This window comes from Mesorhizobium sp. M0496 (assembly GCF_040321205.1).
In the GTDB taxonomy this organism is placed as follows: domain Bacteria; phylum Pseudomonadota; class Alphaproteobacteria; order Rhizobiales; family Rhizobiaceae; genus Mesorhizobium.
In genome coordinates this window covers 1-208,584 of sequence record NZ_JAMYRC010000005.1, presented here as the reverse complement: position 1 = coordinate 208,584, position 208,584 = coordinate 1, and the positions used below count along the sequence as shown (strand labels likewise).

Genomic DNA, 208,584 nt, shown 5'->3' with positions numbered 1-208,584 from the left:
GGTTCACAGAGCTGGTCGCCCAATACTTGTTCGGGCGGCGAAAAATACACGCCATCGACAAGCCGCCGCCGGTCAATCCGAGCCGACCAAGAGACCGATCCTCCCTCAATCAGATGGCCTTCATATATGAATAACTTTCCCCGGACAGTCCTGCGCAAGGGGGGAGATCGGATGTCACGCCGGCTTCGCCAATCACCAACATCGAAGGAGAGGTGCCGGCAGTGGAGCTGCCAATCTCCCTCCTTGCGGGGGAGATGGCCGGCAGGCCAGAGGGGGGTGCCTCGCGCCAGGGTCTCACAATCTTCTACACCCGCGCCACGCAAAAGGGACGCCGAAGCGCCCCCTCCAACGGTGACCTGACTCACCCATTCACCAGCGCCAGCAACTCCTCCGTATAGCGCTTGCCAACAACCTTGTCGGGCGACAGCGCGTCACCGATGGCCTGCACCTCGGCAGCGCTCAGCTCAATCCTGGCCGCAGCCGTGTTCTGCTCCAGATGATGGATTTTTCGCGCGCCGGGGATCGGCACGATGAAATCGCCCTGGTGCAGCACCCAGGCCAGCGCCAGCTGTGCCGTGGTCACGCCCTTTTCAGCCGCCATCTTTTCCAGCGTGGCGATGACGGCGGCGTTGGCCGCCATCGCGTCAGCCTGGAAACGCGGCAGGCCACGGCGCCAGTCGTCGTCGCTCAGTGCCTCAGGCTTGGCGATCGTGCCGGTCAGCAAGCCACGGCCGAGCGGGCTGTACGGGACGAAGCCGATGCCGAGTTCGCGGCAGACGGCGAACACCTCGTCTTCCGGGTCGCGGCTCCACAGTGAGTATTCGCTCTGCACAGCAGCGATCGGATGCACGGCATGCGCCCGGCGGATGGTCGCGGCACTCGCCTCCGACAGGCCGAGCGCGCGTACCTTGCCTTCGCGCACCAGTTCGGCCATAGCGCCGACCGTATCCTCGATCGGCACGTTGGGGTCGACGCGATGCTGGTAGTAAAGGTCGATGACATCGGTGCCCAGTCGCTTCAGCGAGGCCTCGGCAACGGCCTTGACGTGCTCGGGACGGCTGTCGACACCGGCCATGCGGTCCATGCCTGTGCCTTCTTCCAAAATCTTGAAGCCGAATTTTGTCGCGATGGTCACCTTGTCGCGCACCGGTTTCAGCGCCTTGCCGAGCAGGATCTCGTTCTCGTAGGGACCATAGACTTCCGCCGTGTCGAAGAAGTTGACGCCGATCTCGACGGCGCGGTGCAGGGTGGCGATCGCGTCGGCTTCCGCTGGCCGCCGTAGGCGAAGCTCATGCCCATGCAGCCGAGGCCGACGGGGTAGACATTCAATTCAGTTCCAAGCTTGCGGGTTTGCATCACGCGTCTCCTTGTTGTGATGCGACAAAAATAGCGCCTTGCCCTATGTTCGATAGTCGTCGTTCATCCGCACGGCCTGTTCTAAAAGATAGATCAATGAATCGAGCCCATCTTTCACAACTCGCGGTTCTGGCGACCGTCGCCCAATGCGGCAGCTTTCGCGGCGCGGCCAGGGAACTCGCCATCGCGCCATCGGCGGTCAGCCATGCGGTGTCCAGCCTCGAAGCACGGCTTGGCGTTCGCCTTCTGTCGCGCAGCACGCGCAGCGTTGCGCCGACCGAAGAGGGCGCGCAATTGCTGGAGCGACTGCGGCCGGCGCTGTCAGAGATCGACCTGGCGCTGGAGACGGCGATCGAGGCGCGCGACCGGCCGGCCGGGAATCTCAGACTCACCGTGCCGCGCACCGCCGCACAGCTCACATTGGCGCCGCGGCTAGGCGCCTTTGCCCAGGCCTTTCCCGATATCGTGCTGGAGATCGTCGTCGAGGATCGCTTCACCGATGTGGTCGAAGGCGGCTTCGATGCCGGGGTCAGGCTCGGCGAAAGCCTGCAACGCGACATGATCGCGGTGCGGATCGGGCCATCGATCCGTGGCGCCGTGGTTGCCGCGCCTTCTTATTTCGAGACAATGCCGCGCCCGCTGCATCCGCGCGACCTGGCGGCACATCGCTGCGTCCGCTTCCGCTTCTCGAGCGGCGTGCTCTACCGCTGGGAGTTCGAAAAGGACGGCGAGGAGCTTGAGATATCAGTTGAGGGTCCGCTGATCGTCGGCGAGGATCGCCTGAATGTCGAAGCCGCGATCAACGGCGCCGGCCTGACCTTCGTGTTCGAAGGCTATGTCAGCGAGGCGCTTGCCGACGGCAGGCTGGTACGCGTGCTGGAGGACTGGTGCCCGCCCTTCGACGGGTTCTTCGTCTACTACCCCAGCCGCCGCCAGATGCGGCCGGCGCTGCGCGCCTTCGTCGATTTCTTCAAGGTGAGCGGGTAAAGCGCGCTCACCCTCCCTCTTGTGGGGAGGGTCGCGCAGCAAATGCCGCAAGGCGGCTTTTGCGGAGCGGGGTGGGGGTCTCGTAGTGCGCACCCCCACCCCGTCTCGCAGTCAAGCCCGAGGATGACGAAGGCGCGCTTTGATGGACAGTCTCCAATTGGCTTTTCCGGCGATTTCGGGCAAACCTCGTCACCTGTAATCGTGATGGAGAAGCCTGATGTTCCGATGGGGTGTGTTGTCCACGGCCAAGATCGGCCGCGAGCATTTGTTGCCGGCAATGGTCGAGGCGGAGAACGGCGTGCTGTCGGCGATCGCCAGCCGTGACCTGTCGAAGGCCAAGGCGCTGGCCGAGCGCTTTGGCGCCCGCCATGCCTTCGGCTCCTATGAGGACCTGCTCGCCTCCAACGAAATCGACGGCGTCTACATCCCGCTGCCGACCTCGCAGCATGTCGAGTGGACGGCCAAGGCCATCGAAGCCGGCAAGCATGTGCTGGTCGAAAAGCCGCTGGCGCTCGACGCCAAGGACATTCTCCCGCTGATCAAGCTGCGCGACCAGAAGAAGGTGCTGGTCTGCGAAGCCTTCATGGTCATCTACCACCCGCAATGGATCAAGGTGCGCGACCTGATCGCCAGCGGCGCCATCGGCCGGCTGCGCCATGTGCAGGGTGCCTTCTCCTACTACAATGTCGACCCCAACAACATGCGCAACAAGCTCGATCTCGGCGGCGGCGCGCTGCCCGACATCGGCGTCTATCCGACTGTGTCGACGCGCTTTTCGACTGGCAAGGAGCCGCTGCGCGTGCAGGCGACAATCGAACGCGACGAGAAATTCGGCACCGACATCTATTCCTCGATCCGCGCCGATTTCGGTGATTTCGAACTGTCCTTTTACCTCTCGACGCAGATGGCGGCGCGCCAGGTCATGGTGTTCCATGGCGAGAAGGGTTTCATCGAAGTGTTCTCGCCCTTCAACGCCGGGCTCTACGACCATCACCGCGTCGAACTGCACAACCAGAACCACACCGAAGCGCAGGTATTCCGCTTTCCCGGCACCCAGCAGTACCGGCTGGAGGTCGAGACCTTCGCGCGTGCGGCACAGGGCGGCAAGGAGCGGGTCTTCACGCTGGAGGAATCCGTGCTCAACCAGAAAGTCATCGACGCCATCTTCCGCGCCGGCGGCAAGGATAGCTGGGAAACCATCTAACGCTTGTTTCGACGCGATTCCCTAGGGAAAGCGCCTCGCGCTTTTCCCGGGAAAACCGCTTCACACTTTTCCTGGAATTGCGTTAGCCGGCTAATGGGGAGGGGAAAATGTCTGATGATGCGGATGTGATCATTGTCGGCGCCGGCCTTGCCGGGCTGGTTGCTGCCGCCGAGCTTGCCCAGGCCGGAAAGAAAATCATCATCGTCGACCAGGAGCCGGAGCAGTCACTCGGTGGCCAGGCATTCTGGTCGTTCGGCGGCCTTTTCCTCGTCGATTCGCCGGAGCAGCGGCGCATGCGCATCCGCGATTCGCATGATCTGGCGCTCGAGGACTGGCTGGGCACCGCCGCTTTCGATCGGCCGGAGGATTTCTGGCCGCGCAAATGGGCGCAAGCCTATGTCGGCTTCGCCGCCGGCGAGAAACGCTCCTGGCTGATGCAGCGCGGCCTGAAATTCTTCCCCGTCGTCGGCTGGGCCGAGCGCGGCGGCGGCAATGCCATCGGCCACGGCAATTCGGTGCCACGCTTCCACATCACCTGGGGCACCGGCCCCGGCGTGCTCGAACCATTTGTCCTGCGCGTTCTCGAAGCCCAGAAGCAAGGGCTGATCAGCTTCAAATTCCGCCACCGCGTCAACGAGTTGACCCGAACGGGTGCCACCGTCGACGGCGTGCGCGGCGATATCCTGCAGCCGAGCACTGTCGAGCGCGGCCACAAGAGCTCGCGCGACATTGCCGGCGATTTCGAGCTTCATGCGCAGGCGGTGATCGTAGCCTCCGGCGGCATTGGCGCCAACCATCAGCTTGTCCGCGAAAACTGGCCGCAGCGGCTCGGCGCGGCACCCAGGCGCATGATCACCGGCGTGCCCGATCACGTCGACGGCCGCATGCTGGCAATCACTGAACAGGCCGGCGGCTCGATCATCAACCGCGACCGCATGTGGCACTATGTCGAGGGCATCAAGAACTGGGCGCCGATCTGGACCGATCATGCCATCCGCATCCTGCCCGGCCCATCATCATTGTGGCTCGACGCGCGCGGCAAGCGCCTGCCGGTGCCGCTCTATCCCGGCTTCGACACGCTGGGCACGCTCTCCCACATCATGAGTACCGGCTTCGATTATTCCTGGTTCATCCTGACCAGGAAAATCATCCAGAAGGAGTTCGCGCTGTCGGGCTCCGAACAGAACCCCGATTTGACCGGCAAGAGCTGGCGCCAGGTACTCGGCCGCGCCACATCAGGCATTCCCGGCCCGGTGAAAGCGTTTATGGAGAAGGGCGAGGATTTCATCGTCGAGGCGGACCTGCCGACGCTGGTCGCGCGCATGAACGCGCTGGCCGGCGGTGATCCACTGCTTGAGTTGGCCCAGGTGGAGCGCGAAATTCGCGCTCGCGACCGGCAGCTCGACAACCCGTTCTCCAAGGACATGCAACTCACCGCTTTGCGCGGTGCTCGCGCCTATCTCGGCGACAGGCTGATCCGCACGGCCAAGCCGCACAAGATGCTCGATCCGGCGAACGGCCCGCTGATCGCGGTGCGCCTCAACATCCTGACCCGCAAGACGCTGGGCGGCCTGCAGACCGATCTCGACAGCCGCGTGCTGGGTGCCGATGGCCAGCCGGTCGCCGGGCTCTACGCCGTCGGCGAAGCCGCCGGTTTCGGCGGCGGCGGCGTGCATGGCTATGCGGCGCTTGAGGGCACCTTCCTGGGCGGCTGCATCTTTTCGGGCCGCAGCGCCGGCCGGTCGGCGGCTGCCTCGGTGCAATAAGGTTCAGGCCGCGAGGCGAAAAGACCGCTCACCAGTGCCAGGCACCCTGTCCAAGGGCGGCAACTGCGTCAACGATGCGAGTGAAGCTGGCGCGGGCGCGGCCGACCGTGTGCCGGGCCCTGAGATAGCCGTGCACCAGCCCTTTTTCCTCGAACCAATATGCCCGTCCGCCAGCCGCGACGATGCGGTCGCGATAGGCTTCGCCGTCGGACGACAAGGGGTCGCATTGCGCGGTGATAAGCACGGTCGGCGGCAGGTTGGCGAAATCGGCGTCGGCAAGCGGCGACTGTGTGATGTCGCCGGTGCCGTCTCGCCCGCCGGTGCGAATGTTCTTGTAGAATTCGAGATCGCGCGTGGTCAGCATCGGCGCTTCGGCATGCCTGAGATATGATCCCTTCGATCGGTCGCCGCCAAGACCGGGATAGATCAGCACCTGGCCGATCGGCCTTTTCGCGTGGCCGCGTGCCGCATGGCTGACGGCAGCGGCAAGATTGCCGCCGGCGCTGTCGCCGCAAAGCAGAATTGGGTGGTTGCGTGTAGCAGCAGCCCATTCGAAGGCGCTCATCACGTCGTCGAAGGCGGCTGGGTGCAGGTGCTCCGGCGCCAGCCGATAGTCGACCGAGACCACCTCATAGGTGGTGCGGGCGCAGAGTTCGGCGCAGACATCGTCATGGCTGTCCAGCCCGCCGAGGATGAAGCCGCCGCCATGGAAATACAGCACCGTCGCGGCTGGTTGGCTTGCGCCTCGGTAGATGCGGATCGGGATGTGCGTGGGCGCTGCAATGGCGGAGGTTTCGACCGCGACGCCGTCGGGATAGCCGGCAAAGAATTCGCGGCACATGCGGTCATAGATCTCGCGCTGCCGCGCGATCGTGTAGTCGATCGTATCGGGCGGATAGTAGGAATTGGTCCGCTCGATGAAGGCCCAGGTCTCGGCGTCGATGAGGGTTTTGTAGTCGGTCATGGAGCCCGGGCACCCCCCTCTGTCCTGCCGGACATCTCCCCCTCAAGGGGGGAGATTGGATGTCGCATCGGCTTTCGCCAATCTCTGGCGTTGCAGGTTGAGCTGTTGCGCTGAAACTGCCAATCTCCCCACTTGAGGGGGAGATGTCCGGCAGGACAGAGGGGGGTAAGCGCCGTCATTTCCGCAACAATCCTCACTTCCCCTTCCACACAGGCTCTCGCTTTTCCGCAAACGCTCGAAAGCCTTCCATATTGTCCTCGGAGCCGTAGAGTGCATCGACGGTCGGCAGCTGGCGGCGCGTCACCTTGTTCATCGCGTCCTGGAAGGTGAGCGCCTCGGCCACGCGCGCCGTTTCCTTGATCGCGGCGAAGACCAGCGGCGGACCGCCGGCGAGCAGCCGGGCGATCTCCCAGACGCGGTCCTCGAGCTTTTCCTTGGGCAGCACCTCGTTGACCAGGCCCCAGCGATGCGCTTCGGCGACGTCCATCCAGCGGCCGGTGAGCAAAAGGTCCATGGCGACATGGTAGGGAATGCGCTTCGGCAGCTTGATCGTTGCCGCGTCGGCCAGCGTGCCGGCTCGGATTTCGGGCAGCGCGAAGGAGGAATGGTCGGAGGCGTAGATGAGGTCGCAGGACAGCGCCAGCTCGAAGCCGCCGCCGACCGCCATGCCGTTGACGCAGGCAATGACCGGCTTGTTGAGGTCGCGCAACTCCTGCAACCCGGCAAAGCCGCCGACGCCATAGTCGCCGTCGACCGCGTCGCCGCCAGCAGCGGCCTTCAGATCCCAGCCGGCGCAGAAGAACTTGTCGCCGGCGGTCTTGACGATGGCGACACGCAAGCTGGGATCGTCGCGGAACGCCTTGAAGGTCTCGCCCATCAGCCGCGAGGTCTTGAGGTCGATGGCGTTGGCCTTGGGCCGGTCGAGCGTGACTTCGAGGATGGTGCCTTCGCGGCGGGTCGAAATGACGTCAGACATTCTTCTTGTCTCCCAGCACCAGCAGTGCGTCGGCGATCCAGGCGCCCTTGCCTTCGGTGCAGACGATCAGCGGGTTGATGTCGAGTTCCTCGATCTCGCCGGCATTCTGCTGCACGAAGGCGGCAATGCCGGAGATGGCGTCGATGGCGGCCGCGACATCGGCCTTCGGCCGGCCGCGATAGCCTTCGAGCAACGGGAACAATTTGAGGCCGCGCAACGCTGCCTCGATGTCGTCGCGCGTCGCCGGCAGCATCAATGTGACGCTGTCGCGCAGCAGCTCGACCAGCACGCCGCCGGTGCCCAAGGTCATCACCGCGCCGAACATCGGATCGCGGGTGAAGCCGACGATGAGTTCGGCGACACCGTCGCGCACCATGCGCTCGACATAGAGCCCGGTGCCGAGCGGCAAGAGGTCATGCGCCGCGGTGCTGACGGACTCGGCGTCTTTGAGATTGAGCCTGACAGCACCGACCTCGGATTTGTGGGTGACACCCAGCGCCTTCAGCGCCACCGGAAAGCCGAGTGCCATCGACGAGATCACCGCCTCGACCGCGTTGGCGGCGCGCTCGCCTTTCGGCACCGGCAGGCCGGCCTCGATGAGGCGCGATTTTGCCTCGGCCTCGTCAGGAGTGATGTGATCACCGCCAGGCGCGCCGGAGGCGGACGTGTCGATCGGCTGCGCCTGCGGCTCGTGCCACGCCCAGCCGATGAAGGCTGCCGCCCCGGCGGCGTCCATGGCTTCGGAAATGCCGAACAACGGCACCATGCCGCGCGCCATCAGCTCGGCGGTGTATTCCTCCGGCAGGTTCTCCGGCAACGAGGAGACGATCGCGCCGTGCGCCTTGTTGGTCTTCAGCGCCGACTCGAAGGCGCGCAGCGTCGCCCACCAGTCGGTGACCGAGCAGCGGTCGGGGCGCGGGAAGTCGAGCACCAGCATGTTGAGGTCGAAGCCACCCGACACCATGGCGGTGAAGGTGGCGGTCATCGCCGGCTCGTTGTTCCAGATGAAGGTGTGATAGTCCAACGGATTGGCGACCGCGACCAGCGGCCCAAGCGTCGATTTGACATGGGCGCGGTGGGTGTTGCTGAGCACAGGAAAATTGACCCAGCGGCCTTCGGCGCTGTCGGCCATGACGGAGGCCTCGCCGCCCGAGCAGCTCATCGAGGACAGCCTATAGCCGGGCAAAGGTCCGGTGATGTGCAGTAGCTTCAGCGCCTCGATGAAGGCGGGGATGGAATCGACACGCGCTATGCCGAGCCGCCTCAGAAAGGCGCCCGAAGCCGCGTCCGAGCCAGCCAGCGAGGCAGTGTGCGAGACAGTGGCTTGCCGCGCCTGTTCGGAACGGCCGACCTTCATGGCAATGATTGGTTTTTTCAGTTCGCGTGCTCGCGCCGCCAGCCGCTCGAAGCCGGCTACGGAATCGAAGGCCTCGATGTGCAGGCCGAGCGACGTGACCCGCTCGTCCTCGATCAGGCCGAGCGCCATTTCGGAGAGGCCGGTCTGCGCCTGGTTGCCGGCGGTCATCAGAAAGGCGATAGGCAGGCCGCGCTTCTGCATCGTCATGTTGATGGCGATGTTGGATGACTGGGTGATGATGGCGACTCCCTTGCCGCCCTCGGCCAATCGGATGCCGCCATGCTGATCGGGCCATAGCAACGCGCCGTCGGCATAGTTGATCAGGCCGTAGCAGTTCGGCCCGATGATCGGCATCGAGCCCGCCGCCGCGACCAGCTCGGCCTGCAGTCGCTCGCCGTCGTCGTCATAGGCCTCGGTCTCGAGGAAGCCAGCGGCAAAGCAGACGGCGCCGCCGGCGCCGCGCTCGGCCAGCGCCTTGACCACCTCGATCGTCAAGTGTCGGTTGACGCCGACAAAGGCGGCGTCCGGTGCGCCGGGAAGATCGGCGACGGAGCGATAGGCCTTTCGGCCGGCGACCTCTTCCTTGCTCGGATGGACCGGCCAGATCTCGCCGGCAAAACCCATCTTGATCGATTGCGCCACGACGGCTGCGGCCTGCGCGCCGCCGAAGACGGCAATCGATTTCGGCCGCAGGAGACGTTCAAGCTTGTGCATATGCTATGCTCCGAACGGACGCAGCAGCGCCCGCGAAATAATATGTCGCTGAATCTCCGAAGTGCCTTCCCATATTCGCTCCACGCGGGCGTCGCGCCAGATGCGCTCCAGCGGCAGGTCGTCCATCAGCCCCATGCCGCCATGTATCTGAATCGCCTCGTCGGCGACGTATGCGAGCATCTCGGTGGCCTTCAGCTTGGCCATGGCCATGTCCTGGTCGGTGACGGTGCCCTGATCGTACTTCCAGCCGGCTTCGAACACCATCAGGTCGGCGGCCTTCAGTTCGGTCGCCATGTCGGCAAGTTTGAACGACACGCCTTGGAACTTGCCGATCTGCTGGCCGAACTGCTGGCGCTGCGCGGCATATTCTACCGCATGGCCGAGCGCCCGCTCGGCACGGCCGAGACAGGTGGCGCCGACCTGCAGCCGGGTGGCGCCGAGCCAGGAATTGGCGACGTCGAAGCCTTTGTGCACCTCGCCCAGAACCTGGGAAGCCGGCAAGCGGCAATCATCGAATTCGAGGATGGCGTTGGTGTAGCCGCGATGCGAGACGTTGCGGTAGCCATCACGAACGGTGAAGCCTTTGGTGCCCTTATCGACAAAAAAAGCGGTAATCTTCTTGCGCTTGCCGCGCGGCGAATCCTCTTCGCCGGAAGCCATGAACACGATGGCAAAGTCGGCGAGGTCGGCGTGGGAGATAAAATGCTTGGTGCCGTTGAGCACCCAGTCGTCGCCATCCTGCACGGCCGTCGCCTTCATGCCGCGCAGGTCGGAGCCGGCGCCCGGCTCGGTCATCGCCAGGCAGTCCCATTTCTCGCCGCGGATGCAGGGGAACAAATATTTCTCGCGCTGCTCGGGCGTGCCGGCCAAGAGGATGTTGGAGGGCCGCGCCACGCAGGTCCAGTGCAGCGCATAATTCGCGCGGCCGAGTTCCTTCTCGTACAGCAGCCAGGTCACGGTATCCAGGCCCGCGCCGCCGACATCGGCCGGCATGTTGGCGGCATAGAGCCCGGCTTCGATCGCCTTGGCCTTGATTTCCTCGATCAGCTCGCGGCGCAGCACGCCGGTGCGCTCGACCTCGCGCTCATGCGGGTAAAGCTCGTTCTCGACGAACGCCTTCGTCGTCTCGACGATGAGCCTCTGTTCCTCCGACAGCCCGAAATCCATGCTCTCAGCCTTTCTTCTTGCCGGTCTTTTTCTTCGGCTTCTCGGCTTTTTTCACCGGCTTCAACGCCTTGGCCTTTTCGGCCGCCTTGGAAGCTGTCGGCTTCTTCGCTGCCAGCTTGGCCAGCTGCCTGGTATAGTCCTTGTGCAAGGCACCGGCACCCCAGCCCTTGCCTTTGTTCTGCTTCGACAGCGCATCCATGATCGCGACCAGATTGTCGTCGCGGATCTTTTCAAGCTCGCGGATCGACAGCCCATGCGCCTGGCCGTCCGACTGCGTGGCGATCAGGTCGACCAGTTCGTCGTTGAACTCCGGCACGTCCATCAGCTTGGTCCATGGCCATTTCAGGCACGGCCCGAACTGCGCCATGAAGTGGCGCATGCCGGCCTCGCCGCCGGCGACGCGATAGACCTGGAACATGCCCATCTGCGCCCAGCGCAGGCCGAAGCCATAGCGCATAATGTCGTCGAGTTCCTCGACGGTGCAGATGCCGTCCTTGATCAGCCATAGCGCCTCGCGCCATGCCGCTTCGAGCAGGCGGTCGCCGACGAAGGCCTCGATCTCCTTGCGGATGACGACAGGCTTCATGCCGATCGAGGCATACATTTCCTTGGCGACCTCGATCGCCTCTGGGAAGGTCTGTTCGCCGCCGACGATCTCGACAAGCGGCAAGAGGTAAACGGGGTTGAACGGATGCCCGACGACCAGCCGCTCCGGGTGCTTCTTCATCGCCACCTGCATGTCGGTCGGCTTGATGCCCGAGGTCGAGGAGCCGACAATGGCGTTGGCCGGCGCATGGGTATCGATCTCGGCCAGCACGCGGTGTTTCAGGTCGAGCCGCTCGGGCACGCTTTCCTGGATGAAATCGGCATCGGCAACCGCCTCGGCGATGGTCTTGGCAAAGGTCAACTTGCCCTCTTTCGGCAGTCCGCCGGGCACCATCTGCTTGTAGGCGCGGCGCGCGCCCTTCATCACTTCGCCGACCTTGCGCGATGCCTCGGGATCGGGATCGAAGATCGACACGTCGATGCCGTTCAACAGCAGCCGCGCCACCCAGCCGGCGCCGATGACACCGCCACCGATGGCGGCCGCCTTGTTGATGATGCTCATGCGGAAGCTCCGGTTCTTGTCTTGGCTGTTGCGGGATCGACCAGAGGCACGCGCTCGCCGGCGCGGATCACGGACGCGTCGTAAGCCTTGCGGGCAAAGACCTCGAGCACGAAGGGCCGGAAGAACTCGATCGGCAGCGTATCGTAGTCGGGGTCGAAACTCGACTGGTCCCAGCGTTCGCAAAACTGATCGCAATCGTCGAAATAGGCGTGGCCGGCGAAGCGGTCGCGCGCATGGCGGTTGCCGCCCAGATGATGGGCATAATAGAGCCGCTGGAAATCGCCGTGCTTTTCCACCACCCAGGTGCATTGTTCGCGCACGAAGGGTTTCAGGATCGAAGCGGCATATTCATCGTGATTGTAGGGCGCATAGATGTCGCCGATGTCGTGCAGCAACGCACAGGCGATCCAGTCGGTATCGGCGCCGTCACGCCAGGCGCGCGTCGCCGCCTGCAGCGAATGGCCGAGCCTTGTGATCTTGTAGCCCGACAGGCCCTCGTCGAGCTGAACCAGCGCGTCGAGCAGCCGCTCGCCGGTCCTGGCCGCATAGTCGATCTCATGCGCGGTCAGGAACTCGTAGTCGTCCCTGTCGCCATCCTTCATCGCGGTGAATTTTACGGTAGTCATGTTGGCCCTCCCAGCGAATAATTTATGCCGCTATCGGCGCCCGCTTGGTCAGGTTCAGTTTCTTGCGCACTTCCTCCGGGCCGATGATCCTGGCGCCCAGATTGGTGACGATGCTGGCGGCACGCTCGACCAGCTGCGCGTTGGTCGCCAGCACGCCCTTGTCGAGCCACAGATTGTCTTCCAGCCCGACGCGGACATTGCCGCCGGCCAGCACCGCCGCAGCGGCATAGGCCATCTGGTTGCGACCGATGGCGAAGGCCGACCAGTTCCAGGTCGACGGCACATTGTTGACCATGGCCATGAAGGTGTTGAGGTCGTCCGGCGCCCCCCACGGCACACCCATGCAGAGCTGCACGAGCGCGTCGGGATTGAGCACCTTTTCCTCGACCAGCTGCTTGGCGAACCACAGATGGCCGGTGTCGAACGCCTCGATCTCCGGCTTGACGCCGAGCGCCGTCATCATGCCGCCCATGGCGCGCAGCATGCCGGGCGTGTTGGTCATGACATAGTCGGCCTCGGCGAAATTCATCGTGCCACAGTCGAGCGTGCAGATCTCCGGCAGGCACTGGCGCACATGTTCCATGCGGTTGGTGGCGCCGCCCATGTCGGTGCCTTTTTCGTTGAGCGGCAGCGGTGCTTCCGGCGAGCCGAACACCATGTCGCCGCCCATGCCGGCGGTCAGGTTCAGCACCACATCGACATTGGCCTCGCGAATGCGCTCGGTCACTTCGCGGTAGAGGTGCACGTCGCGCCTGGGCTTGCCGGTTTCAGGGTCACGCACATGGCAGTGGACGATGGCAGCGCCGGCCTTGGCCGCATCAATGGCCGAATCGGCGATCTGCTTGGGCGAGCGCGGCACATGCGGGCTGCGATCCTGCGAGCCGCCGGATCCGGTCACGGCACAGGTAATGAAGACCTCACGGTTCATCGCAAGCGGCATGGAACTCTCCTCCGATAGAAACAGCCATGCATGTCGCCCAAAAGTGGGAACCGGTTTTGGGATGACGACATGCACAAGAACCGACCCACAATGCCCGACTTGCCGGAAACTGTTTTGCGTTTTACGAAGCTTCCATGACGAAAAGCGAAAAGCCAACGATCTTTCGTGCCGAGCGCCTGCCGCTCAAGGTGACGCTGCTGGTGTTTTCCGGCTCGTCCATCATGTGCGTGGCCTCAGCCGTCGATCCTTTGCGCGCCGCCAACCGTATCTCCGGTGAGACCCTGTTCGATTTCAGGCTGGTCTCGGTGACCGGCGAGGCTCCGGTCACCACATGCGGCTTGCCGGTGGCGGTTAGCGGCCGTTTCGATGCGGGCGAGCCAACCGACGTTCTTGTCGTCGTCGCCGGCTTCGGCACCCAGAACTATGCGACGTCGACCTTGCTTTCCGGCCTGCGGCGGGCGGCGCGTACGGCCCGCGCGTGCGGCGGTGTCGAGGCCGGCACCTGGCTGGTGGCGCGCGCCGGCCTGCTGGAAGGGCGTAGCGCCACCACCCACTGGGAGGACATGGAGGATTTCTCGTCGGCTTTCCCCGGCGTCGACGTGCGCCCGGACCGCTACGTCATAGACGGCCCGGTGTTCACCTCGGGCGGCGCGTCGCCGACCTTCGACCTGATGCTGCATCTCATTCGCACGCGGCTGGGCATGGCCGTCGCGCTCGATGTCGCCAGCGTCTTCATCTACGACCAGGCGCGTGCCGCGACCGACGCCCAGCCACTGGTCTCGCTTGGCCGGCTCGACGGCTACGATCCGCGGCTGGCGCAAGCCATCCGGCTTATGGAATCGCATGTCGACCAGCCGCTGACCATAGAAGCGGTGGCAAAACGTGCCGGGGTGACGGCACGGACGCTGGAAAGCATCTTTCGCAAGTCGATCGGCGAGACGCCGGGCGCCTACTATCTCAGGCTGCGCCTGGGTGCTGCCCGCAGGCTGGTGGTCGACACCAGGGTGGCGATGGCCGATATTGCCGGGCGGACCGGATTTTCGTCCGCCGCGGCATTTTCTAGGGCGTTTTCAAGGGCTTTCGGTGAAGCGCCGGTCAGGCTGCGCCGGGGCTGAGTGCAGGTCGCTCAAAAGGACGACGACATGCACAATCGGAAAGATCAGGCGGCGTCTTGGAGATCGCTGCTGCTATCGATCTGCGAGCGCATCTGTCTGGCAAGGTGGGTCTCAAACCGGCTGGCGACGGCGCGGTCCCACTCGTTCGAGCGGCGCGTGCCATCCTTCGGATGCGGCATTGCCATCAGCCTATCGATGATCGATCCGGCCTCGCCAGGTGAGAGCAGGGCGTCGATTTCACGTTCGTTCTGCATATCGGTTCGCCTCCTTCTTCCTCTCCCGCCACGAGCCAGTCTTATACGAGATACGTGACGGCAGTTTGAAGGCAAGAGCGAGGTCATTGAAGGGCGTCAAAGGGCAAAACCGTGTCGTCGCACCCGGCCTTGCGCAAAGTTTCTTCCCGTGTCTGGGCAGGTCAGGCCAAGGAGAGTTCTACAGCTGCTTTTCGAACAGCAGGCAGCCGAGAATCTATGCGATCCTCGGCTGCCTGTCGCGAATGGGCTGACTGGAGCATTTCACCGTCTCACGGAAACGGCGAACCCTCTAACTCTTTGTTTCGACGCAATTCCGGACGGAAAACCGCTTCACTTTTCCTGGAATTGCTCTGGCAGAAGGCGATGGCGGCGGCTTTCAGCCAGAAGTGGCGGATGTCAGTCCAGAGATCGGATTTCACACGTACCGGTTGACGATGTTTTCCAGCAGTTCCTGGCGGCCCGACCTTGGCTGCGGCTCGATCTTCTTCTTGACGACACGCTCGGCGATGTCCTCCAGCGTGCGCTTGCCGGACAGCATCGCCTTGCCTTCGGCCGTGTTCCAGCCGGCATAGCGTTCGGCCAGCGGTGCCGACAGCGCCTTGTCCTCGACCATGCGGGCGGCGGCCTTCAGGCCGCGTGCGCAGGAATCCATGCCGCCGATATGGCCGATCAGCAGATCCTGCGGATCGAGCGACTGGCGGCGCAGCTTGGCGTCGAAATTGGTGCCGCCGGTCTTGAAGCCGCCAGCCTGCAGGACTTGGTAGTAGGCCAGTGCCATTTCCGGCACGTTGTTGGGGAACTGATCGGTGTCCCAACCCGACTGGTAGTCGTTGCGGTTCATGTCGATCGAACCAAAGACGCCGAGCGCATTGGCCAACGCCAGCTCGTGCTCGAAGGAATGGCCGGCCAGGATGGCGTGGCCCTGCTCGATGTTGACCTTGACCTCCTTCTCCAGTCCGAAGCGCTTGAGGAAGCCGTAGACGGTCGCGACATCGTAATCATACTGGTGCTTGGTCGGCTCCTGCGGCTTCGGCTCGATCAGGATCGTGCCCTTGAAACCGATCTTGTGCTTATAGTCGACGACGAGGCTGAGGAAGCGGCCGGCCTGCTCCTGCTCGCGGGCAAGGTCGGTGTTGAGCAGCGTCTCATAGCCCTCGCGCCCGCCCCACAGCACGTAGTTCTCGCCCTTCAGCCGCTTGGTCACGTCGATACAGCTTTTTACCGTCGCCGCAGCATAGGCAAAGACATCCGGATCGGGATTGGTGGCCGCACCCGACATGAAGCGGCGGTTGGAGAACAGGTTCGCCGTGCCCCACAAAAGCTTGACGCCGGTCTGTTTCATCTTTCCCGCGAAGTAGTCGGCAATCTCGTCGAGGCGCGCCGCGCTCTCGGAAAAGTCCTTGCCCTCCGGCCGCACATCGGCGTCGTGGAAGCAGAAATAGGGCGCACCGAGCAGCGAGAACATCTCGAAGGCGACATCGGCCTTGAGCTTTGCCAGCTCCATCGTGTCGGTGCCGCCGGCCTTGGGGAACCACGGCCGGTCGAAGGTCTGGCCGCCGAACGGATCGCCGCCCGGCCAGGCGAAGGAGTGCCAGTAGGCGACGGCAAAGCGCAGATGGTCTTCCAGCCGCTTGCCGGCGACCACCTCGTCGGGATTGTAGAACCGGTAGGCCAGCGGATTGGTCGAATCCGGCCCCTCATATTTGATCTCTTTGATGTCGCCGAAAAATCCGCTGCTCATGTTTTTTCCTCTCGAATAGTTCGCCGTGATTACCTCAGGCGTAATTGGTTTCGCTCTTCCGCTGGTCGAAAAGGTTCGTGTCAAAGCCGCTCAATAAAGGAGACAGACCATGACCGACCTCAACAAGATCGCCCAAAACTACATCACCGCCTGGAACGAAAGCGATGCCGGCCGCCGAGCCGAATTGCTCAAGGCGACCTTCACGGAAGACGTCAGCTATCGCGATCCGCTCATGCAGGGCGATGGCCATGCGGGTGTCGCGGCGCTGATCGACGGCGTGCAGCAGCGATTTGCCGGGTTTCGCTTTTCGCTGAAGGGCACGCCGGACGGTTTTGCCGACAAGATCCGCTTCTCGTGGAATCTTGGACCTCAGGGGACGCCTTCGGTGATCGAAGGCACCGATATCGGCGTCATCGAGAACGGCCGCCTGAAGAGCGTCACCGGTTTTCTCGACAAGGTGCCGGCGCAATGAGGACTTCTGGGTAAAGCAGGTGCGAGGCACCCCCCTCTGGCCTGCCGGCCATCTCCCCCGCAAGGGGGGAGATTGGTTGGCATCCGCGCCTTCGCCAATCACCCACCTTGCAGGACTGGCATATCCGCCAACGCTGCTAATCTCCCCCCTTGCGGGGGAGATGCCCGGCAGGGCAGAGGGGGGTGCCTCGCGCCGACTCACGCAGTGGCGACCTTGATTGCCGGGTACAGCGCTCGGTAGCGCTGATAGGCATCCGCATAGGCGCCGCCGAGCGTCACGTCCGGTTCGATCGTGGCATCCGTTCTGGGTGCCGTACAGATTTCGAGCGGATCGGCACCCGTCGCCGCGATCAGGCCGAGCCGCGCAGCGCCAAAGGCGGCGCCGAAGTCGCCGTCGGCGGGAATGTCGACAGGCAGTTGAAGCGCGGTGGCAATCGCCTTCAGCCAATAGCGCGAGCGCGAACCGCCGCCGATCGCCGTCACCCGCGTCAAGGTCGTGCCGGCCTTGGCCAACGCTTCGAGACTGTCGCCGAAGGCAAAGGCGACGCCCTCCAGCACGGCCTGGGTCAGCACGGCACGGCTCGATTCATGCGCCAGCCCGGTGAACGCGCCGCGAATGGCGGAATCATTGTAGGGTGTGCGCTCACCCGAGAGATAAGGCAGGAAGGACACGCCGCTGGGCGCCTTCAATGTGTCGCCGAGATCGGCGGTCAACTCGCCGGCACTCTTCCCGGTGATTTCGGACAGCCAATTGAGCGAATCGGTTGCCGACAGGATGACGCCCATCTGGTGCCAGGTGTTCGGAAGCGCGTGGCAGAAGGTATGCACGGCACTTGCCGGGTTGGGCAGATAGGAAGCATTGGCGGCAAACAGCACCCCCGACGTGCCGAGCGAAACGAAAGCGTTGCCGGCGCCGACCGTGCCCATGCCGCAGGCCGAGGCCGCATTGTCACCGGCGCCACCGGCGATCGGAATGCCGGCCGGGACACCCCATTTCGAGGCCAGTTCGGCACGCAGCGCGCCTGCCTTCTCGGTGCCCTCGACCAGCGACGGCATCTGCTTTTCATCGAGCGATGTCGCCGCGAGCAGGTCGGCACTCCAGCGGCGCTTGCCGACATCGAGCCAGGACGTGCCGGCGGAATCCGACATTTCCGAAATGTGTTCGCCCGTAAGCCAGAGCCGCAGGAAATCCTTGGGCAGCAGCACTTTTGCGACCTTGGCGAACACGGCTGGCTCGTTGTTCTTCACCCAGGCAAGCTTCGGCGCGGTGAAACCGGGAAACACGATGTTGCCGGTCAGCGCGCGGAAGCGCGGGTCGGCGTCAAGCGCCGCCGCTTCGGCATGGCTGCGTGTATCGTTCCACAGGATGCAGGGGCGCAGCACCTTGTCGGCGGCATCGAGCAGCGTTGCACCGTGCATGTGGCCGGACAGGCCGATACCCTTGACCGCGGCGAACTCCCCGGGATGCCTGGCTTTGAGGTCGGCAATCGCCTCCTCGCAGGCGCGGATCCAGTCGTCGGGGTTCTGTTCCGACCAGCCTGGATGCGGTCGCGACACGTCGATCGACGCATGGCCGGAACCGATGACGGTTTGCCCGGCATCGATCAGCAGCGCCTTGACGCCCGATGTCCCGAGATCGAGGCCGAGATACATGGTTTCCTCCCTTGCCATTAATTTTTTCGAGCCTCGAAAAAATCTGGCTTGGTCAGTTTTTAAGACAAGATCGGTCGCGGGTCAATTCTCTGACAAATTGGCCGCACGCCGCGAAAGCAGCGCCGACAGCGGACTGTCGGGCCGTGCCATCGATCGTTCTGCCGTCAGCGCCCTGGCAAGCGCATCGTCCCCGGCACGCAGGGCCGCCTCGATCAGTGTCAGGTCGATGACGTCGCGTTGGGCGTGGCTGCCGCCGAAACGGTGGGCGATCGCCCGGATCGGCGGGATCAGCCGCACGGTCTCGGCGTAGTTGCCCTCGCCGAACGCCTTGATGGCGAGCGTCAGGGGATAGCCGACATCCCTGGTGAAAGCCGCGTTGTCATCGCCGCCACACATGGCCTCGCGCTGTGCGTCGAGCAAGGTCTGAACCGGCGCGTCGAGCCCGGCGCCGACAAAGGCCATCATCGCGTGGGCATCGTTGAAGGCATAGTTGCCGGCGCCGGCCTTGGGCACCCAGTTGGCGGCGAGCGCCGTCCAGCGGTCGCCGACATCGACACCGACGAGATAAAGCCGCCACAGGATTGCCGAGGCGTCGACCATGTTGAGCGCCAGCGTCGAGCGCGCGCCGTAGATGGGGCCGTCATAGAGCGCGAGCACTTCGTCCGTTTCGCCGAGATCATAATGGAACAGCGCCAGGTGCCACCAATTGTGCACCTTGAGGAAGCTTTCCTTCGTCCACGCTTCGGGATTGGCGCGCATCCAGGCGATGCCATCCCTTTGCCGGCTTTGCATCTCCATGACATGGGCGACGGCGTGCTGCGCCCACCCGTCGCGTGGCTCCAGATCGATCGCGGCGCGGCCAAGCCTCTCGGCCCTGATATAGTCACCCATTTCCTCCAGCCCGAAAGCCTGCATGCCGAGGATGGCGTGGTAGCCCGGCATGTCGCTTTGCCAGGACGGCAGCGCGCGGCCGATACGGTCACGCAGCATGCGGGCATTGCCTGTGAAGAAATCGATCTGATGTCCGGTCTGCAGCGCCACCGCGTCGAGCGGGAAGTCGATGGCGATATCCCTAAGCATGGCTCCGGCATCATGCCAGCGCCCGCTGGCGAGATGGCCAAGGGCCGCGACATGCGCCTGCTCGCGCGTGGTCGCGGCAAGCGGCAGTGCGGCCTGATGGCAAGCCTTGGCCACGGCCGTCGCCTCCCGCTCGGTGGCGAGGCCGAAGAGATAGCCCTTGAAGACATGCGCCATGACGAAGCCGGGAGCTTCCGCAATGGCGCGGTCGATCGAGGCTACGGGATCGCCGATGAAGCACTGCAGTTCACGCACTGCCTGGCTGTAGGGCGTGAACCCCGGCTCCGTCGCGCCCGAAAATGTCAGGCCGAATGCGTCCCTGATTGCCATGCAACATCCTTTGATCGGCCCGTTGCGGGCGCCACGCCCTTCGGGCCAGGACAATCTTAAGGCATGGACCACAAACGTGCCAACCACGCGCTACTCTGGGCCATTTCAGTAGTCTTTGCAGTTTAGCAACCATGCGGGGCAGATTAGGCTTTGTAAAGGCGAACGAATTGTGTCTTCATTGCGGCATCGGGCGGGGGCTTGAAATCGCGAATCGAGAGGGGCGCGATGCGGCATCTGAAAAACAGGCTTCCGAACAGTCGTTCGGAGGATGCGGAAGACACAGTTGCTTTGCTGCGGCGAAGGCCGCCCGGGCTACATCCATGGTTCATTAGCCTTCTCGCAACTACAGCCTTTGCGTTGCTGCCCAGTTCCGCTGCATTTGCCGCATGCGTGCTGGGCCCATCCGCCGGGAACACCGTTTACACCTGCGACAGCGGCTCATCAGGCGGCAGCCTCACCGATGCCGATGGCGACAACACGCTGAATTTCCCCGCCGGCGGGACCGGGCAGATATCAGGCAACGTCACCTTTGGCGTCGGTACGGATCGCATCAACATGCAGTCCGGCACCATTACCGGCACTGTCGATCAGGGCGGCGGCACCGATTTCTTCACCATTGGCGCGGGTACCGTAGCCGGCAATGTCCAGCAGGGCGCCGGCATCGACGATTTCAACATGAGCGGCGGCCAGATCGGCTCGCTCAACCAGGGCGATGGCCTTGACACGTTCACCATGACGGGCGGCCGCATCGTCGATTTCTTCGACGATGGCGACAATGCCGTGATGACGGGCGGCCGCATCGGCCGCGTCAACATGAAGCTCGACCAGAACTATTTCAACATGTCAGGCGGCACCATCGACCGCAACCTCGTCACCGGCTTCGACAAGGACACGATCATCCTGTCGGGCGGCACCATCGGCGGCAACATCAGCGTCAGCGGTGGCAATGACAGCGTGACGGTCACCGGCGGCACGGTGGGCGGCGACATCCTGATGAGCTTTGGCGCCGACAACTTCGTCTGGAATGGCGGCGGCATCATTTATGGCGCCGTCGATCTCGGCGGCGACAACGACACCGCCAAGCTCAGCAACCTCACCAACGCCAATCTCGGCGCCACGGATGCAATCACTGGTGGCCTCGGCACCGACGCACTGACCCTGGACAACGTCAAGCTGCATGGGATCAGCCGGCTCCAGAACTGGGAAAGCATCGGCGCCACCGACGACACCGAGCTGACGCTCGACGGCAATCTTGTGCTGGGCGACAGCGGCACCGGGACTGGTTCGCTCAGCGTCGATGCCGCGAGCACGCTCTATGGCGGCGGCTTCAACGCGGCGATCCAGGCCTTTACGGCGGGCCAGCTGGCGCAGGTCACCAATGCCGGACGCATTGATCTGACCAACGGCAGCACCGGCGCGACAGATCGGCTGACGATATCAGGCAATTATACCGGCCTGGGCGGCCTGCTGTTGATCCAGACCGAACTCGGCGATGACAGTTCCGCGTCCGACCGGCTTGTCCTGTCGGGCGGCACGGCTTCCGGTTCGACCGGCATCTCCGTGGTCAATCTCGGCGGCGCCGGTGCTGCGACGACGCAGGACGGCATCATGGTCGTCCAGGCGGTCAACGGCGCCAACTCGGGCGCCTCCACCTTCGCGCTCGACGCACCGGTCGCCGCCGGTGCCTTCGAATATTATCTGTTCAAGGGTGGCGTCAGCGCCGGCAGCGAGGAGAATTGGTACCTGCGCTCGACGTTGAACACGCCGGCCCCGCCGGCCCCAGCCCCGCCAGTGGTCGAACCTACGCCGCCGGAACCGGTGCCGCCGGCGGCCGAGCCGCCGCCCCCGCCGCCTTCCGAGTTGCCGCCAACGCCGCCGCCGACCGAGGGCGACATCAACAACCCGCCGGTCGACCCGACACCACCAGTGCAGGCCGCCGATCCGGAGCCCGAGCCGCCGCCGCCACCACCACCGGCGCCACCAGCGGATCCGCCACCGCCACCGCCACCGGTGCCGACGGAAGCGCCCGACCTGCCAACACCGGCCGGGGGAGAGGAAATCCTGCTCTATCGCATCGAGGTTCCGGTCTATTCGGCCTTACCGCCGGTCGCCGAACATCTGGCAATGACGACGCTCGGCACCTTCCACCAACGGCGTGGCGAGCAGAGCCTGTTGTCGAACACCGAGCTGTCGCCGGTCTGGGGCCGTATCTTCGGCCAGGACAGCAAGATGGCTTATTCGGGAACGGTCTCGCCGTCCTTCGACGGTACTCTGTTCGGCTTCCAGGGCGGCTTCGACGTGTTCGGTCGAGAAACCAGCTCCGGTTCGGTCGATCGCGCCGGCCTGTTCATTGCCTATGCCAGTATGAATGGAGATGTGCGCGGCCAGGCGCTGGGACAGGACAATCTGTCCGTCGGCGGTATCGATCTCGATGGCACCAGTGTCGGCGGCTACTGGACCCGCATCGGCCAGGGCGGCTGGTATCTGGACGGCGTCTTGATGGCCACGTTCTTCGGTGGAAACGCGACATCGTCGCGCGATGTCGGCATCGACATCGGCGGAACCGGCATCACCGCTTCGCTGGAAGGCGGTTATCCCATAGCGTTGGGACAAGGCTGGACGCTCGAACCGCAGGCGCAACTGGTCTGGCAGCATCTGTCGCTTGACGACACCAAGGACCTGTTCTCGTCGGTTTCCTTCGATCCCGACGACAGCGTCACCGGCCGGCTGGGCGTGCGGCTGCAGGGCGAGACTGCTATCAACGGCGTGCCACTGCAGCCCTACCTCAAAGCCAACATCTGGCATGATTTCGGCGGGACCAGCCATGTCAATTTCGACACCACCGACATCTCGACCGAGGGCAGATCGACCTCGTTCGAATTCGGCGGCGGCGTGATCGCCAAGGTGACGGACAAGGTCAGCATCTTCGCCACCGGCGACTACACCACCAATCTCGGCGGCGACAAACGCCGTATCCTCGAAGGCAATCTGGGATTCAGCGTCAAGTGGTGAGGCTGATCATGATCCCGAAACCGGGTTTCGGGGTCATGATCAGAATTCAGAATAGAGCCTAATTGCCCGAACGCATCGCCACCGTGGCGATGCCGGCGCCAACCAGCAGCGTGCCGCCGGTGCGGTTGAAGATGCGGATTGCCTTGGGATTGCGCACGACGTTGCGTGCGCGTGCCGCGATCAGCGCATAGCCGAAGGCATTGGCGAAGGCGAGCGCCAGGAAAGTCGTCTCGAAGATCAGCATCTGCGTCCAGAAATCGGCGTGCCGGTCGAGGAACTGCGGCAGGAAGGCGACGAAGAAGGTGATGCTTTTCGGGTTGAGCGCGGTGACCAGCCAGGCATGCGCCATCATCTTGGCCGACGACACCGCATCGGTCCGCGGTTCGGCCTTCAGCGCGCCGCCGGCGCGGAACAGTTTCACGCCGAGATAGATCAGATAGCCGGCGCCGATCAGCTTCAGGATGGTGAAGACGGTCGCCGAGGCCGCAAGCAGCGCGCCGATGCCCAGCATCGACAAGGTCATCGCGGTGAAGTCGCCAAGCGCCACGCCGACGGCCATCGGCAGCGCGGTGCGCCAGCCCTGGCCCAGCGCATAGGACACGACCAGAAGGATGGTCGGACCCGGGATGATGAGGAGGATCGTCGATGCGGCAGCGAAGGCGGCCCAGTTTTCGAAGGACATGCTCGTCTCCTTTGAGCGTAAAGAAGAGGATAAATCCTTGGGTCCGGGAGAATGTAAAGAGGCGATTTCTCTAATTTCGCCAACGGCAGGCCGGTGTCAGTTCGCGCCGCTCAGCGCGCTCACGATATCGGCCAGGCTGACATTGGCACCGAGAACGGTTGCCGCCGCCACAATGGCCGCGGCAAAAAGCGTGATGTCGGTTTTTAACGTCTTGCACATGGAGGCCCCTCGCTGATCGCTTGAGGAGTACGAAGCGCCAGCGCCGGGATTATGACCCGACCGAGGTCTTTTCGCGCAGCAGCTCCCCAGTCGACGGGTCGAGAGGGAGGTCGAAAGCCAACACGGTCATGCGCAAACGCAGGCTGTGCAAGGCCTTCACGCTTTATCAGCCATGAATGATGAAAATGCCTGCTATCCGGCCGGACCGTGCTTCCCGCCGACAGCGTAGGGTTTGGGTATATGGGTGAGTTGCCGCAAGGTCCAACGCCGCCGCGAAACGGCGACGCAAGCGTAGCCGATCATCATCTTTCCCGCCGCGCCATCCTGTCCGGGGCAGGCGCGCTGGCGCTGCTCAGCGCCGCCGGTTGCTCGACCTCGGGCGGTGGCCTGCCGGCGCTCGAACTCGACGATACCGTCACCAGCTCCGTGCCGATCCGGCCGAGCATCAGTGTCGACAAGAACATCACCAGCCCCGGCGTCATGTATGCCGCGCTGACGGATGGCGGCTTCAACGTGCCGGAAGTGCCGTATCTGAAGGTCAAGCCGGAATTCCGTCGCCAGATCGTCGTCGACACGACAGGCGAGGCACCCGGCACCATCGTCGTCCATCTGCAGGAGCGCATGCTCTATCTCGTCCAGCCGGGTGGGGACGCCATCCGCTACGGCGTCGGCATCGGCAAGGACGGCTTCCGCTGGTCCGGCCGCGCCAACATCCAGTACGGCAGGGAATGGCCGACCTGGACGCCGCCGCCGGAGATGATCGCCCGGAAGCCCGAACTGGTGAAATGGCAGGCCGGCCAGCCCGGCGGCCTCACCAACCCGCTCGGCGCGCGCGCCCTCTATATCTACCAGGACGGCAAGGACACCGGCTATCGTATCCACGGCTCGCCCGAATGGGCGAGCATCGGCCAGGCGATGTCGTCGGGTTGCGTGCGCCTGATCAACCAGGACATCATCGACCTCTACAGCCGCGTCTCCAAGAAAAACCCGGTGGTGGTCGTCTGACACGTCACCCGCTCCACTCTTCCGTTGCGCGATAGCGAAAGACAGGCGAATGTGCCTGCGAATTCATCGCTCGGGAGACGTCAGGAATGGCCGGAACTTTTGTCATCGCGCAGGGCGGCGGCCCAACCGCCGTCATCAACCAGACGGTGGTCGGGGCGACACTGGAGATCCGCAAGCGGCATCCCGGTGCCAAGGTTCTCGGTTCCATCCACGGCGTGCGCGGTATCCGTGACGGCAACTATGTCGATCTTTCGGCAATCCCGGAGGATCGGCTGCGGCTGATTGCCGGAACGCCAAGTGCCGCCCTTGGCTCGACGCGTGACAAGCCGGATGCCGCCTATTGTGACGTCATCCTCAACGGACTGAAGAAGGCGGGCGCCGATGCCTTCATCTATATCGGCGGCAACGACACGTCGGGCACGCAGCAGATCCTGACCGATGCCGCAGGCGGCACGATCGCTTTCGTCCATGCGCCAAAAACCATCGATAACGACCTCGAGGAAAACGACCACACGCCGGGCTTCATTTCGGCGGCCGAGTTCGTCGCCGGCGCCTTTCTCTCCGTCGACCTCGATTTTCGCGCGCTGCCCGGCATCTATGTCGGCATCGTCATGGGCCGGCATGCCGGCTTCCTGACCGCCGCCGCAGCAGCATGGCAGCTCGACCCCGACAGCGGCCCGCACCTGCTCTATGTGCCCGAACGCCCATTCTCGGCCGCCGGCTTCATCGACGACGTGCGCGCCACGCTCGACCGCCACAAACGCTGCATCGTCGCTGTCTCGGAAGGCGTCAGCACCGCCGACGGCAAGGCGCTGGTCGAAAGCCTGGTGCCGCCGGACAAGCTCGAGCGCGATGCGCATGGCAACGTCAAGCTGTCGGGCAGCGATCTGCCGGCCGCACTTGAGCGTGCACTGGCCGAAGGCCTGCCCGGCAAGCGCGCCCGCGTCGATGCGCTCGGCTACATGCCGCGCGGCTATGTCGGCGCCATCAGCACGGTCGACGCGCAGGAGGCGTTCGATGCCGGCGCTTTCGCCGTCACTGTCGCTGAACAGGGCGGCGGCTCGGTGGCGCTGCAATATGACGGCGCCAAAACGGTGCTGAAGAAGGTGCCGCTGAAGAACGTCGCCGGCAAGACCCGCCATATGCCGGATAATTTCATGAAGCCCGATGTCAATCAGCTGTCCGATGCCGGCATGGCCTATCTCAAGCGGCTGGTGCCGGAAAAGTACAAGGTCGGGAAGCCTTTCGTCTGATGCCGGATCACAGCTGATGCCTGGCTCACACCTGATGCCGGCGTGGTTCAGCAGAAGCATTGTTGACGACAAGACGACGATGCTGACCGAACCGTTCGTGCATGAGTACCTGCGCGCCAACATCTGGCACCTGCGCGGCCGCGACGCCGACCTTTTGGTCGACACCGGCATGGGCATCCGTCCGCTGGCGCCGCAGATCCAGACGCCGCAGGGCAAGCCGCTGCTGGTCGTCGCCACCCACATCCATCTCGATCATGTCGGCTCGCTGCACGAATTCCGATGGCGGGCAGGGCCAAGGTACAGCGCGGAGCAGTTCGAGAGCATGGATGAGGCGGCGACCTACGCTTACATGTTCCACGATCTCGAAGGCGCCGTCTCGAAACCGCCGGCGCCGGGCTGGAAGGCGGCCGACTACAAAATCCCGTCCGCACCGTTGACGCGAACCCTGGACGAGGGCGACATCGTCGATCTCGGGGACCGGCAATTCCGTGTGCTGCATCTGCCTGGCCATTCGCCTGATTCGATCGCGCTGTTCGACGAGGCCGACGGCCTGTTCTTCAGCGGCGACGCTATCTACGACGACACACTGATCGACGATCTGCCGGATTCGGACCGAACGGCTTATATCAGTACCATGCAGCGCCTGCTCGACCTGCCGATCCGCATCGGCCATGGCGGCCACGGACCGAGCTTCGACAGCAAGCGCATGCATGACATCGCCACTGCGTATCTCGGACGAATCGGTGGGATCTGATGCGCCCGGCGGGGCAGGGAAGACCGGACTGGCGCGTCGCCTGACAACATCGTGACCGGCCGTCATCCGGAAATTAAATCTTCGTAAGGTCGCCCGAAAACCCTAAATCGGGCCAACCCGCACCCTAGATGGAACGCTGTCGATCCGGTCGGCTGCCATGCCAGGCGAGACGGGCAATCGCGACCTTCGACACGCCAGATGGCCGGTTTTTCCTCACAGGGGCCGCCACGGCGCCGGATCAACTCTCGCCCGGACAAACGACCATGTCAGATATCCTTCGCAGACATCGCGTCGCGGCCTTGCTGGGCGCTGCGCTGATCATATCCCCCTTCGTCATGACTTTTGCTCAAAGCGCCAGCGACGCGATTCCGACAACCCAGACACCTGTCGCCGGCATAACGGCTCCCAACGGCTCGTTCGCCCCCATCGTGGCGGCCGACAAGCCGGCGGTGGTGACGATCACCACGGTCATGAAGGCACAGCCGGAAAGCCCGGACGACGGCATGCCTCTCGGCAACTCGCCATTCGACGACTATTTCCGCCAGTTCTTCGGCGACCAGGGCATGCCCGCCCCGCGGACACCGCCGCAGCAGCAGGCACCGCGCGCCGAGGCACTCGGCTCCGGCTTCATCGTCGCCGCCGACGGCACCATCGTCACCAACAATCATGTCGTCGATGGCGCCTCTTCGATCAAGGTGACGCTGGACGATGGCACCGAACTTCCCGCCAAGCTCGTCGGCCGCGATGCCAAGAACGATCTCGCCGTGCTCACGGTCAAGTCGGACAAACCCCTGCCAACCGTCAAATGGGGTGATTCCGACAAGCTCATGCCAGGCGACCAGGTATTGGCCTTCGGCAATCCGTTCGGCATCGGCACCACGGTCACGGCTGGTATCGTTTCGGCGCGCGGCCGCGACCTGCACAGTGGCCCGTTCGACGACTTCATCCAGATCGACGCCCCGATCAATCATGGCAACTCCGGCGGTCCGCTGGTCGATGTGAACGGCAATGTCGTCGGCATCAACACGGCGATCTATTCGCCCAATGGCGGCAGCGTCGGTGTCGGCTTCGCCATCCCGTCGGACCAGGCCCAGAAGGTGGTCGCCAAGTTGATGAAAGGCGGTTCCATCCAGTACGGCTATCTCGGCGTCGAGATCCAGCCGGTGACCCCGGATGTGGCTGGTGCCATCGGGCTCGACCATCCTGGCGGCGCGCTGGTTTCGCATGTCAATGAGGGCTCGCCGGCCGCCAGGGCCGGTGTCGAGACCGGCGACGTCATCACCGGCTTCGCTGGACAGGATGTCAAGGATCCCAAGGATCTGTCGCGGGCGGTCGCCGATGTCGCGCCCGGCGCCCGGGAGACACTGAACGTCTGGCGCAAAGGCAAGGCCGTGGATATTTCCGTCAATGTCGGGCGCAACACCGATGACGTGAAGACGGCGTCGGTGGACGACGGATCCGGCGCGCCTAGCGCCGGCCAAGGCTCGCGCGTGCCGGCGATGGGGCTTGGCCTGATGGACATCACTCCCGACATCCGCGAGCAGCTGAATCTCGCCGACAATCAGCGCGGCGCGGTCGTTGCCAGCGTCAATCCCGACAAGGCAGCCGCGGCTTCCGGAATCCAAGCCGGCGACATCATCGTCGCCGTCAATCAGATGCCGGTGAAGAGCGCCAGGCAAGTGACGCAGGCGATCGCCCAGGCCGGCAAGTCCGGCAAGAAGTCGGTGCTTCTGCTGGTCGAGCGCGACGGCAGCCAGATCTATGTCGCGGTGCCGTTTGCCAATGGCTGACGCATCGCGCTGAATTAGGACAGAGGCGTCAGGTTCGACAAGCCTGCCGCCCCTGTCCGTCAAGATTTCGGTTGCCCGCAGCGGCATCATCGAGAAAACTGCGACGGGCTGATGGATGCCTGCTGCAGAGGAATTACCGCGATGGTCACCCGAGGTTTCTCTTCAGGACGGCGCCCGCCAACCGATGATGATGCGCGCATACCGCCCGGCCAATATCTCGAGCAGGGTTTTCCGGTCCTGTCGGCCGGTCCGACGCCGCGCGTGCGCATAGAGGATTGGTCTTTCACGCTAAAACATGGCCCGCGGCCCATCAAGAAATGGACCTGGGCCGAATTCAACACACTGCCGTTGACCGAGATGACACGCGACATCCATTGCGTGACCGCATGGACCAAGTTCGACACGCCGTGGCAGGGCGTGCTGGTCGACGATATCCTTGCCGACGCAGGTTTGGAGCCGCCGACCGGCTTCACGCTGGCGCACGCGTTCGACGGTTACACCACCAATGTGCCGGTCAAGGATCTCACCGCCGGCAAGGCCATGGTGGCGCTGCTTTACGAGGGCAAGCCGATCACGCCGGACCACGGTGGCCCGGCAAGGCTGCTGGTGCCGCATCTCTATTTCTGGAAGTCGGCCAAATGGCTTAACGGCCTGCAATTCACGACGCGCGACGAACCCGGTTTCTGGGAATTGCGCGGTTACCACATCTATGGCGACCCGTGGCGCGAGCAGCGTTATACGGACGATCCATGAGCGATGCGGCAGCAGTGCAGTCGCCTTGGCAGACGGCCGGGATCGTCCGCATCGAAAAGCGCACGCCGCGCGTCACCAGCTTCTTTTTCCAGCCATCGCGGCCGTTTGCCTATCGCGCCGGGCAGCATGTCGATGTCAGGCTGACGGCGCCGGACGGTTACCAAGCCCGCCGCTCGTATTCCATCGCCTCCGCGCCCGAGATTGACGGCGTGATCGAGCTGGCGATCGAGAAGCTCGACGATGGAGAGGTTTCGCCATTCTTCCACGAGGTCGCGGCGGTTGGCGACGAGGTTGAACTGCGCGGGCCGCTCGGTGGGCATTTCGTCTGGCCCGATGAGGAGAGTGGGCCGCTTGTGCTGATCGGCGGCGGTTCGGGTGTCGTACCCTTGATGTCGATGATCCGTCATCGCGCCGCACGCAATTCGCCGGTCCCCGTCGTCCTGGTCTTTTCAGCCCGGGTCTGGGACGAAGTGATCTTTCGCGGCGAGCTGATCGGCCTCGACGACCGCAGGGACGGCTTCGACCTGGTGCTGACGCTGACGCGCGAAGCCGCACGCCGTCCCGCCGATTATTCGCGACGGGTGGACGTCGCGATGATGGTGCAAGCGATGGCGCGGCTGCCCGAGCCGCCAGGCATCGCCTTCGTCTGCGGCTCCAACGCTTTCGTGTCAGCCGCCGCCCAGGCGCTGATCGATGCCGGCGTCGCAGCGGAAGTCATTCGCACCGAACGCTACGGGGTCTGAGGAGTCCTATAGAGATCGCGCTCTCAGCCAATAGGCGAGAAGTGCGCCGACAGCAGCTGGAAAGGCAAGGCTCCATAAGCAGCCACCGTGGCCTCGTCGTTCCATTCGCGAAACTGACGCGACGGTCGCGCTTCGAGCGTCAGGTCATTCCGTGCGCCGTCGAGCGTCACCCTTCCACGAAAATACAGCACGCGTTCCTTTCCGGATCGGCTGATGGCCATAGCGCGCAGCCGAGCGATATGGCCATCACCGGCATTGATTTCCATTTCGATGCGGCGCCGGACAGGCGGAACACTGATTCTCACGACGATAGCAAGCATCATGTCGCCCATCATCGGCGGGCAGGCGATGGCTTGCGAAAACGTCAAAGGCATCGGTGCGGCTTGCGGGTTGCGCGCGGCTGGCCTGCCACGCCAAGGTTTGGCGTGGGGCTTCTGCTGCAACCGGCCCTTCTTGCGCTTCAGGCGCAATTGCTTGGCAAGTCCGCGCGACAGCCAGACAAGGGTGCCGAAATCCGTGCGCGGCTTGGCTTGCAAAATCGACGACCAACGCGACAGGCCAGCCCTATCAGCCATCCCGAAGATTTTGGCCAATGTCGGCCCCGGCACGGAAACGCCGATCTCAAACACCAGGTAGGACAATGCCACTGCCGCCGGAACGGCCAGACCGCGTCTGCCGACGATGTCGAGGAAAACATCCCAGTCGACGTCTCCGCCACGGATGGCGACGGCACAATCGACAAGCCAGTCGCTGTGGGTGTGGGCGTCGAGGCCGCCATGGGCGATGGCCAAGGCCATGCGATCGGCCGGCGACGGCACGAAGACCGCGACGCCGCTGAATTCGGCCGGGATCGCTCGCTGCCAGATCGCCAGATCGTCTTCCGAGCTCATCTGCGAGCCGTCATAGCCGAGCTGATGCAGGTCGATGTCGCCGAAACGACCCTTGAAAAAGTTCATCGACCGCAGCGACGCCAATCGGGTTCGCAGATATTGCGCACTGACGCCCGAGGCGATCTGCCAGTCGCGATCGCGCAGGATGTCGAACACGGCAGCCATGTCGCGCGGGCGCACCAGTATATCGATGTCGTGGGCCACCCGACCACGCTGTGCCGAGGCGTCCACCGCAACGCGGCTGGCGCCCTTGATCAACATGATATCGGCGCCGCCGTCGATCATCGCCTTCAGCACCGGCTCTGCTTCGCGCATCGCCATCCGTGACTTCGTCCACAGCATCTTCTGCAGGCCGACGAGGCGCGGATGGGCGGAATGGCCAGCCAACTTTCTTCCGAACCTGTCGGAGATGGCAGCGAGCAACCGGTGTTCTCTAAACGAGACAAGATCGATGTCGTTCTCATCCAGCCAGCGCGCGGCGCAGCCGGCGGCTGCGTCTTCATCGGCGAACAGGGCTGCCTTGAGCAACTGGTCGAGCTGGCCGGTCGGCCAGGACCAACCATAGTCCGGAAAGCGACGGCCGATACGGCGAACCGGCCCGGCTTTCAACTGGAGCCCGCCTTGTTCTGGGCTCGCCGCTGCATGGCGAGCCTTGCCACCTGGAGATAGCCGCGGTCGCGTTCCGGATCCCGGCCATGGGAAAGGCTGCCCGGCCTGATGCGGCGCAATGCAAGCACGTCGTCGAGCATGGCAAGGACAAAGCCTGCCTCACGAACCCGGGCGATCCAGTCGATCATCTCACCGCGCCCGCCTGCTTGGTCGATGACTGGCCCGACGGCCTCGGCAACCGTGCGGCGGATCATCATGGTCGTCCGCAACCAGCCGGGCACGGTCGCTGCCTCGGGTGCGTCGGGCCGGTCGTTGCGGAAATTCCGCAGGTGACAGAAAACCCCGGATGTCGCGGGCGATCCGTCAAAGAATGCGATCTGCCTTTCGATTTTATTAGGCAGCCACAGATCGTCTGCGTCCAGCGTCGCGATAAGCGGCGTCGAGAGTGCCGCAATACCACGGGTCGTAGCACTGCCGGGTCCCGCATTGTCCTGGCGTAGGAGTTGCATCTGGAGATCAATGCCGTCGATCGCCGAAGCAAGATCGTCGGTCGAGCCGTCGTCGACGATCACGACCATTTCGGGTCGCACCGTCTGGGCCGCGACCGACCGCAACGTCTCGGAGATCGTACCGCTCGCGTTGAAGGCCGGAATGACGACGCCGTATCCGCTCATCACATGAAATGCCAGTCAGCGAGATCCCTGAGATCGAAGATACCTTCGATTCGACGCAGGGACGGATCTGCCTTGCGGCGATTCATCGACTTGTGAATAGCGCGCATGAATTCACGCGACTGGACATCGGTTTGGCGGGTCATGTTGCCAGGATGACGTCTGTAGTAGAGGGCCACTGTCTCCGGCATCGCATGTCTTGGCCTGCTTTCGAAGGTGCGCAGCAGGTAGTCGGTATCCTCGGCTTGGTTGAAGGCCTCGTCGAAGCAACCGATACGCTCGACAAGCCTGCGCGAAAAGATCGCCGCCGACAGATGGATGCCGCGAACCGTAATGCTGTGGCTGTCGGCGGCCGGCTCAAGGCGGTCGTCGTCGATCTTGTCGACAAGCATCATTCTTGAATAGGTGAGGTCCAGGTCCGGATCGTTCCGGAACAGTCCGAGATCGGTCGCGAACCGTTCGCATGGGGAAATATCGTCCGAATCGAGAAAGGATACCAATTCCGTTTCCGGCTTGATCAGACTAAGCCCGACGTTGCGCGTGCGGGTCACACCAAGATTGGGCTGTTGGAAGAGGCGGATGCACGGGTTCTCGTCCATCGCCGAGCGCACTGCTTCGGCCGATCCGTCGGTCGACCCGTCATCGACGACGATGATGTCAAGATCGGCAGCGTCGCGTTGCCTCAGCAGCGAGCGCAGGGCCGGGCCTACAAAGGCTTCGCGGTTGTAGACCGGCATGATCACGCTCAGCCTCATAGGCGGCTCCACGACCGTTCGCGGCTTGGCTGATGCGGCCCGATTGTGTGCAGCATCATAGCATCTGCCAATCAGCGGGACTCTTCAGTTCGAAGATTCCCTGGACGTCTCGCAGCGAGGGGTCGGCCTTGCGCCGTCGCATCGACTTATGAATTGCACGCAAATTGTTGCGAACCCTGCCGCCATGCTCCTTGGTAACATTCCCGGCGTGCCGTCGATAGTAGATCGCGACGGCGTCCATCAGTTCGCAGTTCGGTCCCGTTTCGAAAACGCGCAGCAGATAATCAGTATCCTCGGCCTGCTCGAAATCCTCATCGAACTGGCCCGTCCGGTCGATAAGCTGCCTTTTGAACAGGGCCGCACTCAGCGAAATTCCGCGCAGTGTCATCGTGCGGCTGTCGGGTGTCGGTTCCAGCCGCTCGTCGTCAATCCGGTCTGCCAGGGTTATCAGCGAATAGGTCAGCTCCAGGTCGAAATCGGCTTTGAAGCGCGCAAGATCTGCCTTGAACCGCCCGGCCAGCGAGATGTCGTCAGAATCCAGAAAGGACACAAACGCGGCGTCCGGCGGCAGTTGCCGCAGCCCGGCATTGCGCGCCTTGGCGATGCCCATGTTCGATTGCTGGAACAGGCGGATGCAGGGTGTCTCGCGCATCATCGAGCGCACGGCTTCAACCGAGGCGTCGGTCGAGCCGTCATCGATGACGATGATGTCGAGATCAGCGGCGTCGCGCTGCCGCACCAGCGAGCGCAATGCCGAAACGACATAGCGCTCGCGATTGTAGACAGGCATTATCACGCTCAGTTTCACGAAGCGCCCCGCGCGAGAAAGTCCGCGACCGTGCCGGCTATCTCCCGGGGCTGCGTTCCCAGCGACAGACGGTAGCATGGCAGCAGGCGCGTCAGGTCGCCGAAGAAGCGAAAACCGCTTTCCCGCTCGCCCGGCATCTGCGCTATGCCAGACGGAGCCAAGGCAATCATGGCATCTTTGCGCGACACCGGCACGATCGAACTTACCTCGCCACCACCGATATGTGGCACCACCAGCGCAACGATGTCCAGAGTTTCAGGCACCGGCTGAGGCGCAATCTCACCAATGTGAAAGGTGTGCTTGCCTTGCCAGTTGAGCGGACCATGCGCCGGCAGCCGTTGCTTCAGCCCAAGCCGTGCAAATCCCTGGGGATCCTGTTTGAGTGTTGAAAACAGCGGGCGGGCAGTCACGCCGCCGGCGAGGTCGATCAGCACATAATCATCGCCGACGCTGTCCAGCCCGTTGAGGAGGCCGGCAGCGACCGTCCCGGATTTCCCTGCACCGCCCGCGCCTGCCAGCAGCACGCCCTTGCCGTTGGCGCCGAGCGTGCCTGCATGGGCAAGTCGCATGCCGCGTGCCGCATATTCCCAATGCAGGAAAGCCCGCAACGGTGCTCCCGGCTCCCATGGTGGAAAAGCTTCAGCCGAGGCCATCAACTGAACGCCAACGCGACGTTGCGGATCATAGAACTGCCAGAAGTCGAGATCGTGAAAGTGATGGCCACGCAACCCGGCCTCGGCGAGCCGCTTGGCAAAGCCGTGCTCGGTGAAATGCGCGTCGGCCCACTTGGCTGGCTCGGGGATACCAGCGACGCCCGGATGCACAATGAAAATGCGGCAACGGGACGTTTCCGGCTGATCATCCCGGGTCTCGAGAAAAGCATGGCTGAGTGCATCCGCCAGCGCGCCGGGGCTGAGATGCGCGCTAACCTCAAGCCGGGGAAGGTTGATCCTACGCACGACTGAATTGTATGCGGCCGTGCGTTCAGCGGCGGCAATGAGATACCGGGCGTAGTCCGGCAAGATTTCGAGAGTGACGCGCGATATGGTCAGGTCCAGTGTCCCTCTCTGGCGATGCAACCAGTCGCCCGTCAGGATGTCTGCTTTACCGCCGGCCAGCCAACGGGTTCCTCGACTTCATGGATAGGATCCACGATGATGAGGTCGGCAAGGTCGTCGTGAACGCTCACAGCGAGCGACTCGGTTGTGGCGGCAAGGTCGGCAAGCAGTTCGCCAGGCAGCGGCAGCGGTGGCGCATCCAGGCGAACCAGGAGCCCCAGTTCAAGCAATTGCGATACGAAACCTTCGAGTTCATCGGGGCCAATCGTCCTGGCGCCAACGGTCAGCCCGACCAGAGCCTGGGCATCGACGCCGGACGATAGCGCCTGCCAAATCCTGCTGCCCGAATCGGAAAATCCGAAATACTTCCCGTTCGAAAGATCGAGCACGACGGCTTCGCCGTCGAAAGATTCAAAGACAATATCCTTGCTCGAAATTGCGTAGACATCGCTATGACGCATTTGTCTTGGCCCCCGCAGCCGCGCGAGCAGTCGCCGGTCGGCGCGGTCGCTCAGCCTATAACGCCTGTAAACACTCGATTCTTGCTTGGCAAGCCAACGTGCGCCAGCGGCTCCAAGCCGATCACGCCTCGATTTCGAGCGCCGAAAGCGGTTTTGAGCAACAGGCGAGGATAAAGCCGTCGTCGATCTCGTGGTCCAGGATGCCGCCATTGTGGCTCATCTCGACGTCGCCCGCGACCTTCTTCACCTTGCAGGTGCCGCACAGACCGAACTCGCATGCGGCGGGTATCCGCACGCCGGAGGCCCGCGCGGTCTGCAGCACGGTCTGCCCGGCGACGCATTCGGCGTCGACATCCGAAAGCGCGAAACGGATCGGCGTCGCGGCTTCGACCGGGGCGACGGCGTCGTCTCTCGCCGGCAAAGCGAACGGCGCCGGGATCTTCTCCACGGCAGGCGCCGCAAAGCTCTCCTGATGGTATTTCGTCATGTCGAAGCCGGCGGAGTCCAGCATGCCGCGCACGGCGCGCATGAAAGGATCAGGGCCGCAGCAGAAGATTTCGCGCTCGCGGAAATCGGGCGCCAGCAGCGGCAGCCGGATGGCGTCGATGCGGCCCATATGGCCAAACCAGCCCTCGCGGCTCGACCGCTCCTCGATCATGAAGCCGAGCGACAGGCCGGGCATCCGGCTGCCGAGCAGCTCAAGTTCCTTGCGGAAGATGATCTCTTCCGGACGGCGCGCGCAATTGACGAAGCCGACATCGGTCCATGGCGCACAGTCGTTCAGCCAGCGCAGCATCGACATCATCGGCGTCACGCCGGAACCGGCGGAGATGAACAGATATTTGGCCGCCGGGTGGCTGTGCAGCGAAAAGTCACCGGTCGGCCCATAGGCCTTGACGTGCGATCCGGGCGTAAGATGGTCGAACATCCAGCGCGTGCCGATGCTGCCGGCCTGCGCCTTCACCGTCACCGCGATCGAGAACGGCCGCGATGGCGAGGACGACAGCGTGTAGGTGCGCATCAGCGGCCCGTCCGCGGCCGGCAGCTCCAGCGTCAAGAACTGGCCCGGCTTGTAGCGAAACCAGGTCTGGTTGTCGGAGCGGAAGGTGAAGGTCTTGACGTCAGGCGCTTCGTCGCTGACGCCGATCACTTCTAGCACCTGCAGCCGGTCGTTCCAGGGCGTCATCTGGTCGAGATGGCGATAGAGGCCAAGATCCGTCATCGCATTCATCCTCTTATCTCTTTTGTTTTGTGCATGATCCCAAGGCCGCTGCGCATTTTGGGCGACATGCGCTAGGCGACGCTGCGCAGGGTCGGCCGGCCGCCTTCGGCGAGGCGCGGGCCGATGAACGACGCGTACCATTCGACGAACTGGATCACGCCACCCTCATGCAGCTCCGAATAGGGGCCTGGTTCATAGGCGGGCGACAGGATGCCGAAGGCGTTTTCCTCGACGATGCGACGGTCCTGGTCGTTGGTCTCGGTCCAGACATGGGTGAGATCGTCGATGGTGTAGTCGACCCCCTCGACCGCATCCTTGTGCACCAGCCACTTCGTCGTCACCGCCGTTTCCGTGGCGCTGATCGGCAGCACCCGGAACGTCACCGCGTGATCGATGAGGATGTGGTTCCAGGTCGTCGGGTAGTGATAGTGCATCAAGGTGCCGATCCGGTCGGCGGAGACAGTGTCGGAGAGGTTCTTCTTCACCGCCCGCTTGCCGGTCATGGTGTAGCTGACGGCATCGCGCAGCAACGGCGCGCGGGTGGCGCGGTACTGTCCGGCCGGATCGATGCGAAATTTGCTCGGCAGGCCTGATGCCTCGCATTTGGCCCAATGCGCGACCATTTCGGGGTCACTGTCGGCGCCGTTGACGCCGGTTACGGTCGGCGCCTCGGGGAAGGTCTTGCACAGCTCGGGATGATTGGCGACGCAGTGATAGCACTCGCGATTGTTTTCCCAGACCAGCTTCCAGTTGCCCTTCTCGATGATCGTACTCTCGAAGGCGATCTTTGCTTCGCGCAACCGGTGCGGCAAAAGATAAGGTTCGATCATCGCCCGCATCGGCGCGAAATCGGCGGGCTCCCTGGCCAGGCAGATGAAGATGTAGCCGCCGACGCTCTCGCAGGCGACCGGCTTCAGGCTGAACTCGCTCTTGTCGAAACCGTCGGCCATCTGGCGGGCAAACAGCAGGCGGCCATCGAGTTCATAGGTCCACTGGTGATAGGGGCAGACGAGCTTTGCCGCCGTACCCCTCTCGGTATTGCAGACGCGGCTGCCGCGATGGCGGCAGGAATTGTGGAAGGCGTTGATCTTGCCTTGCTGGTCGCGGACAAGGACGACCGGATAGTCACCGATCTGCACCGTGATGTAGCTGCCCGGCTTCGGCAGCTCGCAATCGTGGCCAATGAACAGCCAGTCGCGATACCAGATCAGCTCCATGTCGAGCTTGAAGTAGTCCGGATCGGTGTAGAAGGGCTGTTCTAGCGAAAAGCCTTGCCGGCGGCTGTTCAAGAGCCTCAGCATGTCGTTGCGAGTTTCCATGTCCTGTCCTCGTTTCTAAGGACTGAACTGGTGGTGACGGAGGAAGGATTGGACGCAGGCCGGCGATGCGCCGGACATGCACTATCCACCTCTTGACCGCCCACCGCGATCAGTCGAGTTCAATGATCTCGGGCTGGTTTCCGGGCTCTGGAGTTGTCCTTGCGGACCATCGCGACACCTTCCCAGGCAGTTGCCCAGTGGTCTCCCGTTGCGACTTGAACTCCACCACCGTTGCGGGGGCAGCGCCGGATTCTGACCGGCTTCCCAATTCTCCGCCTCGTCGTCACGAAGCGGCACCTGAGATGATATGATCTAACCACGATCGCGGGCGCGCCATCGGCATGAAAACGACATCGTATCCATGCGGCGCGACACGGATGCGAAACGTTCCGGTTGGCGATTGCAGAGCTGAAATCCTATCTCCGCGGCGGCCATTTCCATCTGCAATCTCCTCGAAACCGACCCCTCACCCGGGGCCAAAAAAGTTAACAGTTTCGAAAAGTGACTATTAGCTCTTTCTAAAATCGAACCGAACGGTTCGTTTCTGTTGACGGTGCGTGCAGGACGGTGTGAACGCCGGACCTTCGAAACAGTTGGTGATCAAGCGGGCGGTTTTTCTTAAATCATTGAAAAATATAAGTAAAAAGTGGTGTGTAGAAGCCCTTGGCACAATTTCAAGTGGCGGACTCATGGTCCACACGAAACAACTTCGTGATTGGAAAAGGCGAGGATGCCCTCCCACATCGGGGCTGTCCGAACGACGCGATTTCTTCCCAAGACACGCCGCTAGACGGACGGGAAAAATACTGGAGTACATAAAATGAAAAAGATCATTCTCACTGCCGCCGTCCTTCTGGCGATTTCGGGCAGCGCCTTCGCTAATGGTAGCGACCACTACGGTTCGAACGCCGCGGCAGCCACTGCTGTCGACAGCTCGTCCACGGCTTCGGTCAAGAAGTCGGAACCGGCTGCTCAGACGCCTGCCCAGGGCAGCGACCGTAATCTCTTCGGCAACAACTAAAAGCCGATTACCGGCAGACGGCGGGCTTGCCCGCCGCTCTGGCGAAATTCAGAAATCAGGAGACTTGAAATGAAGAAGATCATTCTTGCTGCCGCTGCGGTTCTCGCCATCTCGGGTAGCGCCTTCGCAGGCAGCGACAACTTTGGCTCCAACGGCGCCAACCAGCCTGCCACCACCGCCACCGACAGCTCGTACACGGCTTCCACCCAGAAGTCGGAGCCGGCCACGCAGGCGCCTGTCAACCATGGCAGCGACCGCAATCTGTTCGGCAACAACTAACATCCGACCAAACCAACATCAGACAGCGATGCGGCGGGTTAACCCGCCGCATCGAATTCGAAAATACGGAGTATCAAAAATGAAGAAGATTGTTCTTACTGCCGCCGCTGTTCTGATTGCCGCCGGCAGCGCCTATGCCCGCAACGACAACGTTGGCGGAACCGACATCAACAAGCAGGCGACCGTCAACGTCGACACTTCGCATACGGGCTCGATCCGCAAGAGCGAATCGCCCATCTACAAGCTGCTCAATTCGTCGGGCGATGTATCGAAGTCCGCCCCTCAGGGCAGCGACCGGAACCTCTTCGGTCGCTAACAGCCGAAGCCGATGTCCAGAAAAGAGCGGTGGGCCTTGCCCGCCGCTCTTTTTTTGACCGTCGAGATGGTTCCGTATCAGGCTGCCTTTGCTTCCGCTTCGTGAAGCGCGAAGGACCGCCCATCCGTATCGAAGATATGCAGGTCTTCGCCATTGGCGCTCAAGCGCAATGTCGAGCCACGCTTGACTTCGACATTACCAGGCAGCTTGGTCACCAACGGCAGGTCGGCGCGGCCGATGTCGACATAGACAAGCTGAACCTCGCCGAGCTGCTCGACATAGTCGACCGTCCCTTCGAACAGATAGTCCGCACCGCTGGCGATGATCAAATCCTCCGGCCGCACGCCGAAGCTCACTGCGGCGCCCTTTGCCGAAGCAGGCGTCGTGATCGGCACGGTTGCCTTGCGCCCGCCGACATGGCTGACGACAGTCGGATTTCCGGTCTTGTCGATGGTCGCGGGCAGGATGTTCATGGCCGGCGAGCCGATGAACTGGGCGACGAACAGATTGCCGGGCTTCTTGTAGAGATCCATCGGCGTGCCGACCTGTTCGATATGGCCGTCCTTGAGCACAACGATGCGGTCGGCCAGCGTCATCGCCTCGACCTGGTCGTGGGTGACGTAGATCATGGTCGTGGCGGGCATCGATTCCTTGAGCTTGGCGATCTCGATGCGGGTGGCAACGCGAAGTGCGGCGTCAAGGTTCGACAGCGGCTCGTCGAACAGGAACACTTTCGGATTGCGCACGATGGCGCGGCCGATAGCGACGCGCTGGCGCTGTCCGCCCGACATCGCCTTGGGCAAGCGGTCGAGATATTTGGTCAGCTGCAGGATTTCCGCCGCCTGGCGCACGCGCCGGTCGATCTCGGCCTTGTTCTCCTTCCCGATCTTCATCGAGAACGCCATGTTGTCGTAAACGGTCATGTGCGGGTACAGCGCGTAGGACTGGAACACCATGGCGATGCCCCGCTTGGATGGCGGCACGTCGTTCACGACCTCGCCGGCTATTCTGAGCTCGCCGGAGGTGATTTCCTCGAGCCCGGCGATCGACCTCAGCAATGTCGACTTGCCGCAGCCCGACGGACCGACAAAGACGATGAATTCGCCCGACTTGATATCGAGGTCGATGCCGTGGAGAATGTTCAGATTGCCGTAGGACTTCTTCACTTGCCTTAGCGTGACATCGGCCATTGGTTTCCTCCAGTGATTTGAAATTCAGTCGACGCGCCCGAACCAGGCGCCGTAGCCGCCAAGCTCGATGGAACCGCTGCTTGCCTGCCCCGAAAATCCATGCCCGGGCAAAGGTTGCAGCGATCGGCTGCCAAGGTCAACCTTGGTTGGCCCGGCTCCCAGATTGAAGACGCAGACGAGCTGCTCGTTGCCTGCGCGGCGGGTGAAGGCAACGGTGTCGCCCTCGCTTTCGATAAAGGTGATGTCACCCTTGACGAGCGACGGATGGGCACGCCGGAACGTGAGAAAGCGACGATAGTGCTCAAGCAGCGAATTCTCGTCGCCCTGCTGGACATTGACCGCTTGCGAAAGATGTTTGGTCGGCACCGGTAGCCAGGGCTTTGCCGAGGAGAATCCGCCATTCTTGGTGCTGCCGTCCCACACCATCGGCGTGCGGCAGCCGTCGCGGCCTTTGAATTCCGGCCAGAAGCGGATGCCATAGGGGTCCTGTAAATCCTCGAACTGGAGGTCGGCTTCACCGAGCCCAAGCTCTTCGCCTTGATAGATGCAGACCGAACCGCGCAAGGACATCAGCAGCGCCGAGATGACCTTGAGATAGGCGGTCGGGTCGGATTCGCCGGCCGCCCAGCGCGAGGCCGGGCGCATCACGTCGTGGTTGGAAAAGGCCCAGCACGACCAGCCGTCGCTGGCGACCTTGCCGAAGGATTCCAGCACCGAGCGGACCTTGGCCGCACTGATCTTTTCCGGCGCCAGGAAGTCGAAGGAGTAGCACATGTGCACGCGCTTGCCGCCGGCCGTGTAGGCAGCCACCACGTCCAGTCCGCGCTGCGAATCGCCGACCTCGCCGACCGCGGCGGTTGCCGGATATTCATCGAGCAGGGCGCGGAACCGCTCGAGGAAGCCGAGGTTTTCGGGCCGGCTCTTGTCGTAGAGATGGTCCTGATAGTTGTAGGGATTGACCGCTGGTGCGGTCTGGTCGTTGCGCTCTTCCGGCGGCAGCGGCGGATTGTTTTCCAGGCCCTGGCTGTGGAAATAGAAATTGATGGTGTCGAGCCGAAAACCGTCGACGCCACGCTCCAGCCAGAAGCGGGTGACGTCGAGCAACGCGTTCTGGACCTCATGGTTATGGAAGTTCAGGTCGGGCTGCTCGGACAGGAAATTATGCAGGTAATATTGCTGGCGGCTGGTGTCCCATTGCCAGGCCGAGCCGCCGAAGATCGACAGCCAGTTGTTGGGCGGCGTGCCGTCCGGCCTGGCGTCAGCCCAGACATACCAGTCGGCCTTGGGGTTGGTGCGGCTCGACCGACTTTCCTTGAACCATGGGTGGTTGTCCGCGGTGTGCGACAGCACCTCGTCGATCATCACCTTCAAGCCCAGCCTGTGCGCCTCGGCGGTCAGCGCGTCGAAGTCGGCCAGCGTGCCGAACATCGGATCGACGTCACAGTAATCGGTGACGTCATAGCCGAAATCCTTCATCGGCGATTTGAAGAACGGCGAAATCCAGATGGCGTCCGCACCGAGTGCCGCGATGTAGGGGAGGCGACCGATGATGCCCTTGAGGTCGCCAATGCCGTCGCCGTTGGAGTCCTGGTAGCTGCGCGGATAGATCTGGTAGATCACCGCACCTCGCCACCAGTCGCTATCGATGGCGAGATCAGGCTTCGAGCTGGCCTTCAAAGCGGATTGCATCGTCTCAGCCTCCTTTCACCGAGCCGGCAAGCAGCCCGCGGACAAAATAGCGCTGCAGCGAGAAGAAGACGATCAGCGGCACGATGATGGTCACGAAAGCCGATGTCGTCAGAATCTCCCAGTCGCCACCGCGTGAGCCCAACAGCGCATTGAGCTTGGCGGTCAGCACGATCTGGTCTGCCTCTGTACCCAGGAAAACCATCGCCACCAGCAGATCGTTCCATACCCACAGGAATTGGAAGATGGCGAACGAGGCCAGCACCGGGAACGACAGCGGCAAGACGATCTTGACGAAGATCTCGAAATCGCTGGCGCCGTCGATGCGCGCCGATTCCATGATTTCGCGCGGCAGGCCGGCAATGTAGCTTCTGAGCAGGTAGATGGCGAAGGGCAGGCCGAAGCCGGTATGCGCCAGCCAGATGCCGAGATAGGTCTTCGACGGCATGCCGAAGAAAGCGCCGACACCGTTGTAGAGTTTCAAGAGCGGGATCAGCGACATCTGCAGCGGCACAACCAGCAGGCCGATGATGACCGCGATCAGCAGCGCCCGGCCGGGAAACCGCATCCAGGCCAGCGCATAGGCGGCAAAGGCGGCGATCAGGATCGGTATGACGGTCGCCGGGATGGTGACGGTCAGCGAATTCATGAACGACCGCCCGATGCCCTCGGAAAACAAGACTGTCTTGTAGTTCTCGGTGGTGAATTTCGGTGGCGCCGACGAGGCATAGTAGATGCGCTGGCCGCGATCGCCTTCGAAGGCCTTGGGCGACTGCATGACAAAGCTGCCGTCTTCATTCAGCTGCAAGGTCACGCCATCGCCGAGATCCGCCGAAGTGCCAGCGGGATATTGCGTTGGCGCCGCCGATTTGACACCGAAGGCGCTGATGTTGCGCTTGGCGCCGTCGCCGAAGATGTTGCCCTCGAGAACGAACTTGCCGTCCTTTTCGACCTGCGTCGAGGCGGCCGGCAGCCGGCCGGCTTCGGTCTGGGTGGAACTGGCGAACGAGTTCCACCAGCCCGAGGCGATGATCTGGTTCTTGTCGCGCAGCGAGGAGACCAGGATGCCGAGCGTCGGTATGGTCCAGATCGCGACGAAGACAAGCACTGCAATGTGGACGCCAAAGCGGCTGGCGAAGGAATTTCCGGTCGCAACGGCCATCTCAATGTCCTCCCGTCTCTTTGTTCGCCTGGCGGATGTTCCAGACCATGATCGGAATGACCGCGATCATGATGATGATGGCGATGGTGGCGCCGCGGCCGAAATCGCCGCCGCCACGGAACATCCAGTCGAACATCAGATTGGCCAGGACCTGGCTGTTCCATTGGCCGTTGGTCATGGTCAGCACGATGTCGAACACTTTGAGCACCAGAATGGTGATGGTGGTCCAGACGACGGCGATGGTGCCCCATATCTGCGGCACCATGATCTTCCAGAAGATCTGGAATGGATTGGCGCCGTCGATGACGGCGGCTTCCAGCGTTTCTTCGGGAATGCCGCGCAAGGCTGAGGACAGGATGACCATGGCAAAGCCGGTCTGGATCCAGATCAGGATCACCATCAGGAAGAAATTGTTCCAGAACGGCAGCGATATCCAGACCTGCGGCTGGCCGCCGAAATGCTGGATGATGGCGTTGAGGATGCCGATCTGCGTCTGGCCCTCGCCGCGATATTCGTAGATGAATTTCCAGATCACGCTGGCGCCGACGAAGGAGATCGCCAGCGGCAGGAAGATCAGGCTCTTGGCGATCGTGCCCCACCAGATCTTGTCGGTCAGCACGGCGATGATCAGCCCGAGGAAGGTGCAGGCGGCCGGCACCACCGCCAGCCAGACGATGTTGTTGAGAATCGAGTTGCGGAATTCACGGTCGCCGAAGGCCCATTGATAGTTGGCCAAGCCGACGAAATTGACGCCGCCGCGATCGAGGAACGACAGCCGCAGCGTCTCGACCACCGGATAGATCAGGTAGATGGTCAAGATGATCATCGCCGGACCGACGAACAGCCACGGCCGGACCAGCCCTTGCCGGCGCAGATTGTCGATAGCCGCGGCGCCAGCGACACCACGCGATGGAAATATCAGGTCGACCAGTTTGTTGGCGCCCCAGAAATAGGCGACGCAACCGCCGACCCCGACGATGATGACGAATATGGCCGAGAAAATCTGAGCCGCCATGGGTCCCTCCCCCTGCGCATCACTAGCCAAGGCCGAACGGTCAGGGCGGTGAGATGCGCCGATTCAGTTGTTCAGAGCGCCATCGCCAGGCAAGACAGGTCTTCCTCTTTGCTGGTCGCGCTTCATGCCGGATGTCTGTGTGCTCATGATAGTCGCCGCGGCACGGGCCGCCGGTTGGATCCGGGCCCCTGGGGCCCGGATCCAGTCAGGATCGATAGTTCAAACGTCCAGCCGAACAATCGGCGGCTTGCCTACTTAATGGCGTCCCAGCTTTTCTGAATGTCGGTGGCGACATCCTGCGCGGACTTGCCGCCGACCAGGTCGATCATTCCGGTCCAGAAGGCGCCGGCGCCGATCTTGCCGGGCATCAGGTCGGAACCGTCGAAGCGGAAGGTCGAGGCGTTGGCGAGGATGTCGCCTTGCTTCCTCAGCGCGTCGCTGGCATAGGCCTCCTTGTTGACCGACTTGAGCGGCGTCACGAAACCGCCTTCGGCCATCCAGATCTCATGGGCGAGCGGCATCTTCAGGAATTCGATGAAAGCGCGGGCGCTCTTGCTGTCTTTCGTGATCATCGCCAGCGTCCCGGCACCGAGCACGGGCGTGCCCAGTTCAGGCTTGGAGGCATAGGGCGGGAAGTAGAAGAAGTCCGCGTCCTGGCCAATCTTGGTGCCTTCCGGGAAAAAGGTCGGGATGAACGACGCCTGGTGGTGCAGGTAGCATTTCGGCGGCACAGCGAAGAGGCCCTTCGGGCTGTCGCGGAAATCGGTCGCCGCAACCGCCTTGGCGCCGCCGTCGACCATCTTGTCGTCGGTCGCGATCTTGCCGAAGATGTCGATGGCGTTGACCACCGCCGGATCGTTGAACGGGATCTCGTTCTTAACCCACTTGTCGTAGGTTTCCGGAGACTGGGTGCGCAGCATCAAATCTTCGACCCAGTCGGTCGCCGGCCAGCCGGTGGCGCCGCCGGAGCCGAGGCCGATGCACCACGGTTTGCCGCCGTCGGCGATGATCTTCTTTTCGAGATCAGCGAGTTCTTCCTGCGTCTTCGGCACCTTGTAGCCGGCTTCCTCGAAATTATCCGGCGAGTACCAGACCAGCGACTTCACGTCGGCCTTGTAGGGGAAGGCGAAGAAGCCCGGCTTGCCGTCCTTATCCTTGAAGGTGCCGAGATCGACCCATGACTGGCCGGCGCCGTAATTGTCCTTGACCCATTTGGCGGTGTCGTCACCGAGTGGCGTCAGCAGGCCCTTTGATGCCAGGTCCTGGATCAGTCCCGGCTGCGGCAGCACGGCGATGTTGGGCGGGCTGCCGGCCTGCGTGTCGATGACGATCTGCTGTTCGTAATTCTCCGAGGAGGAGTATTTGATCTCGACGCCGGTGGCTTCCGAGAAATAGTCGAGAACGCCGCGCACCAGGCCTTCGTCCTCACCGCGCCACGGTCCGAAGATCGACAGCGTCTCACCCTTGAGGTCGACTTTCTTGAGCTCTTCGTAGTTGGCCCAGTTGAAGCGCTTGTCCTCACCCGGCTTGAATTTCAGTTCGGCATGCGCGGGCGCGTTCAGGGCGAGCGTGGCAAACGCGGCACCCAGCAAAAGCATTTTCTTCATCGGTATTCCTCCCAGTGGATCATACACACCGGACGGAACCTCCATTCCGCCCGCCGACGCCGCAGGACTGTGACTCAGTCAGAAAGGAACCGCAACCTTTCGAAGAGTCTTCCAAAGCGCTTTGGCCCTTTTGATCTCGCCATTGAATCGGCCGGAAGTCAAGAGGCAGCTGGGCTAATCGATTTAATCTGACGCGTTTGCGGCCTGAAAAGTGCGCTGCAACATGCTTTTATGGCAATGCAGCAGCAATTTTTGTTTTAAACACGTCTGAAGCACGCTTATGGTCCGTTGTCGAATGGCCCAAGCCCGAGGCACTTGGGTCGATTCAATTTAAAAGCGCTTTGAGGGAGATGGAGAGTTTTTGTGAACCTCAAGCAGCTTGCCCATATGCTGGCACTGTCGCAGACTACGGTAAGCCGCGCGCTGAATGGCTATCCTGAGGTCAACGAGGAAACGCGAAGGCGTGTCATGGACGCCGCCAAGCGCCACGGCTACCGCCCCAATCCCAGCGCGCGCCGGCTGGCGACCGGCAAGACCGGGATGATCGGCTATGTCCTGCCGACCGGTGCATCCGTCGACATCGATCCGCACTTCGTCGAGTTCCTGTCCGGCCTTGGCGATTATGCACGCTCGCACGAGCTCGATCTGGTGCTGTCGCCGGCCGACGCCGACGATCAGGAGACGACCTACCGGCGCATCGTCGCCAACCGCCAGGTCGACGCCGTCTACATCTCCTCGCCGAGGCCCGCCGACCGGCGCGTGGCGCTGGTCAACACGCTCGGCATACCATTCATCGTTCATGGCCGCAGTGAGGGCTTCGATTTCGACTATGCCTTTACCGACATCGACAATGAGGGCGCCTTCCGCGAGGCGGCGAGGCTGCTGATCCAGCTCGGCCACCGGCGGCTGGCGCTGATCAATGGCGACAACCGCGAGACCTTTGCCATCCATCGCGAACGCGGCGTGCGCCGGGCGCTGGCCGCGAGCGGACTGGAACTGGACGAACGCCATGTCTGCTCGGTGGTCATGACCGAAGAGAACGGCTATCGCGCCACCAGGCGTTTGCTGGAAGAGGGCGATGCGCCGACGGCGATCGCCTGCTCCAGCCTGATCATGGCGCTGGGCGTCGTGCGTGCGGTGCGCGACCTCGGCTTGAGCATTCCGGGCGACGTGTCGCTGATCGCCCATGACGACGTCTTCCCCTGGTTGCGGCCGGAGAATTTTTCGGTGCCGCTGTCGACGACGCGTTCATCGATCCGTCTTGCCGGCGCGCGCGTCGCCGAGCGGCTGGCGGCACGGATTTCGGGGCTGGAAGAGGGCGCCCGCGGCGAGGTCTGGCCTGTCGACTTGGTGGTCCGAGGATCCGTCGCCGGCGCGCCTGGCTAGGGATCAAACCCGATCGCTCCGAAAGGCCGAGTTCGCCCCCTGCGGACGTCGCCGGAAGATCGATTGCATCTCGTGGGACAACGGTCTGCCTGCGCCTGCTCTTGATTTGGCTTTTAGAGGGTGACAACCAGTAAACCAGAGTCATCGACCAGCACTCCTGGATGCGCCACTTGCCCAAATTCCCGTTCTCCGAGATGGATCCAATCCAACATCCTGGCCCACCGCCGAAGACTTCGGAGGTGGTCATTGTCGGTGGCGGTATCATCGGCGTGACGACAGGTCTTTTCCTTGCGAAACGGAACATTCCGGTGACGCTGCTGGAAAAGGGACGCGTTGCGGCCGAACAGTCCTCCCGAAATTGGGGATGGATTCGAAAGCAGGGACGAGACGCGGATGAGCTGCCGATCGTTGTCGAGGCTTGTCGCCTATGGCGGCAGCTGGCCGAGGAATGCGGCGAAGACATCGGGCTGAACCAGACAGGTGTGACGTACCTGGCGAACTCGGACAAAGACATGGCCGGCTTCGAAGAGTTCATGAAGATCGCCGCGATCCATGCGCTCGACACGCGCCTCCTGGACACGGACGAAACCGCGAAACTCATCAAAGGCATGTCGCGCAAGTTCAAGGGCGCGATGACGACGCCCTCCGACATGCGCGCGGAGCCCTGGCTGGCGGTGCCTGCACTTGCTCGGCTTGCCGTCCGAAATGGCGTCAAAATCGTAGAGAATTGCGCAGCGCGAACCCTCGAAATCTCAGCTGGCAAGATCAGAGGAGTGTGGACCGAGGCGGGATACATCGAGACCTCCAGCGTACTCGTCGCGGGCGGCGCCTGGTCATCCCTGTTCCTGAGAAGACACGGCGTGTCCATCCCCCAACTCAGCGTCAGGGTAACCGTAGCCGCAACGGAGCCCATGCCTGAAATCTATGCAGGTGCGGCAGCTGACGAAGACATCGCTTTCAGGCGCCGACAGGATGGCGGATACACGCTCGCTCCGGGAGGCAGTAATTTGCTCTACATGGGGCCTGACGCATTCCGGCACGCCACCAAGTATCTTCCCGCCCTCATGGCCAATCCGCTCGGAACCCGCTATTTTCCGTTCGCTCCATCGGGTTATCCTGATAGCTGGTCGACGCCGCGCGATTGGGCACCGGATACACAGAGTCCTTTCGAGAGAATGCGGGTGCTCAACCCAGCCGCTGAACGCTCCGGCCTCCGTTCGATAGAGCGCAATTTCAGGCGCCTTTTTCCACAGTTCGAAACAGTTCGCCTAAAGGCAGGCTGGGGCGGCATGATTGACGCCATGCCCGACGTCGTCCCCGTCGTGGATCACGCGCGGGCAGTCGGCGGTCTTTTCGTCGCGACGGGAATGAGCGGTCACGGTTTTGGCATCGGGCCTGGAATCGGCCGCGTCATTTCCGACATGATTCAGGGAAACGAGACTGGGCATGACCTCAGCCGCTTTCGGCTGTCGCGCTTCTATGATGGAAGCGCCCTTCGGTTGGGTCCGGCCCTGTAGCAAAAGGGTTGCGCCAAGCCATCGTTCATCGCCATGCCCAGGATCACTCCTTGGCCGCCCCTGCCGCCTTGATATCCAGCAGCCCATAGCCGAAATCATTGTCGCGTCCCTTGGGGCCGAGATCCCTGGCCGTCGCCGCGAGCGCCTTCTCGATGTCGTCGGCTGAGCGATCGGGCGCGGCATGGATGAGATTGGCGATGGCGCCGCTCACGATTGCCGCCGCGAACGAGGTGCCGGTGACCACATCCGAGCCGGCGCCACTCGGCGCCACCATCTCGACCCCGGGTGCCGAGATGAAGACATAGGCGCCGCGATTGGCCTGCGGCATCAGCCCATCCTTGGCATCGGTTGCGGTCACCGCGATGACGCCGTCGAAGGCGGCCGGATAACCATAGGGTGCTTTCGGCCCGTTGTTGCCAGCGGCGGCGACCAGCACCATGCCCAGCGCGCGGGCATTGCGGCAGGCGACACCGAGCAGGTCGTTCTTCGGCCCGACGAAGCTCATGTTGATGATGCGAACGTCCTGGTCCGCCGCCCAGTCGAGCGCCGCCAGGATGACATCCATGGTCGACTTGCCGCCCTCGAAGGCACGGGCGTGGTAGATCCTGGCGCCCGGCGCCATGCCCTCCAGCGCGCCGACACCGGCGATCAGGCCGTCGATCGACGTGCCGTGATCGCGCTTTTCGATCGGCACGTCGGGCATGGCGTCGAACTGCCCCGCAATGACGCCTGCCAGCGCCGGGTTGGTGTCGTCGATGCCGGTGTCGATCACCGCGATGCGGACGTTTTCGCCGCTGGCCTGCTTGGCATCGAGCGCAATGCGGTCGAAGGCATAGTTTACGATGCTGGCGGCCTGCTGCAGCGAATACACATGGTTGGGCTCGCGCCGCTGGGTGCGGCCGTCGGCGGCGAGTTGCGCCAGCACGACGCCGACGGGCCGGCCGTCGGGAATCCCAAAACGCACCAGCGTGCTGCCAAGCAGCCGCGACTGGCGCTGCGAGCGCACCTGGAGGCCGAAGGAAGCGGCGATCTGCTGCACGGCCCCGGCATCGCCGTCGACCGTCACCAGCACCTCGTCCGGCACGAAATCGCCGACCACCGCGCGCGGCGGCTGAACGGCGACGAGATCGGTCGGAGAGACGATCGGGCCGCCAGGCGGAGGGCGGGCTTGAGTATCGGCAGGCGGCGCCGCTGGCGCCGGCCGTGGCCTCGGCACTGGCGTCGCCGCCGGGTTGGGAAACAGGTCGACGATTAGCGTCGGCAGGAAGACAGCGCCGGATTGGCCTGTGTCCGATCCGCTCTTTGTGTCACTGCCACCCTTGGCGCAGTCGGCTCCCGCCGCGTTGGTCCCGTTGCGGCAGTCGGTTTTCGTCTGGTCTGGATTGGGGTCGTTGGTCTGCGCTGACGCGGGCACAGCGGCGATTGTCATCGCGGCCGCGAGGATTGTCACAAATCGAATGACCGCCTCAGCCGCCATCAACCGGTTTCCTTCCCTCGATCACAGTCTCCGTAAAAGGCTGGGCGGCAATAAGGCCGATTTGCCTGGTGTAGTCGGCAGCGGTCGTAGCGGGAATGCCAAGCCGGAAGACGCCGTCGGCGGTCGGCCCACCGATTATCTTCAGCCCGTTGTTGCCGAGGAAGGCGGAAATGTCCGACATCCTTACATCCGGCTTGAACTTGACCAGGGCGAACGGCATTTTCGCTAGATCGTCTTGCGCGCCGGCAATCTCGAAATCATTGCCCTTGCCGCCGGGCTCGACAAACGACTGCACCATGACCAGGGCCAGCAGAACCGCGGCCGCGGCCCAGGCGACGCCGACCGGTACCGCCATGAAGCGGCCCCAGGCCTGCGCCAGCCAGGACGATCCTGCCGGCGCTCGCGCCGGTCCGGCCTCGGCATCGAGCGCCCTGGCGAAGCGGCTCAGCGCGTCGGCCGGCGGACGGATCGCTTCGTTGGCAGCCGCCGTGCCGGAGAATTCGGCTTCGGCCTCACCAAGGGCGGCAAGTGCCGCCGGATCGCTGGCCAGCCATTCCTCGACGGCTTCCAGGTCCGAACCTTCCAGCGAGCCGTTCAGATAGAACGGCAGCAGCATTTCCATTTCGTCGCGGCGCGACATTTTTTCAGCGGCGCTCATGGCCACCCCCTGTCGTAACCGGCGGCCTTGAGGGCCTCACCGAGTTTCTTGCGGGCGTAAAACATCCGGGTCTTGACGGTCGCGACCGGAATGTCGAGCACCTCGCCGATCTCGTTCACCGACTGTCCATGATAATAGGCAAGATCGATCACCACGCGGTGCTCTTCCGGCAAGGCGTCGACGAAGCGGCGCAGGGCGGCAGCCTTGTCCTCCTTCATGGTGACGACTTCCGGCGTGTCGGCACTGTCAGGCACCGCGGCGGCGGCCTCGTCGTCGATCCAGGCTTCCTTCTTCTTGCGCAGCAAGGACAGCGCCTTGAAACGGGCGATGCCGAGCAGCCATGTCGAGACTTCGGAGCGCCCTTCGAAGCCTGGCGCCTGGCGCCATAGCTCGAGGAACACTTCGTTGGCGATATCGTCAGCCATCATCTCCGATCCCGTCTGGCGCGCCACGAAGCGGTAGACCCGCGCGTGGTGACGCATGAACAGGAGCCGCACGGCGGCACGGTCGCCCTTCGCGACCCGGTCGACAAGCGCGCGATCGGTCTCCGTCGCTGCCGTCATGGCCGGTCGAGCCGCCTGGCTCCTGTCTGCTCTGTCGCTGATCGGCCCAAAAAGGTTCATCCTCCGCCAAGGAATTTTTGGGAGGCTAACCGAAGTCATTAGGTGTTGCCAGAGGCAGGATCTTCCCTTCTCCCCTTGTGGGGTGAGCAGCCGGTTCGCGAAGCGAATTCATCGTGCCAATGGCACGATGAAAGGCCGGCGAACGCCGGGACGCGGCGAAGCAGCGGGGACCCGGCGGGGCGGATCGTCCACCGCCCGAGCCCTTCGCAGGCTCAGGGGGCGTTCGAAGCTCGAAAAGCCAAGAAAATTGGCTTTTCGTCTGCTGCGCGAACCGCTTCTCACCCCAAAAACGGCTTCGCCTTCATCGTCTCCGGCACGGGAACACCCAGCCGGCTCAGCACTGTCGGCGCAAGCTGCAGCTGGTCGAGCAGCGTATCGGCCTGCGGCCCCTCGCCGGGGCCGAAATAATACAGCGCGAAATCCTGCATCTCATCGTCATGGCCGCCATGATGACCACGGTCGGTCTGGCCATGGTCGGCGGTGACCATCACCTCATAGCCGGCTTCGATCCAGCGTGGCAGGAAGGCAGCCAGCATGCCGTCCATCGCATAGACGGCATGGTCCATCTCGTGGCAATCATGGCCGAAGCGGTGGCCCATCGAATCCAGCGTGCAGGTGTGCAGGATGCCGTAGTCGATGCCGTGGCGTTTGGTCAGCATGGTCAGCGTCGCGAACAGGTCGACATCGCTTGGCGTCATCTGGTTGCGGGCATTGTAACCGGTCATGGTGTGGAAGCGGCCATGCGTGATCGGCCCGCTCGGCTCGTCGAATTCCATGTCCTCGACCAGGTCGAACGGATAGGCCCGGAAGAACTCGGACCAATACGAATGGGTCACAGCACCCGTCTTGCCGCCGGCCTTGCTGACTTCGGAGAAGATGTCGGGCTGCGCCACGCGGAACCGGTTCTCGTTGGAGAGGATGCCGTGCACCTGGGGCGAAACGCCGGTATGGATCGAGGCATAGCAGCAAGCCGAGGTCGACGGCAGCACGGAGCGCATCTTCCAGACCCGCGCCTCGCCCGATTGCACCCAGCCTTCGAGATTGCCCATCAGCCGGCGCCAGTTCCTGTAGGGCACGCCGTCGAGGATGATCAGCAACAGTTTTGTCGCGAGCGCCATGGGCGACTCCGGAAGGCTTTGTTGTTGAAGGATGGTTTCGCGGCTTATGCCACGAATTCCCTAGTTCCCCGCGCTGGCCATGCGCCGTCCCTTGATCGCCTTTTCCAGCCAGCCGATCTCCATTTCCGGAACCGAAGAGAGGAGAAGATCGGTATAGGCGTCGAAGGGTGGACTCAGCACCTTGCTCTTCGGACCGTAGCGCACCACCTCGCCGCGATACATCACCGCGATCGAGTCGGCGATCGACTTCACCGTCGCCAGGTCATGCGTGATGAAGAGGTAGGCGACGTTCTCCTCCTTCTGCAGCTCAAGCAGCAGCTCGAGGATGCCGTGTGCCACCAGCGGATCGAGTGCTGAAGTCACCTCGTCGCAGATGATCAGCTTGGGTTTGGCGGCAAGTGAGCGAGCGATGCAGACGCGCTGTTTCTGGCCGCCGGAAAGCTCGGCCGGGTAGCGGTCGGAAAAGCCCTTGCCCATCTCGATCTTGTCGAGCAGTTCGGCGACGCGTTTGTCGCGCTCGCGGCCGCGTATGCCGAAATAGAACTCCAGCGGCCGGCCGATGATGGTGCCGACGGTCTGACGCGGGTTCATCGCCACGTCGGCCATCTGGTAGATCATCTGCAACTGCCGCAGATCCTCCTTCGGCCGGTCGGCCAGCCGGTTTGCCAGCGGACGCCCATCGAAGGTGACAGTGCCTTCTTCTGGCGGCAGCAAACCGGTGATGGCGCGCGCCAGTGTCGACTTCCCGGAGCCGGACTCGCCGACGACCGCCAGCGTCTGGCCCGGATAGATGTCGACCGAGACGTTCTTCAGCACCTTGATGTGGCTGCGGCCATAGGCGGCGGTGACGTTCTTCACCGACAGGAATGGCGACGTGCCGGGCTTCTGTTCGGCATGCTCGATCTCATGCACCGACACCAGCGCGTTGGTGTACTCCTGGCGTGGCTCCTTGATGATCTGCCTTGTGCCGCCCCATTCGACCAGCCTTCCATGACGCAGCACCATGATTTCGTCGGAAACCTGGGCGACGACAGCGAGGTCATGCGTGATGTAGAGCGCCGCCACATGGGTATCGCGGATGGCGTCCTTGATAGCCGCCAGCACGTCGATCTGGGTCGTCACATCGAGCGCCGTGGTCGGCTCGTCGAAGACGATCAGGTCCGGCTCGGAGCACAGCGCCATCGCCGTCATCACGCGCTGCAGCTGGCCGCCCGAGACTTGGTGCGGAAAGCGTTCGCCGATGGTTTCGGGGTTCGGCAGGCTGAGCTTCTTGAACAGTGCGACGGCACGCTTTTCAGCCTCGGCGCGCGTCGCAGTGCCGTGCAGCAGCGTGGCTTCGACCACCTGGTCCATCAGTCGGTGCGCCGGGTTGAAGGCCGCTGCGGCCGACTGCGCGACATAGCAGACCTCGCGGCCGCGCAGCTTGCGGAAGCCGTCCTTGCCGCCTTTGAGGATGTCGCGGCCGTTCAGGATGACCTCACCGCCGGTGATGCGCACACCACCGCGTCCATAGCCCATCGACGACAGGCCGATGGTCGACTTGCCGGCGCCGGATTCGCCGATCAGCCCAAGCACCTTGCCCTTCTCGAGTGTCAGCGAGACATCGTGCACCAGCACGATGTTCTTGGGCGGTTCGCCCGGCGGGAAGACAGTCGCCTCGATGCGCAGATTGCGGATGTCGAGCAGCAGGCCTGACTTTGGTTGCCCGGGCTTCGCTTTGCTGTCGGCCATCACCCGCGTCCTCCCTTGAGGCTTGTCGTCCGGTTGAGCACCCAGTCTGCGACCAGGTTGACGGAAATCGCCAGCAGGGCGATCGCCGCCGCCGGGATGAGTGCGGCCGCGATGCCGAAGACGATGCCGTCCTTGTTTTCCTTGACCATGCCGCCCCAGTCGGCGTCCGGCGGCTGTACGCCAAGGCCGAGGAATGACAGCGTCGACAGGAACAGCACGGCGTAGATGAAGCGCAGGCCGAGTTCCGAAACCAACGGCGACAATGCGTTGGGCAGAATCTCGCGGAAGATGATCCAGGCGCTGCCCTCACCGCGCAGTTTCGCCGCCTCGACATAGTCCATGACGTTGATGTCGACGGCGACCGCGCGCGACAGGCGGTAGACGCGGGTCGAGTCGAGAATGCCCATCACCAGGATCAGCGTCACCAGGTTGGTCGGCAGCACGGAGAGCACGACCAAGCCCATGATCAGCGTCGGAATCGACATCAGCAGATCGACGAGGCGCGACAGCAGCGTATCGAACCAGCCGCCGAAGACCGCCGCCGAGAAGCCGAGGATGGCGCCGAGCGAGAACGACAGCGCGGTGGCGAGCACCGCGATGAACAGGGTGATGCGGGCGCCGTAGATCATGCGCGACAGGAGATCGCGGCCGAGATTGTCGGTCCCAAGCAAATGGCTAGCCGACATCGGTTCCCATACGTCGCCGACGATTTCGCCATTGCCGTGCGGTGCGATCCACGGTGCGACGACCGCCGCCAGCACGAACAGTGCCGTCAGGATTATGCCGATCAGGGCAGGGATGGGGATGCGTTTAATATCGAGCATATCCGCCCCTTATTTTGGATGTCTGAGACGCGGATTGGCGACGATCGCCGCTATGTCCGCAATGATGTTCAGGCTGATGTAGACAGCGGCGAAGATCAGTCCGACCGCCTGCACCACCGGCACGTCGCGTTTGGTGACGTGGTCGACCAGATATTGTCCCATACCCGGATAGACGAAGATCACTTCGACCACGACGACGCCGACGATCAGGTAGGCTAGGTTGAGCATGACGACGTTGATGATCGGCGCGATGGCATTGGGGAAGGCATGCTTGCGGATGACGTTGAAGGCCGACAGGCCTTTCAGTTCCGCCGTCTCGACATAGGCCGACTGCATGACGTTGAGGATCGCCGCACGCGTCATGCGCATCATGTGGGCGAGCACGACCAGCGTCAGCGCCGTCGCCGGCAAGGCGATCGCCTGCATGCGTTCGCCGAACGGCATGCCGTCATAGACGGTCGAGATGCCGGGGAATATCTGCCATTTCACGGCGAAGAAATAGACGAGCACATAGCCGATGAAGAACTCGGGAAAGGAGGTCGAGGCGAGCGCCAGTCCGGAGATCAGCTTGTCGACCCAGCCATTGCGGTAGCGCACCGCGATCAGGCCGAGGATGATCGCCAGCGGCACGGCGACGATCGCCGCCCAGAAGGCGAGGAACAGCGTGTTCCACAGCCGGCCCTTGATCGACGTTGCGATATCCTGCCCGCTCGACATGGCCGTGCCAAGATCGCCGGTCAGCACGCCGCCCAGCCAATGGAAATATCTGATATAGGCTGGCTGGTTGAGCCCGAGCTGTTCGCGCAGATTGGCGAGCGATTCCGGTGTCGCCGATTGCCCGAGAATGGCTTGCGCGACATCGCCGGGCAGGATCTGGGTGCCGGCGAAGATCAGGACCGAAACGGCCAACAAGAGGAGAATGCCCAGCGCAACGCGCTGGGCCACCAGTTTCAAGATGGGTGAGGACATCTCCGCAAGGCCAGGCTCAGGCTTCGAGCCAGCACTTCGCCAGCGCGTAGCCGTTCATCAGCTCCTGATGCGGATCGTCGATCCAGCCGCCGACCTTGGCGCCGGTCGCGTCGATGAACTGGTTGAACATCGGCAGGATCAGGCCGCCCTCGTCGCGTACCATGACAGCCATGTCGTGGTACATCTGCTTGCGCTTGGTCTCGTCGAGTTCGGCGCGCGCCGCCAGCACCATCTTGTCGAAGTCCGGACGCTTGAAACGCGTGTCGTTCCAGTCGGCGGTCGACAGATAAGCGGTGGAATACATCTGGTCCTGGGTCGAGCGGCCGCCCCAGTAGGAAGCGCAGAAGGGCTGCTTGTTCCAGACCTCGTTCCAGTAGCCGTCGCCGGGCTCACGCTTGAGCTCGATCTTGATGCCGGCCTTGGCCGCGCTCTGCTGGAAGAGCTGGGAAGCGTCGACGGCGCCGGGGAAGGCAACGTCCGAGGTGCGCAGCAGAACGGCGCCGTCATGGCCCGACTTCTTGTAGTGGAACTTCGCCTTGTCGGGATCGTACTTGCGCTGCTCGATCTCGGTAAACAGCGGATAGGACGCGTTGATCGGGAAGTCGTTGCCGAGGGAGCCGTAGCCGCGCAGGATCTTGTCCAGCATCTCCTCGCGGTCGATGGCCAGCTTGAGCGCCATGCGCAGATCGTTGTTGTCGAACGGCGCCGTGTTGCAATGCATGATGAACACGTAGTGGCCGGGACCGGCGTGATTGCGGATGGTGACGCCCGGCAGGCGCTTGATCAGGTCGACGATCTTCGGCTCGACGCGGTTGATCATGTTGACCTGGCCACCCTGCAGGGCCGCGGTACGCGCCGTCGCGTCGTTGATGACAATGACCTCGATCTGGTCGGCATGGCCCATCTTGTCGCCTTGCCAGTAATTGGCGAAGCGCTCGGCGCCATGGCGCACGCCAGGCTCGTTGGTCTTGACCACGTAAGGGCCGGCTGAGATGCCGGCGTCTGGCTTGTCCTTGCCGCCGTTCGGCTGGACGATCAGGTGATAGTCGCTAAGCAGATAGGGAAGGTCGGCGTTCGCCTCCTTCAGCGTCAGCACCACTTCCTTGCCGCTGGCCTTGATGGTTTCGATGCCCTTCATGTAGCCGAGCGCGCCGGACTTCGACTTTTCGTCCGAATGGCGCTCCAGCGTGGCGGCAACGTCTTCGGCGGTCACGGTCTTGCCGTTGTGGAATTCGACGCCGTCACGGATCTTCAGCGTCCACACCTTGGCGTCGTCCGACGAGCCGATCTCCTCGGCGATGCGGTTCTCGAGCTTGCCCTCCGGCGAAAGCTCGACGATCATTTCGCCCCAGCACTTGCCGAAGGCGAACGGCACCTGCGTCATCATCAGTGCCGGATCGAGGCTGTTGGTGGATTCACCGCCGACCAGGCCGGCCTTAAGCGTGCCGCCCTTGACAGGGCCGGCCGCGCGAGCCGCACTTGAAAGCAGCGAGTTGGCGAAGGGGGCGGTGACGCCGAGCGCTGCCGCCCGACCGAGAAAATCACGACGGCTCAGTTTGCCCGACGCGACACGCCGGCTAAGAAATTCCAGTTCGTTCGACATTTTGAGTTCCTCACTCTGTTGGTTCGACTCTGCGGTCGTTTTTCTTGTTTCTTGTGAGGAGAATAATGACCGCAAGGGAAAGCGGTAAGCAAGACCGAATGCGACATGCCGTGGCGTAAATCGTACGTCGCAATTGGATCAATGAAATCGGCGCTCAAAGAAGCGCGCGTGGCACCTTCTCCTCGAAATTGCGCTCGAAAACGAGCTCTTCGCCCTCATAGGCTTCGATTTTGGCGCTGACGATGAAGTTTTGCGCGTCCGATCGCATTTCTGCCGATGTCTCGGTGCGTACCGACCATCCATTTCGCGACAGGGTCTGCGTCCAGCGCGTCTTCCCCGAGGCCGACAGCGGATCGTCGGGGTGGATCGTCCAGGTCTCGCGGGCGATGCTGCCATTGGCCAGGCCATGGGCGAGATCGCGAACCTCGCCGAAATCATCTGTTATGGAAAGCGTGACAATTCCGGTCTTCTCGTCGCGATCGACATGGCGCTCGGAACTGGTGGCGCGGATCGTTTCGGTTGCCCAGGGGGTGGCACCTTCCGGCGAGGCGAACGTTACTTCGTCGCCTGTCGCCAGCGGCCGTAGCGGCAAGCTGAGCGTCGCCGCCGACAAGGTGAGCTGTACCGGCTCCGGCGACGGCCAGATCATCGGCCAATAGGTGTTCGAAACGGCAACACGCAAGCGGTGGCCGGCCGGCACGCGGTAGGCGCATTGATCGAGCACGACGCGTGCCGACACGGTTTCGCCCGGCACCAGCGCTTCCGGAAATTCGTGCGAGTTGCGATGCGTCAGGTTGAGCACGCCATAGGAGATCAACTCCGAGGCGCCGTCGGGATGCACGTCGCAAAGTCGGACAGCGATGTTGGCTTGGCGCCGGTCGGAGGACAGCCGCACCTCGACTTCCGGCGCGCCGACAATGTCGATCGTCTCGCCGAGTTCCGGCTGGTCGAAACACACCGACACCGCATCGTCCGGGCGCTGGTCGCCGGGCAGTTCCGGGCCGAAAGTGAAGGGAAAATACTCGCCGCCGGCCAGGCCGCAGCTTTGCGGCGAGGCAACGATGGCAGGCCTGCTACCATCAGCGATAAGCTCAATCGATTGCGTCTTGATGTTGGACGACGGCCATTGCTGCTCCGCAACCCAGCGGCCCGGCCGCTCGGGATGCCAGCGCGCCGGACGCACGCTGTCCATGACATAGGCGCGGTAGGCGGGGTCGGCCTCGACGCCTGTGTCGATATCCTTCAGCCATCGGTCCCACCAGCGCAACGCCTCCTGCAGGAAGCCGATGGCGGGCTTAGGCCCGGCGTAATGCGGGTATTTGTGGATCCACGGCCCGATGATGCCCTTGACCGGAGCTTTGATGTTGCTGGCCAGATGCGAGACGGTGTTGCGGTAGCCGTCATGCCAGCCACCGATCGACAGCACCGCGGCCTTGACGGCGGAAAAATCCTCGCAGATCGAGCCGCGCTTCCAGTAGGCGTCGCGGTGCTGGTGCTTCAGCCACAGCGGCGCCAGGAAGGACTGGTTCTCCAGTCGGGTCAGCCACAGGTCGCGCCATCTGTTGTCGCCGGCCAAAAGAGGATCCGGCGGCCGCGACGAGTAGGACAGCATGGTCGAGGCCCAGCCGAAATTCTCGATCAGCAGGCAGCCGCCCTTGTAGTGGATGTCGTCGGCATAGCGGTCGACGGTCGAACACAGGCTGATCACCGCCTTCAGCGCCGGCGGCTGCTTGGCCGCGACCTGCAGGCAGTTGAAGCCGCCCCAGGAAATGCCCATCATGCCGACATTGCCGTTGCACCAGGGCTGGCTTGCCGCCCAGGCGATGACGTCGCAGGCATCCTGCAATTCCTGCTCGGAATACTCGTCGTCCATCAACCCTTCGGAATCGCCATTGCCGCGCATGTCGACGCGGATCGAGGCGTAGCCGTGGCCGGCGAAATACGGATGCGTCAGCTGATCGCGGAAGATGGTGCCGTCGCGCTTGCGGTAGGGCAGATGCTCGAGGATCGCCGGCACCGGATCGTCGCCGGCATCTTCCGGCATCCAGACCCGCGCCGACAGCCGGCAGCCATCCGGCATGACGATCCCCATATCCGGAAATTCGACGACCTTGCGGGGAAATTCGGTGACTGTTTTCATGGCTGCATAACGCCCCGCGACGCGGCGACTTTCAATCGCCATTCGCGACTGGAGCAGCGAAAAATGCGACCTGTGCCGCTACCGCAATTCATCCAGCAGTTCGGGATGTTTTTCCAGCAGCGTCATCAATTGAATGGTCGGGCCACTCGGCTCGATCAGGCCCCTTTCATACTTGTCGAAAGCATTCTCGCCGACTTTGAACAGAGATCCTGCCTCGCGCTGCGACAGATTGAGCTTTGTGCGCATGCGGCGGATGGTTGCCGGGGCCGGCACACCATCGATCTTCTCCTTGAGGGCGCGGAGCGCGGCGTCGACGGCAGCCATGTCATCTCCGACATGCACACCCTCGTCACCGGATGCTGGATAGTAACCCGGAAGGTCGACAATTATGCTCTCGCCCTTGTACGCTACGGTGAATGGACGCACTTCACGCGTGAGCGTTTCCCCGGTTTCGGGGGAAATCATGGTCCGATTTTCTTCTCTTGTCGCCATGATCATTTCTCCTTGAACGACATGACCGTGAACTCAGTCACGACATCCGCTTGGAATTTCACGTAGAGGATCAGGTCGCGCACCGGCACGTGATAGACATCCTGCCAGACCCGATGATCCGCAAAGGTCGTCATGGACTTCACGAACATTTTTCGCGTCATGCCGCCGATCACCTCGACCACACCGGCACGGTCGAAGCCAAGACCGGTGGCATCCCGCAGAGCGGATGTCGTGATCGCCAGCGTATCGACAGACCCGAACGTCGTCTTGATGGCATCAAGATCGTAGGTGGGCCTGCGTTTCTCCATGACACAATATGCCACCATAAAGGGGGCAATTCAAGAGTGTGCCATCGGCAGGCCTGAGAGCCTAATTCAGCGGAATGTCGTTCTCATCCTTGTTCGCCTGATAGGCGCCGGACAATTCGTCGTAGCGTGCCGAAATCTCGCTGATCCGCGTTTCCAACCGCTGGCGCTCGGCCTTGGGCAGCGACCGCACCAAGCGGCGAATGGAAAAACTCTTCCAGTAAGCGTTCTCGGCATTATAGCCGCCGGGATCGAGGGTGAAGACCTCTTTCAGGATCTTCAAATCATGCGGGATGGCGAAACTGTCGCGTGAGTCCTCATGGCTGAACAGATAGTAGAAATTGTCGAAGCCGGTCCAGGTGATAGCCGACAGGCACAGCGAGCACGGCTCGTGCGTGGCGATGAAGATGGCGTCTTTCGTATCGACGCGCTCCGCCTTCGGCATTTCGTAGAAGCGCTTCAGGCAGTGCACCTCGCCATGCCAGAGCGGGTTCTCGATCTCGTTGTTGGTCTCGGCCAGCACCAGCGAATGGTCGTCCTTGCGCAGGATCGCCGCGCCGAACAGCTTGTTGCCGTGGGCGACGCCTTCGGCCGTCTTCGGCACGATATCGTGCTCGATGACGTCGAGCAGGCGGTCGATCAGCGAAATGTCGGTCATTACGGGTCTCCTGCTGCATGTCGCCCAAAAGTGCCCCCGGTTTTGGGGCGACGACATGCACAAAAAATCAAGGGAGATGGATCTCGTAGGCGTGCGAGAAATGGAATTCCTCGAGGTTGGAGCCGTCGCCGCCACGGTCGACGATCAGGAAGTCCTGAGCCTCGCCGAGCGGCGTCAGCACGCCATGCCAGAGATTGCGGGAATAGTTGATGCCCTGTCCGGATGCGGTGATGAAGGCATGCGGCTCGCCCGGCCCCTCATCGCCATCGTGGCAGACGACGACCAGGAACGGGCGTGGCGACAGCGGGATGAAGGCCTGGCTGCCGAAGGGGTGGCGCTCGACCATCGTCAGCTTCAGCGGCAATTCGTAGGGCGTGCCGCGCACCATCGAGATGAGCACGCGGGCATTCGGCCCGGTCGCCTCGGCGGTGGCGAGATCGTGGTAGCGCTCGGCCCTGCCGCCATTGATCGGGTAGTGGTTGTCGCCGCCCATGTCGATGACGTCGCCAAATGGAGCAAAGCTTTCGCGGGTCAGCGGCCGCGCGACGATACGGGTCATGGCGCGCGCTTTGCGATGCCGGCGCCGCCGAGCTTGGCGTGCCGGTTGACGTCCTTGTAGAGCAGATAGCGGAATTTGCCCGGACCGCCGGCATAGCAGGCCTGCGGACAGAAGGCGCGCAGCCACATATAGTCACCGGCCTCGACCTCGACCCAGTCCTGGTTGAGACGATAGACCGCCTTGCCCTCCAGCACATAGAGCCCGTGCTCCATGACATGGGTCTCGGCGAAGGGAATGACCGCGCCGGGTTCCAGCGTCACAATGGTCATGTGCATGTCATGGCGCAAATCGGCTGGGTCGACGAAACGCGTCGTCGCCCAGCGGCCCTCGGTGCCGGGCATCGGCGTTGGCACGATCTCCTGTTCGTTGGTGAAGAAGGCTTCGGGCGCATCGAGACCGTCGACCGCCTCGTAGGCCTTGCGAATCCAATGGAAGCGGACTTCGGCCTTGCCTTCGTTGCGAACCGTCCAGACGCTGGCCGGCGGCAGGAAGGCAAATCCACCAGGCCGCAACACGTGCTTCTTTCCTGCAAGCAGAACCGTCAATTCGCCCTCGACCACGAACAGGGCGCCTTCGGCGCCGGCATCGGGTTCCGGCCGATCGCTGCCGCCGCCGGGCGCGACCTCGACAATGTACTGCGAGAACGTTTCGGCAAAACCGGATAGCGGTCGCGATAAGATCCAGACGCGGGCCTTGTCCCAGAACGGCAGAGCGCTGGTGACGATGTCCTGCATCACGCCCCGGGGGATGACGGCATAGGCCTCGGTGAAGACGGCGCGGCCGGTCAGCAGCTCGCTTTGGCCGGGGTTGCCGCCATGCGGTGCATAATAGGTTCGCTCGGGCATCCTGATCGTATCCATGGGTTTCAAACCTATTGCGGAAGCATGTCCTTGAGGCGGAGCAGCGCGATGCGCTCGACCTGTTTGCAGGCGGTTTCGAACTCGACGCCCCGGCTGTTGCCGATGCGCGTCTCGAATTCGGCGAGGATCTCCTCCTTCGTCTTGCCCTTCACCGCGATGATGAAGGGGAAGCCGAAGGTAGTGACGTAGGCGGCGTTCAATTTGGAGAACAGCTCGCGTTCCTTGTCGGTCAGCGCGTCTAGCCCAGCCGAGGCCTGTTCCCTGGTCGATTCCGCCGTCAGCCGTTTGGCCTTGGCCAGCTTGCCGGCAAGGTCGGGGTGGGCGTTGAGCACCGAAAGCCGCTCGGTCTCGCTGGCGGCACGGAAGATGCGGCAGAGCGCATTGTGCAGGCCACCGGCGGAGTCATGCGCCGGCCCCAGTTCCAGTTCATGGGCGCGTTCTGCGATCCAGGGCGAATGCTCGAACACGCCACCGAAGGTATGGACGAAGGTCCCGAATTCCATCTTGGATGGCCTGAGTGCCGCCGGCTTGTAGGGATGGTTCTCCTGCCAGTGCCTGGCGATATCGATGCGTCGCGCCAGCCAGACCTTGTCATGCGATTTGACATAGTCGACGAAGCGCTTCAGCGCCGCGGCCCGCCCCGGACGCCCGACGAGGCGGCAATGCAGGCCGATGTTCATCATGCGCGGTCGGCCGGCCTTGCCTTCCGCGTAGAGCGTGTCGAAACTGTCTTTGAGATAGGCAAAGAACTGGTCGCCCGAATTGAACCCTTGCGGCGTGGCGAAGCGCATGTCGTTGGCATCGAGCGTATAAGGGATGATGAGCTGCGTGCCGCCCGCGTGCTCGAACCAATAAGGCAGTTCGTCGTCATAGGTGTCCGACACGTAGTCGAAGCCACCCTCTTCCGCCACAATTCGCACCGTGTTGACCGATGTGCGGCCCGTATACCAGCCGGTCGGGCGCTGGCCCGTCACCTCGTAATGCAGTTTGATCGCCGCTTCGAGGTCGCTACGCTCATCCTCGGCGCTATGGTCGCGGTAGTCGATCCATCTCAGACCGTGCGAAGCGATCTCCCAGCCGGCTTCCTGCATGGCCGTGACCTGATCGGGCGAGCGGGCGAGCGCGGTGGCGACGCCGTAGCAGGTGATCGGCACCTCGGCTTCGGTAAGCAGCCGCAGCAGCCGCCAGAAGCCGGCGCGGGCGCCATATTCGTAGATTGATTCCATATTCCAGTGACGCTGGCCCACCCAGGGTGCCGCACCAACGATTTCCGACAGGAAGGCCTCGGACGCCTTGTCGCCATGCAGCACGCAGTTTTCGCCGCCTTCCTCGTAATTGACGACGAACTGCACGGCGACATACGCACCGCCAGGCCATTTAGGGTCCGGCGGATTGGCTCCGTAGCCGCGCATATCTCTGATGTAACGCATCGTCCCTCCCGCCGGGCGCCGCCCGAAGTATGATCAGAATATCGAAAGGACTGCTCGCGCATTCCCCCGAAAATTTTTGAAAGTGTTTTTGTCGCACTCCGCTCGACCGGGACTTATGCATCGCCTTTAATTGGCGCACAATTCACTGTTGATACTTGATCGTACCGGGCCAATTCGCTCGTACCGGAAATGGGAGGCGGCCAATGGCAGAAACGTCGAAAGCCGATGGCGGGCGTCTGACGACCCATGTCCTCGACACGGCGACCGGCAAGCCGGCGGCGGGACTGTCGATCGCGCTTTATCACCTCGAGGGCAAGGCGCGGACACATCTGAAGACTGTAGTCACCAATGCCGACGGCCGTTGCGATAAGCCGCTGCTCGTCGGCGCGGAGTTCCGTACCGGCGAATACGAACTGGTCTTCGCGGCCGGTGATTATCTGCGCCAGCAGGGAACGAAATTGCCGAGCCCGGCCTTTCTTGACTTGATACCAATTCGTTTCGGCGTGGCCGAGCCGGTGCACTATCATGTGCCGCTGCTCGTCTCGCCCTATGGCTACTCGACCTACAGGGGGAGCTGAGGCATGGCCAATGTCAATATCCGCAACGAGATCCGCTTCATTCTTAATGGCAGGGATGTCGTGCTTTCATCGGTGGCCCCTGATGCAACCTTGCTCGACTGGCTGCGGCTCGACCGTTCGCTGCGCGGCACCAAGGAAGGCTGCGCCGAAGGCGATTGTGGGGCCTGCACGGTGCTGGTCGGCAAACTATCCGCTGGCGGATTGGTCTACGAAAGCGTCAATGCCTGCATACGCTTCCTCGGCTCGCTGGACGGCACCCATGTCGTAACCGTCGAGCATTTGCGTGGGTCACCGGGGCAGTTGCACCCGGTGCAGCGGGCGATGGTCGATTTCCACGGTTCGCAATGCGGCTTCTGCACGCCGGGTTTCGTCATGTCACTCTATGGCCTGTGGATGAGATCATCAGATCCGTCGAACGCGGCAATCGAAAAGGCGTTGCAGGGTAACCTATGCCGTTGCACCGGCTACGAGGCGATCATGCGCGCGGCGCATGCCATCTCCAGCTACGGCAAGGTGGCGAAGGACCCGCTGGCGGCGGAGCGCAAGGCGATCACCGCGAGGCTTGAGGCCATGCATGACGGGGCGCGGATCGAGATCGGTTCGGCCAAGACGCGGCTGGTCATTCCGGCCAACGTCGACGATTTCGCCGCCGTTCTGGAAAAGGAACCGGGCGCCACCATCGTTGCCGGCGCGACCGATGTCGGTCTGTGGGTGACCAAACACATGCGCGATATTTCGCCTGTCATTTTCATAGGCAATCTCGACGGGCTTTGCATCATCTCGGAAGACGACGGCGTCATTTCGATCGGCGCCGGCGTGACCTATACCGAGGCGTTCTCGACGCTGGCCAGACGCATCCCTGCGCTGGGGCCGCTATTCGATCGCATCGGTGGCGAGCAGGTGCGCAACATGGGCACCATCGGCGGCAACATAGCCAACGGCTCACCGATTGGCGATATGCCGCCGCCCCTGATCGCGCTCGGCGCGCGGCTGACGCTGCGCAAGGGCAACAAGCGGCGCACGATCCCGCTGGAAGCCTTCTTCATTGCCTATGGCAAGCAGGACCGGCAGCCGGGCGAGTTCGTCGAGGCCGTGCAGGTGCCAGTGCCGGCCAAGGGCACAAAATTCGCCGTCCACAAGATCACCAAGCGCCGCGACGAGGACATCACGGCAGCCCTCGGCGCCTTCTTCCTGACGCTGGCCAGGGATGGCACGGTCGCGGATGTGCGCATCGCCTATGGCGGCATGGCGGCGACGCCGAAGCGCGCATCTTCCGTCGAAAAAGCGCTGCTCGGCAAGCCGTGGACCGAACAGACAGTAGAAGCGGCGATGGCCGGATATGCCGAGGATTTCACCCCGTTGACCGACATGCGAGCCTCGGCCGAATATCGCGCCCTGGCGGCGCGCAACCTCTTGCTGCGCTTCTTCGCCGAGACCAGCGGCACCAGGGAGCCGATCCAGGTTTCAAGGCACGAGGCGGCATGATGAACAAGCACGCCGCGCCCAACCCTAGGGCTGAAAAGATTTCCGGCGGCGTCGCCACCGATCAGCGCCACGATTCCGCGCACAAGCATGTCAGCGGCACCGCCGTCTACATTGACGACATGCCGGAACCGGCCGGTACGCTGCATGGCTGCCTCGGACTTTCGGCTGCCACGCATGCCACCATCACCAGCATGGATCTCTCGGCGGTGCGTACAGCGCCCGGCGTTGTCGACGTGCTGACGGCCAAGGACGTGCCGGGCGAGAACGACATTTCGCCGACCGGCCGCCATGACGAGCCGGTGCTGGCCGATGGCAAGGTGCAATTCTACGGCCAGCCGATCTTTTGCGTCATTGCGCAAACCCGCGAGCAGGCGCGTCGTGCAACAAGGCTGGCCAAGGTCGAATACGAGGAATTGCCTTTCGTCACCGACATCGGCGAGCTCGATCCGAACAGGGACAAACTCGTCACGCCGCCTCTTACGCTGAAGCGCGGTGATGCCGCTACAGCGATCCGTCAGGCGCCGCGCCGACTGAAAGGAAAAATGCGCGTCGGCGGTCAGGAGCATTTTTATCTCGAAGGCCATATCGCCATGGCCGTGCCCGGCGAGGACCAAGACGTCACCATTTATTCCTCGACCCAGCATCCGAGCGAAATCCAGCACATGGTCAGCCACGCGCTCGGCGTGCCGAGCAATGCCATTACGGTGGAAATCCGCCGCATGGGTGGTGGTTTCGGCGGCAAGGAGACGCAAGGCAGCCAGTTTGCCGCATTGGCCGCGATCGCCGCGAAGAAACACCATCGCGCCGTGAAAATCCGGCCCGACCGTGATGACGACATGATCGCCACCGGCAAGCGTCATGATTTCCTCGTCGACTACGAAGTCGGCTTCGACGACGAGGGCAATATCCTCGGTGTCGACTTCATGTTCGCGGCACGCTGCGGTTTTTCATCGGACCTGTCCGGCCCGGTCACCGATCGCGCGCTGTTCCACTGCGACAACACCTATTTCTGGCCGGCGGTACATGCCCAATCGGCGCCGCTCTACACCAACACCGTGTCGAACACCGCCTTCCGTGGTTTCGGTGGCCCGCAAGGCATGGTCGGCGCCGAGCGCGTCATCGACGAGGTCGCCTTTGCCGTCGGCAAGGACCCGCTCGAAATCCGCAAGAAGAATTTCTACGGCACATCAGACCGCAACGTCACGCCCTACCACCAGACGGTCGAGGACAACATCATCCAGCGCATCGTCGCCGAACTGGAGGAGAGCGCCAGCTATGCGCGGCGGCGGCGCGAAATATCGGCCTTCAACGCCAACAGCCGTTTCATCAAGCGTGGCCTGGCGTTGACGCCGGTCAAGTTCGGCATTTCCTTCACTGCCACGCACTACAATCAGGCTGGCGCGTTGGTGCATGTCTACACCGATGGTTCGGTGCATCTGAACCATGGCGGCACCGAGATGGGGCAGGGCCTCTACGTCAAAGTGGCGCAAGTGGTGGCGGAAGAGTTCCAGATCGACCTCGACCAGGTGAAGATCACCGCGACGACGACCGGCAAGGTACCGAACACCTCGGCCACGGCGGCGTCGTCCGGTTCCGACCTCAACGGCATGGCGGCGCGGAATGGTGCTCGCCAGATCAAGGATAGGCTGACCGATTTCGCCGCCGAAAAATATCAGGTACCGCGCGACCAGGTGCTGTTCCTGCCCAACCGGGTGCGCGTCGGCAACCAGGAGATCGCCTTCGCCGACCTCGTCAAGCAGGCCTATATGGCGCGCATCCAGCTTTCGGCGGCGGGGTTCTACAAGACGCCGAAAATCCACTGGAACCGCGACAAGGGCGAGGGCCGCCCGTTTTACTATTTCGCCTATGGCGCCTCGTGCTCGGAGGTCTCGGTCGACACGCTGACCGGTGAATACATGGTCGAGCGCACCGACATTCTGCATGATTGTGGCCGGTCGCTGAACCGGGCCATCGACATCGGCCAGATCGAGGGCGGCTTCATCCAGGGCATGGGCTGGCTGACGACGGAAGAACTGTGGTGGGACGACAAAGGCCGGCTGCGCACCCATGCGCCGTCGACCTACAAGATTCCGCTCGCCTCCGATCGGCCGAAGATTTTCAACGTCACCCTGGCCGACTGGCCGGAAGCGGGTGAGCCGACCATCCACCGCTCCAAGGCGGTCGGCGAGCCGCCGTTCCCGCTCGGCATGTCGGTGCTGCACGCCCTGTCGGATGCGGTGGCGAGCGTCGCCGACAACAGGATCTGTCCCCGTCTCGACGCGCCGGCAACGCCGGAGCGGGTTCTGATGGCGATCGAGCGGCTGAAGACCGAGGCGAAGGCCTGATTCTGGCGCCAGGGTCGGCAATGCGTGCAATTCAGGCCGAAAAACCCTATGTTTCCCGCACGGGAACACGAATGATGAATTCGAAAGTGCAAAGCCTCAAAGACTTCCTTGCTGGTCAAGGCCGCATCGCTTTGGTCGAGGTCGCCGGCACGAAAGGGTCGACGCCACGTGAGAAGGGCGCCCTCATGCTCGTCTCGCAATCGGCAATCCTGGGCACGATCGGCGGCGGTCAGCTCGAATACATGGCGATCGACAAGGCCCAGCAGATGCTTTTCTCCCCCTCAAGGGGGGAGATGGCCGCGAAGCGGCCAGAGGGGGTCGGCAGAGGCAGCGCGCGACCTAAAACGTCGAGCACTGCCGCGGCGACCCCACCCGACGGCTTCGCCGCCACCCTCCCCTCAAGGGGGAGGGATATTCGCGCCACTCTCGACGTCCCGCTCGGCCCTGAAATCGGCCAATGCTGCGGCGGGCGTGTCGAAGTGCTGATCCGGCTTGTCGATGCCGCGCTCGCTGCCGAGCTGGTTGCGGCTGCGGAAGCCGAGGAGGCACAGCTGCCGCATGTCTATATCTTCGGCGGCGGCCATGTCGGCCAGGCACTGGCCTCGACGATAGCGCTTCTCCCCGTGCACGGCGTCGTCATCGAGACGCGGGCCGAGGCGCTGGAAGGCATGCCGGAAACCGTCGAGACCCGGCTGACAGCTATGCCGGAAGCGATGGTGCGCGATGCTCCGGCCGGCACTGCCTTCGCCATCCTCACTCACGACCACGCGCTGGATTTCCTGATCGTGGCCGAAGCGCTGAAACGCGGCGACGCCGCCTATGTCGGCATGATCGGGTCGAAGACCAAGAAAGCGACATTCAAGAACTGGTTCCTGAAATCGGCGGACGGCAGCGAAGCCGAGTTTGCCCACCTCGTCTCGCCGATCGGCGGCGACGCCGTCAAGGACAAGCGCCCCCAAGTCATTGCGGCGCTTGCGGCGGCCGAGATCATGACAGCGCTGGTCATGCACACCGCAGCGCCGAATGCTGGTCAACAAGTCCCGCACGAGAAGGCGATAGCCGGCTAAGTTTTCCGGACAGATACTCAGTTTCAATTGCCCGAAAACCTATTTGCTCGACGCATCTCATGCAGGTCGTTTCAAGCCCAGATGGTCGCGTAGCGTTCGGCCTTCATAGTCCTTGCGGAACAGGCCGCGCCGCTGCAGTTCCGGCACGACCAGCGTGGCAAAAGCATCAAGTTCGCCGGGGAAGTATGAGGGCATGACGTTGAAGCCGTCGGCCGCACCGCCCTCGAACCGCGCCTGCAGCTCGTCGGCGACCTGTGCCGCTGTGCCGACTATGCGCCAATGGCCGCGCGCGCCGGCAAAATGCCGGGCAAGCTGGCGGATGGAGAGGCCGTCGCGGCGCGACTGCTCGACGACCAGCGCCTGCCGGCTTTTCATCCCCTCGCTCTCCGGCAATTCCGGCAGCGGCCCGTCGATCGGATAGCGCCATAGGTCGGAGATGCTGAGATAACTGGACAGCAGCGCAACGCCGACATCGTCAGGGATCAGCTCTTGCAATTCCTCGTATTTTTCACGGGCCTCCGCCTCGGTTTCCGCCACCACCGGCGCGACGCCCGGCACGATCTTGATATCGTCCGGCTCACGCCCATAGGCCGCCAGACGCCCCTTGAGATCATCGTAGAAGGCCTTGGCCTCCTCGAAAGTCTGCGCCGCCGTGAACACCACATCGGCGGTGCGGGCGGCGAGGTCGCGGCCGACATCCGAAGCGCCAGCCTGAACCAGCACCGGCGCGCCCTGCGGCGAACGCGGCAGGTCGAGCGGATCCCGTACCGAAAAGCTCTGGCCGTCATGACCGGAAGCCCCATCGAGCTTGCCGTGCCAAAGCCCAGCAACGACCTCGGCGAATTCACGCGCCCTCTCATAGCGGTCCGCATGGGGCTTGAGGCCCGTCGAGCCGAAATTGGCGGCCTCGATGGGACTGGCCGAGGTGACCAGGTTCCAGCCGGCCCGACCGCCGCTCAGATGGTCGAGCGACAGGAAGGTCCGCGCCAGCCCGTAAGGCTCGTTGTAGCTTGTCGACGCCGTCGAAACGAGGCCGATGCGGCTGGTCTGGACGGCGAGCGCCGACAGCAGGCTGATAGGCTCGAAACCGATCGAGCGCGACGTCTGGCTGGCGATGCCGACATTGGCTTCGCGCAGACCGGCAGCATCCTCGCAGAAGATCATGTCGAATTTCGCCGCTTCCGCAGTGCGCGCCAGCTGGATGTAATGGTCGATGTCGACGCCCGCCGTGACATGCGCTTTTGGATGGCGCCAGGCGGCGATGTGATGACCTGTCGCCCACAGAAAGGCGCCGAGCTTCATCTGGCGGGCGGTCATTGGTCGCCTCCGCCGGCAAGTCCGAGATGCGAGCGCAAGGTGGCGCCGCGATAGCTCTCTCGAAACAGGCCGCGCCGTCGCAGCTCCGGCAAAACCAGATCGACGAAATCGTCGAGTGCTGACAGTTGTGCCGGCATCCGGATGTTGAACCCGTCGCAGCTTTTCGCCTGGAATCCTTTTTCCATGCTGTCGATGAGGGTCCGCCTGGCGGTACCATCGGTAACGAGTGAGATATTCGTCAGAAGCCTCACAGCATCAGGGTCGCGTCCGCAGGCGACAACGCGGCGCTTCAGATCCACATAACGTGCTTTCGTGCCATTGATCGGTCCGTCGTCCAGCAGGATGACATCGGCGGTGCGGGCGGCGGCATCCAAGTCGGGTTCCGACAGATCCGACAAGACAAGCACCGGCGTGTCCTGCGGCGAGCGCGCGACATTCAACGGTCCGCGCACGGAGAAGAACTCGCCCTTGTGGTCGAGCAGGTGCATCTTTTCGGGGTCGTGGAAGCGGCCTCCGGTTTGGTCGAATAGCAGCGCATCTGCATCCCAGCCCTGCCACAGGCCCTGAACGATGCCGATATATTCCTGCGTGCGACGGCGAAAATCGTCGCCGGAAAATCCTTCGGGCCGGCTGAAATTGGCCGCCTCGCGTGGCGCCTGCGTCATGGTCGCGTTCCAGCCGGCTCGGCCATGGCTGATGATGTCGAGCGAGGCAAAACGGCGCGCCAGATTGTAGGGTTGGTGGGCAATTGTCGAGGCAGCGGCAACGAGGCCGATCCTGCTGGTGACCGTCGCCAGTGCAGCCAGCAACGTCGTTGCTTCGAAGGGCATCTGCCCGTTTGCCGCATCGTCGCCCGAAGCAGGCGCGGTATCGGCGAGCACCACCATGTCCAGCTCGGCTGCTTCTGCCTTTTGCGCGAACTGCGCCAGACGGGTGAATCCCGGATCGGCACCGGACGATGCATCGGCGATCCCCGGAAATAGCGAAACGGCAAGGTGCATTGTGGCGCCATTGTCCATCGATGGTTCCTGAAAGACCAAACAGAGCCGGAACTATGTTCGGCGCTGGCAGGGATGGCAACCGCCGGCGCTGGGCCAACTACCGGTCACTTGCCGGCCAGCGAGCTCCCGAGTGCGGTAGTTTAGACGGGTCGTATCTGCTTGCGGTGGCGGATCGCATACCTTGATGATTAGCCGAAACGCTCTCCGCTTCGTCATCCTATGGCGGAGCAAGGAGCGAAGCGACGCGGCGTAGACCATAGGATCCATGCCGCGACCTCCGAGCGGTACCAGCGGTGCAGAATTCTGTTCCGCTGCGCCATTCGGCGAAGATCGCGGCATGGATCCCAGGGTCTCCGCGACGGAGCTTCGCTCCTGCTCCGCCCAGGGATGACGAGGTTGGGAGGCTTTCGGCCAATCTCGAACGTCGGCGTCAAGGATCGACCGGTGCCACAGGCAACCCTCACTTCCCCGCAAGCAGATCGTTGATCAGCCGCTGGCAGCGCTCGGCCATGAAGTCGAGCAGCAGTCGCACTTTTGGATCCTGCAGCTTCTTGTGCGGATAGACGGCGGCGAACTGCACCGGCGTCGGCGGCGTGTTGGCCAGGATCACCTTCAGTCGCCGGTCGCGGATGAACGGCTCGACCTCGAAGCGCGGCTTGTTGATGATGCCGCGTCCAGATAGCGCCCAGCCGGTCAGCACGTCGCCGTCATCGGTGTCGTAGGGCCCGTGCACTTCGAATTTCTGCGGGCCTGTGGGGGTCTGCAGCGTCCATACATATTCGCGCGCGCCGGAATAGCGCAGCATCAGGCAATCGTGCTTCTTGCCGATCAACTCCTGCGGCTCCACCGGTTCGCCGCGCGCCTCCAGATATTTCGGCGCCGCCACCAGCACACGCTCGCATTCCATGATGCCACGCATGCGCAGGCTAGAATCCTCAATGATGCCGAGCCGGAAGGCGACGTCTATGCCTTCCTTCATGATATCGACATTGTGGTCCGAGAGCCTGAGCCGCACCTCGATATCAGGATACTTGTCGTGAAAATCCGGAATGCCCGAAGCCACCAGCCGGCGCCCGAGGCCCAAGGGTGCAGTGACGCGGATGGTGCCGCGTGGCTGGCCGGAAAGCGCCGATACGGCGGCTTCCGCCTCGGTGATTGCCTCCAGCACCTGCTTGGCGCCCCCGTAAAAAACCGTACCATGCTCGGTCGGCATCAACTGCCGCGTGGTGCGGTTGAACAGCCGCACGCCCAGGTGCTTCTCCAGCTCCTTGATGCGGTTGGAGGCGACCGCCGGCGAAATGCGCATGTCGCGCCCGGCCGCCGACAGGTTGCCGAGCTCGACGACGCGGACGAAGACGGAGATGTTGTCGAGATAGGCCATGCGGAGCACCTTCGCCGGTTTGCAGCGATAAGCCTAGTATTTTCCATTTTTTTTTGAAAGTCATCGTGCACCTCGCCCCTTTCCGTTTGCGCTCCAGCCCGTAAAGTCACCCAATCGGCAGGGACGACTTCAATGATGGATTTCGCGATTTTCTGGGACTGGCTGAGCTTCGCCGTGCGCTGGCTGCATGTCATCACCGGCATCGCCTGGATCGGCTCGTCCTTCTACTTCGTCGCGCTCGATCTCGGCCTGCGCCAGCGCCCGGGCATGCCTGTCGGCGCCTTCGGCGAGGAATGGCAGGTGCATGGCGGCGGTTTCTACCACATCCAGAAATATCTGGTGGCGCCGGCCGAAATGCCGGAACACCTGACCTGGTTCAAATGGGAATCCTACGCCACCTGGCTGTCCGGCTTCGCCATGCTGTGCGTCGTCTATTACGCCGGAGCCGATCTGTTCCTGATCGATCCCAACGTGCTGCCCATGTCGGTGCCGGTCGGCATCTTGCTATCGCTGGCAACGATCGGCGTCGGCTGGGTGGTCTATGATCTGCTGTGCCGCTCACCGCTTGGCAAGAGCGACACCGGGCTGATGTTGGTGCTTTACTGCGTGCTGGTGTTCATCGCCTGGGGGCTGACCCATTTGTTCACCGGGCGTGCCGCCTTCCTGCATCTGGGTGCCATCACCGCGACGATCATGTCGGCCAATGTCTTCATGGTAATCATCCCCAACCAGAAGATCGTCGTCGCCGACCTCATCGCCGGGCGCAAGCCCGACCCGAAATACGGCAAGATCGCCAAGCAGCGCTCCCTGCACAACAACTATTTGACGCTGCCGGTGCTGTTTCTGATGCTGTCGAACCATTATCCCCTGGCGTTCGGCACTGAGTTCAACTGGGTCATCGCCTCGCTGGTGTTCATCATCGGCGTCTTGATCCGGCACTATTTCAACAGCGTCCACGCGCGCAAGGGCAACCCGCATTGGACCTGGCTGGGTGCCCTCGTCTTGTTCATCATCATCATCTGGCTGTCGACCGCACCGAAGGTGCTGACCGGCGGACCCCGGGAATCGGCGGCGGCGCAAATCTATGTCGCTTCAGCGCATTTCCCGGCCGTGCGCGACACCGTGCTCGGCCGCTGCTCGATGTGCCATGCGGCGGAGCCGGTCTATGAGGGCATCTACCATGCGCCTAAGGGCGTGATGCTCGACACGGATGCGGATATCGCCAACCACGCCCGCGAGATCTATCTGCAGGCCGGCCGCAGCCACGCCATGCCGCCCGCCAACGTCTCGCAGATCACCGACAAGGAACGGGCGCTGCTGGTGGCCTGGTTCGAAGGCGCAGGGAAATAGCATGATTTCGACACTTCTGCGCGGCCGCACTCTGTCCTTCGTGCGCTGGCCGCAAACCATCGACGACCACTCGGCCTGGCGCTACGAGGACGATGGCGGCTTGCTGATCCGCGACGGCAGGATCGTTGCCTCTGGTGCCTATGCCGAGGTTGAAAAGCAGGCAGGCGAAGCGGCGAAAAGAATCGACCACCGGCCGCATCTGCTGCTGCCGGGCTTCATCGATGCGCATGCGCATTTCCCACAGATGCAGATCATTGCCTCCTATGGCGCCGAACTGCTCGACTGGCTGAACACCTACACTTTTCCGGAAGAGACGAAGTTCGCCAATGCCCAGCATGGCCGCCGCATCGCGCGGCTGTTCCTGGACGAGGTGGTGCGCCATGGCACCACGACGGTCGCCGTCTACTGCTCGGTGCACAAGGCTTCGGTCGAAGCCTTCTTTGCGGAGTCGCATGACCGCAACATGCTCAACATCGCCGGCAAGGTGATGATGGACCGCAACGCCCCCGACGGCGTCCTCGACACGCCGCAATCCGGCTACGACGACACAAAGGCGCTGATCGCCGAGTGGCACGGAAAGGGGCGGCAGCTTTATGCCATCACCCCACGCTTCGCCATCACCTCGTCGCCAGAGCAGATGGAAATGGCCGGCACGTTGTGCCGCGAATACCCCGACCTGCACATGCAGACGCATCTGTCGGAAAATCATGCCGAGATCGCTTTCACGAAAGAACTCTATCCCTGGTCGCGCGACTACACCGACGTCTACGAGCATTATGGGCTGTTGGGGAAAAAGAGCCTGTTCGGCCATTGCATCCATTTGTCGGAACGCGAAGCGGATGCGCTTTCGGACTCGGGCTCGGTGGCGGTGTTCTGTCCGACCTCGAACCTGTTCCTTGGCTCCGGCCTGTTCGATTATCAGCGCTTTCGCCGCCGCGACAAGCCGATCCGCATCGCCGCCGCCACCGACGTCGGCGGCGGCACCAACTATTCGATGCTGCGCACCATGGACGAGGGCTATAAGGTGATCGCGCTGAACGGCGAGAAGTTGAACCCGTTCCAGTCCTTCTGGCAGCTGACGCGCGGCAATGCCGAGGCGCTGTCTGTGGCGGATAAGATAGGCACGCTGGATGAAGGCACCGACGCCGACATCGTCGTGCTGGATGCCAGGGCGACGCCGGCGATGCGGCTCAGGATGGAAACGGTCGAGACGCTGGCGCAGGAATTGTTTCTCTTGCAGACGCTGGGCGATGACCGCACTGTCCGCGAGGTTTATGTCGCTGGGCGGCCCGCCAAGAGCGACATGATCGCGGGGTAAGACCCCCTCATCCGACCGGATGAGGGGCTGCCGCGACGCGCGCTTGACCGGGCGGAGCTTGTCGTACAAACGACGTGTGACGATTTTCGGAGAGAGAAAATGGCCGTTGCTGACGACATCGCTCTGATCAAGAGACAGGAAGAGACTCTTGTCTTCGCCGCTTTTGATGAGGCCGTTGCGTTCAAGATCGGCTCGGCCATCCGCAACCGGGCTTTGGCCGAGAACCTGCCTGTTATCGTCGAGATCAGGACCTTCGACCGGCCGCTGTTCTATGCCGCAATGCCCGGCTCGAACGCGTCCAATCCCGATTGGGCGCGTCGCAAGATCAATGTCGTCAGGCGATTCCTGAAAAGCACCTACCGCATGGTGCTGGAACAGCAGCGCCCTGACCGCACCTTCAAGATCGGTGAGGGCCTCGACATTTCGGACTATGTGCTGGCCGGCGGTGGTTTTCCGGTGACCGTCAAGGGCGCCGGCGTCATCGGCGTAATAGCCGTCTCCGGACTGCCGGAGCGCCAGGATCACGGCGTGGTGGTCGATGCGCTGTGCGATCATTTGGGCGTCGACAAGCGCGGGCTGGCATTGCCTCGGGAAGCCGAATGACCGTGCTCGACCCCAAATCGTTCCTCACTTCGATTTTCAACGCCGCCGTCGCCGCCGCCGATCCGGAACGAACCATCCGGGATCATTTGCCGGCCAAGCCCAAGGGCCGCACCATCGTCATTGGCGCCGGAAAAGGCTCAGCGCAGATGGCGGCGGCGTTCGAGAAGGTCTGGGAAGGCCCGATCGAAGGGCTGGTCGTCACCCGCTATGGTTACGGCGCGACCTGCGAGCGCATCGAGATCATCGAGGCGGCGCATCCGGTGCCGGACGCCGCCGGGCTTGAAGCCTCGCGCCGCCTGCTCGCCAAGGTCCAGGGACTGACAGCGGACGATCTGGTCGTCGCGCTGATTTCGGGTGGTGGCTCGGCGCTGCTGCCGTCTCCGGCCGGCAGCCTGACGCTGGCCGACGAGATCGCCGTCAACGAGGCGTTGCTCGCCTCGGGCGCGCCCATCGCGGCGATGAACACCATCCGCAAGCACCTTTCCACCATCAAGGGCGGCAGGCTGGCAGCGGCCGCTTGGCCGGCCAGGGTGGTGTCGCTGGTCGTTTCCGACATTCCCGGCGACAATCCGGCGCTGGTCGCCTCCGGCCCGACAGTGCCGGATACCGGCAGCCGCGGCGACGCACTGGCCTCGATATCAGCCTATGGCATGAAACTACCGGTCGCGGTGATGGCGCACATCAATTCGCCGTCCGCCGATGCGCCAAGCCCTGGGGATGAACGCTTTTCGCGCAATAAGGTGCATCTGATCGCCTCGGCCGGCGTGTCGCTCGAAGCAGCGGCTGCGGAGGCGAAACGACAGGGCATCGAGGCCGTCATTCTCTCCGACGCGATCGAGGGCGAAGCGCGCGAGGTCGGCGGCGTGCATGCGGCCATCGCCCGCGAAGTGGCGACGCGCAACCGCCCATTTTCGAAGCCGGTGCTGATCCTGTCCGGCGGTGAAACCACTGTGACACTTCGTGCCAGGGGCAAGGGCGGCCGCAACTCGGAATTCCTGCTCGCCTTTGCCATCGGCATCAACGGCGTCGAAGGCATCCACGCGCTGGCCGCCGACACCGACGGTATCGACGGTTCGGAAGACAATGCCGGCGCCTTTGCCGACGGTTCGACCGTGTCGCGCATGCGGGCAGCCGGGGTCGATGCCAAGGCTATGCTGGCCGGCAACAATGCCTGGACGGCCTTCAACGCGGTTGGCGATCTTTTCGTGCCGGGTCCGACCGGCACGAATGTCAACGATCTCAGGGCAATCCTCGTCGGATAATCCCAGCACCAGGTGATCTCAGGCAGCCATCAGCCGCTTCACCTTTCTCATATCGTCCAGGAACCGGTCTCGTTCGGCTTGCTTGTCCGCAGGCTCGCGAATGCGCAGGATCAAGGAGGGATGGATGGTGACAAAGACGCGCAAACCGTCCTCGCGCTCGATCACCTGGCCGCGCATCTTCATTACGGGAACAGCCTTTCCCAGCAGCGACGTCGCCGCTGTCGCGCCGAGTGCCACGGCGATGTTCGGCTTGATCAGGTCGAACTCCTGGTCGATCCACCAGCGGCAGGCCTGAATCTCGCCGGCGTTCGGCTTGGAATGGATGCGCCGCTTGCCGCGCGGTTCGAATTTGAAGTGCTTGACGGCATTGGTGACGTAAACTTTCTGACGATCGACCCCAGCATCATCAAGGATGGCGTCGAACACCCTGCCTGCGGGCCCGACAAAAGGCTTGCCGGCGAGATCCTCCTGATCACCCGGCTGTTCGCCGACGAAGACCACCTGGGCATCATCCGGCCCTTCGCCGAACACGGTCTGCGTCGCGTCACGCCAGAGCGGGCACCGGCGGCAGCTCTTCGCTGCTTCGCGCAATTCCGTAATCGAGCCGGCTTTGGCCTCGTCCGCTGTCGGCTCCGCACGCGCTATAGAAACGCGCCGGGCTGGCATCTTCGCTTCACGCTGAAGACCTGTGGGCGCCATCATCTTGCCTCGTCCATTTCGATATTGAAATGAACGAGATCGATGATGGTTCCTTTCCTACACCTCGTGCAGATAGAGGTGGTAATCCAGTTCGCTGACCGTGCGTGCCACGCGCAGATATTCGGACTGCTTGATCGCCACGAAGGTCCGGTGCAGGTCTTCGCCGAGCGCTCCCTTCAGGAAGCTGGATGCTCGCGCGGCTTCGATCGCGGCGCGCCAGTCGACCGGCATCGTCGTGCGCGTGACCGCTGCCTCATAGCCGTTGCCGGTCGTTTCGGGGCCGGGATCGAGGCCTTCGTCCATGCCTTTGATGATGCCGGCGAGCACCGTGGCGGCGATCAGATAGGGGTTTGCGTCGACGCCGGACGGCCGATGCTCGATGCGCCGGTTCTTCGCGTCGCCCGCCGGCACGCGCAGCGCCACCGAGCGGTTGTTCACGCCCCAGGTCGGCGCCACCGGTGCATAGGATTGCGAAACGAAGCGGCGCCAGGAATTGGCGTGCGGCGCAAACACCAGCATCGATTCCGCCATCGTCTGGATCAAGCCGCCGAGCCCCTGCAGCAGCGGCAGCGACCAGCTCTCGCCGCCGGCTTCGGCAAAGACGTTTCGGCCGGCCTTGTCCTGCAGCGAGACATGGAAATGCATGCCCGAGCCGGCATATTTCTCGATCGGCTTGGCCATGAAACAGGCGGTGACGCCATGCCGGCGCGCCTGCGCCCGCACCAGCCGCTTCAGCATGACCAGGTCGTCGGCCGCCCGCATCACGTCCTTGCGGTAGTTCAGCGTCAATTCGTACTGGCCGGGCGCGTATTCAGAAATCACCGTCTCGGCTGGAATGCCTTGCGCCTTGGCGGCCGCATAGATGTCGGAAAACAGCGGCTCCATGCCGTGCAGATGATCGACGGAATAGACCTCGGTCTTGCCCGAGACACGGCCGTCGAGCACGGCGCGCGCCGGCTGCACCTTGCCGTCGGCATCGCGCTCATTGGCAAGGAGAAAAAATTCAAGCTCGAAGGCGCCGGCCGGATAGAGACCCTTGGCCGCCAGTATCTCGACCTGCCGCGCCAGCGCCAGCCGTGGGTCGGAGGACATCGGCCGGCCGTCGAGCATATACATCGCCATCAGCAACTGGCCGCGCGGCGGATTTGTGCCATAGAGCGGCACCAGCGTGCCGGGGATCGGCCATGCCCTGAGGTCGCCGTCGCCGGTGGTCCAGATCAGCCCGGTCTCATGTACATCCTCGCCGGTGATGTCGAGGCCGAGGATCGAGATCGGCATATGGCGGCCGCCCTCAAAAATGCTTTTCAGCTCATGCCGGCGCACGATCTTGCCGCGGCCGACGCCATTGGCATCGGTCAGCACGATATCGAAGGCTTCGACCTCGGGATGGGCATCGAGAAAGGCTTGCGCCTCGGTGGGCGTCGAGCCCGAAGGTGAGGTCACCATGGCATTGGGGTGGTCCATCGCCGCTTGTCTCATGCCGCAAGCTTCGCCGCAACCGCGCTGAAGGCGGTGATCAGCCGGTTGACCTGGGCACCCGACGTCGCGGGCGAGATCAGCATCATGTTGTGGAAGGGTGCGATCAGCACGCCACGATTGACCAGCGCGACATGGATGGCGGCCTCCAGTTCCGGTGCATGCGCGATCTCCGCCTCGGCGCCATTGCGCAGCGGACCGGGCGCGCAAATGAACTCGACACGCGCGCCGATGCGGGAAACATGCCAGGGCAGGCGGTAGCGGTCGATCACGCCGGTCAGCCCGGCATCGAGCCGCCGCGCCAGATGATCCATGCGGTCATAATTTTCCTGCGTCATCACCTCTTCGAGCGTGGCGCGCATCGCCGCGAACTGCAGCGGGTTGGCCGAGAGCGTCGTGCCCATGCCGGAATAGCCCGGCTCCTTGGTCCTGTTGTAATCCGCGTAGCGTGAGGCGACGTCGTCGCTCATGCCCCACACACTGGCCGGCACGCCGCCGGCGATCGGCTTGCCCAGGACGAAGAAGTCCGGGTTGAGACCATACTTCCTCGTGTAGCCGCCTGGGCCGGTCGAGATCGTATGCGTCTCGTCGATCAGAAGCAGCGTGCCGGCCTGGCGCGTCAGTCTGCGCAGCGCATCGTGGAAACCGGGATCGGCCAGCACCATGCAGGAATTTGTGAGCACCGGTTCGGCAATGACGCAAGCGACGTCCTTATCCCTAAGCGCGGCTTCCAGCGCGGCAACGTCGTTGAACTCGACAACCTTGGCTGTGCGGGTCAGGTCGCGGAACTCGCCCGCCAGCCCCGGGCGGTTGACGGGCTTGCCGTCGATCAGACGCACCATCGTCTCGTCGACAGAGCCGTGATAGCAGCCGTTGAAAACCAATATCTTCTCACGGCCAGTGACGGCACGGGCAACCCGCAGCGCAAAGCGGTTGGCGTCGGTCGCCGTCGTCGCAATCTGCCAGAACGGCAGGCCGAAGCACTGCTGCAGCAGCGGCCCGATGGCGAGTGCATCTTCCGAAGGCAGCATATAGGTGAGGCCGCGTCCGGCCTGGCGGCGGATGGCGCGCGCCACCGGCGGCGGCGAATGGCCGAACATCGAGCCGGTATCACCAAGGCAGAAATCGTCGAGCCTGTTTCCGTCGATGTCGGTGATCGTCGCACCCCTGGCGCTGTCGACCAGGATCGGAAACGGCGTCGGCCAGTCGTTCATCCAGTGCATCGGCACACCGCCGAAGAAGCCGGGCAGGCCGTTGCTGGCCTTGGCTTGCGACTTGGGCCGCGCCTTGCGGAAGGCAGCGCCTTCGGTCTCGCGCAGTTCGGTAATGCGGTCGCGGCCGATGCCGCCGATGGCCGTCTTGGAAGTGTCGCTGCGCATGAAAACCCCTCTGGTCGATCCCTCTTAGCCAATGAGTGTCCGCAACCGCAATTGGCCGCGCATCTGTCCTGCATTGGCTCAGCCCTTGGCAGCGGCGCTTGACCGTGCCGCCGAAGTCAGCGCCAATATGAGCGGGAACTAAGGTGGGGGAGCAAAAATGCGGACGATCATCTGTGTGGCAACGCTTCTGTCGTCGGCCAACGCGGCCTTCGCTTCAGGCGGCATCTGGTGCAACGTCGACGATAAGGCGGTGACGTTCGACGTCGGTGCCGGCGTCACCAGAGGCATGGGCGGCCCGACCTTCAACTTTCGCGGCGATCTCGAGATCAAGGCGAGGCCGGTCGGAGACGATCTGCGCAAGACGGTGTTCGAGGATTCCAACCTGACCCAGTATTGGCTGGACGGCAAGGAATTGCGGCTGAACATCTACCGCGAGCATCAGCTCGCAGATACCTACAACTATGTCGAACTGACGATCCTGACCAAGACCAGCGACGAAGGCGTTTATGACGGGCAGTACACGCTTGCCGTCTACGACAATGCCGCTGACGTGGACAACGACGGCAAGACGGTCGAACTGACCGGCAAGGTCTCCTGCGGGGCCGAATAAATCCTGAACTAAGGTGTGTTGAGATTCAGGTCAGGCCGAGCCGAAAATGATGGCTTTCGAGAACCGGAGCGGAGCGGACATTTGGGTCCGTGAGCACCGGAAGCGCAGAAAGCCGTTGTTTGCAGGCCGGCATCACCTGAATCTCAACACACCTTACGCCGTGATGTCGATGACGCCGCAATCTCCGGCGGCACTGCCGAAGGCGACACGGCGCTCTTCCTTGTCCCACATCATCGAGGTGATGGCGCCCTTGCCCGGTCGCCGCAACAGCACTTCCTTGGCGTCGGCGAAACGCACCGCCATCACCATGCCGTCATCATAGCCGACGGCGACGACGTCCTGGCTCGGATGGCAGGCGACAGCAGTCACCATGGCATTGCCGCGCGTGCCGAGCTCCAGCGGGGCCTTGCCCATGGGGCCATCCTTGCCTGAAAATGGCCAGACGATCGCCGCCGGCGCGCCGGAACTCGCCAGCCACTTGCCCTTCACGCTCCACGACAGGCTTTTGACCTTGCCGGGATAACCGGTCATGCGCATGTGCTTGCCGTCGGCGAGCTTCCAGCCGTGCAATGCGTTTTCCTGCATGGTTGTGACCAGGAAGGCGCCATCGGGCGAGAAGGTGATGCCGGTGTGAGCGCCGGCCCATTCGAGTTCCACCGGCTTGCCTTCGGCGGCCGGGAAATGCAGCGTCGCGCCATTATAGCGGGCAACGCCGAAGCGCATGCCCTTGGGCGAGAAGGCCAGCCCCTCGACCGAACGCGGATGGACGAATTCCCGGGTCTTGCCGTCGGCGAAACGCACGAAGGCGGTCTTGCCTGAGGCATAGGCGATGGCGCCTTGTGGCCCGGCGGCAACGCTGGTGACCCATTTCTTTCCGGCACTGGTCAGTTCGGTGGCCTCGCCGCCCGTTTTCACGGCAAACACCTTGCCATCCTCGCCGCCGGTGATCAGCCGATCGTTGGCCGCATCATGGAAGGCGGCGAGCAGTCCGTCATTGGCCTGGATTGTCTTGTGGCCATGGTCGAGCCGATGGACGGCGCCGTCGGCCATCGCGAAATGCGGCACGTCGCCAAGGAAGACGGCGGCGATGCAATGGCCTTCGAGATCAAGCGGGGCGACTGTGGGCATGGGTTATCTTTGTTCGCTGGACGAGATTGCAGAGGCGGCTTACTCGACGTTTCCCGCTCCGGCAAGCATGGTGGCAACCGTAAGGGTGGAATCGAAGGTTACCCGACCGCGCTGTTCTGCGATCGGCTTCCGCACCAAGAGGGAAACATCACAGCGTGTTCGGCAACATCGCTATCGCTTTGCGTAGCTTGGCGTTGGGCTTGGGCGGGCGCTCGAGCAGATCGAGGATACGCGCGAAATCGGCAGCAGATACCGTCACTGCCTCGGCCGCGTCGATCGCGGCCTGGGTTTCATGCTCAGTTTTGCAATCGGCGGATCTAGGCATCACTTCCTCCCTGCCAAACAACCATTACGCCTGGCAGGCGTCAAAACTCTTCTTCAGCCGCTCGGCATCCAGTTCGCGGCCGATGAACACCAGGCGGCTCTCGTGCTTTTCGCCGTCCTTCCAGGCGCGCTGATGGTCGCCCTCGATGATCATGTGCACGCCTTGGATGACATAGCGCTCATCATCGCCCTTGAGCGCGATGATGCCCTTCAGCCGCAGGATGTTGGGACCTTCCATCTGGGTGATCTTCTCGATCCACGGGAAGAATTTCTTCGGGTCCATCTCGCCGCCGCGCAACGACACCGACTGCACAGTCACGTCATGGATGTCGGAAGCATGCGCGTGATGGTGGTGGTCGTGCCCGTCATGATCGTGGTGATGATGATCGTGATCGTCATGATCGTGGTCATGGTCGTCATGCGCCTCGAGGAAATGCGGATCGTTTTCCAGCGCCCTGGACAGGTCGAAGGCGCCGCGGTCGAGCACTTCCGATAGTGCGACGCCGGCACGGGTGGTGCGATGGATCCTTGCCGCCGAGTTGATGGCGCGGATCGTCGCTTCCACCTTGGCGAGTTCTTCGGGGGTGACAAGATCGGTCTTGTTGAGCACGACGACGTCGGCGAAAGCGATCTGGTCCTCGGCCTCCCTGGAATCCTTGAGCCGCAGCGGCAGGTGCTTGGCGTCGACCAGCGCCACCACCGCGTCCAGCCTGGTCTTGGAGCGCACGTCGTCGTCCATGAAGAAGGTCTGCGCCACCGGCACCGGATCGGCGAGCCCGGTGGTCTCGACCACGATGGCATCGAAGCGGCCGGGCCGGCGCATCAGGCCCTCGACGACACGGATTAGGTCACCGCGCACCGTGCAGCAGACGCAGCCATTGTTCATCTCGTAGATTTCCTCGTCGGATTCCACGATCAAATCATTGTCGATGCCGATTTCGCCGAACTCATTGACGATGACGGCATAGCGCTTGCCGTGGTTTTCCGACAGGATGCGGTTGAGCAGCGTCGTCTTGCCGGCGCCGAGATAGCCGGTGAGAACGGTTACGGGGATCTGCGTCTGTGCGTCGCTCATGGCTTGCCTCGAAGGTGCTGGGCCTTGGAAATACGGCCTCGAAACGGATTGTCGGTTCCATATAGGATGTGTGCCGGGCTTTTGCACGGGGCAAACCGATGGGCCAAACCGGCTTGCCGACATTACCGGATTTTCATTGGCGAGAGCTGCTATGACGGATTAGATCACGACGCGGGAGGCCAATTCGAGAGGCATGATATGTCCGGCAAGCCATCCTCCTCATCGTACAGCCGGCGCCAGGCGCTCGGTTTGATCGCGGTCACCGCCGGCGGTGGTGCCTTCCTGCCTGCCGCCGCAATGGCCCAGTCGTCGGCGACCCAGGCCTCGCCCTATGCCGGACTGGCCCTGTTCGAAATCGGCGCCGGCGTCTGCGCCATTACGCCTGAAGTGACCGAGGGGCCGTTCTATTTCGACCCGAAACTCGAACGTGCCGATGTCACCGAAGGCAAGAAGGGCATTGCCCTTGCTGTCCGGCTGCAGGTCGTCGACGCGGCCTGCCGCCCGCTTGCCGGCGCTCGCGTCGATATCTGGCATTGCGACGCGCAAGGTGCCTATTCCGGCTATCCGGGGCAAGGTGACGGCAGGGACGTCGACACGTCGGGCCAGACCTTCCTGCGCGGCTGGCAGAAGACCGATGCAAGCGGCATCGTTTCCTTCGCCACCATCTATCCCGGCTGGTATCGCGGCCGCACCACCCATATCCATTTCAAGGTCTTCCCCGACGACAGTTCGGTGATGACCGGCCAGTTGTTTTTCCCCGACAGTCTGAGCGAGCAGATCTTCACCACGGTCGCGCCCTACAATGACCGGCCCGGCAAGCGCGACACCTCGAACGCTAGTGACGGCATCGCCAGGCAGGCCGGACCGCTGTCGCAGGCCGCACTGCGCGAGGTGGAGGATGCCTATCAGGCGCTGATGATCGTCGCGATGAAGCCCGGCTGAGCGGCATTCCCTCACGCACCCTATTCGCAACCAAAACTCCGGCCGTGAAAACTCGTTTGTCATCTAACTGAAATAAACATCTGGCATTAGCCACGGCGGACACCACAATGCTTGCCGGCAAAGCTGTTTGAAGCGCCGGAATCTTTTTGATCGTCGATTGCCAACCGGCCGGCTGCCTCTATGCTGCCCGCACCGGTACGGCCGAAGAGGGATGACCATGGCCAAGGCGGACAAGACTGCGACAATGAGCCGGCTGCATTCGGCGGCAAGGCTGGCAAGAACCGCGCTGGCGGCAAGGCTTCTGGCGCACGGCTTCTATGCCGGCCAGGATCAGATCATGCTGTCGCTCGACCGTGAAGACGGCCAGACGCCTGGCAATCTGGCCGGACGCCTCGGCGTGCGCCCGCCAACCATCACCAAGACCATTAACCGGCTGCAGGCCCAGGGTTTCCTGGAGAAGCGCGCCTCGGAGGCCGATGCCCGCCAAGCGCATATCTTCCTCACCGACGCCGGTCGCGACATCATTCACGCCATCGAGAAATCGGTGAAGAAGACTGAAAAACAGGCGCTGAAAGGCCTCGACAAGAAGGACCAGAAGGCACTGTTCAAGCTGCTCGCCCGCATCGAGGCCAACCTCTCGAACGAAGAGCTGGCGTTGATCGATGACGACGCCGAGACGGACGACTAATCGACGCATCGGGCGGCAGGCGATCAGGCCGCCGTTGCGGCGGATCCATGGATCAGCGACGACCAACGCCCCGGCGTCATGCCGAACGCCTTCTTGAACTGCCTGATAAAATGGCTCTGGTCGCTGAAGCCGGCTTCGACCGCGATCTGCGCCAGTGGCTCGCCGGCGGCGATCATCCGCCGCGCGCTCTGAAGCCGGCGCATCACCAGGAAGCGATGCGGGCTGGTCGAGAAGGCGGCGCGGAAATGCCGTGACAGGGCATAGCGGTCGAGGCCGGTTATCGCTTCCAGTTCGCCCGAACGCACCGGCCGGGTCATGTTTTCCGTCAGATAGTCGCGCGCCAGCGCAGCCGCTCGCCACGCCGTCCTGGCCATCGGTTTCGCCGGCTGGCCGGCATGCCTGGTCAAGCTTTGCATCAACTGCACGAGGAAGTCGTCGACGAACAACTCGTCGAGTTCCTGCTCCAACGGCCCCAGCGCCGAAAGCAGCGTTGCGCAGAACGTGGCGTCCGTCACCACGCCATCCCTGACAAATGGCAGCGACACGCCGCCAAGGCAGTCGAGCATCAGTGACGGCTCCAGATAGAGCATCCGGTAGCGCAGGCCGTCCTCGGTGCCGGCGCCGCCGTCATGCAACTCGTCGGGATGCAGCACGATGATCTGGTCGCGCAGGCTGTGGCGCGCCGCACCGAGATAGCGAAATGTCTGCACTCCGTGCAGCGTCACCCCGATCGCATAGGTGTCGTGGCGATGCAGGTCGAAGGCGCTGCCATGGAAGCGCGCCTCGATGCGCTCCATGCCGGCGGGGTCGGGAGCGGAGATGATGCAGTTTTCCGCCGCATCGACGCACAAACGTCCAAGACCCCTAAAGGCCTGGCTGTCTAGATCGTGCGACATCGTCTCCTTCAGCCTCGCATTGAGGTGCAACTTCGAATGGTCAATGTCTCATGTTCGACACGAAATTTGCAATCGTACTGCGGGAAGATCTGCCGGTCTGGCAAAAACTCAACGTCACGGCCTTTCTAACCAGCGGCATCGTCGCGCAGTTTCCGGACATCATCGGCGAGCCCTATCGCGACCGCGTCGGCAATCTCTACAATCCGCTGTCGATCCAGCCGGTCATCGTGCTGTCCGCGGACCAGGCGACGCTGGCTACGATCCACCGGCGTACCCTGGAGCGCGGCGTGACGAGTTCGCTCTATGTCGAGGAGATGTTTTCGACCGGCTTTGACGCGGCCAACCGAGCCGTCTTCGCCGAATTCGCGCCTGAAGACGCCAAGGTGGTCGGCATCGCGTTTCGCGCCGACAAGAAGCTGGTCGACAAGATCACCAAGGGCGCCCGCATGCATGCCTAGCCCTTCAGACACTACGCCTGCCGGCGGCTCTTGTTGTGCCAGCCGGCTTTCGGGTCGCGACAGCCGACAATTGGCTTGCCGGCAGGCGACATTTCCCGCAAAGGTGGATTTCAGCCCAGCTCCCACCCGGCCTGCAAGTGAGTGCTCCCCAAAGACATCTAGAAAGCGCGACGCCGCCGGTGGCGATCCTGTGCATGCTTTCCACCTATGTCTTCTTCACGTTCCTTGACACCAGCAGCAAATATCTCGTCCTCGCCGGTGTCTCGGTGCTGATCGTCGCCTGGGTGCGCTTTGCCGTGCATGTGGTGCTGGTCGGCGCGCTGCTGCGCGGCTGGCGCGAGCCGGCGCGGTTTCGCCCGGGCAACCTGCCGGCGCATGTCCTGCGCGGCCTGTTCCTGTTCGGCTCGACCATATTCAACGTCCTGGCGCTCAGATCCCTGCAGCTGGCCGAGACCACCTCGATCTATTTCTTCGGGCCGATGGTGATCACGGCAATGGCCGGTCCGCTGCTTGGCGAGTGGGCGGGCTGGCGCCGCTGGCTGGCGATCCTGGCGGCCTTCGCCGGGGTTCTCATCATCACGCGGCCAGGCGTCGGGGTTTTCGGCATCGGACATCTCTTCGCGCTCGGCTCGATGCTGTCGAACTGCTTCTACGTCATCATGACCCGCCGCATGTCGGCGACCGAGACGTCGGAGAGCCTGATCCTGTTCTCGGCGCTGGCACCGGCGCTGCTGCTGTTGCCCTTGTTGCCGTTTTCGTTTTCGCTGCCGCATGACGGCTGGCACTGGTTCGTGCTGCTCTTGCTCGGCGTGTTCGGCGGCGTTGGCCACTGGCTGCTGGTCCAGGCCTACCGGCTGGCGACGACCACGGCGTTGGCGCCCTATCCCTATTCGCAGATGGTGTGGATGATCATTTCCGGCTGGATCGTCTTCAAACAGTTTCCCGACCGCTGGACACTGGTTGGCGCCGCCATCATCGTCGCCAGCGGCCTCTACATCGTCCACCGCGAGCACCGGCTTCGGCTGCAGAGCCGTGCGGCCTCGGATGTCGAGGCGGAAGCGCTGGCAAAAAAACTTTGATTTGCCCCCGATCGGTGGCATAACGCCGCCTTTAAACAGTTTAGGTTTGCATTCAGGTCGTTCGGGGAGCGCAAGTCGCTGGCACAGAAAATCAAGCTTTCGACGATCGCGGATGCGCTCGGCGTGTCCACGGCCACGGTCTCGCTGGCGCTGCGCGACAGCCCTCTGGTTGCCGGGACCACCCGCGACCGCATCAAGGAACACGCCCGCGCCATCGGCTATATCTACAACCGCCGCGCCGCCAGCTTGCGCACCTCGCGTTCGGGTATCGTCGGTGTCGTCGTGCACGACATCATGAACCCGTTCTTCGCCGAGATACTGCGCTCGATCGAAAGCGAGCTTGACCGCAGCCGGCAGACCTTCATCTTGTCCAACCACTACGATCAGCTCGAAAAGCAGCGCACGTTCATCGACACGCTTTTGCAGCTCGGCGCCGACGGCGTCATCATGTCGCCGGCCATCGGCACACCGGCTTCCGACATTGTTATGGCCGAGGAGAACGGCCTGCCGGCGGTGCTGATCGCGCGCACCGTCGAGGGCGCCGACGTGCCGGTCTTTCGCGGCGACGACTCTTATGGGACAGGCCTCGCCACCAATCATCTGATCTCGCTCGGCCACAAGCGTATCGCCATGATCGGCGGCACCGACCAGACCTCGACCGGCCGCGACCGCTACCAAGGCTATGTCAACGCCATGGACGCGGCCGGGCTGGAAGTCAGGCCATCCTGGCGCATCGCCGGCCCGCGCACCAAGCAGGCCGGTTTCGAGGCCGCCGGGCAGTTCCTGGCGCTGAAGGACAGACCGACGGCTGCCTGCTGCTGGAACGACCTTGTCGCCATCGGCCTCATGAACGGCATTGCCCGAGCCGGCCTGGTGCCTGGCGTCGACATCTCCGTCACCGGCTATGACGATCTCGAAGAGGCGGCGATCGCGACGCCGGCGTTGACCACCGTCTGGAACGGACAGCGCGAGGTTGGCCGCCGCGCCGCCAGCGCGCTGCTCGACAAGCTCAACGGGCAGACGGTGCGGCCCTCGCAGGAATTGATCAAGCCGGAACTGCATGTGCGTCAGTCGACCGGCAAGCCGGTGGAGCGTGCATGACCAAGGCCGAACAGTTACAGACCGTCGCCATTCTGGTGCCGGGCGATTTCAACGATCATGCGATCGACCGCATCGATCACACATTCAGGCGTGTCCCGATCGAACGCGCCGATCCGTCCCTGGTCACCGACGAGATGCGCAGCAACGTGCGTGGCATCGCTTCATTTGCCGGCATCAACGCGGCAATGATGGATGCGCTGCCCAATCTCGAACTCATCGCTTCCTTCGGCGTCGGCTATGATTCGGTCGATGTAGGCCATGCGGCGGCGAAGAACATCATGGTCACCAACACGCCTGACGTGTTGACCGAGGAGGTCGCCGACACCGCCATCGGGCTGCTGATCAACACCATCCGCGACCTGCCGCGTGCCGAAACCTGGCTGCGTGACGGCAACTGGCTGCGCAAGGGCAACTATCCTTTGAGCCGGCTGACCTTGCGCGGGCGAAAGGTCGGTATCTTTGGCATGGGCCGCATCGGGCAGGCCATCGCCCGACGTCTGGAAGCCTTTGGCTTGCCGGTCGCCTACCACAATCGGCGCCATGTCGAAGGCCTTTCCTATCAGTATCACCCGACGCTGAAAGGGCTTGCCGAAGCCGTCGATACCCTGATTTCGGTTGCGCCAGGCGGCGCCTCGACGGAGAAGGCGGTCAATGCCGAAGTCCTGTCGGCGCTCGGCGCCAACGGGGTCTTCGTCAACATCGGCCGCGGCAGCACTGTCGATGAGACGGCGCTTGCGGCAGCACTTGCCACCGGCACCATCGCCGCTGCCGGCCTCGATGTCTTTGCCGACGAACCGAACGTGCCCAAGGCGTTGCTCGACGCGCCCAACACCTCGTTGTTGCCTCATGTCGGTTCGGCTTCGGACCACACGCGCCGCGCCATGGCGGATCTGTGCGTCGACAATCTGGTGTCCTGGTTCACCGAGCGCCGGCCGCTGACACCGGTGCCGGAGACGGCGAATGTGAGGGCTAGAAACTGATCGGTGGCCGCCACATTTATTAACGTCAGCTTAACCCTTTGGAATCATTGTTCAACCTGTCCGTGTACGTGGATGAAGAATGATGAAAGCACTTTCCGCATTGATCGCTGCCGCAGCGCTGTTTGGCGGCGTTCAGTTGTTTCATGGCGGCAGCAGTGAAAGTGCCGCCGACGAGGTCGCGCCTTCCAACAGCTACAGGCTGGTCGCCAATGGCGATGAGGCGGCCTGTGCAGTCAGCCGCGGGGCCGAAATTTCGGACGGCCTGTCCCTGCTCACCGTTGCTCCGAAATGCCGTCGTCTCCTGCCGGGTATAGAACAGGCGAAGTTCTGGCGTGAGCAAAACGACGGCTCGGTTGCCTTCAGCGCCAATGGCATCGATCCGATCGTCACCTTCGCTGTTGCGGACGGCGACGGCTATGAATCCTATGCCCAGGCGGCGCCACTTCTGTCACTGGCGGCCGCCGGTGGTTCGGAATCCGGCGACTGATTATTCCGCTGCGGCTCGCGCTCCGGCTTTCGCCGCCGCATGCAACCGCACGGCATCGCCGAAGGCGCGGAAAATCTTCACTGAGTTGCTGTCCGACTTGACCCAATATTCCGGATGCCATTGCACGCCGACGGCGAAGGCGCGCGAGTCGCGCACCGAAACCGCCTCGACCGTGCCGTCGTTGGCGACCGCCTCGATCTGCAGCTTCGGGCCGAGCCGGTCAATCGCCTGGCGGTGCAACGAATTGACCTTGATGTCGCCGGCACCGAACACGCCGGCCAGGCAGCTGCCTGGCTTGATCGAAATCGTCTGGTGGATGGCGAAGCGTTCGTCCTGCTTGTCGCTCACCGGCGCGCGGTGGTCGAGCGAACCCTCGCGCTCCTGAATCTCGGTGCCCAGCGTGCCGCCCAGCGCCACGTTCATCTCCTGGATGCCGCGGCAGATGGCGAGCAGTGGCACGCCGCGCTCGATCGCCCGGCGGATCAGCGGCAGCGTCGTGGCGTCGCGCGCCGGATCATAGGGGCCGTTGGCTTCGCTGGCATCGCCGCCATAAAGCGAGGGATGCACATTGGATTTCGAGCCGGTGACCATGACGCCGTCGACCGACGACAGAAGTTCGTCGAAGTCGAGCCGGTCGCCGAACGACGGCACCAGCAGCGGGAACACGCCGGCGCCGGTGATCGCCGCTTCCAGATATTGCTGTGGGGCGGCATGCCAGGTGTAGTTGTCGAACTGACGGACGTCGGTCGATATGGCGACGAGCGGCTGATGCATTTTTGGCTCTGTTTTCCAGCTGGGCAAGGGATGTACTGCCTCTAAAATAGGCGATCCCTGGATATTTTTCCATGACAAGTTTCAGCATGTCGCATGGGCCACGGAACGGCCCGTTAGACTATAGTTGCAGGGCAGCTGGGCTTCGCCGTCAAATCGGGCTGGCATGCTGGACTCGACTTCTTGCCTGTGTATTGTTTCGAGCGAACCGATATGGGAATCGAGGATATCCCCGAACGTCGGTCTGTTGATCCAAAAGGGAGGAACTTCATGGATCGTCGTTCATTCATTCGCAAGGCCGGTGTCACCGGCGTCGGTGCCGCAGCGGCAGCGGCCACGCTGGCGGCGCCTGCAATAGCCCAGTCCAATCCCAAGGTGACGTGGCGGCTGGCATCGTCCTTCCCGAAGTCGCTCGACACCATTTATGGCGGCGCCGAGGTGTTCTCGAAGATGCTGTCGGAGGCCACCGACGGCAACTTCCAGATCCAGGTCTTCGCCGCAGGTGAACTCGTGCCAGGCCTGCAGGCCGCCGACGCCACCACGGCCGGCACGGTCGAAGCCTGCCACACGGTGGCATATTATTACTGGGGCAAGGACCCGACATGGGCGCTCGGTGCGGCGGTTCCCTTCTCGCTCAACGCACGCGGTATGAATGCCTGGCACTATCATGGCGGCGGCATCGACCTGTTCAACGAGTTTCTCGCCACGCAGGGCCTTTTCGGCCTGCCGGGCGGCAACACCGGCGTGCAGATGGGCGGCTGGTTCCGCAAAGAAATCAACACGGTGGCCGACCTTTCCGGCCTCAAGATGCGCATCGGCGGTTTTGCCGGCAAGGTGGTGCAGAAGCTCGGCGTCGTGCCGCAGCAGATCGCCGGCGGCGATATCTATCCGGCGCTGGAAAAAGGCACCATCGACGCCGCCGAATGGGTCGGCCCCTATGACGACGAGAAGCTCGGCTTCTACAAGGTCGCGCCCTACTACTACTATCCCGGCTGGTGGGAAGGTGGCCCGACCGTCCACCTGATGTTCAACAAGGCGAAATACGACGAGCTTTCGCCGACTTACAAATCGCTGTTGCGCACCGCGGCACAAGCCGCCGACGCCAACATGCTGCAGAAGTACGATTATCTGAACCCTGCGGCGGTGAAGCGGCTGGTGGCCGGCGGCGCGAAACTGCGCCCGTTCAGCCAGGAGATCATGGTCGCCTGTTTCGAAAAGGCCAACGAGGTCTATGCCGAAATGGAAGCCTCCAACGCCCCGTTCAAGAAGATCTGGGAATCGATCAAGGGCTTCCGCAAGGAGCATTATCTCTGGGCGCAGGTGGCCGAATACAATTACGACACCTTCATGATGGTCCAGCAGCGCAACGGCAAGCTGTAGCGCCATCTGAGAGACCTCGGGCTTGCGCCGGCTAAAGTCTGCGCCGCCCCTCATCCGCCTGCCGGCACCTTCTCCCCGTATGGTGACGGGGAGAACTGGCAGCGGCCGCCGCGCCACTGCAACGCGGGTCATTGGCGAAATCGGCGATGAAAGCATCCTTCTCCCCGTACGGGGAGAAGTGCCCGGCAGGGCGATGGGCGGCGCAGACGCTTGTAACTAACAATCTGGGGCGGGTAGCCACTCAGCTTCGGCGGGGCACCACCAGCACCTTGACCTCGCCGGGCGCTTGCGGATTGGCAATCACCGCAGCCGCGTCCTCGAGCGCCACCTGCCTGGAGATCAGCCTGTCGATCTCGATCGTACCGGAAGCGATGAGTTCGGCGGCGCGGCGATGAGTGTAGGGATTGAGGAAGGAACCGAGCACCTTCAGTTCCCGGAACAACAGGTCGAAGGGCTCGAACTCCGCTTTCATGCCTTGCGGTGTCACGCCGACGATGACGACGGTACCACCGGCGCGGGCCATGCGCATTGACTGCTCGACGGTCTCTCGCACGCCCGCGCATTCGAAGACGACGTCGACGCCACCTGGCACGAGGCCCGCTGGCCCGGCGATGGCATCGATGACATCCGTAGCGCTCGGATCGACCGTCGCTGTGGCGCCGAGATCTTCGGCGAGCGCGCGCCGCGAGGCTTGCCTGGTCGACAGGATGACGGTCGTGGCTCCCGCCAGTCTTGCTAGCTGCACCGTGAGCAGGCCGATCACGCCGCCGCCAAGCACGACCGCCGAGCTGCCTGGTCTGATCGCGGCAAGGTCCACGCCATGCAGGCAACAGCCGAGCGGCTCGCAGAACGCACCGTGCATGGGATCCAGGCCCGCGGGCAGGACAAAAGCCTGCTTCTGCGGCAAGGCAAGATATTCGGCAAAGCCGCCGTCGCGATGGATGCCGATGGCCCGCAGATTGCTGCACAGGTTGACCCGCCCGGCATGACAATGCGCACAACGCCCACAGGCGATGTTGGGGTCGCCGGTGACGCGATCGCCGACGGCAAAGCCGGATACGGATTTGCCGATCGCCTCGACGATGCCGGAGAATTCATGGCCGGGCGTCACCGGCGGCGTGCACGGAAATTCGCCGTGAAACAGATGCCGGTCGGTACCGCAGACGCCGCAGGCTTCGATGCGCACCAGAAGGTCGTCCGGCCCGATGTCAGGCTTGTCGACTTCGCGCAGCGCGATGCTACCCACCGCCTCCAGCCGAACCGCCTTCATCACAGTCGCCATGGCGGTCTCAGTTGAAGCTTGGCGGTTGCGACAGATCCGGCTGCGGTGCTGCCGGTTGGGCCGGCGGCGCCTCGCCGAAGCTCGGCGGTTGCGACAGATCGGGGGCAGCGGGAGCGGCCGGTGCCGTACCACCCGGCTGTGTACCGAGCGGCGACAGGCTGGGGGCCTCCGGTACCTTGTAGTCGATCGTGCCGGGATCCACAACGGTGCCTTTGTAATGCATCACCATTTGCGGGAAAGTGATGGTCAGCCCGATCATGATCACCTGTATGCAGACGAAGGGCACCGCGCCCCAATATATCTGCCCGGTGGTCACCGGCGCGATCTGCTTGCCGGTGAGGCGGTCGAGATAGGGCACTCGGGCGGCGACCGAGCGCAAATAGAACAGCGCGAAGCCGAAAGGCGGATGCATGAAACTGGTCTGCATGTTGACGCCCAGAAGCACGCCGAACCAGATCAGGTCGATCCCGAGCTTGTCGGCGGCCGGCGCCAGCAGCGGCACGATGATGAAGGCGAGCTCGAAGAAATCGAGGAAGAAGGCGAGGAAGAAGACGAGCATATTGACGCCGATCAGGAAGCCGACCTCGCCGCCCGGCAGCGATGTCAGCAGGTGTTCGACCCAGATGTGGCCGTTGACGCCGTAGAAGGTCAGCGAGAACACTCGCGCGCCGATCAGGATGAACAGCACGAAGGACGACAGCCGCGTCGTCGAGGTCAGCGCCTGCTTGACCACGTCCAGCGACAGCCGGCCCTTTGCCGCCGCCATGATCAAGGCGCCGACGGAGCCCATGGCGCCGCCCTCCGTCGGGGTGGCGATGCCGAGGAAGATGGTACCCAGCACCAGGAAGATCAGCGCCAGCGGCGGGATCAGCACGATGATCACCTGCTGCGCGAGCCTCGACATCATGTTGAAGTTCAGGCCTTTGTCGGCAATGGCCACAATGTAGATGAAGAGCACCCCGGCAGTGGCGCCGAGAATGTCGGCATTGTCGCCATGCGCCGGCGCGAGATAACGATACGCCGCATAGGAAACCGCTGATGTGACCGCCAACGCCACCAGCAAGGACATCACGCCATGGCCGAGCTTGCGGGCCTCGAGCGGCAGCGCCGGCATCGAATTCGGCCGGATGAAGGACATGATCAGGATGTAGGACATATACAGCCCGGTGAGCACGAGGCCCGGGATCAGCGCGCCGGCATACATGTCGCCGACCGAGCGGCCGAGCTGGTCGGCAAGCACGATCAGCACCAGCGAGGGCGGGATGATCTGGGCGAGCGTGCCAGACGCCGCGATGACGCCGGCCGCCACGCGCCGGTCATAGCCGTAACGCAGCATGATCGGCAGCGAGATCAGGCCCATGGCGATGACGGAAGCGGCTACCACGCCAGTGGTCGCCGCCAAAAGTGCGCCGACAAAGATCACCGCATAGGCGAGGCCGCCGCGGATCGGCCCGAAGAGCTGGCCGATCGTGTCGAGCAGATCCTCTGCCATGCCCGATCGTTCAAGCACAATGCCCATGAAGGTGAAGAACGGAATGGCCAGCAACGTGTCGTTCGACATTACCCGGCTGCCGTAGAAATTGTCCGGCAGTGCGTGCAAAAGCGGCCAGGCGAGGTTGATCGAGCCACCGGAATAGGGCGAGAGGAGCACGCCTATGAAGAAGAACATCAAGCCGTTCGCGGCCAGCGAAAAGGCGACGGGGTAGCCGATCAGCAGGAAGATGATCAGCGAAGCGAACATGATGGGCGCCATGTTCTGGGCGATGAACTCCATCACGAGCGCACCTCGTCAGCCAGTGCCTTGGCTTCGAGCTCGGCCTGCTCATGCACCGATATGAATGGATTGGGATCGTCCATGTCGCCGCGCATGATGGCCATCTTCTTGATGATCTCGGATATGCCCTGGAGCGCGAGCAGGAAGAAGCCGACCAGCAGGATGGCTTTGGCCGGCCAGATGATCAGCCCGCCGGAATTGTTGGACATCTCGCCGCTGCGAAACGAGAGTGACACATAGGGAACGAAATAGATCACCATCAGCGTCACGAACGGCATCAGGAAGAGGATATGACCAAGCAGGTCGATCCAGTGCTGCACACGGCGCGTGAACAGGCCGTAGACGATGTCGATGCGGATATGTTCGTTCTGCCTCAGCGTATACGCGGCGGCCAGCATGAAGGCGGCGCCGAACAGATACCACTGCAGTTCGAGCCAGGCGTTCGAGGATATGTCGAACACCTTGCGGATGATGGCATTGGCGGCGCTCACCAGGATCGCCAGCAGGATCAGCCACGACACCCATTTGCCGATGAATTCGTTCGCGCGATCAATGGTTCTGGATAGAGCGAGCAGCTCTGCCATGCATTCCTCCCTTGTACCGGAGGCGTGCCGGCTTCCCCTTCTTGTCCGTCACGCCGCGTGGTCCAACGGTATGCCGCGCGTGGACTGACGGGTCAACAAGGATAGCGGCGGCAAAATATCATTGCACCGAAGAGCTGGGCGGATACTGGCTCTCTGCCCCCGCGTCATGCAACCAAAGTCTGATGCGGTTCAGGCGATCTTGCCGGTGTCGCGGCCGGCGCCGATCAGCACTAGGATCGCGACCAGGAAGAGATACATCCACGCATCGCGCCATTCGACCGGGAAGTAGCCGGCCCACAGCGATTCGGCCATGCCGAAAGCCGCCGCGCCCAGAGCCGCCCGCGGCGGCGAGAGATAGCCGCCGACCGCCGTCACGAACAGGATTTTCAGTCCGTAGACGAGGCCGGAGCCGAAGCTGACATTGCCGTAATAGAGGCCGGCCATGACGCCGGCCAGAGCGGCGCAGAAACCGCCGAACAGTACCGCACGCCGGAACACCGCGCGCACGTCGACGCCGCACATCGCCGCTGCCCTGGGATCGTCGGAGACGGCGCGCCAGCGCCGGCCGAAGCTCGAACGGGCAAATGCCCAACTGGCAAGCGCGATTGCCGCCAGCACCACCGCGCAATCGATGAGCTGGATGAGTGTCAGCGTCGCCTTGAAGGTCGCGCCCTGCGCGAAAACGATGGGCTGCGCCAGCATAGGCGGCAGCCATAGGTCGTGTGTATCAGCGGCGATGCGGCTTGCTTCCGACAGGACCAGTAATATGCCCAGCGTCGTCACCACGATCGCGTTGGGTGTACGGTCGGCCAACGGTTCGAAGACGCTGCGCGACAAGACGTGGCTGAGCAGCGCGGCATAGAGGAATGCCGTGACGACGCCGAGCGCCACCGCCGCAAGCAGTGTCAGCCACAGCACCTGATAGCCGAAGGCCGCGGTGAGGATCATCATCTGGCCGCAAAAGGCGAACAGCGCACCATAGGCGAGGTTGGTGCGGTGCAGGATGCCGTTGGTCAGCACATAGCCGAAGGCGAGCAGCGCATAGAGCGCGCCCGAATGCAGTCCGTTCAGCACCTGTTGGAAAAAGTAGAGCATGCAAAAACCTCGAGGCATGTCGCCCAAAAGTGCGAAGCGGTTTTGGGACAACGACATGCTCAAAACAAGGCTGCGGAGACCGCGCCTAATAGAGAAGTTGCATCGCTGAATCTAACTTGTCAAATGCGATTTATCGGTTAGATTTCCGGCATGACGGTATCCTGGACTCCGCACCGCTTCACCGGCGGCCTGCTTGCGCTCGACACGGCGAACACCGTCGTGCTGCGCGGCGATCCGCAGAGGTCCTTCGACCGCTTCGATGATCCGGCCGAGATTGCCCGCTTCGCCGATGCGGCGAGCCGCTTTCGCGCAGCCGAGCTTGGTGGCAGGCCGCTGGCAGCACCGTTACCGGAGACGATTGCACCTGTCGTGCTGTCGATCCGCGAGGCGACGGACCGGCTGTTTCGCGGTGCGGTGTCGAAGGGCTCGGTTGCTGCCTCCGATCTACCGGGATTCCTCAGAGCCTGCGCCGATGGCCTGGCCGACAGCACGACCGAGATCGGTGCGCCGGGAAGGCCGTTCGGCGATCCGGTGACGCCGCTCGCCTTCGAGACGGCGCTGGCGGTTTCGGCGCTCTCGCTGCTGCGCGACGATACCGCCGCAAGGCTCAGGATCTGTCCCAATTGCACCTGGCTGTTCGTCGACAGGAGCCGCAATTCCAGCCGGCTCTGGTGCGACATGGCGGTGTGCGGCAACAGGCAGAAGGCAAGTCGTCACTATCGTCGCCGCCGCATGGCAGCCAATGAGGTCAAGGATGCTTAGAGCGTTTTCCCGTTCGATCATTGTCGGCGCGGTACTCGTTGCCTCCGTCGCGCTCGGCGCCTGCCGCGATACCGGCGATGACCAAGGCAAGCTGTTCGAGATTTCCGGCAAGATATTCGTCTTCAACTACCGCTTCGCCAGGGCGACCTATGTGGTGACGCTGCGGCCGCTGAAGCCGATGGCAGAGGGTCAGATGGCGGTCGCCAGTTTCCAGGATCCCGCCGGCGGCGCGCCATTGGTGGTTGAGCAGAAAGTGTGGCCGAAGCTTAACAAGGTGACCCTGGAGAGCCCGGCGCTGACCTGCGTCGTCAAGAACAAGCCCTATGCGATTGCCATCAGCATCAAGGGGACCGACGGCGCGGTCCTGCAGAAGATCGACACCACGTTGATGTCGACCGAAGACCAGTCAGTGCTGCCCGACCGGCCTTTGGTCATCGACCAGCTCTATACCGCCAATCCCGATCTCGCCGGCCATCCCGACGGCAAGCTGCCGGGCGAGCCGAAGCCGGATTGCTCGAAGGGCAGCTGACGCGTCGCTTCCAGCCCTGATCGCTGCTGAAATTTTCGTGCGCCGGAAACGCCCGCGGATCGGTTTCGTGCCGGATTCAAGATGGCCAGGGACTGTTCGTCGCGCGTTGCCTGGCACCTGCGATTTTGTTTGACCTGCCTTGCAAGGGAAGAAAGGATGCGTCATCCGACCCCGACGTTGGCTGCCTGCCCCCGTGCGGCCTCCGCAGAGGAAATTCCTGATGACGCTGCATGACGTCGCGCTCGACGACAAGTTCGATCTCGCAAAGGAGCGCATCTTCCTGTCCGGCGCGCAGGCGGTCATCCGCATGCTTCTGATGCAGCGCGAGCGTGACCGCCGCGCCAGCCTAAATACGGCCGGCTTTGTCTCCGGCTATCGCGGTTCGCCGCTCGGCGGCCTCGACATGCAGCTGTGGAAGGCCAAGAAGCAGCTCGCCCAGGCCGACATCGTCTTCCAGCCAGGCCTCAACGAGGAGCTGGCCGCCACCGCTTGCTGGGGCGCGCAGCAGACGGAACTGCTGGGCGAGGGCACCCATGACGGCGTCTTTTCGGTCTGGTACGGCAAGGGGCCGGGCGTCGATCGCTCCGGCGATGTGTTCCGCCATGCCAATCTCGCCGGATCGTCGAAACATGGCGGGGTGCTCGCCTTGATGGGCGACGACCATATGGCCGAATCGTCGACCAACGCGCATGCCACCGAATTCCTGTTCGTCGACACGATGGTTCCGATCCTCAACCCGGCCGGCGTCCAGGAGATCATCGATTACGGGCTCTACGGCTTTGCCATGTCGCGCTTTGCCGGCACCTGGGCGGCGATCAAATGCGTCAAGGACAACATCGAATCGACAGCCTCGGTCGATGCCTCGCTCGAGCGGCTGAACATCGTCGTGCCGGATTTCGACATGCCGCCCGGTGGTCTCAACATCCGCCACGAGATCGACATGCTCGGCCAGGAGGAGCGGCTGCATGAGCATAAGCGTGCCGCGGCTTCCGCCTTCATCCATGCCAACGGGCTGAACCGCATCGTCTATTCGGGCGGCCGCAACCCGAAGATTGGCATCATCACGCTGGGCAAGAGCTATCTCGACGTTCGCCAGGCGCTTGAGGACATCGGCATCGACGAGGCGGCCGCCAACCGCATCGGCGTGCGGCTGTTCAAGGTCGGCTGCCCTTGGCCGCTCGACCTGCATCATATCGCCGACTTCGCCCGCGGTCTCGACACCATCATCGTCGTCGAGGAGAAGCGCTCGCTGATTGAGGTGCAGCTGCGCGAGAGCCTTTACGGTACCGCCACGCAGCCGGTCATTATCGGCAAGAAGGACGAGCGCGGCGACTGGCTGTTCCCGGCCAAGGGCGCGCTCGACCCCAACGAGATCGCCATCGCGCTTGGCGAGAGGATCGTCAGGACCATCGGTCCGTCCGAGGAAATCTCGGCCCGAGTGGCCAAGCTGCGCCAGTTCCAGGCAATGCTCGCCGACGCCACCGACATCGGCTCGCGCACGCCATTCTTCTGTTCCGGTTGCCCGCACAATTCGTCCACCAAGGTGCCGGACGGCTCGATCGCTGCAGCCGGCATCGGTTGCCACTTCATGGCGCTGTGGATGGACCGCAACACGCTCGGGTTCACGGCGATGGGCGGCGAGGGCGCGCAATGGGTCGGCCAGGCGCCGTTCTCCAAGCGCGAGCACATCTTCCAGAATCTCGGCGACGGCACCTACAATCATTCCGGCACGCTGGCGATCCGCTTCGCGCTGTCGACCGACGCCAACATCACCTACAAGATCCTCTACAACGATGCCGTCGCCATGACCGGCGGCCAGCCGCACGAAGGTGGCCTGACCGTCGACATGATCGCCAGGCAGGTGCGGGCCGAGGGCGTCGCCCGCATCGCCGTCGTCACCGATGAGCCCGACAAATATGCCGGGAAGGTCGAATTCCCGGCCGGCGCCACCATCCATCACCGCGATGACCTCGATCTGGTCCAGCGCGAACTGCGGGACGTCAAGGGCGTCTCGGTGCTGCTCTACGACCAGACCTGCGCCGCCGAAAAACGCCGCCGCCGCAAGCGCGGCACCTTTCCCGATCCCGACAAGCGCGTCTTCATCAACGAACTGGTCTGTGAAGGTTGCGGCGATTGCGGCGTGCAGTCGAACTGCGTCTCAATCCAGCCGGTCGAGACGGAATTCGGCCGCAAGCGCAGGATCGACCAGTCGAGCTGCAACAAGGATTTCTCCTGCGTCAACGGCTTCTGCCCGTCCTTCGTCACCGTGCACGGCGCCAAGATCCGCAAGGCCGAAGGCCTTGCCGGCAAGGCCAACCCGCTCGACGGCGTACCGACGCCCGCCGAATTCCCGCTTGGCGAACAGGGCTGGGCGGCGATCATCGACGGTGTCGGCGGCACCGGCGTCGTCACGGTCGGTGCGGTGCTCGGCATGGCCGCCCATCTCGAGGACAAGGGCTGCGGGATGATCGACATGGCCGGCCTCGCCCAGAAGGGCGGTTCGGTGTTCACGCATGTCCGCATTGCCCGCACTCCGGACGACATCCATGCCATCCGCGTCTCGGCCGGTAAGGCCGATCTCGTGCTTGGCTGCGATCTCGTCGTGTCGGGCGCCAAGAAGGTGCTGACCGCGGTGCGCGAGGACCACACTATCTTCCTCGCAAACACCGCCGAGATCATGCCCGGTGAATTTGCCCGTTCGGCTGATTTCTCGTTGCCGATAGAGCGGCTGAAGAAAGCGATCCGCACCGCTGCCGGGGACGACAAGGCGCATTTCTTCGACGCCACCCGCACAGCCACGGCACTGTTCGGCAACTCGCTCGGCGCCAACATGTTCATGCTGGGCTTTGCCTTCCAGCACGGCGGCTTGCCGCTGTCCGCCGAAGCGGTCGAGAAGGCGATCGAGCTCAATGGCGAAGCCGTGGCGATGAACATTGCCGCCTTCCGCTGGGGCCGTCGTGCCGCCCATCAACCGGACTTCGTGCGCGGCCTTGTCGCCCAGCCGGGCCCAACCGTCGCTGGAAAGCCCGGTCAGCCTGGGACGGTTGCCGAGACGCTGGACGACATCATTGGCCGCCGCGCCGCCTTCCTGACCGCCTATCAGAACGCCGCCTATGGCAAGCGCTACTCCGAAAGACTGGCCGTTTTGCGCGCCGCCGAAGCGAAGGCCGTGCCTGGTTCGACCGCGGTGTCGGAAGCCGCCGCGAAGAACCTGTTCAAGCTGATGGCGATCAAGGACGAGTACGAGGTGGCGCGGCTCTACACCGATGGCTCGTTTGCCGCCGAATTGGGCAAGCAATTCCAGAGCTACGACAAACTCGAATTCCATCTCGCACCGCCGATCATGGGCCGCCGCGGCAACGACGGCAAACCGAGGAAATCGAGCTTTGGCCCCTGGATGATGAAGGGTTTTCGCGTGCTGGCGGCGATGAAGGGCCTGCGCGGCACGGCCTTCGACCTGTTCGGCTACACCGCCGAGCGGCGCATGGAGCGACAGCTTCTGGCACAGTACGAGGCGGATCTGGAGCTAATCGTCAAATCGCTGGCGCCGGGTAAGGCCGATGCGGCGGTTGCCCTTGCCTCGGTGCCGGCCCTCATTCGCGGCTATGGCCATGTCAGGCAGGCCAGCGCCGAAAAGGCAGCCGGCGAGCGCTCCCGGTTGCTCCAGCGCCTTGCAAACGCACCGGCGGGGCCGGCACTTCAGGCCGCCGAATGAAGGCCTTGTTTACCTGAAGCTTGATTTCCTGGTCTGTCCTGCTTTTGCGCTCCTTCGCAGCCGAGCCAAAACCACTGTTCTAAGCCTTTCTTAAGGCGGATGTGGGATGACGAGGCCTAGCGTTGGGCCGACGATATGGGCAGAACAAAAACCGAAAACATCCCAGCGGATGTTTATATCCAGTTTGTGCGGTCGTTGTTCGACAACGCTCACATGCTGGTGATTGGCGGCGTGTGCTACTGGATCCTCGGATTCATGATCTATTTGCGCACGCACAATCCGTTGTTCTTGGCTTTCTCTTTTGCCCTGCTGTCTATCTGCCTTTTCCGCTATTTCGGCATTCGCCGCTTCCGGAAGGCGGGCGGTGTGATAGCCGACGTCCAGGAGGCGCAGCGGTGGGAGCGCAACTACATCCTCAAGGGCAGCCTGCAGGGCCTCGGGCTGGGCGCGCTGTGCTTCATATCTATCTATGTTTATCCCGACCCCTTTGCCGAACTTGCCGCGACGTCGCTGGCCATCGCAACGTTGGTGACGGTTGTTGGCCGGAACTACGGATCTCCGCTCATGGTGCGGATTTTTTCCGTGACCTTCATTGGTCCTGCAGCACTTGCACTGTTGCTGCGCATGGATGTCCCCTCGGTTGTCCTCGGGTTGATGATCATTCCGTTGACTTTCGTCACGATCAACAGCGCCGACCACGTTCGCGACGTGCTTTTCTCGGCGGTCATCGGCCACAAGGAAGCGAGGAAGCTCGCGCTCAGATTCGATCGCGCACTCAACACGATGTCGCACGGCCTCGTCATGCTCGGCCCCAACGGCCGCGTGGCGGTGGCCAATGCCGAAGCTGCCCATCTGATGTCGCTCAAGTCCGGGGATGCGCTGCTTGGTCGGTCGATCCATGGTCTGTTGATGCGAGGTGTCGCCGGCGGCATGCTGGCGCCAAAGGATTGCCGCTATATCGAGGCTCAGCTGACTCGCGCCCTGCGCGAGGGCCGCGACCGCAAGGTGCTCGTTTCCCTCGCCAACGGCCAGCACTATGAATTTTCGGCACGCGAAGGCAGCCAGGAACTGGGCGTCATCACCTTCGAGGACGTCACCGCCCGCGTCGAGGCGGAAGACAAGATCCGTTTCATGGCGCGCTTTGACAATCTTACCGGCCTGCCCAACCGTGCCTATTTCCACGAACTGGTCGGCGAGGCCATGGCGTCCGGCGATCGCGACCGGCTCTGCGGCCTGGCGGTGCTCGACCTCGACGATTTCAAGAGCGTCAACGACACGCTTGGCCATCCGATCGGTGACGGGTTGATCTATGCCGTTGCCGAGCGGCTTGCCGCCATTGCCGGGCAAGGCATCACGGTCAGCCGTTTTGGCGGCGACGAGTTCATGATCTTCTTCGACCGCGTCGAGGATGAGAGCCATCTGACCAGCCAGCTCGACGAGATTTTCGCCGGCCTGCAAGGAGAAGTCGACGTCGCCGGTCACGGGCTGCGCATCCAGACCAGTGGCGGCGCGGTGCTGTCGCATGTCAAGGATACCGATGCCGATGCCATGATCGTTAAAGCGGACCTGGCGCTCTACAAGGCCAAGGAGTTCGGCAAGAACGGCTGGCGGCTGTTCGAGGCGGCAATGGACGCCGCGTTCCGCAACCGTCAGTTGATGAAGGCGGATCTGCGCAGCGCGGTGGAAAGCAAGGAATTGCGAGTGGTCTACCAGCCGATCGTGGCAATGAACACGATGCGCATCGCGAGTTGCGAGGCGCTGTGCCGCTGGGACCATCCCGATCTCGGGCCGATTTCGCCCAGCATCTTCATTCCGCTGGCCGAGGAAATGGGCATCATTTCCGAGATCAGCACCTTCGTGCTGCAGGCAGCCTGTACCGAATGCGCCAAATGGCCCGACCAGACCAGCGTCTCGGTCAATCTCTCCGCCAAGGATTTCCGCAGCCGCGATGTCATCCAGAAGGTTCGCGATGCGCTGGCGAATTCCGGCCTCGCCGCTGGCCGGCTGGAAATCGAGGTCACCGAAACGGCGCTGCTCGACGACAAGTCGCTGACACGCCAGTACATCGAGGAATTGAAGCAGATTGGCGTGCGCATCGCGCTCGATGATTTCGGCACCGGCTATTCGAGCCTGAGCTATCTGCATAAGTTGCCGCTCGACAAGATCAAAATCGACCGCTCGTTCCTGATCGACGTCACCCAGAACCCGCGTTCGCTTGAGTTGCTCAAGGGCATCGTCAACCTGTCGCGGCCGCTGGGACTTTCCGTCACCGTCGAAGGCGTAGAGACCTTCGAGCAGCTCAAGATCCTGGCCATGCAGGTCAAACCCGATCTCGTGCAAGGCTTCCTGTTCGGTGCCGCGCTCAGTGCGTCGGGTATCGAGACGATGTCGAATGTCACTTGGCCTTTCGCCGCTGACCTGCGTCTCGCTGGCAAACGGACAGCCAGTTAGCGCCGTGATCGACAGCCCAAGCGTTGGCCTGGCTCACGCACCTGTGTTGATGGAGGTGCGATGTCTTGGAGGCAATGATCCACATCCTTCTCGCAGCGCATTCCTCACCAAAAGACATTCTCAAGTGGGCGCTCACCTGTTAAGGTTAACACAAGGTAAATCAACAACATCTAAATTTCAGCTTGTGTCTCATTTTCACTCGAATAGCTTATCCGTAGGTGGAATTTCGAGGACAGATGATGGATGCTGCAAGGGCTGCAAGGAAAGCCTCCGGCGCGGTCAGCGCAGCCGGCGATTCGGTGCTGAATCGATCGATTATGCAACTGCTGGAGCATGTCGATTATCGCCTCGTTACCGGGGGCGAGGATTTGGAGGCGATTTACCGGCTTCGCTATAAATCCTATCTGCGCTCAGGCATGTGCGGCCCAATCGCCAGTGGGATGTTCGAGGATCGCTGGGACAATCTGCCCAATTCCTACCGGTTCGGTGTCTATTGCTATGGCGAATTGGTCAGCACGATCCGCTTCCATTATATTTCCAGCGAGCACCCGGATTCGCCCTCCGTCGATGCCTATCCGGAAATACTGATCGAGCGACTTGCCCGCGGAGAAACCTTCATCGACGGAACCCGCTTCGCAGCCGATCCTGACGGTGCGCCGGCGCCCGGAGTGCTGCCTTTCCTGACACTCAGGCTTGCCATGGTGGCCTCGCGCTACTTTGGCCAGAACTCGGTGCTTACGCCGGTCAAGATCGAGCATTCCAATTTTTATGCCCGCTACTTCAATGCCGTGCAAAGGACTGAGGGGAAAGTATTTCCGGGCGTTCTTGCCCCGATCGCGCTGTTCGAAATTCCCGCCGGCGAGAATATGCGACTGACCCTCGAACGGTTCCCATTCTTCAGGTCGACGCCGATGGAACAGCGGCTGATGTTTGCCAATCCGGCCATCAACCGACTGACACCCCTGTCGATTGTTCCAACAGCGAAATATTATCGCGACGCCGCCTGAGCTTCCGTATTTTGCGGAGCCTCCGGAGCTTTCCGGCCGGATAGGCGTTCTGATTATGGCGGCGCGTTGACGTTCCGCGCCTCCATGTCGACAGATATGCCAGAAGGAACCCGACATGACCATTTCCACGCTTGCGCTCACCCCGCTCATCTCGCTGATCGCCGGCGTGCTGATCCTCGTCATGCCAAGGCTGTTGAACTACATCGTCGCGCTCTATCTGATCGTCGTCGGACTGCTTGGGCTTTTCCCGCATCTTGCCGGTTGAGGCAGCGCAAGCGCCCGCCTCGACGCTTTCGAAGTATCTTTCCACATCAGGCGGCCGGACCCAGTGTCGAGCGCGGCGTCACGTCGGCAGCCGGCTTCAAGTTTCCTTTGAGGCAGTTGTCGGCTGCGATGCGGCAATAGCGCCATTGCTCTCGGCCCGGCTTTTCGCTATGTGCCTGAAAGATGTCTTCGAAGGGGTATTCCTATGGCTGATCACTCGCCGACCGGTCCTGTCGAACTGGGCGCGAAGATGGACTATGCCGAGCATGACCGCACCTATGCGGGCTTCCTCATGCTGGCCAAATACGGATCGCTTTTCTGCGGCGCCCTGCTTCTGGCGATGGCCTTCGGCTTCTTCGCGGGCGGCTTCTTCTCGGCGACCATCCTGTTCGTTCTGATTCTGGCCGCCGGCGCCTTTATCCTCCGATAGATTTTCCGACACCTTGTCCACGGCGCCGCCGCGAGGCCGGCCGGCGTCTTGCGGGAACGAGCTTCCGGCCGAAAGGATCATGCGGTGGGACAGACGGTTTTCATCCCTCGTGAACTCGATGCCAATGAGCCGCGCGTCGCGGCCTCGCCCGATACCGTGAAACGGCTGGCGGCGCTGGGCTTCGAAATCGTCGTCGAGACCGGTGCCGGCACGCGGTCGCGCATCCCCGACGAGGAATTCGCTAAAGCCGGTGCCGCCATCGGCAAGGCTTCCGATATCGCCAAGGCCGATGTGGTGCTGAAAGTGCGCCGGCCTGGGGATGCCGAGCTGAAAAGCTACAAGCCGGGCACTGCGGTCATCGCCATCATGGATCCCTATGGCAATGATGCCGCTGTAGCAGCCCTGGCCAAGGCCGGCGTCACTGCCTTTTCGATGGAATTCATGCCGCGCATCACCCGCGCCCAGTCGATGGACGTGCTCTCCAGCCAAGCCAATCTCGCCGGCTATCAGGCGGTGATCGACGGCGCTTCGGAATATGACCGGGCGCTGCCGATGATGATGACCGCGGCCGGCACGGTGCCGGCGGCGAAAGTCTTCATCATGGGTGTCGGCGTTGCCGGCCTGCAGGCGATCGCCACCGCGCGCCGGCTTGGCGCGGTCGTCACCGCCACCGACGTTCGCCCCGCCGCCAAGGAACAGGTCGCCTCGCTCGGCGCAAAGTTCCTCGCGGTCGAGGACGAGGAATTCAAGGCCGCCGAAACGGCCGGCGGCTACGCCAAGGAAATGTCTAGGGAATACCAGGCCAAGCAGGCGGCACTCACGGCCGAGCATATCGCCAAGCAGGACATCGTCATCACCACGGCGCTGATCCCCGGCCGGCCGGCGCCGAAGCTGGTGTCGGCGGCGATGGTCGCCTCGATGAAGCCGGGTTCGGTGCTCGTCGATCTGGCGGTCGAGCGCGGCGGCAACGTCGAGGGCGCTGTGTCAGGTCAGGTCGTCACCACGGCCAACAACGTCAAGATCGTCGGTCACCTCAATGTACCCGGCCGCATCGCGGCGTCGGCCTCGCTGCTTTACGCCAGGAACCTGTTCGCCTTCCTCGAGACGCTGGTCGACAAGACGACGAAGACGCTTGCCATCAATCGCGATGACGATCTGGTCAAGGCGACGATGCTGACCGATGGCGGCAAGATCGTGCACCCTGCTTTCGTCAAGGCCGACCAGCCGCCTCATGTCGAGCCGGCTGCGATCCCGGCCAAAACCATGGTCGCCGACGCTTCGGCCAAGCCGAAGAAGGCCGCTCCCAAGAAACCGGCCACACCCAAGTCGCCCTCGTCGAAGTCGAAAGGCATTGCGTGATGGATCAGACCCTGCAGAAAGCCCTCGACCAGCTCGACCAGGCCTCCGCCGCCGTTCGGCTGGCGGTGCAGAATATGGCGCCCGCGCCCGGCGGCGCCGAGGCGGCGGGTGATGCCGCGCACGCTTTGTCCGGCGGCGCCATCGATCCCTTCGTTTTCCGTTTCGCCATCTTCGTGCTGGCGATCTTCGTCGGCTATTATGTCGTCTGGTCGGTGACCCCCGCTTTGCACACGCCGCTGATGGCCGTCACCAACGCCATCTCCTCGGTCATCGTCGTCGGCGCATTGCTTGCCGTCGGCATCGCGGCCTCCGGCATCGCCGCGGGCTTCGGCTTCGTCGCCTTGATGCTGGTCTCGGTCAACATCTTCGGCGGCTTCCTCGTCACCCAGCGCATGCTGGCCATGTACAAGAAGAAGGACAAGTAGAGCGCCATGAACGCCAACTTCGCGTCCTTCCTCTATCTGGTTTCCGGCGTCCTGTTCATCATGGCGCTGCGCGGGCTGTCGCACCCGACCACCAGCCGCCAGGGCAATCTCTACGGCATGATCGGCATGGGCATCGCCATCGCCACCACATTGGCGCTGGCAACCCCGTCGGCGGGCCGCTTCGGCCTGATCGTGCTCGGTCTTGCCATTGGCGGCAGCGTCGGCGCCGTCACCGCGCGCCGCATCGCCATGACCTCGATGCCGCAGCTGGTCGCCGCCTTCCACTCGCTGGTCGGCCTCGCCGCCGTCATGGTGGCTGCCGCCGCCATCTATGCCCCGGAAAGCTTCGGCATCGGCACGGATGGCGACATTCATGCCCAGGCCCTGATCGAGATGAGCCTTGGCGTCGCCATCGGCGCCATCACCTTCACTGGCTCGGTCATCGCCTTCCTCAAGCTCGACGGCCGCATGTCCGGCAAGCCGATCATGATCGGCGGCCGCCACTTCATCAACGCCGCCCTCGGCATCGCGCTGATCGTGCTGATCGTGCTTCTGGTCACTACGGAATCGAAGCTGGTGTTCTGGCTGATCGTCGCGGCGTCGCTGGTGCTCGGTATCCTGCTCATCATTCCGATCGGCGGCGCCGACATGCCGGTGGTCGTGTCGATGCTCAATTCGTATTCGGGTTGGGCGGCGGCCGCACTCGGCTTCACGCTCGGCAATCTGGCGCTGATCATCACCGGCGCGCTGGTCGGCTCGTCCGGCGCGATCCTGTCCTACATCATGTGCAAGGGCATGAACCGAAGCTTCATCTCGGTCATCCTCGGCGGCTTCGGCGGTGAAACCGCGGCAGCGGCGGACGATGGCATCGAGCGCACGGTCAAGCAGGGCTCGGCCGACGATGCCGCCTACCTGATGATGAACGCGCAGAAGGTGATCATCGTGCCCGGCTACGGCATGGCGGTCGCCCAGGCCCAGCACGCGCTGCGCGAAATGGCCGACAAGCTGAAAGCTAACGGCGTCGACGTGAAATACGCCATTCATCCCGTGGCGGGCCGCATGCCCGGCCACATGAACGTGCTGCTCGCCGAAGCCAACGTGCCTTACGACGAAGTGTTCGAGCTCGAGGACATCAACTCAGAGTTCGCGCAGGCCGACGTCGCCTATGTCATCGGCGCCAACGACGTCACCAACCCGTCCGCGCGCGACGACAAGAGCAGCCCTATCTACGGCATGCCGATCCTCGATGTTGACAAGGCGCGCACCTGCCTGTTCGTCAAGCGCTCGCTCGGTTCCGGCTATGCCGGCATCGACAACACGCTGTTCTACAAGGACGGCACCATGATGCTGCTCGGCGACGCCAAGAAGATGACCGAGGAAATCGTCAAGGCCATGGATCACTGATCGGCGATCGGCACTGAGATAAGCCAAGGAGCGCCCGGCCTCGTGCCGGGCTTTTTCTTGGCGCGTCGGCTGTTCGGGGCTACGATGATGAATTCCTGTCCCGTCGACGGGATTGTCGTCAACGGAGACGTTGGTGCCCGACCCCTTCGCATCGCCGCCCACCGGAAAAGCGCCGCGCAAGCCTGGCCAGGCGGTGGTGATCGTGCACGGCATGGGCGAACAGCGGCCGATGGATACGCTGCGCGGCTTTGTCCAGGCTGTCTGGAGCCATGACCCCGCCCGCGCGCCGTTTTATGCCCATGTCGCCGATCCGGCTGACCCCGCCGGCGCGAAGATCAACCAGAGCTGGATCACACCCGACAGCCGGACCAATTCATACGAACTTCGCCGCATCACCACGCCCTACGATATCGATGGCCGTCGCACCGATTTCTACGAGCTTTACTGGGCCGACATCACGCAGGGCACGACGCGGGGCCGGCTTGCCGCCTGGGTGACAAACCTGCTGTGGCGCAAGCCCGCCGACATTCCGCCCGACGCCCGCAAGCTCTACCTCGTCACGCTTCTTGCCGTCATCGTCGTCCTGTGCGCGGCGCTCGCGCTCGCGACGTCGGTTTGGCAGCAGTATATCTCCTTGGCCGCCGGCCTGCTCGTCACCATCCTGGCCTCGTTGATCATCTGGGCGGTGGATCGGTTCGGCCTTCCCTATTTCGGCGATGTCGCGGCCTATGTGCGCGCCGAAGCAGCGACGGTGGAGAAGCGCGCGCTGATCCGCGACCGGGGCCTGAGGCTGCTGAAACGTCTGATGATGGATGATAGTTACGACCGGATCGTGCTGGTGTCGCACAGCCTTGGATCGATGATCGCCTATGATCTCCTGCAGATATTGTGGGCCGATTTCAGGCCCCGAAAACTGGAGGCCATCCGCGACAAGACGAAACTGAAGGCGATCCGCGCCATCGACAAGGCGACGCTTGTTGCCGACGGTTCGGCGTGGCCCGACAGGCTGGATGATCTCGCCGGCTTCCGACGCGATCAATGGGAACTCTACCGGCAACTCCGAACCGCGGATGCCGACCATCCGCTGCCATGGAAGATCAGCGATTTCATCACGCTCGGCAGCCCGCTGACCCACAGTGAATTTCTGGTGACGCATGATCTTGCCGAATTCCGGCGCGGCGTTGCCGAACGGCTGTTCTCCACATGCCCGCCAATCGCCGAAGGGGCGTCGGCCGGAGGCACTGTGCTTTATCAGGAGGGACGCAGCCCTTCAGGCAAACCGCAGCGCGCCGTGCATCATGGCGCGGTGTTTGCCGCGACGCGGTGGACCAACATCTTCGACCGCGGCGATGGCTGGCTGACGGGAGATCCGATCTCCGGGCCGATGTCTGAGAATTTCGGCCCGGGCGTGGAGAATATCCAGGTCGAGTTGCGCAGCTCCCGCGGCCGCATCTTCACCCACACTCTGTACTGGTCGTTGACAGCGACCGGCGTCGAGGTCGCCGGTGCTCGGCCGCGCTCGCACCTTGCCGTGCTGCGCGACGCTGTCGACCTCGGTCGTAAACTGGAGCCGAGCCAGGCGAAAGCGCCGGCGAGCCGGCAAGCGTAGAAACCGATCGGGGCTCAGATATCCAGATTGGCGACCGACAGCGCGTTGTCCTGGATGAATTCGCGCCTCGGTTCGACCTCGTCGCCCATCAGTCGCGAGAACAGACTATCCGCGTCCGTCGCGTCATTGACCTTGACCTGCAGCAGCGAGCGCACATTCGGGTCGAGCGTGGTTTCCCACAGCTGTTCTGCGTTCATTTCGCCCAGACCCTTGTAGCGCTGCATGGTCAGGCCCTTGCGGCCGGTCGCAAAGACGGCGTTGAGCAGCGCCAGCGGCCCCGAGATGGTTTCGGAGACATCCTTGCGGCGCAGCACCGGTGGCGTCCCGTAGACCTCGCTGAGGCGCTGTGCGTAGCGGTCGAGCTGGCGAGCATCGGCCGAATTGATCAGCGCAAGATCGAGATGCGCGTATTCCTTGACGCTGCGCACCGTGCGCTCGAACACATAGCCGCCGACGCCTTCGTTCGAGGTCGACATGCGGCCGGTCCAGCCGCGCTCGGTATCCTCGGCGATGATGTCGAGGCGTTTAGCGATCCGCTCGGCCATGGCGTTGGCGCGGCCGAGATCGGTGAAGACGTCCGGGTTGAGCCCGCCGGCGATCGCGGCCTGTTCGACCACGCCTCTGCTGTAGCGGGTGTGCAGGCCGTTGATCAGCTGGCGCACGGCCAGCGCGTCGTCGATGGCCCCGCGCAGGTCCTGCCCGGTGCGAACCTCGCCGGAGCCGAGCGTAAGCGACGCTTCTTCCAGCCCCGAACCGATCAGGAACTCCTCGAAGGCGCTCTCGTCCTTGATGTATTGCGAGCTCTTGCCGCGCGTCACTTTGTAGAGCGGCGGCTGGGCGATGTAGAGATGGCCGCGCTCGATCAACTCCGGCATCTGCCGGAAGAAGAAGGTGAGCAGCAAGGTGCGGATGTGGGCGCCGTCGACGTCGGCGTCGGTCATCAGAATGATCTTGTGGTAGCGCAATTTGTCGGCGTTGAACTCGTCCTTGCCGATCGAGGTGCCGAGCGCGGTGATCAGCGTGCCGATCATGTCGGAACCGAGCATGCGGTCGAAGCGCGCCCGCTCGACATTGAGGATCTTGCCGCGCAAGGGCAGGATCGCCTGGTTTTGGCGCGAACGCCCACCCTTGGCCGAGCCGCCGGCGGAATCGCCCTCGACGATGAAGATTTCGGATTTCGCCGGGTCGCGTTCCTGGCAGTCGGCCAGCTTGCCGGGCAGGGAAGTGACGCCGAGCGAGCTCTTGCGGGTGATGTCGCGCGCCTTGCGCGCCGCTTCGCGCGCCGCAGCTGCCTGGATTACCTTGTCGACGACCACCTTGCCCTCTGCCGGATGCTCCTCCAGCCAGGTGCCGAGCGCTTCGTTGACCAAGCCTTCGACGACGGGGCGGACCTCCGACGAAACCAGCTTGTCCTTGGTCTGCGAGGAGAACTTCGGATCGGGAACCTTGACAGACAGCACCGCAGTCAGGCCTTCGCGGCAATCGTCACCGATCAGCGAGACCTTTTCCTTCTTGGTCAGGCCAGAGGATTCGCCGTAGCCCGTGATTTGACGCGTCAGCGCGCCGCGAAAACCGGCCAGATGGGTGCCGCCATCGCGCTGCGGGATGTTGTTGGTGAAGGCCAGCACGTTCTCGTGGTAGCTGTCGTTCCACCACATCGCCACTTCGACGGTTATGCCGTCGCGCTCGGCTTTGATGGCGATCGGCTTGTCGATCAGCGGTTTCTTGACCCGATCGAGATATTTGACGAATTCTTCCAGCCCGCCATCATAGTGCAACTCATGGCGCACGACGTCGGCATGACGGGCGTCGGTCAGCACGATGCGCACGCCGGAATTGAGGAAGGCGAGCTCGCGCAACCGGTGTTCCAGCGTGCCGAAATCGAACTCGACCATGGTGAAGGTCTCGGACGACGGGAAAAAGCTGATCTCGCTGCCGCTGCGCCCTTCATAGGTACCGGGCTGCTTGTCCTGCTCATAGCTGCCGGTGGCCTTCAGCGGCGCGTCGGCATTGCCATGTGTGAAGCTCATCTCGAAGATCTGGCCATTGCGGCGGATTTTCAACTTCAGCCACGCCGAAAGCGCATTGACCACCGAGACGCCGACGCCATGCAGGCCGCCCGACACCTTGTAGGAATTCTGGTCGAACTTGCCGCCGGCATGCAGCTGCGTCATGATCACTTCAGCCGCGGAAATGCCTTCTCCGGTGTGGATATCGGTCGGAATGCCGCGGCCATTGTCGATCACGGTGACCGAACCATCGGGGTTGAGCGTCACGGTGACGAGGTCGGCGTGGCCGGCCAGCGCCTCGTCGATGGCGTTGTCGACCACCTCATAGACCATGTGATGCAGGCCGGAACCGTCGTCGGTGTCGCCGATATACATGCCGGGGCGTTTGCGCACGGCATCCAACCCCTTCAAAACCTTGATGGAATCGGCGCCGTATTCGGCTTCAGCGCCGGTGGTATTGTCGATATGATCGCTCATGAAAACCTGTTGTCTGGATGCCGCTCGCACGGCGCGAAAAATCGGCCCCGAATCGCGCCTCTAATATGGACTAGATATAGGCGCTAAAGGCGGTTTTTCCAAGGTTTGCAAGCATCCCCCGGGGAATGAGACGGCTGTCCATGACACGCTCTCGCCAGGCCTTATCTGGCTTTGGCCAGCCGGTCCCTGAGAAACTTGATCATGAACTTGTATCGCGGCGCCAGCCGCCCGGTCCGATCAAGTTCCAGCGTCATGTCGAGCGCTTGGGAAAGCACGGCCTTGGGGTTCTTGGCGACCTGAGCGTAATCGATCATGGCCACCACAAGGTCGCGCTGCCAGGTGGCATTGTTCGGGTCGGACTGGGCAAGCTGCTGGCGGATGTCGAGGCTATCCTGAAAGGCCTGCCGCGCGCCCTTGAAGTCGCGCTGCTTGCCCTTGAGCGTGCCGATTTCGGACAGCGTGATCGACAGGTCGCGCTGCCAGTCGGCATTGGCAGGATCGAGCTTCGCCAGCCGGTCGGCGATGACGAAACTGTCGGTGTAGGCCTTGAGCGCGCCCGCCCGGTCGCCTTGTATTTCCAGAATGCCGGCGACCTTTTCGAGGCTGACGGAGAGGTCGCGCTGCCAATCCGTGTTGTTCGGGTCGTTGGCCGCCAGCACGCGGGCCAGTTCGAGAGCTTGCCTGTAGGCCGACAGCGCATCCGGCCATTTCTCCTGGTCGCTCAGCGCATTGCCGATCTTGGCATTGCCGACAGACAGGTCGCGCGTCAGCTCGCTGTTGTCCGGGTCGCGGTCCACCAATCGTTCGACGATCGCCTGGCTTGCCCGATAGGCCGCGAGTGCGCCCACCGCATCGCTCCGCTCGCGCTTGAGGTCGCCGATCGTCGTATGGCTGACCGAGACATCGCGCTGCCGCTCGGCATCCTGCGGCTTCTTGTCGGCCAGCGCCAATCGGACCTTCAGGCTCTCTTCATAGGCCGCCTGGGCGTTGTCCAACTGGCCGGCAGTGCGCGCCAAAGCGCCGATCTCGTCATAGCTGATGGTCAGGTCGCGCTGCAGCTCGGCGCGCTCGGGGTCGTTGTCGGCAAGCTGCTTCTTGATCGACAGACTTTCCTGGTAGACCTGCGAGGCTCCAGCCAGATCGCCTTGCGTCACCAGCACATTGCCGATCTTGTCGTCGGCCATGGCGAAGTCACCGAACCATGGCAGATGATCGGGCTCGGCCGCGGTCAAATCCCGGAGCATGGTTCTGGCGGCCTGATAATTCTCGAGCGCCTCCGGCAGGTCGCCCTGCACCAGCCTGATGTTGCCGAGCTTGATGTGGCTGACGGCGAAATCGCGCCTCACGCTCGGATCGGTTTCTTGGGCCGAACGCAGCTCGAGATTGGATACCAGCGCTGCAAAGGCGCGGCCTGCCGCATCGGTGTTGCCGATAAGGGTGTAGAGCTTGCCGAGGTCGTCCAGCGTCCGGATCTGGCGGTCGGCGTCGTCCAGCGTCAGCGAGGTCTGTCCGGCCTCGCCGTAAAGGGCCAGCACCGATTCATAGTCCTTGATGGCCGTGGCGTAGTCGAGATCGGCGCGTGCCGCACCGCCGGACAGAAAACGCGTCGCCGCCTCGGACAGCGTGCGGCTGACGAAATTGGCCTTCAAGGCGTTGCGCGAAACATTGTCGATGTCGGCGGCCCTTGCGAGGATGGCGCGCGCGCCATCGAAGGCGCCGAGCGATAGCTGCTCCTCGGCCTGCCGGCGCAGTTCCGTCACTTGCGGATCGTCGGAGGCGAGCGTCCTCATTTCGCTGCGGACCTTGACGAAGGCGTCGGCCGCTTCGTGCAGCCGGGCGTTCAGGCTGTCCGCCGACAAATGGCTGCTGTCGGAGCTGATCAGCGCGCCATAGAGCGGCGCCAGTGGCATGTCGGCATCGCTGGCGATCTGCTCGACCTCGCCGCGCATCTCCGGCGTCACATCGGCCATGGCGAGCAGCAGGCGTTCACGCTCCGGCAGCTGTTCCTTGGCCGCTGCGGCAAAGAACAGTTTTGGCAGGCCGCTCTCGACATAGGGCAGCTGTTTGCCACGTGACAGGTCATAGACCTCCTGCTGCACCAGCGTCAGCACCGAGCGGATCTCGAGCCCGTCGGTGCCGAGATATTTGGTCAGCGCTGTCGTGAACGGCGAATTCTGGCCGGTGCCGTCGGCAGCCGTCTCACCGGGTGCGGCTGAAAAGGCGAACAGGATGTTTTCGGCGCGGCCAATCCGGCCGAGACCCGGCCGGGCTTTCTCCGCGACATCCTTTGCCAGCGATGTCGCACCTCGACCTTCGCTCATCGTGCCCGAAAACGGATCGCTGCGGCAGGCGTCGAGCATGATCAGGCCGACCCTGGCAGTGGCGGCTACGGTGTCGCGCACCTCTTCCAGCGGCAGGCTGGTCTCCTCCAGCGCTTCGAGCGAGGAGGCGTCGGCGTCGATGGGCAGCAGCCGGTTGTCGCCGGAGATTTCGACGCCGTGGCCGGAGAAATAGACCAGCGCAACGTCGGCGCCCTTGGCATCCTCGCGAAAATCGTCGAGCGCGCGGCGCATGCGCCGCAGATCGCGATTCGTTTCGAGAACGACCTCAAAGCCGAGCTTCTTCAACGCCGCTCCCATCGCCTCGCCGTCATGGACCGGATTGGCGAGTGGTCGGACCAGGCGGTAGTCGTCATCGGCGATGACCAGAGCCACGCGCCGTTCCGCCACCGCGGTGGCGGTGGTCATCAGCATCAGCAGCAAGGCAAATAGCAAGCGCAAGTCGAACTGCCCCCCGGCTCGTTCATTTGCGCGAACATTCCACCTCTTTATGGCATGAGCAAGCCGGGCTTTTGGTGGAAAGCCGGCGCGTTCAGGCAGCCCGCATCGACTTCAACGCCTCGCTCCAGCGCGACAACTCGTCGAGCATGGTTTTGGCTCCACCCTGCACCTGCTCGCTGGCGTTGAAAGCGCCTTTCTCGTCGAGCAGTTTCTGATACATCGGCAGCGCGACACCTTCCGGGATCGGCATGACGCCCACCGAGGTCAGCAGTAGCTTGAGCGCCTGCGCCGCGCGCAAACCGCCGGATACGCCGCCATAGCTGAAAATGCCGGCGGGCTTGTATTTCCATTCGCGCAGCAGATAGTCGATCGCGTTGACGATCGCCGGCGCCACGAAATAATTATATTCCGGCGCCACGAACACGAAGGCATCGGCGGCATCGATTGCCTTGGACCAGGCCTTGGTATGGTCGTTCTGGTATTTGCCAAGCCTTGGATGGTGCGGCTCGTCCAGCACCGGCAGATTGAACGCCGCGATGTCGGTCAGCACCGGCTCGAATTTTCCATGCTCGCGCGCGAACCTCTCCAGCCACTCGGCGAAAACCGGTCCGGCGCGGCCTGGCCGCGTGCTGCCGATGATGATGTTCAACTGGTGCTTCAAGGCTGGCTCCTTCGTTGGCAGTATCTGTTGGTGACCGTGACCTACGGCAGGCCATGGCCGCGGACAAGGCGACACCGCCAGGAGGCGGTCACAATTGTCTGAACGGGCTGTCTGCCGCACGTCCCCGGTCGCATGGTTCGTGCCTGCCGTTCGGTCACATGGACGCCCGGATCGCCAGCCACTACATTAAGGTGTCAGCGGAGCAGCCCATGGACATCCAGCCCGCCCCCTTCGTTCCCCCGGCGCCGAAGCCGCGCACAACGCCGCCCTCGACGCTGGAGATGATCCGCATCGTCTACCGCAACCCGCTCGAACTGTGGGGAGAGCATACCTACAACCAGCCCTGGATTTCGGCGAGTGGCGTTGGTGGACATCTCATCGTTGCCAACGATCCCGGCCTGATCCGCCATGTGCTGGTCGACAACGCCAAGAATTACAAGATGGCGACTGTGCGCCAGAAAATCCTGCGGCCGATCCTGCGCGATGGCCTGCTGACCGCAGAGGGCGAGGTCTGGAAACGATCGCGCAAGGCGATGGCGCCGGTGTTCACGCCGCGCCACATCTTCGGCTTCGCCCAGCCGATGCTCAGGCGCACGCGGGAGTTCGTCACCCGCTACGAAGAGGGCGGCATATCAGACATTGCCCATGACATGACGCTGCTCACTTACGACATCCTGGCCGAAACGCTGTTTTCCGGCGAGATATCAGGCGAGCCGGGCAGTTTCGGCAACGAGATCGACCGTCTGTTCGAGACCATGGGCCGCGTCGACCCGCTCGACCTGTTGCGCGCGCCCGACTGGCTGCCTCGCCTGACCCGCATCCGCGGCCGCAAGACCATGGCCTATTTCCGCAAGATCGTCACCGACACGGTCAAGATGCGCGAAGAGAAATTCAAGCGTGATCCCGATGCCGTGCCGCAGGATTTCCTGACGCTGCTGCTCAAGGCCGAAGGCCCCGAAGGGCTGACGCGGGCCGAGGTCGAGGACAACATCATCACCTTCATCGGCGCCGGTCATGAAACCACGGCGCGCGCGCTTGGCTGGACGCTCTATTGCCTTGCGGAATCCCCGTGGGAGCGCAACCGGGTCGAGCAGGAGATCGACCAGGTGCTGGCGCGCGAGCCCGATCCGACGAAGTGGCTCGATGCCATGCCGCTGACGCGCGCTGCCTTTGACGAGGCACTCCGGCTCTATCCGCCGGCGCCGTCGATCAACCGTGAGCCGATCGAACCGGAAATGTGGAAGGATCTCTATATCCCGAAACACGCCGCCGTGCTGGTGATGCCTTGGGTCGTCCATCGCCACCGGAAACTGTGGGACAGGCCGGATGCCTTCCTGCCGGAGCGCTTCCACCCGGGAAATCGCGAAAAGATCGACCGCTTCCAGTATCTGCCGTTTGGCGCGGGCCCTCGCGTCTGCATCGGCGCCAGCTTCGCCATGCAGGAGGCGATTATCGCGCTAGCCATCATCCTGTCGCGCTTCCGCTTCGACACTACCGCTGAAACGAAACCCTGGCCGGTGCAGAAGCTGACCACGCAACCACAAGGTGGTTTGCCGATGCAGGTCACGCCTCGATAGGCGTGACACCTTCAAGCTGTGGTAATGAAAATTAAGCTGCGGGTTTGCGCTGCTGGAACTGACCGGCGGCGCGGAAGCGCCAGAGGTAGCTGGGCAGGATCGTCGCGATCGATTGCGGCTGGATGCCGAGCCCGGCGAGTGTCCGGTTGGCCTTGGCGGCCTCATTCGACACGATGTTGTGCTCGCGCAGCTGTATCACCTGGTCCTTGGTCAGCAGCGGATTGGGCAAGAGGCCGAGGATCGAGGCCTGGATGTTGGCCACCCACCACGGCACCGGCACCAGCAGGCGCTTTCGCTCGATCACGTCGAGCAGTTCTTCCATGCACTCCTTGAAGGTGAGCACCTTGGGCCCGCCGAGTTCGTAGATCTGGCCGCCATCGACCTTGCCGTCGACCGAGCGCGCCACCGCTTCGGCAACGTCGCCGACATAGACTGGCTGGAACTTGGTCTGGCCGCCGCCGATTAGCGGCAGCACCGGCGAATAGCGCGCCATGTTGGCGAAGCGGTTGAAGAAGGCGTCCTCGGGCCCGAAATTGATCGACGGCCGGAAGATCACGGCGTCCTTGATCGTCTCCAGAACCGCCTTTTCGCCGAGCGCCTTGGTGCGCGCATAGTTCGATCCGGAGTTCAGATCGGCACCAAGTGCCGAAATATGGGTAAGGCCGGCGCCGACGGCGCGCGCTGCCTCGGCCACGGCGCGGGCGCCGAACTCGTGCACGGAGGAGAATTTCTGCCGGCCGCTCTCATGCAGGACGGCGACCAGATTGACGACATGGTCGGCACCCTGCACAGCGCGGTCGACCGACCAGCGCACGCGCACATTGGCCTGCACTGGTTGGATCTGGCCGACATTGCCAAGTGGCTGCAAATGGCCGGCAAGATCGGGCCGCCGGCAGGCGACGCGGATGCGATAGCCGCGCTTGGCCAGTGCGCGCACGACATGGCGGCCGACAAAGCCTGACCCGCCAAAGACGACGACGAGCTTTGGGGTCTGCAGGATTTCGGTCATGGCTGGCTCCGGCGCTCGCAAGCTTGGCTGAAGCCGTTTCATAATCGGTTTCGCGCCAAAGGCAAAGGGTGACGCGTCGTCGCTGCCGCCCTTGTTTTCAGAGCAATTCCAACCTTGTCAGAACGCCTTGCCGATGCGGGCGTCGACCGAATGGCGGTTGCCGCCGCGAATGACGCAGAACAGCAGGATCGCCGCCCACAGCAGCGACTTTTCAGCGCCCGAAAAACCCTGGTCCATGGTCACCCAGTGGAACCAGACCGTGACCAGCAGCACGAACAGGCCGGCAAAGGCGGCCGGCCGCGTCAAAAACCCGATGGCGATGAAAATGCCGCCGAAGAATTCGGTGCAGGCCAGAAGCAACGACCATAAGGCGCCCGGATAAAAGCCGAGGCCTTCGACCATCTCGGCGGCGCCGAAAGGATTGGTGATCTTCTGCGAGCCATGGATGGCGAGAAATGCACCGGCAACGACTCGAAGAACGGTTTCCGCGCCATCGTGCAAGGCTGCGCAAAACCTGCCAAGGGCTGGGATGACAAGGCTGTTGCGGGGATTGTCCGTGCTTGCCGACATTATGGCTCCTCTGTTTGCTCAATCAGCGCAAACGGCCGATCAGGTCGGATGAAGTCAAATAAACAAAAGTTGACCTAAATAAGAAAGTTTCAGCATTGCGCAGGCGAAACGCAGAAAACCCCGCCGAAGCGGGGTTTTCCGGGTGACATCCATGCGAAGTCAGGGGCCGACGGAGCGGCCTGACCTGAGACGGTATCAGGAGGGCGTGAAGCAAGTACGCCCACCCCAGCCCTGAACATCCGACATGGTGCCGCCGACCTTCTTGCAGGCCGCGACAAAATCGGCGCTGCAGTTGGCGAATTTTGCATGGCCGTTCTTGCAGTAATGATCCTCGGTGGCGCCGCCGTTCGGGGCGGTGATGACGCCAGGGCTGGACGGCTTGACCGGCGCGGCCTTCAGGCTGGCTGCCTGCGTGGCGCCCATGAACGAGCCAAGAAGAAGGACGGCGGTCAGCATGGTGATCTTGGTGTTGGTCATGACAATTTCCTTTTGATTTGGGTTGAGTTTTCCGAGGCGCAAAGGATGATCCTTTGCGTGAAACAGGCTTCGCTTTTCGGTTTGCTGCTTCCCTCGGTGTGGATCGGGCAAGCTCGCCTTGCCCTGGACAAAGGTGGGTCGCAGCAGGGCGCGGAAAGGTTCAGCGGCGCGCAAAGAAAATCGCGCCGCGCCGCGCCTCAGACGGGCAGATCTGAGATAACTATCTGATGTCTAACGGTTTATTCAGGAAGAATAGCGGGCGGCGAATTCGGAGATGCGCTGCACTACGGCCTTGGACGCGGTGATGCCCCGCGCTTGCGCCTTCTCGGCGGCTTCGGCGCGGGCACGGCCGGGCACATGCACGCCGAAGCGCCGCCGCAGCCGGTCGAGCTGGTCCTTCATCCGCTGCTCGAAATCCGGATCGAGCAGCTTGGGCTCGACTGCAAGCACGAACAGCCCCGTGCCGGGGCTGTCCGGTCCGCCGCTGAACCACGGCGCGTCGAGCGACCAGTTGGCACCTGACAGGCCCGCCGCCAGCACTTCGACCATCAGCGCGATGTTGGCGCCGCGCTGGCCGCCGAAGGCAAGCATGGCACCCTTCATGGCGGCGGCAGGATCGGTGGTCGGGTTGCCGCTGGCGTCCAGCGCCCAGCCTTCGGGGATTGTCTTGCCGTCCTCGGCCGCCTTGCGGATATTGACGAAAGCGGTGGCGCTGGACGACTGGTCGATGACCAGCGGCGCGCCGTCGGCAGCGGGCGCGGCGAACGACATCGGGTTGGTGCAGTAGACCGGCTTGACGGAGCCCGAGCCAGCAAGCACGGCCGGCCCATTGGTGGCGGCGAACGACACCAGCCCTTGTGCTGCCAGCCGGCCGGTGAAATAGCCGAGCGCGCCGCACGTATAGGCGTTTTTCTGCGAGAAGATGGCGACGCCGAACAGTCTTGCCGCCTTGGCGAGGTCGTCGATGGTGCGGTCGAAGCCGGTATGCGCCAGCCCGCCGCGCGCATCGGAGAGGTAGATCGCCAACGCCGGCCGGGTGATCACCGGATCTGCGTTGCCGTCGATGCGTCCGGCTTCCAGCGCCTCGAGGTAATCGATGAAATGCGAAAACCCGACGGAGGAAAGCCCTTCCGACTCGGCGGCGATGATCGAAGCGGTGAGCGATTGTGCCGCTTCCTCATTGGCGCCGGCGCCAAGTGCCGCCATCCGGCACAGTCCTTTTGCCTGGTCGAGACTGAGTTGCATCACAATGAGTTCCTGGGCGAATAGCGAACAGCGAGTAGCGGAAATAGCGGAAATATCGAGTGCTTACTATTCGCTATTCGCTAACTCACTAGCCGATCTTGTTCGGGATGCGCGCTTCGATCTTGCTGAAGGCGAAGACCAGAATACCGGTGATCGTCATGTAGATCAGCGCCAGCAGCAGCAAGGGTTCGTAGGTGAGGTAGGTATCCTGCCGCACCTTGGACGAAACGGCGAAGATGTCGATGACGCTGATCGTCGCCACCAGCGGTGTCGACTTCAATTGCAGCACGGTCTCGCCGGTCAGCGTCGGCAGCGCACGGTAGATGGCTTGTGGCAGCCAGATGCGCCGGAATGCCTTCCAGCGGCTCATGCCGAAGGCTCGGGCGGCTTCGAGTTGCCCCTTCGGCACGCCGGCAAAGGCGCCGCGCATCACTTCACCTTCGTAACCGGCGAAAGACAAGGTCAACGCCAGCACGCCATAGGGCCATGCTTGCCGCAGATACGGCCACATCCAGGATCCACGGATCCACGGATATTGCGGGAACAGCGAACCCAGGCCGTAATAGAGCAGCCACAGCTGGATCAGCAGCGGCGTGCCCCGGATCACCGTGCAGAACACCTTGGCGGGCGCGGCGAACCAGAAGGAGCCTGTGGCCTGCGCCAGCCCGAGCGGCACGGCGAGCAGGAAGCCCAGCACACAGGTGACAGCCAGGATCCACAGCGAGCGCCAGATGCCAATCAAGCCCATTTCATAATATTGCGGCAGCCAGTCCCAGCGCATGAAAAAGGCCGCCGACAGAACCAGGCCGAGTGCGATCAGGATCAGCACGATGCGGTGCGGCTGCAGCCACAGCGACGTTCGCGCGACGACGTTGATGATGGCCGCCTCGTTAGCCATCAGCGCGCCTCCTTCAGCGAAGGCATGCCACGCCGCGACCAGGCCTCGACCCGGCCGATGAGGAGGTTCGAGAACAGTGACAACAGCAGATAGAGCACGCCCGCGGCGAAAAAGAAGGTGAAATAGGCCTTTGTGACGCCCGCGGCCTGCCGCGTTGCCAGCGCCAGTTCGTAGAAACCGACGACCGCCAGCAGCGCGGTGTCCTTGGTGGCGATCAGCCAGAGATTGGCGAGGCCCGGTATGGCGAAGGGCAGCATTGCCGGCAAGGTGATGCGCCGCAAAAGCAGGCCGGGAGACATTCCATAGGCGCGAGCGGCTTCAATTTGGCCCTGCGGAATGGCCAGGATCGCGCCGCGTATCACCTCGGTCGAATAGGCGCCCTGGACAAAGCCGAGCACGGCGATGCCGGCGGCGAGGCCGCTGACGTCGACGCGCTGATAGCCCATGGCCGTCAGCGCCTGATTGATCAGGTCGGTACCGGCATAATAGAGCAGCAGGATCAGCACCAGTTCGGGCACGGCGCGCACGATGGTGGTGTAGACCGCCAGCAGATCGCGCACCACCGGACCGCCATAGAGCTTGCCATAGGCACCGCCGGTGCCGATCAAGAGACCGAGGCATGTAGCGCCCAGCGCGATCTCGATCGAATGGAGCAGTCCAACCAAAAGAGTCCCGCCCCAGCCCGGCGGGTAGGGCGAGAGAAGTTCGGTGATGCCGGCCGCGGAGGCCGAAAGAAGTGCGTCGATCAGCGTTGCCCCCGAAGTGCTGGCTCTAACCGCCGACGGCTACGTCGGCGGCAAACATGCCTGGGAAAGATCGGGCAGGAGGGGCATGGCGGTGACGCCATGCCCCTCGGCGCATGCGAGGATTGTCAGTTCGACTGCGCGCCGCCGCCGCCGTAAATGTCAAAATCGAAGTACTTCTTCGATATCTCGTCGTATTTGCCGTTGGCGCGGATCGCCTTGATGCCGGCGTTGATCTTGTCCTTCAACTCGGTGTCTTCCTTGCGCACGCCGGCACCGACGCCCGGTCCGAGCACTTCATCGTCCGGAGCCACCATGCCCTTCAGATCGCAGCAGGCTTTGCCCTGGTCCGATTTGAGGAATTCGCCAAGCGCGATGGAATCGGCCTGCACCGCGTCGAGGCGGCCGGCCGCAAGATCGTTGTTGGCTTCGTCCTGGGTCTGGTATTCCTTGATCTCGGAAGCGGTGCTGCCAAAGTGCTTCTTGGCGTAGACGGCATGCACCGTCGAAACCTGCACGCCGACCACTTTGCCCTTGAGGTCTTCCGGCGTGGAGCCGAATTTCTGGTCCTTCGGGCCGATGATCGCGGTCGGGGTGTTATAGTACTTGTCCGAGAAGTCGATCGTCTTCTCGCGTTCGGCGGTGATCGACATCGAGGAGACGATGAGGTCGATCTTCTTGGTCGTCAGCGCCGGAATGATGCCGTCCCAGGCAACGGGCGTGATGACGCAGTCGAGCTTCTCTTCGGCGCAGACGGCGTCGATGAACTCGATTTCCCAGCCGACCCACTTGCCCGATGCATCCGGCGAGGTGAAGGGCGGATAGGGCTCGGCGGCGACACCGATCTTGACCGGATCGGCCTTGGCCACGCCCATGGCGGCGACGCCGAGCAGCAGCGCTGCGGCGAATGTCTTCAGAACAGTCTTCATTTCATGACTCCCAGTCTGTTGTTGGTTCCCGGTTTTCTTCCGTCCCGGCTTTCCTAGCCGATGTTGCGGATGAACTGCTTCAGCCTTTCGGATTTCGGTGCACCGAAGATTTGCTCCGGCGGCCCCTCTTCCTCGACCAGCCCGTTGTAGAGGTAGACGACATGGGTCGCGACCTCGCGGGCAAACTTCATCTCATGGGTGACCAGCACCATGGTGCGGCCTTCGCGCGCCAAGTCGCCGATCACCTTCAGTACCTCTCCGACCAGCTCAGGGTCGAGCGCCGAGGTCGGCTCATCGAACAGCATGACGCGCGGATTGATGGCGAGCGCACGGGCGATCGCGGCGCGCTGCTGCTGGCCACCCGACAGATAGGCCGGATAGACGTCGCGCTTTTCGGCCAGCCCGACGCGGGCGAGCAGCTTTTCGGCCTCTGCGATCGCCACATCGCGCTTGACGCCAAGCACATGCACCGGAACCTCGATGACGTTTTCGATCAGCGTCATGTGGCTCCATAGGTTGAAGTTCTGGAACACCATGCCGAGCTTGGAACGGATGCGCTCGATCTGCTTGCGGTCGGCCGGAACCGTGTGGCCGTGGCTGTCGGCCTTGAGCTTGATCTCCTCGCCATTGACGCGGATGATGCCGCTGGTCGGATTTTCCAGGCAGTTGATGCAGCGCAGCAGCGTCGACTTGCCTGAGCCGGAGCCGCCGATGATGGCAATGACCTCGCCATCGCGCGCCGACAGCGAGACGCCCTTCAGCACATGCAACTCGCCGAACCTCTTGTGCAGGTTCTCGACATGGATGGCTTCGGCGGCGCCGTCCTGCGCCGTGTGTTTCAATGCGGGTGCTGCGCCTTGCGCTATCATCCCGGATGCGGCGCTAGTAGCCGTCATCCCTTCGACGCTCCGCGGAGCGGTAGAGTCGGTCGCTGCTGGTATTTTTTACCCATTACCCGTCACTGACAGAGTTCCCATTCTCAGGATGGACCGTTCCGCTTGCCTCCGTCAACCATGGTTTTTGGACTATTGATCACAGCCTGCTGTAGTGGTTAGTGGCGGCAACGGACGTTTCGGGAGAATTGAGTGGGCAAATCATACGGGTCGCAGTCCATGGCCGGACCCCTGAAACGCGTTCTGATGCGGTCCGCCGCCAGCGCCATGCGCCATGCCAGGGCACAGGAATGGCACTATGGTTCGGGTTTCGATCCACAAAAGGCCGCAGCCCAGCATCAGCAGTTGACCAGCATGGTCGCGGCTTCCGGCGCCGAGATCGAATGGTTGACGGATGCCGATGACGGGCTGGCCGATTCCGTCTTCACCCATGATCCGTCGCTGATGACCGATCATGGCGCGATCATTCTTGCCATGGGCAAAGCGTTGCGCCGGGTCGAGCCCGGCCTGCATGAGGCAGCCTATGAGCGCATGGGCATTCCCATTCTCGGGCGCATCGATGATCCGGGCCAGGTGGAAGGCGGCGACTGCGTCTGGGTCGATGCAACCACGCTGGCCATCGGCCGTGGCGTGCGCACCAACCAGGACGGCATCCAGCAGCTTTCGAACCTGCTTTCGCCCAAGGGCATTTCGGTTTTTGGCTTCGACCTGCCGCTTTGGCACGGCGAGGAAGCCTGCCTGCACCTGATGTCGGTGATCAGTCCGCTCGCCGACGATCTGGCGCTGGTCTATGCGCCCTTGCTGCCGGCCGCCTTCTACCAGATGCTGCGGGCGCGCGGCATCAAGCTGGTCGAGGGTGATGCCGACGAGTTCTTCGCTTCCAACGGGCTCAGTCTCAACGTGCTGCCGACCGCGCCGCGCCAGGTCATTGCCGTTGCCGGTTTTCCCAGGACAGCGGCAGCCATGCAGGCGGCCGGCTGCGCGGTCTCCACGTTCGAGGCGGATGCGCTCTGCATCGCCTGCGAGGGCGGCCCGACCTGCCTGACGCGCCCGGTGCTGCGCCAATGACCACCACTGGGACCACCATCGGAACCACCACTGGGACCACCATCGGAACCACCACTGGGACCAACATTGGGACGACTGTCGGCGAGGCGCTCATTTCGCTGCTCGAAGCCCATGGCGTCGACACGGTCTTCGGCATTCCCGGTGTGCACACGGTCGAACTCTACCGGGGACTGGCGCGCTCGAAGATCCGCCATGTCACGCCGCGTCACGAACAGGGCGCCGGCTTCATGGCCGATGGCTATGCGCGCGCCAGCGGCAGGCCGGGTGTCGCCTTCGTCATCACCGGACCGGGGCTCACCAACACCATCACCGCCATGGGACAGGCGCGTGCCGATTCAGTGCCGATGCTGGTTATCTCAGGCGTCAACGCCATGCCGACGCTGGGCAAGGGCCTGGGCCATCTGCACGAGTTGCCGGACCAGCGGGGCATGATGGAGAAAGTGGCGCTGTTTTCGCAGCGCGTTACCGAGGCCAGCGAATTGCCCGGTGCCCTGGCGCAGGCCTTCGCCCTGTTTTCGTCGGCCCGGCCCGGCCCGGTGCATATCGAAATCCCGACCGACGTCATGGTCAAGCCGGCGAACAGCATCGCCGCCATGCTGAGCAATGCAGCGCCGCCCGCGCCGGATGGTGCCGCAATTGCCAGCGCAGCCAAACTCGTCACCGCCGCGCGCCGCCCGCTGATCCTGGTTGGCGGCGGCGCCAAACGTGCCGAAGCGCCGTTGCGGCGTCTGGCCGAACGGCTGGGAGCGCCGGTCGTCCAGACCGCCAATGCGCGCGGCCTGCTGCATGGGCATCCGCTTTGCGTGCCGGCCAGCCCCAGCCTGAAGGCAGTGCGGGCGCTGATGGCCGGCGCCGACCTTGTCATTGCCGCCGGCACCGAATTCGGCCCGACCGACTATGACGGCTACAGCGATGGCGGCTTCGTCCTGCCCGCCAATCTGATCCGCATCGATATCGGCGCGGACCAGCTTGCCCGCCGCCCGGCGACGGTTTCGATCCAGGCCGATTGCGCCGAGGCGCTCGAAGCGCTGCTCCCGCAAATCAGCCATGTCCCGGCAAGCGGGGGCGGCTCGTCGCGTGCCGCCGCCACGCGGGAAGCGGCCTTTGCCGAACTCAGTCCGACCCTGCGGGGGCAGGTGCGCGCCGTCGAGATGATCCGCGACGCTTTGCCGGGCGCGTTCATCGTCGGGGATTCGACGCAGCCGATCTATGCCGCCAACCTCTATTATGACCATGACCGGCCAGGCGGCTGGTTCAATGCCGCCACTGGATTCGGGGCGCTCGGCTATGGCCCGCCGGCGGCGATCGGCGCAGCTCTTGCGGTGCCCGAGGCGCCGGTCGTCTGCCTCACGGGTGACGGCGGCTTTCAGTTCACGCTGCCGGAACTGGGCGCTGCGCTCGATGCCCGGGTGCCCGTCATCTTCGTCGTCTGGAACAATCGCGGCTATCGCGAGATCGAAACCTCGATGCTCGATGTCGGCGTCGAGCCAGTCGGCGTGTCGCCGGCGCCGCCGGATTTCTGCAAGCTGGCTGAGGCCTATGGCATCGGCGCCGAACGGCTTACCGATATCGACGCTCTGGCGGACGCGCTGAAACGCGCCCGGGCAACCGGACTGCCGCGCGTCATCGAAATCACGGTTGACTGAACATCGGCGGCGCGTGCTTCCCGTCTCGGCCGGCATGATCCCACGGCTGACCGGTGGGCGGACGCATGCAAAGACGCGACAACTGCCATGTCGAGATTGCAGTTGAGTGATGGCGCGAAAGGCGCGACGCTTCGCGTCGGCGCGGCAGAAGAAACGACCTAACGATAAAAAAATGACAGGAGCGGCCAAGATGACGGAAACCCTTGAAGGCAAGCATATCGTCGTGACCGGCGGAACCGGTGCACTCGGCGGTGCGGTTGTCGGCAAACTGCTGAGTGACGGCGCGATCTGCCATGTGCCCAATGCCCATGCCGCCGCACCAGCACATTTCCCTTTCACCGCGCATGACCGTGTCAAGCTGGTGCACAATGTCGATCTCTCGGACTCCGCCAAGGTCGAGGCCTTCTACAGTCAGGTTCCAGGCCTGTGGGGCTCGATCCACCTGGCCGGTGGCTTCACCGGGGCGCCGGTGGAGAAGATCGAGTCGGCGTCCTTTGCCGAGATGATGGACACCAATGCACGCACCGCCTTCCTGTGCTGTCGTGCGGCGGTGCGCTCGATGCTGGCGTCAGACACGGCAGGCCGCATCGTCAATATCGCTGCACGGGCGGCATTGGAGCCGCGCAAGGGCGCGGGCTCGGTCGCCTACGCGGCCAGCAAGGCGGCGGTGGCAGCGATGACGGTGGCGATGGCCGAGGAGCTGAAGCACAGGGGCATCCTGGTCAATGCCGTGGCTCCGTCGACGCTCGACACGCCGGCAAACCGCGCCGATATGCCGGATGCCGATGTCACCAGATGGGTTAGCCTCGAAGCCGCCGCCGAAGCCATCGCCTACCTTGCCTCGCCGGCCAATCAGGCGATGAGCGGCACGCTGGTGCCGCTTTATGGCCGGGCGTAACCTTCCGACCTTTCACGTCGGTCAAGAAAAACCCCGCCGGATCGCTCCGGCGGGGTTTTGTTTTCGAGCCTGTGCGAAGGGGCTTAGCTGCCCTGCTTCTTCAGCGCGGCACCCAGGATGTCGCCCAGCGAAGCGCCGGAGTCGGTCGAGCCGTACTGAGCGACGGCTTCCTTCTCTTCTGCGATTTCCAGCGCCTTGATCGAGACCTGCAGCTTGCGGGTCTTCTTGTCGAAGGCGATGACGCGGGCGTCGACCTTCTGGCCGACGGTGAAGCGCTCGGGGCGCTGCTCGTCGCGATCGCGGCTCAGATCGGAGCGCTTGATGAAGGTTTCGATGCCGCTGTCGACCAGCCGCACTTCCAGACCGCCATCCTTCACGCCGATGACTTCACAGGTGACGACCGCGTTCTTGCGCAGTTCGCCTGAAGTCGCCGCTTCGCCGACCGTATCCTTGGCCAGCTGCTTGATGCCGAGCGAGATGCGCTCCTTGTCGATGTCGACGTCGAGCACCTGCGCCTTGACCATGTCGCCGCGATTGTACTCTTCGATGACCTGCTCGCCCGGACGCGTCCAGTCGAGGTCGGAAAGGTGCACCATGCCGTCCACGTCGCCTTCGAGGCCGATGAACAGGCCGAACTCGGTCTTGTTCTTGACCTCGCCCTCGACCTGGCTGCCGACCGGATGGCTCGAGGCGAAAGCCTGCCACGGATTCTCAAGCGTCTGCTTGAGGCCGAGCGAGATGCGGCGCTTGGCCGGATCGACCTCGAGCACCACAACGTCGACTTCCTGGGTCGTCGACAGGATCTTGCCGGGATGCACGTTCTTCTTCGTCCACGACATTTCCGAAACGTGGATGAGACCTTCGATGCCCGGCTCCAGCTCGACGAATGCGCCGTAGTCGGTGATGTTGGTGACGGTACCCTTGATCTTCTTGCCGATCGGGAACTTGGTGCCGATCTCGGACCACGGATCGCTCTCGAGCTGCTTCATGCCGAGCGAGATACGGTGGGTTTCCTGGTTGATGCGGATGATCTGCACCTTGACCGTCTGACCGATGTTGAGGATTTCGGTCGGATGGTTGACGCGGCGCCATGCCATGTCGGTGACATGCAGCAGGCCGTCGATGCCGCCGAGGTCGACGAACGCACCGTAATCGGTGATGTTCTTGACGACGCCTTCGACAACCTGGCCTTCTTCGAGGTTCTGCACGATTTCCGAACGCTGTTCGGCGCGGCTTTCCTCGAGCACGGTGCGGCGCGACACCACGATGTTGCCGCGGCGGCGATCCATCTTGAGGATCTCGAAGGGCTGCGGGTTGTGCATCAGCGGCGAGACGTCGCGGATCGGGCGGATATCGACTTGGCTGCGCGGCAGGAAGGCCACGGCGCCGTCGAGGTCGACGGTGAAGCCGCCCTTGACCTGGTTGAAGATGACGCCTTCGACGCGCTCACCCTTGGTGAACTTCTCTTCGAGACGGACCCAGCTCTCTTCGCGGCGGGCCTTCTCACGGGAAAGCATCGCTTCGCCAAGCGCGTTTTCGATGCGCTCGACATAGACTTCGACGGTGTCACCGACCTTGAGGGTGGTGTCCTTGCCCTTGACGCCGAATTCCTTCAGCGGCACGCGGCCTTCGACCTTGAGGCCGACGTCGATGATGGCCATGTCCTTTTCGATCGCGGTGATCGTGCCCTTGACGACCTGGCCTTCGCCGGAATGGCCTGTGGTAAATGATTCTTCGAGCAGGCTCGCGAAATCATCGCGAGTGGGATTTGCAGCTGACATTGTTTCTCCTGGAATGTCCCGCATCTCAAGCGGGACGGGCGCCGTGGGTTAGCGTTGCGTTAGCCTGCCGGCGTTCCGGGCTACAAAAGCCCTGGGCCGCTCTTTAAGCGGCAATTCCGGCGCATGAAGAATGCTGGCAGGCTGGTTCGTGCCCGATATGGGTGTCTTCTTCGCCTCCGACAACGGAAACGCGAGGGAAAAACCCGGATCAGGCTTTGTCTCTCTTGGCCAGCACGTCGTCGATGATCGCCTTGGCTGCAAGAAACGCGGCTTCTATAGCCATTTCGCTGGTATCAAGCAAGTGCGCGTCGGCGGCCGGCTTCAACGGCGAGTCGGCGCGGCCCATGTCGCGCTCGTCGCGGCGCACGATATCGGCGAGGATTTCGGTAAAGTCAGCGGTGCCGCCGATGCTCTCGATCTCGGCCAACCGCCGCTGCGCCCGCACCTCGGCGCTCGCTGTCACATAGAGTTTGATGTCGGCGTCGGGGCAGACGACGGTGCCGATGTCGCGCCCGTCAAGCACAGCGCCGGGGGGTGTCTGGGCGAAGTCGCGCTGCTTTTCGACCAGGATGCGTCGCACGGTCGGGAACACCGCGACCTTCGAGGCCGCCTCGCCAACCGCATGCGCCGACAGAACCGCCCGGTCGAGCTTCGCCAGATCGACCTGGCGGGCAGCGGTTTCGGCCGCCGAGACATTGTCTAGCGGCAGCGCGTGCTGGAGCAATGCATAGGCCACGGCGCGATAGGTGAGACCGGTGTCGAGCAGGTTCAGCCGGTAATGGTCGGCGAGCCGGCGGGCAAGGGTGCCCTTGCCGGCGCCGGCGGGCCCGTCGATGGCGATGGTGAAGGGGATGCTCATTGGCTGGCCGCCGCGATCGAAAGGCGCGATGAAAAAGACAAGCGCCGCGATCCTTCCCACCCCCCTCTGTCCTGCCGGACATCTCCCCCGCAAGGGGGGAGATTGGCGGCTTTGGCGCTCCGCTCAATTCTGCTGCGTTGACTATTGGCGAGAGCCGCGATTACGACTGATATCCCCCCTGGCGGGGGAGATATCCGGCAGGACAGAGGGAGGTGCTGTCCCGCCGACATCTCTGTTAGAGCGCAATCTCCAACGCTAGCGATTGCCATGAACGTCACCCGATCTCCGCGCCCAGCCCAGTCATCAGCCCCATGAACTCGGGAAAGCTGGTCGCGATCATCGCTTGGTCATCAATAGTCACCGGCTTTTCCGTCGCCAGGCCCATCACCAGAAAGCTCATGGCTATGCGGTGGTCGAGATGGGTCTGCACCGTCGTGTCCTGGCCGTTGGGATGGCCGCCCAGCCCCTTGCCGCCCGGTTTGCCGCGCACGGCAAGCGAAGCTTCGCCCTCGGTGCAGTCGACGCCGTTGAGCTTGAGCCCATTGGCGACGGCCGACAGCCGGTCGGATTCTTTCACCCGCAACTCTTCCAGCCCCTGCATCAGCGTTTCGCCCTCGGCGAAGCTGGCAGCGACCGCAAGCACGGGGTACTCGTCAATCATCGACGGCGCCCGCTCGGGCGGCACAATGACGCCCTTCAGTTCGGAGTAACGCACGCGCAGATCGGCGACATCCTCGCCGCCGGCGTTGCGCGGGTTCAAGATGTCGATCTTGCCGCCCATTTCCTGCAGCGTCAGCAAAAGCCCGGTGCGGGTCGGGTTCATCAGCACGTTTTCGATTGTTATGTCCGATCCCGGCACGATCAGTGCGGCCACCAGCGGGAAACCGGCCGAGGACGGGTCGCCCGGCACTGCGATGGTCTGGCCGGTCAGCTTGCCCTGGCCCTCGATGAAGATGTGGCGCACGCCGCGCTCGTCGGTCTCGACCGAGAGATTGGCGCCGAAGCCTTTCAGCATCTTTTCGGTGTGGTCGCGCGTCATGACAGGTTCGATGACGGTCGTGATGCCCGGCGTGTTGAGACCGGCGAGCAGCACCGCCGACTTGACCTGTGCCGATGCCATCGGCACACGGTAGGTGATCGGTGCGGCATGCTTAGGCCCATGCAGCGTGATCGGCATGCGGTCGCCCGGTGTCGCCTTCAGCACCTGCACGCCCATCTGGCGCAAGGGTTCGAGCACCCGGCCCATCGGCCGGCCGGACAGCGAGGCGTCGCCGATAAAGGTCGTTTCCATGTCATAGGTGCCGACCAGGCCCATGGTGAGCCGCGAGCCGGTGCCGGCATTGCCGAAATCGAGCGGGCCTTCCGGCTGCAGCAGCGCGCCGTTGCCGGTGCCGCGGATTACCCACTCCGCGCCGCGTTTTTCTATATGTGCGCCCATCGCCTTCATGGCAGCGCCCGTGCGCATCACGTCCTCGCCTTCGAGCAGGCCGGTGATGCGGGTCTCGCCGGAGGCGAGGCCGCCGAACATGAAGGAGCGGTGCGAGATCGACTTGTCGCCCGGCACGCGGGCCGTGCCGGAAAGCGCTGATGATCTGCGGGCGGTGGCCGACTTTGGGGCGGCGGCGTGAGACATGGAATTTCCCTGGACGAAATGCCGGCGGGCCGGCGTTTTTCATTTGTTGCGGCGGTCTCGTATCACGGCGGGCCGAAATGGTCATCCCCCGTGGTCATCCCCTGACGCGAGGCCTTTCAATGCATGGTTTTGTGACGCCGGCTTTTCGCTTTGACAGCGCTGCAAACTGTGGTTAAGGGGACCACTCTTTTATTGACGAGGCTTGCCGTGGCAAAAACCGAACTTGGCACAAAACGTATCGACCCGGAGACGGGCCGAAAATTCTACGACCTGAACAAGGACCCGATCGTCTCGCCCTACACTGGCAAGACCTATCCGCGTTCCTATTTCGAGGAAGGCAAGATTGCCGCTCTCGAGGAGGAAGAGGAAGTGGCCGAGAAGGAAGTGGACGCCGAGGAAGAAGAAGGCGTTGAGGTCGTCTCGCTCGAAGAGGCCGACGAGGACGTCAAGGGCGACGACCTGCCGGATCTCGGCGACGACGAGGACGACGTCGATCTCGGCGACGACGAGGATGACACTTTCCTTGCCGACGAAGAGGAAGAAGACGACGACGTTGCCGACATGATCGGCGTCGGCGACGATGACGATGAGGTCTGATCGGCCTTGAAAGCGGGCGTTTGCAGGCTTTCGTAGCCTGCGAAGAAAAAGCGGCTCTCGAAGGCTTGATATTGACGAAAGGCGGGGTTAGAAGCCGCCTGCACTAACGGCGCGGTCTCCAACCCGCGCCGGATCTCTTCGCCGGAAACGGCGCCGGTTGACTGCCGGAAGTGGGGCCATAGCTCAGTTGGGAGAGCGCTTGAATGGCATTCAAGAGGTCGTCGGTTCGATCCCGATTGGCTCCACCAAACAGTCCCTCTAGACCTAGGCTGGCGACGGCATGAACCTGTCAGCCGTGCTTCGAATTTCCCGTGACAATGTCCCGCGAAAGGCCTGCATCGCCCGCGCGTTCTGCATTGCCATTTCCATCGAGCGTCATTGGCATCTTTATGGCGCTGCTCAGCTTTCTGGAGCCCGCGTCGTATAATCCGGGTTGGATGCCTTATAGACAATGTCCCGCAAACTATCGTCGGCAAAGGCGTTGGCGTTCGTCGCATGGCCATCGAAGCTGCCGGCCTTGTTCAGCATCGCGCCGTTGCGCCATACCAGCAGCAGACCGTGCTCTTCCTCCCAGCCGCATTCGGCTTCCAGAAAAACATAGTGATTGGCGTCATCGTCGTAGCCCGGCCAGATGCCAAGCACATTGGGATGGACAAAGGACCAGATATCCTCGGGCTTTTCGGGCACTCCCATTTCCTCGTCCATCCAATCTTCTCCGCCTACTGTTTCCCGGAAATCCTGATAGTAGGCATAGACGTGCCGGCTGTCCTTTAACCGATCGTCGGATGTGAGCGTCAGGAAGGTATTGAGGGCAGCGGCGGCTCGCTGATCGGCCGGGTCGTAGTCATCATCATCAAACTCGATCTCCATATTATCGAAATAGGGGATCTTGAGCTTCACGTTCTTTCCTCCAACTGTGCGTGGAGATTGCCAGCAGTCTCGCAAATGCTCAAGCCATCACCACTCGGCGAAGGAACCGTCCTTGTGGCGCCAGATCGGATTGCGCCAGCGATGGCCTTCCTTGGCGCGTTCCCTAACATAGTCCTCATCGATCTCGACACCGAGGCCCGGGCCGTCGGGAATGGCGACATAGCCATCCTCGTAGCGGAAGACATCCTTGTTGGCGGCATAGTCGAGCAGGTCGTTGGCGGCGTTGTAGTGGATGCCGAGGCTCTGTTCCTGGATGAAGCAGTTGTAGCTGACAGCGTCGAGCTGCAGGCATGCGGCAAGCGCGATCGGCCCGAGCGGGCAGTGCGGCGCCACCGCCACGTCATAGGCTTCCGCCATCGCCGCGATCTTGCGGCATTCGGTGATGCCGCCCGCATGCGACAAATCGGGCTGGATGATGTCGACGACGCCTTCCTCGAACACCGACTTGAAGTCCCAGCGGCTGTAGAGCCGCTCGCCGAGCGCGATCGGCGTCGAGCCGAGGGCTGCGATCTCCTTCAGCGCCTCGCGGTTTTCGCTGAGCACCGGCTCCTCGATGAACATCAGCCTGTACGGCTCAAGCTCCTTGACCAGGGCGCGCGCCATCGGCCGATGCACGCGGCCATGAAAGTCGACGGCAATGCCGATGTTGGGTCCGACGGCCTCGCGCACCATGGCGACCCGCTCGACTGCCGCATCGATCTTGTCATGGCTGTCGACGATCTGCAGTTCCTCGGTGCCATTCATCTTGAGCGCCAGGAAGCCACGCGCCACCATTTCGCTGGCACCCGCCACGACCTCCGCCGGACGGTCGCCGCCGATCCAGGAATAGACCTTGATCGTGTCGCGCAATTTGCCGCCGAGCAGTTCATGCACGGGCACGCCAAGCGCCTTGCCCTTGATGTCCCACAGCGCCTGGTCAATGCCGGCAATGGCGCTCATCAGGATCGGCCCGCCACGGTAGAAGCCGCCGCGATGCATCACCGTCCAGTGATCCTCGATCAGGCGGGGGTCCTTGCCGATGAGGTAGTCACCCAGCTCCTTGACCGCCGCCTCGACGGTCAGCGCCCTGCCTTCGACGACCGGCTCACCCCAGCCGGTGACGCCGGCATCGGTTTCGATCTTCAGGAACAGCCAGCGCGGCGGAACGATGTAGGTGGTGAGCGAGATGATTTTCATGCGCAGTCTCAGTTGCTCTTGAGTTTCTTGGCGCTGACGAGGTCGCGCGCCGCGAGATCGAGGATCTTGTTTGCCGCCCCACGTGCCGCCTCGGCGTCACGCATGCGCAGCGCCTCGACCACTTCGCGGTGCGCCGCAACTGCTTCCATGCGCCGGTCGAGCGAAATCACCGCCGTCGCCTCCAGCGAGAATTTCAGTCCGGTGTCGATCAGATTGCCGATCTGGCGAAAGATCGGGTTGTGGCTCGCTGCATAGACGATCTGATGGAAGGCGATGTCGCTGCGCGAAAACGCGACGAGGTCCTCGCCTGCGGCCGCCATGCCGCGCCAGGCCGCTTCGAGGTCGGCGATCTCCTGCAACGTCGCGCGCGTGGCGGCCAATTCGGCGACCAGCGGTTCGATGGCCCGGCGTGTCTCGAGAATGGCGTCGAACAGCTTGTCGTCCAGCGCATGCGGTGCGTGCCAGGCCAGCACCTGCGGGTCGATGATGTTCCAGTCGTCCTCGTTGCAGACAATGGTGCCGACCCGCGGCCGCGACAATACCAGCCCCTTGGCGGCCAGCACCTTCAAGGCTTCGCGGATGACGGTGCGGCTGACGCCGTATTCGACGCCGAGTTCATTTTCGGTCGGCAAGGAGGAGCCGGCCGGATAGCGTCCGGAAAAGATGTCTGAGGCCATTGCCTTGGTCACGTCGGGCATGACGCGCGGGCGGCGGGTGGCCGTGTCGCCTTGCGTCTTCTTCGAAGTTTCGGTCACCTCAGCCCTCCTCCAAGGCGGCGAAACCACTGATCTCGCACAACCGGTCCGGCCTTACCGGATGCGGATGATTTGCGCCAGCGATCGCTGATCAGAGCATGTAGCTTAATTATCATACCAGATCAATTGACGAGTATGATAAAAGCGATTAGAGACTCCGGCATCCGGGCTGAGCGCCCGGCCTATCGCTGGGAGGAAATCATGCGACTTCTAAAGACCGCGCTCGTCGCGGGTGCGCTTGCCGTGCTGTCTGTCACGACCATCGCTTCTGCCTATGCTCAGGACACCAAGATCGGTTTCATCGTCAAACAGCCCGAGGAACCGTGGTTCCAGGACGAATGGAAATTCGCCGACCAGGCCGCCAAGGAAAAGGGTTTTACCCTCGTCAAGATCGGCGCTGAGGACGGCGAGAAGCTGATGTCGGCGATCGACAATCTCGGCGCCCAGGGCGCCCAGGGCTTCATCGTCTGCACGCCCGACGTGAAACTCGGCCCCGGCATCGTCGCCAAGGCCGCCGCCAACAACCTCAAGGTGATGACCGTCGACGACCGTCTGGTCGGCGCCGACGGCAAGGCGCTCGAAGACGTGCCGCATATGGGCATCTCGGCAACCAAGATCGGCGAAGCCGTCGGCCAGGCGATCGTCGACGAGATGAAGGCGCGTGGCTGGAAGGCCGACGAGGTTGGCGCCATCCGCGTCTCCTACGACCAACTGCCGACCGCAGTCGATCGCGTCGAAGGCGCCATCTCGGTGCTCAAGGCGAACGGCTTCAAGGCTGAGAATATTTTCGACGCGCCGCAGGCCAAGACCGACACCGAAGCCGCGCTCAACGCCGCGACGGTCGTGCTCAACGCCCATGCCGACATCAAGAAGTGGGTGTCCTTCGGCCTCAACGACGAGGCCGTGCTTGGCGCCGTGCGCGCCTCGGAAAGCGTCGGCATTCCGGCGGACGGCATGATCGGCGTCGGCATCGGCGGCGCGGATTCGGCGATCAACGAGTTCAAGAAGCCGACCGCCACCGGCTTCGTCGGCACCGTGATCATCTCGCCGAAGCGCCATGGCTACGAAACGGCGCTCAACATGTATGACTGGGTTGCCAACAACAAGGAACCGGAGAAGCTGATCCTGACCTCCGGTGCGCTCGCCAAGCGCGACGACTACCAGAAGGTCCGCCAGGGCCTCGGCATCGAATAATCCTCCCTGTACAAACAGGCGGCGGCTCATCCCGCCGCCTGTTTCTCATGACAAAGAAGGATCATCGCCCGTGTCCTTTCTCGACTTCTCGCACATCACCAAGACCTATCCGGGCGTCAAGGCGCTGTCGGACGTCTCGTTCGGCGTCGACAAGGGCGCCGTGCACGGCCTGATGGGCGAGAACGGCGCCGGCAAATCCACCCTGATCAAGATCCTGTCCGGCGACCAGCATGCCGATGAGGGCGAGATACGCATCGATGGCAAGGTCCAGGCCTATGCCTCGACCCGGGATGCCTTCGACAATGGAGTCATCGTCATTCACCAGGAACTACAGCTCGTTCCTGAACTCACCGTTGCCGAAAATCTCAGCCTCGGCCGTTTTCCTGCCAACGCCGGCATCATCGCCGGCCGCCGCATGCTGGACGACGTCGGCGCCAAGCTGAAATCGGCCGGCATCGACATCGACATGCGCCGCAAGGTCAAGACGCTGTCGATCGGCGAACGCCAGATGGTCGAGATCGCCAAGGCGATCATGCTCGATGCGCGCGTCATCGCGCTGGACGAGCCGACCTCGTCGCTCTCCTCGCGTGAAAGCGAAATCCTGTTTGCTCTGATCGACCGCCTGCGCGGCGAGGGTAAGGTCATCATCTATGTCTCGCACCGGCTGGACGAGGTGTTCCGGCTCTGCGACAGCCTGACCGTGTTGCGCGACGGCAAGCTCGCGGCACACCATGCTTCGCTGAAAGATGTCACCCGCGATCAGGTCGTCGCTGAAATGGTCGGTCGCGAAATCTCGGACATCTGGGGGTTTCGTCCACGCAAGTCAGGTGATGTCCGCCTGAAGGTCGAGGCTCTCTCTGGCGCCAAATTGAAGACGCCGGCCAGCTTTCAGGCCCGCGCCGGCGAGATCGTCGGCTTCTTCGGCCTGATCGGCGCCGGGCGCTCGGAATTGATGCGGCTCGTCTTCGGCGCCGATCCGCGTTCAGGTGGTACCATCACCGTCGACGGCAAGATGGTGCATGCAACCGACCCGCACGGGTCGATCCGGGCAGGCGTCGTGCTGTGCTCGGAAGACCGCAAGCACGATGGCATCATCCAGGGCCGTTCGATCGAGGAGAACATCAACATCTCCTCGCGGCGCCATCACACACGCTTCGGCATGCTGAACCGCGCCAGCGAGATCGCCACCGCCGAGACCTTCATCAAGAAGCTCAAGGTGCGCACGCCGTCGCGCAAGCAGGACATCATCAACCTCTCCGGTGGCAACCAGCAGAAGGTCATCCTTGGCCGCTGGCTGTCCGAACAGGGCGTGCGCGTCCTCATCGTCGACGAGCCGACGCGCGGCATCGATGTCGGTGCCAAGTCGGAAATCTACGAATTGCTCTACCAGCTTGCCGAGGACGGCCTGGCGATCGTCGTCGTCTCGTCCGAACTGCCGGAGGTGATGGGCATCTGCGATCGCATCCTGGTGATGTGCGGCGGGCGCGTCAGTGCCGAACTCACCCGCGACCAGTTCGCCGAAAGGGCGATCCTGGCCGCCGCTCTCCCCGATCAGAAAACCCCCGACGCGATCGCATCCTGAGGACTTTTGGCATGACCGACCAGTTGAAAAAAATCCTGCTCGGCGAACAGGGCCTTGTCGTCATTTTCGTCGTCGCTTTTGCCCTCGTGTCGCTGCTGGTGCCGAACTTCCTCACCGACCGCAATATGCTCGGCCTGCTGCAGTCGGTAGTCACCGTCGGCATCGTCGCCTGCACCATGATGTTCTGCCTTGCCGCGCGCGACTTCGACCTGTCGGTCGGCTCGATCGTTGCCTTTGCCGGGATGGTCGCCGTCATGGCATCGAACTACACCGGCTCGATCCTGCTCGGCCTCCTGGCGGCAATCGCCTGTGGTGGTTTCGTTGGCTTCATCAACGGCATCGTCATCGCCAAGTTTCGCATCAACGCGCTGATCACGACGCTGGCCACCATGCAGATCGTGCGTGGCCTGGCGCTGATCGCGTCCGACGGCCGCGCTGTAGGCATCAACAGCCCGGATTTCTACCAGCTGGCGCTGTCGAAACTGCTCGGCATACCGACGCCGGTCTGGGTGCTCGCCATCCTGTTTTGCATCTTCGGCTTCGTCCTCAACCGCACCGTCTTCGGCAAGAACACGCTGGCCATCGGCGGCAATCCCGAAGCCTCGCGCCTTGCCGGTGTCAATGTCGACCGGACGCGCATCTGGATCTTCGCGCTGCAGGGCGTCGTCTGCGGCATTGCCGGCATCCTGCTGGCGTCGCGCATCACCTCCGGCCAGCCCAACGCCGCGGTCGGCTTGGAGCTTTCGGTCATCTCGGCCTGCGTGCTCGGCGGCGTCTCGCTTGCGGGCGGCCGCGCCACCATGTCGGGCGTCATCGTCGGCGTGCTGATCATGGGTATCGCCGAGAACGCCATGAACCTGCTCAACATCCCGGCCTTCTACCAATACATCGTGCGCGGCGTGATCCTGCTGCTGGCGGTGTTGCTCGACAATCTGCGCTCGTCGGCATTGGGTCGGCGTTAAGCTGGAGGGACAAAAATGGCTGAGCGTCTGTCAGGCAAACGCATCTTCCTGACCGGTGCCGCGCAAGGCATCGGGCTGGCGATAGCCGAGGCCTGCCTTGCCGAAGGCGCAAGGCTATTCTTGGTCGACCGCGACGAAGCGTTGCTGGACGAGACCGTCGCTGGTCTTGCCGCATCGCAAGGCCATGTCGGGCATGCCTCGGCAGACATAAGCGACGGCGCCGCGATTGCCGCTGCCGTTCAACGGGCGAACGCCGAGATAGGCCCCATCGACGCGCTGATCAACAATGCCGGGGTCAATGTGTTCTCGACGCCGCTCGATGCGACCGAGGAAGAGTGGAATCGCAATTTCGACGTCAACGTCAAGGGCGCCTGGAATTGCAGCAAGGCGGTGCTGCCGGGCATGATAGCAGCCGGCGGCGGCGCCATCCTCAACGTCGCCTCGACGCACAGCTTCACCATCATCCCGCACACATTTCCCTATCCCGTCGCCAAGCATGCACTGCTCGGCCTGACCAAATCGCTGGCGCTCGAATATGCGGCGCAAGGCGTGCGGGTGAACGCGCTGGCGCCCGGCTATGTCGAGACGCAGAAGGCCATCGACTACTGGAACAGCTTTCCTGATCCGGCGGCGGCGCGCGCCAACACCATGGCGCTGCATCCCGGCGGCCGCATCGCCACGGCGCGCGAGATCGCGCTGGCTGCGGTGTTTATGATTTCCGACGAGTGCCCGTTCATGAACGCGGCCACGCTCGTCGTCGATGGCGGGCTGAGCCAGCTCCAGCATCCCGCCTGAATTCCGGGAAAACCATGACCAAGAGACGATCGCAGCATTGGTTCGGCGGCCAAGGCAAGGATGCTTTCATCCATCGCAGCTGGATGAAGAACAACGGCCTGCCCGACGATGCTTTCGACGGCCGCCCGGTGATCGGCATCTGCAACACCTTCTCCGAATTCACGCCTTGCCATGTCCATTTCCGTGGCCTGATCGAACACATCAAGGCCGGCGTGCTGGAGGCCGGCGGCTTGCCGCTCGAATTCCCGGTCTTCTCCTGCGGTGAATCCAATCTGCGGCCGACCGCGATGCTGTTCCGCAACCTGGCCTCGATGGATGTCGAGGAAGCGATCCGGGGCAATCCGATGGACGGCGTCGTGCTGATGGCCGGCTGCGACAAGACCACACCGTCGCTGGTCATGGGCGCGGCCTCCTGCGACCTGCCATCGATCGTCATTTCCGGCGGACCGATGCTCAATGGCCGCTTCCAGGGCCGCGAGATTGGCTCCGGCACCGATGTGTGGAAATTCTCCGAGGATGTCCGCGCCGGTGTGATGAGCGAGCAGGATTTCGCCAATGCAGAGAGCGCCATGTCGCGTTCGCCCGGCCATTGCATGACCATGGGCACGGCCTCGACCATGGCCTCGATGGTCGAGGCGCTCGGCCTGACGCTGCCGGGCAATGCCGCCTATCCGGCTGTCGATGCGCGCCGCAGCCGCATTGCCCGCATGACCGGGCGGCGCATCGTCGAGATGGTCAATGAGGATCTGCGCCTGTCGGACATCCTCAAGAAGGCGGCCTTCGCCAACGCCATCCGCGTCAACGGCGCGATCGGCGGCTCGACCAATGCGGTCGTGCATCTCATCGCCATCGCTGGCCGCGTCGGCACCGAACTGACGCTGGACGATTGGGATAGATACGGCCGCGACGTGCCGACCATCCTCGACCTGATGCCGTCCGGCCGCTTCCTGATGGAGGATTTCTGCTACGCCGGCGGCATTCCGGCCGTCATGAAGGAGATCGCCGATCTGCTCGATCTCGACGCGCTGACGGTCACAGGCAAGGCCGTGCGCGACAACATCGCCGATGCCCAAAACTACAATCCCGAAGTGATCCGCCCACGCGACAAGGCGCTCACCGCCCAGGGCGGTATCGCGGTGCTGCGCGGCAATCTGGCACCAGATGGCGCCATCATCAAACCTTCGGCCGCTTCGCCCGGATTGATGAAGCATCGCGGCCGTGCCGTCGTGTTCGAGGACATCGACGACTACAAGGCGCGCGTCGATGATCTCTCACTCGACATCGACGGGACCTCGATCATGGTGCTGAAAAATTGCGGCCCGAAAGGCTATCCGGGCATGGCCGAGGTCGGCAACATGGCCCTGCCTCGCAAGCTGTTGAAGCAAGGCGTCCGCGACATGATCCGCATATCCGATGCCCGCATGTCCGGCACCGCCTTCGGCACCGTCGTTCTGCATGCGGCACCCGAAGCCGCCATCGGCGGCCCGCTGGCGCTGGTCCGTAGCGGCGACATGATCGAGCTCGATGTCGAAGCGCGGAAGCTGCATCTCGACGTCTCGGAACAGGAGTTGGCGCGGCGGCGAATGTCCTGGGTTGCGCCTGAGCCGGCGATGCGCGGCGGCTATCAAGGCCTTTACGTCGACCATGTCCTGCAGGCGGACCGTGGCGCCGATCTCGATTTCCTTGTGGGAAGCCGTGGCCACGCCATTCCACGCGAAAGCCATTGAGGTCCGCATGACAAAATTCACACCCGATGATTTCCATGGCATTCATGTCATCCTCTATGCGCTCTTTGATGAGAACGAACGGCTAGACCGCGCGGCGATGCGCAGGCAGGTCGAGATCTGCTTGACGAGCGGCGCTCACGGCATGGCGGCGCTTGGCCTGGCGACGGAAGTCGCCAAGCTGACAGAGGCCGAGCGCCGGACGATCATGGACTGGACGGCGGAAGATACCGCCGGCAAGGTGCCGCTCGCCTTCACCATCTTCGGCTCTTCTGTGGCCGAGCAAATCGCGCAAGTTCGTCATGCCGAAAGCGTCAGGGCGGACTGGGTGATCCTGCAGCAGCCGCCGGTCGGGTCCTATGGGGCGCTGGAGTATATCCGCTTCTTCGGCCGTGTCGCCGAGGCGACTGATCTGCCGGTGGCAATCCAGAATGCTCCGGCCTTTTTCGGACGCGGCCTGACATCCGACGAAATCCGCGAACTCGTCACGCTTCATCCCAACATAAGCCTGATCAAGGGCGAGGGCCCGGTCACCGACATCGCCGGCCTGATCGAGCGCACCGAAGGCCGGATCCCCGTTTTCAACGGGCGCGGTGGCCTGGAACTGATCGACAACTTCCGCATCGGTTGCCGTGGCATGATCCTGGCGCCGGATTGCATCGATCGTGTCGTGCGGGCCTATGAGGCTTTCCGCGCCGGAGACGAAGCAACGGCCGAGGCCGAGTACGCAAAAATGCTGCCGGCAGCGGTCTTCGTCATGCAGGGCATCGAAAACCTGATCTGCTACGGCAAGCGGCTGTTTGGTGCCCGCGCCGGCATCCCGATCCACGACCGGGCCCCCGCGATGCGGCCAAGTGAGGTCGGCTTGGCGATGGTGGCGCGCTTTGCCGCTGGCTTCGGCCGGTTGCCGGGTTAAACGGCAATTCCCGCTAACAGGTCATCCGCCCGACACGCGACCCTGGCGGCGGGCCTTGGCGGCTTCAGCCGAGAAGGTCGGCCGCGACTTCGAGCGTGTTGCGCAACGATGTCTCGAGATGGTGTTCCATCGCTCGCGCGGCGCCCTCGGCGTCGTGACGTTTCAGCGCCTCGAAGATGGCCTCATGCTGCTCGATCGTCTGTTCGCCATAGCCGGGCTTCGGGATGACGAGATGGCGGCCGCGATCCATCTGCGCCTTGGAGATGTCGACGGCTCTCCAGATCATCGGCAGGCCGCAGATTTCGGCGATGGTCCGGTGAAAGACGTCGTCGAGCTGTATCGCGGTGGCATATCTGCCCCGCGATATGGCAAGCCGGTGCGCCGCCATATTGTCTTCCAGCAATTCGCCGGCTGCCGGTGAGAATTTGGCGGCCGCGCGCCTCGTGCTTTCCATCTCCAGGGCCCGGCGGATGACGTAGGCTTCTTCCAGGTCGGCCCGGCTGATCGGGGCGACATAGGTGCCGGTCTGCGCCAGGATGTTGACCAGACCCTCGTCACTGATGCGCTTGACCGCCTCGCGCACCGGGGTACGCGAAACACCGAGCGCTTCCGCAATAGCCACCTCGTTGATCACTTCTCCGGGCCTCATCTGTCCGACGACGATAAGGTTGCGAATCTGATGATAGATCTGATCGCGGAGCGGAACAGCCCGATTGAGAGTCGAAGGATCCAGGTCCATGGGAAATCCGTGGCTTAGGTCGCCGGAATGGTCAGATTAGAATGAAAATCAGAAAGTCCCTAATGCGAGGGGCGGCTTCGGCCTGCAATTCGCACCCGGGCAAAGCGTGACAGCCAGTGAGTCGGGTTCGGCGGATGGAGAAAATTTCTAATCCCGTCAACAGAATTGGAATAAACTAACTCTACAGAATTTGTGGAATAAGCAATCTGCACTGGCGATCTGGTTTCCACCCCGGACAGGACGACGCCATGCACACCCTTTTGCGCTTGCCCCCAACCAAAGCAGGCATATCTGGCCGCCGTCAGCATACGGGAGGCAGGCCATGACCAGAGACATTCCAGAACGCATCAAGGTGCTTTGGTTCCTGCCGACGCATGGCGACAGCCGCTATCTCGGCACGACGGAAGGCGGCAGGGCCGTCGATCTGCCGTATCTGACGCAAGTGGCGAAGGCCGCCGACACGCTGGGGTACTACGGCGTGCTGTTGCCGACTGGCCGGGCATGCGAGGATTCCTGGGTGATCGCATCGGCGCTGGTGCCCCTGACCGAGCGCTTGCGCTTCCTCGTTGCCGTGCGGCCCGGCCTGCAGTCGCCGACCCTGGCGGCGCGCATGACGGCGACGCTGGATCGCATCTCCAACGGGCGCCTGCTGATCAACGTGGTCACCGGCGGCGATCCGCTGGAGAACAAGGGCGACGGCATCTTCCTGTCGCACGCCGAGCGCTACGAGGTGACGCAGGAGTTCCTGCAGATCTACAAGCGGGTGCTGAGCGGCGAGACGGTCGAGCACGAGGGCGAGCATTTCCGCATCGAGGACGGAAGGCTGCTGTTTCCACCGGTGCAGACGCCCTATCCGCCGCTCTATTTCGGCGGCTCGTCCGACGCCGGATCCGTGGTGGCGGCGCAGGAGATCGACAAATATCTGACCTGGGGAGAGCCGCCCGCCGATGTCGAGCGCAAGCTGGATGGCGTGCGCGAACTGGCCGAGAAGGCCGGCCGCAAGCTCTCCTTCGGCATTCGCCTGCATGTCATCGCCCGCGAAACCACGGAGGAAGCCTGGGCGGCCGCCGACAGGCTGATCAGCCGGCTCGACGACGCGACGATCGCCTCGGCGCAAAAAGTCTTTGCCCGCATGGATTCGGTCGGCCAGGCGCGGATGAGCGCGCTCCATGGCGGCAATCGCGCCAAGCTCGAGATCGCGCCCAATCTCTGGGCCGGTGTCGGCCTGGTGCGCGGCGGCGCCGGGACCGCGCTTGTCGGCGACCCCGACACGATCGCGGAGCGCATCGATGAATACCGGCGCCTCGGCATCGACACCTTCATCCTCTCCGGCTATCCGCATCTGGAAGAAGCCTATCGCTTTGGCGAGTTGGTGCTGCCGAAACTGCCGACCGATCACCCGGTCAAATCAGCCGCTTCGTCCGTCAACACCGGCCCGTTCGGCGAGACCATCGCCGGCGACCACCGGCCGAAGTCGCTCGCCAGCGCCTCGTGAACGCGCTCCCTCCCGCCCGTCGGGTGCGCGTCGCCATTGTCGGCGGCGGCTTTTCCGGCTCGGCGGTAGCCTGGCATCTGGCGCAAATGCATCGGCCGGAGCGCATTTCCATTTCCGTGATCGAGCCACGCTCTTTCGTGGGCGGCGGCCTCGCCTATTCCAGCGAGGAGCCGTCGCACCGGGTCAATGTCCCGGCTGTCAGGATGAGTATGGCTCCCGACGATCCGCAGCACTTTGCGCGCTGGTTGACCGGCAGCGGAGAACTCGAGCGCGACACGGACGCCATCTGGAAGAATGGCGATGCCTATCCGCGCCGGCGCGTGTTCGGCCGCTACGTCGCCGAACATCTGGCGCCGCATCTCGGCTCAGGCACGGTCCGCCATGTCGAAGGTCCGGCCACGCGTGTGACGCGTGATGCCAGTGGCGCGGGTTGGACCGTGCAGACGCCCAGTGGGCCAATTGCCGCCGACATCGTCGTCCTGGCGGCAACGCATCCGCAGCCTGGAATTCCCACCGCGCTGGACTCGCTGTCGGAAGCGCCGGGTTTCATCGCCGACCCATACGCCGCGTCAGCACTTGCCGGAATCGGGCCGGAGGCGTCGGTGCTGATCGTCGGCTCCGGGCTGACCTCGGCTGACATGGTCGCCGAACTTGATCGCCGCGGCCATCGCGGCCGCATCCTGGCGCTATCGCGCCGCGGACTGCGCTCGCGTGGCCACCCGGACGTCAGGGGCGAGCCTTTTGGCGACTTTGCATCCGCGCCGGCGACGACGGCGCTTGGCCTGCTCAAGAACATTCGCGCGACGCTGGCAGCGGCGCGTGCGGCCAATGTCAACTGGCAATCGGTCTTCGACCAACTGCGTCTGCAGGGTCCTGTGCTGTGGGCCGCACTAGCCCCGCCGGAGCGAGCAAGGCTGGTCCGCCAGCTGCGCGTGTTCTGGGACGTGCATCGCTTCAGGATCGCACCGCAGGTCGCTTCCGTGCTCGACCGCCGTTATGCGGCCGGCACATTCGACACCATTGCCGCCAGGCTTGTCGCATCGAACGATGAGGACGGCAGCCTGGCGGTCAGCTTTCAACGGCGCGGGCAGACGCGGATCGAGACCGCGCGCTTCGATGCCGTCATCAATACAACCGGCCCGGCCCATGGGCAGGCGCTTCAACTCAATCCGGCATTGCGCTCGCTGGCCGAGGCCGGGCTGATCAAGGCTGACCAATACGGGCTTGGCATCGAGACAGATCTCGACAGCCGCGCCGTCGGCCAGGATGGCCGGACGCTCACGACACTCTTCGTCGCCGGTCCGCTGGCGCGAGGGACTTTCGGCGAACTCATGGGCCTGCCCGAGGTTGCCCGCCATGCCCAGACGGTCGCGGCCGAGATTGCCAAGCTGCGGGAAACGCTGCCGCCAGCCGAGGCTGTCGGCGCCGATGCCGCGCAGGGGCCGGTCATGAGCTGACACCGGCAAGCCGGGTTGGCTGAGCAAAATTGGTATTTCCGTCCCACGAGGGCCTCAAAAACGGAAAATCCTTCTTTGTATATATATTCTATAAACATAATAAATATTGGGAAGCCGGCGCGACCGGAGCGATCAACGACACGGCCTGAATGGGAGACAGTTCATGGCACACGCAGAAGCCGACCCGATCAAATTCGCCTACTGGGTGCCGAATGTTTCAGGCGGCCTGGTGATTTCCAATATCGAGCAGCGCACCAACCATTCGGCCGAGTACAATCGCAAGCTGGCGCAGATCGCCGAGAAGTCCGGCTTCGACTATGCGCTAAGCCAGATCCGTTTCACCGCCGGCTACGGCGCCGACGAACAGCATGAATCGGTGGCCTTCAGCCATGATCTGCTGGCGGCCACCACGACGCTCAAGGTCATCGCCGCGATCCTGCCAGGACCGTGGAACCCGGCGCTGGCGGCCAAGCAGATCTCAACCATCAGCTACCTGACCAATGGCCGCGTCGCGATCAACCTCGTCTCCGGATGGTTCCGCGGCGAGTTCCACGCCATCGGCGAGCACTGGCTCGACCACGATGAGCGCTACCGCCGTTCGGAGGAATTCATCCGGGCGTTGCGCGGAATATGGACTGAGGACAGCTTCACCTTCCGTGGCGATTTCTACCGTTTCAACGAATATTCGCTCAAACCGAAGCCGCCGCATCCGCTGCCCGAAATCTTCCAGGGCGGCTCGTCGCGCGCCGCGCGCGACATGGCATCGCGCGTCTCGGACTGGTACTTCACCAACGGCAACACACCGGCCGAGATCGCCAAGCAGGTCGACGATATCCAGTCCAAGGCAAAGGCCAACAACCATTCCGTCAAGGTTGGCGTCAACGCCTTCGCGGTTGTCCGCGAGACCGAGGATGAGGCCAGGGCGGTGCTCGCCGAGATCATCGCCAAGGCCAACCCCGAGGCGGTCAACGCTTTCGGCCACGAGGTCAAGAACGCCGGCAAAGCCTCGCCGGAAGGCGAGGGCAATTGGGCGAAATCCTCCTTCGACGATCTGGTCCAGTACAATGACGGCTTCCGCTCGAACCTGATCGGCACGCCCCGGCAGGTCGCCGAGCGCATCGTCGACCTGAAGCGCGCCGGCGCCGATCTTATCCTGCTCGGCTTCCTGCACTTCCAGGAAGAGGTCGAGTATTTCGGCAAGCATGTCATCCCGCTCGTCCGCGAACTGGAAAACGCCGAGGCGGCAGCATCGCTGGCGGCGGAGTAGTCACCCCATAGGCTGGCCGGACAGGCTCCGGCCAGCACACGAATGGAGCTTGCCCGGTGCGCTCGATCCGTCGAGCGGCCACGGGAATTTGTGCGCCTGCTGAAAACATCGGGGACGATTGGAATGCCTCTGCCCAGTTATGCCTTAGGAGTGATGGAGGCTTCAGCCTACGCGCCGGAAGTATTTGCGCGCGGCCTACCGTCAAGCTCGTGGCAGCAGCCGTCCGAAGACAGCGCCGAGCCGACGGGAACCGTTGCCGGCGTCGCCTCGCCGCTGCTCTCACTGCAGGGCATCGGCCTGTCGTTTGGCGGCGTCGTGGCATTGGCCGATATCGACCTGTCGGTCCGTCCCGGCGAGATTCGCGCCATCATCGGCCCGAACGGCGCCGGCAAGAGTTCGCTGATCAACGTCATAAGCGGCGTCTATCGCCCGGATCGCGGCCGTGTCCAGTTCGACGGGATCAGCTATGCTCAGGTGCCGACGCAGCAGCTGGCCCATCTGGGCGTCGCCAGGACCTTCCAGAATCTTGCTCTGTTCAAGGGCCTCAGCGTCCTCGACAATGTCGCTTCCGGCCTCGCCTATAAGGTCCGCTCCAACTTTGCCGGACAGGTGCTGGGCATCGGCCGTTCGCGTGGCGAGCAGCGCGACTCGCTCAGCCGCGCCGAACAGATCCTCGAATTCCTCGATCTCACCGCTGTCCGCGATCGTCTTGCGGGCACGCTGCCTTACGGGCTGCAGAAGCGGGTCGAACTGGCCCGTGCACTGGTGGCTGAGCCGCGCCTGCTTTTGCTCGACGAGCCGATGGCCGGCATGACCGCGGGCGAAAAGAGTGAGATGGCGGCCCTCGTCCGCGCCGCGCGCGACCGCTTCGCCACCACCGTTGTGCTGATCGAGCACGATGTCGGCGTCGTCATGGGCCTGTCCGACCGCATCGCCGTTCTCGACTACGGCCGCAAGATCGCCGACGCCACACCCGACGAAGTCAGGAACGACCAGCGCGTCATCGATGCCTATCTCGGCGTCGCCTCGGACAATGAGGACGGGGCAGGCATATGATCGCCGATTTCGACTATCAGTTCTTCATCGAAGTGCTCGTCGGCGGCCTGCTCTCCGGCGTCATGTACTCGCTGGTCGCGATCGGCTTCGTGCTGATCTACAAGACCTCGGGCGTGCTCAATTTCGCACAAGGTGCGATGCTCTTGTTCGCGGCACTCACCTTCGTCAGCCTTGTCGAGCGCGGGGTGCCGTTCGCGCTGGCGCTGGTGATCACCTTCGCCATCATGGTAGCGATCGGCATCGCCATCGAGCGCACGGTCCTGCGGCCTCTCACCAACAAGCCGCCAATCACCCTGTTCATGGCGACGCTCGGCCTGTCCTACATCATCGAGGGCGCCGCCCAGCTGATATGGGGCACGCAGGTCCATGGCCTCGATCTCGGCATCGAGGACGTGCCGCTCGAAATCGGCGGCGTGCTAATCAGCCAGTTTGACATCTTCGCGGCCGTGGTTGCCGCCGGCATGGTTCTGCTGCTGTCGCTGTTCTTCCGCTACACCCGCATCGGACTGAGCTTTCGTGCCGTCGCCGACGACCAGTTCGCAGCACTCGCGGTCGGCCTCAGGCTGCCGCTGATCTGGGCGACCGTCTGGGCTGCTGCCGGCCTCGTCGCGCTGGTGGCCGGACTGCTCTGGGGCGCCCGCCTCGGCGTGCAGTTCTCGCTGTCCCTGGTGGTGCTGAAGGCGCTGCCGGTGCTGGTGCTCGGCGGCTTCGATTCCATCCTCGGCGCCATCGTCGGCGGGCTGTTGATCGGTGCCAGCGAGAAGCTCGCCGAGGTCTATATCGGCGACTATTTCGGCGGCGGCATAGAGAGCTGGTTCGCTTATGTCGTCGCGCTCGTCTTCCTGCTTATCCGCCCTTCCGGCCTGTTCGGCCAGAAGCTCGTCGAGAGGATCTGAGCTATGACCGCCATAACAAGCGATTTCTCGTCCGCGCCGGTGCTGCCGAAATGGGTCGTACCGGTCCTGCTGCTCGCCTTCGCCTATGGCGTCGTGCCGCTGATCGGCTCGAGCTATCTGTTCGAAGCCATCCTGCTGCCGTTCCTGGCGCTCAGCCTCGCCGGCGTGGGCTTGAACATCCTGACCGGCTATGCCGGCCAGGTGTCGCTGGGGAGTGCCGCCTTCATGGCGGCGGGCGCCTTCGCCGCCTACAATTTCAACCTGCGCGTCGAGGGCCTGCCGCTGATCGGCAGCATCTTCCTCGCCGGCATTGTCGCCGCCGCGATCGGCATCGTCTTCGGCCTGCCGAGCCTGCGGCTGAAGGGCTTCTATCTCGCGGTCTCCACGCTTGCCGCGCAGTTCTTCGTGCAATGGGCGCTGACCAAATTCAGCTGGTTCTCCAACAACTCGGCTTCCGGCGTCATCGACGCGCCGAGGCTGTCGATCTCAGGCTTCGCTCTGGACGGCGCCATCGGCCGCTATCTCTTCGCGCTGACCATCGTCAGCGTCCTCACTTTCCTTGCCCACCGCCTGGTCTCGTCGCAGACCGGGCGCAACTTCATCGCCATCCGCGACAATGAAACCGCGGCCCGCATCATCGGCATCCCGGTGCTGAAGACCAAGCTTCTAGCCTTCGCCATCTCGTCCTTCATCATCGGCGTTGCCGGTGTTATCTGGGCCTTCGCGTATCTGCGGACCGTCGAGCCGGACGGCTTCGATCTCGATAGATCGTTCCAGATCCTGTTCATCATCATCATTGGCGGCCTGGCTTCGATACGCGGCGCCTTCTTCGGCGCCGCCCTAATCGTTGTCTTTCCGCTCGCCCTGTCTCGCCTCGGCGGTTTTCTGCTCGGCGATCTCTTCGATTCGGGCGTGCTCGACATGAGCCAGCGCATCGTGCTGGGCGCGCTCATCATCCTGTTTCTGATCCTCGAACCCGACGGGCTGGTGGCGCTGTGGGACAGGCTCCGGAGACGGCTCCTGTTCGCCTGGCAATCGACTTGAGTGACGCATCCGAAAATGAATCACATCCGAAAATGAACAAGGGGCCGAACCCAAGACGGCCAATACCCGGGAGTACCTCAATCATGACTTTCCTGAGCACAATCAAGGCGGTGGCATTGTCCGCGGCGATGATCGTGTCGGTGGCCTTGCCGGCCGCGCACGCCGACGAACAATATTTCCCGCTGCAAAGCTATCGCGTCGGGCCCTATGCGGCCGGCGGCACCGGCTTCTTCGGCGGCTTCATCGACTATCTCAACCTCATCAACATCCGCGACGGCGGCGTCAACGGCGTCAAGCTGACCTGGGACGAATGCGAGACCCAATACGAGGTCGAGCGCGGCGTCGAGTGCTACGAGCGGCAGAAGAGCCATGCCGGTGCCGCCGCCTGGAACCCGCTCTCGGTCGGCATCGCCTATGCCATGATCGACCGCATAACCGCCGACAAGGTGCCGCTGATCACAGTCAACCACGGCCGTACCGACTCCACCGACGGGCGCGTTTTCCCCTACGTCTTCCCGCTGCTGCTCAATCCCTACAGCGAGACCTCGGGCATCGTGAACTACATCGCCTCCAAGGAAGGCGGCATCGACAAGCTGAAGGGCAAGAAGATCGTCGTGCTCTACCACGGCTCGCCTTACGGCAAGGAGACCATCCCGATCTATGAATTGCTGGCGCAGAAATACGGCTTCACCGTGCAGCAGATCGAGGTGCCGCATCCCGGCAACGAGCAGCAATCGCAATGGCTGACCATCCGCCGCGCCAAGCCGGACTTCGTCGTCCTGCGCGGCTGGGGCGTGATGAACCCGGTGGCGCTTAAGACCGCGGTCAAGGTCGGCTATCCCGTCGACCATATCGTCGGCAATGTGTGGTCGAATTCGGAAGAGGACGTGATCCCGGCCGGCGACGCCGCCAAGGGCTACACCGCCATCACCACCCAGGCTTCCGGCAACTCCTATCCGGTGGTGCAGGAGATCGTGAAGACGGTCTACGGCGCCGGCAAGGGCAATCTGGAAGACAAGTCGCGCATCGGCTCGGTCTACCACAACCTCGGCATCGTCAACGGCATCCTCAATGTCGAGGCGATTCGCGTCGCGCAGGAGAAGTTCGGCCATCGCACGCTGACCGGCGACGAGGTCCGCTGGGGCTTCGAACATCTCAAGCTCGATCCGGCCAAAGTCGAGGCGCTCGGCGCCAAGGACCTGTTCCACTCGATCAATGTCAGCTGGGACAACCACGAAGGCGAAGGCTACGTGACCTTCCAGCAATGGGACGGCAAGAAGTGGAACGTCGTCTCCAACTGGATCGCGCCGGACTGGGCACTGCTGCGACCGATCATCGAGAAGTCCGCCGAAGCCTATGCGGCCGAGAAGGGCATCAAGCTGCGCACCGCCGACGACGCCGACGCGGTGACCACCAATTGATCAGCCAAAGCTGGGCGCTGCGGATCGGTTTCCCGCAGCGCCCGGCCTGTTTCGGTTCATCGAACCACGAAATGAGAGCCCATGCCGAACGATGATGTCATTCTTGCCGTGGACGCGGTCCATGCCACCTATAACCAAGCCATCACGGCGCTGCACGGCGTCAGCTTCGAACTTCGGCGCGGCAAGATCCTGGCCTTGCTCGGTGCCAATGGCGCCGGCAAGACCACGACGCTGAAGGCCGTCTCCAACCTGCTGCCGGCCGAGCGCGGGCAGGTCAACGCCGGCACCATCCGCTATGAAGGTTCGGATGTCTCGCGCCGCAAGCCGGGCGATCTCGTGCGTGCCGGCCTGGTCCAGGTGCTGGAAGGCCGCCACTGCTTCAAGAGCCTCACCGTCGAAGAAAATCTGGTCGCAGGCGGTATCGGCCGCAGCGGCAGCCGTGCCGAGATCAATGGAGATCTTGAGCGGATCTACGGATATTTCCCTCGCCTCAGGGAAAAGCGCCGGACATTGTCCGGCCTGACCTCGGGCGGCGAACAGCAGATGACCGCGATCGGCCGGGCGCTGATGTCGCGGCCGCGTCTGCTGGTCCTCGACGAACCGTCGATGGGACTCGCCCCGCTTATCGTCCAGGACATCTTCCAGAGCCTGAGAAAACTCAACCGCGAGACCGGCCTGTCGATCCTGGTCGCCGAGCAGAACTCGGCGGTCGCCCTGCGATATGCCGACCACGCCACGGTGCTCGAAAACGGCGTCTCTGTTCTCTCCGGCGCGGCTGCCGAGCTTCGCCAGCGCGAGGATGTGCGGGCCTTCTATCTCGGTCAATCGACCCCCCGGGCAACAGGCATCGCCTGCCGCCAAGCCAGCTCATCTCCATGCCGTGGCCTGAAATGAAATCCGAAGGAGCATTGAAATGACCGTTTCGACCGTCAAGACCGACCACGCTTCCGCCGCCGTGCCGCCAGTCGCGCGACCAACCGTGCCTGCGCACATCATCAAGGACGATGCTGAGGCGATTGCGATTGCCCACGCGCTCGCCGCCGAATTCGTCAAGGAGTCCTCCAAGCGCGATCGCGAGCGGATCTGGCCGGTTGCCGAACTCGATGCGTTTTCGCAAAGCGGCCTGTGGTCGATCAACGTGCCCAGAGCATTCGGTGGTCCAGAGGTGTCCTATGCGACGCTGGCGAAGGTGGTCGAGATCATATCGGCGGCGGATTCCTCGATCGGCCAGGTGGCGCAGAACCATCTCGGCGTTGTCGCCGCCATCCGCACCGTGTCCAACATCGAACAGCAGAAGCTGCTGTTCGCCGAAGCGCTGAAGGGCACCCGGTTCGGCAACGCTTTTTCGGAATTCGGCTCCAAGCGCGCCGCCGATTTCGAGACCCGCTTCACCGATGCCGGCGATCATGTGGTCGTCAACGGCCGGAAATTCTATTCGTCCGGCGCGCTGCTCGCCCATCTGGTGCCGATCGTGGCGCTCGATGAGGAGGGCCGCGCCTGGTACGCCATCGCCGACCGCGGCGCGCCCGGCCTGACGGTCATCGACGACTGGTCGAGCTTCGGTCAGCGCACGACGCTGTCCGGCACCGTCATCATCGACAACGTCAAGGTGCCGAAGACGCATCTGGTGCCCGGCTACAAGGGTTACGACAAACCGACCGCCGACGGCGCCATCTTCCAGATCATCCAGGTGGCGGTCGACACCGGTATCGCCCAGGCGGCGATCGACGAGGCGGTCAATTTCGTCAGGACCAAGAGCCGCGCCTGGATCGACAGCGGCGTCGACAATGCCTGGGACGATCCCTACACCATCCAGGCCATCGGCGATCTGACGCTGCGCCTGCACGCGGCGCAGGCGCTGCTCGAAAAAGCCGGCCTGGCAATCGACCGGGCAGTGGTCGAGCCGACCGCCGAGACGGTGGCGCATGCCCAGATCGTCACCGCCGAGGCAAAAATCCTGTCGACCGAAATTGCCATCGCCGCGACGAACAAGCTGTTCGAACTGGCGGGAACCCGCTCGACGCTGGCCGAACACAATCTCGACCGGCATTGGCGCAACGCCCGCACGCACACGCTGCACGATCCGGTGCGCTGGAAGTACTCCATCCTCGGCAAATATTTCCTCAACGGCGAAAATCCGCCGCTGCACGCCTGGAGCTGATTTCCCACCGGCGGGCGGACGGCTCGCCACATCGAACTTCGACTATCATTTCCCAAGAGGCCCACTGCCATGTCAAACCCAACAGTCGTCGGCTTTTCCGGCAACATCACCCGGCCGTCAAAGACACGCGCCTTCGTCGATCTGGTCACCAGGGACATCGCCGCCAGCCACGGCCTGTCGGCGAGCACTTACGATATCGAGGATCTCGGTCCGTCGCTGGGAACGGCGAAATGGGCCCGCGATCTCGACGGCCAGGCGCGCACGATCCTGGAACAAATCCTCGCCGCCGATGTGCTCGTCGTCGGGTCGCCGACCTACAAGGGCAGCTATACTGGTCTGTTCAAGCATTTCTTCGACCTGATCGATCCGGCAGCGCTGCGGGGAAAGCCCATCGTGTTGACGGCGACCGGCGGTGGCGAGCGCCATGCCTTGATCGTCGAACATCAGCTGCGGCCGCTGTTCGGCTTCTTCGAGGCCTTTGCGCTACCGACCGCCGTCTATGCCACCGACAAGGATTTCACCGACGGCGTGCTGCGCTCCGAGGCCATCCTGAAGCGTGCGGCGCAGGCGGTCGACGAGGTCGGCTTCGTGCTGGCCAACCGCTCGGCAGGAAGGATCGCCGCCGAATAGCCTGCCGTCATTCGCCACGATCGAAATAAGCGAGGGCAGCGCCCTCGCTTACGCGCAATTTACGACCGCCCGCTAAAAACGTTCCTGTCTGATTCGTCTGGGACAGGAACATCATGAGCAAAGCCCTCACATCCTTCGCACTGGTCGCCGTGCTGACCGCCTTGCTCATGGCCTTGAGCCTGGCTGTGGCCAGGCACGGCTATCCCTATGACGCGATCGGCGTCAGACGCCTTGACGGCATTGCTGACGCCGGCGTGTTCATCCCGATTGCCGCTGTCTATTTCTTCAGCGCGATGCTGATGATGATCCTGCCGATCAGGGCGGCCGGCATTGTCCTGACCCATGCCGCCGACGCGATCTTCTGGACCGTGATCGCGCTGTTTGCGGCGATCGCCGGCTGTCTCGCCGCCAGATGGGCTTTCGGCCAGGGCAGTGCAGTGTGGGCGCTGCTGAACTGGCGGTTCCTGTTTGCGGCGGCGATCGTCGGCTGCCACTTCGTCATGAACGAACTGCGCCGCAACGTGCTGCTGCGCAGCCTGTTTTTCGTCGTCTTCGCGGCAGCGACGCTGGCCTGCCTGTTCTGGTCGTTCACGCTCTGACCGGATCGTACAGCCGCCAGCTACTTCGCTGATCCGGCGGTGATGTTGCCGGCCGCCGTTTCCATCCATGTCCAGAGATAGGCCGCGAGCCCGCGGTCGACATGGATGCGCAGCTTGCCGTCATGACGATAGACGACGGCGCTGATGCCGGCGAAGGAAAGTGCTGCACTGCCACTCGCATTGCTGGGATCGAGTGTCGTTCCACGCGCGATGAAAGCGTCGAGCGCCGTGCCCTCGACCTCGAACATTTGCAGCCCGGCGCTGATCGCTGTCACCGCGAAACCCTCTCCATGCCAGCCCGTGGCGATGGCAAGAGGGCTGTTCGACACGACCAGCAGCCGGTCGCGCGCCAGCCGCGCCGCATAGCGGCCGCCCTGTGCCGCACCAAAGGCGCCCACGCCAGTTCCGTCGACGCCGGAAGCCCGCGCCCACGCGTCGAGGTCGCCGCTGACCATCAACTGGTCGAGGTCGAGGATTGCTCGTATCGCAAGGCCCGCCGTGGCGATGACCGCGCTCTGCCAGTCCGGCACGACGGACCATTTTCCCGCGAGATCACGCATGCAGCCGGTCTCCTGCCGGGTCGAAGGCGCAAGGGGTGGTAATCGTCGCCTTGCTGATCTTGCCGAGATGCTGGATTTCAATCGTCTCGCCGCACCGCACCGCACCGCGCTCGATCAGGCCAAGCGCAATCGGGCGGCCAAGCGTCGGGCTGTGGTAGCTCGAGGTGATAAAGCCCTGGCTGCGCAATCTGCCGTCGATCCGTCGGATGCCATGCGCGCCGGTTGGCAGCGGCGCGTCGCCTTGCGGTACCGCCAGCCCGACAAGCTGCATGCGGTCCCCGCGCGAAGCCTCCTCGGTGAACAGCGAGCGGCGACCGACGAACTCGGTCTGGCGCTTGGCGCGCGGACCCTCGACGCCGAGATCATGCGGCAGCGTGGTGCCATCGGTGTCCTTGCCGATGACGATAAAGCCTTTCTCGGCGCGCAGGATCATCAGCGCTTCGAGGCCGATGACGACGGCGTCGAAGGCCTGGCCGGCCTGGCGAAGTTGCACCCACAACGGCTCGGCGCGATCCGCCCGGATCGAGATCTCGTAGCTCCGATCCCCGGTGAAGCTGACTCGGGCGATGCGGACTTCGTCGTCGGCATAGGTGCCATGACCGACCGCCATATGCGGCAGGTCGGCGTCGTCGAGCGAAAGGCCGAGCTCCAGGGTTTCCAGCAGCTTTCGGGCGTTCGGTCCGGACACGGCCAGCGTCGCCATGTCTGATGTGGCGTTGTGAATATAGACGGCGCTGCGGCCAAAACGGTCCTGGCGCCATTCCTCCAGCCGCGCGTGCATGGCAGCGACATGCGAGGACGAGCACGACACGACGAAGCGATGCTCATCCAGCCGCACCAGAACGCCGTCATCGAAGACCACACCGTTTTCCGACAGCATGAAGCCATAGCGGCAGCGGCCCGGCTTCAGCGTCGACATGGTGTTGTAGTAGAGAAAATCGACGAACGCGGCCGCCTGCGGTCCGATCACCTCGATCTTGCCGAGCGTCGAGCCATCGAACAGCGCCACAGATTGACGGGCACGCCGCGCCTCGTCCGCGATCGAACGCTCCGCGTCCGCGTTGCCGCCATAGTGGGCCGGGCGCAGCCAGCCGCCATATTCCTGGAAGACGGCGCCATTGGCGCGGTGGACGTTTTCGAGCGGCAGCCGGCGCACCGGCGCCATCAATTCGCCGACGCGCGCGCCGGCAAAGCTTGCCAACGGCACCGGCGTGAACGGCGGCCGGTAGGTGGTGGTGCCGACCTCCGGCACCGTACGGCCGGTGATCCCGGCCATCAGCGCCAGGCCCGGCAGGTTGGAGGTCTTGCCCTGATCGGTCGCCATGCCGAGCGTGGTGTAGCGCTTCAGATGTTCGACCGAGACGAAGTTTTCGCGTGCCGCAAGCTCGACATCCTTCACCGTCACGTCGTTCTGGTAGTCGATCCAGATGCGTCCCTTCGAACCTGGCATCGGCCATGCCGCCAGAATGCCGCCTGTCGCCTCCAGTCCGGTGCTGCGCGGTGTGACCACGCTCCCCTTGCCGGCGAATGCCGTTGCCGCGCCAGCAAACACCTCCGACAAGGAAACCGCGCCGGTTGCGGCGCCAACCACGGCGATGCCGTCGACCGGATCGCCCGGCAGGAAGGCCGCGCGCGCCTCGCTCCAGGCGAGCTTGCCCTTGGCCTGGCCGAACAGATGAATGGTCGGCGTCCAGCCGCCGGAGATCAGCACGCAATCGGCATCGAACCTCGTGCCGTCGTCGAGCGTCACGCCGTCGACGCGCAGTCTGCCGCTGGCGGAAGCCAGGGCGCGCCTTTTGACCAGCCGGACATTGGCCGGCGCGGCGGGCGTGCCGTCGCGCCTGATGTCGACAAGCGTGACTTCGGCCCCGGCCTCGGCGAGCGCGCCCGCAACTTCGTAGGCGCTGTCATTGTTGGTGGCGACGACGATGCGGCGGCCGACCAGCACCGCATGGTGCCTGAGATAGGCAAGCGCCGCATCCGCCGATAGGATGCCCGGCAGGTCATTGTTGGCGAATGGCAGCGGCCGCTCGATGGCGCCGGTCGCCAGCACGATCCGGCGCGGCCTGACCCGCCACAGCGTATCTAGCCGGCCGTCGAGATGGCGCTGGTTCAGCCCGACCAGATTGTGGTCGTAGATGCCGAAGGCGGTGGTCGAAGGCAGGATCAGGTGGCCGGCAGCGGCAAGCTCTGCAACCGTCTCCTCGATCCGGGCGGCCGCCGGTTTGCCATCGATCTCAGCGGCACGGTGGCCGGGCGATCCGCCAGCCCGGAGTTGGTCATCGGCAAGCACCACGGATTGACCAGCACCAGACGCCAGCCTTGCCGCCGCCAATCCGGCCGGTCCCGCGCCCACCACCAGCACGTCGCAATAATGATTGATCTGGTCGGCCGTACCCGGCGAGGTCCAGTCCGCATCGACTGTGCCCAGCCCTGCCATGGCGCGGATGCGTGGCTCGAACCTGTGCCAGTCCGGCCACATGAAGGTCTTGTAGTAGAACGCCGCCGGAATGAAGCGCGCAAAATGGTCGAGGAAGGCGTTGCGGTCGGTCAGTGCTGTGGGCGTCGCGTTGACGCTCTTCGCCACCAGCCCGTCGCGTGCCGGCTCGGTCGTGGCCCGTGTGTTCGGTGCCGCCCGCAGGCCGCCGATATCGACCAGCGCGTTCGGTTCTTCCACGCCCGCGCCCCAGATGCCGCGCGGTCGGTGGTACTTGAAGCTGCGGCCGACGACCGCGACATCGCCGGCCAGCAATGCCGAGGCGATGGTGTCGCCGGCATAGCCGTACACGGTTGCGCCGTCGAAGCTGAACCGGATCGGGCGCGACCGGTCGATCGCGCTGCCGCCGGTGGAAAGACGCGAGGCGGTCACGCCGTGTGCTCCCCGCCGAGAGCGGCCGAGGACAGCACTTTGTGCGTGACAGTGTTGCGCTCCATGACGAAGAACTCGCCGCAAGTCATGTGGACCCAGATCTCGCGTGCCGGGCCTTTCAGGTTGGTGCGCAGATAGAGGTAATCAGCCCAGCGATCGATCGGCACGTCGGCTCCATCTGGTCTGATGTTGCCGGCATCGCCGCCATAGTGGAATTCGGTCTCGTCGCGCGGGCCGCAGAACGGGCAAGGGAAAAGCTGCATGATTGCCTCTAGTGCGCGATGCCGGAGCCGGCCGCTTCATCGATCAGCCGCCCGCTGGCGAAGCGATCGAGGTCGAAGGGTCGGCTGATGTCGTTGTGCTTGCCTGACGCCAGCAATTGCGCCAGCAGCGTGCCGCCGGCGGGGATGGCCTTGAAGCCGCCCGTGCCCCAGCCGCAATTGAGGAATAGGCCGGGCAGTGGCGATTCGCCGATGATCGGCGAGGAATCGGGCACGACGTCGACAATGCCGGCCCATTGCCGCATCAGCTTGAGCTGGCCGAAGATCGGGAACATCTCCAGCAGCCCGGCAATCACCGTCTCCAGCGTCGGCAGATTGCCGCGTTGCGCATAGGACGGGATGCGGTCGAGCCCGCCGCCAATCACGATCTCGCCCTTGTCCGACTGGCTGACATAAACGCCGCAGCCGGGCGACAGCACCACAGTGTCGAGGATCGGCTTGACCGGCTCGGAAACGCAAGCCTGCAGCGCATAGGAATTTATAGGCAGCCGGAAGCCGGCCTTGGCCGCCAGCACCGAGGAGTGCCCTGCCACCGCCATGCCGACGCGATCGGCACGGATCGCGCCACGCGAAGTCTGGACGCCGCGACAGCGCCCGCCCTCGATGATAAAATCGGTGATCTCGCAGTTCTGGATGATGTCGACGCCGAGCCGGCTCGCCGCTCGCGCGTAGCCCCAGGCGACCGCGTCATGGCGCGCCGTTCCGGCCCTGCCTTGCCAGATGCCGCCGAATACCGGGAAGCGCGCATCCGGCGAAAAATTGTAGATGGGCGCCACACGGCGCACATCGTCTGGTGAAAACAGCTCGGCATCGATGCCGTTGATCTGCATGGCGTTGACGGTGCGCGCGCCGATCTCCATCTCGGCGGTCGAATGGCAGAGATTGACCATGCCGCGCTGCGACAACATGACGTTGTAGTTCAGGTCCTTGGCCAGCCCCTCATAGAGCCGGTGCGCCAGCCCGTAGAGTTCGACACTTTCCGCATAATAGTAGTTGGAGCGCACCACGGTGGTGTTGCGGCCGTGTTGCCGCCGCCGATCCAGCCTTTTTCCAGCACGGCCACTCTGGCGATGTTGTGATTCTTTGCCAGGTAATAGGCCGTTGCCAGCCCGTGGCCACCGCCGCCGATGATGATCGCGTCATAGGACGGCTTCGGCTCGGGCGAGCGCCAGGCCGGCTGCCAGCCGGTTTGGCCGGCCAAGCCCTCCTTGAGGAGCGACAATGCGGAATAGCGTCTGGTCATGGTGTGCCGGACAAGCCTGAATTTCTCGAGGTGAAGCGTATTGGTATTGTACACATATGTCTAGTAGAGGCTGCAGTCTTGTGTACAAATGATGGCGCTAACGCTTGCGCGAAAGCGTCTTCTCGACATAGCGCGAGAAGTCCTCGATATCCTTGGCCGAAGGCTCCTGGCCGGTGAAGCTGCGCAGATACGAGGCGACGTGTGTCAGGCGACTGCTCATCGGCTCATTGAGTTCAAGCGAGTAATAGCCGATCTGCATGAAATAGAGGATGCGGGCTCGCACGAACGCGTCCTCCTCCCCATAGCCATGACGCATGAACATGTCGCGGATGGCGTTGACACGCTCCTCGTCGGCCTCATCGAGCGCGCGTCTGATGGCAGGCGAGCGGCGGGCCCAGGCCCTGATCGCGAAATCCAGCCGCGGATCGAACAGCCTTTCGTCCACCCAGCATTCGAAAATGCTCATCACGCCGCGGATGACGGTCGCGGAAGGCCGCCTGGCGCGTTCGACAATGAACCTGGTGTTGGTCTGCCGCCAATAATCCAGCAACTGCTCGAGCAGGTCCTGCCGGCTCTTGAAATACCAGTAGAAGCTGGAACGCGACACATCGAGCTTCTGGCCAAGTGTCAGCACGCGGACGCGTTCGACGCCGTCCGAGATCAACGTTTCAAGCGCAAGCTTCAGCCAGTCTTCGCGAGTGGCCTTGATGTTGCCGGTGGCGCCGGCGCGCTGAATCGTCGTTTCGAGAGCTGCCATCGACATGACGCATGACACGCTGCCTTAGGCAAATCAAGGCTATGGACAGAGGTGTACAGAGTATCCCGACCCAAGCCGAATGATGCATCGCCGATATTAGTCGGATTGAGGCTCGATGGTGGCTCTGTCGCCACCAAGCCATCAGCGCGGCCGCAACCAAGGGGATTTTTGTCGCGGCTGCGGGTTCAGTGTTTGCTTTCCCGCAAGGCAATTGTCTGGCAAATACCAGTTCAGACAGATGCCGCTGCGCGGCCAACCAGCAGGGAAGACAGGAACATGACACTGTTTCGAAAGAATCTCATCGATGGCGAATGGGTCGGCGAGGCCGGTTCCCGCAACATCAACCCCTCCGATACCGGTGACATCGTCGGCGACTATGCTTCGGCGGGCGTCGAGCAGGCCAAGCAGGCGATCGCTGCGGCCAAGGCGGCGTTTCCGGCGTGGTCCCGCTCCGGTCCGCTGGCGCGCCACGCGGTGCTGAAAAAGGCCTCGGACGAGATCATGGCGCGAAAGGACGAGATCGGCCGCAATCTGGCGCGTGAGGAAGGCAAGACGCTGGCCGAGGGCATCGGCGAGACCATTCGCGCCGCCCAGATTTTCGATTTCTTTGCTGGCGAAACATTGCGCCTGTCGGGCGAGGTCGTGCCAAGCGTGCGGCCGGGCGTCGGCGTCGAGATTACGCGTGAGGCGGTCGGCGTCGTCGGCATCATCACGCCGTGGAATTTCCCGATCGCCATTCCGGCCTGGAAAATCGCTCCGGCGCTGTGCCACGGCAACACCGTCGTCTTCAAGCCGGCCGAGCTGGTTCCCGAGAGCGCCTGGACCATCGTCGATATCCTGCATCGGGCAGGCCTGCCGAAGGGTGTGCTCAATCTCGTCATGGGCAAGGGTTCGGTGGTTGGTCAGGCGATGCTCGACAGTCCCGATGTCAACGCCATCACCTTCACCGGCTCGGTCGGTACAGGCAAGCGCGTCGCTGCGGCAAGCATCGAGCACATGCGCAAGTTCCAGCTTGAAATGGGCGGCAAGAACCCGCTGGTCGTGCTCGACGATGCCGATCTCGCGGTCGCCGTCGATTGCGCGCTCAATGGCGCCTTCTTCTCGACCGGCCAGCGCTGCACCGCCTCGTCCAGGCTGATTGTGACGGACGCCATTCACGACCGTTTCGTCGATGCCCTCAAGGATCGCATGAGCAAGCTGGTCATCGGCGATGCGCTCGACGCGCAGACCCAGATCGGCCCGGTCGTCGACGCGACGCAGCTGAAGCAGGACGAGGACTATATCGCCATCGGCGTCAGGGAAGGTGCCACGCTCGCCTTCGGCGGCGAGCGGCTCGACCGCAAGACGCCGGGCTTCTATCTGCGGCCGGCGCTGCTGACACAGGCCACCAACGCCATGCGCAGTTCGCGCGAGGAGATTTTCGGACCCGTCGCCAGCGTCATCCGCGTCAAGGACTACGACGAGGCGCTTTCCGTCGCCAACGACACGCCCTTCGGGCTGACGTCGGGCATCTGCACTTCAAGCCTCAAGCACGCCACGCACTTCAAGCGCAATTCGGAGGCCGGCATGGTGATGGTCAACCTGCCGACGGCGGGTGTCGACTTCCATGTTCCGTTCGGCGGCCGCAAGGGTTCCAGCTACGGCCCGCGCGAACAGGGTCGCTACGCGGCGGAATTCTACACCACGGTGAAGACCGCCTACACGTTCGCTGGCTGATCGGCCACCGGCCGATCAGCCGGGATGGTCGGGCGCCGGCCGCTCGGCCGGCGAACCGCCACACATCAAGGGAGTGATCGGCGCGAAGATGACATTGCGGGACCTGACCTGGCTCAATCCGCCGCCGCAGCATTCCATCGACGGCGACAGCCTCCGTGTGCGCACCGGCAAGGAGACCGATTTCTGGCGCGAGACATTTTACGATTTCTGGCGCGATAACGGCCACTTCCTGTACCAGCAAGTCGAGGGCGATTTCACCGCTGAGGTCACCGTCAAGGGCGATTATCAGGTGCTTTACGACCAGGCCGGGTTGATGCTCCGGCTGAGCGAATCCCATTGGATCAAGGCCGGTATCGAATACACCGACGGCGTGATGTATTTTTCCGTCGTCGTTACCAACGATGCCTCCGACTGGTCGCTGGCCACCATTCCGGCTGGCCCGCACGGTGTCAGGATCCGGTTGACCCGTCACGCCGAGACGATCCGCGTCCAGTACCTCGATGCTTCCGACGGACGCTGGAAGCCGGTGCGGCTTGCCTACTTCCGATCTCGAAAACGGTCGATGTTGGCATGATGTGCTGTTCGCCGCAACGCGAGGGTTTCGAGGTCACATTCTCCGGCTTTTCGGTCGGGCCACCGATATCGCGGGAATTGCACGACTGACACTGCCGTCGCTTCCAGCGTTAGGCCTGAAGCTATGCGCCAGTCTCGTCCAACCCCAGCCCGCCCCGGACGGCATTGCGGATGGCTCGCGGGCTGAACCTGGCCCAAACCGCTTGATGCGCGCGGATGCGCTGCCGTGCCCGGCGGTCAGTATCCAGGCAAAGTTCGACAGCCATGTCGGCGAGCCCTTCATCGGTATCCGACAGCAGCAACTCCTCCTTGTCGACCAGGTCCAGGCCCTCGGCCGCCAGCGGTGTCGCGATCACCGGCACGCCCCAGGCCATCGCCTCCAGAATCTTGATGCGTGTGCCGCCGCCTGCCGCAAGCGGCATGATGCTGAGATGCGCCTTGGACAAAAGCGGCGCCACACTTTCAGGGTCTTCGACGAGTTCCACGCCAGGCAACCCGGCCAGCGCCCGCACGGCGGGCTTCGGGTTGCGCCCAGCGAGAACCAGGGTCGCGGCCGGAAAGGCCTGTCGGATGCGCGGCAATATGGAGCCGGCTAACCGCTCGACGGCATCGACGTTTGGCGGATAGCCGAGATGGCCGATAAACAGGATCACCGGAAAGCCGTTGCCGGGTCCGGGCTCGGAGGGTAGCGTTTCGGGACTATGCCCTGCGTGGGGAATTCCGTTTGGAACGACATCGATCGGCACCTTGTGCCGGGAGAGGGCCATCAGCCTCTCGCGATCCTGGCTTGAGCAGACCCAGACCCTATCGACAAGAGCAAGCGCCTTTCTCTCGAGGCGCCTGATGCCAAGGCTTGGCGTGATCGTCGCCACGGCAGGTCGCTTCGCATCGGCGCGCCGCAACTGTCCCGCCAGGTCGGACTCGACATTGTGCATGTCGAGGATGAGCTGTTTTGTCAGCGCCCGCAAAGGCCGCAGCAGCTTGAACAGGCCGATGCCCTCGACCAGCACGGTGTCCGTGCGGAAGTCCCGGACCAGTGCCTCCAGCCGCGCCAAGGCGGAGCGCGAAATGCGATGCTCCGCTCGTATGCGCCACCAGCCGATCGAACCGGAGCGGGCCTCTCCTTCGATAGACAAAGCCTCGATGCGGATCGACGGATCGGCGGCTTCCACGGCCCGCGGCCGCACCGACACCAGGCAGACCGGGCCGAATTCCGCTGTCGCCTCAGCATTGCGGTAATTCCTCAGGTCAGCGCCGGATGTCGGCGGAAAGGCCGGATCATGGGAGACGACCAGCACACGCCGCTCGGCGTTCCGCGTGGAGACCGTAGGATTCAAAGCGGGCGCCCGGGACGTTGCACCAGGCGCTGCATTAAAGGCTTTGTTCCAGACGACATTCACGACGGCCCCAAGCCACAACAATCAGCTTCGACTTGTTTAGCCGAACGGGGCTTTCGTCAAGCGCCGTATCTCTTGGATGTCTGGTGCACCGGCCTGGCGACAGGTCTGCCGGAATGCATGCCAGCAGGACGGGGTCATCGCCTGGACCATGCCAGCCAGCGGCTCGCCAGATGCCTCCGAAATGAGGTGAGCCTTGTCCGCCGAAAAGCGTCGCCGGCCATCTTGATGCCTTGTGCCTGCGTCGGGAAGGGATGGATGACGTCGGCCAGCGCATGCAATCCCATGCCCGACCGGATGGCGAGCGACACCGCATTGATCATCTCGCCGGCATGGCTGGCGACGACCGTGGCACCCAGGATGCGGTCGGACCCCTCCCTGACGTGGATTTTGACAAAGCCTTCCTCCTCGCCATCCATCACCGCACGGGCGACATCGTGCATCAGCACCGTATAGGTCTTGACCGGGATGCCGTTCTGGCGCGCCTCCACCGGATAGAGGCCGACATGGGCAATCTCCGGATCGGTGTAGGTGCACCACGGAATAACCAGTTCGCTTAGTTTCCTGCGCCCGAGAAACAGGGCATTGCGAACAACCATGTGGGCTGTCGCCTCGGCGGTATGGGTGAATTTGTATGCGAGGCAGACATCGCCAGCCGCATAGATGCGTGGATTGGTGGTTCTGAGGTAGTCGTCCACTTTGATGCCGGTGGCGTCGTACGCCACCCCGGCGTCCTCCAGGTCGAGACCGTCGACATTGGGCGAACGGCCGATGCCGGTGATGATCTCGTCGACGGAAACCGTCATCGTGTCACCGTCGCGCAAAAGGTCGGCGAGCTTCTTGCCGCCTTCTGTCCGCACCGCCACCGCCTCGGTATTCAGGCGAACCTCGATCCCTTCGCGCGCCAGCGCGTCCGAAAGGATCTGAGCGGCGTCGCGTTCCTCGCCAGGCAGGAACATCGGCTCCCGCTGCACCAGGATGACCTTCGCGCCCAGCAGGCAGAAGGCCTGCGCCGCCTCGCAACCGAGCGGTCCGCCGCCAATGACCAGAAGCCGTTTCGGGCACTCTGTGAGGTCGAACATGGTTTCGTTGCTGAGATAGCCGGCCTCGGTGAGACCTGGAATCGTCGGCAGGGCCGGACGTGCGCCCGTAGCAACCAGCGCCTTTCTAAAACGCAGTGTCTTCCCGGCAACCGTGACCTCGTCCGGTCCGGAAAATCGCGCTTCGCCGAAATAGAGGTCGATGCCTGCGGAGGCCAGGCTCGCAGCCGAATCGGCGCGACTGATCCGCTGCCGGATCTGCCGCATCCGCGTCATGGCACGCTGAAAGTCGACGTGAAGATGGTCCTGCGCGTCGCCGCCAAGATTCTCGGCATCGCGCATATCGGCATAGAGCCTGGCCGTGCGAATGATCGCTTTCGAGGGGATGCAGCCGACATTGATGCAGGTGCCGCCGATCAGCCCGCGCTCGATCAGCGCGACTTTCGCACCGAGGTTTGCCGCCTCGCTGGCAGCGGTCAAGCCGGCTGGCCCGGCGCCGATGACGACAAGATTGTATGGGCCATCTGGCTCCGGGTTCTTCCAGAGCGGCGGATGGGCACCCCTGATCAGCTCGATGTCATCGCGGTCGACAGGGAAGGCGTTGGCCATGGTCGTCCGGTCACGCGACATCGCCGCCACCTGACGCCGAGCTTGCCGGCTGAGACAACCAGCCGCCGCTGAATCCGGCTCTGCCCAGGCCGCGGCGGATGTGCGGGTTGGATCGCATCAGTTCCCAGATCAGGCGCGACCGATGGTTCTCGATCATCATCACCACGATGCCCTGATCCAGCCCGTAGTGACCTTCCGACACCCAGCCGTTGCGGCCGAATTTTCGCCGGTTGGCCAATGTCGGATTGAAGCCGCTCGGCAGCCGGAAATTGTCGATCACCTCGGGGTAGCGATCCTCGAGATGGCGCAATGCCGCCAGGCAGATATCCGGCGCGAAGGGCAGCGAGGCCGGATAGGACCATGGGGCGATTGTTCCATCGTCCGGCCCGAAAGGAGCGCCGCGCGCAGCATAGCCGGAAAACCGGCGACGCTGTCGCGCTACGCTGGCACGAAAGCCGCCTGGTCCGTCGCCCGCCGAAAGTCCCCACAGGTTCTCGTCGTAGCCGCCGTAGCCGTAAGGGTTGCGGCGCGCATAGTCGCGGTGCAGGTAGGTCGAGCGGCGGCTGTTTTCGAAATAGTCCGAGTTCTTCTCACGCATGAAAGCGTCGCGGATGCCGGCGAAGTCGATCCAGGCATGCGAGAACTGGTGCATGAACAGCGGACCGCCATAGAGCACGTCGTAGCCGTAGATGTTTTCCCACTGATAGGTCGCCGTCCAACCCTCGTAGCTGTTGTCCGAGGTCGGGCTGTCGGGCGAGGCCAACGACAGCACGTAGAGGATCGCCGCTTCGTTGTAGCCTTCCCAGCCATAGTGGAGAAAGCCGCTCTTCGGCTTCCAGCCCTGCCGGAGCGTCGGGCTTGAGCCTTGCGCCCATCGCCAGTCGACGCGCCGGTAGAGCGCCTCGGCCAGTTGGCGGATTTCGGCCTCGTCGCCATTGTCGTCGGAAAAATAGGCGCCTGCCACCAGCATGCCTGATATCAGCAATGCGGTATCCACCATCGACAGTTCGCAGCGCCAGACGCGCAGGCCGGTCCGCATGTCGAGGAAATGGTAGTAAAAACCCTTGTGGCCGGTGACCTCGTCGCCATTGCCTTGCCGGCTGGTCGAGAAGAAACGCAGAGCGGCAAGCGTCAGCTTCACGGCCGCATCGCGCGTCATCCAGCCGCGCTCGACGCCGATCGGATAGCAAGATAGCGCGAAGCCGACGACAGCGATGCTGGCCGGCGAATTCGGCCGCGACGTATCGGCGACCAGTCCGTTGTCGGGGTTCACGTTTTCGAGGAAGTAGTCGAAGGCGGCGCGTTGATAGCGCTCCAGAAGCTCGTCGTCGGACAGCGCGGCAGGTTCGACTTTAAGCAAAAGAAACAAGCTCCCGCCCGATAGCTGCATCCCGTGTCATGGTTCCCGGCATAGCTTCCTTGCGTCATCGTCGATTCGAAGTCTGGGACTATATACGCCCGTAAGCACCCGTTCGTTGCACCGTCACGCGGAATTGAGATGCGTCCTGCCTCAGTAGGTGGCGCGGCCGCCGGAAACGTCGAACACGGCGGCCGTCGTGAACGAACACTCCTCCGAGGCGATCCAGCAGATCAGCGCCGCCACCTCGTCGACCTCGCCAAAGCGCGCCATCGGTATCTTGGACAGCATGAAGTCGATGTGCTCCTGGCTCATCTGCTTGAAGATCGCGGTGCGCACGGCGGCCGGCGTCACGCAATTGACCGTCACCTTGGTCTTGGCCAGTTCCTTGCCGAGCGACTTGGTCAGGCCGATCACAGCGGCCTTCGAGGTGCTGTAGGCGGAGGCGTTGGGATTGCCTTCCTTGCCGGCGATCGAGGCGATGTTGATGATGCGGCCATAGTTGCGCTCGAGCATGTGCGGCACGAGCGCCTTGTTGCAGTAGAAGACGCCGTTGATGTTGATGTCGATGACCTTCTGCCAGTCCTCTACCGAATAATTCCAGGCCGTCATGTTGGGGCCGGTGATCGCCGCACTGGTGACCAGGACATCGACACCGCCAAGCGCTTCTATCGTCTGCGCGGCGGCGCTTTCGACTCCCGCGGCATCGGCGACATCGATGGCAATACCGTGGAGGCCAGGGATGACAGCCTTGGCTTGCTCGATTTGGACAGGATCGCGATCCCAGACGCAGACGTGTCCGCCCTCGTCGACAATTCTCTGAGCTACTGCCAGACCGATGCCGGAGGCGCCACCGGTGATCACGGCCGATCGTCCGGCAAACCGTTCCGCGAAACTCGGCATATCGTCTTCCTCCCAATCGGTAGCGAATGTGAAGTTATCGATGACCAAGTTCAAGGCGGGATCGAAGCCGCCGAACGGGATATTGGTGGGCCAGCGGAGGCAGTCGCTACCGGTGCTGGAAGAACTGCAAAAACAGTTCCCGCTCGGTGGTGATGTCGAGCTTTTCGTAGATGCGCCGGCGGTGGTTCTTGACCGTGCCGATGGCAATGCCGAGGCGCTCGGCGATGTTGGCGGTCGGATGACCGGCGAGGATCAGCTGGACAAGTTCCCGCTCGCGCAGCGACAGCCCCGGCCACAGGCTGGCCGGGATGGTCGGCTCCTGCCGGGGTGAGGCGCCGGGGCCTGTCGGCGCCGACGTTCGGGAGAAGTCGGTTCCGCGCGCCTTGATGTCGAGCGCATGCAGCGCCTCGAATACCGGCAAACGCTCATCCAGAAGTGAGATCTCGCTATCCCTGAATGAAGTGGTCGAGCGGTCGAGGAAGATACCGAGGCACCAGTCGCCGCCGTCGGCCAGCATGATGCCGACCTCGTCGCAAATTTCCGACTGGGCCAGAAAGCCGGCTATGTACTGGCCGCGCTTGGCCTCATCGTTGGCAAGCCGTTTTAGCGGCATGATGCCCAGCCTTCGTTCGCGCCGCCACGAGGCGTAGAACGGATCGAACACGTAGTAGTTGTCGAGATAGCGCCGGACCATTTCATCCGAGAAGCGCCGGTGCTTGACGAACTCGGGCGTCTGCGTCGCCGAATAGCGCGTCACGGTGACGAGGTCGTGCTCGATGTCCGCGCCGATCAGGTCGATCAGGCAGTCGACATGCCTGTCCGTGCCGGTGGCGGCGATCGCCCTGGCGAGCGGCGCCCAGATATTGCCCATGCGCATGCCCTTTTCTCGGCGATCCCAGCCCAACCGTCATTGTGTCTTTAGGCATATGGCGCAAGGCCACCCAACCAATCTAGCCTTGTTGCATCTTAGACCAGATCCCGAGGCGACCGTGACCCAACCCAACCTCACCTGTCCCATCGTCGGCAACCCTATTGTCATCGGTATCGACGCCGGCGGCACGATGACCGACACGATCCTTGTCGATCAGGACGGCCACTTCAAGATCGGCAAGTCGGCAACCACGCCGAAGAATGAAGCCGAGGGTTTTCTGGCTTCGGCAGAAGACGCGGCGGACGCATGGGGCATCTCGCTGGAATCACTGTTTTCCGGCGTCAACGTCGTGCTCTATTCCGGCACCGGCATGCTCAACACTCTGTTGTCGCGCACCGGCCGCCGGCTCGGCCTGATCACCACCAAGGGTCTCGAGGACATGATCCTGATGGGCCGCGGCCTGCAGGCCTGGGCCGACTATTCCTATGCCGACCGGCTGCATGCGGTAACCCATCACCATCCCGATCCGCTGGTGCCGCGCCGCCGCACCCATGGCGTCACCGAGCGCATCGACCAGTTCGGCGACATCGTGCTGCCGCTCTACGAACACGAAGTCTCCGCCGCCGCGAAAAAGCTGATCGGCGACAAGGTCGAGGCGATCTGCATCATGACCATCTTCTCGCACGTCAATCCGGTGCACGAGAAGCGCATCGCCGAAATCTGCCGCGCGGAGGTCGAGAAGGCCGGCGCCGACATCATCGTCTACACCAGCCACGAAGTCCGCCCGGTCATCCGCGAGCAGTCGCGGCTGAATTCGGTGCTGATCGAAGCCTACGCCACCTCGCGTGGCCGCAAGCAGCTCAAAGGCATCGAGGACGTCTCGAAGAAATACGGCTTCAAATATGGCGTGCAGACGCTGCTTTCCTTCGGCGGCCTGACCTCTATCAACCATCCGCGCCTCCATGAAACCATGATCTCCGGCCCGATCGGCGGTATCCTCGGTGCTGCCTATGTCGGCAAGCTGATCGGCAACGACTCACTGATCTGCTCGGATATGGGCGGCACCTCCTTCGACATGGGCGTCATCACGCGCGGCCAGACGCGGATCGAGAACGAGCCGCTGATGGATCGTTTCAAGCTCAATGTGCCGACGCTGCATCTAGACACCATTGGTGCGGGCGCCGGCATGATCCTCAAGGTCGACCCGCTGACCAGGAAGGTCTCGCTCGGGCCGGAAAGCGCGGGCTCCGATCCGGGTCCGATCTGCTTCGCCAGGGGCGGCACCGAACCGACCATCGCCGATTGCGACGCGATCCTCGGCCGACTCAACCCGTATTACTTTCTCGGCGGCAAAGTCGTGCTGCAGGTCGAGAAGGCACGCAAAGCCTTCGAGGAGAAATGCGCCAACGTGCTGGGAGTTGGTATCGAAGAGGCGGCAGAGGGCATGATTGACATGCTGGAGTCCGATGCCAACAACGCGCTGCGCCGCGTCATTTCCGGCCAAGGCATCCATCCCTCCGAATTCACGCTGCTCTCCTATGGCGGCTCGGGCCCGCTGCATCTCGCCGGCTGCTCCAGGGGCATCGGCTTCAAGGACATCATCACCTTCCAGTTCGCGGCGGCCTTCTCCGCCTTCGGCTGCACGACCGCCGATTTCATGCGCCGTCATTCCGTGTCGACGCAGCATGACATCCCGTCGCGTGCCGACGAGGCGACGCTGGCCGCTTTCGGCGCCAAGGTCACGACGGTGTGGAACGATCTGACCAAGGCTGCGGTCGGCGAGATGATCGCCGACGGGCACGCGCGCGAAAAAATCAGGACCGTGCCGTTCCTGATGATGCGCTACACCGGCCAGCTCGAGGACGTCGAAGTCATGGCGCCGCTGGCCGAGGTCAATTCGGCCGACGACATGCGTGGGGTTATCGACGAGTTCGAGGCTGTCTACGCCAAGGTCAACCACCGCGTGTCGCGCTATGGTGAAGCCGGCTTCACCATCACCGAGCTTGGCCTCATCGCCACCGCCGACAAGGTCAAGCCGGTGCTGCTCAAGCGGCCGCTCGGCAAGTCGGATCCGGCAGCCGCCCACAAGGGCGTGCGCGAGGCCTATATTGCGGGGCGCTGGCACAAGGCCAATCTCTACGAGATGGATCTCCTGCAGCCCGGCCACGAAGTGATCGGCCCGGCCATCATCGAACATCCCGCCACCACGCTCGTCGTTCATCCGCAGGACCGCGTCCATGTCGATGAATGGACGCTGCTGCACTACAGCCACGCTTGAAAGGCACCGCCATGTTGGACAAACCTGCTTCGGCCCTGCGCCTTCGCGAAAGACTGCTCGATTCCGAGCGGCTAATGGAAGAGACCGGCTGCTATGACGGCCTCACGGAACTCACGCTGCGCAACCACGATCCGCTGAAATTCGAGACGCTGCACACCAAGCTGCGTGCCTATTGCGTCTCGGCACGCGAAATGGCGCGCCGCATTTCGGCCTCGCCCGGCGTGCGCGAGGTCGGCGAAATGGTTGTCGCCATCTACACGCCCGAGGGCGACGCCATCGCGCTCTCCAACGGGATCATGGTGCATGTCCATACGATGAGCCGCTTCATCAAATGGATGATCAAGAACAATTACGAGGAAAACCCGCGCATCCGCGAAGGCGACATCTTCGCCAACAACGATGCCTTCATCGGCACCGTGCAGGTGCCCGACGTGATGGACGTGGTGCCGATCTTCCATGAAGGTACGCTGGTCGGCTGGGCGGGTGCCGTCTGCCACGAGCTGGAAGCCGGCGGCATCACGCCCGGCGGCGACGTCTGTCTCGCGCAGGAGCGCTTCACCGAAGGCCTGTTCGTCTGCGCCGAGAAGATCGGCGAGAATGACGAGATCCGCCGCGACTACGTCATCCGCTGCGAGCGCAATCTGCGCATGCCGATCTACTGGGTGCTCGACGAGAAGGCCAAGGTCGCCTCCTGCATCGACATGCGCGAAAGCGTCAAGCAGTTGATCTCCGAGATCGGCCTCGACTACTGGATGAAGGTGTCGAAGGAGTTCATCGAGGAGGGCCGCCGCGCCCAGCTCGCCCGCACCCGCCAGCTCACCGTTCCCGGCATTTATCGCGGCCACACTTTCTACGGCCACGTCACGGCGGGAAAGCCCGGCTTCCAGCTGCTCGGCGATCCCGACTGGCTCTACAACATCCCGATCGAGATGGAGATCACATCAGACGGCAAGATCACCATGGACTTCGAAGGCACGCAGCCCTGGGGCTACCATTCGATGAACTGCACGCCGGCCGGCATGGATGGCGGCATGTTCGTCACGCTGACCCAGCACATGAATTTCGAAGGCTTGGTCAATGACGGCGCCTGGATGGCGACCGAACTGAAACTGCCGCACGGCACCTGGACCAACCCCGACAATGAGATGGTGGCCACGGCCACCTCATGGGCACTCCTGCTGCCGGCCTATGGCGTCTTCCAGCGGTTGCTGTCGCGCAGCTTCGTGGCGCGCGGCTATGTCGAGGAGGCCTTTATCGGCCAGGTCAACAGCCCGATGATCGAGATGGGTGGCGAGAGCCAGTACGGCACGCCCTTCGGCATGGCGCATTTCGAATGCGCCGCAGCCGGCTCCGGCGCGCTCGCCATCAAGGATGGTCTCGACACTGCCTATGTAGGCTGGAACCCGGAATCCGACATGGGCAACATCGAGGTCTGGGAACAGTCGATGCCGATGGTCTATATCGGCCGCTCGATCGTGCCAAACTCGGGTGGCGCCGGCAAATATCGCGGCGGCTGTTCCTTCGTCTCGACCTGGCTGATCAACAAGACGTCGCATCTGCGGCTTCATACTTCGGAGCACTCTTCCAGGGTATTCGACAATGGCGGCATGTGCGGCGGCTATCCGGCGCCGACCTGCCAGAAGCATCGCGCGGTGCGCAGCTCCAACATCCATGAACTGGCGGCAAAAGGCGAGCCGCTGGCGCATGCGCCCGGCATCGACCCGCATGTCTCGGATTACGAGCGAAACATCGGCGGCGACCATGTCGTGGTCGAGGGTCCCTATATCACCGCGCCGCACAAGGAAGGCGACATCTTCAGCCATTCCTACAATGGCGGCGGCGGTTACGGCGACGTGCTCGAGCGCGATCCAATCAAGACGGCATGGGACGTCGAGAACGGTTTTCTCACCCGCGAAGCGGCGGACCAGGTTTTCGGCATCGTGCTGAAGGACGATGAAGACGGCTATCCCGTTGCCGACATCGATGCCACGGCGAAGCGCCGTGCCGCCATGCGCAAGCAGCGCCTGGCCAAGGCGATCCCGGTAGCCGACTGGATCGCCTCAGAGCGTGGCCGTGTCGAGAAGGCCGACTTCGCCCCGGAAGTGAAGAAAATGTACGCCAGCGCGATCAAGCTGTCCTCGCGCTTCACTAGGGATTTCAGTGAGTTCTGGAACGTCGACGCCAGATCGATCTTCATGCCGGGAGCTAAGCCATGACCTCGTACAGCAAGGAAGTTATCCGCGATCTGGCAGCCGGCCAGCTGCCCTGGCCGCAAACCCGGCGCATTATGAGCGCCTACAAGGACGACGACCGCTTCTTCAAGATGGTCGCCGTCTATCAGGACCGTGTTGCCTGGAAGGATCCGATCCTGCTGCCGGTCTCGGATCACCTGTTCATCTGCCAGAGCGGCGATGAGCGGATCACTCGTTGCGAGTGCGGCCATTCCTTCGGCGACTATCGCAAGAACTGGAAGCTCAACGCTGCTATTCATGTCCGCAACACCGAGGAGGCGCTGCGTGAAATCTATCCCAACAGCGATCTTCCCGATCCCGAATGGATGGAAATCCGCGAGTTCATCTGCCCTGAGTGCGGCACGCTGCACGAGGTGGAAGCGGCCGCACCCGGCTATCCCATCGTGCATGATTTCGAACCCGACCTCGAAGGCTTTTACCGCGAATGGCTGGGCAAGCCGCTGCAGGGAACATGAATGGTTGTCGCTGCCTTCGAGTGTGATTGCCAAATCCGGCCAGGCCTGATTGCCTACCCGGAACAGAGCGGAGACCACGCGCCATGAAGAACCTTTCGGGCCGCGGGGCCATCATCACCGGTGGGTTTTCAGGCATGGGCTTTGCCATTGCGACGGCAATGGCCGAAGCCGGCGCCAATGTCGCCGTCGGCTCCTACATCGCGCCCGCCGGCGCTGACAGATCCGATGCCGCCTACTATCCCGGCGCGGACGAGATCGAGCGTGTGCGTTCAGCCCTTGCCGTCCATGGCACCAAGGTCCACGCCGCCCATCTCGACGTGCGCGACAGCGACGTCACCAACCGTTTCGCGGCGGACGCCGAAGCGGCCATCGGACCGGCCGACATTCTGGTCAACGCCGCCGGCACCACCGCCGAGCAACCGGTCTGCGGCCATTCCGACGCGTTGTGGGACAAGATCGTCGACACCAACCTGACCGGCGCCTTCCGCGTCACGCGTGCCGTGCTGCCGGGCATGATCGAGCGCGGCTGGGGCCGCATCGTCAACATCGGCTCGACGGCGGCCTCGGTCGGCTGGAAGGACAACCCTGCCTACTGTGCTTCCAAGGCCGGTCTTCTCGGCCTGACCCGCTGCGTGGCGCTGGAAGGTGCGGCGCACGGCGTCACCTGCGTCATGATCAGCCCGACCTGGGTCGAGACCGAGCTGATGCGCCGCAATGTGGCGCAGGTCGTCGAGCGTGAGGGCAAGGGGCGCACGCCAGAAGATGCGATGGCCGAAATCGCCAGGGGCAATCCGCAGCAGCGCATGCTGCAGCCGCAGGAGATCGCGGCACTGGCGGTCTTCCTGTGCTCTGATCTGGCCAAGGGCATCACCATGGAAAACATACAGATCACCGGCGGAGCACTGTGGTAGCGCCCACCCTCCGCGTTTCGCACAGGCTGTAAGACAAGGTGACCGGATTTGCCATTGAGCGCCGGGCGCGATAGGTTATATTGCACTGCACAATGGAGACGCCGTTTATTGCACGCCCATGTTTGCGAAAATTCCGGCCGGCTCATGGCTTGCCGGCCGTGGGTCGTGTCGGCGGGACTCTGAGATGAAGATACCAAAGTCCCTGCTGGTCGATCCCGAGAGGAACTCGGTCTATGGCGCCTTTGCCGTAGCCGTCTCGATCTGGGCGTTTTCCTACTCCGTCATTTTCGGCCAGGTGCTGATCCTCGCCTACTATGCGGTTTGGCTTCCGCTCATCCTGGTCGATTACCGGCGGTTCCTGCGCCAGCTGTCCAGCGCCTGGCTGCCGCTGCTGTTTGCCGCCTATGTCTGCTCCTCCGTCTTCTGGTCGCAGGCGCCCGGCGTCACGGTGAGAACGGCCATCCAGTATTTTTCCCATATAGCCTGCGCCTACGTCGCTGCGCGCACCGTCAGCGTGCGCACGTTGACGATCGGTGCCCTGATCGGGATATTCGTCGTCCTGCTCTATTCGCTGAAGGTCGCGAACTATTCCGAGGACGTTCTCGACGGCACCGTCAACTTCGTCGGCGCCTTCGCCTCCAAGAACCAGATCGGCTTTGTCGGTTCGCTCGGCATCTATTTCTGCGCCGTCTTCCTTGCCTTTTACAGGCGCGGCCGGCTGAGCTTCCTCCTGGCGGTGCCTATCGTGCTGCTGTCGGCCTATGTGTTGGTCGTCTCGCATTCGGCGACCTCGATGGCCTCGATACCGGCGGTTCTGGCGCTGGTGGCGCTTCTAGCGATGAGCAAACTTCTGTCACGCCGCTACCGCCGGGTGATTTTCCTGATCGGCGCCGGCCTGCTGGTCGTCGTTGCCTTTGTCGCCTTGAATCTCGGGCTGATGGACTTCGTCCTCGGCCTCTTCGGCAAGGATTCGACGCTCACCGGGCGGACCTATCTGTGGGAGCAGGGCTGGAATGCCGTGCAGAAATCGCCGATTCTCGGTGTTGGCTATGCCGCCTATTGGGTGCAGGGCTTCGCCGAAGCCGAGCGGCTTTGGAACGAATTCTACATCACCACCCGCACCGGCTTCCACTTTCACAATACCTATATCGAGGCTCTCGTCGAACTCGGCTTCGTCGGAGCGACACTGGTATCGCTGATCATGCTGCGCACGCTCTACGGCCATGTTTCGGCGGTGATCTTCAGGACATGGCAGGCGGATTCGGTGATCCTCTTCGGCGTGATGGTGCTGCTGCTGATCCGCTCCTTCGTCGAGGTCGAGATACTTAACCCCTACATCATGGGCTCGTTCCTGATGTATTTCAGCTTCTTCAAGCTGGCGCGGCTGCCCGTTACCCGCACGCGGCGGTCGCAGGTCCTGGAGCAGGCGGAGGCCAGGGGAGAAGCTGACTGGCCCCGGCATGCCGGCCGTCCGGCGGCCGCCGATCCGTCATGACCTATCAACTCGCGGGCTGAGGCCAGAGCACGGGAAGCCTCCGCCCGGCTTGCGTGACGCCTAATGCATGTCGCCCAAAAGTGGCTCCGGCAACGACGTGCATAAAAAACAAAGCCTAAAGCCCGTCGACTGAATCCGCTTCAACGCGCCGCGCTTTAGACAAAAAAATCTATCCCTTGCCGGGACGGATCGAAACACTGAATGATGCCGGGGTTCGCGAGCCTACTGGCTGGCCAGCGGCGCCAGTTTGACCTTGATCACGTCGCCAGGCAGCACCAGCGTCTCTTCCTTCGCGGCGATTTCGCTGGTCTTGCCGTCGACGTTGCGCACCAGCGAATAGAGGAGGGTGGGCTGCTGATCATTTGTCATAGCGGCCGTCGTCGCGGGATCGCTGGCCTGGGCTATCAGGCCTTTCTGCATATTCGCCTTCAGCGCCGCCTCGTTCAGGTCGGCTTCGGTCTGCTGCCGGTCGGTGGCGAGACTTGAACTCAAGGTGTTCTGGGCATCGATGGCGTCCTGCGTCGCCTTGCTGATCGACTGCTTGGCGGTGAGGATGGCCGTTTCGTAGTCCAGGATCTTGCCCTGCAGGTCGGCGACGGACTGCCGCGAATCCAACAGTCGGGCGTTGGCGATCAGGCCTTTCTGAGCCAGCGGGCCGATGCTGGTGAGTTGCTGCTGTGCCAGGTCGACCTGCTGCTGCTGGTTGACGATCTTCTTCTGCAGCGATTCGATCTCGGACTGCAAAACCCCTTTCAGATCGTCGAGCGCCTCGAGTTTCAGCTTCAACGCCCTTTGGTCGGACGTCAGGATCGTCATCTCGTCGGCGACGATGGCTGGCAGTCTGGGGTCGCCCTCGACCTCCTTAGGCACATCGAAACTCGTCTTGCCGGCCATATCCGCGTCGATGCGGGCGCGCTTGACGATCAGCCGAATGCGCAGGTCGTCGGAGATATCGAAATTGCCCTTGGCGGTGACCAGGTCCTTGCCGAGTTGGGGGCCATAATCGGCGCTGCGCCTGATGCCGCCGGCGACGCTGATCGCCTTCAGCACTGTCAGGTCGGGCACATAAGGAAATTGGCCGGGGTTCTGCACTTCGCCCGAAATGTAGAATGGCCGGAACTGCGCCATTTCGACAGAGGCCTCGGGCTTGTCCGATAGGGCGAGCTTACGCTGCAGCGCCTCGCTGATCGCCGCTGCGATTTCGGACGTGGTCTTGCCGGATGCCGGCAACTCGCCGGCGAACGGCACCGACAGCGTGCCCGATGGGCCGACCGTGTACTCGCCATTCACCGCCGACCAGTCACGAAAGGTGCCTTCCACGGTCTGCCATTCGGCAACGCGGATGGTGAGCTTGTCCTGCGACCCGAGGCGGTAATCGCCGGCGGCGGCGATGTGGGGGACGACGAGCGACACGGCAAGGCATGTGGCCAATAAACGCGCCCGCCGCAGGCGGCCGGAAACCGGGCCGCTGCGAAAGGCTTCGAACATATCTGTCTTCAACTGAACGTTCCGATCCGCTTTAGCCCCATCGCCCGATGAGCTTGCCGTCGAATGCTTGTCCCAGTGTCTGGTATTGGCCTCCGGCCGGTCAGTAAGAGCCGCGCGACATCCAGACGGCCGGGACGGTCTTGATGATGATGCGAACGTCCTCGAACAGCGACCAGTTCTCGACATAGTGGCGGTCGAAGGCGACGCGGCTGTCATAGGACACATCGTTGCGGCCGCTGACCTGCCACAGGCCGGTCAGGCCTGGGCGGGATTTCAGGTAATAGACGGCGGATGTGCCATAGATCTCCAGTTCGTCGCGTACAACCGGACGAGGGCCGACAAGGCTCATGTCGCCCTGCAGGATGTTGATGATCTGGGGCAGTTCATCGAGGCTGAGTTTCCTCAGCACCGCTCCGACACGGGTGACACGCGGGTCGTTCTTCAGCTTGCGGGTCGCAATCCATTCCGCATTGGCGTCCGGGTTGGTGGCGAGATAGGCTGCCAGTACCTTGTCGCCGTCCGGAACCATGGTGCGGAACTTCAGGCATGGAAAAATCCGCCCGCCGCGCCCGATTCGCCTGTGGCCGTAGAAAATCGAGCCGCCGTCGGAAAACTTGACGAGCAGCGCGATCATGACAAACAGCGGGCTGAGAGCGATCAAGCCGATCAGTGAACCGGCGATATCGAAGCTGCGTTTGAGCAGGCCGCCGATCGGCGGCGGAAAATCGATGTCAGCCTGCGAAAAGCCCGCGGTGGCCGACTTGGCAACGTCCCTCATGCCGTAAACTCCATGCGTTGAACGAATGGTTCGCGGCAAGATACCAAAAAAATGTTGCAGCGCAACACACAATTTCCCACCCCGTTGAAATAGTCGCGTCATGAATTGACTAAATAATAAGCTAGACATGCACAAATTTCGGCATATTTAGCACATTTGTGACAAGAAATGGGCATCGTCGAAAAAATACGGACATTTTTAGGGCGGTTTTTAGGCAAGCCTACCTAGTTGCCAAGGCATGGTACACATTAGTGCTTTAGCTCGCGGTGATGCTTGGACAAAACCATGTAAAATACTACTTAATATTGTCTATCTTACTGAAAAGCGCTGAAGGCCGGAGATCGGCTTAAATCCCGTTGCGTGCATTGCACCATGGCGGAGTCGATCGCAAAAACCCAATGAAAAATATTCGGAGTTGCCCTTGCCGCCTATTGCTCGCCTTAATAGAATTGCAAATTATATCTGTCAGAGTGGCGACAGGTAGAAAAGGCCGGAAGCAACCGGCCGAGAGTGGGCGACCTTTAACAAGCCCACATGACAAGGGACGGCGCTCGGGTGGGGCAATCGTTATATGTACCCGAGCCGGTTTATGGGCTGTTGGGTATGGCGCTTCCAAAATTCATCCTCGGGATGATTTTCGCTCTGGCTATCGTGGTCGGCTGGTCCTGGCTGGGCGGCGCGTCGATAGGCACAATAGTGGTGCGCGTGATCATCTGCGCCGTCGTCATTCAGGCGGGCTATTTCGTGCTCGTCTATGCCATGATCGCCAGGAGCGCGCCGACGCCGGCAGACATGGCTCGTGACGCCGAGCGAAAGCTGAATGCGCCAGAGGTCGCCGAAGGCGAGAAGCTGGGCAGCGCCAGGCGCGGCCTGCACTAGCTGGCCGGAGGCTCGCCGGCCTCACGCCACGTTGGCGGGTTGGGTCTCCGACTGTTCCCCCGACAGCATCCTCGACAACCGGCTGCCGGTTTTTTCCTTCAGCCGCTGGTATTGGCCGACCTCGACGATACGGCCGTTTTCCATCGCCACCACCCAGTCGGCGAAGGCGATCATCGACGGCCGGTGCGCAATGGTCAGGATCGTCATCGTGCCGCGCAATCCGTCGATCGACCTGGCGATCAGCGACTGGTTCTGCCAGTCGAGCGCGCTGGTGGCTTCGTCGAGAATGAGCAGCGACGGCTTGCGCAGCAGCGCGCGCGCAAGCGCGATGCGCTGGCGTTCGCCGCCAGAAAACCGCACGCCGCGGTCGCCGACCACCGTCTCGAGCTTGAGGTCCAGCCGTTCGACGAACTCGCCGGCGTGCGCCGAGCGCAGCGCGGCCCACAGATCGTCATCGCTGGCCTGCGGCGCGGCAAGGCGCAGGTTCGCCGCGATCGTGTCATGCAGCAGAAACACGTCCTGCGGCACATAGGCCACCTGATCGCGCCAGCGGCGGCGATTGCCGGCATCGATCTCGACGCCGTCGACGAGCATTTTGCCGGCGGTAGGCTCGAGCAGGCCAAGCAGCATGTCGGCGATCGTGCTCTTGCCCGATCCGGAGGGGCCGATCAGGGCGGTGACCTTGCCGGCCGGCAAGCCGAAGGTGATGCCGGCGACCACCGCCTTGGTGGGGTCGTCGCCATATCCGAAGGAAACGTCCCTGATGTTGAGCCCGGTGGCGAGTGACAGCTTGCCGCCTTCCGCAATGCCGCCGCCGTCATCCGGTTCGCGTTCGGCGTCGAACCGCGCCTGCATGCTGCGCATCGCCGTATAGGCGGGCAGGTTGATCAGCACTTGCTGGGCCTGCGTCTGCATGTCCATGAAGCGCGGCGCAATGCGCATGAAGACCAGCAGCAACACGACGATCTCGGCCAGCGACAGGTTGAAGCGGACCAGCGCCACATAGATGAACAGGCTCAAGCCCACGACGCTCGCCACCTGGAACACCGCGGTGCCGATGGTGCTGTTGCGCACATAGTCGATATTGTCGGCCTTCATCTTTTCCAGTGTCGACTGCAGTTGCGCGAAATAGCTGGCTTCGACGTTCAGGCTCTTGGCTACCTTGATGCCGGCGAGAAATTCCGAGACCGTCCGGTACTGATCCTGGCGATTGGCGGTCAGCACCCGGCCAAAGGCGGTGGCCCGCGTCCGGAAGGGCTGCAGCGCCACGAACATCAGGATGCCGATGATGACGGCAAACAGCGTCATGACCGGCGAGATGAACACGGAGATCATGAGATAGCCGGCCAGAAGTACCGCGATCTGCACCAGCATCAACAGCGAGAAAGCAGCCCCCTGGACGCGGTCGATGTCGCCGGTCAGGGCGTGGTCGAGATCGGAGCTGCGCATGCGCGTGAAAACGCCCCAGCGCGCCTTGCCGATGCTCTCGAACAGGTTCAGTCGAACGCGGTTGATGAAATCGAACAGAAGTTTGGCCATGTAGACCGACTTGAAGCGGTTGAACGCGGCCTGCACAGCAACAAGCCCGACCAGCGCGCAAAGCACTGTCGTCAGCTGCAGTGTTCCGTCCGGCACCAGCCAGTGCACGAAATCATTGTTCGGCAGCCTGACCGCGAAATCCTGGTCGGGGCGTCCGACCAGATGCAGCAGCGGGATCAACAGCAGGATGGAGATGCCCTCGGTCAGGCTGCCCAGGATGAGGAAGAGAAGCGCCGTCCAGGTTCGCCGCCCGCCGATCTGGGCAATGACGGCGCCGAATGCGGCAATTTCTCGAAACAGCGACAGGCGAAGGATTGAGGACTTCGACATGATCGCGCTCACGGCCGCCGACTGCCGGCCGCCAGATCCCTTTCGATCAGGTCCACGGCTTCGCCGATCCTGCCGAGACCCGTCGGAACTTCCAGCCGGCACACGCCGATATGGTTAGCAATCGCTGAACATTGACGCAGATGCACCGCCGCGAAATCGCTGGGCAGCGCCGCGCGGCCAAAACGCGTCACATAGGAGAATTTGATGATGGCCGGCAGAGCGGCGATAGCGGGCAAGGGCGTGATGTCAGCTTTTTCGCCGCGCTCGAGAATATAGATCCTGGTTGCCCGCACCTTGTCGCCGGAGAAGCCGCCGTTCAGGCGATGCTGCATCTTGTCGATCGCCGGATGCACTTGTGGGCGCACTTCCGCTTCCCCGAGAGAGATCGCCGCCGCCGCGTCGGCCGCCAGCTTGATCTGCGGGAAACCCGGAACGATCATCGGCTCACTCGGATTGGCGAGGTCGAGCGCTACTACGTCATCGGTAAGCAATTGGTGTCCGGCCCGGATCATCGCGCTCGCCGTCGTCGACTTGCCGGCACCCTTGTCGCCCATGAAGATGGCACTCGTGCCGGCGGCGGCAATGGCGCTGGCATGCAGGACGAGCAGGCCGCGCCGGTGCAAGAGCAGCGCCATGACCGGGCCGAGCAGCGGAAACGCGATCAGCGTGTCGTCGACGCCGGGTGCCGGTTCTATGTCGATGCGGCAGTCATCGCTGATCAGGAACGCACCGACAGCATGCCAGGTCAGATATTGCCGGTGCGGCTCGAAGCGGAAGTCGGTCGCGGCCTCCGGCGAGGGCTTTGGCATGTCGATGGCGCCGACGGCAATCACGACATCCGCCGCTCCCGGCGGCGCCGGCTCCAGCTCCGGCAACGTCACCTCGGATGCGATGGTCATGCCATAAGCCCGGTAGAAGCGGCGTTCTCGTACAGTCCGGCCATGCGGATGGGGGTGACCGTTGTATGCGGTGAGCGGCTCGTTGCGCGGCGTCATGCGTGGCTCCCGCTGTGCTGGAGCTGCCGCAGCCACAGCGACAGCGAGGCCGAGCGCCAGACATACTGGACATCCAGGGGCGCTGCCTGATCGGGCCGGCGCAGCAGGCGCGCATAGGCAGCACTCACCTGTGGCAGGTTGACGTAGGGCGCAATGCGGCCCGCATCCGAGACCAGCAGCTGTTCCAGGAGGTCGCGGTGGTTGCGCAGCATGCCGTTGACGAGATTGGCGGTGAAATCGATCTTGTCGCGCCGCCATTGCACCGCCGCCGGCAGGACGCCTTGCATGGCGCGGCGCAGCACATAACGGCCAAAGCCGTGGCTCAGCTTCGCCTCGCCCGGCAGCGCAAGGCAGAACTCGACCAGCGGCTTGTCCCAGAAGGGGTAGCGCGGCTCGACGCCGAAATTGGCCGCGGCCTTGTCGAGAACCTCGAAAGCATGCGGGACATAGCCGTTTGACAGGATCCAGCGATGGCTGAGCGCGTCGCTGGCCTGGATGCCGGGCGGCATATATCCGGCCCGGTGGAACCGGTCGACAAGCTCGGTTCGCCTGGCCAGGTCCGGATTGATCAGGTCGCGCCAGCCGCGCGGCATCTGCACCGTCTTGCGGATCCTGTTCAGGGCACGGTTCGCCAGATATCTCAGCCTGGCGATGCGCCAGGCCGGCCCGTAGAGGGCCAGGAACTGGAAATACAGGCCAAGCGTGCTGTCGCCATAAGTGTTGGAGGCGCTGCGGACCTCGCGCCACAAATCCATCCATCTGCCGGCATTGGCAAGCTCATGCAGATGGCCGTGGCCTTGTGAAACGACCTCGTCGCCGCCATGGCCGTCCAGCAGCACCTTGATGCCCTTGGCGCCGGCAGTCCGATAGATACCGCGTGTCAGCGTCAGGCCCGGCGCCAGGAACGTTCCTTGCTGTTCTTCCAGCACGCGTTCAAATTCGGCGAATGGCGCATAGTTGCCGACCGGGATCAGCGTCGCGTCGACCTGCTGCTGGTCGAGAACGGCGTCGATGAAGGGCCGCTCGTCCATCGGCGAACCCTTGTCGAAGATCAGCGAGAAGGTCGGCAGCTTCGGCTTGCCCGCGGCGGCATTCTGCAGGCCGGCGACACAGGCGATCGACGAGGAATCGAGGCCGCCGCTCAGCATCGCGCCGACCGCGGAAGTTCCCCGCATGCGGTTGCGCACCGATTGCGAGAACAGGTGGGCGAACTCCTCGGCTGCGTCGGACCGCAAGGGCCGCACCGACGGTTCGATCTGCCAGTATCGGCGCAGCACCACTTGTTGCGCGGTGACGGTGAGACTGTGGCGGGCCGGCAGGCTGAAAATATCGCTGTAGGGAGTAGACTGCGGGTCGTCGGGAAGCCCGGCCAGAAATCCGGAAATCTGATGCTCGCTGACGCGCGCACCGACGCCATCGACACCAAGGATCGGCCCGATCTCGGAGGCAAAGCAAAAACGCTGGTCCGCCGCGTGGTAGTAGAACGGTTTGACGCCGAAATGATCGCGGGCGCAAAACAACGATTGCCGCTCGCCGTCCCAGATGGCGAAGGCGAAATCGCCTTGCAGATGCTCCGTGCAGGCTTCGCCCCAGCGCAGATAGGCCCGCATCAGCACGATCGCGTCGGCGACCGACTGGTCGCGGATGCCGAGCCTGGCCAGCAGCTCGTCGCGGTTGTCCAGCCGGCAATCGGCGGTGATGGCGAGCCTGCCGCCGGCCATCGTCCGCGGACCCGGACCGGCTTCATCTGACGTATTGAGCCAGGCGTGGCCAAGCGCGATGCTGGCGTCCAGCCACCACGAACTGCCGTCAGGGCCACGATGGCGCATGCGCGCCAGCATCTGCTGGATGTCACCCGCCGCGACCGCCGGTGCGAGCCTCTGTCGCAGTAAGATTCCGGCGACGCCGCTCATCGGCTGCCGTGATCAACGAGATAGGCGAAACCGTCGATCGATCCGCCAAGCACGATATGGTTGTCGCTGACCAGCCAGGCATGCGCCTTCAACTGCTTGCCCGTGCCACGTTCGATGCCGATGCGTATTTTAGAGGCATTGCCCTGGCGGGCGAGGATGTACTGGCCCGAAAGTGCCTGGGTCAGGCACGTGGCGTAAGGGACGAAACGGGCTGCGGCGGCAACGCCCCAGGCGACACGCCGCAACTCGCCCATTGAAGCGCACTGACGTGCGTCGAGCCGCGTCACCAGGCTGCGAACATGGTTATAGGACAGCAGCGTCAGCCCAAGCCGAACCGCCGCGACCACCAGCAGGCAGTGGCTAAGAAAGATCATTTCCGAGCCGCTCAGGGAGAAAACCCTGACCAGCCCGCGCCGGCTTCCCCCGCGCTTTGTTTGCTTGGGACTTTTCTTTCTCGCGGATTCCTGTCGCGAATCCGTGATCCACTTTTGCGGAACCGGCTTAGACAAGTGCCTCATGCTGCAGCCTCGCAAGCCCGTTATCGGCCAAGCCCTTCAGCAATGCGTCGACGTCGGCCTGGCAGCGCTGTGGGTCGACAGTGTAACGCGCAAGCACGGCACCGCGGATGTCGGCGATCGATCTGGGCTCCTGGATCAACTCCCAGATGAAGGCGCCGACGCCATTCAGGCTGTAATAGACATTGGATTTGAGATAAAGCAGCGCCAGGCCATTGCCGAACTCGCAAGCCACGGCATCCTTGGTCGCGCCTATCAAATCGTGGTCGGCCAGATCATGGTCAGATAGCTTCCAGTTCATCCCAAAACCTCGCTTACAATACGCACAGGCAGTTCCAGGCAATGAAAGCGGAGTCGGAGGTTTGCCCCCGACTCTCCTATTTCCTTGGGTCCAGAGTACGTAACGTCGTCACTCCGGAAAACTACGATAGGCTCAGGAGAACGTCAGGTCGCCGATCGGCGTGTGCGCGGGGAACGAGGCGTCGATCGCCGTGCTGCCGCCGCCGCCCTGGGTGATGGTTTCAATCGAACCATGCACCGTCAGGCTTGGCGTTTCATATTCATGCTTTTCAACATTCTGTTCCATTTTACTCTCCGATAAGGACTGGAAACGGCCTGTCGAGTGCCGTCAGCACTTTCATGCTGCAACGCAATAGCTGCATAGCAGCATTTATGAGTCAAGCCTGATTTACCAGGCGTTAATCAATTACGGGTTGCGGGTGTCACTACATGTGTGAGCTACGCCCAAAATCTGACTTCTTTTGAGTGGATTTCATAGGCACATGAGTTATAGCGACGACGATTCTTTAAGCATTTGATTTTGCTTGCATAAAGTATTTGCTTGGCGCTTGTATTTTAGGCGCTGCTAATGGAGCAACTTCATTTGGCAAATCCTTGCTGAGCCCGGCTGAAAAACGCCTTGGTGGGGATGTTTCAACTACGATTTTCACTGCCTTTCAGGCGGTATCGGTAAACGCCCCGGTTGCAAAATTCCGCACTGCAAAAGGAAAGGCTTTACGGCATCAAGGTTTTTGGTGATGCTTGTTTCGCACTTGCAGCATAAGCGTCGCGCAAACCGCTTTATTTGGAGACTATGCGCTAAATGGCCCTGCCGGATGGTTCATACGAACGATTGCGCGCCGCCGACTGTGCCGACGAGGTGGCCTATGTGCAGGCATGCCTGCGGTTGTATTTCGCGGGGCCGCACGCCGCCGCCGGCAACGTGTCGATGCCTGGCCTTGGCTGCGCCAAAATTGCCGACATTGCCAGGCTGAACAAGGTCGCGACCTTTGTCCTCAAGGCCCTATCGCGCGCAACTGCGCATGAGAGGCCGCCCGAGCTTTTCGAGTGGCTCGACACCTACCGCAGGAGGACGGTTTCGATGAACGCATCCTGCATCATGGATTCGATGGCGATCCATGACGTGCTGCGCGCCAGCGAAATCGATTTCGTCTTCCTGAAGGGCCCCTTCCAGCAACAGCTGCTCTATGGCGACCACTTCATGAAGCCTTCGGGCGATGTCGACATTCTGGTTTCGCCCGTCGGGTTTTTCAGGGCGCGTGATGCGCTTCGCACGATCGGCTACGAGGTATCAGGCAAGTCGCGTTCCGTCTGGTGGGTCCGCTTCCTCGGCGAACAACACATGACCCACGGCGACGGGCCGAGGCAGTCCACGGTCGATCTTCACTACCGCCTCCAGCAGCCCGGCTCGCCGAGCCCGCGCGACGCGGACGGGTTTCTGCGGCGCAAACGACAGGTCGAGATCGCCGGGGCGACGGCGCCGTTCACCTCGGCAGCCGATACTTTGCTTTTGTCCTGCATCAGCGTCGCCAAGGCGCTTTTCAACCGGGAACCCTGTGCGGGCTATGTCTGCGACGTTCAAGCCAGCGCCAGCCGCCTCGACGAGGCGGATCAGCAGCATGTGCTCGATGCCGCAACCGCGCAGGGACTGGATGACACGCTGCTGCTTGGCCTGCGCGCCGCCGATGTGCTGCTCGGCGGTGCCGGCACGCTGCTGTCGGAGCGGGCGAAACGAATCCTGTCGCGCATCGGCAATGAGGATCTGCTCAGCATGGTTATCGCGCCGTGGCAGCCGTCGCTGCGGTGGCCACAGCGGCGAACGGTGCTGTGGGAACTGTGCGGCCGCGCGCCGGTCCGCTATCTGGCCGAAGCCGGCTGGGCGGCGTCCGCCGACATCAGCCGCCGGATCTTTGAACGGCCGGGCAATCGCTGAATGAAGACAGATTGGGCGCTGATGGCAATTTCATCGGGCATCGAACGAGTACGGGGCGAGGGCAAATCGATATCACCTGTACGAGAGGCAAATCCATGTCGATGACGAAATCCGAGGTCTGCGTGATCATCGCGGCAAAAAACGCGGCGGTGACAATCGCTGTCGCTATAGCGTCCGCGTTGCGCGAACGGGAAGTGGCGGAGGTCGTCGTCGTCGATGACGGCTCCACCGACGGCACCGCTGACGTCGCGCGATCCGCCGACGACGGCAGCGGCCGGCTTACGGTGATGCGCCTCGACGTCAATCGTGGCCCCTCCGCTGCCCGCAACGCCGCGATCAGCGCCTCGAAATCGCCGTTCATCAGCATTCTCGATGCCGACGATTTTTTCCTCGAAGGCCGGTTTCGCAACCTGTTTGCCGGCGCCGATTGGGATTTCGCGGCCGACAACATCATGCTGATCAGGGACGATGCGACGGGCGATGCAACGAAAATCGTCGCGCCGGAATTTGCTGCCGATCCGGAGTTCCTCGATTTCGAGCGCTTCGTCGAAGGCAATATCTCCAGGCGCCGCGTGCAAAGGGGCGAACTGGGCTTTTTGAAGCCGGTAATCAGCCGCGCCTTCCTCGACCGCCATGGCTTGCGCTACGACGAGCGCCTGCGGCTGGGCGAGGACTATGAACTCTACGCCCGCGCGGTCGCCCGCGGGGCGCGGTTCAAGGTCATTCGCTCCTGCGGCTACGGCGCCATCGTCCGCGCCGATTCGCTGAGCGGCCGCCACAAGACCCAGGACCTGGAGCGTCTGGCCGATGCGGATCTGGCGCTGCTGGCCATCGACAGCCTGCCGGAAGGCTCGAAAGCCGTGCTGCGGCGACATGAGCGGCACGTGCGCGACAAATATCGGCTGCGCAACTTCCTCGACGTCAAGTCCGAACAGGGGCTGGCATCGGCCGCGGCTTACGCTTTCGCCAGCCAATCCAACCTCATCCCCATTGTCCAGGGCGTGGCGTCCGACAAGCTTGAGGCGCTGTTTCGCCGTGTCGGCCTTGCTTCCAGGCAAAAGCATGTGCCGCCGCTGCGCTTTCTGATGGCCGGAACCAGCACGGGCAAGGAGCGGTAAGGCTGCACACAAGCCATTTCGGCATCACGCAAACCATTTCGGCCGGATTTATGAGTTTACGAATTGGGTAGTTGCCTCGCGGCCCCGACGATGGCAGTCTATGCTGCGGTGCAGCAATTGGACGACCAGCCGAACTGGCCCCGATCGGATTGGTCTGACGTCTCCCCCCGGGAGAAGCAGGACAATGCGACGCGAGTTTTCTGAGCCCCGGCTGCGGGGATCGGCCAGAAGCCCGGCCCACAAGCCGGCGATGACAGGAATCTGAGTTCATGGCCTCGATATTCGGTTTCAGATCAAGGGATCCGGCCCGCGACCGGCAGACCGATGTTTCACGTCTTGATCGTCTGGCAAAGCTGTTCGAGCAGATCGCGGCCGAGATCGAGTCCGAGAGGGCCGGACTCGAGAATCGCTATCGGACGAAGGCGACCAACGCCGCCTTCCTGGTCGAAGCAATGGAAAACGGTTCCGCCTCTGACAAACGGTCATCCGAAGTCAGCGCACTGACGCAGTCGATCCTGAATTGCGAACGCCGCATTGCGGCGCTGTCGCGCCAGGACGGCATGATGAAGGATCTTCGCCATTCGCTGGATATCGTCTTCGACGAGAGTGCCGATACGGCCCCCGCGGCTGAATTCGCCAGGCCGGCGGGAGCCGGCAGGGGTTGAAGGTGAGGGCTCGGAACTGTTGCAACGGATTTGATGCAAGGCAAGAAAAGCAATTCGGGAGGGTCACAAAAGAGTCAAGGTTGCCCGCTCAGGAGCGGTTCGAACGTCGACTTTGGGTTGGGGACGCACAGCGCAAAGGTGAGTTTGTATGAATTCGAATCCGAAACCTAGGTCCACGACAACACTTGACGCACCGTCGTTCGCACAGCAGACCGGGCAAGCCGGCCGGCGGCGGCTGGTTTCGCTCGGTGCGTTGCTGCTGGCCGCTCTTGGCAGTTTCCTGGCAACCCCTTCCCATGCCCAGGACATTCCGACATCGCCGTCCTTTGTCGACGATTTCAAAAGCTTAGATCGTGCACGTTGGTATGTTTCCGACGGCTGGAACAATGGCAACCATCAGAATTGCACCTGGTCGAAGGGACAGGTCAGCCTGTCGGACGGCGTGCTGTCGCTGGGCTTCGAGAAGCAGCAGCTGAAGGACCGTGAGTTTGCCTGCGGCGAGGTCCAGACCAAGCAGCGTTTCGGCTACGGCACCTATGAGGCCCGGTTGAAGACCGACACCGGCTCCGGCCTCAACGCAGCGTTCTTCTCCTATATCGGTCCATCCGACAAACAGCCCTGGGATGAGATCGACTTCGAAATCCTGACCAAGGATACCTCCAAGGTGCAGGTCAATGCCTATATCGCGGGCAAGGGCAAGAACGAGAAGCTGGTCGATGTGCCGGGCGGCACCCAGAATGCGTTCAACGACTACGCCTTCGTCTGGCAGAAGGACAGCTTGCGCTGGTACGTCAACGGTGAGTTGGTCAACACGATCACCGATCCGGCGAAATTGCCGAGCCATGCGCAGAAGATTTTCTTCAGCCTGTGGGGCAGCGATACGATGACCGGTTGGTTGGGAGCGTTCGCGGATCCTGGGCGCAAGCTCACGCTGCAGATCGATCGCGTCGCGTTCACGGCCTTGGGCGAACCCTGTCAATTTCCGGAATCGCTGGCATGCAGCGTAAAGTAGTTGGGAAAGTCGATTTGAACTGGCCGGGCCGAAGGCGGTCCGTTGCCTTGCATGGGAATGAAACCGAATGAACTTGACGGTGTTTGGAATTGGCTATGTCGGCCTCGTGCAGGCGGCGGTGCTTGCCGAAGTCGGGCATCATGTGGTGTGCGTCGACATCGACGCCGCCAAGGTCGAGCGGCTTAATCAGGGCCTGGTTCCCATTTTCGAACCCGGATTGGAAAACCTCGTCAAGGAGAACCATGCGGCCGGCCGCATCAAGTTCACCACCGATGCCGCCGCCGCCGTCAGACATGGCGAGATCCAGATGATCGCGGTCGGCACGCCACCCGGCGAGGATGGCTCCGCCGATCTCAAATATGTGCTGGCCGTCGCCGAGACCATCGGTCGTGAGATGGACAAGCCCAAGATCGTCGTCGGCAAGTCGACGGTGCCGGTCGGCACCTGCGAAAAGGTCAAGGCCAGGATCGCCGAAACGCTGAAGAAGCGAGGCCGCGAGGATCTGGCCTTCGACGTCGCTTCCAATCCGGAATTCCTCAAGGAAGGGTCCGCGGTCGCAGACTGCATGAAGCCGGATCGCATCATCGTCGGCACAGACAGCGAAGACACCGAGGCGGTGATGCGTGAACTCTACGCGCCGTTCAATCGCAACCACGAGAAGATGATCGTGATGGACGTGCGCAGCGCCGAATTCACCAAATATGCCGCCAATTGCATGCTGGCGACCAAGATCAGCTTCATGAACGAGATGGCCAATTTGGCCGAGCAGCTCGGCGCCGACATCGAGGAGGTCCGCAAGGGCATCGGCAGCGATCCGCGCATCGGCTACCATTTCATCTATCCGGGTCTTGGTTATGGTGGCTCGTGCTTCCCGAAGGATGTGCGGGCGCTGATCAAGACCGCCGAAGGCGTCAAGTTCGACGCCAAGCTGCTGCGCGCCGTCGAGGAGCGCAACAACGCACAGAAATCGGTTCTCTTCGACAAGGTGGACCGCTACTTCAAGGGCAATCTCAAAGGCAAGACCTTCGCGCTGTGGGGCCTGGCCTTCAAGCCCAACACCGACGACATGCGCGAGGCGCCGGCGCGTGTCGTGATGGAAGCGCTGTGGAAGGCCGGCGCCAATGTCCAGGCCTATGATCCAGAGGCGATGCAGGAATGCCAGGCCATCTACGGCCTGCGCGACGATCTGCTGTTGTGCGGTACCAAGGAGGCGGCACTGCGCGGCGCCGACGCGCTGTTGATCGCCACCGAGTGGAAGAGCTTCCGCGCGCCCTCCTTCGACGCGCTGAGAGATGCACTGACCACGCCGGTCATCTTCGATGGCCGCAACCTCTATGACCCCAAGGTCATCGCCCGCCACGGCATCGAATATCACTCGATCGGCAGAATGGCGGCATGAGACCGGGCAGGGACAGGCGGATGCAAGACCGGTCCAGCCGACGGGCGCAAGGATTGAGCGCGTATTTCTGTGTGGAGTTGTAGCTGATGGTGCTGGACGTAAAGCCAGAGCAAATCACCAAGGATCATTTCGATCTCGTCGCGATCGGTTCCGGCTTCGGTTCGGCCTTCTTCCTGCATGAGTTCGCCAAGCGGCGAAAGGCACGCATTCTGGTGCTGGAGTGGGGGCGCCACAACACCCATGAATGGCAGCTCGAGCAGAACGCCAACACCGACATCGACGATGAAACGACCTACAAGACCAATTCCGACAAGCCGTGGAACTACACGATCGGGCTGGGTGGCGGAACGAACTGCTGGTTCGCGCAGACGCCAAGGTTCCATCCCAATGACTTCAGGTTGAAAAGTACCTACGGCATCGGCAATGACTGGCCGATCAGCTATGACGACATCGAGCCGTTCTACTGCGACGCCGAAGACATCATGTCGATCTCAGGCGACCCCGACATGGCGGCGATGCTGCCGCGCTCGAAGCCGTTTCCGCAACCGCCGCATCGCATGTCGACACCCGACCGGATGATGAAGGCGGCGCAGCCCGGCCAGCATTTCGTCATGCCGACCGCGCGGGCACGGGTACCGACTTCACAACGCACCTCGTGCTGCGCCAATCTGCGCTGCTGGCTATGTCCGGCCGACGCGAAATTCACCGTCAACAACGGGTTGATGCATGTCTTCGAGCATCCCGATGTTTCGGTCTGCCTTGGTGCGGAAGTGCGCCGGCTCGATCACGTCGGCGGCGCGGTCCGTTCGGTCACGTTCATGCATGACGGCAAGGAATATCAGGTCAGCGGCGATCTCTTCATTCTCGGCGCGAATGCCATCCAAAGCGCGGCGATCATGTTGCGGTCCGGCCTGGGCGGTGAATTCGTCGGCCGCGGCCTGCACGAATCCTACGGCTGGAATTTCGAGGTCTATCTCGACGGCGTCGACAATTTCGACGGCAGCACCATCACCACCGGCTTGAATTTCGGCCTCTATGACGGCCCGCATCGATCGGAGCACGCAGCGGCACTGGTCTATTTCGAGAACCGCTGGCAGCACGGAATGCGTGCCGAAAAGGGGCGGCTGCGCCAGGCGCTGCCGCTTGTCGTGGTCACCGAAAACCTGCTCGACCCCGAGAATTTCGTCACGCTTGACGCGGATGAGAATGCCTTCGTCAGCTTCAAGGCGCCATCGGATTACGCGGTGAAGGGCATGGCTCGCGCGCTGGACAAATTGCCTGACCTTTTGGCGCCGCTGCCGGTCGAAAAGCTCTTCGACCGTGGCATCCGGCCGACCGAATCGCATGTTCAGGGGACGCTGAGGATGGGTACCGGCCCGGCCGATTCGGTGATCGACAGCGGCATGATCCATCACCAGCTCAGAAATCTGGTCGTCGTCGGCACCAGCACCTATCCGAGCTGCTCCTGCGCCAACCCAAGTCTGACCGCGGCAGCGCTGTCCTTGCGGGCGGCGGGCCGGATCGCGTGAAAGGAGGCATCGGATGATCGAAATTTCGCGACGCTCGGTCCTGGCCATCATGGCTGGCGGAGTGGTTTCGACAGGGGTCGCCTACGCCGCCGTTTCCTCATTCTCGGACGAGGATCTGGTGCGCGTCACGCTCGAAAAATACCTTGGCAGACTGAACATCCGCATCGAGCATCTGCAGCAGTTCGTGCTGGAGTTCCGCAACCGCAATCCGTGGGTCTTTCCAAGCGAAAAACTGAGCGACGCCGTCACTCTGGTGGAGGAACTCAAATTGGGCGCCGCGCGCCGCCTGCTGCCCCAGCAGAAGTGGGAAGATCTGGTGCATTTCGACCGCTGGGTCATCGCCGAGTTCCATATGCTGACGGACTATGCCTGGCGCAGTTCGCCCAACGACCCGATCCGGTTTACCGGCTGGCAATCCTGTACCAATCCCTTCGCGAATCTGGAGCCGCCGAAACTTGCCTGACGTCGAAAGCGAGGCGGCGGACTATGCCTGTTGCCTCTCAGCGAAGAATACGAGATGCGACAAGGAGCCCGATCATGAAAGTTCTTTTTGCAGGTGGCAACGGCTACACACCCGAGTTCAGTGGCGGCGTGCAGTCGAGCACGCACCATCTGGCCGAACAGCTGATCGAACATGGGCATGAAGCCGCGGTGCTTGCCGCCCTGTTCGGCGATGGTGTCTTCGGCTTCAAGGCGCGTGCCAAGATGAAGCTGCTGCGGCAGCCGGCGGTCATCGACAGCTATCCCGGCTATCCGGTGGTGCGGGCCTGGTTTCCCTGGGAAGCGGCGGCCTTTGCCGTGGACAGGCTGAAGCCGGATGTGGCCGTGGTCCAGTGTCACAAATCGGTTCCGATCGGCAAGGCGCTGCAGGCGAAGGGCGTGCCTCTGGTCATCTATCTCCGCAATGTCGAGTTCCACGAACTGGGCGGCGATCTGCGCGAATTGCACTCGGCAGTCTACATCGCCAATTCCGAGTTTACCGCGCGCACCTACAAGCGAGAGTTCGGCATCGAGGCGGCGGTGATCCCGCCGACCATCAACCCGGCGCATTACTCCACGCCGACAACGGGCCAGTTCGTCACGCTGATCAATCCTTATGAGGAAAAGGGTTTTGAGCTTGCGGTGCGCATCGCTGGCGCCTGCCGCGAAATCCCTTTCTTGTTCGTCGAAAGCTGGAAGCTGGACGACGATCATCGGACGCGGATCGAGCAGACGATCGCACCCTCGGGCAATGTCGTGCTGGAGAGCCGCACCAGCGACATGAAGACCGTCTATGGCCGCACCAAGATCCTGCTTGCTCCCAGCAAGTGGGAGGAGGCCTGGGGCCGCGTTGCATCGGAGGCCCATTGCAGCGGAATCCCGGTTGTCGGCTCGCGGCGCGGCGGCCTGCCCGAGGCGATCGGCTCGGGCGGCGTGGTGCTCGACTATGATGCTCCGCTTGCCGACTGGGTCGCGGCCGTCAGGCGGCTGTGGAATGATAACCAGGAATATGACCGGCTTTCAGGCCTCGCGCGCAGCTTCGCCGGACGCTCGGAACTCGATCCCGATCGCCAGTTCATGACCTTCTTCTCGATATTGGACAAGGCAATGCAGCAGCGCGCGCGGCAAGCGGCTTAGCCAAGGCGCGCAGCAAGACTGCTTAGAGCAGTTCACCGTTTCACGGAAACGGCGAACCGCTCTAACTCCTTGTTTTGACGCAATTCCCAAGGGAAAGCGCTATGCGCTTTTCCCGGGGAAACCGTTTCACACTTTTCCTGGAATTGCTCTAGCGTGGGGATCAGGCCAGGCGTTTGACGCGATTTTTCAGCGTCTCGTAGCCACGGGCGCCCAGCAGGGCGCGGGCAATGGTCTTGGCGGTACTCTTGCGGCCCTCTTGCGAGTTGATCTGCCGCAGCCTTGCCGGCAGGTTGCGGGCTGCCTGGCCGAGTGCCGGCAGCGACAGCGTGTCGGGAAAGCTGACCATGTGCGTTTCGACGCACAGCACCGGCTTGCCGGACAGTTCGGTGATCCTCAGCGCTTGTTCATGTTCGCTCTCGATGAACAGGATAGCATCGGACTTGCGATAGAAATCAGCCTTGAAACTGCCATGTGCGCCAAGCCGTTGCCGTTCCGCCTTGCTCGGCAGATCGAGCATGATCAGCTGGTCATATTTAATCTCATGCTTGGCAAGCCATGCCTCGGTGAGCGCGCGGTATTTCTCCAGCCGGCTGGTGACCAGCCAGCCGATCTTGTGGGTCGCGACATGGAGAGGCCGCGCCTCGCTCAGAAATTTCTCATAGGCTGGGCCGTCGTCGTTCTCGGCCTCCGTCGGGTCGAGGCATAGCACGCCGTCAATGTCGACGCAGCATTGCGCCAGGAATTTGTGATGCATGAAGTTCCATTGGAACATGCGCGGATGCGGCACGACCTCGAAGACGAGGTCGGTTTCCTCGTGCTGCGGCTGCAAGCCGAACACGGCGGCAAAGGTGAAATCGGCCTCGATGCCGGCAGCCTGGATGCGGGCGCGTGCGTCGCGCATGGCGTTACCGCCGGCGACGCTGTCATCGATCACGAGCACCTTGCGCATCTCGAAGACCTTGCGGTCGAGCGCGGCACGGCGCTTGGTGACGCCGGACGTGTAGATCCGCCCGGTCAGGAAGCTGTCGAGATCGGTCATCGGGATGTTGGCCGCAAGGCTGACCAGCGTTGCCGCCAGCACGCCGCTTCTGGGAACGCCGACGACCAGGTCGATGTCACGCGGCAGCCGGTGCAGGCCCCTGACAATGGCGTCGTTCATATCGGAGATCGATCGGTAGTGCATGGTTCAGACCTGGTCCTGGAGGGTATGTCCGTAGCTGTCGAAGGCGCCCAAATTATTGCGCTTCGCGCGGCGCTGCCGCGGGCAGCCTTGCCGGCAGCATCTTGAGAGCCTCGCGCAGGGCTTCGCGGCCGGAGGCGAATGCCAGTGCGATGACGATGGTGATGAGGTAAGCGAGCACGGCGCCGCTGGCCAGGGCAATCACATGCTGCTGCGGCAGCTGCGGCTTGATGAACCAGATCGCGGCCAGCGCCAGATGGGCGCCAAGCACGAACGGCGTTGCCGCGCGAAGCACATGGTGCGCCTGCAGCGGTCCGCTCTTGCCGACATAGAGCCACAGGAACGGCGTCCGCAGATACTCGCTGATCGCGTAGGCTATCGCCACGCCCAGCGCGCCATAGGGCAGACCGAGCATGAAGGCCAGCACCGATGTCACCGCCGTTATGATGCCCCAGCGCATGAAATCGCCGGAGCGGCCCTGGCTGACAAAAAGCCATCCCGCCGGATTGTTGAGCGGCTGCAGCAGCCCGGCAAAGCCGAGTGCCAGGAAAATCGAGGCGCTTGCGCGCCATTGCTCGCCGAGCACGAAGGGGATCAGCACATCCGACATCGCGGTGGCGAAGGCGACGCCGGGGAGCGCCACCAGCAGGATCAGCGGCATGACGCGCAGATAGGCGCTGCGGTAGCGGTCCGGCTCGTCCTTCAGCCTGGAAAGTGCCGGAACCATCACCTTCGACAGCGGGTTGGTGATCTGGCTCAGCGGAAACAAAAGCAGCTTGTAGGCGCGGTCATAGAGACCGAGCTGCGCCTCGCCCCAGTATTTGCCGATCAGCACGTTGTCGAGGTTGCGGGCAAAGAAATTGGCGAAGTTGAAGCCGGTGATGCCGGCGCCGAAATTGATCAATTCGCTGATGCCGGCGACCTTGCGCGGCAGGCCCGGACGCCAGCGTGAGCTCGCCCAGTAGCAGAGCGTCGGCAGCACGGCACCGGTCAGCGTGCCGGCAAACAGCGCCCAATAAGAGCGGTCGATGAAGGTCCAGGCGATCGAGACAGTGAGCCCGGCGATGGCGCTGGCGACGTCGATGACGGCCAGCCGGCCGAACTGCATGCGGCGCGTCAAGAGCGCCAGATGCTGCGCACCCAGCCCATAGGCCATGATCTGCAAGCCAAACGCGGCCACCAGGCCGGTCACGCGCGGCTCGCCATAGAAGGCGGCGACCAGCGGCGCGGTACCCGCAAGCACACAGGCCAGGATCGCGCTGACGGCGACATTGATCCAGAAGAGGTAGTTCACCTCCTCATGCCGGATGCCGCTTTTCTGGATTGTCGCCTGGGTCAGGCCGAAATCCTGGAACAGCGCGATGAAGGCCAGCACCGGCGCGCACATCGCCACGACACCGAAATCCTGTGGCGACAACAGCCGCGACAGCACGATGACGGACAGGATCTGGGTCGCGACCCGCACCGATTGCGCCATGGCCGTGACAACTGCGCCGCGCCCAACCGATTTGCGCAAAGAGCCTTCTGGCGGATCAAATGCATTGGCTTCCAAATTCAGGATTCCTGATTTTTTGCGCGGATTCCAAACTCGAAAATCCACGACCGCCGCCGACCACAAACTACGACAATAATTTTGCAGTGCAACAGAAAACGTGGATCGTTGCACCAAAAATGTTGCGATGCAGCAAGAGGTGTACTAGCATTCCCATGGGTGGGCCAACAGCGGTCGAGTTTCATGCTGCATGTCTTGTACCTTGTGCACGACGTCTCCGACCCGGCCGTGCGCCGGCGGATTACGATGCTCAGGGCAGGTGGGGCCCAGGTCACCTTGGCCGGCTTCCGTCGCACCACGAATCCGATTGCGGATGTCGAGGGATTGCGGCCGATCGACCTTGGCGCGACGCGTGACGGGCGATTCGGCCAGCGCCTCGCGGCGGTCGCCAAGGCGGCTCTATCGATCGGCTCGAAACTTGGCGGCATGCCGAGACCCGATCTCATCATTGCGCGCAACCTGGAAATGCTGGCGCTCGCCCGCCGCGCCCGGTCAGCCTTCGGTGCGTCGGTGCCGATCGTATATGAGTGCCTCGACATTCATCGCCTTGTGCTGCGCAACGATGTCCTGGGCAAGGCGCTGCGCGCCACGGAACGCTTTCTGGCAAGGGATGTGAAGCTGCTGGTGACCAGTTCGCCGGCCTTCATCGCCAATTATTTCAAGCCGTTCGGCCAGGTCGCGGCACCCATCGATCTGGTCGAAAACAAGTACTTCGAGGCCGCGGCGATCTTGCCCGGCGCCCCCGAGGCATTGGAGAGTCCGGTCGGCCCGCCATGGCGGATCGGCTGGTTCGGCGCCTTGCGCTGCCGCCGTTCGCTCGAACTGCTGGCCGATTTCTCCCGCCGCATGGAGGGACGTTTCGAGATCGTGCTGCGCGGCCGTCCGGCTTTGTCCGAATTCCCGGATTTCCATGGCTTCGTCGAAGCCGAACCATGGCTGTCGTTTCGCGGGCCCTACCGCAACCCGGAGGACATGGCGGCGATTTATAACGACGTCCATTTTTCCTGGGCGATCGACTTTTTCGAAGCAGGGCAAAACTCCGAATGGCTTCTGCCAAACCGGCTCTATGAAGGCTGCCGTTTCGCCGCGGTGCCGATCTCGATGGGCAACACCGAGACTGGGCGGTTCCTCAAACAGCAGGATATCGGCGTGCTCCTGCCCGATGCGTCGCCCGATGCGCTCGAAGCCGCGCTAGGCAAGATGGAGGAGCATCGCTTCGCCAGGCTGAAGGGGCGTGTTCTGGCCCGCAATCCGAGGACCTGGAGCTACGATCGCAGCGATTGCCGGGCGCTCGTCGAACGGCTGCGCAGCCTGACCGCCGTGCCCGGCCCCTTTGCAGCGGAGGCATTGGCATAGGATGGCCAGAGATGGACAGAGGCAAGATGGACTGATGACGCAGACCGAGAAAACATCATCCAGCCTGATCGTTATCCCATGCCTGAACGAAGCCGCCCATATCGGCGCGCTGCTCGATCAATTGCGACCCGCTGCAGCCAGGCTTGACGCCCGGATCATCGTCGCCGATGGCGGCAGCACCGACGGTACGCTGGCCATCGTCCAGGACATCGTTGCGAAGGACAAGCGCGTTATCCTGCTTCACAATGAGCGGCGCATCCAGAGTGCGGCGATCAATCTCGTCGTCGGCACGTTCGGTGAGGGTACCGACTATCTCATCCGCATCGATGCGCATGGCGGCTATCCCGACGACTATTGTGACCGGCTGGTCGAGGAGGCATTGGCCACCGGAGCGGATTCGGTTGTGGTTTCGATGCTGACCAGCGGCAGCAGCACCGTGCAGAAGGCGGCCGCCGCGGCACAGAACTCCAAGCTCGGCACCGGTGGCTCGAAACATCGGCACCTTTCGGGGGGAGAGTGGATCGACCACGGCCATCACGCTCTGATGCGGATATCGGCCTTCGGGGCAGTCGGCGGTTATGACGAGACGTTCAGCCACAACGAAGATGCAGAACTCGATTACCGGCTGAGACAAGCCGGCTACAAGATTTGGATGAGCGGCAAGACGCAGATGATCTACTATCCGCGCGCCTCGCTCTCCGGCCTCTATTTCCAGTATCTTGGCTATGGCCGCGGCCGTGCCAAGAACGTGCTGAAGCACCGCGTCATCCCAAAAGTCCGGCAGATGGTGCCGCTGCTGGTGTTTCCGGTCGTGCTGCTGGCGGTCTTGTCTTTCGTGTACTGGCTGGCGGCGGTGCCGCTGCTGATCTGGGCATCGGTGTGCCTGGGCTATGGCCTGTGGACGGCCATCCGCCAGCGCAATGCGGATATCGCGCTTGCCGGTGTTTCGGCGATGGTCATGCATCTGGGCTGGTCGGTCGGCTTCTGGCTGCAGCTTCTCGGCCTCGGCTCTCGGCGCGGGGTGGCGTGATGGCGTTGCAGGCCAAGAACCGCAGCATCGACATCGGCGTCTGCACGTTCCGGCGACCGGAACTGGCCGACACGCTGCGCTCGCTCGACGCCATGGATATGCCGACGGGATTCGATATCCGCATCATCGTCGCCGACAATGACGACACCCCGACCGCTCGCGACCTGGTGGCGGTGCTGTCGCGGGAATTGACGGTGCCGATCCACTATCAACATGCTCCGGCGCGCAACATCTCGATCGCTCGCAACGCCTGCCTCGACGCCAGTACGGCGGATTTCGTCGCCTTCATCGACGACGACGAGACCGCCACGCCCGCATGGCTCGCCGAGCTGGTCGCGATGGCTGAAACCAGCGGTGCCGCCGCCGTGCTCGGCCCTGTCAGGGCGCGCTATCGCCAGGATGCACCGGACTGGATGCGGCGCGGCGACTTCCATTCGACCTTGCCCGTCTGGGTGCGCGGCGAGATCCAGACGGGCTACACCTGCAACGTTCTGCTGCGGATGGGATCGGACAGCCTGCGCGGCCGCCGTTTCGGCCTGGCGCGCGGCCAGACCGGTGGCGAAGACACCGAATTCTTCGACCAGATGCACAAGGCCGGCGGCCGCATCGCTTTTGCGCCGGAAGCTTGGGTCGACGAGGTGGTGCCGCGCTCAAGAGCGGCATTCGACTGGCTCGGCCGCCGCCGCTTCCGCGTTGGGCAGACGCATGGCCATCTTCTGGGTAGTAGCGCCAGCGGCATCGGTCTGGTCAAGCAGGTCGGGCTGGCGTCGGCAAAGGCCCTCTATTGCTTCGCTTCGGCACTTCCGGTCGTCATCAGTCCGGTCCGCAGGAACCGAAGCGTGCTGCGCGGCATTATGCATGTCGGCGTAGTCAGTGGCCTTGTCGGCATCCGCGAAATCCGCCTTTACGGTCAGCCTTCGCCACAGGAAGGAGGCAAGCGTGCAGCCTGATGTCAGCTTCGTGATTGCCGCCTTCAACGCCGAGGCGACCCTCGACCGGGCGATCGCCAGCGCCATCGCCCAGAAAAACGTCAGCGTCGAAATCATCGTTGTCGACGACAAGTCGCGCGACGCGACGCTCGACGTGGCGCGGGCCTACGCGCAGGATATCGTCAGCGTCGTCGCCCTGGCCAGCAATCGCGGCCCTGGCGGCGCCAGGAATGCAGGCCTCGATGCCGCCCGAGGCAGATGGATCGCGGTTCTCGATTCCGATGACGCGGTCTTTCCCGACCGGCTCGCCGCAATGATCGCTCGTGCTGAAAGAGCAGGTGCCCAGATCGCCGTCGACAATCTGCAGGTCATTCGTGAGGACGGTGTCGTCGAGGACGCGATGTTCCCGCGGCATTATCTGGAAGGCTTGCGCGAAATTTCGCTGGCCACCTACATCGCCGGCAACGTCGTCTTCGAATCGAAGTTCAATCTCGGCTACCTCAAGCCGATCTTCCAGCGCGAGTTCCTGAACGAGAACCAGCTTCGTTATGATGAAAAACTGAGGATCGGCGAAGACTACATCCTGTTTGCCGGCGCCCTGGCCAAGGGCGGCAAATGCGTGGTCGAACCTGATATCGGCTATGCCTACCATATCCGTAGCGGTTCCATCTCGCGCGTGCTCGAGCTTCACCACGTCGAAGCGATGCTCAGGGCAGATGCGGTGTTCGCTCAAACCCATCAGATGGATGAGGCCGCGCAGGCCGCCTTCGCTCGACGCGGTCGCAGCCTGCGCAAGGCCGCGTCGTTCCTGTCGATGGTTCAGCACATCAAGGCGCGGTCCCCGCTAAAGGCGATCTGGACAGCGCTCAGCGACCCGGCGGCGGTCAGGCATATGGGCATGCCGATCGCGGTGCGGTTCCGAAGAATGGCGGCACAGTTTGCCGTTGGGGCGGGGAGGTGAAGATGCAGGCACATGGAGGGTTTTTTCATGGCCTGCGAATGGACTGAAGTCGATCTCCTCAGAAGGAATTTGCGATGAAGAAAATCAGGAAAGCCGTGATACCGGTGGCGGGGCTTGGAACACGGTTCCTGCCGGCGACCAAGTCGATGCCGAAGGAAATGCTTCCCGTCGTCGACAGGCCTGTAGTGCAATATGCGGTGGATGAGGCTTTCGAGGCGGGCATCGAGCACATCGTGTTCGTGACCGGTCGCAACAAGGCGGTGATCGAGGACTATTTCGACCTGCATCCGGAACTGATCGGAACCCTGGAGCAGACCGGCAAGAAGGCGCAATTGCAGTCGCTGGAAAGCCTTTTGCCGGTGGCCGGTGCCACTAGCTTCATCCGCCAGCAATCGCCGCAAGGCCTCGGCCATGCCGTCTGGTGCGCGCGCGAGGTTATCGGCAACGAGCCCTTCGCCTTGCTGCTGCCGGACATGGTCTCCTTCGGCGGGCGCGGATGCCTGGCCGAAACCGTCGACCTTTATGAGCGCACCGGTGGCAATGTCATCGCCGTCGAGCGTTGTGACCCGAGCGAGACCAACAAATACGGCATCGTTGGCCGTGGCGCCGAAATCGGCGGCGGCTTCGAGGTGACGGCCATGGTTGAAAAGCCAGCGCCGGCCAACGCGCCGTCGAATTTCTACATCAACGGCCGCTACATCCTGCAGCCCGAGATCTTCGCGCTTCTGGGCAATCAGCAGCGCGGCGCCGGCAACGAGATCCAGCTGACGGACGCCATGGTCCGTCTGTCGACGGATCAGCCGTTCTTCGCCCAGCCTTTCAAGGGCCGCATGTTCGACTGCGGTTCCAAGGAAGGGTTCATCCAGGCCAATATCGCCTTCGCGTTGGCGCGCGACGACATGAAGGGCCCGGTTTTCGAGATGCTTCAGGAGTTCGTCCGGTCGCATGAACGCCAGGAAGAAGCCGCATAATGCCCATTTTTCGGGAGCATTTTCAGATGGCTGGCGAAGAGGGGCCGACAGGCCCTCGCTGTCTGGCACGACGCGTGCATCGATTCTGGCGATGCTCCCGATCTTCGAGGGGCCTGCAAGCCAAAGCATGATTCCGGAAAGTGGGTCCCGGTTTCCGGCAAAGATCATGCTTAAACAGTAAGATAGAGCCCATTGCGATCGATCGGAATGGGACCGGCTCTAGAATTGGACCGAAGATGAATTATGCCAACTTTCCTCTCGACAAGAGGATGCCATTGCCGAATTCGGATGCAGGAGACGGCGAAGACTTCATCGATATCGAGCGGCTGCTTGGCATGGCTGCACGGCAGGCCAAGGTGGTTGCCGTGTGCGCTGTCATCGGTCTCTTCCTGGGCGTGCTCTATTTGCAGACGACGCCGCCCAAATATCAGTCGGTCGCGAGCGTGCTGATCGACGAGGGCTTGAACAAGATTGTGGACGACATCTCGGCGGCGTCGACAACCATGCAGACCGATTCCGCCATCCTGAGCCAGATCGAAATCCTGACCTCGACGCGGCTTGCCTCGGTGGTGGTCGACAAGCTGAAGCTCGACCAGAACGATGCGTTCATGAATCCGCCCGTATCGGCTCTGGCGAAGGGCGTCGGTTTTGTCCGAAGCGTGATCCAGTATGTCCGCCCCAGCCCTTCCATGCCGGGCGTTGGCGACATCAGCAAGCTCGATCCCGCGGCCCGCGACGCGCTGATCGCGACGTCGCGTCGTGACTACGCGATCCTCAAGCTGCAGAACGAGATGCAGGCAGAGCGCGTCGGCCGAAGCTATGTCATCGCGCTTGGCTATCAGGCGACGGATCCGGCCCTGGCGAACGCGGTCACCAAAGCCTATGCCGATGCCTATCTCGCCGATCAGCTCGATGCCAGCTTCGACGCCACCGAGCGGGCGGCGGTCTGGCTGCAGGGCCGGTTGACCGAACTGCGCCAGAGTTCCCAGGCAGCCTCGCTCGCGGTCGAGAAATTCCGGGCCGAACACGGGCTTGCCGCCAACAGCGATGGCCAGCTGATGAGCGACAAGCAGCTCTCCGATCTCAACGCCCAGCTCATCGTCGCGCAGGCCGACACTGCGCGCGCCAGCGCCCGCTACCAGCAGTACAAGGCGATTGTCGACAGCGGCTCCGACAATGCCTTCAAGGATGCCGCCATATCGAGCGACCAGCCGAGCAGCTCGGTCATCGCGGCGCTCAAGACCCGCTACCTGACGGTGGCCAAGCGGCTGCAGGATGTCGAGGCGAATTTCGGTCCCGAGCATCCGCAGGCGGTGGCGCTCGCCAAGGAGAAGGCCGACATATCGACGCAGATTTTCGGCGAACTGAAACAACTGACCGAAAGCTATCGCAACGAATATGAAGTGGCGCAGGCGCGCGAGACCGCGCTCAGGGCCAATGTCGCGGCCGCACAAGGCAAGAGTTCCGTCGACAACCAGACGCAAGTCAAGCTGCGTGAACTCGATCAGCAGGCGACGGCACTCACCACGCTCTATCAGACATTCCTCGGCCGCTATGAGGAAGCCGCGCAGCAGCAGTCCTTCCCTGTCGGCAAGATCCGCATCATCTCGGACGCCTCGATGCCGCTTACCGCGTCAAGCCCGCGTACGATTATCGTGCTCGGACTTTCGCTGGTTCTTGGCACGCTGATGGGCGCCGGCTTCGGCGGCCTGAACGAGTTCAACGAACGGTTCTTCAGGACGGGCGAGGATGTGCGCGACCGCGTCGGCCTGAAATTCCTCGGCTATCTGCCGACGATCGGCGGCAAGCTCGGCAAGGAAGAAAAGCCGGGCGAGACCAAGATGGATACCAAGACCGCCAAATCGCTTTCGGCGGCGGAAAAGCGGGCGCGCATGCGGGTCAGCATCGATTCGCCTGCCTCGATGTTCTCCGAAACGCTGCGCAGCACCAAGATCGCCTTCGACGTCGTGTTGGAAGGGCAAGGCAGCCGCGTCATCGGCGTCATCTCGGTGCTTCCCGGCGAGGGCAAGTCGACGGTCGCGGCAAATCTCGCCGGCTTGCTTGCCGCCAACGGCGCCAAGACGCTGCTGATCGACGGCGACCTGCGCAATCCCGGCCTCAGCCGAGGCCTCGGCATGGAAGCCGAGCAAGGCTTGATGGAGGCGGTGGTCAGCGGCCAGACCTGGCAGTCCGTTGGAAAGATCGACAGGCAGACGAAGCTGGCGATCATCCCGGCAGCGCTGCGCGGCAACTTCTCGCATACCAGCGAACTTCTTTCCTCGGCCGGCATGCGGCGCTTCATCGAGAACGCCAAGGAGACGTTCGAATACATCGTCGTCGATCTGCCGCCACTCGGACCGGTGGTCGACGCCAAGGCCTTCGCGCCGCTGGTCGACGGCTTTGTGCTCGTCACCGAATGGGGCCGCACGCCGCGCGCGATGGTCAGGTCGATGCTGGAATCCGAGCCCTATGTCGCCAACAAGATCGTTGGCGCGGTGCTGAACAAGGTCGATCTGAAGAAGCTTGCCAAATACGGATCGTTCGGCGGCTCGGAAAAATTCTTCGATAAATACTCGAGCTACTATCTGGAAAAGTCGGAAGTGCGCAGCAAGGCGCCGGTCTGATATCGGCCGTTGTTCGGCCAGATACTCTTAACCAGAGCGCATCGCGTTGAGAGGGAGTCGACCGCTCTGGATGAACGGCGGTGTCGAGCCGGGTCTCGGTCGCGGGTCAGTCTGAAACCTGACCGGATTTCGCTGCCAGCGTGATCGGGTCAGTTTCGATGAGCCGAAGTGACCGCACCATATGCGCCGTTTGCGTCTTGTATCTGAGAAAATGCGGCGTGGTCAGGTGGGCTTCGTAGGCCGCCTGATCAGCGTAGCATTCGATCACGCGCACCTTTTCTGGTGCGCCTTTTTCCGACACGGCATGAAGGAAAAGTACGCCGGGCTCGTCGACCGTGAACTATCCGCAAGCCGTTGATCTGGCATGTTGATTGAGGCGGATAGCGGCTTTTGGATTGCAGGATTAGCGGTTTATGGGGGCTGTTTTCCTGCAATTCGGTTTTGCGATTCCCTTGTGCTGCGGCGCGTGATTCACTTGGTTCGGCGGCGGCGAATCGAGGGACGGCGAATGTCCAGGCCACGCGAGAAGCGCGAGACGGGAAAACAGGA

At 63.0% G+C, this 208,584-nt stretch carries 180 protein-coding genes, 1 tRNA gene, 5 pseudogenes and 1 riboswitch; of the genes and pseudogenes, 90 read left to right on the top strand and 96 right to left on the bottom strand.

Translation table 11 applies throughout. From position 1 onward, the window contains the following. Positions 1-361: 361 nt before the first annotated feature. Positions 362-1,356 (bottom strand): annotated as a pseudogene (locus tag NKI73_RS07995) (aldo/keto reductase). A gap of 96 nt (positions 1,357-1,452) precedes the next feature. On the opposite strand from NKI73_RS07995, the gene NKI73_RS07990 reads away from it, so the two are divergent. The 3 genes from NKI73_RS07990 (at position 1,453) to NKI73_RS07980 (ending at position 5,313) form a co-directional block, all read left to right on the top strand. Further along, positions 1,453-2,343, top strand: a complete 891-nt coding sequence (locus NKI73_RS07990; protein ID WP_352628358.1) for a LysR family transcriptional regulator — start codon at positions 1,453-1,455, stop codon at positions 2,341-2,343. A 217-nt stretch (positions 2,344-2,560) separates the two neighbouring features. After that, positions 2,561-3,547: a Gfo/Idh/MocA family protein gene (locus tag NKI73_RS07985; RefSeq protein WP_352628356.1), complete on the top strand. Its 987-nt coding sequence runs from the start codon at positions 2,561-2,563 to the stop codon at positions 3,545-3,547. A 107-nt stretch (positions 3,548-3,654) separates the two neighbouring features. After that, positions 3,655-5,313, top strand: coding sequence for an FAD-binding dehydrogenase (locus tag NKI73_RS07980; RefSeq protein ID WP_352628354.1), 1,659 nt, complete (start codon positions 3,655-3,657; stop codon positions 5,311-5,313). Positions 5,314-5,341: 28 nt separating this feature from the next. Here the strand turns inward: NKI73_RS07980 and NKI73_RS07975 are convergent, their stop codons facing one another. From NKI73_RS07975 to bcoG, 7 genes are all read right to left on the bottom strand, one after another. Next, complete coding sequence (locus NKI73_RS07975) at positions 5,342-6,277, bottom strand: alpha/beta hydrolase (RefSeq protein WP_352628352.1); 936 nt, start codon at positions 6,275-6,277, stop codon at positions 5,342-5,344. Between the two features lie 193 nt (positions 6,278-6,470). Further along, positions 6,471-7,253 carry a carnitinyl-CoA dehydratase gene (locus NKI73_RS07970; protein ID WP_352628350.1) on the bottom strand — a complete coding sequence of 261 codons (783 nt, stop codon included), beginning with the start codon at positions 7,251-7,253 and terminating at the stop codon, positions 6,471-6,473. Beyond that, entirely contained in the window at positions 7,246-9,324 is a 2,079-nt protein-coding gene (locus tag NKI73_RS07965; protein ID WP_352628348.1) for an acetate--CoA ligase family protein, read from the bottom strand. Before NKI73_RS07965 ends, NKI73_RS07970 begins: the two co-directional genes overlap by 8 nt. A gap of 3 nt (positions 9,325-9,327) precedes the next feature. Next, positions 9,328-10,491 carry an acyl-CoA dehydrogenase family protein gene (locus NKI73_RS07960; RefSeq protein ID WP_352628346.1) on the bottom strand — a complete coding sequence of 388 codons (1,164 nt, stop codon included), beginning with the start codon at positions 10,489-10,491 and terminating at the stop codon, positions 9,328-9,330. A gap of 4 nt (positions 10,492-10,495) precedes the next feature. Further along, positions 10,496-11,599 carry a carnitine 3-dehydrogenase gene (locus tag NKI73_RS07955; protein ID WP_352628344.1) on the bottom strand — a complete coding sequence of 368 codons (1,104 nt, stop codon included), beginning with the start codon at positions 11,597-11,599 and terminating at the stop codon, positions 10,496-10,498. After that, on the bottom strand, positions 11,596-12,225 hold the full coding sequence (locus tag NKI73_RS07950; protein WP_352628342.1) for an HD domain-containing protein: 630 nt from the start codon (positions 12,223-12,225) through the stop codon (positions 11,596-11,598). The genes NKI73_RS07955 and NKI73_RS07950 overlap by 4 nt, the downstream gene beginning before the upstream one ends. A 22-nt stretch (positions 12,226-12,247) precedes the next feature. Beyond that, positions 12,248-13,165, bottom strand: a complete 918-nt coding sequence (bcoG, locus tag NKI73_RS07945; protein WP_023775990.1) for a 3-dehydrocarnitine:acetyl-CoA trimethylamine transferase BcoG — start codon at positions 13,163-13,165, stop codon at positions 12,248-12,250. 134 nt (positions 13,166-13,299) lie between these two features. Here bcoG and NKI73_RS07940 point away from each other — a divergent pair, with 134 nt between their 5' ends. Continuing rightward, on the top strand, positions 13,300-14,280 hold the full coding sequence (locus tag NKI73_RS07940) for a GlxA family transcriptional regulator (RefSeq protein ID WP_352628340.1): 981 nt from the start codon (positions 13,300-13,302) through the stop codon (positions 14,278-14,280). A gap of 44 nt (positions 14,281-14,324) precedes the next feature. Here NKI73_RS07940 and NKI73_RS07935 read toward each other — a convergent pair whose 3' ends face one another. After that, positions 14,325-14,534 carry a hypothetical protein gene (locus NKI73_RS07935; RefSeq protein WP_352628338.1) on the bottom strand — a complete coding sequence of 70 codons (210 nt, stop codon included), beginning with the start codon at positions 14,532-14,534 and terminating at the stop codon, positions 14,325-14,327. Positions 14,535-14,949: 415 nt separating this feature from the next. Beyond that, the gene (xylA, locus tag NKI73_RS07930) at positions 14,950-16,275 is read right to left on the bottom strand and encodes a xylose isomerase (protein ID WP_352628336.1); all 1,326 of its coding nucleotides are present in this window, start codon (positions 16,273-16,275) and stop codon (positions 14,950-14,952) included. Between the two features lie 109 nt (positions 16,276-16,384). Between xylA and NKI73_RS07925 the strand changes: the two genes are divergently transcribed. Next, on the top strand, positions 16,385-16,747 hold the full coding sequence (locus tag NKI73_RS07925; RefSeq protein ID WP_352628334.1) for a nuclear transport factor 2 family protein: 363 nt from the start codon (positions 16,385-16,387) through the stop codon (positions 16,745-16,747). 197 nt (positions 16,748-16,944) lie between these two features. On the opposite strand, the gene xylB is transcribed toward NKI73_RS07925, so the two are convergent. Beyond that, positions 16,945-18,399, bottom strand: coding sequence for a xylulokinase (xylB, locus tag NKI73_RS07920; protein WP_352628381.1), 1,455 nt, complete (start codon positions 18,397-18,399; stop codon positions 16,945-16,947). Positions 18,400-18,480: 81 nt separating this feature from the next. Continuing rightward, positions 18,481-19,806 carry a tetratricopeptide repeat protein gene (locus NKI73_RS07915; protein WP_352628332.1) on the bottom strand — a complete coding sequence of 442 codons (1,326 nt, stop codon included), beginning with the start codon at positions 19,804-19,806 and terminating at the stop codon, positions 18,481-18,483. Positions 19,807-20,031: 225 nt separating this feature from the next. On the opposite strand from NKI73_RS07915, the gene NKI73_RS07910 reads away from it, so the two are divergent. After that, positions 20,032-22,818, top strand: coding sequence for an autotransporter family protein (locus NKI73_RS07910; protein ID WP_352628330.1), 2,787 nt, complete (start codon positions 20,032-20,034; stop codon positions 22,816-22,818). A 58-nt stretch (positions 22,819-22,876) separates the two neighbouring features. Here NKI73_RS07910 and NKI73_RS07905 read toward each other — a convergent pair whose 3' ends face one another. Both NKI73_RS07905 and NKI73_RS07900 read right to left on the bottom strand, forming a co-directional pair. Next, positions 22,877-23,500, bottom strand: a complete 624-nt coding sequence (locus NKI73_RS07905; protein ID WP_111545008.1) for a LysE family translocator — start codon at positions 23,498-23,500, stop codon at positions 22,877-22,879. Positions 23,501-23,596: 96 nt separating this feature from the next. Next, the gene (locus NKI73_RS07900) at positions 23,597-23,719 is read right to left on the bottom strand and encodes a hypothetical protein (RefSeq protein ID WP_352628329.1); all 123 of its coding nucleotides are present in this window, start codon (positions 23,717-23,719) and stop codon (positions 23,597-23,599) included. A 240-nt stretch (positions 23,720-23,959) separates the two neighbouring features. On the opposite strand from NKI73_RS07900, the gene NKI73_RS07895 reads away from it, so the two are divergent. The 6 genes from NKI73_RS07895 (at position 23,960) to NKI73_RS07870 (ending at position 30,017) form a co-directional block, all read left to right on the top strand. Further along, on the top strand, positions 23,960-24,724 hold the full coding sequence (locus NKI73_RS07895; RefSeq protein WP_352628327.1) for a L,D-transpeptidase: 765 nt from the start codon (positions 23,960-23,962) through the stop codon (positions 24,722-24,724). An 86-nt stretch (positions 24,725-24,810) separates the two neighbouring features. Beyond that, positions 24,811-25,977 carry a diphosphate--fructose-6-phosphate 1-phosphotransferase gene (locus NKI73_RS07890; RefSeq protein WP_352628325.1) on the top strand — a complete coding sequence of 389 codons (1,167 nt, stop codon included), beginning with the start codon at positions 24,811-24,813 and terminating at the stop codon, positions 25,975-25,977. Between the two features lie 34 nt (positions 25,978-26,011). Further along, positions 26,012-26,731, top strand: coding sequence for an MBL fold metallo-hydrolase (locus NKI73_RS07885; protein ID WP_352628379.1), 720 nt, complete (start codon positions 26,012-26,014; stop codon positions 26,729-26,731). Positions 26,732-26,994: 263 nt separating this feature from the next. Then, positions 26,995-28,521: a DegQ family serine endoprotease gene (locus NKI73_RS07880; RefSeq protein ID WP_352628324.1), complete on the top strand. Its 1,527-nt coding sequence runs from the start codon at positions 26,995-26,997 to the stop codon at positions 28,519-28,521. A 141-nt stretch (positions 28,522-28,662) separates the two neighbouring features. Next, positions 28,663-29,274, top strand: coding sequence for a sulfite oxidase-like oxidoreductase (locus tag NKI73_RS07875; protein ID WP_352628322.1), 612 nt, complete (start codon positions 28,663-28,665; stop codon positions 29,272-29,274). Then, positions 29,271-30,017, top strand: coding sequence for a ferredoxin reductase (locus NKI73_RS07870; protein ID WP_352628320.1), 747 nt, complete (start codon positions 29,271-29,273; stop codon positions 30,015-30,017). Before NKI73_RS07875 ends, NKI73_RS07870 begins: the two co-directional genes overlap by 4 nt. A 23-nt stretch (positions 30,018-30,040) precedes the next feature. Here the strand turns inward: NKI73_RS07870 and NKI73_RS07865 are convergent, their stop codons facing one another. The 8 genes from NKI73_RS07865 to NKI73_RS07830 form a co-directional block, all read right to left on the bottom strand. Further along, positions 30,041-31,516, bottom strand: coding sequence for a nucleotidyltransferase family protein (locus NKI73_RS07865; RefSeq protein ID WP_352628318.1), 1,476 nt, complete (start codon positions 31,514-31,516; stop codon positions 30,041-30,043). Beyond that, entirely contained in the window at positions 31,513-32,190 is a 678-nt protein-coding gene (locus NKI73_RS07860) for a glycosyltransferase family 2 protein (protein WP_352628316.1), read from the bottom strand. The genes NKI73_RS07865 and NKI73_RS07860 overlap by 4 nt, the downstream gene beginning before the upstream one ends. Beyond that, entirely contained in the window at positions 32,190-32,942 is a 753-nt protein-coding gene (locus NKI73_RS07855; RefSeq protein ID WP_352628314.1) for a glycosyltransferase family 2 protein, read from the bottom strand. The genes NKI73_RS07860 and NKI73_RS07855 overlap by 1 nt, the downstream gene beginning before the upstream one ends. A 55-nt stretch (positions 32,943-32,997) precedes the next feature. Continuing rightward, on the bottom strand, positions 32,998-33,732 hold the full coding sequence (locus NKI73_RS07850; RefSeq protein ID WP_352628312.1) for a glycosyltransferase family 2 protein: 735 nt from the start codon (positions 33,730-33,732) through the stop codon (positions 32,998-33,000). Between the two features lie 14 nt (positions 33,733-33,746). Beyond that, positions 33,747-34,829 carry a serine kinase gene (locus NKI73_RS07845; protein WP_352628310.1) on the bottom strand — a complete coding sequence of 361 codons (1,083 nt, stop codon included), beginning with the start codon at positions 34,827-34,829 and terminating at the stop codon, positions 33,747-33,749. A gap of 11 nt (positions 34,830-34,840) precedes the next feature. Beyond that, the gene (locus NKI73_RS07840; protein WP_352628308.1) at positions 34,841-35,269 is read right to left on the bottom strand and encodes a PqqD family peptide modification chaperone; all 429 of its coding nucleotides are present in this window, start codon (positions 35,267-35,269) and stop codon (positions 34,841-34,843) included. Between the two features lie 121 nt (positions 35,270-35,390). Continuing rightward, the gene (locus NKI73_RS07835) at positions 35,391-36,491 is read right to left on the bottom strand and encodes an FAD-binding oxidoreductase (RefSeq protein ID WP_352628306.1); all 1,101 of its coding nucleotides are present in this window, start codon (positions 36,489-36,491) and stop codon (positions 35,391-35,393) included. 71 nt (positions 36,492-36,562) lie between these two features. Continuing rightward, positions 36,563-37,810: an aromatic ring-hydroxylating oxygenase subunit alpha gene (locus NKI73_RS07830; RefSeq protein ID WP_352628303.1), complete on the bottom strand. Its 1,248-nt coding sequence runs from the start codon at positions 37,808-37,810 to the stop codon at positions 36,563-36,565. Between the two features lie 114 nt (positions 37,811-37,924). After that, positions 37,925-38,126: riboswitch (cobalamin riboswitch) on the bottom strand. Positions 38,127-38,630: 504 nt separating this feature from the next. On the opposite strand from NKI73_RS07830, the gene NKI73_RS07825 reads away from it, so the two are divergent. The 3 genes from NKI73_RS07825 (at position 38,631) to NKI73_RS07815 (ending at position 39,426) form a co-directional block, all read left to right on the top strand. Next, complete coding sequence (locus NKI73_RS07825) at positions 38,631-38,831, top strand: DUF680 domain-containing protein (RefSeq protein ID WP_352628301.1); 201 nt, start codon at positions 38,631-38,633, stop codon at positions 38,829-38,831. 69 nt (positions 38,832-38,900) lie between these two features. After that, the gene (locus tag NKI73_RS07820) at positions 38,901-39,110 is read left to right on the top strand and encodes a DUF680 domain-containing protein (protein WP_352628298.1); all 210 of its coding nucleotides are present in this window, start codon (positions 38,901-38,903) and stop codon (positions 39,108-39,110) included. 79 nt (positions 39,111-39,189) lie between these two features. Continuing rightward, a complete protein-coding gene (locus tag NKI73_RS07815; RefSeq protein ID WP_352628296.1) occupies positions 39,190-39,426 on the top strand; it encodes a DUF680 domain-containing protein in 237 nt (78 codons plus the stop codon). Between the two features lie 77 nt (positions 39,427-39,503). Here the strand turns inward: NKI73_RS07815 and NKI73_RS07810 are convergent, their stop codons facing one another. The 5 genes from NKI73_RS07810 to NKI73_RS07790 form a co-directional block, all read right to left on the bottom strand. Further along, the gene (locus NKI73_RS07810) at positions 39,504-40,616 is read right to left on the bottom strand and encodes an ABC transporter ATP-binding protein (RefSeq protein WP_352628294.1); all 1,113 of its coding nucleotides are present in this window, start codon (positions 40,614-40,616) and stop codon (positions 39,504-39,506) included. 24 nt (positions 40,617-40,640) lie between these two features. Next, the gene (gene bglA, locus NKI73_RS07805) at positions 40,641-42,305 is read right to left on the bottom strand and encodes a beta-galactosidase BglA (protein ID WP_352628292.1); all 1,665 of its coding nucleotides are present in this window, start codon (positions 42,303-42,305) and stop codon (positions 40,641-40,643) included. 4 nt (positions 42,306-42,309) lie between these two features. Beyond that, complete coding sequence (locus tag NKI73_RS07800; RefSeq protein WP_352628290.1) at positions 42,310-43,464, bottom strand: carbohydrate ABC transporter permease; 1,155 nt, start codon at positions 43,462-43,464, stop codon at positions 42,310-42,312. A 1-nt stretch (position 43,465) separates the two neighbouring features. Then, a complete protein-coding gene (locus NKI73_RS07795) occupies positions 43,466-44,479 on the bottom strand; it encodes a carbohydrate ABC transporter permease (RefSeq protein ID WP_352628288.1) in 1,014 nt (337 codons plus the stop codon). Between the two features lie 251 nt (positions 44,480-44,730). Next, positions 44,731-46,086 carry an ABC transporter substrate-binding protein gene (locus NKI73_RS07790; RefSeq protein ID WP_352628286.1) on the bottom strand — a complete coding sequence of 452 codons (1,356 nt, stop codon included), beginning with the start codon at positions 46,084-46,086 and terminating at the stop codon, positions 44,731-44,733. A gap of 363 nt (positions 46,087-46,449) precedes the next feature. Between NKI73_RS07790 and NKI73_RS07785 the strand changes: the two genes are divergently transcribed. After that, a complete protein-coding gene (locus tag NKI73_RS07785) occupies positions 46,450-47,472 on the top strand; it encodes a LacI family DNA-binding transcriptional regulator (RefSeq protein ID WP_023761199.1) in 1,023 nt (340 codons plus the stop codon). A gap of 170 nt (positions 47,473-47,642) precedes the next feature. Next, entirely contained in the window at positions 47,643-48,989 is a 1,347-nt protein-coding gene (locus NKI73_RS07780; RefSeq protein ID WP_352628284.1) for an NAD(P)/FAD-dependent oxidoreductase, read from the top strand. 43 nt (positions 48,990-49,032) lie between these two features. Here the strand turns inward: NKI73_RS07780 and NKI73_RS07775 are convergent, their stop codons facing one another. From NKI73_RS07775 to puuE, 15 genes are all read right to left on the bottom strand, one after another. After that, positions 49,033-50,466 carry a S8 family serine peptidase gene (locus NKI73_RS07775; RefSeq protein WP_352628282.1) on the bottom strand — a complete coding sequence of 478 codons (1,434 nt, stop codon included), beginning with the start codon at positions 50,464-50,466 and terminating at the stop codon, positions 49,033-49,035. Further along, positions 50,456-51,124 carry an anti-sigma factor gene (locus NKI73_RS07770; RefSeq protein WP_352628279.1) on the bottom strand — a complete coding sequence of 223 codons (669 nt, stop codon included), beginning with the start codon at positions 51,122-51,124 and terminating at the stop codon, positions 50,456-50,458. The genes NKI73_RS07775 and NKI73_RS07770 overlap by 11 nt, the downstream gene beginning before the upstream one ends. Continuing rightward, positions 51,121-51,687: a sigma-70 family RNA polymerase sigma factor gene (locus tag NKI73_RS07765; protein ID WP_352628277.1), complete on the bottom strand. Its 567-nt coding sequence runs from the start codon at positions 51,685-51,687 to the stop codon at positions 51,121-51,123. The genes NKI73_RS07770 and NKI73_RS07765 overlap by 4 nt, the downstream gene beginning before the upstream one ends. 338 nt (positions 51,688-52,025) lie before the next feature. Continuing rightward, positions 52,026-52,865 (bottom strand): alkaline phosphatase family protein, encoded by an 840-nt coding sequence (locus tag NKI73_RS07760; RefSeq protein ID WP_352628275.1) that lies wholly within the window; start codon positions 52,863-52,865, stop codon positions 52,026-52,028. Between the two features lie 60 nt (positions 52,866-52,925). Continuing rightward, positions 52,926-54,596, bottom strand: a complete 1,671-nt coding sequence (locus NKI73_RS07755) for an ABC transporter ATP-binding protein (protein WP_352628273.1) — start codon at positions 54,594-54,596, stop codon at positions 52,926-52,928. Beyond that, positions 54,596-55,420 carry an ABC transporter permease gene (locus tag NKI73_RS07750; protein ID WP_352628271.1) on the bottom strand — a complete coding sequence of 275 codons (825 nt, stop codon included), beginning with the start codon at positions 55,418-55,420 and terminating at the stop codon, positions 54,596-54,598. The genes NKI73_RS07755 and NKI73_RS07750 overlap by 1 nt, the downstream gene beginning before the upstream one ends. 9 nt (positions 55,421-55,429) lie before the next feature. After that, the gene (locus NKI73_RS07745) at positions 55,430-56,389 is read right to left on the bottom strand and encodes an ABC transporter permease (RefSeq protein WP_352628270.1); all 960 of its coding nucleotides are present in this window, start codon (positions 56,387-56,389) and stop codon (positions 55,430-55,432) included. A 16-nt stretch (positions 56,390-56,405) separates the two neighbouring features. Then, the gene (locus tag NKI73_RS07740) at positions 56,406-57,992 is read right to left on the bottom strand and encodes an ABC transporter substrate-binding protein (protein WP_352628268.1); all 1,587 of its coding nucleotides are present in this window, start codon (positions 57,990-57,992) and stop codon (positions 56,406-56,408) included. 154 nt (positions 57,993-58,146) lie between these two features. Beyond that, complete coding sequence (locus tag NKI73_RS07735) at positions 58,147-60,132, bottom strand: CocE/NonD family hydrolase (RefSeq protein WP_352628267.1); 1,986 nt, start codon at positions 60,130-60,132, stop codon at positions 58,147-58,149. Positions 60,133-60,210: 78 nt separating this feature from the next. Beyond that, positions 60,211-60,624 (bottom strand): type II toxin-antitoxin system MqsA family antitoxin, encoded by a 414-nt coding sequence (locus NKI73_RS07730; protein ID WP_352603250.1) that lies wholly within the window; start codon positions 60,622-60,624, stop codon positions 60,211-60,213. 2 nt (positions 60,625-60,626) lie between these two features. Beyond that, positions 60,627-60,932 carry a type II toxin-antitoxin system MqsR family toxin gene (locus NKI73_RS07725; protein WP_352628266.1) on the bottom strand — a complete coding sequence of 102 codons (306 nt, stop codon included), beginning with the start codon at positions 60,930-60,932 and terminating at the stop codon, positions 60,627-60,629. 61 nt (positions 60,933-60,993) lie between these two features. Further along, positions 60,994-61,587: a nucleoside deaminase gene (locus tag NKI73_RS07720; RefSeq protein ID WP_352628265.1), complete on the bottom strand. Its 594-nt coding sequence runs from the start codon at positions 61,585-61,587 to the stop codon at positions 60,994-60,996. Positions 61,588-61,654: 67 nt separating this feature from the next. Then, the gene (locus tag NKI73_RS07715) at positions 61,655-62,146 is read right to left on the bottom strand and encodes an ureidoglycolate lyase (protein WP_352628264.1); all 492 of its coding nucleotides are present in this window, start codon (positions 62,144-62,146) and stop codon (positions 61,655-61,657) included. Beyond that, entirely contained in the window at positions 62,143-63,006 is an 864-nt protein-coding gene (locus tag NKI73_RS07710; RefSeq protein ID WP_352628263.1) for a bifunctional allantoicase/(S)-ureidoglycine aminohydrolase, read from the bottom strand. Before NKI73_RS07710 ends, NKI73_RS07715 begins: the two co-directional genes overlap by 4 nt. Before the next feature lie 11 nt (positions 63,007-63,017). Beyond that, on the bottom strand, positions 63,018-64,436 hold the full coding sequence (puuE, locus tag NKI73_RS07705) for an allantoinase PuuE (protein ID WP_352628262.1): 1,419 nt from the start codon (positions 64,434-64,436) through the stop codon (positions 63,018-63,020). 203 nt (positions 64,437-64,639) lie between these two features. Between puuE and uraH the strand changes: the two genes are divergently transcribed. The 4 genes from uraH (at position 64,640) to xdhC (ending at position 69,911) form a co-directional block, all read left to right on the top strand. Continuing rightward, positions 64,640-65,014, top strand: a complete 375-nt coding sequence (gene uraH, locus NKI73_RS07700; protein ID WP_352628261.1) for a hydroxyisourate hydrolase — start codon at positions 64,640-64,642, stop codon at positions 65,012-65,014. A gap of 3 nt (positions 65,015-65,017) precedes the next feature. Continuing rightward, the gene (gene xdhA, locus NKI73_RS07695) at positions 65,018-66,499 is read left to right on the top strand and encodes a xanthine dehydrogenase small subunit (RefSeq protein WP_352628260.1); all 1,482 of its coding nucleotides are present in this window, start codon (positions 65,018-65,020) and stop codon (positions 66,497-66,499) included. After that, positions 66,499-68,844, top strand: coding sequence for a xanthine dehydrogenase molybdopterin binding subunit (gene xdhB, locus NKI73_RS07690; protein ID WP_352628377.1), 2,346 nt, complete (start codon positions 66,499-66,501; stop codon positions 68,842-68,844). The genes xdhA and xdhB overlap by 1 nt, the downstream gene beginning before the upstream one ends. A gap of 74 nt (positions 68,845-68,918) precedes the next feature. Then, the gene (gene xdhC, locus NKI73_RS07685) at positions 68,919-69,911 is read left to right on the top strand and encodes a xanthine dehydrogenase accessory protein XdhC (RefSeq protein ID WP_352628375.1); all 993 of its coding nucleotides are present in this window, start codon (positions 68,919-68,921) and stop codon (positions 69,909-69,911) included. Between the two features lie 57 nt (positions 69,912-69,968). On the opposite strand, the gene NKI73_RS07680 is transcribed toward xdhC, so the two are convergent. The 3 genes from NKI73_RS07680 to NKI73_RS07670 form a co-directional block, all read right to left on the bottom strand. Further along, positions 69,969-71,228, bottom strand: coding sequence for an LLM class flavin-dependent oxidoreductase (locus NKI73_RS07680; RefSeq protein ID WP_352628259.1), 1,260 nt, complete (start codon positions 71,226-71,228; stop codon positions 69,969-69,971). Continuing rightward, a complete protein-coding gene (locus NKI73_RS07675) occupies positions 71,225-72,247 on the bottom strand; it encodes an LLM class flavin-dependent oxidoreductase (RefSeq protein WP_352628258.1) in 1,023 nt (340 codons plus the stop codon). Before NKI73_RS07675 ends, NKI73_RS07680 begins: the two co-directional genes overlap by 4 nt. Before the next feature lie 442 nt (positions 72,248-72,689). Beyond that, positions 72,690-73,610 carry a LysR family transcriptional regulator gene (locus NKI73_RS07670; protein WP_352628257.1) on the bottom strand — a complete coding sequence of 307 codons (921 nt, stop codon included), beginning with the start codon at positions 73,608-73,610 and terminating at the stop codon, positions 72,690-72,692. A gap of 132 nt (positions 73,611-73,742) precedes the next feature. Between NKI73_RS07670 and NKI73_RS07665 the strand changes: the two genes are divergently transcribed. The 4 genes from NKI73_RS07665 to NKI73_RS07650 all read left to right on the top strand — a co-directional run bounded on the left by NKI73_RS07665 (position 73,743) and on the right by NKI73_RS07650 (position 78,143). Then, positions 73,743-74,960 (top strand): urate hydroxylase PuuD, encoded by a 1,218-nt coding sequence (locus NKI73_RS07665; RefSeq protein WP_352628256.1) that lies wholly within the window; start codon positions 73,743-73,745, stop codon positions 74,958-74,960. A 1-nt stretch (position 74,961) separates the two neighbouring features. Then, positions 74,962-76,278, top strand: coding sequence for a guanine deaminase (gene guaD / locus NKI73_RS07660; RefSeq protein WP_352628255.1), 1,317 nt, complete (start codon positions 74,962-74,964; stop codon positions 76,276-76,278). 99 nt (positions 76,279-76,377) lie between these two features. Next, entirely contained in the window at positions 76,378-76,881 is a 504-nt protein-coding gene (locus NKI73_RS07655) for a heme-degrading domain-containing protein (RefSeq protein ID WP_352628254.1), read from the top strand. Beyond that, complete coding sequence (locus NKI73_RS07650) at positions 76,878-78,143, top strand: glycerate kinase type-2 family protein (RefSeq protein ID WP_352628253.1); 1,266 nt, start codon at positions 76,878-76,880, stop codon at positions 78,141-78,143. The genes NKI73_RS07655 and NKI73_RS07650 overlap by 4 nt, the downstream gene beginning before the upstream one ends. A gap of 18 nt (positions 78,144-78,161) precedes the next feature. Here NKI73_RS07650 and NKI73_RS07645 read toward each other — a convergent pair whose 3' ends face one another. From NKI73_RS07645 to NKI73_RS07635, 3 genes are read right to left on the bottom strand one after another with little or no spacing between them, the layout of a single operon-like run. Next, positions 78,162-78,842 (bottom strand): UdgX family uracil-DNA binding protein, encoded by a 681-nt coding sequence (locus NKI73_RS07645; protein ID WP_352628373.1) that lies wholly within the window; start codon positions 78,840-78,842, stop codon positions 78,162-78,164. 57 nt (positions 78,843-78,899) lie between these two features. Continuing rightward, positions 78,900-80,321, bottom strand: coding sequence for a glutamine synthetase family protein (locus NKI73_RS07640; RefSeq protein WP_502909554.1), 1,422 nt, complete (start codon positions 80,319-80,321; stop codon positions 78,900-78,902). Next, positions 80,318-81,697 carry an aspartate aminotransferase family protein gene (locus tag NKI73_RS07635; protein WP_352628252.1) on the bottom strand — a complete coding sequence of 460 codons (1,380 nt, stop codon included), beginning with the start codon at positions 81,695-81,697 and terminating at the stop codon, positions 80,318-80,320. The genes NKI73_RS07640 and NKI73_RS07635 overlap by 4 nt, the downstream gene beginning before the upstream one ends. Before the next feature lie 157 nt (positions 81,698-81,854). Between NKI73_RS07635 and NKI73_RS07630 the strand changes: the two genes are divergently transcribed. Beyond that, entirely contained in the window at positions 81,855-82,307 is a 453-nt protein-coding gene (locus NKI73_RS07630) for a hypothetical protein (protein WP_352628251.1), read from the top strand. A 153-nt stretch (positions 82,308-82,460) separates the two neighbouring features. Here NKI73_RS07630 and NKI73_RS07625 read toward each other — a convergent pair whose 3' ends face one another. The 3 genes and pseudogenes from NKI73_RS07625 to NKI73_RS07615 form a co-directional block, all read right to left on the bottom strand. Further along, the gene (locus NKI73_RS07625) at positions 82,461-83,435 is read right to left on the bottom strand and encodes a WD40 repeat domain-containing protein (RefSeq protein ID WP_352628250.1); all 975 of its coding nucleotides are present in this window, start codon (positions 83,433-83,435) and stop codon (positions 82,461-82,463) included. A 148-nt stretch (positions 83,436-83,583) separates the two neighbouring features. Continuing rightward, positions 83,584-83,727, bottom strand: a pseudogene (locus NKI73_RS07620) (type II toxin -antitoxin system TacA 1-like antitoxin); the annotation flags it as partial. Between the two features lie 57 nt (positions 83,728-83,784). Continuing rightward, positions 83,785-84,834, bottom strand: coding sequence for a CobW family GTP-binding protein (locus tag NKI73_RS07615; protein WP_352628249.1), 1,050 nt, complete (start codon positions 84,832-84,834; stop codon positions 83,785-83,787). A gap of 198 nt (positions 84,835-85,032) precedes the next feature. Between NKI73_RS07615 and NKI73_RS07610 the strand changes: the two genes are divergently transcribed. Further along, complete coding sequence (locus NKI73_RS07610; protein WP_352628248.1) at positions 85,033-85,776, top strand: intradiol ring-cleavage dioxygenase; 744 nt, start codon at positions 85,033-85,035, stop codon at positions 85,774-85,776. A 217-nt stretch (positions 85,777-85,993) separates the two neighbouring features. Continuing rightward, positions 85,994-86,464 (top strand): MarR family winged helix-turn-helix transcriptional regulator, encoded by a 471-nt coding sequence (locus tag NKI73_RS07605; protein ID WP_352628247.1) that lies wholly within the window; start codon positions 85,994-85,996, stop codon positions 86,462-86,464. Positions 86,465-86,487: 23 nt separating this feature from the next. On the opposite strand, the gene NKI73_RS07600 is transcribed toward NKI73_RS07605, so the two are convergent. Further along, positions 86,488-87,360 (bottom strand): AraC family transcriptional regulator, encoded by an 873-nt coding sequence (locus tag NKI73_RS07600; RefSeq protein WP_352628246.1) that lies wholly within the window; start codon positions 87,358-87,360, stop codon positions 86,488-86,490. Positions 87,361-87,410: 50 nt separating this feature from the next. On the opposite strand from NKI73_RS07600, the gene NKI73_RS07595 reads away from it, so the two are divergent. The 5 genes from NKI73_RS07595 (at position 87,411) to NKI73_RS07575 (ending at position 91,465) form a co-directional block, all read left to right on the top strand. Further along, entirely contained in the window at positions 87,411-87,818 is a 408-nt protein-coding gene (locus tag NKI73_RS07595) for a DUF2000 family protein (RefSeq protein WP_352628245.1), read from the top strand. Positions 87,819-88,012: 194 nt separating this feature from the next. Then, positions 88,013-88,897: a DMT family transporter gene (locus NKI73_RS07590; protein WP_352628244.1), complete on the top strand. Its 885-nt coding sequence runs from the start codon at positions 88,013-88,015 to the stop codon at positions 88,895-88,897. 78 nt (positions 88,898-88,975) lie between these two features. After that, a complete protein-coding gene (locus tag NKI73_RS07585; RefSeq protein WP_292180338.1) occupies positions 88,976-89,998 on the top strand; it encodes a LacI family DNA-binding transcriptional regulator in 1,023 nt (340 codons plus the stop codon). Further along, positions 89,995-90,978, top strand: a complete 984-nt coding sequence (locus NKI73_RS07580) for a 2-hydroxyacid dehydrogenase (protein ID WP_352628243.1) — start codon at positions 89,995-89,997, stop codon at positions 90,976-90,978. Before NKI73_RS07585 ends, NKI73_RS07580 begins: the two co-directional genes overlap by 4 nt. Positions 90,979-91,060: 82 nt before the next feature. Further along, positions 91,061-91,465: a hypothetical protein gene (locus tag NKI73_RS07575; protein WP_352628369.1), complete on the top strand. Its 405-nt coding sequence runs from the start codon at positions 91,061-91,063 to the stop codon at positions 91,463-91,465. Here NKI73_RS07575 and NKI73_RS07570 read toward each other — a convergent pair whose 3' ends face one another. Beyond that, a complete protein-coding gene (locus NKI73_RS07570; RefSeq protein WP_352628242.1) occupies positions 91,466-92,239 on the bottom strand; it encodes a gamma-glutamyl-gamma-aminobutyrate hydrolase family protein in 774 nt (257 codons plus the stop codon). It abuts the gene before it with no gap. Positions 92,240-92,506: 267 nt separating this feature from the next. Here NKI73_RS07570 and NKI73_RS07565 point away from each other — a divergent pair, with 267 nt between their 5' ends. Beyond that, the gene (locus NKI73_RS07565; protein ID WP_352628241.1) at positions 92,507-93,616 is read left to right on the top strand and encodes a TRAP transporter substrate-binding protein; all 1,110 of its coding nucleotides are present in this window, start codon (positions 92,507-92,509) and stop codon (positions 93,614-93,616) included. A 241-nt stretch (positions 93,617-93,857) separates the two neighbouring features. On the opposite strand, the gene NKI73_RS07560 is transcribed toward NKI73_RS07565, so the two are convergent. The 4 genes from NKI73_RS07560 to NKI73_RS07545 all read right to left on the bottom strand — a co-directional run bounded on the left by NKI73_RS07560 (position 93,858) and on the right by NKI73_RS07545 (position 98,351). Further along, positions 93,858-94,886 carry a zinc-dependent alcohol dehydrogenase family protein gene (locus tag NKI73_RS07560; RefSeq protein WP_352628367.1) on the bottom strand — a complete coding sequence of 343 codons (1,029 nt, stop codon included), beginning with the start codon at positions 94,884-94,886 and terminating at the stop codon, positions 93,858-93,860. 19 nt (positions 94,887-94,905) lie between these two features. Beyond that, entirely contained in the window at positions 94,906-96,672 is a 1,767-nt protein-coding gene (locus tag NKI73_RS07555) for a TRAP transporter large permease (RefSeq protein ID WP_502905606.1), read from the bottom strand. Beyond that, positions 96,672-97,256, bottom strand: a complete 585-nt coding sequence (locus NKI73_RS07550; RefSeq protein WP_352628239.1) for a TRAP transporter small permease subunit — start codon at positions 97,254-97,256, stop codon at positions 96,672-96,674. The genes NKI73_RS07555 and NKI73_RS07550 overlap by 1 nt, the downstream gene beginning before the upstream one ends. 189 nt (positions 97,257-97,445) lie before the next feature. Then, a complete protein-coding gene (locus NKI73_RS07545; RefSeq protein WP_352628238.1) occupies positions 97,446-98,351 on the bottom strand; it encodes a branched-chain amino acid ABC transporter permease in 906 nt (301 codons plus the stop codon). 150 nt (positions 98,352-98,501) lie between these two features. On the opposite strand from NKI73_RS07545, the gene NKI73_RS07540 reads away from it, so the two are divergent. From NKI73_RS07540 to NKI73_RS07490, 11 genes are all read left to right on the top strand, one after another. Next, positions 98,502-99,113, top strand: a complete 612-nt coding sequence (locus NKI73_RS07540; RefSeq protein ID WP_352628237.1) for a CGNR zinc finger domain-containing protein — start codon at positions 98,502-98,504, stop codon at positions 99,111-99,113. Further along, the gene (locus tag NKI73_RS07535) at positions 99,106-99,642 is read left to right on the top strand and encodes a hypothetical protein (RefSeq protein WP_352628236.1); all 537 of its coding nucleotides are present in this window, start codon (positions 99,106-99,108) and stop codon (positions 99,640-99,642) included. Before NKI73_RS07540 ends, NKI73_RS07535 begins: the two co-directional genes overlap by 8 nt. A 220-nt stretch (positions 99,643-99,862) precedes the next feature. Next, positions 99,863-103,357, top strand: coding sequence for an indolepyruvate ferredoxin oxidoreductase family protein (locus tag NKI73_RS07530; RefSeq protein ID WP_352628235.1), 3,495 nt, complete (start codon positions 99,863-99,865; stop codon positions 103,355-103,357). 135 nt (positions 103,358-103,492) lie between these two features. Further along, entirely contained in the window at positions 103,493-105,808 is a 2,316-nt protein-coding gene (locus NKI73_RS07525; RefSeq protein WP_352628233.1) for a putative bifunctional diguanylate cyclase/phosphodiesterase, read from the top strand. 236 nt (positions 105,809-106,044) lie between these two features. After that, positions 106,045-106,815 carry an N-acyl amino acid synthase FeeM domain-containing protein gene (locus NKI73_RS07520; RefSeq protein WP_352628232.1) on the top strand — a complete coding sequence of 257 codons (771 nt, stop codon included), beginning with the start codon at positions 106,045-106,047 and terminating at the stop codon, positions 106,813-106,815. 115 nt (positions 106,816-106,930) lie between these two features. Next, positions 106,931-107,080 carry a DUF3096 domain-containing protein gene (locus NKI73_RS07515; protein WP_013528205.1) on the top strand — a complete coding sequence of 50 codons (150 nt, stop codon included), beginning with the start codon at positions 106,931-106,933 and terminating at the stop codon, positions 107,078-107,080. A 204-nt stretch (positions 107,081-107,284) separates the two neighbouring features. Continuing rightward, positions 107,285-107,509: an aa3-type cytochrome c oxidase subunit IV gene (locus NKI73_RS07510; RefSeq protein WP_352628231.1), complete on the top strand. Its 225-nt coding sequence runs from the start codon at positions 107,285-107,287 to the stop codon at positions 107,507-107,509. 84 nt (positions 107,510-107,593) lie between these two features. Next, a complete protein-coding gene (locus NKI73_RS07505; protein ID WP_352628230.1) occupies positions 107,594-108,868 on the top strand; it encodes a Re/Si-specific NAD(P)(+) transhydrogenase subunit alpha in 1,275 nt (424 codons plus the stop codon). Continuing rightward, the gene (locus NKI73_RS07500) at positions 108,868-109,293 is read left to right on the top strand and encodes a proton-translocating transhydrogenase family protein (protein WP_502905605.1); all 426 of its coding nucleotides are present in this window, start codon (positions 108,868-108,870) and stop codon (positions 109,291-109,293) included. Before NKI73_RS07505 ends, NKI73_RS07500 begins: the two co-directional genes overlap by 1 nt. Positions 109,294-109,299: 6 nt before the next feature. After that, entirely contained in the window at positions 109,300-110,697 is a 1,398-nt protein-coding gene (locus NKI73_RS07495) for an NAD(P)(+) transhydrogenase (Re/Si-specific) subunit beta (RefSeq protein ID WP_352628228.1), read from the top strand. Positions 110,698-110,830: 133 nt separating this feature from the next. Next, positions 110,831-112,306, top strand: coding sequence for a hypothetical protein (locus NKI73_RS07490; protein ID WP_352628227.1), 1,476 nt, complete (start codon positions 110,831-110,833; stop codon positions 112,304-112,306). A 14-nt stretch (positions 112,307-112,320) separates the two neighbouring features. Here the strand turns inward: NKI73_RS07490 and gyrB are convergent, their stop codons facing one another. The 3 genes from gyrB to NKI73_RS07475 all read right to left on the bottom strand — a co-directional run bounded on the left by gyrB (position 112,321) and on the right by NKI73_RS07475 (position 118,233). Further along, positions 112,321-114,792 carry a DNA topoisomerase (ATP-hydrolyzing) subunit B gene (gene gyrB, locus NKI73_RS07485; RefSeq protein WP_352628226.1) on the bottom strand — a complete coding sequence of 824 codons (2,472 nt, stop codon included), beginning with the start codon at positions 114,790-114,792 and terminating at the stop codon, positions 112,321-112,323. A gap of 161 nt (positions 114,793-114,953) precedes the next feature. Next, positions 114,954-117,572 carry a caspase family protein gene (locus NKI73_RS07480; protein ID WP_352628225.1) on the bottom strand — a complete coding sequence of 873 codons (2,619 nt, stop codon included), beginning with the start codon at positions 117,570-117,572 and terminating at the stop codon, positions 114,954-114,956. A gap of 91 nt (positions 117,573-117,663) precedes the next feature. Then, positions 117,664-118,233, bottom strand: coding sequence for an NADPH-dependent FMN reductase (locus NKI73_RS07475; RefSeq protein WP_352628224.1), 570 nt, complete (start codon positions 118,231-118,233; stop codon positions 117,664-117,666). Between the two features lie 209 nt (positions 118,234-118,442). Between NKI73_RS07475 and NKI73_RS07470 the strand changes: the two genes are divergently transcribed. Then, positions 118,443-119,810, top strand: a complete 1,368-nt coding sequence (locus NKI73_RS07470; RefSeq protein ID WP_352628223.1) for a cytochrome P450 — start codon at positions 118,443-118,445, stop codon at positions 119,808-119,810. 31 nt (positions 119,811-119,841) lie between these two features. On the opposite strand, the gene NKI73_RS07465 is transcribed toward NKI73_RS07470, so the two are convergent. From NKI73_RS07465 to NKI73_RS07430, 8 genes are all read right to left on the bottom strand, one after another. Beyond that, on the bottom strand, positions 119,842-120,819 hold the full coding sequence (locus tag NKI73_RS07465; RefSeq protein WP_352628222.1) for a complex I NDUFA9 subunit family protein: 978 nt from the start codon (positions 120,817-120,819) through the stop codon (positions 119,842-119,844). A 117-nt stretch (positions 120,820-120,936) separates the two neighbouring features. Continuing rightward, positions 120,937-121,389 carry a DoxX family protein gene (locus tag NKI73_RS07460; protein WP_352628221.1) on the bottom strand — a complete coding sequence of 151 codons (453 nt, stop codon included), beginning with the start codon at positions 121,387-121,389 and terminating at the stop codon, positions 120,937-120,939. A 195-nt stretch (positions 121,390-121,584) separates the two neighbouring features. After that, positions 121,585-122,040: a hypothetical protein gene (locus tag NKI73_RS07455; protein ID WP_352628220.1), complete on the bottom strand. Its 456-nt coding sequence runs from the start codon at positions 122,038-122,040 to the stop codon at positions 121,585-121,587. Between the two features lie 69 nt (positions 122,041-122,109). After that, entirely contained in the window at positions 122,110-123,111 is a 1,002-nt protein-coding gene (locus tag NKI73_RS07450) for an Ldh family oxidoreductase (protein WP_352628218.1), read from the bottom strand. An 88-nt stretch (positions 123,112-123,199) separates the two neighbouring features. Further along, positions 123,200-124,009 (bottom strand): ABC transporter permease, encoded by an 810-nt coding sequence (locus NKI73_RS07445; protein WP_352628217.1) that lies wholly within the window; start codon positions 124,007-124,009, stop codon positions 123,200-123,202. Continuing rightward, a complete protein-coding gene (locus tag NKI73_RS07440; protein WP_352628365.1) occupies positions 124,009-124,722 on the bottom strand; it encodes an ABC transporter permease in 714 nt (237 codons plus the stop codon). Before NKI73_RS07440 ends, NKI73_RS07445 begins: the two co-directional genes overlap by 1 nt. A 158-nt stretch (positions 124,723-124,880) precedes the next feature. Continuing rightward, positions 124,881-125,681 (bottom strand): transporter substrate-binding domain-containing protein, encoded by an 801-nt coding sequence (locus NKI73_RS07435; RefSeq protein WP_352628216.1) that lies wholly within the window; start codon positions 125,679-125,681, stop codon positions 124,881-124,883. Positions 125,682-125,734: 53 nt separating this feature from the next. Continuing rightward, positions 125,735-126,550, bottom strand: coding sequence for an ABC transporter ATP-binding protein (locus NKI73_RS07430; RefSeq protein WP_352628364.1), 816 nt, complete (start codon positions 126,548-126,550; stop codon positions 125,735-125,737). A 243-nt stretch (positions 126,551-126,793) separates the two neighbouring features. On the opposite strand from NKI73_RS07430, the gene NKI73_RS07425 reads away from it, so the two are divergent. The 3 genes from NKI73_RS07425 to NKI73_RS07415 all read left to right on the top strand — a co-directional run bounded on the left by NKI73_RS07425 (position 126,794) and on the right by NKI73_RS07415 (position 130,186). Beyond that, entirely contained in the window at positions 126,794-127,642 is an 849-nt protein-coding gene (locus NKI73_RS07425) for a dimethylarginine dimethylaminohydrolase family protein (protein ID WP_352628362.1), read from the top strand. Then, positions 127,639-129,288 (top strand): 5-guanidino-2-oxopentanoate decarboxylase, encoded by a 1,650-nt coding sequence (locus tag NKI73_RS07420; RefSeq protein ID WP_352628215.1) that lies wholly within the window; start codon positions 127,639-127,641, stop codon positions 129,286-129,288. Before NKI73_RS07425 ends, NKI73_RS07420 begins: the two co-directional genes overlap by 4 nt. A 190-nt stretch (positions 129,289-129,478) precedes the next feature. Continuing rightward, positions 129,479-130,186: an SDR family NAD(P)-dependent oxidoreductase gene (locus tag NKI73_RS07415; RefSeq protein WP_352628214.1), complete on the top strand. Its 708-nt coding sequence runs from the start codon at positions 129,479-129,481 to the stop codon at positions 130,184-130,186. An 83-nt stretch (positions 130,187-130,269) separates the two neighbouring features. Here NKI73_RS07415 and rpsA read toward each other — a convergent pair whose 3' ends face one another. From rpsA to aroA, 3 genes are all read right to left on the bottom strand, one after another. Further along, complete coding sequence (gene rpsA / locus NKI73_RS07410) at positions 130,270-131,967, bottom strand: 30S ribosomal protein S1 (protein ID WP_013528183.1); 1,698 nt, start codon at positions 131,965-131,967, stop codon at positions 130,270-130,272. Between the two features lie 208 nt (positions 131,968-132,175). After that, the gene (cmk, locus tag NKI73_RS07405; protein WP_352628360.1) at positions 132,176-132,826 is read right to left on the bottom strand and encodes a (d)CMP kinase; all 651 of its coding nucleotides are present in this window, start codon (positions 132,824-132,826) and stop codon (positions 132,176-132,178) included. A 274-nt stretch (positions 132,827-133,100) separates the two neighbouring features. Continuing rightward, positions 133,101-134,459: a 3-phosphoshikimate 1-carboxyvinyltransferase gene (gene aroA, locus NKI73_RS07400; protein WP_352628213.1), complete on the bottom strand. Its 1,359-nt coding sequence runs from the start codon at positions 134,457-134,459 to the stop codon at positions 133,101-133,103. Between the two features lie 207 nt (positions 134,460-134,666). Here aroA and NKI73_RS07395 point away from each other — a divergent pair, with 207 nt between their 5' ends. Further along, the gene (locus NKI73_RS07395; protein ID WP_013528180.1) at positions 134,667-135,056 is read left to right on the top strand and encodes a TIGR02300 family protein; all 390 of its coding nucleotides are present in this window, start codon (positions 134,667-134,669) and stop codon (positions 135,054-135,056) included. A gap of 172 nt (positions 135,057-135,228) precedes the next feature. Further along, a tRNA-Ala gene (locus tag NKI73_RS07390) sits at positions 135,229-135,304 on the top strand. A 151-nt stretch (positions 135,305-135,455) separates the two neighbouring features. Here the strand turns inward: NKI73_RS07390 and NKI73_RS07385 are convergent. Genes NKI73_RS07385 through NKI73_RS07375 form a run of 3 tightly spaced genes read right to left on the bottom strand, consistent with a single transcriptional unit; the run spans position 135,456 to position 137,917 of the window. Further along, complete coding sequence (locus tag NKI73_RS07385; RefSeq protein ID WP_352628212.1) at positions 135,456-135,956, bottom strand: DUF6985 domain-containing protein; 501 nt, start codon at positions 135,954-135,956, stop codon at positions 135,456-135,458. Positions 135,957-136,013: 57 nt separating this feature from the next. Continuing rightward, positions 136,014-137,162 carry a galactonate dehydratase gene (gene dgoD, locus NKI73_RS07380; protein WP_352628211.1) on the bottom strand — a complete coding sequence of 383 codons (1,149 nt, stop codon included), beginning with the start codon at positions 137,160-137,162 and terminating at the stop codon, positions 136,014-136,016. Between the two features lie 8 nt (positions 137,163-137,170). Continuing rightward, the gene (locus tag NKI73_RS07375) at positions 137,171-137,917 is read right to left on the bottom strand and encodes a FadR/GntR family transcriptional regulator (RefSeq protein ID WP_352628210.1); all 747 of its coding nucleotides are present in this window, start codon (positions 137,915-137,917) and stop codon (positions 137,171-137,173) included. A gap of 201 nt (positions 137,918-138,118) precedes the next feature. Here NKI73_RS07375 and NKI73_RS07370 point away from each other — a divergent pair, with 201 nt between their 5' ends. The 6 genes from NKI73_RS07370 (at position 138,119) to NKI73_RS07345 (ending at position 145,090) form a co-directional block, all read left to right on the top strand. Further along, entirely contained in the window at positions 138,119-139,111 is a 993-nt protein-coding gene (locus tag NKI73_RS07370) for an arabinose ABC transporter substrate-binding protein (RefSeq protein WP_352628209.1), read from the top strand. Positions 139,112-139,181: 70 nt separating this feature from the next. Then, entirely contained in the window at positions 139,182-140,693 is a 1,512-nt protein-coding gene (gene araG, locus NKI73_RS07365; RefSeq protein WP_352628208.1) for an L-arabinose ABC transporter ATP-binding protein AraG, read from the top strand. 11 nt (positions 140,694-140,704) lie between these two features. Further along, positions 140,705-141,655: an L-arabinose ABC transporter permease AraH gene (gene araH, locus NKI73_RS07360; RefSeq protein ID WP_352628206.1), complete on the top strand. Its 951-nt coding sequence runs from the start codon at positions 140,705-140,707 to the stop codon at positions 141,653-141,655. A 15-nt stretch (positions 141,656-141,670) separates the two neighbouring features. Then, entirely contained in the window at positions 141,671-142,450 is a 780-nt protein-coding gene (locus NKI73_RS07355; RefSeq protein ID WP_352628205.1) for an SDR family oxidoreductase, read from the top strand. A gap of 14 nt (positions 142,451-142,464) precedes the next feature. Beyond that, positions 142,465-144,177 (top strand): L-arabinonate dehydratase, encoded by a 1,713-nt coding sequence (araD, locus tag NKI73_RS07350; RefSeq protein WP_352628204.1) that lies wholly within the window; start codon positions 142,465-142,467, stop codon positions 144,175-144,177. 7 nt (positions 144,178-144,184) lie between these two features. Then, positions 144,185-145,090 (top strand): dihydrodipicolinate synthase family protein, encoded by a 906-nt coding sequence (locus tag NKI73_RS07345; RefSeq protein ID WP_352628203.1) that lies wholly within the window; start codon positions 144,185-144,187, stop codon positions 145,088-145,090. 64 nt (positions 145,091-145,154) lie between these two features. On the opposite strand, the gene NKI73_RS07340 is transcribed toward NKI73_RS07345, so the two are convergent. Next, the gene (locus tag NKI73_RS07340; protein WP_352628202.1) at positions 145,155-145,829 is read right to left on the bottom strand and encodes a GntR family transcriptional regulator; all 675 of its coding nucleotides are present in this window, start codon (positions 145,827-145,829) and stop codon (positions 145,155-145,157) included. A 322-nt stretch (positions 145,830-146,151) separates the two neighbouring features. On the opposite strand from NKI73_RS07340, the gene ssuD reads away from it, so the two are divergent. From ssuD to NKI73_RS07285, 11 genes are all read left to right on the top strand, one after another. After that, positions 146,152-147,324 (top strand): FMNH2-dependent alkanesulfonate monooxygenase, encoded by a 1,173-nt coding sequence (gene ssuD, locus NKI73_RS07335; RefSeq protein WP_352628201.1) that lies wholly within the window; start codon positions 146,152-146,154, stop codon positions 147,322-147,324. Continuing rightward, positions 147,321-148,781, top strand: a complete 1,461-nt coding sequence (locus tag NKI73_RS07330) for an FAD/NAD(P)-binding protein (protein ID WP_352628200.1) — start codon at positions 147,321-147,323, stop codon at positions 148,779-148,781. The genes ssuD and NKI73_RS07330 overlap by 4 nt, the downstream gene beginning before the upstream one ends. Before the next feature lie 163 nt (positions 148,782-148,944). Continuing rightward, the gene (gene sfnG, locus NKI73_RS07325) at positions 148,945-150,048 is read left to right on the top strand and encodes a dimethylsulfone monooxygenase SfnG (protein ID WP_352628199.1); all 1,104 of its coding nucleotides are present in this window, start codon (positions 148,945-148,947) and stop codon (positions 150,046-150,048) included. A 123-nt stretch (positions 150,049-150,171) separates the two neighbouring features. Next, on the top strand, positions 150,172-151,104 hold the full coding sequence (locus NKI73_RS07320; protein ID WP_352628198.1) for an ABC transporter ATP-binding protein: 933 nt from the start codon (positions 150,172-150,174) through the stop codon (positions 151,102-151,104). Further along, on the top strand, positions 151,101-152,000 hold the full coding sequence (locus NKI73_RS07315) for a branched-chain amino acid ABC transporter permease (RefSeq protein ID WP_352628197.1): 900 nt from the start codon (positions 151,101-151,103) through the stop codon (positions 151,998-152,000). Before NKI73_RS07320 ends, NKI73_RS07315 begins: the two co-directional genes overlap by 4 nt. A 3-nt stretch (positions 152,001-152,003) precedes the next feature. After that, a complete protein-coding gene (locus tag NKI73_RS07310; protein WP_352628196.1) occupies positions 152,004-153,044 on the top strand; it encodes a branched-chain amino acid ABC transporter permease in 1,041 nt (346 codons plus the stop codon). A gap of 83 nt (positions 153,045-153,127) precedes the next feature. Next, the gene (locus NKI73_RS07305; RefSeq protein WP_352628195.1) at positions 153,128-154,465 is read left to right on the top strand and encodes an ABC transporter substrate-binding protein; all 1,338 of its coding nucleotides are present in this window, start codon (positions 153,128-153,130) and stop codon (positions 154,463-154,465) included. Positions 154,466-154,546: 81 nt separating this feature from the next. After that, positions 154,547-155,359, top strand: a complete 813-nt coding sequence (locus NKI73_RS07300; RefSeq protein WP_352628194.1) for an ABC transporter ATP-binding protein — start codon at positions 154,547-154,549, stop codon at positions 155,357-155,359. Positions 155,360-155,378: 19 nt separating this feature from the next. Beyond that, on the top strand, positions 155,379-156,626 hold the full coding sequence (locus tag NKI73_RS07295; protein WP_352628193.1) for an SfnB family sulfur acquisition oxidoreductase: 1,248 nt from the start codon (positions 155,379-155,381) through the stop codon (positions 156,624-156,626). A 69-nt stretch (positions 156,627-156,695) separates the two neighbouring features. Then, positions 156,696-157,256, top strand: coding sequence for an FMN reductase (gene msuE / locus NKI73_RS07290; protein ID WP_352628191.1), 561 nt, complete (start codon positions 156,696-156,698; stop codon positions 157,254-157,256). Between the two features lie 113 nt (positions 157,257-157,369). Further along, positions 157,370-157,855 carry a hypothetical protein gene (locus NKI73_RS07285; RefSeq protein ID WP_352628190.1) on the top strand — a complete coding sequence of 162 codons (486 nt, stop codon included), beginning with the start codon at positions 157,370-157,372 and terminating at the stop codon, positions 157,853-157,855. 20 nt (positions 157,856-157,875) lie between these two features. Here NKI73_RS07285 and NKI73_RS07280 read toward each other — a convergent pair whose 3' ends face one another. The 5 genes and pseudogenes from NKI73_RS07280 to NKI73_RS07260 form a co-directional block, all read right to left on the bottom strand. Then, the gene (locus NKI73_RS07280; protein ID WP_352628189.1) at positions 157,876-158,415 is read right to left on the bottom strand and encodes a sarcosine oxidase subunit gamma family protein; all 540 of its coding nucleotides are present in this window, start codon (positions 158,413-158,415) and stop codon (positions 157,876-157,878) included. After that, on the bottom strand, positions 158,408-161,284 hold the full coding sequence (locus tag NKI73_RS07275; RefSeq protein ID WP_352628188.1) for a sarcosine oxidase subunit alpha family protein: 2,877 nt from the start codon (positions 161,282-161,284) through the stop codon (positions 158,408-158,410). The genes NKI73_RS07280 and NKI73_RS07275 overlap by 8 nt, the downstream gene beginning before the upstream one ends. Continuing rightward, positions 161,281-161,547, bottom strand: a complete 267-nt coding sequence (locus NKI73_RS07270) for a sarcosine oxidase subunit delta (protein ID WP_352628187.1) — start codon at positions 161,545-161,547, stop codon at positions 161,281-161,283. Before NKI73_RS07270 ends, NKI73_RS07275 begins: the two co-directional genes overlap by 4 nt. Positions 161,548-161,555: 8 nt before the next feature. Next, positions 161,556-162,808, bottom strand: a pseudogene (locus NKI73_RS07265) (sarcosine oxidase subunit beta family protein). 97 nt (positions 162,809-162,905) lie between these two features. Further along, positions 162,906-163,565: a TetR/AcrR family transcriptional regulator gene (locus tag NKI73_RS07260; protein WP_352628186.1), complete on the bottom strand. Its 660-nt coding sequence runs from the start codon at positions 163,563-163,565 to the stop codon at positions 162,906-162,908. Positions 163,566-163,841: 276 nt separating this feature from the next. Between NKI73_RS07260 and NKI73_RS07255 the strand changes: the two genes are divergently transcribed. Continuing rightward, positions 163,842-165,281 (top strand): aldehyde dehydrogenase family protein, encoded by a 1,440-nt coding sequence (locus NKI73_RS07255; protein ID WP_352628185.1) that lies wholly within the window; start codon positions 163,842-163,844, stop codon positions 165,279-165,281. An 88-nt stretch (positions 165,282-165,369) separates the two neighbouring features. After that, positions 165,370-165,944: pseudogene (locus NKI73_RS07250) on the top strand (DUF1349 domain-containing protein). A 32-nt stretch (positions 165,945-165,976) separates the two neighbouring features. Here the strand turns inward: NKI73_RS07250 and NKI73_RS07245 are convergent. The 5 genes from NKI73_RS07245 to NKI73_RS07225 form a co-directional block, all read right to left on the bottom strand. Continuing rightward, positions 165,977-167,191, bottom strand: a complete 1,215-nt coding sequence (locus NKI73_RS07245; RefSeq protein WP_352628184.1) for a glycosyltransferase family 4 protein — start codon at positions 167,189-167,191, stop codon at positions 165,977-165,979. A gap of 197 nt (positions 167,192-167,388) precedes the next feature. After that, complete coding sequence (locus NKI73_RS07240; RefSeq protein ID WP_352628183.1) at positions 167,389-168,921, bottom strand: mercuric reductase; 1,533 nt, start codon at positions 168,919-168,921, stop codon at positions 167,389-167,391. Continuing rightward, a complete protein-coding gene (locus NKI73_RS07235) occupies positions 168,911-170,260 on the bottom strand; it encodes a glucoamylase family protein (protein WP_352628182.1) in 1,350 nt (449 codons plus the stop codon). The genes NKI73_RS07240 and NKI73_RS07235 overlap by 11 nt, the downstream gene beginning before the upstream one ends. A 150-nt stretch (positions 170,261-170,410) precedes the next feature. Beyond that, positions 170,411-171,160 carry an SDR family NAD(P)-dependent oxidoreductase gene (locus NKI73_RS07230; protein ID WP_352628181.1) on the bottom strand — a complete coding sequence of 250 codons (750 nt, stop codon included), beginning with the start codon at positions 171,158-171,160 and terminating at the stop codon, positions 170,411-170,413. 106 nt (positions 171,161-171,266) lie between these two features. After that, entirely contained in the window at positions 171,267-172,037 is a 771-nt protein-coding gene (locus tag NKI73_RS07225; RefSeq protein WP_352628180.1) for a helix-turn-helix transcriptional regulator, read from the bottom strand. A gap of 112 nt (positions 172,038-172,149) precedes the next feature. Between NKI73_RS07225 and NKI73_RS07220 the strand changes: the two genes are divergently transcribed. The 5 genes from NKI73_RS07220 to NKI73_RS07200 all read left to right on the top strand — a co-directional run bounded on the left by NKI73_RS07220 (position 172,150) and on the right by NKI73_RS07200 (position 179,422). After that, positions 172,150-174,309, top strand: coding sequence for a hydantoinase/oxoprolinase family protein (locus NKI73_RS07220; RefSeq protein WP_352628179.1), 2,160 nt, complete (start codon positions 172,150-172,152; stop codon positions 174,307-174,309). 11 nt (positions 174,310-174,320) lie between these two features. Then, positions 174,321-176,525, top strand: coding sequence for a hydantoinase B/oxoprolinase family protein (locus NKI73_RS07215; RefSeq protein WP_352628178.1), 2,205 nt, complete (start codon positions 174,321-174,323; stop codon positions 176,523-176,525). Further along, positions 176,522-177,016: an acetone carboxylase subunit gamma gene (locus NKI73_RS07210; RefSeq protein WP_352628177.1), complete on the top strand. Its 495-nt coding sequence runs from the start codon at positions 176,522-176,524 to the stop codon at positions 177,014-177,016. The genes NKI73_RS07215 and NKI73_RS07210 overlap by 4 nt, the downstream gene beginning before the upstream one ends. Positions 177,017-177,099: 83 nt before the next feature. Next, a complete protein-coding gene (locus NKI73_RS07205; RefSeq protein WP_352628176.1) occupies positions 177,100-177,927 on the top strand; it encodes an SDR family NAD(P)-dependent oxidoreductase in 828 nt (275 codons plus the stop codon). A 184-nt stretch (positions 177,928-178,111) separates the two neighbouring features. Beyond that, on the top strand, positions 178,112-179,422 hold the full coding sequence (locus NKI73_RS07200; RefSeq protein ID WP_352628175.1) for an O-antigen ligase family protein: 1,311 nt from the start codon (positions 178,112-178,114) through the stop codon (positions 179,420-179,422). A 222-nt stretch (positions 179,423-179,644) separates the two neighbouring features. On the opposite strand, the gene NKI73_RS07195 is transcribed toward NKI73_RS07200, so the two are convergent. Beyond that, a complete protein-coding gene (locus NKI73_RS07195; protein ID WP_352628174.1) occupies positions 179,645-180,910 on the bottom strand; it encodes a polysaccharide biosynthesis/export family protein in 1,266 nt (421 codons plus the stop codon). A 100-nt stretch (positions 180,911-181,010) separates the two neighbouring features. Further along, positions 181,011-181,688, bottom strand: a complete 678-nt coding sequence (locus NKI73_RS07190; protein WP_352628173.1) for a sugar transferase — start codon at positions 181,686-181,688, stop codon at positions 181,011-181,013. Positions 181,689-182,291: 603 nt separating this feature from the next. Between NKI73_RS07190 and NKI73_RS07185 the strand changes: the two genes are divergently transcribed. Beyond that, positions 182,292-182,567 carry an exopolysaccharide production repressor protein gene (locus tag NKI73_RS07185; RefSeq protein ID WP_352628172.1) on the top strand — a complete coding sequence of 92 codons (276 nt, stop codon included), beginning with the start codon at positions 182,292-182,294 and terminating at the stop codon, positions 182,565-182,567. A 21-nt stretch (positions 182,568-182,588) separates the two neighbouring features. Here the strand turns inward: NKI73_RS07185 and NKI73_RS07180 are convergent, their stop codons facing one another. From NKI73_RS07180 to NKI73_RS07155, 6 genes are all read right to left on the bottom strand, one after another. Beyond that, positions 182,589-184,436 carry an ABC transporter ATP-binding protein gene (locus NKI73_RS07180; RefSeq protein ID WP_352628170.1) on the bottom strand — a complete coding sequence of 616 codons (1,848 nt, stop codon included), beginning with the start codon at positions 184,434-184,436 and terminating at the stop codon, positions 182,589-182,591. Between the two features lie 8 nt (positions 184,437-184,444). Continuing rightward, positions 184,445-185,431: a phosphoenolpyruvate carboxykinase (ATP) gene (locus NKI73_RS07175; protein WP_352628169.1), complete on the bottom strand. Its 987-nt coding sequence runs from the start codon at positions 185,429-185,431 to the stop codon at positions 184,445-184,447. Then, positions 185,428-187,344 carry a lasso peptide isopeptide bond-forming cyclase gene (locus tag NKI73_RS07170; protein WP_352628168.1) on the bottom strand — a complete coding sequence of 639 codons (1,917 nt, stop codon included), beginning with the start codon at positions 187,342-187,344 and terminating at the stop codon, positions 185,428-185,430. Before NKI73_RS07170 ends, NKI73_RS07175 begins: the two co-directional genes overlap by 4 nt. Then, positions 187,341-187,718 carry a lasso peptide biosynthesis B2 protein gene (locus tag NKI73_RS07165; RefSeq protein WP_352628166.1) on the bottom strand — a complete coding sequence of 126 codons (378 nt, stop codon included), beginning with the start codon at positions 187,716-187,718 and terminating at the stop codon, positions 187,341-187,343. Before NKI73_RS07165 ends, NKI73_RS07170 begins: the two co-directional genes overlap by 4 nt. Before the next feature lie 127 nt (positions 187,719-187,845). Further along, positions 187,846-188,160 (bottom strand): PqqD family protein, encoded by a 315-nt coding sequence (locus NKI73_RS07160; RefSeq protein ID WP_352628165.1) that lies wholly within the window; start codon positions 188,158-188,160, stop codon positions 187,846-187,848. Positions 188,161-188,292: 132 nt separating this feature from the next. Then, positions 188,293-188,445: a lasso peptide gene (locus NKI73_RS07155; protein WP_010913078.1), complete on the bottom strand. Its 153-nt coding sequence runs from the start codon at positions 188,443-188,445 to the stop codon at positions 188,293-188,295. A 516-nt stretch (positions 188,446-188,961) separates the two neighbouring features. Between NKI73_RS07155 and NKI73_RS07150 the strand changes: the two genes are divergently transcribed. From NKI73_RS07150 to NKI73_RS07115, 8 genes are all read left to right on the top strand, one after another. After that, positions 188,962-190,092, top strand: coding sequence for a nucleotidyltransferase family protein (locus tag NKI73_RS07150; RefSeq protein ID WP_352628164.1), 1,131 nt, complete (start codon positions 188,962-188,964; stop codon positions 190,090-190,092). Between the two features lie 95 nt (positions 190,093-190,187). Next, positions 190,188-191,210 (top strand): glycosyltransferase family 2 protein, encoded by a 1,023-nt coding sequence (locus NKI73_RS07145; RefSeq protein WP_352628163.1) that lies wholly within the window; start codon positions 190,188-190,190, stop codon positions 191,208-191,210. 269 nt (positions 191,211-191,479) lie between these two features. Then, a complete protein-coding gene (locus tag NKI73_RS07140) occupies positions 191,480-191,875 on the top strand; it encodes a hypothetical protein (protein WP_352628162.1) in 396 nt (131 codons plus the stop codon). Positions 191,876-192,023: 148 nt separating this feature from the next. After that, the gene (gene exoK, locus NKI73_RS07135) at positions 192,024-192,887 is read left to right on the top strand and encodes an endo-1,3-1,4-beta-glycanase ExoK (RefSeq protein ID WP_352628161.1); all 864 of its coding nucleotides are present in this window, start codon (positions 192,024-192,026) and stop codon (positions 192,885-192,887) included. A gap of 67 nt (positions 192,888-192,954) precedes the next feature. Next, positions 192,955-194,286 (top strand): UDP-glucose dehydrogenase family protein, encoded by a 1,332-nt coding sequence (locus NKI73_RS07130; protein WP_352628160.1) that lies wholly within the window; start codon positions 192,955-192,957, stop codon positions 194,284-194,286. Between the two features lie 86 nt (positions 194,287-194,372). Then, on the top strand, positions 194,373-195,815 hold the full coding sequence (locus tag NKI73_RS07125; RefSeq protein WP_352628159.1) for a GMC oxidoreductase: 1,443 nt from the start codon (positions 194,373-194,375) through the stop codon (positions 195,813-195,815). Positions 195,816-195,828: 13 nt separating this feature from the next. Beyond that, the gene (locus NKI73_RS07120; RefSeq protein WP_352628158.1) at positions 195,829-196,278 is read left to right on the top strand and encodes a hypothetical protein; all 450 of its coding nucleotides are present in this window, start codon (positions 195,829-195,831) and stop codon (positions 196,276-196,278) included. A 74-nt stretch (positions 196,279-196,352) separates the two neighbouring features. Further along, entirely contained in the window at positions 196,353-197,432 is a 1,080-nt protein-coding gene (locus tag NKI73_RS07115) for a glycosyltransferase (protein ID WP_352628156.1), read from the top strand. A gap of 160 nt (positions 197,433-197,592) precedes the next feature. Here NKI73_RS07115 and NKI73_RS07110 read toward each other — a convergent pair whose 3' ends face one another. Next, entirely contained in the window at positions 197,593-198,615 is a 1,023-nt protein-coding gene (locus NKI73_RS07110; RefSeq protein WP_352628155.1) for a phosphoribosyltransferase, read from the bottom strand. Positions 198,616-198,667: 52 nt separating this feature from the next. Then, positions 198,668-200,164: a lipopolysaccharide biosynthesis protein gene (locus tag NKI73_RS07105; protein WP_352628154.1), complete on the bottom strand. Its 1,497-nt coding sequence runs from the start codon at positions 200,162-200,164 to the stop codon at positions 198,668-198,670. Between the two features lie 183 nt (positions 200,165-200,347). Here NKI73_RS07105 and NKI73_RS07100 point away from each other — a divergent pair, with 183 nt between their 5' ends. The 6 genes from NKI73_RS07100 to NKI73_RS07075 all read left to right on the top strand — a co-directional run bounded on the left by NKI73_RS07100 (position 200,348) and on the right by NKI73_RS07075 (position 208,035). Then, positions 200,348-201,520 carry a glycosyltransferase gene (locus NKI73_RS07100; RefSeq protein ID WP_352628153.1) on the top strand — a complete coding sequence of 391 codons (1,173 nt, stop codon included), beginning with the start codon at positions 200,348-200,350 and terminating at the stop codon, positions 201,518-201,520. A gap of 34 nt (positions 201,521-201,554) precedes the next feature. Next, positions 201,555-202,550, top strand: a complete 996-nt coding sequence (locus NKI73_RS07095) for a glycosyltransferase family 2 protein (RefSeq protein ID WP_352628152.1) — start codon at positions 201,555-201,557, stop codon at positions 202,548-202,550. Continuing rightward, complete coding sequence (locus NKI73_RS07090) at positions 202,550-203,500, top strand: glycosyltransferase family 2 protein (protein WP_352628151.1); 951 nt, start codon at positions 202,550-202,552, stop codon at positions 203,498-203,500. Before NKI73_RS07095 ends, NKI73_RS07090 begins: the two co-directional genes overlap by 1 nt. Beyond that, positions 203,490-204,440: a glycosyltransferase family 2 protein gene (locus NKI73_RS07085; RefSeq protein WP_352628150.1), complete on the top strand. Its 951-nt coding sequence runs from the start codon at positions 203,490-203,492 to the stop codon at positions 204,438-204,440. The genes NKI73_RS07090 and NKI73_RS07085 overlap by 11 nt, the downstream gene beginning before the upstream one ends. A gap of 74 nt (positions 204,441-204,514) precedes the next feature. After that, positions 204,515-205,411, top strand: coding sequence for a UTP--glucose-1-phosphate uridylyltransferase (locus NKI73_RS07080; RefSeq protein ID WP_352628149.1), 897 nt, complete (start codon positions 204,515-204,517; stop codon positions 205,409-205,411). 236 nt (positions 205,412-205,647) lie between these two features. After that, the gene (locus NKI73_RS07075) at positions 205,648-208,035 is read left to right on the top strand and encodes a polysaccharide biosynthesis tyrosine autokinase (RefSeq protein WP_352628148.1); all 2,388 of its coding nucleotides are present in this window, start codon (positions 205,648-205,650) and stop codon (positions 208,033-208,035) included. 106 nt (positions 208,036-208,141) lie between these two features. Here NKI73_RS07075 and NKI73_RS07070 read toward each other — a convergent pair. Beyond that, positions 208,142-208,363 (bottom strand): annotated as a pseudogene (locus NKI73_RS07070) (putative quinol monooxygenase); the annotation flags it as partial. Positions 208,364-208,584 lie beyond the last annotated feature (221 nt).

Excerpts from the sequence above, each read along its gene's own strand:
- NKI73_RS07630 (WP_352628251.1), top strand. The coding sequence starts at position 81,855 with ATGCGGACGATCATCTGTGTGGCAACGCTTCTGTCGTCGGCCAACGCG.
- NKI73_RS07610 (WP_352628248.1), top strand. The coding sequence starts at position 85,033 with ATGTCCGGCAAGCCATCCTCCTCATCGTACAGCCGGCGCCAGGCGCTC.
- cmk (WP_352628360.1), bottom strand. The coding sequence starts at position 132,826 with ATGAGCATCCCCTTCACCATCGCCATCGACGGGCCCGCCGGCGCCGGC.
- NKI73_RS07115 (WP_352628156.1), top strand. The coding sequence starts at position 196,353 with ATGAAAGTTCTTTTTGCAGGTGGCAACGGCTACACACCCGAGTTCAGT.
- msuE (WP_352628191.1), top strand. The coding sequence starts at position 156,696 with ATGTCAAACCCAACAGTCGTCGGCTTTTCCGGCAACATCACCCGGCCG.
- NKI73_RS07985 (WP_352628356.1), top strand. The coding sequence starts at position 2,561 with ATGTTCCGATGGGGTGTGTTGTCCACGGCCAAGATCGGCCGCGAGCAT.
- NKI73_RS07565 (WP_352628241.1), top strand. The coding sequence starts at position 92,507 with ATGGATCGTCGTTCATTCATTCGCAAGGCCGGTGTCACCGGCGTCGGT.
- NKI73_RS07840 (WP_352628308.1), bottom strand. The coding sequence starts at position 35,269 with ATGCGTCATAGCGATGTCTACGCAATTTCGAGCAAGGATATTGTCTTT.
- NKI73_RS07300 (WP_352628194.1), top strand. The coding sequence starts at position 154,547 with ATGCCGAACGATGATGTCATTCTTGCCGTGGACGCGGTCCATGCCACC.
- NKI73_RS07760 (WP_352628275.1), bottom strand. The coding sequence starts at position 52,865 with ATGGCGCTCGCGACAAAACTGTTGCTGATCATCCTCGACGGCGTGCCC.
- NKI73_RS07790 (WP_352628286.1), bottom strand. The coding sequence starts at position 46,086 with ATGAAGAAAATGCTTTTGCTGGGTGCCGCGTTTGCCACGCTCGCCCTG.
- NKI73_RS07925 (WP_352628334.1), top strand. The coding sequence starts at position 16,385 with ATGACCGACCTCAACAAGATCGCCCAAAACTACATCACCGCCTGGAAC.
- NKI73_RS07750 (WP_352628271.1), bottom strand. The coding sequence starts at position 55,420 with ATGCTCGATATTAAACGCATCCCCATCCCTGCCCTGATCGGCATAATC.
- NKI73_RS07145 (WP_352628163.1), top strand. The coding sequence starts at position 190,188 with ATGTCGATGACGAAATCCGAGGTCTGCGTGATCATCGCGGCAAAAAAC.
- NKI73_RS07465 (WP_352628222.1), bottom strand. The coding sequence starts at position 120,819 with ATGACCGAAATCCTGCAGACCCCAAAGCTCGTCGTCGTCTTTGGCGGG.
- NKI73_RS07605 (WP_352628247.1), top strand. The coding sequence starts at position 85,994 with ATGGCCAAGGCGGACAAGACTGCGACAATGAGCCGGCTGCATTCGGCG.
- NKI73_RS07730 (WP_352603250.1), bottom strand. The coding sequence starts at position 60,624 with ATGGCGACAAGAGAAGAAAATCGGACCATGATTTCCCCCGAAACCGGG.
- NKI73_RS07830 (WP_352628303.1), bottom strand. The coding sequence starts at position 37,810 with ATGGAAACTCGCAACGACATGCTGAGGCTCTTGAACAGCCGCCGGCAA.
- bglA (WP_352628292.1), bottom strand. The coding sequence starts at position 42,305 with ATGCAATCCGCTTTGAAGGCCAGCTCGAAGCCTGATCTCGCCATCGAT.
- NKI73_RS07520 (WP_352628232.1), top strand. The coding sequence starts at position 106,045 with ATGATGGATGCTGCAAGGGCTGCAAGGAAAGCCTCCGGCGCGGTCAGC.
- NKI73_RS07775 (WP_352628282.1), bottom strand. The coding sequence starts at position 50,466 with ATGGCGGCTGAGGCGGTCATTCGATTTGTGACAATCCTCGCGGCCGCG.
- NKI73_RS07140 (WP_352628162.1), top strand. The coding sequence starts at position 191,480 with ATGGCCTCGATATTCGGTTTCAGATCAAGGGATCCGGCCCGCGACCGG.
- NKI73_RS07710 (WP_352628263.1), bottom strand. The coding sequence starts at position 63,006 with ATGGATACGATCAGGATGCCCGAGCGAACCTATTATGCACCGCATGGC.
- NKI73_RS07155 (WP_010913078.1), bottom strand. The coding sequence starts at position 188,445 with ATGGAACAGAATGTTGAAAAGCATGAATATGAAACGCCAAGCCTGACG.
- puuE (WP_352628262.1), bottom strand. The coding sequence starts at position 64,436 with ATGCGTTACATCAGAGATATGCGCGGCTACGGAGCCAATCCGCCGGAC.
- NKI73_RS07765 (WP_352628277.1), bottom strand. The coding sequence starts at position 51,687 with ATGACGGCAGCGACGGAGACCGATCGCGCGCTTGTCGACCGGGTCGCG.
- NKI73_RS07755 (WP_352628273.1), bottom strand. The coding sequence starts at position 54,596 with ATGGCCGACAGCAAAGCGAAGCCCGGGCAACCAAAGTCAGGCCTGCTG.
- NKI73_RS07675 (WP_352628258.1), bottom strand. The coding sequence starts at position 72,247 with ATGGACAATGGCGCCACAATGCACCTTGCCGTTTCGCTATTTCCGGGG.
- NKI73_RS07370 (WP_352628209.1), top strand. The coding sequence starts at position 138,119 with ATGCGACTTCTAAAGACCGCGCTCGTCGCGGGTGCGCTTGCCGTGCTG.
- NKI73_RS07655 (WP_352628254.1), top strand. The coding sequence starts at position 76,378 with ATGGCCGTTGCTGACGACATCGCTCTGATCAAGAGACAGGAAGAGACT.
- NKI73_RS07795 (WP_352628288.1), bottom strand. The coding sequence starts at position 44,479 with ATGGCGGCTCAGATTTTCTCGGCCATATTCGTCATCATCGTCGGGGTC.
- NKI73_RS07735 (WP_352628267.1), bottom strand. The coding sequence starts at position 60,132 with ATGAAAACAGTCACCGAATTTCCCCGCAAGGTCGTCGAATTTCCGGAT.
- araH (WP_352628206.1), top strand. The coding sequence starts at position 140,705 with ATGACCGACCAGTTGAAAAAAATCCTGCTCGGCGAACAGGGCCTTGTC.
- NKI73_RS07640 (WP_502909554.1), bottom strand. The coding sequence starts at position 80,321 with ATGAGACAAGCGGCGATGGACCACCCCAATGCCATGGTGACCTCACCT.
- NKI73_RS07535 (WP_352628236.1), top strand. The coding sequence starts at position 99,106 with ATGCTTAGAGCGTTTTCCCGTTCGATCATTGTCGGCGCGGTACTCGTT.
- NKI73_RS07980 (WP_352628354.1), top strand. The coding sequence starts at position 3,655 with ATGTCTGATGATGCGGATGTGATCATTGTCGGCGCCGGCCTTGCCGGG.
- NKI73_RS07210 (WP_352628177.1), top strand. The coding sequence starts at position 176,522 with ATGACCTCGTACAGCAAGGAAGTTATCCGCGATCTGGCAGCCGGCCAG.
- NKI73_RS07180 (WP_352628170.1), bottom strand. The coding sequence starts at position 184,436 with ATGTCGAAGTCCTCAATCCTTCGCCTGTCGCTGTTTCGAGAAATTGCC.
- NKI73_RS07990 (WP_352628358.1), top strand. The coding sequence starts at position 1,453 with ATGAATCGAGCCCATCTTTCACAACTCGCGGTTCTGGCGACCGTCGCC.
- NKI73_RS07885 (WP_352628379.1), top strand. The coding sequence starts at position 26,012 with ATGCCGGCGTGGTTCAGCAGAAGCATTGTTGACGACAAGACGACGATG.
- NKI73_RS07315 (WP_352628197.1), top strand. The coding sequence starts at position 151,101 with ATGATCGCCGATTTCGACTATCAGTTCTTCATCGAAGTGCTCGTCGGC.
- uraH (WP_352628261.1), top strand. The coding sequence starts at position 64,640 with ATGGCAGAAACGTCGAAAGCCGATGGCGGGCGTCTGACGACCCATGTC.
- NKI73_RS07450 (WP_352628218.1), bottom strand. The coding sequence starts at position 123,111 with ATGCAACTCAGTCTCGACCAGGCAAAAGGACTGTGCCGGATGGCGGCA.
- NKI73_RS07965 (WP_352628348.1), bottom strand. The coding sequence starts at position 9,324 with ATGCACAAGCTTGAACGTCTCCTGCGGCCGAAATCGATTGCCGTCTTC.
- NKI73_RS07185 (WP_352628172.1), top strand. The coding sequence starts at position 182,292 with ATGGCGCTTCCAAAATTCATCCTCGGGATGATTTTCGCTCTGGCTATC.
- xdhB (WP_352628377.1), top strand. The coding sequence starts at position 66,499 with ATGAACAAGCACGCCGCGCCCAACCCTAGGGCTGAAAAGATTTCCGGC.
- NKI73_RS07800 (WP_352628290.1), bottom strand. The coding sequence starts at position 43,464 with ATGGCCGTTGCGACCGGAAATTCCTTCGCCAGCCGCTTTGGCGTCCAC.
- ssuD (WP_352628201.1), top strand. The coding sequence starts at position 146,152 with ATGACCAGAGACATTCCAGAACGCATCAAGGTGCTTTGGTTCCTGCCG.
- NKI73_RS07895 (WP_352628327.1), top strand. The coding sequence starts at position 23,960 with ATGGGTGAGTTGCCGCAAGGTCCAACGCCGCCGCGAAACGGCGACGCA.
- NKI73_RS07555 (WP_502905606.1), bottom strand. The coding sequence starts at position 96,672 with ATGGAGTTCATCGCCCAGAACATGGCGCCCATCATGTTCGCTTCGCTG.
- NKI73_RS07160 (WP_352628165.1), bottom strand. The coding sequence starts at position 188,160 with ATGAACTGGAAGCTATCTGACCATGATCTGGCCGACCACGATTTGATA.
- NKI73_RS07820 (WP_352628298.1), top strand. The coding sequence starts at position 38,901 with ATGAAGAAGATCATTCTTGCTGCCGCTGCGGTTCTCGCCATCTCGGGT.
- NKI73_RS07595 (WP_352628245.1), top strand. The coding sequence starts at position 87,411 with ATGTTCGACACGAAATTTGCAATCGTACTGCGGGAAGATCTGCCGGTC.
- xylA (WP_352628336.1), bottom strand. The coding sequence starts at position 16,275 with ATGAGCAGCGGATTTTTCGGCGACATCAAAGAGATCAAATATGAGGGG.
- NKI73_RS07280 (WP_352628189.1), bottom strand. The coding sequence starts at position 158,415 with ATGCGTGATCTCGCGGGAAAATGGTCCGTCGTGCCGGACTGGCAGAGC.
- NKI73_RS07165 (WP_352628166.1), bottom strand. The coding sequence starts at position 187,718 with ATGATCTTTCTTAGCCACTGCCTGCTGGTGGTCGCGGCGGTTCGGCTT.
- NKI73_RS07170 (WP_352628168.1), bottom strand. The coding sequence starts at position 187,344 with ATGAGCGGCGTCGCCGGAATCTTACTGCGACAGAGGCTCGCACCGGCG.
- NKI73_RS07955 (WP_352628344.1), bottom strand. The coding sequence starts at position 11,599 with ATGAGCATCATCAACAAGGCGGCCGCCATCGGTGGCGGTGTCATCGGC.
- NKI73_RS07665 (WP_352628256.1), top strand. The coding sequence starts at position 73,743 with ATGATGGATTTCGCGATTTTCTGGGACTGGCTGAGCTTCGCCGTGCGC.
- NKI73_RS07870 (WP_352628320.1), top strand. The coding sequence starts at position 29,271 with ATGAGCGATGCGGCAGCAGTGCAGTCGCCTTGGCAGACGGCCGGGATC.
- NKI73_RS07100 (WP_352628153.1), top strand. The coding sequence starts at position 200,348 with ATGCTGCATGTCTTGTACCTTGTGCACGACGTCTCCGACCCGGCCGTG.
- NKI73_RS07205 (WP_352628176.1), top strand. The coding sequence starts at position 177,100 with ATGAAGAACCTTTCGGGCCGCGGGGCCATCATCACCGGTGGGTTTTCA.
- NKI73_RS07190 (WP_352628173.1), bottom strand. The coding sequence starts at position 181,688 with ATGAGGGACGTTGCCAAGTCGGCCACCGCGGGCTTTTCGCAGGCTGAC.
- exoK (WP_352628161.1), top strand. The coding sequence starts at position 192,024 with ATGAATTCGAATCCGAAACCTAGGTCCACGACAACACTTGACGCACCG.
- NKI73_RS07635 (WP_352628252.1), bottom strand. The coding sequence starts at position 81,697 with ATGCGCAGCGACACTTCCAAGACGGCCATCGGCGGCATCGGCCGCGAC.
- NKI73_RS07195 (WP_352628174.1), bottom strand. The coding sequence starts at position 180,910 with ATGTTCGAAGCCTTTCGCAGCGGCCCGGTTTCCGGCCGCCTGCGGCGG.
- NKI73_RS07940 (WP_352628340.1), top strand. The coding sequence starts at position 13,300 with ATGACGAAAAGCGAAAAGCCAACGATCTTTCGTGCCGAGCGCCTGCCG.
- NKI73_RS07530 (WP_352628235.1), top strand. The coding sequence starts at position 99,863 with ATGACGCTGCATGACGTCGCGCTCGACGACAAGTTCGATCTCGCAAAG.
- NKI73_RS07500 (WP_502905605.1), top strand. The coding sequence starts at position 108,868 with ATGGATCAGACCCTGCAGAAAGCCCTCGACCAGCTCGACCAGGCCTCC.
- sfnG (WP_352628199.1), top strand. The coding sequence starts at position 148,945 with ATGGCACACGCAGAAGCCGACCCGATCAAATTCGCCTACTGGGTGCCG.
- NKI73_RS07960 (WP_352628346.1), bottom strand. The coding sequence starts at position 10,491 with ATGGATTTCGGGCTGTCGGAGGAACAGAGGCTCATCGTCGAGACGACG.
- NKI73_RS07835 (WP_352628306.1), bottom strand. The coding sequence starts at position 36,491 with ATGACGGATCTTGGCCTCTATCGCCATCTCGACCAGATGACGCCCTGG.
- NKI73_RS07935 (WP_352628338.1), bottom strand. The coding sequence starts at position 14,534 with ATGCAGAACGAACGTGAAATCGACGCCCTGCTCTCACCTGGCGAGGCC.
- NKI73_RS07545 (WP_352628238.1), bottom strand. The coding sequence starts at position 98,351 with ATGCTCTACTTTTTCCAACAGGTGCTGAACGGACTGCATTCGGGCGCG.
- NKI73_RS07650 (WP_352628253.1), top strand. The coding sequence starts at position 76,878 with ATGACCGTGCTCGACCCCAAATCGTTCCTCACTTCGATTTTCAACGCC.
- NKI73_RS07495 (WP_352628228.1), top strand. The coding sequence starts at position 109,300 with ATGAACGCCAACTTCGCGTCCTTCCTCTATCTGGTTTCCGGCGTCCTG.
- NKI73_RS07540 (WP_352628237.1), top strand. The coding sequence starts at position 98,502 with ATGACGGTATCCTGGACTCCGCACCGCTTCACCGGCGGCCTGCTTGCG.
- NKI73_RS07915 (WP_352628332.1), bottom strand. The coding sequence starts at position 19,806 with ATGGCAATCAGGGACGCATTCGGCCTGACATTTTCGGGCGCGACGGAG.
- NKI73_RS07950 (WP_352628342.1), bottom strand. The coding sequence starts at position 12,225 with ATGACTACCGTAAAATTCACCGCGATGAAGGATGGCGACAGGGACGAC.
- NKI73_RS07625 (WP_352628250.1), bottom strand. The coding sequence starts at position 83,435 with ATGCCCACAGTCGCCCCGCTTGATCTCGAAGGCCATTGCATCGCCGCC.
- aroA (WP_352628213.1), bottom strand. The coding sequence starts at position 134,459 with ATGTCTCACGCCGCCGCCCCAAAGTCGGCCACCGCCCGCAGATCATCA.
- NKI73_RS07270 (WP_352628187.1), bottom strand. The coding sequence starts at position 161,547 with ATGCAGCTTTTCCCTTGCCCGTTCTGCGGCCCGCGCGACGAGACCGAA.
- NKI73_RS07510 (WP_352628231.1), top strand. The coding sequence starts at position 107,285 with ATGGCTGATCACTCGCCGACCGGTCCTGTCGAACTGGGCGCGAAGATG.
- NKI73_RS07320 (WP_352628198.1), top strand. The coding sequence starts at position 150,172 with ATGCCTCTGCCCAGTTATGCCTTAGGAGTGATGGAGGCTTCAGCCTAC.
- gyrB (WP_352628226.1), bottom strand. The coding sequence starts at position 114,792 with ATGAGCGATCATATCGACAATACCACCGGCGCTGAAGCCGAATACGGC.
- NKI73_RS07215 (WP_352628178.1), top strand. The coding sequence starts at position 174,321 with ATGTTGGACAAACCTGCTTCGGCCCTGCGCCTTCGCGAAAGACTGCTC.
- dgoD (WP_352628211.1), bottom strand. The coding sequence starts at position 137,162 with ATGAAAATCATCTCGCTCACCACCTACATCGTTCCGCCGCGCTGGCTG.
- NKI73_RS07645 (WP_352628373.1), bottom strand. The coding sequence starts at position 78,842 with ATGGCGCCCACAGGTCTTCAGCGTGAAGCGAAGATGCCAGCCCGGCGC.
- NKI73_RS07080 (WP_352628149.1), top strand. The coding sequence starts at position 204,515 with ATGAAGAAAATCAGGAAAGCCGTGATACCGGTGGCGGGGCTTGGAACA.
- NKI73_RS07745 (WP_352628270.1), bottom strand. The coding sequence starts at position 56,389 with ATGTCCTCACCCATCTTGAAACTGGTGGCCCAGCGCGTTGCGCTGGGC.
- guaD (WP_352628255.1), top strand. The coding sequence starts at position 74,962 with ATGATTTCGACACTTCTGCGCGGCCGCACTCTGTCCTTCGTGCGCTGG.
- NKI73_RS07430 (WP_352628364.1), bottom strand. The coding sequence starts at position 126,550 with ATGATAGCGCAAGGCGCAGCACCCGCATTGAAACACACGGCGCAGGAC.
- NKI73_RS07200 (WP_352628175.1), top strand. The coding sequence starts at position 178,112 with ATGAAGATACCAAAGTCCCTGCTGGTCGATCCCGAGAGGAACTCGGTC.
- NKI73_RS07125 (WP_352628159.1), top strand. The coding sequence starts at position 194,373 with ATGGTGCTGGACGTAAAGCCAGAGCAAATCACCAAGGATCATTTCGAT.
- NKI73_RS07715 (WP_352628264.1), bottom strand. The coding sequence starts at position 62,146 with ATGACCCGTATCGTCGCGCGGCCGCTGACCCGCGAAAGCTTTGCTCCA.
- NKI73_RS07230 (WP_352628181.1), bottom strand. The coding sequence starts at position 171,160 with ATGCCGAGTTTCGCGGAACGGTTTGCCGGACGATCGGCCGTGATCACC.
- NKI73_RS07680 (WP_352628259.1), bottom strand. The coding sequence starts at position 71,228 with ATGACCGCCCGCCAGATGAAGCTCGGCGCCTTTCTGTGGGCGACAGGT.
- NKI73_RS07970 (WP_352628350.1), bottom strand. The coding sequence starts at position 7,253 with ATGTCTGACGTCATTTCGACCCGCCGCGAAGGCACCATCCTCGAAGTC.
- NKI73_RS07850 (WP_352628312.1), bottom strand. The coding sequence starts at position 33,732 with ATGCCTGTCTACAATCGCGAGCGCTATGTCGTTTCGGCATTGCGCTCG.
- NKI73_RS07975 (WP_352628352.1), bottom strand. The coding sequence starts at position 6,277 with ATGACCGACTACAAAACCCTCATCGACGCCGAGACCTGGGCCTTCATC.
- NKI73_RS07090 (WP_352628151.1), top strand. The coding sequence starts at position 202,550 with ATGGCGTTGCAGGCCAAGAACCGCAGCATCGACATCGGCGTCTGCACG.
- NKI73_RS07670 (WP_352628257.1), bottom strand. The coding sequence starts at position 73,610 with ATGGCCTATCTCGACAACATCTCCGTCTTCGTCCGCGTCGTCGAGCTC.
- NKI73_RS07910 (WP_352628330.1), top strand. The coding sequence starts at position 20,032 with ATGCGGCATCTGAAAAACAGGCTTCCGAACAGTCGTTCGGAGGATGCG.
- NKI73_RS07515 (WP_013528205.1), top strand. The coding sequence starts at position 106,931 with ATGACCATTTCCACGCTTGCGCTCACCCCGCTCATCTCGCTGATCGCC.
- NKI73_RS07435 (WP_352628216.1), bottom strand. The coding sequence starts at position 125,681 with ATGAAGACTGTTCTGAAGACATTCGCCGCAGCGCTGCTGCTCGGCGTC.
- NKI73_RS07860 (WP_352628316.1), bottom strand. The coding sequence starts at position 32,190 with ATGAGCGGATACGGCGTCGTCATTCCGGCCTTCAACGCGAGCGGTACG.
- NKI73_RS07770 (WP_352628279.1), bottom strand. The coding sequence starts at position 51,124 with ATGAGCGCCGCTGAAAAAATGTCGCGCCGCGACGAAATGGAAATGCTG.
- NKI73_RS07815 (WP_352628296.1), top strand. The coding sequence starts at position 39,190 with ATGAAGAAGATTGTTCTTACTGCCGCCGCTGTTCTGATTGCCGCCGGC.
- NKI73_RS07175 (WP_352628169.1), bottom strand. The coding sequence starts at position 185,431 with ATGACGCCGCGCAACGAGCCGCTCACCGCATACAACGGTCACCCCCAT.
- NKI73_RS07355 (WP_352628205.1), top strand. The coding sequence starts at position 141,671 with ATGGCTGAGCGTCTGTCAGGCAAACGCATCTTCCTGACCGGTGCCGCG.
- NKI73_RS07855 (WP_352628314.1), bottom strand. The coding sequence starts at position 32,942 with ATGAGGCTGAGCGTGATCATGCCGGTCTACAACCGCGAAGCCTTTGTA.
- NKI73_RS07570 (WP_352628242.1), bottom strand. The coding sequence starts at position 92,239 with ATGCATCAGCCGCTCGTCGCCATATCGACCGACGTCCGTCAGTTCGAC.
- araD (WP_352628204.1), top strand. The coding sequence starts at position 142,465 with ATGACCAAGAGACGATCGCAGCATTGGTTCGGCGGCCAAGGCAAGGAT.
- NKI73_RS07255 (WP_352628185.1), top strand. The coding sequence starts at position 163,842 with ATGACACTGTTTCGAAAGAATCTCATCGATGGCGAATGGGTCGGCGAG.
- NKI73_RS07295 (WP_352628193.1), top strand. The coding sequence starts at position 155,379 with ATGACCGTTTCGACCGTCAAGACCGACCACGCTTCCGCCGCCGTGCCG.
- NKI73_RS07600 (WP_352628246.1), bottom strand. The coding sequence starts at position 87,360 with ATGTCGCACGATCTAGACAGCCAGGCCTTTAGGGGTCTTGGACGTTTG.
- NKI73_RS07525 (WP_352628233.1), top strand. The coding sequence starts at position 103,493 with ATGGGCAGAACAAAAACCGAAAACATCCCAGCGGATGTTTATATCCAG.
- NKI73_RS07875 (WP_352628322.1), top strand. The coding sequence starts at position 28,663 with ATGGTCACCCGAGGTTTCTCTTCAGGACGGCGCCCGCCAACCGATGAT.
- NKI73_RS07575 (WP_352628369.1), top strand. The coding sequence starts at position 91,061 with ATGAAAGCACTTTCCGCATTGATCGCTGCCGCAGCGCTGTTTGGCGGC.
- NKI73_RS07340 (WP_352628202.1), bottom strand. The coding sequence starts at position 145,829 with ATGGACCTGGATCCTTCGACTCTCAATCGGGCTGTTCCGCTCCGCGAT.
- NKI73_RS07615 (WP_352628249.1), bottom strand. The coding sequence starts at position 84,834 with ATGAGCGACGCACAGACGCAGATCCCCGTAACCGTTCTCACCGGCTAT.
- NKI73_RS07095 (WP_352628152.1), top strand. The coding sequence starts at position 201,555 with ATGACGCAGACCGAGAAAACATCATCCAGCCTGATCGTTATCCCATGC.
- NKI73_RS07460 (WP_352628221.1), bottom strand. The coding sequence starts at position 121,389 with ATGTCGGCAAGCACGGACAATCCCCGCAACAGCCTTGTCATCCCAGCC.
- NKI73_RS07445 (WP_352628217.1), bottom strand. The coding sequence starts at position 124,009 with ATGGCTAACGAGGCGGCCATCATCAACGTCGTCGCGCGAACGTCGCTG.
- NKI73_RS07810 (WP_352628294.1), bottom strand. The coding sequence starts at position 40,616 with ATGGCCGATGTCACGCTAAGGCAAGTGAAGAAGTCCTACGGCAATCTG.
- NKI73_RS07890 (WP_352628325.1), top strand. The coding sequence starts at position 24,811 with ATGGCCGGAACTTTTGTCATCGCGCAGGGCGGCGGCCCAACCGCCGTC.
- NKI73_RS07345 (WP_352628203.1), top strand. The coding sequence starts at position 144,185 with ATGACAAAATTCACACCCGATGATTTCCATGGCATTCATGTCATCCTC.
- bcoG (WP_023775990.1), bottom strand. The coding sequence starts at position 13,165 with ATGCCGCTTGCGATGAACCGTGAGGTCTTCATTACCTGTGCCGTGACC.
- NKI73_RS07150 (WP_352628164.1), top strand. The coding sequence starts at position 188,962 with ATGGCCCTGCCGGATGGTTCATACGAACGATTGCGCGCCGCCGACTGT.
- NKI73_RS07590 (WP_352628244.1), top strand. The coding sequence starts at position 88,013 with ATGCTTTCCACCTATGTCTTCTTCACGTTCCTTGACACCAGCAGCAAA.
- NKI73_RS07560 (WP_352628367.1), bottom strand. The coding sequence starts at position 94,886 with ATGAAGGCGGTTCGGCTGGAGGCGGTGGGTAGCATCGCGCTGCGCGAA.
- NKI73_RS07580 (WP_352628243.1), top strand. The coding sequence starts at position 89,995 with ATGACCAAGGCCGAACAGTTACAGACCGTCGCCATTCTGGTGCCGGGC.
- NKI73_RS07415 (WP_352628214.1), top strand. The coding sequence starts at position 129,479 with ATGACGGAAACCCTTGAAGGCAAGCATATCGTCGTGACCGGCGGAACC.
- xylB (WP_352628381.1), bottom strand. The coding sequence starts at position 18,399 with ATGTATCTCGGCCTCGATCTCGGGACATCGGGCGTCAAGGCGCTGCTG.
- NKI73_RS07550 (WP_352628239.1), bottom strand. The coding sequence starts at position 97,256 with ATGGCAGAGCTGCTCGCTCTATCCAGAACCATTGATCGCGCGAACGAA.
- NKI73_RS07110 (WP_352628155.1), bottom strand. The coding sequence starts at position 198,615 with ATGCACTACCGATCGATCTCCGATATGAACGACGCCATTGTCAGGGGC.
- rpsA (WP_013528183.1), bottom strand. The coding sequence starts at position 131,967 with ATGTCAGCTGCAAATCCCACTCGCGATGATTTCGCGAGCCTGCTCGAA.
- NKI73_RS07470 (WP_352628223.1), top strand. The coding sequence starts at position 118,443 with ATGGACATCCAGCCCGCCCCCTTCGTTCCCCCGGCGCCGAAGCCGCGC.
- NKI73_RS07905 (WP_111545008.1), bottom strand. The coding sequence starts at position 23,500 with ATGTCCTTCGAAAACTGGGCCGCCTTCGCTGCCGCATCGACGATCCTC.
- NKI73_RS07900 (WP_352628329.1), bottom strand. The coding sequence starts at position 23,719 with ATGTGCAAGACGTTAAAAACCGACATCACGCTTTTTGCCGCGGCCATT.
- NKI73_RS07075 (WP_352628148.1), top strand. The coding sequence starts at position 205,648 with ATGAATTATGCCAACTTTCCTCTCGACAAGAGGATGCCATTGCCGAAT.
- NKI73_RS07120 (WP_352628158.1), top strand. The coding sequence starts at position 195,829 with ATGATCGAAATTTCGCGACGCTCGGTCCTGGCCATCATGGCTGGCGGA.
- NKI73_RS07425 (WP_352628362.1), top strand. The coding sequence starts at position 126,794 with ATGGCCGGACCCCTGAAACGCGTTCTGATGCGGTCCGCCGCCAGCGCC.
- NKI73_RS07225 (WP_352628180.1), bottom strand. The coding sequence starts at position 172,037 with ATGCGCATGGGCAATATCTGGGCGCCGCTCGCCAGGGCGATCGCCGCC.
- NKI73_RS07740 (WP_352628268.1), bottom strand. The coding sequence starts at position 57,992 with ATGTCGAACGAACTGGAATTTCTTAGCCGGCGTGTCGCGTCGGGCAAA.
- NKI73_RS07260 (WP_352628186.1), bottom strand. The coding sequence starts at position 163,565 with ATGGCAGCTCTCGAAACGACGATTCAGCGCGCCGGCGCCACCGGCAAC.
- xdhC (WP_352628375.1), top strand. The coding sequence starts at position 68,919 with ATGAATTCGAAAGTGCAAAGCCTCAAAGACTTCCTTGCTGGTCAAGGC.
- NKI73_RS07310 (WP_352628196.1), top strand. The coding sequence starts at position 152,004 with ATGACCGCCATAACAAGCGATTTCTCGTCCGCGCCGGTGCTGCCGAAA.
- NKI73_RS07720 (WP_352628265.1), bottom strand. The coding sequence starts at position 61,587 with ATGACCGACATTTCGCTGATCGACCGCCTGCTCGACGTCATCGAGCAC.
- NKI73_RS07825 (WP_352628301.1), top strand. The coding sequence starts at position 38,631 with ATGAAAAAGATCATTCTCACTGCCGCCGTCCTTCTGGCGATTTCGGGC.
- NKI73_RS07240 (WP_352628183.1), bottom strand. The coding sequence starts at position 168,921 with ATGTCGCGTGACCGGACGACCATGGCCAACGCCTTCCCTGTCGACCGC.
- NKI73_RS07420 (WP_352628215.1), top strand. The coding sequence starts at position 127,639 with ATGACCACCACTGGGACCACCATCGGAACCACCACTGGGACCACCATC.
- NKI73_RS07305 (WP_352628195.1), top strand. The coding sequence starts at position 153,128 with ATGACTTTCCTGAGCACAATCAAGGCGGTGGCATTGTCCGCGGCGATG.
- NKI73_RS07880 (WP_352628324.1), top strand. The coding sequence starts at position 26,995 with ATGTCAGATATCCTTCGCAGACATCGCGTCGCGGCCTTGCTGGGCGCT.
- xdhA (WP_352628260.1), top strand. The coding sequence starts at position 65,018 with ATGGCCAATGTCAATATCCGCAACGAGATCCGCTTCATTCTTAATGGC.
- NKI73_RS07130 (WP_352628160.1), top strand. The coding sequence starts at position 192,955 with ATGAACTTGACGGTGTTTGGAATTGGCTATGTCGGCCTCGTGCAGGCG.
- NKI73_RS07285 (WP_352628190.1), top strand. The coding sequence starts at position 157,370 with ATGAGCAAAGCCCTCACATCCTTCGCACTGGTCGCCGTGCTGACCGCC.
- NKI73_RS07725 (WP_352628266.1), bottom strand. The coding sequence starts at position 60,932 with ATGGAGAAACGCAGGCCCACCTACGATCTTGATGCCATCAAGACGACG.